Origin of the sequence: Bradyrhizobium sp. 179 (genome assembly GCF_023073535.1) — a bacterium.
Taxonomy (GTDB): domain Bacteria; phylum Pseudomonadota; class Alphaproteobacteria; order Rhizobiales; family Xanthobacteraceae; genus Bradyrhizobium.
Map to the genome: position 1 here is coordinate 1 of NZ_JADPJR010000009.1, position 206,725 is coordinate 206,725.

Below are 206,725 nucleotides of genomic sequence, written 5' to 3' on the forward strand. Positions count from 1 at the left end.
CCACATGGGGCGGGGGATTGAAGGCTGGGGCAAGGTGACGAGGTCCGGACTCCTAGGCACTCCGGACCTCGAAACTTTTCAGATTGAACGCGATGCGCGCCGTCCGGCTGTTCAGCCGGGCGGCGCGTTCGCGTTTCAGCGTCGTCGTTCGGCCCGGCGCCTAAAGCGCGATGAATCGTCATCGCGCTTCAGGCGGCTGTTTAAGCATGATCTTTTCGGAAAACCGCTTCGCACTTTTCCGGATCATGCTTTAGCGCGTCTGCGGCTCGATCGTCACCGTGCAGTCGCCCTGCCCTTGCGTTGCGACCACGATGTCACCCGCGGGAGCGCCGAGGGCAATCGGCGCGGACGAGCCGCCGCCGGGCATCTGGACCGTCACGCTCAGCGAATCCGTGCGCGCGGTCGAGCCGACGGTTGACGGCTCTGCTTCGGCCACGTTCCCCGAGGCATCGCGCCGCATGATCCGGCAGTTCACATTGCGGGCGCCGGCGGCCGCCATGCTCTGGCCGGCGCTGCCGCCCATCTGCGCACGAGCGCGCGACGGATCCCGCGGAACCTGGCTGACAATGCGATGCGTGCGCGGCTCGACGATGACGACGTCGTCATCCGTCGCGAAATACTCATAGTCGCGATATTGCGGCTCGATCGACACGATCTCAGGCGGCAGCCGATGCAGACGGACGCGCGAAGGGATCGTCTCACCCACCCGGATCGCGATGCTCAGGTTGCGCTCTGGTGGCGCCAGGCGCGCGCGGCTTACCGTTTCAGAGATCCGCACCTGCCGTTCAGACGTCATGCTGGTCTGCTGATTGACCTGCGTGTTGGTCTGCGTGGTCTGATTGGCTTGATTGGTCTGCGTGCCCGTCGCCGGCGCAGTCTGTGCATTGTTGGTTGGCGCCGTCCGGTTCGTGTCGGTCGCGGTAGCCGGGCGGTTGTTCTGTTGCGCCGGCGGCTGTTGTTCGGCGGCGTTGCGCGGCGGCTGGGTCTGGTTGCGCTCGTTCTGGTTGGCCGCAGCTCCACTGCGCTCGTTCTGCTGGCCCGCAGGGCCGGTCTTGGATTTTTCGGACTCGGCAGTTGATTTCTGCGGCGCGGACTTGTCCTGCTTCGTCTCTGCGCTGCTCTTGCTGCTGTCGCGCCCAGGTTTGGCGGTCTCGGCCTCGCGGTTGCGATCGCGCGAAGGTTCGCGAGATTCTTGTGCCCGATCCTTCGCCTTCGGTTGATCACGTTCGGCGGCTGTAGCTGGCTGGCGCTTGTCTTCGTTGGCCTCGCGCTTGGCCGCGCCGCCTTTCTCTTCGCGACCGGCCCCCTGGAGTCTCTCCTGAGCGCCCTGCGTGCGCTCCTGAACCCGCTCTTGAGCGCCTTGGGCTGCGCCCCCGCGCTGCGGCGCAGCGCCTTTGGCCGGTTCCTCGGTCCGTTTCGGCTCGTCTTTCCGCTCACCGGGCGCCTGGGCGTAGGCGAAGCCGGAGGCGAGCATCAGTCCGACGGCCGCGGTCGATAACATCAAGTGCTTGCGCATAGTCCCTCTCCTCGACAATTCACAGCAACAGACGCGAACGTTCTGCGGGTACGAAGGTTCCTGCCAAGGAACGGGAGCAGATCACGCGGCTTACATTGCGTCCTTCAACGTGAGGCGGGCCGTGAATGTCACGGTGGTCTTGCCGACCAGCGCCATGCCTTCGACCTCGGCGCCGCCGGCCGAGTAGTCGCCCGAGAAACCGCAGGTGACCTCCCTGCCGCCGAATGCGAGGGTCTTGCCGATGGCTTCGGTATGCTGATTGACGATCATGTCGCCGCGCCACTTGCCGTTCCGGAACGTGTAGCTGCCGGTGTAATAGAAATAGCTGTCGCCGCCCATGATGCGCCCGTCGCAGAGCACGACCACGCCCCTGGCCTGACCGCGTTTGCCGTCGCGCATTTCGATATCGAAGATGTAGAGGCCGTTGACGACCTTGGCTTCCTCACCCGCCCCCTCTCCGACTGGCATCCGATCGTCCCCTCAATGTCCATGCGCCGCGCCGATCAGTTCGGCACGTTCCGTTCAAGATCCTCAAGCCATGCCGCCGCGCTCGCATCCGACGGGGCTCGCCAGTCGCCGCGCGGCGACAATGACCCACCCGCCGAGACCTTCGGTCCATTCGGCATCGCCGAGCGCTTGAACTGGCTGAAAGCGAAGAAGCGACGCAGGAATACCTCGAGCCAGCGCCGGATCTCGGGAAGATCGTAGGCCCTGCGCCGGTCGCTCGGGAAGGCCGGCGGCCATTCGCCCGTGGCGACGTCCTTCCAGGCGTGCTGCGCCATGAAGGCGATCTTGGAGGGACGCATGCCGAAGCGCAGCGTGTAGAACAGGTTGAAATCCTGCAGCTCGTAGGGCCCGACCGACGCTTCCGTGCTCTGCGGCTTCTCGCCCGGCTGCACCGGCACCAGCTCTGGAGAGATTTCGGCAGCGAGGATCGCGCCAAGCGTGCGGTTGACGTTGTCGCTGAACTGGTTCGATGAGATCACCCAGCGGATGAGATGCTGGATCAGCGTCTTCGGCACGCCGGCATTGACGTTGTAATGCGCCATCTGGTCGCCGACGCCATAGGTGCACCAGCCGAGCGCGAGTTCAGAGAGATCGCCCGTGCCGATAACGATGCCGCCGTGATGGTTGGCGAGGCGGAACAGATAGTCCGTGCGCAGGCCAGCCTGCACATTCTCGAAGGTGACGTCGTAGACCTTCTGGCCCTTGCCAAAGGGGTGGCCGATATCCTTCAGCATTTGCGTGGCCGTGGCGCGGATGTCGAGCTCTTGCCAGCTCGTCTGCAACGCCTTCATCAGCGCCAGCGCGTGGGTCTTGCTCTCGCTGCCGGTCGCAAAGCCCGGCATCGTGTAAGCCAGGATGTTTTCGCGCGGCAGGCCGAGGAGATCGACTGCCTTGGCGGCGACGATCAGGGCGTGCGTGGAATCGAGCCCGCCGGAGACGCCGATCACGACGCGCTTGGTGCCGGTGGCGCGCATCCGCTGAACGAGGCCGGCGACCTGGATGTTGTAGGCCTCGTAGCAATCCTGCTCGAGCAGGCTCTCGTCGCTCGGCACGAACGGAAACCGCTCGACCTTGCGCAGGAAGCCGATGTCGGCGGCCGGCGGCTTCAGCGCGAATGTCACCTTGCGGAAAAACGCCTCTCGCTGCCGGCGATTGTCGTCGAACGTGCCCATCAGCGCGCGCTCCTGCCTGAGCAGGTCGAGATCGACGTCGGCCAGCGTAATCTGGCCGTCCTGGCGGAACCGCTCGCCCTCGGCCAGCAGCACGCCATTCTCGTAGATCGAGGTCTGGCCGTCCCAGGCCAGATCGGTGGTCGATTCCCCTGCTCCGGCGGCGGAATAGACGTAGGCTGCGAGGCAGCGCGCCGATGTCGATTGGCACAGCAGCGCGCGCGAGCGTGCCCGGCCGATCGTGATCGGGCTGCCCGAGAGGTTGATCAGCACGCTGGCGCCCGCGAGGGCGAGCTCGGATGCCGGCGTCACCGGAATCCACATGTCCTCGCAGATCTCGACGCCGATGGTGAGGCCCGGAACGTCCTCGGCCGAGAACAGAAGGTCGACGCCGAACGGCGCATGCAGCCCGCCAAAGGAGATCGTCTCTCCGGCGATGCCCGCGCCGGAGGCGAAATGCCGTCCTTCGTAGAATTCGCGATAGGTCGGCAGATAGCTCTTGGGCACAACGCCGAGCACGTTGCCGCGATGGATGACGACCGCACAATTATAAATGCGATGGCCAAAGCGCAGCGGTGCGCCGACGATCAGGACTGTCATCAGTGCCGCGGAGGCCTCGGCGATCGCAGCGAGCCCGCGCTCGACCGCATCGAGCAGCGGATCCTGCTTGACCAGGTCTTCGATCGCGTAGCCGGACAGGCACAGCTCGGGAAACACGGCAACTGCCACCGATTGTTCGTGGCAGGCATTGGCCGCCACCAGGACGGCCTTCGCATTGGCCGAGGGGTCGGCCACGCGGGAGGTGGTGACGCAGGCCCCTACGCGCGCAAATCCATGGGCATAGATCGAGTGGAAAGACATCAAGCGCTGTACCTTCAATCCTTGCAATCTCTTCAATCACTTGCGCCACTAGCCGCAGCCGCCAGCACCGCATCATATGTAGCCCATCGACCGGCGCCCGTGCAGACCATCCGCCGTCATGCATAACCGATTTGCATGTCGGCCAGCCGGCGCCCGCGACGTCAGGCGCTGCGCGCCAAGACCCCGGACAGGTCGTCGCGGAGCCATTCGGCTATCCGAGGCCAGGCATGGGCGTGGGTCCGCGCCCCCATGAAAAGGCCGAGATGACCGCTCGGCTCGGAAGCTGCCGCAATGAAAGCCGGCGGCGTGCCGACGAGATCAGCGGTGGCGAGCGCCTGCACAGCCGGCACGACGTCGTCGTCCAGCCCGGCCAGCAGGAAGATCGGCGCCTTGACGTCCTTCAGGTCAACCGGGCGGCCGAGCGCGACGAATTTGCCGCCGGCAATCCGGTTCTCCCGGAAAATCCAGTTGACGATCTGAAGGTAATAAGTGCCGGGCAAATCGAGCGTCTCGCTATTCCAGCGGTCGAAGCGCGCGAGCAGGGTCGCGCCCTCCTCGTCCGAGAGTCCCCTCTGCAACGCCACTGCGATATCGTCGCCGTCAGGCGCCTTGGACCAGAAGCGCAGCATCTCCTCGCCCCTGACATTGCCGCCGCCGCGAGCGACGAGCTGGTCGTAGACCAGCTCGGGCGCGTTGCGGGCGAGCCGCGACAGCGCCGAGTCGATCGACAGATCGACCGGAGCGCCGACCAGGACCAGCCGCCGCACCTTGGTCGGAAAGCGCGCCGCATAGAGCAGCGACAGCCAGCCGCCCTGGCACAACCCGACGAGATCGACCGGCGCGCCGATCTCGTCGATGGCGACGTTGAGATCGGTCAGATAGCTGTCGATCGAGAGATAGCGCATCTCCGGCGTGGCTGACCGCCAGTCGGTGAGATAGACGCGGTCGATGCCGCCATTTTGCAGCGACTGCACCACGCTGTGGCCAGGCGCGAAGTCGGCGATCAGGGCCCGATGCAGCGCATAGGGCGCGCAGACCAGCGCCGGCTGCCCGGACCGCGTCTGCGTGAAATCGCGCAGGCGCATGGTCGCAAGCTCCAGCGCGACCGTGCTGGGCGTCGTCCACAGCAGGCTGCTCTCGCCCTGCTCCGCAGCTCCACGTTCCAGCCACCAGAAACAGGCGTCCATGGCCAGTCGCGCCGCCGCAAACGGCCACAGCAGCGGGTCATCCGGCGCATGGCCTGATCCGCCTGGCTGTCTGCCGGCCTTCTCCACCATGGCTATCTCATCCTCACAGGAACGCCTCGAGGCTCACGACCGAAATGCCGCGATCCTTAAAACTCCTGTGGGTGGCAGCCACGGAGCCGTCGAGATCGATGCCGCGACAGGCGTCCTCGACGACGGCGACCTCGAAACCTGCCGTGCGAGCGTCCTCCGCCGAGAAGCGAACACAGAAATCCAGCGCCAGACCGGCGACGAAGACGGTCTTCAGCTCGCGTTCGCGCAAGTAACCGAGCAGTCCGGTCGGCGTCTTATGGTCGTTCTCGAATAGCGCCGAATAAGAATCGATGCCGCGGCGAAAGCCCTTGCGCACCACCAGGCTCGCCCTGACAACGTCGAGCTCCCGGTGGAATTCAGCGCCCGTCGTACCCTGCACGCAATGAGAGGGCCAGAGAACCTGGGTGCCGTAGTCGAGCTCGATGGTCTGGAACGGCTGCTTGCCGGCATGGTTGGCCGCGAATGACACGTGATCACGCGGATGCCAGTCCTGGGTCAACACCACATTGGCGAATTTTTGGGCGATTCGGTTGATGGCGGGGACGACCTTTTCGCCGCCGGGAACGGCGAGCGCCCCGCCGGTGCAGAAGTCGTTCTGTACGTCAATCGCCAGCAGCACGTCGCGGTCGGAAATCTTCATCGCTGGTCTCGTTGCATCTGCGCCGGCGCGAAGGCGCCAGGCGCGCTCCCCTAGTGTCCGCCTTCCCGCGCTGCTGCGCAACCGTTGGTCCGTGAGGAAGCACCCGCGAATTGGTCGGCGGAAGGGCGCACAGGGTGCAACGGTTTGACGTCAACCGTGTTGACTAGCTGCACCCAAGGACGGATTCTGACAGCCGTTCGCAATTTGCGATCAGAGAGCGGAGGAAGCGGTTCCCGCAGCCCGTGCGGCTGCGGCAGCCATATGGCCATGACGATCGGCAAGACAGGACAGATTCTTCTCGCCGATATCGGCGGCACCAATGCGCGCTTCGCGCTGAGCCAGGCTGAATCGAGTAACGGCGATCCGACCGGACCGATCGACTACGTCAAGGTCGCCGACTTCCCGACCGTTCGGGAGGCCATCGTCGATGTTCTCGCTCGCAGGTCCTCCGGCGGGCAGCCCGGAAGAGCCGTGCTGGCGGTGGCGGGCCCCGTCACCAACAATCGCTGCGTCATGACCAACAGTCCGTGGGTCATCGACGGCAACGAGCTGCAAGCTGCGCTCGGCTTCGACAGCGTCCACGTGCTCAACGACTTCGAGGTGGTGGCCTGGTCCCTTCCCGCCTTGCAGCCTGCCGACCTCATTCCGCTTGGCGGCCAGAATGGCCTGCCCGGAGAGCCCTTGCTGGTGGTTGGGCCCGGAACCGGCTTTGGGGTGTCCTGTTTGGTCGAGCGCCATGGCGCACGGCTGGCGGTCGTGACCGAGGCCGGTCACGCCACCCTGCCGGCGGAGAACGAGCGCGAGGAACGCGTGATCGCCTGTCTGCGCAAGCGCCTCGGCCATGTCTCCATCGAGCGCGGCGCGCTCTCGGGTTCCGGCCTGCAAAGCCTCTACGAGGCCCTGGCGGAGGTCGATGGCGCCCAAGTACCGCATCGGGATCCTGCCGCCATCACAAAGGCCGCGCTGGAGGGCACTTGCCTCGTCAGCCGCGCGACGCTCGACATGTTCTGCGCCATCCTCGGCTCGGTCGCGGGCAATCTCGCCGTGACCTTCGGCGCCCGCGGCGGCGTCTATATCGCCGGCGGGATCGTGCCGCGTTTTCCCGAGTTCCTCGCGGCGTCCGCATTCCGAGCACGCTTCGAGGCCAAGGGACGCTTCCAGGATTACTTGCGCAACATCCCGACCAGGCTGGTGATCAAGCCCGATGCGAGCTTCGTCGGCCTCAAGATGTTCGCCCAGCACAATCCAATTGACCAAATTGAGCGGACGAAGCGCCCGCTCGCGGGTCCAGCAATTCACAGCTGATTGCAGCGTACACCGGATTTCACGCAGGATCGTGCTTGCCTGCGCGTTTGGCATGCGAAACAATCCTGTCCTGTGTGTGGCGTAGTTGCGGGGGCGTGGCATGCGTAAACAGGATTTCGGTTTCGACTATCACCGCTATCACCGCCTGCTGCGCGAGGCGGATAACGAAGACAAGCGGCTGGCCTTGATCGAGCTCCTGATCGAGGAAAAGGCAAGGGACCGGCTGGCCGCCCAGCGCGCTTCGGATCGCGCCGCCATGACGGCGCATACCATTGCCACGGTGCTGAGAAAGGGTCGCAACTGAGGCTTGCGAGCTCGTCCCGGCGCGGGAGAACACGGGCGATTGCGACTTCGTTAACGATGCCTCGCAATCTGACGTCAAACTTTTTGCTCTAAGACTTCCCCCACCTGAGGCAAATCAGGGCCAATAACCAATAAAGGGGGGAAGTGAACATGAGCATGATCTCGCTCGCCGTAATGCCGGCCGCCGCCGAACCGCGGTTCGCCGTTTCTTCGTTCAAGACCATCTTGCTGTTCTGCTGCACCGGCCTGGCCGTCTCGTTCGGCCTGATCGCGCGTGGCATCGATCTCAGCGCCGGCCTGATCTGACAGCGCGCCGAGCTCTTTCGCCAAATGGCCGTCCCCGACGGGCGGCCATTTTCGTTGGTGATCTCAGTGCGGCGTCTCGCCGTCACCAGTGCGGCGTCTAGGCCGGCATTCAATGCGGCGCCTTCTCTGTGGCTTCCGGAAACATCGAATCGATCATCGCCTTGAGCTGATCCATCGCGATCGGCTTTCGCAGGATCGGCCTGCGCCGCAGCAAGGACGGCAGCAGCTCCGGTCCATAACCCGTCGCGAACAGAAACGGTTTTCCGCGTCGCTCGATCAGGTCGGCGACGGGATCGACGTAGACGCCCATCAGATTGATGTCGAGGATGGCCAGATCGTACTGCGCGGTCATGGCAAAGGCGCTGGCATCGCGGACATTGTCCGCTTCCGCAACGACGCGGTGGCCGAGCTCCTCCACCATGTCGGCGATCATCATCCGGATCAACGCCTCGTCTTCGACCAGGAAAACGGAGAGTCCGTCCGCCATATCAACCCCGCAGTCAGCCTTACGAAGCTAACCATAACCGAATTGCGGAGAGGATACACGAATTCGTGGCCGGCGCCCTTAATTCAGACGCGCCCGATCCGATTCAACTTGATCAATCCAATCCTCGCTCGTGGCTCAGGCGCACCATCTCCTGAATGAAGACCTGCTTCTGCTTGTCATCGAGGCTTGAATAGAGCGGCTCGGCCGCGTCGGCGACGTTGCGCTGGTCGGCCGCCCGGTCGATCAGGAACTGCGCCTCGTTGCGCATCTGCTCGATGATATCGTCGGGCGGATCGCGCTTGGCGCGCGCGACCCGAAGGTTGAGCCGCTCTGCACCATTATGCCCGAGGTAGTGCATGGCGCTCGAGAAGCCGTACCAGTGCTTCTCCTGATCGGGCGTGAGGTTCAGTTCGGTCTTGATCCGCTCGATATAGGCATCGCTGTTGGCAACGATCTGTTCCGCGCTCTGCTGCGGAGCGCCGGTCTGGGTGAGAACCGTCACATCCTTATTTTCTTTATTGTCCTTGCCATTTTGCGGGGCGTTCTTCGCTTCCTTGCTCGCTTTGGTGCCCTTCCCCGCCTTGGCGCTCTTGGCGTCCTTGTCCTTGCCGCCCGGCTGCTTGGCATCCTTGCTTGCATCCTTGCTGGCCTCCTTGGGCGGCGGCGCCTGATTGCCATTGTTGCCGACGCCGAGCACGCCGGTGAAGACGCCCACCACGCCGCCGATGGCGCCGCCGAGCACGCCGCCGACCGGACCTGCCGCCTTGTTTCCGGCCGCCGCGCCCTCCTGAACGCCTTTGACCAGACCTTGGGCGTTCGCCACCGCGGCGACGCCCAGCAGCAGCGCGAGCACGGACCCCAGCGCCAACCATCGTCGCAGGTGAAGCCGCGCTGGCAGCACCGGTTTGATCATTCTCGTCTCCATCGTCGATCTGGCTGGCCTGTCGGGCGAAAGGCCCATGGCAATTGCAACTCTATCGTTTCCGCCGCGCCGAGGTCCAGACGCCACCAATCGCCGTCCACGCCCGAAAAGTCTTTCGCGCGAAGCGGTTATGCAGGCTTATTCGAAACTGCGGCGTAATTGCGCACGGATCGTTCGAGGGCTCGTTAGCGCCAAGTGTGCGTCGCAAAATGAACGTCCGCGGTTTGCCTGCAACACACGGTCGTGAATGCGCTCGCGGCGCTGCCGGGGCACACCATTAGTTCTAGACGAGGAGCCGTTCGGCTTTCTCGACAGATGCGATCAATCATGATCTGATCGCGCTACCAATTTGCTGCGATCTCGCGTGAATACCGCGAGCCGACGGCACCAATAAGAAAATCCAACAACGAGAACTCAAGAAAGAAGTCTCTCAGAGGAAACTCCAACAACAACACCCAAGCGAGGAAACGAGATGTCACGCAAGACACTGACGCGACGTCAATTTGTGGCTGCCACTGCAATGTCCTCCGCGGCGCTGATCACGGCGCCTTATGTCAGGGGCGCTTATGCCGCCGGCAAGCTCTCAATCGGCTTCTGGGACCATTGGGTGCCCGGCGCCAACAAAGCCTCGACCGATCTCGTCAACGAATGGGCCGCGAAGGAGAAGGTGGAAGTCTCCATCGACTACATCACCAGCAACAACAAGAAGATCGAGCTGACCGCCGCGGCCGAAGCCCAGGCCAAGTCGGGTCATGACATTCTTCAGATGCCGAGCTGGTGGCCGCAGGCCTATGCCGAGAACCTCGAGCCGCTCAACGACGTCATGGAGCCGCTCCTCAAGCAGAATGGCGAGGTGAACGGCACCGTCAAATATCTCGGGAATTCGGGCGGCAAATGGCTCGCAGTGCCCGCGACCCCCGGCAGCCAGATCAAGGGGCCCTGCTCCCGCATCGATTTGATGAAGCAGCACGCCGGCATCGACGTACAGGAGATGTACCCGGCCGGCAGCCCGCCCAAAGCGGACAATTGGACCGTGGAGACCTTCCTGAAGGCAGCCGAGGCTTGCCAGAAGGCCGGCTTTGCATTCGGCATCGGCCTCGGCGAGACCACCGACAGCGTGGATACCGCCGGCGCGATCTTTCAGTCCTTCGGCGCCGAGCTCGTCAACGCCAAGGGCGATATCACGGTGAAGACCGATCAGGTTCGCCAGGCCATGGAATTCTACAAGAAGCTGATCGCGTTTCTGCCGCCGGATGCACCCTCCTGGGACGATGCCTCGAACAACAAATGGCTGATCTCCGGCCGTGGCGCGATGATCCTGAATCCGCCGAGCGCCTGGGCTGTTGCCAAGCGCGATGCGCCGCAGGTCGCCGAGCAGTGCTGGACGCACGGCTTCCCGTCCGGTCCGAAGGGCCGGTTTGCGCCGTACCTGCCGTACTTCTGGGGCGTCTGGAGCTTCGGCAAGAACAAGGAGGCGGCCAAGAGCCTGCTCGTTCACTTGTCCGCGCCGTCATCGATCGAGAAGTTCGTCGCGGTGAGCGGCGGCTATGACCTGCCGGCCTATGCGAACATGACCAAGTTCAAGACCTGGGCGGAAGAAGGGCCGCCGAAGGGAACGCTCTTTCACTATCCTGACCCGTACAAGCATCAGACGCTGTCGATCGCGGCATCGCCAGCGCCGCCCAAGATCGCACAGCAGATCTACTTCCAGGCGACGCTGACCAAGATGGCACTGCGTTATGCGCGAGGCGAAACGTTGGAGCAGGCGCTCGCCTGGGCCGAGGGCGAGTGCGAAGGCTTCATGCGGAGCTAGGCCGGGGCCTGCTGACAGGGCGGCTCGCGTCACCTGCGTGAGCCGCCCTGGCTCCGTGCTTCAATCTGCTTGACGGTGGAGCCGCCTCGCCGGCTTCACGGTTGGACAGCATAAGAGCATACAGAAAGACTGACCCAAGGATTCTGATATGGCCGATGTCGTCGTTGAGCGAGGTCGCATCGCCCGTGCGGCGGGCGCCCGCAGGGGAACGAGCCTGCGCAATGCGCTCGGGCGCAAATCGACGGTCGCGTTTTTCCTGACGCTGCCGCTGATCCTCCTGATCGCGCTGCTCGTGCTCTACCCCGCCTTCTATTCCGTTCATCTGGCCACGCTGAACAAGTCGATGACGAAGTTCGTCGGCTTCGGCAACTTGACCTTCCTGTTCAAGCGCGAGACGTTCTGGATGGTGGTGCAGCAGTCCTGCATCTTCGCGATCACGGCCGTGATCTTCAAAGCGCTGATCGGCTTCATCGTCGCGCATTTCGTCCACAACATTCCGGCCAAGGGCCAGCGCAAATGGCGCGGCATGCTGCTGGTGCCCTGGGTGATCCCACCGGCAATGAGTACGCTGGCCTGGCTGTGGCTGTTCGACCCTTCCTACAGCGCCTTCAACTACACGCTGTCCTTCTTCGGCGTCGGCCCGATCCCCTGGCTCGGCGACACCTTCTGGGCACGCTTCTCCGTCATCCTCGTCAACATCTGGTACGGCGCGCCTTTCTTCATGATCATGTATCTGGCCGCGCTGAAATCCGTCCCCGATCAACTCTACGAGGCCGCCGCGATCGATGGCGCCAATTGGTGGCAGCGGATCTGGTACGTCACCTTGCCGATGATGCGCAATATCATCGCCATCACCACGCTGTTCTCGCTGATCGTCACCTTCGCCAATTTCGACATCGTGCGCATCCTGACCTCAGGCGGTCCGCTGGATACGACGCATCTGTTCGCCACCTGGGCGTTCCAGGTCGGCATCCAGAGCAGCGACATCCCGCTCGGCGCCTGTGTCTCGCTGTTCATGGTGCCGATCCTGGCGGTCGCTGCGATCTTCATCCTGCGCGATGTCAACAAACGCGGAAACGAAGCCTGATGAGCACGCTCGCAATCGACAAGGCCGGCCCCTCCCGCAAGGTCAAGTATGGCAGCATGAGCCGCGACCGCGCCTGGGCGCTGCGCTGGTCCTACTTCTTCCTGGTGCTGTTCGCGATCTTCTTCCTGACGCCGCCGATCTATATGCTGATCACCTCGCTCAAGAGCAGCGCGGAGATATCGGCGGCAACCAATCCCTGGTGGGTATTCCACCCGACGCTGTCGAACTATGTCGAGCTGCTGAGCTCGAACCAGTTTCTGCGCTTCTTCTGGAACTCGTCGATCGTGTCGATCGTGGTCGTGATCATCACGATGCTGATCAGCATCCCCGCGGCCTTTGCGCTGGCGCGGATGAAGTTCTGGGGCTCAGCGACGCTGGCCACCGGCGTCTTTCTTACCTACCTGATCCCGGACAGTCTTCTCTTCATCCCGCTGTTCAAGATGCTCGGGGTCGTCCAAGACTACACCGGCATCACGCTGCTCAACCGATGGTACGTGCTGCTGTTCATCTATCCGACGTTGACGGTGCCGTTCTGCACCTGGATCATGATCGGCTATTTCGCCTCGATCCCGAAGGAGCTCGATGAAGCCGCCCTCATCGATGGCGCCTCGTGGCTCCAGACCTTGACCCGGATCTTCATTCCCGTTGCATTGCCCGGGCTGATCGCGGCGACCATCTTCGCCTTCACGGTGTCCTGGGCCCAGTTCCTCTATCCGCTGGTGTTCACGACCTCGATCGATCAGCTCGTGCTGCCGGTCGGCATCACCACCACACTGATCAAGGGCGACGTCTTCAACTGGGGACAGATCATGACCGGGGCGCTGCTTGGCGCCGCGCCGCCGCTGATCATCTACGCCTTCCTGATGGACTATTACATTGCCGGCCTGACCGCCGGCGCGACGAAGGGTTGAAATCGAGGGGTTGAAGTGCAATGGCCGACGTTTCCCTGCGTAAGGTGATCAAGCGTTACGACGATGTCGAAGCCGTGCGCGGCATCGATCTCGATATCTCCGATCATGAATTCATCGTGCTGGTGGGCCCCTCCGGCTGCGGCAAGTCGACGACGCTGCGCATGATCGCAGGGCTCGAGGACATCACCGACGGTGACATCATGATCGGCGGCGACGTGGTCAACGACGTGCCGCCGAAGGACCGCGACATCGCCATGGTGTTCCAGAATTACGCGCTCTATCCGCACATGACGGTCGCGGAGAACATGTCGTTCGGCCTGCGCCTGAAGCACTATCCCAAGGCCGAGATCAAGGCGCGAGTGACCGAGGCCGCCCGGCTCCTCGACATCACCGACCTGATCGATCGCAAGCCGAAGCAGCTATCCGGCGGCCAGCGCCAGCGCGTTGCGATGGGCCGGGCCATCGTACGCAATCCGAAGGTGTTCCTGTTCGACGAGCCGCTGTCCAATCTCGACGCCAAGCTGCGCGTGCAGATGCGGATCGAGATCAAGAAGGTGCACCAGAAGGTGCGCACCACCACGGTCTACGTCACCCACGACCAGGTCGAGGCGATGACGCTGGCCGACCGCGTCGTTGTGATGAACAAGGGATGTATCGAGCAGATCGGCACGCCGAACGAGCTCTACCACAAACCGGCGACACGCTTCGTCGCGGGCTTCATCGGCTCGCCCGCGATGAACTTCATTCCGTGCCGGCTCGAGGACGTCGGCGGCACGCTCCAGATCCGTCTCACCGACCGCATCGCTTTCCCGCTGCCGCCAGCCCGCGCCGCACGCTACAAGACTCTGCCGCGCACCGAGAAGCTGCTGCTGGGCCTTCGCCCCGAGCACCTCACCGAGTCGCATGCGCATCTCGCGCCCGGCGTCGAAACCTTCGAGACCGTGCTCGACGTAACCGAACCGATGGGGATGGAGACGCTGGTCTATTTCGGGCTCGACGGCACGCCGGTCTGCGGCCGCGTCGATCCCAATGCCGGCGCCAAGGACGGGGCACCCATGCGTTTGGCGATGGACCTCAACAACATGCACCTGCTAAACGAGGCGTCCGGCGTCGTGTTGTGATGCCGGTCCAAGAAACTCGCGCAGGCAGGAGACGATGGCGACCAACAAGAAGAAGATTTTCGTTACGCAAACTTTGTCGCAAGGGGCACGCGCCCTCCTCACCCAGCGGGACGATATCGAGCTCGTCGAGTTTCCGAACCTGATCTCCGCCAAGGACTTCGAGGCTCTGCTCAAGAGCCATGCACCGGTCCATGGCGTCGCGCTCGGCGCCACCGCCTTTGGCGAGACCGAGCTCGAAGCCGCAAAAGACATGAAGGTGGTGACCCGCATCGGCGTCGGCTACGACGCCGTCGACGTGCCCGCCCTCTCCCGCCGCAAGGTGCCGCTGATGGTCGCTGGCAGTGCCAACTCGCCCTCGGTCGCGGAAGCCGCGCTGTTTATGATGCTGACGCTGGCCAAGCGCGCGCAGGAATTGCACGCTTGCGTCAAGGACGGCAAATGGGCCGACCGGCTCGGCATGCTGCCGTTCGATCTCTACGGCAAGACCGTGCTGATCATCGGCTTCGGCCGTATCGGCAGTCGCACCGCCAAGCGCTGCCTGGCGATGGAGATGAAGGTACAGGTCTATGATCCCTACAAGCCGGCTGCCGATATCAAGGCTGCCGGCTGCGAGCCCGTCGCCGATTTCGATGCCGCGCTGCCTCATGCCGATTTCGTCACCATCCATTGTCCGAAGACGCCGGAGACGGTCGGCCTGTTCGATGCGGCACGGATCGGTCGGATGAAGCCGAAATCCTATCTCATCAACACCGCGCGCGGCGGTATCGTGAACGAGGCCGCGCTCTATGACGCGCTGGTCTCCGGCAAGCTCGCCGGTGCCGGTATCGATGTGTTCGAGGTGGAGCCGCCGCCGCTCAGCAACGCACTGTTTGCGCTGCCCAACGTCATCATGGCCCCGCATGTTGCCGGCGTTACCGTCGAGGCCGTGAGCCGCATGAGCGAGCAGACCGCGCGCAACATCCTGAGTGCGCTGGACGGCGATCCGATCCGGCAGAACGTCATCAATCAGGACGTGCTGGGCTGAGCCGAACTCCGGGCGGGCGGCGCAGGCGCTCGCTTGGGACGACCAAAAACCGTCCCATTTTGGTGCAGATCGAGCCCCAACTCAGCCTTAATCAAACGCGCGTAATGAGCCAGGGCGCACCGGCAGTGGGACAGACCAGCCGGCCGCGTCGAGCTGGAGGATGGACCCTTGGCAGAGATCGACCCGACCGACCACGCGCTGGCGACCATCGCCAGCATTTTAGAGCACCCCGAGCCCGTTCTCGCCGTACGTGAGACCGAGACCGAAATGGTGGTCGCTGGTGAACGTGAGCACATCGCCGCCGACGAGCAGCCAATTGTCAACGAGCATCCGGTGGTCGAGGAGCAGCCGCTGGTGCCGGAGCACACTGATGCGGACGGCTACAGCAAGGTCGGCCCGGGCCCGATGGTGGCGATCCGCCTCAAATGGACGGTCCATCGCGGCGACGACGGCCAATTCTACGTCCACGAGACCATCGGCGAGCAGTCGGCGCCCGTGGTTAGCGGCCCGATGACGAGCGAAGCCGCCGTGCATTTCGTCGACGCGCAGGAGCACGAAGCGCATCGGCGCTTCGAAGAGCTGCGCAGCGAAATTGCCGGCCGCAGCTCGCTCGCCGAATTCGAGCGCAAGGGCGAAGCGTAGGTTTACGTGCGTTCGGACGTCGCTATACACCTCTCCCCGCCGGGGAGAGGTGGAGGCCGAGCATCTACTTCCTTCCCAAATAATCCTTCTTCACCAGCTCGACGCCGGCGTGCCGCAACAGGTCGTAGGCCGTCGTCACGTGAAAGAAGAACTGCGGGACGCTGAAGGTCAGCAGCAGCGTTCGTCCGGTGAAGGGCAGCTCGGTGCCGTTCTTCAGCTTGAAGAAAACATTGCGTTCGGCCGACGCGTCTATCTCGGCACGCGGCAGGCTTTCGATGAACTCGATCGACGTCGCGATGCGTGCCTGAAGTCCGGCCATGTCGTGCTCCAGCACCGGCAGCGTGATCGGTTCGCGCTCCGCCAGCAAGGCCGGGGCGACCACGGCATGGCGGCAGGCCTCGCCGACCTGCTGCGCCAGATCGTACATGTTCGGCGCCAGGCGCATACCGAGCAGAACCGCCGGATTGAACTTGCGGGTCTCGGCATAGGCCACGCCCTTGTCGAGCAATCCGGACAGGTTGCGCAAGTACGGCACGAAGAGGCCAACCGAGGCCTCGTACATCGAGATCGTCACCTCTGAATTCCCTTCAATTCCGCCTCGCCAGCGACGGGCATCTGGTCTAAATCCACTCCGCACAATGACAGTTCGGGCACGGGTGGAAAAGAGATGATCGTTCGAATCTGGGCAGCTTTGGCCGTGGCGTTGCTGGTGAATGTCTCGGCGCATGCGCAGCAGGCGCCCTCGCGCCTCGACGAGATAGTCAAGCGCGGCACCTTGCGCGTCGGCATGACCGGCGACTACAAGCCCTTCACCTATCTGGACAAGACCACGCAGCAATTCAGCGGCTTCGACGTCGACATGGCGCAGGCCCTTGGCAACGCGCTCGGCGTCAAGGTCGAATTCGTGCCGACGGCCTGGCCGAAGCTGATGAAGGATTTCGAGGCCGACCAGTTCGATATCGCCATGGGCGGCGTCTCCGTCACGCTCGACCGGCAGAAGAAAGGCTTCTTCTCCACGCCGATCATGCGCGAGGGCAAGACGCCGATCGCGCGCTGCGCCGACACGGCCAAGTACCAGAGCATCGCCGACATCGACAAGAAGGGCACCCGAATCATCGTCAATCCCGGCGGCACCAACGAACGCTTCGCGCGCGCCAACATCAAGGATGCCGAGATCACTGTCTTCGCCGACAACACCGTGATCTTCGACGAGATCGCCAAGGGCAACGCCGATCTGATGATGACCGACGCCTCCGAGACGCGATACCAGCAGAAGCAGCATGCCGGCGTGCTCTGCGCGGTGCACCCTGAAAAGCCGTTCGATTTTTCGGAGAAGGCCTATTGGCTGCAGCGCGACATGGCGCTGAAGGCCTTCGTCGACCAATGGCTGCATATTTCCATGGAAGACGGCAGCTACAGGAAAATCTACAACGCTTGGTTCGACTAGCGACTATCGCGACGCCTAGTCGTATCCGTCTTCCGTCACTCCAAATGCGTGCGGAAAAAGGTCGCGGCCGCGCTGTTGAAGGCGTCGTGGAACGCCTTCCGATCGAAGCCAGGAGGATCGGTGCACAGGATCGGAGCGGCCTCGGTCAACTTGGGTGGACATGGCGCGATAAAGGAGAAATGCGCCGAGTTCGGCACGATCCGGTAGTCGGGGCGTTTCGGAAGCAGCTGTTCCAGCGCATCAATGGTATCAGGCACGACGCCATCGCCTCCGAGCGCCGAACGCCACAAGAGAATTGGGATATTCACGTCGGCTAGCCGCTCGCGATTAAAGAGGCCTTCGAAAAGTGGCGGATCCGCCAAGATAGCCGCTTTGATGCGGGGATCATGCACGGCCGGCTCGGTTGGCGCGCGGCCATCGCGAACGTCCTGGCATTTCGGCGTCGCCCCCCGCTCCTTCTCGCAGAGCGGAGCAAGCGCGCCGAAATCGGGGTTGCCGCCAATCACGACGAGACCGGTATAGGCGCCCCGCGAGAATCCGAACAGGCCAATCCGCTTGGAGTCCAGGACCGCAGCCTCCGTCCAGGTACGAAGCATGAAATCTGTGAGCCGCTTCATGTCGCGGGGACGCTCAACCAGCACGGAAAACTCATCGGTCCGGCTACTGTCCCTTGCGGTGTCACCCGGATGGTTGATCGCGGCGACTACGAAGCCGGCATCCGCCAGTATCGCAGCAGTATCGTTGTGGCTCAAAAACGAGCCGCGCCGCCCGTGCGAGAAAACGATCAGCGGCAGTCGATTGCCCGCTACCGGACAGTCCTTCACGCCTGCCAGGGTGATACCACCGCCCAAGGCGATTTCGGATAGCTGGGCGGCGCATGGAGTCCACACCATGCCCTTGAGCGCGGGCCCGGCGGCATCCGCGGGCACTTCGAGAAACCGGAGCCCGGCTGCTTGTGCCGGCGTCGCAGCAAGGCAATAGACGGCAGTCAGAATGATTGCGCCAAATCGTAGCTGTGACATGAGCGTGTGCTTTCGGATCATTCAACCACAACGGTTGTACATGTCCATGCTGTGACCGGTCCAGAGGCGCGGCGCATCCCCGTCCAACTCTGGACCGACTTCGATCTTATTGAACCAGGATCGAGGGGAAGGCGACTCATACCGAGAACAGTGATCTAGATCACTTTTCGCGGTCGAGCCGGCGTGTAAGCGTCGGTCCGGGGACCATCTGTTCAGGAGATGCGAAATGAGGAAGCTGTTGGCTACGGCCGCATTCCTGTTGGCGAGCACGGCTGCTCAGGCACAATACACCTTCGAATATGGCGGGCGCACCATCCGCATCGATCCCGACCGCGGCACGGTGCAGATCCCCGGCGTGTACGACAACACCGGCCAGGGCAAGGCCAAGAAGGTCAAGAAGAACGAGCAGGCGCCGCAGCAGGCCACGGTGGATCCGCAAGCGCCGGCTGCTGCTCCGGCACCGGCCCCCGCTCCCGCCGCCGCGCCGCCCGCAGCCGTGCAGGCGCCTGCACCCGCCGCCGCAGCAACGCCGCCCGCAGCGCCGCAACCACCCGCTCCGCCACCGGCCACCGCCAACAACACGCCTGCCGACACGGCCGTGGCGCCGCCGCCTGCGCCGCCTCCGGCCCCTGCTCCCGTCGAGCAGCAGGCGGCGCCCGCTGTGACGCCACCGCCCGCCCCGACCGTGGCTGCCGCACCACCGGCGCCGCCTCCGCCACCCGCGCCGGCGCCTGCCCCCGCTCCCGTTCAGGCGGCTGCAGCCACGCCTCCTCCGGCAGCCGCGCCCACGCGCGATCTGAATTCGCCGCTCGGCGTTTGGCTCACGGAGGAGAAGGAAGGCAAGGTCCGCATCGAGCAATGCGGCACCAATCTCTGCGGCTATTCGGTCGATTCGAAATCGAACCAGAACGGCGAGCAGGTCCTGATCAACATGAAGCCCGGCAAAGATCAGAAATGGTCAGGCCGCATCCTCGACCCCAATTCCGGCTCGACCTACTACTCGACGATCGCGATGAAGGGCACCGACCGCTTGCGCGTGCAGGGCTGCGCCTTCGGCGGCATGTTCTGCGGCGGCCAGACCTGGACGCGGGTGAACTGAGATCGGGCTGATTGACCAATGCAAGGGGGCCCGAGGCGGGTCCCTTTGTTTTTACGCGCCCTTCGGTTGCGAGGTGCGCAAACTCACACAACCTCCTGCGCATGTGACAGCCCTCACATCGCCGGTTCCGGGTCCATGTCACGATCCCCGAACGGTCAACCACAGGGGCGTGTCATGAACGGCTTTCGCAAGGCTCTCTTCGCCACCATTGTCGCTATCGCCTTCCCGCTGGCGCAGGCCGATGCTGCGGGCTCCACCTTCGACGGTGCATGGAATGTCCGCATCGCCTCCTCGATCCAGGCCTGCGGCGACGGCGCGACCGTCTCGATCGGAATCAACAATGGGCAGATTGCATCGAGCAGCGCCGCGGTGACGGCGTCGGGCCGCGTCGCCGATGCCGGCAACATCAACGTCATGCTGAGCACCGGCATCAAGCGCGCCGTCGGTTTTGGCCGGCTCAACGGCACCTCCGGCTCCGGCACCTGGCGTGGTGCCATGTGCACGGGGACGTGGACGGCGGAAAGAATGTGATGGTGCCGCGGGGACAAGAAGCGAAGACGCCCGTAAACGCGCTGACGGCGTTTCTGCGCAGAGTCGGGACCCAGCGCTCGCGTAGTCCCAAATTTCTGCGTCCCGGGATCGGCGATGCACCGCCCTGGGGCGATGCACCTTGTCCCGCACGCGAGCGTCTTAGCCGACCGCTGCCCCATATTCGGCGTCGGTGACCGGCTCCAGCCAGGTCGAATAGACGCCGTCGAGCGCTTCCTGCATGGCGATGTGGCACATGCCGTTGGTCGGCGATGCTCCGTGCCAGTGCAATTCGCCCGGCGGAATCCAGACGGTGTCGCCCGGGCGGATCTCGCGGATCGGGCCGCCCTTGGACTGCACGCGCCCAACGCCGGAGATGACGTAGAGCGTCTGGCCGAGCGGATGATGGTGCCAGTTGGTGCGCGCGCCCGGCTCGAACGCGACGCGCGAGCAGTTCAACCGTGCCGGCGCGGGCGCCATGATGACCGGATCCTGCCACACGGTGCCGGTGAAGTTTTCCTTGGGCGCACGGCGGGTCGGCCGCGTGCCTGCAACAGTGATCTCCATGGGGATTACCTCGCTCCTCCCGGTTACTTCTTGCTAGCGGCGTAGCGCGCCTTGGTCTCGGCGTTCATGGGATAGAGGCCAGGCAGCACGGCGCCGTTGTTCACCTCGTTGACGATCCAGGCTTCCATCCGCTCCTGCTCGACGCCCTCGTTGAGCACGTGATCGAGCATCGCCTGCGGGATCAGCACGCAACCGTCCTGGTCGGCGACCACGATGTCGTTGGGAAACACCGCGACACCGCCGCAGCCGATCGGCTCGCCCCAGCCGACAAAGGTGAGGCCCGCAACCGACGGCGGCGCGGCATAGCCGTCGCACCAGACCGGAAGATTGGTGCCAAGCACGCCCTCGACGTCACGCACCACGCCGTCGGTGACGAGCGCGGTCACGCCGCGCTTGACCATGCGGGCGCAGAGGATGTCGCCGAAGATGCCGGCATCGGTAATGCCCATGGCATCGACCACGGCGATGCAGCCTTCGGGCATTGCCTCGATCGCGGTGCGGGTCGAGATCGGCGATGACCAGGATTCCGGCGTCGCCAGATCCTCGCGTGCGGGCACGAAGCGCAGGGTGAAGGCCGGGCCCACCAGGCGCGGCAGGCCCGGGCGCAACGGACGCGCGCCGCGCATCCACACATTGCGCAGGCCCTTCTTCAGCAGGACCGTGGTGATGGTGGCGGTGGTGATGCCGGCGAGGGTCTTGCGGGCTTCGGGGGACAGCGACATGGAAACAGACGAGCTCCGGATGGGCGGGAAAGAACGCGCGCATCTTGCGAGCCGCAGCCCTTGCGTCAAGGGCCAAGAGGCTAGCAATAACGCAGGGCCGCCGGGCTATTATGCGATGCGATAACAAGGCTTTATCGCTTCCCCTTGCATTAATTTATTGGACTTGCGGGCGCATTTACGCGAAGCAGGACGAAGCGGAACTCGAACGCTGGGGACCGCATTCTTCAGAAGTCCGATTTCGACAGCTCATGGCCTCGACGCTTCCCCCGCCCCGCCTTCTGCCCAGTGGCGACAGCGCCGTCACGGTCGAGTTCAGCCGCACCATCGACGATGATGCCAACCAGCGCGTGCTGGCGCTCGACAAGGCGCTTGCAGCAAACCCGATCGACGGAATCACTGAGGCCGTACCGACCTATCGCTCGCTGCTGGTGCACTACGATCCCGGCAAGATCGGTTTCGACGCGCTCGGCGAGAAGCTGCTCGCGCTCGCGAGCCAGAAGCTGCCGCCGGCAACCAAGGCTCGCCGCTGGCGCATTCCCGTCGCCTATGGCGGCGAGCACGGCATCGACCTCGAGGATGTCGCCAAGGCCCTCAACACCACCCCCGACGACATCGTCGCCCGTCACGTCGCCGGCGACTACAAGGTCGCCATGATCGGCTTTACGCCGGGCTGGTCCTATCTCAGCGGGCTCGATAAATTTCTCCACATGTCGCGGCGACAGAATCCGCGCGTGCTGACGCCCGCCGGCACGATCTCGATCGGCGGCGTCCAGGCCGGAATCCAATGCCTGGCCGCCCCGAGCGGCTGGCACCTTCTGGGCCGCACGCCGGTGCGGACCTATCAGCTCCACCGCAATCCGACCTTCCTCACCGAACCCGGTGATCGCGTGACGTTTTACGCCATCGACCACAAGTCGTTCGAGGAACTGGACCGCGCTGCTGAAGCCGGCGAAATCGTCGCCGACCAGGTGGTCGCATGAGCCGGCTCGTCGTCACCAGCATCGGGCCCGCAAGCTCCGTTCAGGATGGCGGCCGCCACGGCGCGCAGCGCTATGGACTGACGGTGAGCGGGGCGATGGACCGGCTGTCGCTTGCTGCGGCGAACACGCTTGTCGGCAACGGGCCGTTTGCGGCCGCCGTCGAGATCGGCCCGTTCGGCGCCTCTTTCACCGCACGTGATGGCGCCGTGCGCGTCGCGATGTCGGGCGCGCCGCGCAATGCGGACGTCGCCGGAAATCCGATCGCCATGGACACATCGGTGACCTTGAAGGATGGCGAGACTCTGACGCTGGGCTTTGCCCGCGGCAGCGCCTTCACCTATCTCGCGATCGAGGGCGCCATCAAGGGCGAGCCGGTGTTCGGCAGCCTCGCCGTGAATGCGCGCGCGGGCCTCGGCAGCCCCTACCCGCGCCCGCTCCAGGCCGGCGACGAATTCAACGTTGATGCCGCGAGCGGCGCGAGCGAGCTGCGGATCGAGTTGCCGAAGCCCGTGAGCGGCCCGATCCGTGTTCTGATGGGCCCGCAGGACGATGAATTCGACGACGTCAACAAGACGCTGTTTCTGGACAGCGAGTGGAAGATCTCGGCGACCTCCGACCGGATGGGCTACCGTCTCGAGGGCCCCGCCATCAAGCATCTGCACGGCCACAACATCGTCTCCGATGGCACGGTCAATGGCAGCATCCAAGTGCCCGGCAACGGCGCACCAATCGTGCTGATGATGGATCGCGGCACCTCCGGCGGTTATCCGAAGATCGCAACCGTCATCACGGCCGATATCGGCCGGCTCGCGCAGACTTCGGCGGGAACCGCGTTCCGTTTCAAGGCGGTCAGCATGGCCGAGGCGCAGGACGAGGCGCGCAAGTTCGCGCAACTGATCCGCAGCCTGCCCGATCGCCTGCGCTCTGCCGACACCATCTCGCTCAACATCGAGGCGCTCAGCGATGCTAATGTTGCGGGCTATGCCGTGAGCGCCGTCGATGCCGGGACGTGGCAGGTCGCCGCGGAACCGTGAACGGCAACAAGACCAGAGGCGGAGTGCACCCCATGAAGACAGTCGATCTCAATTGCGACCTCGGCGAAGGTTTTGGCGCGTGGGAGATGGGCAATGACGCGGCGATGATCGAGCTGGCAAGCTCGGTCAACGTCGCCTGCGGCTTCCACGCCGGCGACCCTGACATCATGCGCCGGACGGTGGAGCTCGCGAAAGCGCGCGGGGTCTCGGTCGGCGCGCATCCCGGCTATCGCGATCTGCACGGCTTTGGCCGGCATCCGATCGCGGGGCTGAAAGCATCCGAAATCGAGAACCTCGTCGCCTACCAGATCGGCGCGTTGCAGGCGATCGCGACCGCAGCCGGGTACAAGGTGACCCATGTGAAGGCGCATGGCGCGCTTTCCAACGTCGCCTGCGAGGACGACATGACGGCGAAGGCGATCGCCGCCGGCATCAAGGCGGTCGATCCCAGCCTGATCTTCGTCGTGCTCGCGAACTCGAAGCTGGTGAAGGCCGGCGAAGCGGCCAATCTGCCGATGGTGCACGAGGTGTTCGCCGACCGCGCCTATGAGGACGACGGCAATCTCGTTTCGCGCAAGAAACCCGGCGCGGTGCTGCACGATGCCACGGCGATCGCCGATCGCGTCGTGCGCATGGTGCAGGATGGCGCGGTGGTCTCGGTTACCGGCAAGGTGATCAAGATGCGCACGGATACGGTCTGCATCCACGGCGATACGCCTGGCGCAGTCGAGATCGCGCGCGGTGTGCGTCAGGCGCTGAACAATGCGGGGATCGAGGTCGCGCCGTTCAAGCGCGGGGCGTGATCAGAACGGATGCACCGACAACGTGCCGAACACGATCGCCGCGATGACGGCAAACGCGCTATAGAGCGCGACATGATGCATGCTCGTCCTGGTCCGACGCGAGAGCGAACGCGCGTAGAAGTGCAGCCTGGCTTCCGCCGATAGTTCGCGCATGGTCGATCTCCAACGCCCCATTTGTGGGATTATGGAGGATCAACCCGGGGTGCCGGCAAGACGCCGGCAGAAAAAGCGATGAGCTTCTTCATAGGAGGCCCATTGCGGATACATATTCTCCGCAAGCGCAGGTTCCAAGAATCTCATTCGTTAAATTCCGAGGCAGCCGGAACCGGCTCGGATGGCAAAGATGACGGCCAGGCCAAACCCTGGGAAGGCCGTCCGATCAATCGGACGACTCATCCCGATGTTCTGGCGTTTTAATAAACGTCAGCCTGGAAGCGGCCGGTCTTCTTGAGCTCGGCGACGAAACTGACGGCTTCGTCGGTCGAACGTGCGCCGAACTGGGCGACGATGTCGACCAGCGCGCGCTCGACGTCCTTGGCCATGCGCTTGGCATCGCCGCAGATATAGAAATGCGCACCTTCGGCAAGCCACGTCCAGACCTCACGGCCGACCTCGCGCATGCGGTCCTGCACATAAAACTTCTTCTCACCGTCGCGCGACCAGGCCAGCGACAGGCGCGTGAGCAGACCCGAGGTCTTCATTGCGTTGAGTTCCTCCTGGTAGAAGAAGTCGCAATCGCTGCGCTGGTGTCCGAAGAACAGCCAGTTCTTGCCGGGCGCGCCGGTAGCCTTGCGGTCGAGCAGGAAGGCGCGGAACGGCGCGATGCCGGTGCCGGGGCCGACCATGATGATCGGCGTCTTCGGGTCCTGTGGCAGGCCGAAGGCGTGTGCCTTCTGCACATAGACATTGAGCTTCTCGCCCTCGTTGATACGCTCGCCGAGGAAGGTCGAGGCGACGCCGAGGCGCTTGCGCTTGCCGACAACGTAGCGCACCGAATCGACCGTCAGCGACAGCTTTCCGGGCGTCGAGTTGTGCGAGGACGAGATCGAATAGAGCCGCGGCTGAAGCGGCTCCAGCGCCTCGACGAAGGCCTCCGGATGCGGCCGCGTGCCCGAAAACTTCTGGAGCGCGGCCATGACGTCGAGCGTCGCCGCATCGCCATCGGGATCCTCCCCCTGCGCCAGCGCCCGCGCCTTCTCGCGCGCCGCGCCGCCGGTGATGAAGGAGATCAGTTCGAACAGCGTGTCCGGCGCCGGCGACAGCGAGGCATCCTCGATCAGCACCTCGCGCAACGTCTTGCCGTTGACTTTGGTGGTGTGGGAGGCGCCGAGCAGCGCGATGATCTGGTCGACGAGGCCGACATCGTTGCGTGCGAACACACCAAAGGAGTCGCCGACGACGTAGTCGAGCCTGCTCTCGGAGAGATCGAACTCGATGTGGTAGGTCTCCTTTTCCGACTTTCCCTTGTTGAGAAGACGGCGCGACAGGAAAGTCGCGGGCACGGGGTTGTCGCGCGAGCGGCCCGGCTCTGCGATGGTCACGGTCACGGCTGGCGCGGCCGTGTCCGGCTTGTCCGCCGCTTTGGCCGCCGGTGCCTTGTCGAGCTCCTCGTACAGCGACTTCAGCATTCGCGCGGTTTCCTTGCCGCCGGGAACGCAGAGGTTGAGCCGTGCTTCGCTGCGGCTCGCGATGGCTTCCGAATAATCGTGGCAATTGTAGCCGCACTGGCCGCAATCCTGCTGCGCCATCGCCGCCATCATCTTGCGGCGCAGGGGACGGCCCTCGGCGAGCTTCATCCGCTCGGCAATCGGCATGGTCTGGTCGTGCCACGGCGCTTCGCCGTCGTCGCCGTCACCGGCGGCGCCTTGCATGACGGCGGCGCCCTGCTCTGCCGACAGCGGCGCGGCGGCGTCAGGCGACAACAGGCCGGCAAAGAAGCCGTTCAGCCAGGAACGCTGCGCATCGGAGAACGGTGCGCTGGCGGGAATGATGTCGAGTTTCGGCGGAGGCGTGATCTGGTTCATGCGGACACCTGTGCATCGGCGAGCTTGCGCAGTGTTTCGCCGTCATGGCGGCGCGCAAAGGACAGGAAGGTTTCATCGGGAGACGAACGATGGGCGATATAGGCCTTGAGCAGTCCTTCGACCGTCTTCGGCGCATCTTCGGCCTTGAGGTCGTGATAGACCTCCTGCCCGACCTCCGCGTCAGGGCCGAACCCGCCGCCGGTGAAGAGGTGATAGCCCTCGACCGTGTCCTCCTCGTTGACAGGCACGCGCGCCCCGATCAGACCGATGTCGCTGATGTAGTGCTGGGCGCAGGAATGGTGGCAGCCGGTGACATGGATGTTGACCGGCTTGTCCATCGGAACGCGCGGCTCGCACCAGTCACCGATCTCCTCGGCATGGCGCTTGGTGTTCGCCGCGGCGAAGCGGCAGCCCGCATTGCCGGTGCAGGCGATCAGGCCGGCGCGGATATGCGAGGCCTCGACCGCGAGCCCGATCTGCTTGATCGCCGCGATGGCAAGCTCGACATTCTCGTTGCGCACGCCCGAGATCAGCAGGTTCTGCCAGACCGTGAGGCGGATCTCGCCGTCGCCGAGATCCCGTGCGATCTTGGCAAGGCCGCGCATCTGATCGCAGGTGAGCTTGCCGAGCGTCAGCGATACGCCGATCCAGTTGAGACCGTCCTGCTTCTGCTTGTGCACGCCGACATGCGCCATGCGGTCCGCGGCCGGCCGAGGCGCAAAGGCCTCTTCGGGCACGCGCGTGAACGGCGTCTTCAATCGCTCCTCGACCAGCTTGAGGAAGCCGTCATGGCCCATGCTGTCGAGCACGTATTTCAGACGCGCCTTGTTGCGGTTGGTGCGGTCACCGTGGTCGATGAACACGCGCACGATCGCGTCGGCGACCGCGGTCGCCTGCTCCGGCTTGACGATGATGCCGGAATATTTGGCGAAATCCTTGTGGCCGGTGATGCCGCCGAGACCGAGACGGAACCAGACTCCGGGCTCGACGCCGAAACCGTCTTTCACCTCGTACGCGGTGAATGCGATGTCGTTGGTCTCCTCGAGTACCGCGATCCTGCCGGCACCATCGAAGGCAACGTTGAACTTGCGCGGCAAGCCGTAGAGCGAGCGGTCATTGAGGATGTGATAGTGCCACTCGCGCGCATAGGGCCGCGTGTCGATCAGCTCCTGCGGATCGATTCCCGCCGTCGGCGTTCCCGTCACGTTGCGGATGTTGTCGGCGCCGGAGCCGCGCGAGCACAGGCCGAGGTCCTGGATGCCCTCGATCAGCTTCACCGCGTTCTTCGGCGGAATCTCGCGGAGCTGGAGATTCGCGCGCGTGGTGACGTGGCTGTAAGGGCCGCAGAGTTCGTCGGCGAGATCGGCAAGGCCGGACAGCTGCCAGTGCTTCATGATGCCGTTAGGAATCCGCAAACGGCTCATGTAGGAATCCTGCGTCGGCGCGACATAGAAGATGCCGTAATAGCGCCAGCGGAAATTGTCCGCCGGGCTCGGCGGCGCGTTGTCGAGCGCCTGCTGACGTAGGCGCGGATAGGCATCGAAAGGATGTTCCTCGCGCTTGAACTTCTCCTGGTCGGCAAGCTTCTTGCCCGACGCGATCACCTTGTCCTGCGCCTTGATGTGCACGGCATCGGGACCGGTGGGCTCGGCGCTCGCCTTGGCGGCGCCGCCGCCGAGACCGCGACCGACGCGGCTGATCTGCAGACCGGTCGTGAAGCCTTCGAGATAGCGTTTCTGCTCGTCGGTAAAGTCGACTGCGAGCGTATCGATTTTCATGGTCGGTAACGAAGCTCCTGCGGCCACCGAGGTGGTATCGACGGAAATTGGCACGACCCGCGAGGTATCTCGGCTGGCTCCAAGAGCCGGCCTCGTTACCCAACGGTCCGATCAGCTTCGTTGCTGCGGGTTTCGGCTCAGCAGGCACCTGTGACAAGCTGGCCGCAGTGCAACATTCAAGTTGCGTGCCAGCTTCGACGAAATAAGAAAAATGGAGAATTCAATCACTTAGCAGCAGCTCCGGAACATTCCGGTCGCGGATCACCTCATGAAATTCGAGCAGTCAGCTCAAAATATAGTCGATGAGCTGGACTGCCTGAAAATTATGCAGAGACGATCAGGCCTTCCAACGCCCCACGTTGAAGGCCTCTAGATGTTGCAGGATGTTGTCAGCATCGAATGCCGGCCCGGCAAAGGCCCCAAATGCCGCCGGGGCTTCGTCGGGCTGGCGGCGGCCGAGGGCGGCATCGTAAAGGTCGGGCCTGAACACCGCCATCGCCGTCTTGGCGCCGTCCGGGCTCAACGCCGCCTGCCCCCAACGTACCATCTGCGCATAGAGCCAGGCGGCCTGGACCGGATCGGGACGCCCAGCCTCCTCGCGCCCGACCAGCAGGTAGCGGCCGCTCTCGCGGAACGTCCCGTCCGGCGAAATCTTCAGACGTCCTGTGAGGGTGCGCTGGATGACTTCGGCATCGACGCCGATCCGCTCCGGTTGCGCCAGAATCCGCGCCGCTTCGATCCGGTTTTCCGGATGCTCGATGAACTCGGCCGCGTTCACCGCCGCCCGCACGAGGCTGGCGACCAGGTCGGGATGCTTGTCGGCCCAGACCTGGCGGACGGCGAGGACCTTCTCCGCCGCCCGCACCAGAATGTCGGAAACGAAATGCAGGATATGGCCGATGCCGAGATCGACCGCGATCGAGTTCCAGGGCGCACCGACGCAGAATGCGTCGACGTGCCCGCTCTTGAGACTGTCGACCATGTAGGGCGGCGGCAGCACGACGAGGCGCACGTCCTCATCAGGATCGACGCCGGCCGCCGCCATCCAGAACCGCAATTGGTAATTGTGGGTCGAGAACGGGAATGTCATGCCGAAGGTGAGCGGATCGGCGCCGGCCTTGCGGCGTTTGGCGACCACTCGCGCCAGCGCCTTGGCGGTGACAAGCGGATCGAAGCGGTCGCCGTCGATCTCCTCCATCAGCGCGGCGTGGAGCGCCGGCGACACCGTGATCGCGTTGCCGTTGATGCCGAGATTGAAGGGCGCGGCGATCGGCACCTTGACGTGGCCGAGCCCGAGCGAGGACGCGATCGCGACCGGCGCGAGCAGATGCGCAGCGTCGAACAGGCCGATATTGAGCTTGTCGCGGACGTTGGACCAGGACACCTCGCGCACCAGCTCGACCTCGAGCCCTTCGGCAGCGGCAAAGCCCTTGTCGACGGCGACGATCAGGGCGGCGGCATCAACCAGCGGAATGAACCCGATGCGAAGGGGCGCGGTCATTTCAGCATCTCCGACGCGGTGATGATCGACTGCGCGATCTCGCCGATTTTCTTCTTCTCGCGCATCGCGGTGGAGCGCAGCAGCACATAGGCTTCGTCTTCGGTGAGGCCCTTCACCTTCATCAGGATGCCCTTGGCGCGTTCGATGATCTTGCGGTCCTCGAGCTGCGATTTGGTGCGTTCCAGCTCCTCCTGGAGCTTGGCGAAGGCGTTGAAACGCGACACGCAGAGGTCGAGGATCGGCTTGATGCGCTCCTTCTTCAGCCCGTCGACGATGTAGGCGGACACCCCCGCCTCGACCGAGGCCTGGATCGAGGCGGAATCGCTCTGGTCGACGAACATCGCGATCGGCCGCTTCACGGCGCGGCTCACCTGGAACATCGCCTCCAGCACGTCGCGGCTGGGGTTCTCCAGATCGATCAGGATGATGTCGGGGTCGACCGCATAAATACGGGCAAGCAGGCTCTGCATCTCGCGGATATGGACGACCTGCGTAAAGCCGGCCTCCCGCAATCCTTCCTCCAGGATCGCAGCCCGGATCGGGCTTTCGTCGACGATCACGATTTTGGGCGACTGTTCGGCGCTCATAGCTCACTCACGGCAGGTGATTCATCCATAGCACGCCGGAACGCCCTGCAAAGGGTTGTAATTGTGGGCAATTGGGACTAGCTCAGGCCGTCAATCAGGCAGTTCAGATATGGATCAGACGGCTGCGCCCAAGGTCAGCTTCGTGTCACTCGGGTGCGCCCGAGCAGCGCCTGTTCTCGAACTTCAGCGAGACCGGCAGACTTCCCGAACGACCATCGACAGCCCGGAAGAACGGTAATACGCAGCCTTCGCGAGATAGCTGCCTGGCAGCAACGCGAGAGCTTGATGGTTGCCGCTCAGATCACAGCCTCGATCTGCTGCATCAATCAGCCACATCTTGCCGGACGCACCTGTCTCCCATTCAAGTTGCTCAGCGGCTGAGCCTTCCAAAAGGTCACGCAATTGTGGGGTGCGCAATGCAGGTTCGATGAGTCGTTCATCATCAACGCCAATCCATTGAACGAGAAAACCGCCGTCGGCATGATCGTTGGAGTACCATGCGATGTCGCCGGCATCACCAGACAACACAACGGCTTTGCCATGGTGGCAGGCAATTGACCCCAACCACGTCGTTACTCTGCACGCGCGGGCATAGTCGCTCTGGTCAGCTGTATGATCGTGCCATCCCTCAAGACCCCCGCCAATGCGAGAGCTGTTCATCGGCAATCAGCAGGTGAGGACCGCCGCTCGTCGCTATCCAGCTGCGTGTTTGGATCATGCGCATCTCATAGCACAAGGAACTTTCTAATCGCCGGGAGACGTCCGGCGGTTGAATTTTGCTATAGCATCAATTACTTGAAGCGCTTGATCCCAACAAACCCGATCCGAGCTTCATGGAAAGAGCGCCGCGCATTTCTTTTACCAGCCTAGGGTGTCCCAAGGCATTGGTGGATTCCGAGCGCATCATCACGCGCCTGCGCGCCGAGGGCTACGAGCTCGCCCGCAAGCATGACGGGGCGGACATCGTCATCGTCAACACCTGCGGCTTCCTTGACAGCGCCAAGCAGGAATCGCTCTCGGCGATCGGCGAGGCCATGGCCGAGAACGGCAAGGTGATCGTAACAGGCTGCATGGGCGCGGAACCCGAGCAGATCGAGCAGGCCTATCCGGGCGTGCTCTCCATCACCGGCCCGCAGCAATATGAGAGCGTGCTCGACGCCGTGCATCGCGCGCTGCCGCCGGCCCATAATCCGCATCTCGACCTGGTGCCGCCGCAGGGCATCAAGCTGACCCCGCGCCACTACGCCTATTTGAAGATTTCGGAAGGCTGCAACAATCGCTGCACCTTCTGCATCATCCCGAAGCTGCGCGGCGACCTCGTCTCGCGCCCTGCCAATGACGTGCTGCGCGAGGCCGAGCGCCTGGTCGGCGCCGGCGTCAAGGAGCTGCTGGTGATCTCGCAGGACACGTCCGCTTACGGCATCGATCTCAAATACGCCGAGAGCCCGTGGAAGGATCGCCAGGTCCGTGCCAAATTCCTCGATCTCGCGCGCGAGCTCGGCGAGCTCGGAGCCTGGGTCCGGCTGCAATATGTCTACCCCTACCCGCATGTCGATGAGGTCATCGCGCTGATGAACGAGGGCAAGGTGCTGCCCTATCTCGACATCCCGTTCCAGCATGCGAGCCCCGAGGTGCTGAAGACGATGAAGCGCCCGGCCGCGCAGGACAAGACCCTGGCGCGCATCAAGCGCTGGCGTGAGGAATGTCCCGATCTCGCCTTGCGCTCCACCTTCATCGTCGGCTTCCCCGGCGAGACTGATTCCAATTTCGCCTATCTGCTCGACTGGCTGGATGAAGCGGAGATCGACCGCGTCGGCTGCTTCAAATACGAGCCGGTCGCGGGCGCCACGTCGAATGCGATCGAGAACCCGGTCCCGGAAGAGATTAAGCAGGAGCGCTACAATGCGCTGATGGCCCGCCAACAGAAGATCTCGGCACGGCGGCTGAAGCGCAAGGTCGGCACACGCCAGCAGATCATCATCGACGAGGTCGGCCCGACGGTGGCAAAGGGCCGCTCCAAGGCGGATGCGCCCGAGATCGACGGTGCCGTCTATCTCTCCAGCCGCCGCCCCTTGCGCGTCGGCGAGATCGTCACCGCCAAGATCGAGCGCGCCGACGCATACGATCTGCACGGCAGCGTCGCGGGATTCTGACGGCTCGTCAAAACTTGACCTGCATCCGGCGAAGACACCGAGGAAGCCGCGCTTCGTACCTGACTGACACACGCCAGGCGCGTGCTTTCTAAAACGTCCGCTTGACAAGCCCTCCCGTTCGGCTGTAGGGACGCGCCCCATGATCAACTCTCGGACCCACCGCCGCGCAGCTTTCCGTCGTCGCACCCGCGACGATGATGGGTTGCGCCATGTCCGACGACGCCGCTGATCGCCTGAATTCAGCAGAGTTTTCGAGAAGGCCGCACCCGCAAAGTGCGGCCTTCTTGTTTTTCGCGCGTCTTTTCCATCCGCCTCCAGAGGAGTTCGACATGACCACCGCCACCCATCCGTATGACGCGCTGATGGACATCACGGCACGACCCAAGGCCGTGTTCGTCCGCGGCGCCGGCTCCTACCTCTGGGACGACAGCCGCAAGCGCTATCTCGATTTCGTGCAGGGCTGGGCCGTGAACTGCCTTGGCCATGCGCCGCCCGCGATCGCCGATGCGCTCGCCGCGCAGGCCAAGCGGCTGCTGACGCCCAGCCCGGCCTTCTACAACGAGCCGAGCCTCAAGCTCGCCCAGGCTCTGGTCGAAGGCAGCGCTTTCGACCAGGTGTTCTTCGCCAATTCAGGCGCGGAAGCCAACGAGGGCGCCATCAAGCTGGCGCGCAAATACGGCAGCCTCCACAAGGGCGGCGCGTTCGAGATCGTCAGCTTCGAAGGCAGCTTCCACGGAAGGACGCTGGCGACGATGTCGGCCTCGGGCAAGAAGGCGTTCGAGCCGCTGTTCGAGCCAAAAGTCGCTGGCTTCAAGAAGGCCAAGCTCAACGACATTGCCTCGGTCGAGAAGCTGATCAACGACAACACCGTCGCTGTGATGCTCGAGCCGATCCAGGGCGAATCCGGCGTGTGGCCGGCGAGCGATCGGTTCCTGCAAGAGCTGCGCGCGCTCACCGAGTCGCACGGCCTTCTGCTGATCTTCGACGAGATTCAGACCGGCATGGGCCGGACCGGAAAACTCTTCCACTACGAGCACACCGGGATTTCACCCGACATCATGACGCTCGGCAAAGGTATCGGCGGCGGCGTGCCGCTCGCCGCCCTGCTTGCGACCGAACGCGCCTCCTGCTTCGCGCATGGCGATCAGGGCGGCACGTTCAATGGCAACCCGATCATGTGCGCGGCGGGGCTTGCGGTGCTGGAAGCGGTCAGCAAGCCGGACTTTTTGAAGTCGGTCACCGAGACCGGTCTGCTGCTCGAAAGCGAGCTGCAGAAAGTCTCCGCCCGGCATGGGCTTGGCGGCGTGCGGGGCCGAGGCTTGCTGCTGGCGCTCGACCTCAAGCTGCCGATCGCGCCTGGGATCGTCGCGCAGGCGTTCGAGGCCGGCGTGCTCCTGAACGCGCCGCAGGTCGACACGCTGCGCTTCATGCCGGCGCTGAACGTCACGCGGGCCGAGATCGCCGAGATGATCGATTGTCTCGACGGGATTCTGACCAAGGCCGGCGCGGCACGGCGGGTGGCGTAAGACGCGTCTCGTGCCCCGGACGCAGCGCAGCGCCCCTTCGGCGGTGCGCTGCAGAGCCGGGGCCCCATCTCTCTGCACGGTGCGCATTTGGGTCCCGGCTCTACGCCGCGCAGCGCTTGCGCGCTGCAGCTTGTCCGAGACACCGGAGCGGGTGACGACGGAAGAACCTACGGCTTTAAGATCGACGCGCCCGTCGTCCTGCGGCTTTCCAGCTCGATATGCGCCTTCGCGGCGTCCTTGAGCGCGTAGGCGTGGTTGATCGGCACGTGCAGCTTGCCATTAATGACGGCGGCGAACAGCGTGTCGGCGCCTTCCAGCAATTCCGAGCGCTTGCCGACATAGTCGTTGAGCTTCGGCCGCGTCGCAAACAGCGAGCCGTGATTGTTGAGCTCGGCGATCGAGAACGGCGGCACGGGACCGGAGGCATTGCCGAACGAGACGAACATGCCGCGGGGCTTCAGGCAGGACAGCGAGCCCGGGAAGGTCGCTTTGCCGACGCCGTCATAGACCACGTCGCAACCCTCGTTGCGGCTGATCTGCTTGACGCGCGCGACGAAGTCTTCCTCGTTGTAGAGGATGACGTGGTCGCAGCCATTGGCCTCCGCAAGCTCGGCCTTCTCGCGCGAACCCACCGTGCCGATGACGTGGGCCCCGAGCGCCCTCGCCCATTGACAGGCAAGCAAGCCGATGCCGCCGGCGGCAGCGTGGATCAGCACGCGATGATGCGGCTCGACCTTGAAGGTCTTATGCAAGAGATACCAGACCGTGAGCCCCTTCAGCATCAGCACGGCGCCCTGCTCGTGGGTGATGTGGTCGGGCAGCTTGACCAGCTTCTCCCAGGGGATGTTGCGCTCGCCGGTATAGGCACCGAGATTGTGATAATAGGCCACGCGGTCACCGGGATGGAAATTGGTGACGCCCGGTCCCACCGCGACGACCTCGCCCGAGGCCTCGTTGCCGGCGATGAAGGGCAATCCCGGCGCCTTGTAGAGGCCGGTACGGTAATAGACGTCGATGAAGTTCAGGCCGACCGCGTGCTGGCGGATGCGCACCTCGCCGGGCCCGGGCGCCGGCACGTCGACGCTCTCATAGACCAGGGCCTCGGGGCCTCCGACCTTGTGCACACGGACGGCTTTGGTCATCACCTGACCTCCTCTTCTCGCGGCTCAGCGAACGGCATCGCGCCCGCCTTGTCAACTCGACCCAGTTAGGAACGGCTAGACGGACGGCGTGCCGGCTTTCCTGCGGTTGCGCTTGGCCAGCACGTTGAAGAATTCGACCGCCGCCGAGAACGCAATCGCGAAATAGATGTAGCCACGCGGAATGTGGAATTGGAATCCGTCCGCGACCAGCGCGACGCCGATCAGCACCAGGAACGCGAGCGCCAGCATCTTGGTGGTCGGATGCTCCGCGACGAATCGCGACACCGGCCCCGACGAAATGTACATGATCACGCAGGCGATCACGACGGCCGCGATCATGATCTCGATGTCCTGCGCCATGCCGATCGCGGTGATGATCGAGTCCAGCGAGAACACGATATCGATGATCACGATCTGGACGATCACCCAGAAGAAGGCGTTGCCGGCGGACCTCTCGTCGCCCTCGCGGTCATCGGCTTCGACCTCGCCGTGAATCTCGTGCGTCGCCTTGGCGATCAGGAACAGGCCGCCGGCGATCAGGATGAGATCGCGCCAAGAGAAGGCGTAACCCTTGACGGCGAACACCGGCGCGGTCAGGCCGATCAGCCAGACCAGGAGGCTGAGCAGGATGATGCGGAACAGCAGCGCCAGCGCCAGCCCGATCTGGCGGGCGCGATGCGCCTGCGTCTCCGGAATGCGCGAGACGATCACCGACAGGAAGATGACGTTGTCGATGCCGAGCACGATCTCGAGCGCCGTCAATGTCAGCAGCGCGGCCCAGGCTTCGGGACTGGTGAGCAGATCGATCATGCGAAGGATCTTACCAGTCGTATCAGGGCATCGCTGAAGCTGATCCAGAGCGCGATGGCACAAAGCACGATTGTCACACCGGTGCCGACGCGGAAATCCATCTGCAGCACGTAGAGGCCGAGCAGCGCCCAGATAGCAATCAACGACATCGTCAGCCAGCGCAGCCGCACGACGCGCACCGGATGCAGCACGTGAAACGGCACGAAGGTCAGCACCACGAGCACGGCGACCAGCAACGTCGACCAGAGCGGCGGCCAGTGCAGCAGGAACAAATAGAACGCCGCCGCATTCCACAGTGCCGGGAAGCCGCGGAAATGATTGTCGTCCGCCTTCATGCGCAGATCGGCGAAATATAATGCGCTGGTGACGATGATGGCGACGCCGAGCAAGGGAGCTGCGACCGGCAGCAACAGCCCGCTGGCGACGATCGCGTAAGCCGGCACGAAGACATAGGTGACGAAGTCGACCACGAGATCGAGCACGTCGCCCGACCAGTTCGGCTGCACCTTCTTGACGTCGAGCCGGCGCGCGATCGGACCGTCGATCGCGTCGATCATCAGAGCAACGCCCAGCCACTGAAACATCGCTGCCCAGTGCTCGCGCACGGCCTCCAGCATCGCCAACAGCGCGATCGCCGCACCGAACGCGGTGAAGATGTGCACCGAGAACGCCGCGGCGCGGATCGCGGGGCTGGGCTTCAGGGAATCCTCTTGGCTGTCCATGGCTTCTGCTACCAGAATGAGACCGATTTGCACATCCGCCATTGCGGCGCGCCCTTGCGCAATTCGTCATAAAATCAGGCAAAATCAGCGGGCTTGAATTTGCCGCGGAGCGTGTCAATTGTCCTTCCATGACAGACGCATCGACACTCCATGACGCCGCCGTGATCGGCGGCGGACCGGCAGGACTTGCAGCGGCGATCGCATTGGCGCAGGCGGGTGCGCGGACCGCGCTCGTGGCGCGCCGCGTGCCCTATGCAGACAACCGCACCACCGCGCTGTTGGGGGCCTCCGTCGATCTTCTGGAGAGCCTCGGCGTCTGGTCGCGCTGCAAGGACAAGGCGGCCGCGCTCGAGGTAATGCGCCTCGTCGACGACACCGGCCGGCTTTTCCGTGCCCCGGAGGTCCGCTTCTCCTGTCACGAAATCGGTCTCGACGCGTTCGGCTACAACATCGACAATCGTTCGCTGATGCTGGCGCTCGAAGAACGCGCGGCCGAACTCCCCCACCTCGTCCGTTTCGACGACGAGGCGGAAAGCGTCTTGATCGAATCCGACGCCGTCGCCATCCGCACGGCCTCGGCGCAATTCCTCTCGGCCCGGCTCGTGGTCGGCGCCGATGGTCGGCATTCGCTGTGCCGCGAGGCTGCCGGCATCGCGGTGACGCGGCGCGAGCTGACGCAAACCGCGCTAACCTTCAACGTCTGCCATGCACGGCCGCATCGCAATGTCTCGACCGAGTTCCACACGCCGCACGGTCCCTGCGTGTTCGTGCCCCTGCCCGGCGATCGCTCCAGCATCGTCTGGGTCGCGGCGCCGGCGGAGGCTGAGCGGCTTCGCGGCCTGAGTGACGAGGAGTTGTCCGCCGCGATCGAGAAGCAGTCGCATTCGATTCTGGGACGCATGACGGTCGAGCCCGGCCGCAACCTGTTCCCACTGGCGATCGAGCGTCCAAGATCCTTCGGCCATGACCGTATCGCGCTCGTCGGAGAGGCGGCCCATGTGGTTCCCCCGATCGGTGCCCAGGGCCTCAATCTCGGCCTGCGCGATGCCGCCGACATCGCCCGGGTCGCGGGCGAGGCTCTCGCAGCAGGCCGGGATCCGGGCGCGAGCGACGTGCTCAAGCGCTACGACCGGGCGCGGCGTCCGGACGTCTTGAGCCGGACCTTTGCAATCGACATGGCCAACCGCTCCCTGCTCAACGATTTCCTGCCGCTGCAGCCGGTCCGCGCCCTTGGCATGCACCTGCTCGGTGCCATCGGCCCGCTCCGTCGCTTTGCGATGCGCGAGGGCCTGACGCCGACGTGGCGAAGGTAAGCCGACTTACGGAAACGCCAGCCGGCCGCTCTGGATCGCCCACATCACGCTGGTCAGCGTGACCACCGATGCGAAGGTGCCGAGCAGCACCGCAACGGAGGCGGATTCGATCCAGGCATCGTTCTGCCGAGCGATCACGAACACATTCAGTGCCGGTGGCAGTGAGGCCATCAGTACGGCGGTCGCGGCCCAGGGCTGCGCAAACGGACCGAACGCCAGCATCAGGCCGAATGCCGTGAGCGGATGGATCAGGAGCTTGACCGCGATCACGCCCGGCACCTCCCAGGGCACGCGGTCGAATGGGCGCAGCGCCACGGTCACGCCGAGCACGAACAGCGCGGTCGGCGCAGCTGCGTTCTGGAGGAAGGTGATGGTGCGGTCGAGTGCAACCGGCAGCTCGATATGCAGCGCTGCAACCGCTGCGCCAAAACAGGCCGACATGATCAGCGGGTTGAGCACGATCTGCTTCAGCACGACGCCCAAGGCGTGGACGAGCGAGGGATGGTCGCGGTCGGACAGCTCGATCAAGAGCGGCACGATCGTGAACAGGAAGATGCTGTCGCAGCAGAAGATCAGCGCAGTCGGCGCCGACGCCTTCGGCCCGAGCACTGCGAGCGCCAGGCCCGGCCCCATATAGCCGATATTGCCGTAGCCGCCGGAGAGGCCCGCAAGCGTCGCCTCGCGCAGCGTCAGCCGGCCGAGACCCTTGCCGACGGCCAGCGCAAGCGTGAACGCCGCAACCGTCGCCAGCGTGGTCGCCACCAGGAACGGCGGATTGTTCAGCTCCGCAAACGGCGTCTTTGACATGATCGCGAACAGCAGCGCCGGCAGCGAGACGTAGAGCAGGAAGAAGTTCATCCAGGCGAGGCCCGATTCCGGCAGGGACTTGGCCTTTCCGCAGGCGAATCCGACGAAGATCAAGCCGAAATAAGGTAGGGCCAGATTGAGGATATTGACCATTGATGAAGTGTTTTCTGAAGACTTGGGGGCTATCCACCCCTGACGCGAAGGTTAATTCCGGTAAGGCCACTAGCATCGGCCACAATCCTGGTCTATCGACGGGGGATGATTAAAGCGCGGACCGCCAAATTCCAGATCGGACAGGTCGTGCGCCACCGGATCTTCTCGTTCCGGGGCGTGATCTTCGACATCGATCCGGAATTCAACAACACCGAGGAGTGGTGGCTCTCGATTCCCGAGGAGGTGCGGCCCCACAAGGACCAGCCGTTCTATCACCTACTCGCGGAGAACGCGGAATCGGAATACGTCGCCTATGTCTCGGAGCAGAATCTGTTGCCCGACGATTCCGGCGAGCCGGTCCGGCATTCACAGGTTGCCGAGATCTTCATCAAGGACAAGGCCGGCGGCTATCGCCCGCGCAATCCGTCGCTGAACTGAAATTCGCCGCCAGCAAGCAGCCCGCAAAAAAGGCGCTCAAACCGAGCGCCTTTTTCATGTTTGGATGTGGTTCCGATTACTTCTGACCAGCCGCAGCTGTGCCGGGAGGCGTGCCCTGCTGCTCAAGCTTCTTGCGCTGCTCCTCGGCCTTCTTCTGAAGCTCTTCCTGAAGCTTCTTCTGGGTTTCCTCGAACACCTTCGGGTCGGTCGGCGGACCGTCATAGGCCTTCTGGAATTCGCCGGCGAGCGGCAGCGGCAGAGTCAGCGGCGCGCCATTGGCATTGATCGCCTGGACAACGAGGTTCTGGCCCTTCTTCATGCTGTTGATGAGTTCGGGCGTGGCCTCGTAATCGGACATGCAGCCGTTCTGGAAGCAGATCACATAGGGCTGCTGCAGCGGCGCGTTGCTGTCCACGATGATGCGGGTGCCGTGCACCAGCTGCATGCCGAGCGGTAGCGTCACGCGCAGAATCTTCTTGGGTTCGCCTTCGGGCTCGATGATCACGGCGGCGATGACCGGCTGGCCCGACTCGATGCGACCGTCCTTGCCGGTGAAGCAGACCTGCTTGGCGTTGGCGTCCTGACCCTTCAGGCAGAACTTGGTCCAGGGGGCATAGATCAGTTGGATCTGCTGATCGGCCGGCTGGGCTGCGCCCTGCTGCTGGCCGCCCTGCGCCGGAGCCTGCTGGGCCTGCGGTGAGGCCGCCGGCGCCGGAGCCTTGGGGGCAGCCTTCGGCGCGGCTTTCGGGGCCGGAGTCGCCTTTGGCGCGGGCGCGCCGGGAGCCGGTGCGGGAGCCTGGGCCTCAGCGGCAAACGGAACGGCCAACGCCGTCGCCGTCAACAGGGCGAGAAGTCGCCCGCGCGGCCGGACGGACGCGGCCAAGTAACGGAAATTCATTGCGGAAAACCCTTTCTGAACGGGAAGTGCCCGAACCGCTCCGAAGCGCCGAACCTGGCCGCCTTGGGCGCGGCTCTCTTCCCGTCAATTGAGGCGGATAAGTGACGGACTCGGCGCTCTTGCGCGATTGACCGCCTTCTTAACGTGGCCGACGAAAAGATCAATGCCGACAGCCATCTTTGGCCACACCCGCAGCTGCGCCCAGGGGAAATTCCCTGTGATAGGATTCAGGCCTGCCGGTCCTCGAATCAACGTGTGCCGATGTTCATGTTCCAGCGCCTCTTCGAGGGCCCCGGACTCCGCCTTTGCCGTCTCGCCGCGGTCCTCGTTTTGACCCTCTCCGTCGGATGGTCGACAGATGGCGTGCGTGCCGAGGAAGCTCATGCCATTGCCATGCACGGCAAGCCGGCGATACCTGCCGATTTCACCCACATGCCCTACGTCAATCCGGATGCGCCCAAAGGCGGACGCATGACGTGGGGCGTTCTCGGCACCTTCGACAGCCTCAATCCTTTCATCGTGAAGGGGTTGGCTGTGCAGCAGGTGCGGAGCTACGTGGTCGAGAGTCTGCTCGCGCGCGGCCAGGACGAGCCGTTCACGCTCTATGGCCTGCTCGCCAGGACCGTCGAAACCAACGACGACAGGACCTTTGTCACGTTCCACCTCGATCCGCGCGCCCGCTTCTCCGACGGCACACCCGTGCTGGCTGAAGACGTGCTGTTCTCCTGGCAGCTCCTGCGCGACCACGGCCGTCCCAATCATCGGCAATATTACGCCAAGGTCGCAAAGGCCGAGGCGCCCGCCCCCCTCACCGTCCGCTTCGACCTCTCTGGCGCCAATGACCGCGAGTTGCCACTGATCCTCGGCCTGATGCCAATCCTGCCAAAGCATGTGGTGGACGTCGCCAGCTTCGAGGAGACGACGCTGACAGGCCCGATCGGCTCGGGCCCCTATCGCGTCACGGCGGTGAGGCCCGGCGCCAGCGTGACGCTGACCCGCAATCCCGACTATTGGGGCCGTGATTTGCCGATCAATCGCGGGTTGTACAATTTCGACGAGATCAGGCTCGACTATTTTCGCGAGGCCAACGGCCAGTTCGAGGCCTTCAAGCGCGGCCTCTATGATTTTCGTGTCGAGCACGAGCCGCTGCGCTGGCACGACGGCTATGATTTTCCCGCTGCACGAAGCGGTGAAGTGATCCGCGATACCGTCAAGCCGGGGGTGCCGCAGCCTTCCGAATTCCTGGTGTTCAACACCCGCCGACCCATCTTCGCCGACATCCGCGTGCGCAAGGCGCTGACGCTGCTGTTCGATTTCGAGTTGGTCAACCGCAATTATTTCTTCGGCCTCTATTCGCGCGTCGCCGGCTATTTCGCCGGCTCGGAACTATCGGCCTACGGCCGCCCTGCGGATGCGCGTGAGCGTGAGCTGCTGAAACCGTTCGCCGCCGGGATCCCGCCCGACATCATGGACGGCAGCTACCGCCTGCCGGTCACCGACGGCTCGGGTCGCGACCGCGCGACACTGCGCGCCGCGCTGAAACTGTTGTCGGAGGCCGGCTACGATCTCGACGGAACCGTGCTGCGCAACCGCGCAACCAAGGCGCCCTTCACCTTCGAAATCATGGTCACAACCCGCGACCAGGAGCGCATCGCGCTCGCCTTCCAGCGCGACCTCAAGCGCGCCGGCATCGAGTCGACCGTGCGCTCGGTCGATCCCGTGCAGTTCGATCAGCGTCGACTCGCTTACGAGTTCGACATGATCCAGAACCGCTGGGACCAGTCGCTGTCGCCCGGCAACGAGCAGTATTTTTATTGGGGCAGCGCTGCCGCCGACAATTCGGGGACCCGCAACTACATGGGCGCCAGGGATCCCGCGATCGATGCCATGATCGCCGCTCTGCTGGAGGCCCGTGAACATACGGATTTCGTCTCGGCGGTGCGCGCGCTCGACCGCGCCTTGGTCGCGGGCTTCTACACAATCCCCCTGTTTAACGTATCCGAGCAATGGATCGCGCGCTGGAATCGGATAGAACGGCCCAAGGCCACTTCCCTGTCCGGCTATCTGCCGGAGACCTGGTGGTCGAAGGGGCAGCCGCAAGCTCATCAAGCAAAGTGACGCCGTGAACCAGCCAGCAATATCGCCGACGCTCGACACGCTGTTTCAGCGCACGCTGGCCCGGCAGCCGCACGCGCCGGCTCTGCTCGATCCCCTCAACAAGACGCGCGTGACCGGGCACCAGCCGCGGCGGATGTCCTACGCCGAGGCCGATGCGGCGATCGAGGCGCTGTCGGCGCATTTCGTCGAATCCGGCCTGCCGGCCAATTCCGTCATCGCGATCCAGCTGCCCAACACGGTCGAGTTCGTGCTGACGGTGCTCGCCGCCCATCGCGCCGGCCTCGTCGTCGCCGTGCTGCCGCTGCTGTGGCGGCATGCGGAACTGACCGCCGCGCTCAACCGCACCGCGGCGCGCACCATCGTGACCATGAGCACGGTTGATGGCGTCAGCTATGCCGACCTGGCGATGCATGCAGCGGCAGAAGCATTCTCGATCCGTCACGTCTGCGGCTTCGGCACCGATCTGCCCGAGGGCATGGCTTCGCTCGACGACGTGCTGGCCCGCCCGCCCGGCACCACGCGCACCGTGATCCAGGACGGCCGCAAGGCGGCGATGATCTCTTTCGACGTCACCGCGGAAGGTTTTCGCCCGGTGCCGCGGCCGCATTTCAGCCTGATCGCCGGTGGCCTCGCGATGTCGCTCGAGGCCGACGTCAAGCAGGGCGCGACCGTGATGGCGGCGTTCGCGCCGATGTCGTTCGCGGGGCTAGCCTCGTCGCTGGCGGTCTGGCTGCTCTCGGGCGGCACGCTGGCGCTGCATCATCCCTTCGAGAGCGAGGTGCTGGAGCAGCAGATCAACCAGCACGAATGCGAGGTGCTGATCGCGCCTGCCCAGCTCGCGCTGCGCCTCGGCGATTCCGATCTCGCCGCGCGGATGCCGACCTTGCGCAACGTCATCGGCCTCTGGCGCGCGCCCGAGCAGGTCGCCGCAAGCGATGCCTGGATCGCGCCGCATGCGCGGCTTACGGATGTCTATCTGTTCGGCGAGGCTGGCCTGTTCGGCGCCCGCCGCGGCGAGGACGGCATGCCTGTCGCGGTGATGCCGGGGCCGCACGGCGCCCCGCGCGAGCAGTCCGGCTCCTCCATCGCGGGCGAGATCCTGCTGACCCCGAAGGGCACGCTCGGCCTGCGCGGGCCGATGGTGCCGATCGCAGCCTACGCGCCGCCGCAGCCGGTCGGCGACACGCTGGTCGCGCAGCCGCCGCGCGACTATGTCGATACCGGCTATGCCGCGCGGCTGGACCGTCCGAGCGGCGCGATCTGCATCACCGCGCCGCCCTCCGGCATCATGGCTGTCGGCGGCTACCGCTTCCTCTCCAACGATCTGCAGGAATGGGCGCGCCGCCTCGGTCAGGGTGCCCTGCTGACCGCGCTGCCCGACCGCCTCTCCGGCCACCGTCTGGCAGGCCGGGCCCAGGACAACGCCCGCGCCCGCGAGGCGCTCAGCGAGCTCGGGCTCAACCCCCTGATGGTCGAGGCTTTTCGCGACCGCTCGGGGCAGGTCTAGCCCAGGTTGACCCGTTCCGTTGACGCTGCATTAAGGCGGCCAAACTAGATTGCGCGGCATCTGTTGCGTGATCAGAGTTTGCAATGTCCCAGGCGGGCCCGATCCTGTTTGTGTCCAATGCCGAACGGCCGCCCTTCATTGCGGCACTGGACGAGGCCCGGCTCTTTCCCGTGGTCGACACCGACTGGGCCAGCGCCGCACGCGCGGTCGAGCAGGTGCAGCCGGCCGCCGTTCTCGCGGCGATGCATCCCGGACACGAGCCGCACATGGCTCCGCTCGCGAAGAAGATTGCGAGCCAATCTCCCTACCTTCCCTTCGTGGCCATGGATGCCGCGGGCACGCTGCCGCATAACGCCCTGCCCTTCGCCTCACGCGGCGGCAATCCCGACCGCCTGATCGCGCGGCTCCGCGCTGCGCTGCGTGTGCGCACCCTTCACGCCACCGTGCTGCGCCGGCTGCCGGAAGCGACGGTCCCGTTGCCGGCGGCCGATCCCGCGCGCGATGCCACCGTGCTTCTGATCGGCCGCGGCGCGGCCTATCCTGCGCTGTCGGTTGCGCTCGGCGAACGCATCGGCGTCATCGGCGCGCTCTCGATCGAAGCCGCTGCCAAGCATCTCAACACCCGCGACCTCGATGGCGTCGTGCTCGCCGAAGGCTTTACGGCGCGAGTCACCGATGCCTTCTTGACGGTGCTCGCCGAGGACACCCGCTTCCGTAACCTGCCCGTGGTCGTCACCGCACACCAGCTCGCGCAAAATTACGATCTGCCTAATCTCGAGCTGATCTCCGGCGAGCCGGTGAAGGTCGCCGCCAATGCACTGCCACTGATCCGCCAGCATGCGATGGAAGCACAGCTGAGCCGCACGCTGCGCTCGATCGACGCCGGCGGCTGGATCGATCCACGCAGCGGCCTACTCACCGTGGAAGCCTTCGCCCGAGATTTTGCCAAGGCGGTCGAACAGACCTTGGCCCGCGGCGGCGGCCTCTCTGTCGCCCGCTTCGCCTTCGATCCCAATAATCCCCGTGCCCAGCTCGATGCCGCACGGATCCTGAGCCGCCTGATGCGGCAGATGGATTTTGGCGCGGCGCAGAAGGACGGTTCGGTGATCGTGGTGTTCGCGGAGACCGACTTCCGCACCGCCCATATGATCGCGCGTCGTCTGTCAGCGGTGATGCGGCACACCGCGAACGGCAAGCACGAGATGCGCAGCGATCCCGTGGTCAGCGTGGATTCGCTGTCGGCATCGGATACGGCGCGCTCGCTCCTTGGGCGGCTGTCCGCCGATGCGTCGCGGGCGGCGTCGTAGTTTTTAGCGAGCCGCTTCAACAAGCCCCGTCATTGCGAGCCAACGGGTCAGCGCGAAGCGCGGCCCGATGACAGGCTCCGCGAAGCAATCCAGGCTCTCTCCGCGAAACGATTCTGGATTTGCTTCGTCGCAAGGGCTCCTCGCAATGACGCGGAGAGGCCGGAGGTTCACGCCGCCTTCTTGCTCTCCGCGAGCTGCGCCAGCTGGCGCATGATCTCCGTGGTGCCGGCGAGACGCTCTTCGGGCGTCTCCCAGTCCTGGAGGAACACCACCTTCATGTCGGGCCGGACCTTTGCGGCCTGGCCGTGGCTGCGGATGAACGTCACCAGGCGATCGGGATAGGCGAAGGAATTGTCGCGGAAGGCGATGACGGCGCCCTTCGGGCCGGCATCGATCTTCTCGACATTGGCCCGGCGGCAGAACGCCTTGATCGCGGCGACCTTGAACAGATAGCGGACTTCGTCGGGCAAGACGCCGAAGCGGTCGCGCATCTCGGCGCCAAAATTCTCGATTTCCTCCTCGGTATCGAGATCGGCGAGGCGCCGATACAGCGACAGCCGGACCGAGAGGTCGCTGACATAGTCCTCCGGAATGAGCACGGGCATGCCGATCGTGATCGATGGCGACCAGCGGTCGGCGGCCGGTTCGGAGACGCCGGCCTTGAGGTTGACGATCGCCTCCTCCAGCATCGATTGATACAGCTCGAAGCCGACCTCCTTGATGTGGCCGGACTGCTCCTCGCCGAGCAAGTTTCCGGCGCCGCGGATGTCGAGATCGTGCGAGGCAAGCTGGAAGCCGGCGCCGAGGGTCTCCAGCGATTGCAGCACGGTGAGCCGGCGCTCGGCCTGCGCGGTGATCTTCTGCTGCGCCGGCAGCGTGAACAGCGCGTACGCCCGCAGCTTGGAGCGGCCGACGCGGCCGCGGAGCTGGTAGAGCTGGGCCAGGCCAAACATGTCGGCGCGGTGCACGATCAGCGTGTTGGCGTTGGGGATATCAAGGCCGGATTCCACGATCGTGGTCGACAGCAGGATGTCGAACTTGCCGTCGTAGAATGCCGTCATGATGTCCTCGATCACGGCGGGCGGCATCTGGCCGTGCGCGACCGCGACCTTCATCTCCGGCACGTTCTTGTCGAGGAAATCCTTGACCTCGGCGAGGTCGTCGATGCGCGGCACCACGTAGAACGCCTGGCCGCCGCGATAACGCTCGCGCAGCAGCGCCTCGCGGATCATCAAGGGATCGTGCGGGGCGACGAAGGTGCGGACCGCGAGCCGGTCGACCGGGGGCGAGGCGATGATCGAGAGCTCGCGTACGCCGGTGAGCGCCAATTGCAGGGTGCGCGGGATCGGCGTCGCCGATAACGTCAGCACGTGTACCTCGGCGCGAAGCGCCTTCAGCCGCTCCTTGTGGCTGACACCGAAATGCTGCTCCTCGTCGACGATGAGCAGGCCGAGGTCGCGAAACTTGATCGCCTTGCCGAGCAGCGCATGGGTGCCGACGACGATGTCGATGGAGCCGTCGGCGAGGCCCTTCTTGACCTGGTTAAGCTGTTTGGTCGGGACGAGGCGTGAGGCCTGCGCCACGTTGACCGGAAAACCCTTGAACCGCTCGGAGAAAGTCTTGTGGTGCTGACGGGCGAGCAGCGTGGTCGGCACCACGACCGCGACCTGCTTGCCGTCGAGTGCCACGGCGAAGGCCGCGCGCAGCGCCACCTCGGTCTTGCCGAAGCCGACATCGCCGCAGATCAGGCGGTCCATCGGGCGGCCCTTTTCGAGGTCCTTCAGGGTGGACTCGATCGCGCCCAGCTGGTCCTCGGTCTCGTCATAGGGAAAGCGGGCGCAGAACTCGTCGTAGAGGCCCTGCTGCACCGGCAGCCTCGGCGCCTCGTGCAGCATGCGTTCGGCCGCGATCTTGATCAGCTCGCCAGCGATCTCGCGGATGCGGTTCTTCAGCTTGGCCTTGCGAGTCTGCCAGCCCGAACCGCCGAGGCGATCGAGCTCGACACTGGTCTGGTCGGAGCCGTAGCGCGACAACAGCTCGATGTTCTCGACGGGGAGGAACAGCTTGGTCTCGGCGGCATAATGCAGCTCGAGGCAGTCGTGCGGCGCGCCCGCGACGTCGAGGGTCTGCAGGCCGATGAAGCGGCCGATGCCGTGATCGACGTGGACGACGATGTCGCCGGCGGCGAGGCTCGTCACTTCCGAGATGAAATTATCGAGCTTGCGGCTCGCCTTGCGCGGCCGCACCAGACGGTCGCCGAGGATGTCCTGCTCGCTGATCAGTGCGATCTCGTCGGTCTCGAAGCCGCTTTCGAGGCCGAGCACGGCGAGCATGGTCTCGTTTCGCGGCGTCGCCTGCACCGTCCGCCAGCTGTTGACGCTGGTTGTGTGGGCCAGCTTGTGGTCGCGCAGCATCGAGGTCATGCGGTCGCGCGAGCCTTCGGTCCACAGCGCGATCACGACCTTCTTGCGCTGGGCCTGCAAGGCCATCACATGCGCGACGACGGACTCGAACACATTCACGGTGGTGTCATTGCGTTCCGGCGCGAAGTCGCGGCCCTTGCGCGCGCCGGCATCGACGACACTCGTGCCGTCGGTCGGCACTGAGAACGGCGTCAGCCGCGCCAACGGGACGTCGCCAAGGCGTTTGCCCCACTCCTCTTCGGTCAGATAGAGCCGGTCGGGCGGCAGCGGCTTGTAGATGGCGCCGCCACCGGGATGCTCCAGCGCCTCGCGTCTGGCCTCGTAATAGTCGAGGATCTGCTTGAAGCGCTCGCGGACGGCATCCTCGGCCTGCGGCTCGATCGCGACGGCCGCGCCTTGCAGATAGTCGAACAGCGTGTCCATCCGATCCTGGAACAGCGGCAGCCAGTGCTCCATGCCGGGATGACGGCGGCCTTCACTGACCGCCTCGTACAGCGCGTCGTCGCGCTCGGGCGCGCCGAACTCGGCGACATAGCCCATGCGAAAACGGCGGATGGTATCGGTGACGAGCTGAAACTCCGAGATCGGCACGAGGTCGAGCGCGCGCATGTCGAGCAGCGTGCGCTGGGTCTCGGCGTCGAACGAGCGGATCGACTCCAGGCTGTCGCCGAAGAAGTCGAAGCGCACGGGCTGATCGAGGCCGGCCGGAAACAGGTCCAGGATGCCGCCGCGCACAGCGTATTCACCGGGCTCGCGCACGGTCGAGGAGCGGTTGTAGCCGTTGTGCTCGAGCCAGGCGACGATGGTGTCCATCGGCACCACGTTACCTGGCGCAACCGACAGCGCCTGCGCCGCGACGAGGTCGCGCGCGGGCACGCGCTGCACCACGGCGTTCACCGTGGTCAGCACGATCAGCGGCTTGTCGCTGCCGGTGAGCGAAGCCAGCCGCGCCAGCGTCGTCAGGCGTTGCGCCAAAATGCCGCCATGCGGCGAGACGCGGTCATAGGGCTGGCAGTCCCAGGCCGGGAAGGTCAGCACCGGCAGATCGGGCGCGAAGAATTGCAGTGCGCGTTCAAGCTGCTGCATGCGCGGACCGTCGCGGCAGACCACCGCAAGGCTGACCGCCGGCTTCTTCGGTTGCGCCGCGATGGCACGGGCGAGATCGGAGACGACGAGGCCTTCGGCGCCCTCGGCGACATTGGCAAGCGTCAGCGCGCGGCCGGGCGTCAGCAGCTCGGCCGGTGATTTCATGCCCTGCTTCATGCGTCGCGGTCCGCGATCGGGAATGCCTTGATGCGGGCAAACAGCGCGCCGGGGACATCGGCGGGAAGCACCTTGTCGCCGGTGACCGCGGCATAGAGATCGGGATCGTTGACCTCGAGCAAGCGCTCAAGCTCGATCAATTCAGGCTCGGACAAATTGCCGATCTCGGCATCCGCAAAGCGGCCGAGGATCAGGTCCATCTCGCGCGTGCCGCGGTGCCAACAGCGGAACAGAAGCCGCTTGCGGCGGTCATCCAGCCCGCTGCTCGATCGTGTCGTTCCCGTCATGTCTCAAATCCAGTCAAACGCAGAAAGCCCGGACGTGCCGGGCGGGGTGGGTATAGCCACTCGGACCGGCCGTGTCAGCCCTTTGTTGTTGCAATTGTTTGTGGTCGTGATTGCCGGGCTTGACCAGGCAATCCATCCTCTTGAATAGATGGATGCGCGGGTTGAGCCCGCGCGTGACGATTGTTGCGAGAATGCGCCCCAGCCTGCTCAATCCGCTGTTTGCTCCCGTGACCAGCCTGCCCGGCGTCGGTCCGAAGCAAGACAAGCTGCTGCAGTACCTGCTCAGCCGCAACGAGACGCCGCGGCTGGTCGATCTGCTGCTGCACCTGCCGAGCCACGTCATCGACCGCCGGGCCCGGCCAAAAATCCGCGACGCCGTCCAGGGAACCATGGTGACGCTGGAGGTCACCGTCGACCGCCATCGCCCGCCCCCGCCGCGCAACACGCGCGCGCCCTATCTCGTCTACGCCAGCGACGACACCGGCGACATCGTCCTGACCTTCTTCCGCGCCAAGCCCGGCTATGTCGAAAAGCTGCTGCCGGTAGGCGAGAAGCGCTACGTCTCCGGCACGCTGCAGATGTATGACGGTATCCCGCAGATCGTGCATCCCGATCGCGTGCTCGACGAAGAGGCGATTGCAAAGCTCTCTGGCATCGATCCGGTGTATCCGCTGACCGAGGGCCTCGCGCTCGGCTCGCTGCGCCGCGCGATCGCGCAGGCCCTTCAAAAGCTGCCAGCCCTGCCGGAGTGGATCAGTCCGGAGGTGATGCGTCGCTGCAATTTTCCGCCGGTCACCGAGGCGCTCACGCGCGTGCACCAGCCGGTCGAGCTTACGGACGTTCTGCCGGACCAGCCGTTCTGGTCGCGTCTCGCCTTCGACGAACTGCTCGCCGGCCAGCTCGCACTCGGCCTAATCCGCGCGCAATTGCGCCGCCCCGCCGGCGTGCGCAATGCCGGCGACGGGCACCTGCGCAACAACGTCATCGACGCCTTGCCCTACGCGCTCACGCCCTCGCAGCGCAGCGCCGCCGCGGCCATCGCCGAGGACCTGAAACAGCCCGTGCGCATGCTGCGCCTGCTCCAGGGCGACGTCGGGTCTGGCAAGACCGTGGTGGCGCTGTTAGCTGCCGCCGCGGTCGCCGAGGTCGGCAAACAGGCCGCGCTGATGGCCCCGACCGAAATCCTGGCGCGCCAGCACATCAAGACCATCGCCCCGCTCGCCGAGCGCGCCGGCATGCGGGTTGCGATCCTCACCGGCCGCGAAAAGGGCAAGGAGCGTCGGGAGCTGTTGGCGCAGCTTGAAGCCGGCGAGATCGACCTCCTCGTCGGCACGCATGCGCTGATTCAGGACGATGTCATCTTCAAGGACCTCGCGCTCGCTATTGTCGACGAGCAGCACCGCTTTGGGGTGCGCGAACGCCTCGCGCTGACCTCGAAGGGCGAATCCGTCGATGTGCTGGTGCTGAGTGCAACGCCGATCCCGCGCACGCTGGTGCTGACCTATTTCGGCGACATGGACATCTCCGAGCTGCGCGAAAAGCCGGCCGGCCGCCAGCCGATCGACACCCGCGCAGTGCCGATGAGCCGAATCGAGGAGGTCATGGACGGCATCGGCCGCGCGCTCCAATCCGGCAAGCTGGTGTACTGGATCTGCCCGCTGGTCGAGGAATCCGAGGCCGAGGGCACCGAGCACCTGACCAATGCGACGAAGCGTTTCGAAAGCCTGCAAAAACGCTTCGGTGAGCGCGTCGGCCTCGTCCACGGCCAGATGAAGGGCACCGAGAAGGACCGCGTGATGGGCCAGTTCGCCGCCCACGAGATCGGGCTTCTGGTCGCGACCACTGTGGTCGAAGTCGGCGTCGACGTGCCGGCCGCGACCATCATGGTGATCGAGAACGCCGAACGATTTGGTCTTGCCCAATTGCATCAGCTGCGCGGCCGGATCGGACGCGGCTCGGAAGCCTCGACCTGCCTGCTGCTCTATTCGGAGCCGCTCGGCGAGATGTCGAAGGCGCGGCTGAAAGTGATCCGCGAAACCACCGACGGATTCCGCATTGCCGAGGAAGATTTAAAGCTGCGCGGCGAAGGCGACGTGCTGGGCGTGCGCCAGAGCGGCCTGCCCGGCTATCGCATTGCGCGTTCGGAAGTCCATGGCCAGCTCATCACCCAGGCGCGCGACGAGGCGCTGCGCATCCTGAAGGACGATCCGAAGCTGAAGGGCGAGCGCGGCGAAGCGTTGCGGTGCCTGCTGTATCTGTATGAGCGGGACGAGGCGATTCCGCTGATCGGGGCGGGCTGAGTACCCGTCATTGCGAGCGCAGCGAAGCAATCCAGAATCTCACCGCGGAGGGACTCTGGAATTGCTTCGCTGCGCTCGCAATGACGGCGTGGATACAGACCTGCGCATCTCGACCAATCGTCTCGCGAGGACGAAGCATGCGGCAGCCTCGGTCTGTCGACCAAGGGTGCTATCTTTCGTTGCGGGCGATTTCGTGAAACCCTTCGGCCATGCGTCGGATCATCGTCGTTGGCTCCCAGGGAAGCGGAAAGACGAGCCTCGCCCTGAAGCTCGGGCGAAAGCTCGATCTGCCGGTGGTCCATCTCGACGTGCTCTACTGGCGGCCGGGCTGGAAGCCATCCGACAAGGCAAGCTTTCGCTCGCGCGTCGCTGAGGCAATCGCGGGCGATGCGTGGGTCGTCGACGGCAGCTTCTCGGGGCTGGCTTTCGATCTCACGCTCGCGCGCGCCGATACGCTGGTCGTTATCAACCGTCCGCGCTGGCTTTGCCAATGGCGCATTCTCTGGCGCTCGGCTTTCGACCGCGCTACCGCACGGCCCGATTTGCCCGAAGGATGTCCGGAACAGTTCGACTGGAAACTGATGACTGAGGCGTGGCGCTACAACACGGAGCGCGTGCCCGCCATCGAGGCCGAGCGCATCCAATATGGCGCTGATGTCCCGGTCGTGCGCCTGAGACGCGACCGGGACATCCAGGGTTTTCTGGAATCCATTTCAGCGCACGGCGAGTGAATGATTGTGGTGACGTGAGATCAGGCGATCAGGATTTCTTCTGCGCGATGCGCGCAGCGAACGACTTCAACAGCTCCGCATCCGCCGCCTCGCCCTTCGCGTCCTCCGCGAGATGCTCGAACCACCGCGCAAAGCCCTCGTAGATCTGGCTGGCCGGATGATCGGGGCCGAGGAATCCGGAAATCTCCCGCATTTCCGCGACCCAGCGATAGGCTTTCGGGATCATGTCGGGCAGCGCGACCTCGAGCCGCGCCAGGATCGCGGGCTGGCTGAGCGCGAGTTCGTCGCGCAGCGCCTCGGCCGCGCCCGCTTTCGTTGCCGCGATTACCATGGCCGCGCCGATGCCGGCGAGACCCTTGACGATTCCGGCGTAGGACATCTTGAGCGCAGAGGCTGCGCCGACTGGGCCTTCAACGATCCGCACGTCGAGACCAAGGTCGTTCAGAACGGTGACGTCCTTGGCGTGCTCGCCGGACATGTAGAACGCCGGGCTCTTGCCCCCCGGCTGCGGCGGAAAGCCGATGATCCCGGCATCGACGAATGGCGCCCCCGCAGAGCCGATGATCTCCGCGATCCTTTGCACGGTGTCGACATTGACGGCGTTGCAGTCGACCACAACCGGTTTCTTCTCGCGCCGGACGATCAGCGCGGCCAGCCGTTCAGCCAGCGCCACTGCTTCGCCCGGAGGCACAATCGAGAGGACGATGTCGGCTTCAGCAAGCGCGTCGTCCTCGGCGCCGACCATGCCAGCGTCCGCCGCGCGCTTCAGGGTGGCTTCACTTCGCCCTTTCAGGGACGTCAGCACGCGTGCGCCATTGTCGCTGAGGCGGCGAGCCACGGCACTGCCCATGGCACCCGGCGCGAGGATCGCAATGGTTTTGGACATTATGCACTCCAGGCCGAATTCCGAACGATACGCTCAGTCGACCGGACACTAGCAGAGGACGCGAACGCCTGCGTGAACCTGGCCATCCCGCGCGGGAATGGCCCTACTCCACTTTCGCAGGCTGGAGCGCAGACGCATTCGCGATGCGTGCGGCGTTGGCGACGCCCGCGAGCGCGGCGGCCTTCTTCGGATCTGGCGCCGAGCCCGGCTGAACCACGCCGGCCGACATGATCAGCGTGGCCGCGTCCTCAGCGGTGAGATCGACCTCGATGATTTTGCTTTTGGGGACATAGAAGAAGAAGCCGGTGGTCGGATTCGGCGAGCACGGCAGGAATACCGAGACGTGTTCCTCCTGTCCGGGCAGGCTGCGCGCAATGTCTTCGTTCGGCGATTGCGAGATCAGCACGATCGACCACATGCCGGGCGAAGGAAACTCGACCAGGCCCACTTTCCGGAAGCTCGAGCCCTTGCCCGAGAACAATGTCTCGAACACCTGCTTGAGGCCGCGGTAGATGGCGCGCACGGCCGGGATCCGGCCGAGAAAGGTCTCGCCGACATCGACCAGCGTCCGGCCGATCAGGTTGGCCGCGAGGAAACCGACCAGCGTCAGCGTGAAAAACGCGACAACCAGTCCCCAGCCCGGAATGACGTAAGGCAGATATGTTTCAGGCCGATAGGCCAGCGGCACGAACGGCCGCACCACGCCGTCGACCCAGGTCACGAACCACCAGACCAGATAGAGCGTGATCGCGATAGGCCCCGTCACGACGAGGCCGGTTAGAAAATAATTGCGGAAACGGCCGATCAGGCCGGTATGCGGTTCCGGGACGGGATCAAGTGGCGCAGGCGCGTCGTCGCGGGGGGTCATTCGGGTTCCAGGTAGGTCGCAGCACACAAGCTAGGGTCTTCTAGCAGGTTTGGGAAGACTGCGACCAATCGATATCCCTTGTGCCTATTCCACGGTCACCGATTTTGCGAGGTTGCGCGGCTGGTCCACGTCGGTGCCCATCACCACGGCCGTGTGATAGGCGAGCAGCTGCACCGGAACGGCATAGACCATCGGCGTGAACGCCGCCGCCATGTCAGGCATGACGATGGTGACGAGCGAATCGACGGTCGCCTCCGCCGCGCCCTTGGCGTCGGTCATCAGAATGATTTTGCCGCCGCGGGCGGCGACCTCCTGCATGTTCGAGACGGTCTTTTCGAACACCTGGTCATACGGCGCGATGACGACGACGGGCATGGCTTCGTCGATCAGCGCGATGGGTCCGTGCTTCAGCTCGCCGGCAGCGTAGCCTTCGGCGTGGATGTAGGATATTTCCTTCAGCTTCAGCGCGCCTTCGAGCGCCAGGGGAAAACTGGTACCGCGGCCGAGATAGAGCACGTCGCGCGACTTTGCGATCTCGCGGGCCAGACGCTCGATCTCCACCTCGGTGGTGAGCGCATCCGACATCAAGCGCGGGATCTCGACGAGGCCATGGACGAGCTTGGTCTCGTCCTCGTCGGACAATTCGCCGCGAGCCTTGCCGGCCGCAATGGCAAGGTTTGCCAGTACCATCAACTGGCAGGTGAAGGCTTTGGTCGAGGCGACGCCAATCTCGGGACCGGCAAGCGTTTGCAGCACGGTCTCGCTCTCGCGCGCGATCGTCGAGGTCGCCACGTTGACGACGGCGACCGTGTGCACGCCCGCGGCCTTGGCATAGCGCAGCGCCGCCAGCGTGTCGGCAGTCTCGCCGGATTGCGAGATGAAGATGGCGAGATCACCCTTGCGCAGGGGCGCTTCGCGGTAGCGGAATTCGGAGGCGACATCGACCTCGACCGGCACGCGCGCAAAACGCTCAAACCAGTACTTTGCAACGTAGCCGGCATAGCTCGCGGTGCCGCAGGCCGTGATGTTGATGCGCTGGATCGATTTGAAGTCGAACGGCAGCTTGACCGGCAGCGCGACGTGCTCGGTTGCCATGTCGACATAGCGCGCGAGGGTGTGGCCAACCACTTCGGGCTGCTCGTGGATCTCCTTCGCCATGAAGTGGCGGTAATTGGCCTTGTCGACCAGCGAGGTCGAGGCCGCGTGCCTGATCTTGTCGCGCTGGACGGGGTGACCGTCCTTGTCGAAGATATCAGCGCTCTTGCGCGTGAGCACGACCCAGTCACCGTCTTCGAGATAGCTGATCGTGTCGGTGAAGGGGCCGAGCGCGATGGCGTCGGAGCCGAGATACATCTCGCCGTCACCATAGCCGATCGCAAGCGGCGGGCCGTTGCGGGCGCCCATCATGAGGTCGTCGTCGCCAGCGAAGATGAAGCCGAGGGCGAAGGCGCCGCGTAAGCGCGCCAGCGTCAGCTTGACCGCCTCGACCGGCTTGTTGCCGCGCGCGAGCAGATCGTCGACGAGGTGCACCACGATCTCGGTGTCGGTCTCGGTGTGGAATACCGTTCCCTTCGTCTCGAGCTCCTCGCGCAGCTCGCGGAAATTCTCGATGATGCCGTTGTGAACCACGGCGACGCGTTCGGTCGCGTGCGGATGCGCGTTGTTGACGGTCGGCTTGCCATGGGTGGCCCAGCGGGTGTGACCGATGCCGGTGGTACCCTTGAGCGGCTCCGCCTCGAGCCGCTTCTCCAGGTTCTTCAGCTTGCCCTCGGCGCGGCGGCGCTCCAGGTGCTTGCCTTCGAGTGTGGCGACGCCCGCGGAATCATAGCCGCGATATTCGAGACGTTTGAGCGAATCCACCAATTGCTCTGCAACCGGTTCGCGCCCGAGAATGCCGACAATCCCGCACATGCGGATCACTATCCCCCAAATCGCCGAAAAATCGCCTAAACGACGCGGTTCGTTTTAGCGAAACTCCTACGGAACCAGGTACTCAATAATTATTGCTGATTGAGACAGCACCGATCACACCGAGCCCCGCCTGCGTCGATTTGGCCGGCCTTTAACCTCGCACGTTAACTCACTGTCAACATGTTTGGCCAACGATTCCCGCCCAGGAGAGACGGCCATGAGAAGCTCATCCGACCGCAAAGGCCGGTCGTCGATGTATCTGCGCGCCAGCGAGACCTCGGGCACGCACCTTGCGCATTGGCCGCCGCCCCTGCGCGGCAAGGAGAACAAGCCGCTTTTCATCAAGCATCCCGAAGGCGAGCCGGCCAAGCGCGCCAAGCCGCGCGGCTGGCGCCTGACCCGCGCCATCTTCTCCGAATTCGCCGACGACGAATAGCCTCGCTCACGTCTCCGGCTTCTTTTCGGGAGTCTTGCCGCCGGTCTTCATCTCGCGATAACGCGCCGCGCCGCCTTCCCGGATGGTCTGCTGGTTGCGCTCCAGCGCCATCGCATCGTCGGGTACATCGCGGGTGATCACCGAGCCGGAGCCGATATAGGCGCCGTTGCCGATTTTCACGGGCGCGACCAGCGAAGAGTTGGTGCCGACGAAGGCGCCCTGCCCGATCACCGTCTTGTGCTTCCCAAAGCCGTCATAGTTGCAGGTGATGGTGCCGGCGCCGATATTGGACTTGGCGCCGACGACCGCATCACCAATGTAGGCAAGATGATTGGCTTTCGCTCCCGCCTCGAGGGTCGCGGCCTTGGTCTCCACGAAGTTGCCGATTTTGGCGCCTTCGCCGAGCGAGCTGCCCGGCCTCATGCGCGCGAACGGACCGACAGACGCGTTCTTGCCAATCGAACTCTGCACGATGTGCGAGAAGGAATGGATCACCGCGCCGTCGGCAATCGAGATGCCCGGGCCGATCACCACGAACGGCTCGATGGTGACGTCCTTGCCGAATACGGTGTCGGCGGACAGGTACACCGTCTCCGGCGCGATCAGCGTGACGCCGGCCTCCATCGCCGCTTTGCGCAAGCGCGCCTGCATCACGCCTTCCGCTTCGGCGAGCTGCGCCTTGGTGTTGATGCCGCGCACCTCGTCTTCACTGGTCTCGATCACCACGGACTCCCATCCCTTGTCGCGGACGATGCCGATTGCGTCCGTCAGATAATATTCGCTCTTGGAGTTGGCATTGCCGATCTGCCCGAGGATTTCGAGCGCGCGGCGACCGTCGATCGCCATCACGCCGGCGTTGCAGAGATCGATCTTGCGCTCCGCTTCGCTGGCGTCGGCCTGTTCGCGGATCGCGACCAGGCGGTCGCCCTCGACGATGAAGCGGCCATAGCCGGTGGGATCGGCGGCGCGAAAACCGAGCGCGGCGATGGCGGCACCCCTGGCGAGCGGTTCGCGCAGCCGCGCGAAGGTTTCGGCCGAGATCAGCGGCGTGTCGCCGAACGCGATCAAGAGATCGTCCACCCCCCGCGCGATCGCCTCGCGCGCCGCCAGCACGGCATGCGCGGTGCCGAGCCGCTCGGCTTGCACGAAGGTGAGTGCGTCGGGGCGGCTGCGCCTCGCCTCCTCCGCGACGGCCTGGTGATCGGGACCGATCACGACGGCGAGCGATGTGCCGGTTCCCTTTGGTGCGGCGGCGAGCACATGGGCGAGCAGCGTCTGATGGGCGACGGGATGCAGCACCTTCGGCAGGCTCGATTGCATGCGCGTGCCTTCGCCGGCGGCGAGCACGATCGTAAGACTGGAACGGGCGGTCATCGGAATCCTGTCAGATACGGCCGGATCAATGGTGCGGCGGACGGCAGGCCGCCCAGATGCTCTCGCCTTGCTACCCCCGCAAACGCCCGGAATTCAAGTGCGGCACGCTTTTCCTGTTAATGTTCCCTGATTGATTCGGGGAAGCCAGACGGGGCTGGGCACTTAACGTTCATGGCAAAGAATTCCGACCCACTGGCGGATGCCTTCGACACCAAGGAGACCGGCGGGCTGTTCTCCGGACTTTTGGCCGAGGAAAGCGCGTTCGACCGCCGCATGATGTGGCGGCTGGGCTCGTGGGGCGTCGCGGCCGTCGGGGCCGTCGTCATCGCGGTGGTGGCCAACCAGGCCCATATTGGTTGGCGCCGTGACCAAATTGCCTCCGCTGACCTCGCGCGCCAGGCCGACCGGCTCCAAATGCTGACCAAGGACAGCCAGAACGAGGCGCGCCGCCTCGCAGCCGCCATCGAGACGCTGAACAGCGACCGCGACCGGCTCTATTCACGCGTCACGGTGCTCGAGCAGGGTCTCGATTCCGTCACCGGTGCCATCGCCAAGCAGAACGCCACGCCGTCGCAAGCCGTCAGGCCGCAGGATGTCGCGCCAGCGACCGCAGCTCCCAGCGTCGCGCCGGTCGTCTCGACGCCAGCTCCGGCCAGCGAGAAGCCGCGCACCGAAGCCGCCAAGGATACTCAGAAGGATACGCCGAAGGAGACTGCGAAGGAGCCGTCGAGCCCGCCGCCGCAGACCGCGGCCGCCGCTTCGCTCGTTCAGCAGTCACCGGCCATGACTTCGGCGCTGCCGACGATTCCGCTGGTGCCGTCCAAGTCGATCATGGCGCCGCCGGATGCCGCCGCTACGAAACTGGTTCAACCCGAGGCAGCCGAGAAGAAGGCCGAACCGGCTCCTACTGCAACCGAGGTCGTCGCGACAGCAACGAAGCCGCCGGAAGCAGCCGAGATCGAAGCGCCCGCGATCGCAGTCCAGCAGACGCGCTTTGCCATCGACCTCGGCGGCGCCAACTCGATCGATGGCCTGCGCGCACTCTGGCGCGGCGTGACCAAATCCCATCCGGAAGTTGGAGCGTTGCGGCCGATCATCATGATCAAGGAGGGCGCCGCGGGCCTCGGCATGCAGCTCCGTTTGGGTGCCGGGCCCCTGATCAACGCCGCCGCCGCCGCAAAACTGTGCGCCGGCCTGACCGAGAACGACCGCCACTGCGAGACCACCGTGTTCGACGGCCAGCGCCTGTCGATGCGCGGCGGTCAAGAGAGGGCTCAAGAAAAGGGACCGGAGAAGACTCAAGACAGGGTTCAAGACAAGAACGCCGAGAAGAGCCAGGAGGCGGTGCCGCAGGCCGAGAGCGCTTCGGCGCCCGGGCCAATTGCAAAGCCGGACAAGCGCCGGCGCAACTATTCCTCGAAACGCTCGAAGCGCGAGGAGCCGCCGCCTGCACCCCCACCTGCGGCGCAGCCCGCGCCGCAGGCGAAGCCGGAGGCGGCGTCAACGTCTACAGGATCGACGCTGTCCTCGTTCTTCAGGCGATAGGCGCCCAAACATTCGCGGGTGCCTTGTCGAAGACGGCGCGCGGACTCGCCGCAAGGTCAGCGATGAGATGCGCGTTGCGAGCGCATGCGGCCATCGGACGCTTGGACCTGAGCCGCTCTTTCGCAGCAAGTTCGCGCTCGTCCAACGCCGCCTCAAGAGTCGCCCATCCGAAACCTCGCGTGCTTTGATGAACGAACTGGATGACGTGCTGAGGCTTCTCGTCGCGGCGGGAACAAGTTTGCTGATCGGCATTGACCGCGATATGAACGACACGCCGGTGGAAATGCGGACTGTGGCGCTGGTGGCCCTCGGCTCCGCGTTAAGCGGTTGCTCGCATTGGCTGAGAAATACGAGCGCCGTCTCTCAGAACAGAGCCGAAAGGATCTCCGCGCAGGCAATCACTATTCGATGCGCGCCTTTTCCTTCAGATCCCGAATACGCATCTCCGCTTCATCCTTGGACTGTACGATCTCGGACCAATCGTCGACCCGCGCTTCCTTGCTCAGCCTCTTGAGCTCTTTCAGCTGCTCCTGGGTTGGCTTGTCCATGCTCACTCCTCGAAGACATCATGCGTTAGGCGTCACAACATCAGAACCAGCCCGCCGCTCTTGTGTTCCTTCTGGATGCGGTCAGCAGAAACTTCGCCTGCCCTGTTGCCTGCCCGCGCCATCCCGACCATATTGCCGCCATGACAAAAAAGCCCTTCCGCCTCACGCCCTACCAGGTGCAGTTCCTGATCGTCGTCGGCTTCGCCTCCGTCGGCTATGCGCTTTATCTGCGCTACCTCGCGATCGAATTGTCGCAAGTCGCGCTCGCCTGCGATGCCGGCCTTCAGACGCTGCTCTGCAAGGCGCGCTCGGTCTCGACCGTGCTGTTCAAGAATTCGGTGTTCGGGATCGTCGCGCTGGTGGTTGCGACGCTGAACCTGATGCGGCCGTCGATCGTGCTGCTCACAGTCGGCGTCATCGCCGCCGGCCTCGGCATCGTGCTCTACAATGTCGTGCTGTCGGGCCTTGCGATCGGCCTGTTCATTCTTGGATTTGCTCGGCCCGCGCCCGCCACAGCGTGAGCGCGAACAAGAGGTAGATCGCGCAGGTCCACAGCGACTGCCAATTGTCGCGGCCCTCGTTGAACAGCACATAGACGGCCGACAGCGCCAGCAGGCCTGCGAACACCGCCTCCGCGATCGGACGCTGGCCGATCTGCGGCCGGTTCAGCATCAGCAGCGCAAACGGCACCACGGCCATCGTCAGCGCGGCGTAGGGAAAATCCTTGTAGCGCGGGTCGAACACGAAGCCGAGCGCGGTCTGCGCCGCGATCACCGCGGCCACGGCCAGCGTCAGGCCGAGCACGGCGGTGAGCTTGGACCATTTCCGGCCCTCGCGCGGGCCGAGCAGGTCGAGGAAGGTGGGAAGGCTGCGGCCGATCACCATCGCCTGCGCGCAGAAGATCGGCGACAGGATGCCGGCGAGGAGCAGCGCGCCCCAGAGCAGCCAGCCGCCGATGCCGTAGCTCTCGTAATACATCTTATCGGCGCCGATCCCGAGCAGGCTCCCCGCCGTCGTCGCCGAGATGGCCACGCCGAGCCAGGCCGAGAAGCGCGGCGTCCACGGCCGCCGGCGCAGCGTGAGACCGGCAACCGCGAACACCAGCACGCTGAGGCCCATGCCCGCGCCCATGTACCATTTCCAGTACGGGAAATTGCTGATCGGCTCGCCCGGCGGATACTTCAGGCTGCGGCGCACCGAATCATACAAGCCCCAATAGCCGCCGACGGTGCCTTCCAGCTTACGCTTCCACGGCTGGTCGTAGGACTCGATCAGGTTGACACGGAACTTCTGTGCCTTCGCAAGGCTCAGGATCTCGGAAACCACCCGCGCCTGGTTGGTGCGCGACGGCAGCGCGCCGTCACGCATACGCCCCTCGCTCGGCCAGCCGGTTTCGCCGATCAGGATCTCCTTGCCCGGAAACGCCACCGCCATGCGTTCGCGGATCGACTCGACATGGGCGCTGGCGAATTTCGCCTTGACCGGGAAATCCTCCCAATAGGGCAGGATGTGGATCGTGACGAAGTCGACGGCGTCATAGACCTCGCGATTCTTCAGCCAGTACTCCCAGACGTCCGCATAGGTGACGGGCACGCTGACCTGCGCCTTGACCGAGCGGATGATGGAGACGAGGTCCGCCGTCGTCATCTCGCCGCGAAGCAGCACCTCGTTGCCGACGATGAGCGCGGTGATGATGGAAGGAAATTCCTTGGTGAGGCGAACCGCGAGCGCGGCCTGCTCGAAATTCTTGGTGCGGTTGCTGGAGAGCCAGATGCCCTGGAGCACTTTCAGGCCGCCGACCTTGGCGGCGATCGCCGGCACCTGGTCGAGCCCGTTCTCCATCGAATAGGTGCGGACGCAGTCGGTGATCTCCTTGAGCTGGCGCAGGTCCTGCTCGATCTGGTCCGCCTCGATATGGGTCCACGTCTCCAGCGGCGACTGCTCGCCGCGGAACGGCGCGTAGGAGACGCATTGGACCTTCTCGGCGGGATCGATCGGCGCGCGCGCGAGCGTGATTGGCGTCGCCAACCACCACCACACGGCAGCAATCGCACCCAGTGAAACGAGCAGAAGCGCCAGTGGCGTACGAAGAGAAATCGGTTCCGTCCTCCGCGAAGGGTCCGTCGATTACCTGCTTGCACGCCGTCTGCCAAGGGGGTGCGCCCAGGTGTGGATCCGCTGCTCCCAAAGGAATCTGGCTGCGGCCGTTCGACCGGGGCCTAGGATTGTGACTTTGCTGGACAAAATTCCAAATACAGGTCATGGACTCGGAAAGACTTTTCCGCCGCATTGGAGACCCATTTGGACGCCATCACCGACGCGTCTGCGGGATCCTGACGCGGACGACCAGCAGATACATTGGGGAATTCATGCGGCAGCGGGTGTTCGAGTTACGAAATGCGGTCCTGCGGCAGTTCGCCGCCACCTTGGCAGTCTCCTCCCTTCTCGTTCTCGCCGGCCTCGGTGGCGCCTCCGCCCAGAGCGGCACGCCCGCCCCCGACCAGAAGGCCGCGGCCCAGCCCGCGGACGCGGCCAAGGACGCCGCCCAGAACCAGCGCCGCACCGACGAATTCGCGGAAGCGGCCCAGGTCATCAACGGCCCCGCCGGCAATCCCGAATGCGTCTGGCTCGGCCGGCGCGTGGTGCGGCTGATGTGGCGGGATGATCTCGATACCGCATTCCGCCATCTCGACCTCTACGACCGTTTCGGCTGCCCCGGCGGCCACATCCAGGCTGCGTTCCGCTGCCTGACCCGCTTCGGCGGGCAGATCGACCCCAAGGTCGCCGAGACCCTGGACAGCCGCGTGCACGCTTGCTGGATCAACCCGGCGTCCCAGCCGCAGCAGGCGGCGGCGAGCGCCGCGCAAACCCCAGCGCCGACGCCGGGCAATGCGCAGGCCGCCCAGCCAGCCGCAAGTCCCTCGCCTGCGGCAAGCCCGACGCCCGCGCCCCAGAAATAGCCAAGGGTCGTTTCAGCTGTCGTTCAGGAACGATCGGCCATAGACACGGTTGGCACTGCCGCGCGTCGTTCGAAAAGGCCATGCCCTCATAAGGAAATGAGGCCATGACAGTTGTGAAACCGCGCAGCAGAGGTATGTTCCCTTTGCCGCGGACTCGGTCGGATCTCGGGGTCGGATCCGCTTCCCTGCCACCTCAGCCCCTTTTGGTTTAGCCGCGATGCGCGTTGTCGCCGCCGTTCTGTTGCTTGTGTCTGCGCTCCATGCGGGCATCTGGGGAGTCATGCGCGACAAGGAGCCGGCGCCTGACTTCAAGGGCCTGCTGCCCAGCGTCTCCTACGCGCCTTTCGAGGGCTCGGCTCACCCCGACATCGACAACATCCCGACCGTGGAGAAGCTCCGCGCCGACCTGAAGACGCTGTCGACCATGACGCGCGCGATCCGGCTCTATTCGTCCACAGGCGGCGTGGAGCTGGTGCCACCGATCGCCGCCGAATTCGGCCTCAAGGTCACCGTCGGTGCCTGGATCGACAAGGACAAGGATCGCAACGAGCGCGAGATCAAGGCTGCGATCGAGCTCGCCCGCAAGAACAGCAACGTCGTCGGCGTCGTGGTCGGAAACGAGGTGATCTACCGCGGCGAGCAAAAGGTCGAAGACCTCATCAACATGATCAAGAAGGTCAAGGGCTCGGTCCGCGTGCCGGTCACCACCGGCGAGATCTGGAACATCTGGCGCGACAATCCCGACCTCGGCTCCAACGTCGATTTCATCGCCGCCCACGTGCTGCCCTATTGGGAAAACTTCCGCTCGGATCAAGCAGTCGACCAGGCGGCCGACCGCTACAACCTGTTGCGCAACCTGTTCCCCGGCAAGCGCATCGTGATCGCCGAGTTCGGCTGGCCGAGCCAGGGCTACAATTTGCGCAACGCCGATCCGGGCCCGTTCCAGCAAGCGCTGATCCTGCGCAACTTCGTCACCCGCGCCGAAGCCATCGGCATGGAATACAACATCGTCGAAGCCATCGATCAGCCCTGGAAATTCTTCGAAGGCGGCGTCGGTCCGTACTGGGGCATTCTCAACGCCAGCCGCGAGCCGAAATTCGCCTGGACCGGCCCGGTGGAGAATCCCGATTATTGGAAGCTGATGGGCATCGCACTGCTGGTCGGCATCCTGCTGTCACTGCCGATCCTGCGGCTTGAAAAGCCGACCGCGAAACAGGCCTTCCTGCTGTCGGCAGCCGCCAACGGCGTCGGCGCCTGGGCCGCCACCGTGTTCGCGTTCTGGAACAGCCATTATTTCATTTTCGGCTCGGCCTTCGCGCTGACGCTGGGCATGATCCTGCTCGTTCCGCTCGTCCTCATCGCGATGGCGCGAATCGACGAGATCGCGGCCGTCGCCTTCGGCCGGCGGCCCCAGCGGCTGCTCACCAAGAGCAAGCCGATCGAGAACGTGCCCGAGAATTACTACCCGAAGGTCTCGATCCATATCCCCGCTTATTTCGAGCCGGTCGAGATGCTCAAGCAGACCCTGGATGCGCTGTCGCGGCTGAATTATCCGAACTACGAATGCGTGGTCATCATCAACAACACGCCGGATCCCGCCTTCTGGCAGCCGATCCAGGATCATTGCCGCGCGCTCGGTGAACGCTTCAAGTTCATCAACGCCGAGAAGGTGCAGGGCTTCAAGGCCGGCGCGCTGCGCATCGCGATGGACCGCACCGCGGCGGATGCCGAGATCATCGGCATCCTCGATGCCGATTATGTCGTCGATCCCGACTGGCTGAAGGACCTCGTGCCGGCTTTCGCCGATCCGCGCGTCGGCCTCGTGCAGGCGCCGCAGGAGCATCGCGATGGCAACCTGTCGATCATGCACTACATCATGAACGGCGAATATGCCGGCTTCTTCGACATCGGCATGGTCCAGCGCAACGAGGCCAACGCCATCATCGTGCACGGCACGATGTGCCTGATCCGCCGCGCCGCGATGGACATGGCCGGGGGCTGGTCGTCAGATACGATCTGCGAGGATTCCGATCTCGGCCTGGCGATCCAGGAGCTCGGCTGGACCACCCACTACACCAACCATCGCTACGGCCAGGGCCTGCTTCCTGACACCTACGAGGCCTTCAAGAAGCAGCGTCACCGCTGGGCCTATGGCGGCCTCCAGATCGTCAAGAAGCACTGGCGCTTCTTCCTGCCCGGCAGGAGCCGGCTTACGCCCGACCAGAAGCGCGAATATGGCCTCGGCTGGCTGAACTGGCTTGGCGCCGAAAGCCTCGGCGTGGTCGTGGCGCTGCTCAACCTCGTCTGGGTGCCGATCGTCGCCTTTGCCGACATCGCTATCCCCGACAAGATCCTGACGCTGCCGATCATCGGCGCCTTCATCGTCTCGCTGGCGCACTTCTTGTCGATGTACCGCGCCCGTGTCGCGATCAGGCCCGGCCAGATGCTGGGCGCCATGATCGCGGCGATGAGCGTGCAATGGACGGTGTCGCGCGCGGTCGCGCAGGGCCTCATCACCGAGCACATCGCGTTCGCCCGCACCTCGAAAGGTGGCCTGTCGCGGATGTCGATCGAGTTCCAGGCGTTCTGGGAGGCCGTGATCGGTACTCTGCTGGTGATCGGCGCCGGCGTCCTGATCGCCTCCAACAGTTTTAGGCAGATCACCGAGATCTACATCTTCGCCGGCGTCCTCGTGCTCCAAAGCCTGCCGTTCCTGGCCGCGGTCGCGATTGCCATCCTCGAGCTCAGCCGCATCAACTCGTTCCAGTTCTGGCGCGACAGCGCCATCCGCACCGCCGAGCTGATCGGCCTGCGGCCCGTGGCATTGCCGCCAGTGGGCGCGCCGCAGGCCGTGCCGAGCGAGGTGCGGAGAGAGACGAACTGACGGCGCCGTCGCCCGCGGCGCATCCTTCGAGACGCCCGCCTGCGGCGGGCCCTCAGGATGAGGCCAGCTCTTGCAGCAAGATTGTAGACCCCCGCGCGATATCAGACCCTGGCGAGAAACTAGACCCTCAGAGTGAGGAGCCCGCCAAAAGCGGGCGTCTCGAACCATGCAGGCCGAACTCCACAGGCGATCTCCCGCAGTTCAGCGTGGACGGCGGCCCGCCAATTGCGTCGAAAATCCCGCTCAAGCTGCGGATTGCCCGAGCAAATCCCCGCTCCTGCCAAGACTTTCGGCACCCATCCCCACTATTGACCTCCGCAGCCACTCCCCCTACACAGCGCGGGCCGAAAGCATGATCCGGAAACAGCCGGTTTTCCCCGCAACGCGAACTTCGGCGGTGCGGCAAGACATGCTTTTCTAAATGTCCGAACGTGATGGCGATCTCGTCAATGCCATCAGCGGCCATGGGAGCGCGTAGCTCAGCCGGTAGAGCACGTGACTTTTAATCACGGGGTCCTGGGTTCGAGCCCCAGCGCGCTCACCAAGTAAGATCAATGACTTAGCCCGACATATCAGCCAACCGAAAAAGCTTTTTGTGGGCACCGTGTTGGCAAATCGATTGCTCCGCTCGCGGCCGAAGATCTCGGCGCGATAATTGTTTGCCATGATCAGCTTGGTCGCCTGACCTGCCAACTCTTGGCAGATGCACTCCATGCGCGCGAGCTCGTCGATGGGTTGATGCCCCATGTGCGCGATCAGACTCCGGTGACCGGCCGGCGGTCAAAGGTTCAGCGGTGCATTGTAGGCGGATAGCCGCAGTGTGGATCGTTCAGTGATCATTCAGCCGGCTCAGAAGCATATATACTGCTGACTGAGAGGAAATCTGATGATTACCGCGATTGCAATTGTGGCTCTCCAATTGAGCCAAGTAGCGCCCGATAGATAGAGGAGCGCCGCCGCAGGTTCATCAAGTGCAATATGGGGTCCCGGTGCATCCCCCGCCGTGCGGCCACGGCTGGGACGTGAGCGCCCGTGACGGCATGTGCTACCCGAACGGGTACCTTCCTCCTCAGGAACAGGCTGCGAGGCACTACTATAATCGCGGGGGTGGCTACGGCTATCGCAGATATCCGGTGCCCTGCGGCCACGGCGCCGACGTCGATATCCGAGATGGGCAATGCTACCCAAACGGAACGGTACCCCCGCAGTTTCAGCAGGGCCGACAGGGCTACTACGGCGAGGACGACTACTACGATCGCCGCCCCCGACGCCGCTACTATCGCTATTATTAGGAAGCCCGCCGAGCGTGAACCGGCGGGCCCCTGTCAGCGACCGGCCCGCTCGCCGAGGCCAAGGGGACTTCGCAGGAACGCCCGCCGTACTGCCGATCAAACCACGCCTTCACCGCCGGCCAATAGCGACGCTTGCCCCACACGGTGACCCTTGGGGGAAGCCCTTCGATAAGTCGTTGTCGAGCATGAAGATCGCTGCGCGCGCTGCCTTCCGCGGCACGCCGAGCCGGCGGATCATTTCTTCATCGGTCACAAAAAGCGTGGGCTCGACGATTTCGTGCTGCACCAGTTTCTGCTCAACATCGTCTTCGTGAGCCTCGTCCACCTCTGACCTCCAAATTGAAAGCGCGGGACCGAAGTCCCGCGCCCTGATTGTTTCACCCTTTTAGCCGTCGGTGGTGCGTCATCAGCCGCTGCCGGTCGCGCCTCCCGTGGGTTCGGCCGCCGGCGCTTCATTTGCTCTTCCTGTATTTGGCGATCATCCTCAGCGACAGCCGCACGGTCTGGATCAGCTCGAGTGCGAGCGCTCGACCCACCACCTCCTGCGGCTGCGTGCTGAAGTTCTTCCATGTAGAGCAGCAAGTCGACCAGCGCCTTTGCCAATGCCTCCCGTCAACGGATCAAAGATGCTGATGCACCGCTGATCCAGATATTCGGGCATAGGAACGTTTCGACCGCTAACGAGTCCTAGAGGCGCAATCCAGCCCGTATTCCTTGTGGATCGAACGGTGGAAAAAGCACTCGCCTATGCTATCTCGGCGGCCCTCGTTGGCTTCGGTCTCTTGATCTTTTTCGCCGGCCTATCCTCCAGCTCGCCCGCCTTATGGACAATCGTCGCGTTGGTCCCGATCACGATCGGGATCGTGAGCGCCTTTGGCCCGGTATGACTAGCTGTGGAAACCAGGCTTTAGGTCAGCGCGTCTGTATTTTCCGAATCGGTGTCTCGTGTTCGCTCTCTGTAGTTTCAAACTGTGGTGAACGCGCGTGAGCCATTTCGTTTCTATGCTTCTGCTTGCGACAGCCCTGATCCTGACCCTGTGCTTCGGGGTGGCGGCCTGGCGCCTCTCAGCGGACAAAGAGGCCGACATCACCGCCACGATCCCGCATCAGGAATACGGCTGGAGGTCGAGGTCCAGCAACTGATGGCCGTTGCGCTAGCCACCGCTCGCCTTCCAATCGCAAAGAAGGGCAACATCCAATTTCAGAAGAAGTCAGAGGGTGAGCCACCCAAGACCTACAGCACCCTGCGTTCGCCGGTTAGGCTGCTGAATAAGATGCTTCAGCTTTCCGGAGCCGGCGTCGTAGCCGGCGTACTCAGCGGAGCTCCACCAACCGAAACAGGCCCGACAGGCTTCGCTTCCCGAACCATCCGTTTGCGCATCGCCAGCCGATTGCGGGCGTGCCCTCGTGGAATGGAGGAGGTTATGTCCGACATCATTGCACTTTGCAGCGAGTCGACCTTCGCGATCAGCGTGGAAAGCTGCGAAGATATCTTTCTCACATCGACCCGTTCGTCCGTGATGCTCTGTCGCAGAGAAAGCAGCACCATCGAATCCTGCTGCAGCAAAGCTGCATTTTGCTGCACGGAATCATTGTTCTCCTTCAGCAAGGCAGCCTGTTGCTGTTGGGCGGACTGAATGTCCTTCAGAGCAGCGACAACCGAATCGGTTTTTGGCGCCGAAGCTTCCTGGCGCGGAAGCAGTTCAGCCAAGCTGCCGACATTCAGCGACGAAAACTCAAACGGCAACGTATAGATGGCCGCCGAGCCGTTGATGGCCAAGGCACACACCGACAGTGCCAGGACCGACTTGCGGCTGGACCGCTTGACCGGCGCTGGAGCTTCTGGCCCTGCGGGTGCGGTGACTGCCGCTGCAAGTGCTGCAGGGTCGAGCTCTTCGACGAAGCCTTGCGTTTCGAAAATCATGGTCACGTGCATTGACCCCAATGAGCGAGCAAAAGGAAGCCGCTCCCGGAACGTCCTCGCGACGCCTCCTTTACGCAGCACCCATACACAAGTGCCTAAGATTGTGGGCGTTTCGGATTAATTCCACGTTAGCGGCTTGGGCGGCTGACATGCTCAGCCAGTCCGGCTGAATACGGGGTGTATCGAGGAATGACCCAAATGCCTCGCGGCGGATTTTCCGAAGATGGCAGAATGCCATTGTTTTGCCCGACGCGTCAAACGACCTTTGCGTCGAATACAGAAAACGTTGTGCCGGCAGCACTTAGCTACTGTGCATGGGGTTGTTTTCGCAGATTTGGCAGCGCCTCAACCTTCATCCAGCAACTCTGCTCGGATACCCGCTGAAGATGACGTCAAGCTGCGGTCGAAGAACGATGCCGACAGACCGCGTGCCTGCCTGCCCTGCTTCCGGTGCACGTGCTGACGAAGGCGCAAGCGCCCCTTACCCCTCGTCCAGCACCTCGAACAACTCCTCAAGCCGCTCGAATGGCGCATCGCGCATCGGGCTGTGATAGACGACGCGATCGCCGTCGCGCTGCAGCGACTTTCCCCGCGACTTCCGCAAGCGCCCGGGCAGGAATGTCGCGGCGACAGCCCCGGGGCCGACGTCGAGGCGGATGATGCCTCTGCGCTTGCATTCGATCCTGAGCCGAGCTGCGCCGAAGAAGTCGCGCGCGACGTTCGGCAAGGGGCCGAACCGGCGCGAGGTTTCCTCCTCGAGGTCGTCGAGGTCGTCTTCGTCATTGCATCGTGCTGCACGTGCATAGAGCTCGAGGCGCACCGGCTCGGACTGCACGTAGCTGTCAGGAAGCATGTCCCCGACCGGCAAATTGAGGTCGGGCACCCACACCGGGGCCCGCCCCTCATCGACTTTCTCCGAGGCCATTTTCAGCAGGTGACTGTAGAGCACGGGCCCGAACACCTGCACGTGGCCGGATTGCTGCTCCGAGAACAGGTCCCCCGCGCCTCGCAGATCGAGGTCGCGCTCGCTGATGGCAAAGCCGGCGCCGGGCCGACTGAACTCCTCGAGCACTGCCAGGCGCTTCTCGGATTGCCCGGACTCCGTCTCCGTCAGCAAATGGGCGAAGGCGCGGATGCCGCTGCGGCCGACCCGCCCGCGCAGCTGGTGCAGCTGCGCAAGGCCGAACTTCTCCGGCCAGCACACCACGATGGTGTTCGCACGGGGAATGTCGAGGCCGCTCTCGACGATATTGGTCGCGAGCAGGACGTCAGCCCTGCCCTCGACGAAGCTCATCATGCGGTCGTCGATCTCGTCGGCCGCCAGCCTGCCGTGCAGACACACGATGCGGAGATCCGGCGCCACCGCTTGCACCCGCGCCAGCATCGGATCGAGATCCTGAATGCGCGGACAGATCAGAAAGCTCTGGCCGTGGCGCCGCTGCTCGCGCAGCAATGCGTTGGCAATGGCAGCATCCGACAGCGGTGCGATTCTGGTTGCGACCGGCAGCCGGTGAACCGGTGGCGAAGCGATCACGCTGAGATCGCGGAAACCGGCAAGACCGGCGGCCAGCGTCCGCGGGATCGGCGTCGCGCTCATCATGAGCACATGTACATTCTTGGCAAGGCCGGAGAGCTTTGCCTTTTCGGCGGCACCGAAATGCTGCTCCTCGTCGATGATGACGAGGCCGAGATCATCGAACTTCACGTCCTTGCCAATGAGCGCCTGCGTGCCGATCACGACCTTGATCCGGCCGCTGCGCAGTCCCTCCTTGGTCTCGCGCAGCTCCGCGCCTGACGTCGCGCGCGACAGGTTGCCCACCTCGATGCCGAACGGCGCAAAGCGCTTCCGGAACGTCGCGACATGCTGCCGGGCCAGCACGGTCGTCGGCACCGCGATCGCCACCTGCTTGCCCGACAGCACCACGGCGGCCGCCGCGCGCAGCGCCACCTCGGTCTTGCCAAAGCCGACGTCGCCGCAGATCACACGGTCCATCGGGTGACCGGACGCGAGATCGTCCAGCACGTCGGCGATCGCCTTGGCCTGGTCGCTCGTGGTGAAATACGGGAAACGGGCCACGAATTTCTCGTAGGCCGATCCCGGCGGAACCAGCTTTTCGGCACGCCGCCGGCGGCGCTGGCTGATGTGCTTGGCCAGCACCTTGCCCGCGATCTGGATTTCGCGCTCGGCCTCAGTGCGGCGCGCCCACCACGTGCTGCCGTCCGCCTTGTCGAGCGCCAGCTTGCCGAGTTCGGTTGCGTAAGGCCAGATCAAAGCGAGATCGGGCGGCGGCACGAGCACCGCATTGTCGCCCGCGAACTTGAGGCGGATCATCTCGCGCATTGCGCCACCGCCCGTGTTCACCGTCTGCAAGCCATCGAGCACGGCAAGGCCGCGCTGGAGATGGACGACCACCGTGCCCTGCTCCGGCACGTCCGGATGATCGAAGGCCGCGCTCCAGGCGCGCGCCATCGGCTGCGGATGATGCGCCCGGCTGCCGAGCACGTCGGAGGCCGTGACCACGGCAAGAGGCTTTTTCCCCGGCAGGACGAAGCCGGCATCCAGATCAGCCAGCAGCGCCGTCTCGCCGTTGCGCCCACTCGTCGCCTCGTCCCAGTCCTCACAGCGCTGCGCCTTGACGCCGCTCATCCGCTCCATCACGCGCAGATCGTCCTCCTGCGCGGCGACGAGGATCAGGCGCGAACCGGCTCGCCGCGTCTCCTCGACGAAGGCCCGAAGTGCTTTCCTTGCGGATGTCAGTTTCGAAAACTCCGGCGTAGTTTGGAAAGGCGCCGTCCGCGGCAGCACTTTCATGCCCTTGGCGAGCCGTTTCCAGTCACCTCGGCCCAGATATTCGCGCTCCCGCTCCGCACGGGGCGCGGCTTCCTCGATCGTGCTCAGCCACGCGCTGGCGTGCAATGGGACCCCTGCATCGGCGATCCATTTGGCACGTCCGCAATAGTCGAGCAGGCTCGCGCGCTTGCCGCGCTTGCCGGCAAAGCCAAGCCGCTCCGACATGGGATCGACCAGAAGCTCGCTGGTCTCGAAGATGATGTCGTGCTCTTTCGGATCGAACGCCACGATCCGCCTGATCGCGCGATCCGAATGCTCGATCCGGAATGGTCCCAGCGCGCCGGCGGGAAATATCTCGAAGGTCTGGCCGTGAAACAGCGCCCCGCCCGGATAGTCGGGCTCGTCCTCGAGATCGTATCCCAGGGCTTGGAGGCGCGCCTCAAGGTCCTGCTCGGAAAACGCGCCGCCCACCTTCAAGCTCACGCTCAAGCGCGACAGGTTGGCGGGCGGCGGCAGGCGCTCCATCACGGCTTCCGCCGTTGAAACCAGAAAGAGCGGCTTCTTGGATCTTGCGAGGCGCCTCAGGACCGAGGCTCTGCGCCCCGCGAGTTCGTGGGACGGCTCCAACTGATCGAACGGCAAGGTGTTCAATCGCGGAAACACCAGGACCTCGCAGGAAGGGTCGAGCGCGTGGATGACGCTGCCCAGCCGCTCCGCCCGGTTCTCACTCTCGGCAAGAAAAACCAGACCGCTGCGTCCGGACTGCTTCCATTGTGCCAGCAGATGCAGAGCCATCATACCGAGGGGCGAGGAAGACGAGATCGTTGCGCGCTGCGCCCGCTTGCTCTTCTTCGGCGACTTTTTGGTCGCCCGCGCGTTTCTGGAAAGCCTCACTTGAATCCGTCTCTGGTCGTCAACCGCCGGCAACTGCACGCGAGCCGCTCGCATCTCGATTCGGCTGCTTGCCGCTATGCATATGGGATTTGCCCTGCGAACGCACGCTGATGGGCAACGTCGGGGGCGTCATCGTGATCCCGGCAATTTGGCCGCTGATCGGCCCCGGCAGATCGGAACTGGCTCCGTTCCGACGCGTGAATGCGGCCCTGCTCTCGATGCGAAAGTCAATGCGATGTAGAACGCCTACGGATCCAGCAGGCACGAAAAAACCCCAGCGCTTGGAGCCACGCTGGGGCGTTTCGTTCAAAATGAATCGGTTAAGCAATGACGTCCTCATAGCAGCGATTCCGCCGGGCGTTTGTGAACTGGTTCACACCCCTTGCGGCATCCAAATCAAACGACCTCGGGGAAACCGAGGTCGCCAACCTTTGTGGGGAAGGTTTTCTCTCAGGCCCGGGGGCTTTTGGGGTTGGGGATGGGCCGAGAGCCTGGATTCTACGCTCAGCAGGCGGAGTCGTTCCAAAGCGGCGGGCAAGATATCGATCGGCGCGGACCGGTGCATTCAACGCCCAATTGCTCCGGATCGTAGTACCGCATCTTCCGATTTGAGCGCGCGCACAACGCGAGCTAGGACGCCCGCTTTTACGGAGGCGCATTTTGAAACCATTCATTTTCATTGCGGCCATCGCACTGCTTGCGACGGCTCCTGCACGCTCACAGGCGCTGGTCGACCCAAGCAAGGTTGCCCCCGAGTATCGGGAGGCGGCCGAGAAGCGCCGGGCCGAGCAGCTGCGGCAGCGCGAATGCGCAATGAACGCGGATCTCGAGAAGGTGCTGCCGAGGGATCGCACCGCCTATCTCAACCGTTGTCTGGACACCATGGCGGCCAAGCAATAGCGCTGATCGAGCCACTTGATCGGTCGGGCCGCTGCGGCGGCGCGATGACGGCTGCGCGCATTCTGCGAGCACCGGCCCCCTTACCCGCATCGGCTGTGACAAAGCGCGTCGGCCAACTCGCGAAGGCCCTTCAAGCTTTCTTCAGATATTTGAGATCACCTGAACATTCACTTTCAATAGATGATCGCGCATGAGTTTCGTCCAGATTCAGTGCACACGCTGCAAGGATGTGTTTCGCGATCGCGCCGGCCGGTTGCAGGACGGCTATTCCAGGCAATGTCCGAGCTGCGAGGTGGTGCTGTTCTTCGCGGAGGACTCCCAACACCCCTTCATCAAGCGCGCGATGCGCAATGCGCGCAAGGCCCGCAAGGAGCAGCGCGAGGCCGAGGTGATCAGGCTCGCTGCGCCGGAGTCGCGAGCAGCCCGCTCGAGGTCATCCGCCGCGCGGACACGACCTGCGGGGCGAGAGGATTAGCTTACCGCCGCGACTTTCTCGGAAACAGGCGGTCGCGGATGTAACGTGAGGTCGGCGTCAGGCGGATGCCGCGGGGCTTCTGCCAGGCCGCGCGGTCGATCTCCTTCTTGTCGCCGATCGCCAGCCTGCCCTTGGCGTCCTTGGCGATGAAGATCGCATCGCTCATCTTGCGGCCGGAGCGCTTGTTCCTGGCCTTCACTTCCTTCCAGAGACTGATCCGGCCGAGCTTCAGCTTGGGCAGCTCCTCCTTGATCTCCCGCCGCAAGCAGTCCTTCTCGGATTCGCGCGCGCGCTTGCGCCCGCCCGGGAACATCCAGAGGCCGTCCGACCGGCGCCTGACCAACAATACCTTGCCGCGCCTGGCGGCAACCAGCTTGGAAGACTTCGCCATCACTGCCGTAGATCGAGACCCAGAATCGTCCAGATCGTAACTTGTCTAGTCGGATAGACAAGTTCGGGACGCATCTTGATCAGAGGCCGCGGAGCCGTTGGCTCCTAGTGAGTCGCGGCGGGGCGATCGCGCCGGCGGGCGCCAGGTCAGCCCTTGCCCGCCTCCGTCCGGTCCTCGGTCCGGATCCAGGCCATCATCATCTCCCACGCCACCGACAGGATGATCGGACCGATGAACAGGCCGACGATGCCATGGGCGAGCGTGCCGCCGATCACGCCGACGAAAATCACGATAGTCGGCGTGGTCAGGCCGCGCCCCATGACGAGCGGCTTCAGCATGGTGTCGATGAAGCCGACCAGGACGAGAAACACGGTGAGCAGCAGCGCCGTGGTGACGTCCTTGGCGGTCCAGATCCAGATGATCACCGGCAGCAGCACGAGGAAGGCGCCGATCTGCACGATCGAGAGCAGCAGCACAATGAAGGCGAGAAGGCCGGCGCTGGGCACTGCCGCGAGCTTGAAGCCGAAGCCGGCGAGCAGCGCCTGCACCACTGCGACGCCGATCACGCCTTGCGCCACGGCGCGGATGGTCGCGCCCGCAAGCTCCAGGAAATGCTCGCTCTGCTCGGGCACGATTCGAAACAGGAAGCTGCGGCCGGCTGCAACTAGCCGCGGGCCGTGCGGAAACAGGAAGCCGGCAACGAACACCGACAGCAGGAATTGGGCCGTGCCGAGGCCCGCATCGCCCGCGAGCGACAACAGCGGTCCCGCCAGCGGCTGGAGATAAGGCGCCACCTCGCGCAGCACTGCGCGGATGTTGGTGTAGGCCTGGTCCCAGAGGTCATAGAGCCACGGACCGACCAGCGGCCACGATTTGAGCTGCTCCGGCGCCGATTGGAGCGCCAGATCGCCGGTGCCGAGCTGGTGCGCCAGCTCCCGCACACCGTCCACGGCGCTGAGGCCGAGCCAGGTCGCAGGGCCGATCACGATGCCGAGCGTGATCAGCGTCAGGATCGCTGCCGCGGTTTTCGGCCTGCCGCCGAGGATCTTCGCGACCAAGCTGAAGGCCGGATAGAACGCGACCGCGAGCACGCCGCTCCAGGCCAGGATCGGCACGAACGGGCGGATGATCAGGAAGGTCCAGATGATCAGCAGGGCGAGCAGGCCGAGCCGGATCACGAGCTGGATGATATCCTCACCCGTCAGGAGCTGACGGAGACTTTTCACGGCTAATGCTTTCCTTGCGACATGAACGCAACTTGCGGCGCCCTAGCCGTTATTGCCAGCAACAAGCCGGGCGTCAAGGCGACCGGTTCCCGCAACATCCGCTGACTAGGAACGCATCGGACCTACCGGCATTTTGAGGACGATGACGGCCGGTCCCAGAGAGCCTGATGCACATGCGGGGATTCACCGCGGCGTCCACTATTCGCTGAAGCGGAATGCCGCGCCGGGCTACTGGCGCTATGCCTATGCGATCGGCGACAGGGTCCGCTCCGGGCGCGTGCAAGGCAAGCTGCCGCTGCTCGCCATCAGGCGCGTGCAGATGCGCATTGATCGGGACTTGCGGGCAAGCGTGGCTAACATCCATTAACCGGATTTCCCTGGGCCAGTTTACGCCGCTGCAAAAGCCCGTGGGCTACCATGGGTTGAGGTCCCCAAAGACATTCTGTGCAATGGCCAATAGCATCTGGACGATCGAAGAATTCACCTGCCGGGGTTGCAGCATGACCTACGCCGCGACAAGGGAGCGACATGACGAAGCGCATGCCGGCAGCTTCAAATGCAGCATCTGTAGCAGCGTGGTGCATAGCTGGTCGGGCAAGCATCATTTCTTCGGCTGGGAAGCGGTGAAATCAAAGCCCCCGGTGTTCGGACGGCGCTGGTCCGGAGCTGGATGATCGGCTGAGCCGCCGCATTCCCTGACCGATCGAACGATCGTGTCTGGACGCAGCGGCAGCGAAATTCGTAGCCGAGGATCGACTGAATTGCGCCAAGGGTGTTTGGACTCCGTTCACCGATCGCCGCTAGATCAGGACAGATCCTCCGCGCCGAACATCCGCCATGGCCGACCTCAACGCCGTCCTCACCAGGCTCAACGACCGTCTGCTCCGCCTCGAGGGCGAGCTGTTCGTGCTGCGTTCGCTGGCACGCGCGACGCTGACGGCGGGCGATGATCATGCGGCGCGCATGCGCAAGCTGGTCGAGGCCGCAAAAGTCGCACTCGACGACGAGGCCAAGCGCCCGCTCGACAAGCCGACGCGCAAATATGTCGATGCGGCAACCGCACTGGTGGAAGAGCTCCTGGTCGAGCCGACTCCGGCGCGGCCGCTGTTCACGGTGATCGACGGCGGCCGGCGCGACTGAACGGATCAGGTCGGTTGGCTCGTGCCGGCCGTGTTGGAATCGCCCGCCTTAAGCCGGCTGAGGCCCGCTTCGATCATTGCGATCTCCTCGTCGATCTGACCGATGGGCAGGCTAAAATCATAGCCCGACCTGCTCTTCAGATCGACCGCGAGCCGCTGCCTGTGCATCATCAGCTCGTCAAGGCCGCGTCGGTTCTTCAGTCGGACATAGATGTCGACGATCTGCTCAATCGCGCTCGGCATGAGATCGGTCCCGGCGAAAAGGCCGGCGCGGCGCACCTGCGCCGGCGGGACATTCTCGGTCGCGGTACGCAATACAAATCCGCGACGGATTCGTCGATACGCCAAGCTGGTTGATAACGTATTACCATCAGATGATTTCGCGACGCGCGGTATGAAAAAGCCGCTGGCGATCACGCCAGCGGCCAAGCCGGGTTGAAAACGGATGCGGGTTGAAATGTCGCCAGCCCCGGTTTGTGCATGCTCTTACGGCAGACCGAAGATCTCTTCTGTCTACAGCGAAACACAAGAGCCGGCTTGCCCACATTTCCCATCCGACCGTGGCACCACGGCAACGCTGGTGGCTGCACAATCGCTGAGTTCATCGCGCCCTCACCCGGTGCATTGTTGATAACCCGCGCAAACGCGGCCTGGGTGGTGACAGGATGTCCGGACGTGTTATCGGGGGATAACGCAGCTGCGAGACGGATCGGATACCCATGCGCATTACCCTCGTCGGCTCCCGCCATTTCGGCGTGACCACCCTGAACATGCTCCGGGAGCACGGCGTCTCGATCGCGCGGGTCGTGGTGGCCGATGCCGAGGATCGCCTCGCCGCGACCGCCAAGGCGGCCGGCATCGAGGTGGTGGTCCAGGCCAATCCTAAGCTGGTGGTGGCCTCCGAGATTGCCTCCGATACCGATCTGATCATCACGGCGCACAGCCACGCCCGCATCGGCAGGGACGCGCTTGCCGCCGCCAAGCTGGGCGGGATCGGCTATCACCCTTCGCTATTGCCGCGCCACCGCGGCAAGGCCGCCGTGGAATGGACCATCAAGGAAGGCGATCCGATCGCCGGCGGCACGATCTACCACCTCGCCGACCGCATGGACGCGGGCGCCATCGCCGCCCAGGACTGGTGCTTCGTCAAGAAGGGCGAGACGGCGCGGGAGCTCTGGGAACGCGCGCTTGCGCCCCTCGGCCTCAAGCTGCTGGCCGATGTGATCGATTATGCCAAGGTCCACAAGGCGCTGCCGGCCAAAGTTCAGGACGAGCAGTTCGCGACCTCGGCGCCGAGTCTCTCCTGACATTTACCCTTAACGCGGGTCCGCTTTGATTTTGCAGCGGAAATCGGAGCACCAAGACTCAAATAAACCATTGTTTCCACAGGAACAATTTTCGGTTTGGCATTGCACCAAACTTCCGTCACATTTGGTCCGAATAAGCGTCAGCATATCAGACAAATTCAAGGACGGAATTCATGCGTTTTGGTCGCATTGCGGTGTTCTGTGCCGCTTCAGTTTTCGCCGGCACCCTCGCCGCTCCCGCCTTTGCCCAGAGCCCTTATGACGGCAACTGGCAGGTCACGATCGTGACCAAGAGCGGCTCCTGCGAACCGACCGCGAGCTCCATGCTAACGGTTGCCGACGGCAAGATCACCGCGCCCGGCGCTAACGTTTCCGGCACCATCGGTCGTGAGGGACTTGTGAAAGTTTCGATCAATGGTGCATATGCCAACGGTCAACTCAACGGCAACGCCGGATCGGGGAAGTGGAATGGAGCATCTGCAGGCATACCATGCAGCGGGCGGTGGGAAGCATCGCGACAGTAAACCAATTGAGGCTCGCGCCAGAGTCCGGCGGCTGCTGATCGCGGCCGCCATTTTGTTTGCGGCGAGCATCGCCCACACTGAAAGCCAAGCCCAGGCCGGCCCGTTTGCCCCGATGGCAGGCACCTGGAGCGGCGGCGGTACCGTCATCCTCGATGATGGCTCGACCGAGCGGATCCGCTGCCGGGCCAAGTACACCCCGATCGGCCCGACCATGGAAATGTCGCTGACCTGCGCCAGCGACGCTTATAAGTTCAATCTCGGGGCCAGCGTCAAGTCAGAGGGCAGCGCCATCACCGGCAGCTGGTCCGAGGCCAGCCGCAATATCAGCGGCTCGCTCCAGGGCCGCGGCGGCGGCGGAAACTTCGAAGTGGTCGCCTCTGCCGCCGGCTTCAACGCCAATATCGCGCTGAAGACGAACGGCAACAAGCAGACCGTCACGATGCGCGCCGACAGCCAGTTCCGCGGCGCCAACATCTCGATGTCGCGCTGAGATAGCACGTTAAGACAGTCGACCCGGCGACCTCGCCGGGTCGATTTTTTTTATGCCTGCGGCACGAACGCCGTGACCTCGATCTCGACCTTGGCCCGCTCGTCCACGAGACCGCCGATGTAAAGCAGCGTCGAGGGTGGGAAGTTGCGTCCAAGCGTTTCCTTCCAGGCCGCGCCAATGCCGGCTCCGGCGGCCTCATACTCGCTGCGGCTGGTCAGGTACCACGTCAGGCGGACGATGTGCTCGGGGCCCGCGCCGGCTTCGCCCAGGAGCTTGATGATCCGCTTCAGCGCTGTCGCAACCTGCGCCGCCATGTCGGGCGCGTAGTTGCCGCTCTCATCGCCGCCGGTCTGCCCGGCCAGCACCACCCAACGCCCCGGCCCGTCGACCAGGACGCCATGGGAAAAGCCGCGCGGTTTTTTCCACTCGGCCGGCTGCAAGATACGCATGAGCAAAGACCTCCCGATTTTCTCGTTGTTCGCTGACGCCTTAGCACGCCGACCTGCATCGCTGCATCCGCAGATTTGGCCGTTGCAAACGGCGGCGATGTCGCTGATACCGGCCGTCCTTTCAACATTCCATTCTCCAGCATCTGCCCCAATGAGCACGACACCGTCAAAAACGATGGCCGCACTGTGGATGGCCGGCTGGCTGTCGCTAATGTTGGTGATGGCGGTTGCCGGGCGCGAAGCCACGCGCGAGCTGAACGTTTTTCAAATCATGGAAGTGAGGTCGCTGCTCGGCTTCGTGCTGCTCGCGCCGATCATCTACCGCGCGGGCGGCTTCAAGGTGCTCAAGACGTCACGCCTGCCGCAACATATCGGTCGCAACCTGGTGCACTATGTCGCTCAGCTTGGCTGGTTCTTTGCACTGACGCTGATCCCGATCGGCCAGGTGGTCGCGATCGAGTTCACCATGCCGATCTGGACGGCGATCCTGGCGGCGAGCTTCCTGTCCGAACGCATGACGCCGTGGAGGATTGCGGCCATCGTGCTCGGCCTTGCCGGTGTGATCGTCATCGTCCGTCCCGCCGCTGGCGAGATCAACCCGGGGCAGCTGATCGCGCTCGGCGCTGCCGTCGGATTTGGCGTGTCAATGGCGCTGGTTAAATCCCTGACGCGCACCGACAGCGCGCTGTCGATCCTGTTCTGGATGCTGGTGGTGCAGTCGGTCGCAGGCTTCGCTCCGACGCTGTTTGTCTGGACTTGGCCATCGGCCCATGTCTGGGCCTGGGTCGGCGTGATCGCCGTCTGCGGCACGTTTTCACACTATTGCCTCGCCAGCGCGATGCGCTATGCGGACGCGACGATCGTGGTCCCCATGGACTTCCTTCGGGTTCCACTGACCGCGACGGCTGGCTGGCTGCTATATTCCGAGCGGCTCGATGCCTGGACGGTCCTCGGCGCCGCGCTGATCCTGTGCGGCAATCTCCTGAATTTGAAGCCGGCTCCGCCCGTTCCCGCCCGCGCGCAGTGAACCTCGCGCTGCCTTGCGCGACAAAACGAAGTGGCCGTGTGATTTGGATCACGTTTGGGAAGCATTCCCATCGTGCACATTCGGCCACACAGCAGCGGTTTGGACGCGACTTACTGCCGTTTTGGTGGCGCGGAGTCGGGCACTTCGTGTAGGTTCGTTGCCAATTTGTTGCTGCCTGCAATTCGATTCTGTTGGGGATCTCAGATGCGCTATTTCACCCTCCTCGCTTCGCTGATGTGCATGGCCCTGTCGATCAGTGCCGCGAAGGCCGACCGCCGCGTCGCCTTCGTCGTCGGCAACGGCAACTACAAGAACGTCGCGCAATTACCGAACCCGCCGATCGACGCCAAGGCGATGGCGGCGACGCTGCGCAATGTCGGCTTCGAGGTGATCGAAGGATCCAATCTCAGCCGCGACCAGATGACGGAGAAGCTGCTCGACTTCGGCCGCAAGGCGCAAGGCTCCGACATCGCGCTGTTCTATTATGCCGGCCACGGCATCGCCGTCAGCGGCACCAACTATCTCCTGCCCGTCGACGCCGACATCAAGTCGGAGATGGACGTCAAGCTGGGGGCGGCAATCAACATCGACCTCACGCTCGAGCAGACCATGGGCGATGCCAAGGTCAAGCTCGTCTTCCTCGATGCCTGCCGCGACAATCCGTTCGCCGCCAAGATCAAGTCGAACTCGGCGACCCGCAGCGTCAACGTCCAGAGCGGTCTCGCCGAGATGAAGTCCGGCGAAGGCACGCTGATCGCGTTCGCCACCGGTCCTGGCCAGACCGCCCTCGACGGTCAAGAGGGCAACAACAGCCCGTTCACCCGCGCGCTGATCGACAACATCACCAAGCCCGGCGTCGAGATCCAGCAGGCGATGACGTCGGTGCGCGCCCAGGTCAATGAAGAGACCCGCAAAGGCCAGCTGCCCTGGGGCCACACCAACCTGACCGGCTCCGTCTATCTCAACCAGGCCCCGACGACCCAGGTCGCCAACGCGGCTCCGACCGCGGCTGGCAGCGTGCCAATGGCGACCGGCGGCGGCTCGGACGGCGTCGAGCTCGAATATTGGCGCTCGGTAAAGGAATCCAACAAGCCGGAAGAGCTCAACGCTTATCTTGCCGCCTATCCGAACGGTCAGTTCAAGGCGCTGGCGCTGGCACGCCTTGCTGCGATCAAGAGCGGCCCCTCGACCGCGACCCGCACGCTCACTGCTGGCGTCGATCCCGCGACCTTTACCGACGAGGCCACTCAGCTCACCGAGGACCAGATCGGCCTCGACAAGAACCAGCGCCGCGACGTGCAGCGTCGCCTCACCGGCCTCGGCTTCGACACCAAGCAGACCGGCGTGTTCAGCGATGAGACCCGCGCCGTGCTCAAGCGCTGGCAGGCCGCGCGCGGTTATCCTTCCTCCGGCTACCTCAATAAGCACCAGCACAAGGCCCTGCTCTCGGAGATCGTGGCTGCACCGCCGACCGCCGGCGATAACAGCCAGAAGGCGGCTCGGCGCGCCAGCGCCCCGGCACCCAGCAGTGCGCCGGCACCCGCTCCCCAGCGCAGCAACCCAGGCGACGCTGCCGGCGCGGCTTTCGTGGGTGGCGTCGTCGGCGGCATGATGGGCGGCATGTTCCGCCGCTGAGGCGCGAAGCCAATCAAAGCAAAAGCCCGGCTCAGGCCGGGCTTTTTCGTTGCGAGTTCCTCATCCCGAGGAGCGCGCCATGGAGCGCGTCTCGAAGGATCAAGGCCCGGATGCAGCAGCGGGGCCTTCATCCGTCGAGACGCTTGCCGCGCAAGCTCCTCAGGATGAGGGTCCGCTGCTGGGCTGCGGTGCCTACTTCCCCGCGGCCTTCCGCAGCGCGTCGTTGATGCGGTCCTGCCAGCCCGGCCCGCCCTCCTGGAAGAATTCCAGCACGTCCTGGTCGATACGCAGCGTGACCTGCTCCTTGATGCCGGGAACGGCGATTTGCTTGGGCGGCGCCACGGCGGCCTTGGCCGTCACCTTCTTGAACGCCGCCTCAGCTTCGGTCCTGGCATCGCCAAGCGTACGCGGCCGCCTTGGTTGATCCGGCATATTCTAGATTCCCTCAAACAGAGCCGTCGAAAGATACCGCTCGGAGAAGGACGGCACCACCGCCAGGATGGTTTTTCCCGCAGCTTCAGGGCGCTTGCCGATCTGGAGCGCCGCCGCGATCGCGGCGCCCGAGGAGATGCCGCCTGGAATGCCCTCATGCCGCGCCAGCGCGCGGGAGGTCTCGATTGCCATCGTCGAGTTGATCTTGACGATTTCGTCGATTACGGAGCGATCGACGATGTCGGGGACGAAGCCGGCGCCGATGCCTTGGATCTTGTGCGGGGTGTGCTGGCCGCCTGAGAGCACCGGGCTCTCCTCCGGCTCGACCGCCACCACCCGCAAGGATGGTTTGCGCGGCTTCAGCACCTGGCCGACGCCCGTGATGGTGCCTCCGGTGCCGACCCCGGCGACGAAGATATCGATCCGGCCGGCCGTGTCATGCCAGATCTCCTCCGCCGTGGTGCGGCGGTGCACCTCGGGATTGGCGAGGTTCTTGAACTGCTGCGGCATCGCCGAGTTCGGCGTCGTCTTCAACAGTTCTTCCGCGGCGGCAATGGCGCCCTTCATGCCCTGGGCTGCCGGAGTCAGCACCAGTTCGGCGCCGAGAAAGGCCAGCATCTTGCGCCGCTCGATCGACATCGACTCCGGCATCACCAGCTTGAGCCGGTAGCCGCGCGAGGCCGCGACGAAGGCAAGCGCGATTCCGGTATTGCCGGAGGTCGGCTCGATCAACACGGTGTCGGGCGTGATGATGCCCGCCTTCTCCATGGCGATGATCATGGCCGCACCGATGCGGTCCTTCACGCTCGCGGCCGGACTGAAATATTCAAGTTTTGCCAAAATGGTCGCATTCACGCCGTGCATGCCGGGCAGTCGCTGCAACCGCACGATCGGCGTGTCGCCAAAAGCCTCGACGATCGAGTCATAGATCCGGCCGCGACCGGGCTGGTGCGATGCACCCGTGTTGGACGATGCGTCCATGATGAACTCCCTGTGGCGACGATCTGCGTTTCTGTCGCGGCTCTTGCCCAGTTACGGACAGCTTGCGGCGACACGCAAGCGACAATGCAGCACATGTTAAATACGCTGCATCGCAAAATCACGTGAGCTGCCAATATCAGAAAACCAACGCATTTGTGTTGCGACCTCGTCAAGCGCATCTGCTTATGTTAGACTTAAGTCTCAAAGCAGGGAGAGGTCACCACGATGTCAGCAATTGCTGAAGTGTTGTCGACCGTCGCGCTCAACCGCGATCCGCGTTGCAGCGAGTTGCCCACCTGTCCGGTCTGCGCCGACTCCATGGTCGCCGCCGAAGCATCCGCCTACGTCTCGGACCACGTGATCAGCTATCTCTGGACCTGCGATAATTGCGGCTACGGCTTCGTCACCAAGCACGCCGTCAAGCAGCGGTTCGTTTGCAACTGATCGTGGAGTTGCTCTAGCGCGGGGCGATGTCGCCCCTCGCCCAGTCCTCACGCGTAAGTTGATAGAACTCCTCGAACTTGCCGTGTGCGACCGCGTCCCTGATGCCCTGCATCAGGGTTTGATAGTAAGCGACATTGATCTCGGACAGCAGCATCGCCCCCAGCGTCTCGCCTGCCTTGACGAGATGATGCAGATAGGCGCGGGCGCAGCTGCGCGTTGACGGCCATGTGCTCTCCTCATCGAGCGGACGCGGATCTTCGGCGTGGCGCGCGTTGCGCAAATTGACCTGGCCGAAGCGCGTGAAGGCGACGCCGTGACGGCCATTGCGCGTCGGCATCACGCAATCGAACATGTCGACACCGCGCTTGACCGCCTCGAGGATGTCGTCGGGCGTGCCGACGCCCATGAGGTAACGCGGGCGCTCTTGCGGCAGCAGCGGGGCGGTCTCGTCAATCATCGCCAGCATCACCGCCTGCGGCTCGCCGACGGCAAGGCCGCCGATCGCATAGCCGTGGAAGCCGATCTCGACCAGGCCTTGCGCGCTCGCATGGCGAAGCTGCGGCACGTCGCCGCCCTGCACGATGCCGAACAGCATGTAACCGGCGGGCGCGCTCTCGAAGACCCGCTTGCTGCGCTCGGCCCAACGGAGCGACAGGCGCATCGCGCGCTCGATGTCATCACGCTCGGCCGGTAGCCGCACACATTCGTCCATCTGCATGGCGATGTCGGAGCCCAGCAAGCGCTGCACCTCGATCGAGCGCTCCGGCGACAGCTCGACCTTGGCACCGTCGATATGCGAGCGGAAGGTGACGGCGTGCTCGCTGACCTTGCGCAGATCCGCCAGCGACATCACCTGGAAGCCGCCGGAATCCGTCAGCATCGGCCCGTTCCAGCCGGTGAAGGTCTGCAAGCCGCCAAGCGCCGCGATCCGCTCGGCGCCGGGGCGCAGCATCAGATGATAAGTGTTGCCGAGCACGATGTCGGCGCCGGCGTCGCGCACCTCGCGCCAGTGCATGCCCTTCATGGCACCCGCGGTGCCGACCGGCATGAAGGCCGGCGTCCGCACCACGCCGTGCGGCGTGGTCAGGCGCCCGCTGCGCGCGGCGCCATCGGTAGCGAGCAATTCAAAGTGATTGGGAAGATCATTGTCGGGATTCATGGCGGTGCTTATTGCGTGTCGGAGGACATCGATCAACCCGCCCGAACCATGCCACGGCCGGCCGATGGCTCAACTGAGACACCATTGGAGCCATATCGAGGGTCCGCTGCTCTTGTTAAACAAAACGATACAGTATAGTTTTACTGTGGAGGCTGGACGAGAATGCCGCGGCAGATTTGCCGGCGGCCGCATGAGTGTGATCGCCCGCCACCGACGATGCCCTACCCCTCAAGTTTGACAAACATGTCCGCCCCATCGCAGGGCTGGATAAGGCCGAGAGGCGCCCGCCTGGGCGGAGTCCTGGTCTTGACGTGCAGCCTGGTGCTCGGTGCGTGCACGTCCCTACCCCGCACGCCCTACACGGCCGCTGAAGCCAGCACATCGCGCGTGCTCGACATCGATGGGCTCCGGCGCTACGCCGACGAGCCCGTTACGAAATTCAGTTTCGAGAAAGACAACAGCACCGCGACCAAGACCTACCTGGCGCTATCCGGAGGCGGTGCCGACGGCGCCTATGGCGTCGGCGTGCTGAACGGCTGGACCGCGTCCAGAACCCGTCCCCCGTTCTCAGTCGTCTCGGGTGTGAGCACCGGCGGCCTGATCGCGCCGTTTGCATTCCTTGGCTCGCAATATGACGACACGCTGAAGGAGGTCTACACCAGCGGCATCGCCGAGAGCCTCCTGAACGATCCCAGCATCATGCGGGTGCTATTCGGATCCGGCCTGTTCGGCAACACGCGGCTGCGCGAGCTCGTCGCCCGCTATGTCGGACCCGAGATCATGACGCAAGTCGCGCGCGAGAATGCCAAGGGCCGAAAGCTATTGGTGGTGACGACGGATCTCGACACCCAGCGGACCGCGATCTGGGACATGGGCAAGATCGCCGCGGTCGGGACAGCCGAGGCGCTAAAACTGTTTCGCGACGTGATGGCGGCCTCCGCCAGCATTCCGCTGGTTTTTCCGCCGATCATGATCGATGCCGAAGGCCAGGGCCGGCGTTTCCAGGAGATGCATGTCGACGGCGGGGTGACGGCGCCGGTGCTGACGTTGCCGGAAGCCCTGCTGTTCCAAGGCAGCCGCCTGCCGGGCAACGCGAAGATGGACATCTACATCCTCGTCAACAAGAAGATCGAGCGCAATTTCGAGCTCGTCTCCAACAGCACCATCGACGTCGCCTCGCGCAGCCTGTCGTCGATCACCCAGTCGCAGACGCGCTCGATCATCTTCTCCACCTATGATTTCGCCAAGCGCAACCGGCTCGGCTTCCATCTCTCCTACATCGCGCGCGACTATCCGGCGGCGCCCTCGGAAGGGTTCGATACCGCCTATATGCGGGCGCTGTATCAGTACGGATATGACAAGGCGGCTTCCGGCCAGGCCTGGACTTCGACGCTTCCGTGATCCCTCATGACGGAACGAGGCCACAGGGAAACCGTTGATGATACGGCCAAATCGGCCAGATTCGCGATGACGCCCCCGCTGCTGCGCGATATAGAGCGAATGACTGATATTGCGACCGCGCAGGAATCATTGGGCATGGGATTGACTGCGACCAAGACCAGACCGGCTGCGCCACGGCGCGAGGTGCCGAAATCGCGCGGCGGCCGGCCGACGAAGACCGCCGCGATCGAGCGCGATCAGCGGCTGATCGAGGTCGCCACCCGCCTGTTCCTCGATCGCGGCTTCGACGCGACCTCGCTCGACGCGGTCGCGGAGGCGGCCCGGGTCAGCAAGCCCACAGTCTATTCCCGCTACGGCGACAAACGAGGGCTGTTTGCGGCCGTGCTGAGGCGCGAGATCGCACGATGGCTTGCACCGCTGTCGGCAGCCGCGGAGACGCGACTCTCTAGCGCCGCGAATATCTCGGTCGAGCAGCGGCTGGTCGAGATCGGGCGCGAGATGCTCACATTCACCTGCGGTCCCGACGCCGTCGCCTTCAGCCGCATGATGACGTCACAGGCCATCAACTTCCCTGACGTCGCCAAGCTCGGCAAGGAGGAAGGCTGGCTCAAGGCCGTCGCCACCACGGCGCGCTTCTTCGATCACCTGGTGGCGCAAGGCGCACTCGATGTCGAAGACACCACCATTGCAGCCGAGGTGTTTCTCGACGTGGTCGTCGGGCACACCCACCGCATGGCGACGTTCGGAACGGCGCTGGAGCTAAAACCTGCGGAGAAGCGCATGCGTGCGGCGATCAAGCTGTTCCTGGCCGGCGCGCTGGGACCCGCCGACCGCGTCCAGAGCGCCGCAAAGAGCACGCAGCGGCGCCCGTCCCGCTGACAATTCCGTGAGCTCGCGATCAAATCCCCGGAAACCCGCGGCGCGGCCGTTGACCAAATGAAACGATACGGTATGGTTTTGTTATAAGGCGAGACGGACCCCTTTTTCACCAGCCCTAAGGAGGTCCGTACCGCTTCGATCGTCGCGCCGGGTACAGCCCGATGCGGCGCTCCGCGGCCGACCAGTGCCCAAAGGTCGGCCGCGAATTCTTTACGATCATCCGGCATACTCGCTGGCCGAGGGTTTCGAGCATGACGACAGCCAAACGATGGACCTCGCAACTGCTTGCGATCGCCTTGCCTGCGCTGCTCCTCGCCGCACCGGCACAGGCGATCGTGACCGCAGGCACGCCGACCGCGCTTCACAGCGACACAGATGGTGCTGCCGAAGCGGACCGCCAGGCGGTCAGCCGCGAGATCGAGCGCTTCCGCAGCTCGTCAATCTCGATCAGCCAGGCCATGGCGATTGCAGAAGGCCGACACGCCGGCGCCACCACGGCAGATGTGAGTTTCGATGGAGCCTCCGGCGCCCCGGTCTACCGGGTGAAAACCCTGCACAATGACCGGATCTGGCGCCACACCATCAACGCGTCGACTGGAGAGCTGGTCGGCGGGGAAGCCGCTCTCCCCCTCGCCGAGCTCGACCATGAGGACCGCGACAACCTCGCAGCGCTCGGCGCGATCAGGCATCGCCTCGCCGACGCCGTGCGCGTCGCCGAACGCGCGGCCTCGGGCAAGGCAATCAGCGGCGGGCTGGTGCGCGAACGCGGCCGTCTCAATTTTGCGATTGTCGTGATCAGCGGCGACGACCTCAAGGAGGTCATCCTGGAGCCGCCGGGCGCGCGGGCCAAATAGCGGCGGGCCCGGCCCCGGCATCGACCGGGGCGGAAAGCCATTGACGGCTGCAAGACTCTCCCGCATAAGTCGCCGCCATGTTCGCGACCACCAAACGCACGACCAAAACCACCACGGCCCCAGGGGCCCGGGGAGGCGTGCGCGCGTAGGTCGTCGACTTAAACGCATCAGCTCTACCAAAGCCCCAACCTCGATGGTCCGGGGCTTTTTTGTTGCCTAAATTCTCAAACGCAATGGAGGACAAAGTGAGTAACGATCCCGTCGTCGCGATTGTCGGCGTCACCGGTGCGGTGGGCGCCGAATTCATCGCCACCATGGACAAGCGCGGCTTTCGCGTCGGCAAGCTCAAGGCGCTGGCGAGCGCCCGCTCGGCCGGCAAGACAGTGTCGTTCCGCGGACAACAGGTCGTTATCGAGGAATTGACCGAGCGCGCGTTTGACGGCGTCGACATCGCCCTGTTTTCCGCCGGCGGCAGCATCTCCAAGAAGTTCGCGCCGATCGCGGTCAAGGCCGGCGCGGTCGTGGTCGACAATTCCTCCGCCTTCCGCATGGATCCGAACGTGCCGCTGGTGATCCCCGAGATCAACGCAAGCCGCATTCGTGACCACAAGGGCATCATTGCCAACCCGAACTGCGCCGCGATCGCAGCGCTGGTGCCGCTCTGGCCGATCCACCAGAAGAACCGCATCAAGCGCGTGATCATATCGACCTATCAGGCGGCTTCCGGCGCCGGCGCCGCGGCGATGGAGGAGCTCGTCGAATCCACCCGCGCCAATCTCAACGGACAGGTCTATACGCCAAAGGTGATGCCGCACCCCTACGCCTTCAACCTCTTCAACCACAACACCGCGGTCGATCCGGAGACCGGTTACAATGATGAAGAGACCAAGGTCATCAAGGAGACCCGCAAGATCTTCGAGGATGAGACCATTGCCGTCGGCGTCACCTGCGTGCGCGTGCCGGTGCTGCGCGCCCATTGCGAAGCCATCACATTCGAATGCGAGAAGCCGATCACCGAGGACCAGGTCCGCGCCATCATGGCGCAGGCGCCCGGCGTCAAGGTGGTCGACGACCGCGCCAAGAACTACTTCCCGATGCCGATCGACGCCTCGGGCCAGGACGACGTCCTGGTCGGCCGCATCCGCAAGGACCTCAGCGACCCCGCAGGACATTCGATCTCGATGTTCGTCGCGGCCGATCAGCTGCTCAAGGGCGCGGCGCTGAATGCGGTGCAGATCGCGGAGCTCTTGCCGCAGCGCGCGATGGCGTAGCGGTCTCGTAGGGCGGGCAAAGCGAAGCGTGCCCACCAATCGGCCTCGACTATGCAGATCGATGGTGGGCACGGCGCTCTGCGCCTTTGCCCACCCAACGGCGGTGTTGTAGCCGGGATGAGCGCAGCGAAATGCGGGAAGCCGCAAGGCAGGAATTCCGGATTTCGCTTCGCTCATCCGCCTTACGGCTCTGCCCGGAACAGCAAACACGCATCGCCATACGAATAGAACCGGTAGCCGCTCCTGATGGCGTGCGCATAGGCTCGCTTCATCGTCTCCAGACCCGAGAACGCTGACACCAGCATGAACAGCGTCGACTTCGGCAGGTGGAAATTGGTCAACAAAATATCGACGGCGCGAAAGCGATAGCCGGGGGTGATGAAGATCGAGGTCTCCGCCGCGAACGGCTGAATGGTGCCGTCCTCGCTTGCCGCGCTCTCGAGCAGGCGCAACGACGTGGTGCCGACGGCGATGATGCGGCCGCCGTTCTTGCGCGCGGTGTTGAGCCGCTCCGCCGTCTCGGCCGAGATCGTCCCCCACTCGGCATGCATCTTGTGGCTCTCGGTATCGTCCACCTTGACCGGCAGGAACGTCCCTGCCCCGACATGTAGCGTCACGCGGTCGATGCCGACGCCGTGCTCGCGCAGCGCCTGCTCCAGCGCGGGGGTGAAATGCAGCCCGGCGGTCGGCGCAGCGACGGCGCCTTCGTTCGCTGCGAACATCGTCTGGTAGTCGGCAAGATCCTGATCATCAGGCGTACGCCTGGAGGCGATATAGGGCGGCAGCGGCGGGCTGCCGAGATCGGCGATGGCCTGGTCGAGCGTGGGCCCGTGAAACGAGAACGACAGCGTCACTTCGCCTTCATTGCCCTTGGCCTCGACCTCGGCGTCGAGATGGCCGAGCAGGCAGACCTTGCCTTCATTGCCGAAGCGGATGCGGTCGCCGGCTGTGAGCTTCTTCGCCGGCTTGACCAGCGCCTGCCAGCGCGAGCCGTCGAGGCGCTTGATCAGTGTCGCCTCGATCTTCGGCTCGGTCTCGCGGCCGATGCGGCGGCCCTTGAGCTGCGCCGCGATCACCTTGGTGTCGTTGACGACGAGTTGATCGCCCGGCTTCAGCCATTGTGGCAGGTCGGAAATAGTCTGGTCGCGCAACGCGCCATTCTCGACGACCAGCATCTTCGCGGAGTCGCGCGGGCTCGCCGGACGCAATGCGATACGCTCGGGCGGCAGGTCGAAATCGAAGAGATCGGTGCGCATATCGAGTTCAGCGCCGCACAGTCAGACCCTCATGGTGAGGAGGCGCGTGGCGCCGTCTCGAACCATGAAGGCCAAACTGCAGCAGCGGCCTTCATCCTTCGAGACGCGCGTTCTGCGCTCCTCAGGATGAGGATCGAGCACTTATTCCTGGTCCGCGGCCATCCGCGCCTTGACGATCTTGTCGGGGTTCTGCACCGGCTCGCCGCGCTTGATTTTGTCGACGTTCTCCATGCCCTCGGTGACTTTGCCCCACACCGTGTACTGGTTATCGAGGAAGCGGGCGTCGTCGAAGCAGATGAAGAATTGGCTGTCGCCGGAGTCGGGATTGGCGGCGCGGGCCATCGAGGCGGTGCCGCGCACATGCGGCTCCTTGTTGAACTCGGCCTTCAGCTTCTTGCCGGAGCCGCCGGTGCCGGTGCCCTGCGGGCAGCCGGTCTGCGCCATGAAGCCGTCGATCACGCGATGGAACACGATGCCGTCGTAAAAGCCCTCGCGGACCAGCTCCTTGATGCGCGCGACATGGCCGGGCGCCAGATCAGGTCGCATCTCGATGGTGACGGGGCCCTGCGTGGTCTCGAGGATCAGGGTGTTTTCGGTGACGCTCATGCTCGTCTCTCTTGCGTTGGGGGTGAAGTCTTCCGGCTGCGGAACTGGATTGCGAATGGACGCCCCGCAGCGGCGCCGGCCATTGCCTCGGTAAATGGCATCGGCGTGCAGCGTTGCAACGCCTCCATCACCGCGATCCGGTATTGCAGCCGGTCATCGTCGGAGGCCTCCGCGGATTCATAGGTAATCCTCGGATGGCCCAGAATGTTTCCGGCCCGGTTAAAGCTCACGACGACGGTGATGTCGAGTGGGCGCGCCCTGGCCGGCGGTGGCGGCTTCCAGCAGGTGCGCAGATGCCGGAAAATGTCCTGGATGGTGTTGACCTGCGCATCCGCGGCGGCCGCACCGGGGATGCCGAGCTGCAGCATCGCGGCAACCAGCAGGAGCTTGCCACCGCGGCGCGCCATCGGCCTCTCCTATTTGATGTCGGATGCGACCTGCACCTTCACCATCTTGTCGGGATCGGTGACGGTGCCGCTCGGCGAGCCGGGCGGTGCCTTCTTCAGCTTGTCCACGACCTCCATGCCCTGCACGACCTCGCCGATCACCGTGTACTGGTTATCAAGGCTGCCGCCGTCGGCGAACATGATGAAGAACTGCGAGTTGGCGCTGTCGACGCTGTCGCCGCGCCGCGCCATCCCGACGATGCCGCGCGCAAAATGCACCTTGGAGAATTCCTGCTTCAGGTTCGGATATTTCGAGCCGCCGGTGCCGTTGCCGTTCTGGCCGTCGCCGGTCTGCGCCATGAAGCCGTCCATTACGCGATGAAACGGCACGTTGTTGTAGAAGCCTTCACGTGCGAGCTGCTTGATGCGCTCGGCATGCTGGGGCGCGATGTCGGTCCTGAGCTTGATGACGATGCGGCCCTTGGTGCTGTCGATGACGATGGCGTTGGCCTTGTCGAGGTTCGCCGGCAATTGCTGCGCCACCGCCGGCGCCGCGAACACGAGCGCGGCAAGAACTGCGAGAATTCGGATCATGACAACTCCGGATCAGATGAGGAAGAAGCGCGCCGTTATCAGGCGAATTTTGCCTTGAGCTGTGCCGCAACGAGCGGCGGGACGAAGGCCGAAACGTCTCCGCCCATGCCGGCGATCTGGCGCACCAAAGTGGCGGTGATCGGGCGAACCATGGGGGAGGCCGGCAGGAACACCGTATGCACCTCCGGCGCCATGGCCTCGTTCATGCCGGCAAGCTGCATCTCGTAATCGAGGTCGCTGCCGTCGCGCAGGCCCCGGATCATGATGGTCGCGCCGTGCTTGCGCGCCGAAGTAACCGACAGATCGTCAAAGGTGACGGCTTCGAGCACGCAGCCGGCCTGGGCCGCCACCGGCCCGCAGACGTCGTGCAGCATCTTCAGCCGCTCCTCGGTGGAGAACAGCGGCTTCTTGCCGGGGTGGACTCCAATTGCGACAACCAGCCTGTCGCACAGCGAGACGCTGTGCCGGACCACGTCCAGATGGCCGTTGGTGATGGGGTCGAAGGAACCGGGATAGAAGGCGATGCGCGGCATGGCTCCTCCTACCCCGCCCGGCCCGGGCCGGCAAGTCGCGCGGGTTCCCTGCCGGTTTTTCCGCAAACCATGTCGGAATCCCTCGAATTGTTTCGTCCTGGGGGCGGCCACGAAACAAAGGGCGCATCCACGAAACCATTTCCCGCTCCGGCGAAGACGTCTGGAAACTGGCCATGGTTACTAATCCAGCCAACGAATGACGGGCCGCACACAAGGCGCAGCGGCCGCATCACAGGGGACTGTCAATGATCAAGGCTCTTTCGGCGATCGCCATCTCTGCATGTGCTGCTGCCGCCCTCACCCTGCTGCCCGGCTTCGCCCCGACCGTCGAAGCCAGCGTGCCGCAGCCGCTGGCCAAGAGCGACCGGCTCGACATCCGCAGCATCGGCAAGGACTGCTCGCAGCAGGCCTGGCCCAACTTCGAAGCCTCGTGTCTGCGCCGCGCCGGCACCAAGGCCAATGTCCGCGAGGCACGCCTCGTGACTGCCGATCGGACCCGTTAGTCGGACCTGTCAGTTTCACGTCAGCCACAGCGCGATGAGATCAGGATGAATCGTCATCGCGCTTTAGGTTGTTGTTTGAGCATGATCTTTTCGAAAAACCGCTGGGCACTTTTCGGGGTCATGCGCTAGCCGGCTAGACCCAATACAAACCCCATGGATATTTGCGACGTCTCGTCGCAGACTGCGTGATGCTCGCGCTCGCCGGAATGATCCGTCGGGCGCGATTCCCATCGGGGGTCGCCATTGTCTAGTACGCCCGCAGTCGCTTCCGGCCATCATCCCGATCCGCTGCCGCTTGCCATGACCATGGGCGCCCTTGGGGTGGTCTATGGCGATATCGGCACCAGTCCCCTCTACGCCCTGAAGGAAGCCGCCAAGGCGGCTGCCCATGGCGGCACGTTAAGCCACGATGCTGTCCTGGGGGTTGCCTCGCTGATTCTCTGGGCGCTGCTGCTCATCATCTCGCTCAAATATGCGTTGTTGATCCTGCGCGCGGACAATCGCGGCGAAGGCGGCATCGTCGCGCTGCTGGCGCTGCTGCACGCCCGCAATGCCCAGCCTGGCACCTGGCGGGCGCATCTGCTGGTCGTCGGCCTCGTCGGCGCCGCCCTGCTCTATGGCGACGGCGCGATCACCCCCGCGATCTCCGTGCTCAGCGCCATCGAAGGCCTCAAGGTCGACGCCCCCTCGCTTGCGCCCGTCGTCGTGCCCGTCACCATCGCGATCCTGATCGGCCTGTTCATGATGCAAAAGCAGGGCACCGGCTTCATCGGCCGCATCTTCGGCCCGGTGATGCTGGCCTGGTTCGTCGTGCTTGCCGCGCTTGGCATCCACGGCATTGTCAAGGCGCCCGCGGTGCTGGCGGCGCTAAGCCCGCTCTATGCCGTCGACTTCCTGATCCACCAGGATTTCCGTATCTCCTTCGGAATCCTCGGCGCCGCTTTCCTCGCGGTGACCGGGGGCGAAGCCATGTATGCCGACATGGGGCATTTCGGCCGCTTGCCGATCCGGCTCGCCTGGTTCGCGGTCTGCCTGCCCGCGCTGGTGCTGAACTATTTCGGTCAGGCCGCGCTCCTGATCACCGATCCTGCCATGATCGAGAATCCGTTCTTCCAGCTCTGCCCCGACGCCCTGCACTATCCGCTCGTCGCCTTCTCCGCGGTTGCGACCGTGATCGCCTCACAGGCGATCATCTCCGGCGTGTTCTCGCTGACCCAGCAGTCGATCCAGCTCGGCTTCCTGCCGCGCATGCTGATCCGCCACACCACCAGCGCTGCGATCGGCCAGATCTACGTGCCGCTGGTGAACTGGCTGCTGGCCGCCGCAACGTTGGGAGCGGTCCTGAGCTTCGGCACGTCGGACGCGCTCGCCGGCGCCTACGGCATCGCGGTGTCGCTGCTGATGGCAATCACTACGCTGCTCGCGGCCCTGGTGGCGATCCAATGGGGATATTCGCCCTGGCTCGTGGTGGCCGTGAACGGCACCTTCTTCGTGATCGACGTGATCTTCTTCTCCGCCAATTCGATCAAGCTGTTCGAGGGCGGCTGGTTTCCGCTGCTGCTCGCCGGCCTCGTCGCCTTCCTGATGCTGACCTGGCGCGCCGGCGTGAAGCTGGTCGAGGCGGCGCGGGCGAAGCTGCGCCAGCCGGAGGAAGACCTGATCGAGACCGCGGTCAACAAATGCCGCGCCAGGCTGCCGGGGACTGCCGTGTTCCTCGCCTCCGCGCCGCGCGGCGTGCCGCTGGCGCTGACCCAGTTCGTCAAGCACAACCGCGTGCTGCACGAACGCGTGCTGCTCGTCACCGTGCTGATCGAGGAATCCCCGCACATTCCCGACGCAGAACGGGCCGAGGTGATCGAGATCATTCCCGGCATCACCCGCGTGATCCTGCATTACGGCTTCATGCAGAACCCGACGATCTATGAGGGATTGGGGTTCGTCGGGCGCCTCGGCAAGCTGCCCGGCATCGATCTCTCCGACGTCACCTACTATGTCGGCCGCGAGACCATCATCCCGCGCGAGGACGTGCCGGGCATGTGGGTCTGGCGCGAAAGCGTGTTCGCTTTCCTCCAGCGCAATGCCGAACGCTCGGCCGCGTTCTTCGGCGTGCCGACCAAGCAGGTGGTGGAGTTCGGCACGGAGCTGGAGATCTGAAGCATCGAGTGCGTGGCCGATTGCGGCGCAGACCGCATCGACGGTTCGGGCTGCAGCTTTGCGAAGCAGCGCAAATGCGCAGCTCGGATGGAGCGCAAGCGTAATCCGGGATTGCGAACGTTCGGCAACATGCGGTCCGGATTGTGCCTTTGGTCGGCGCTTGGCACCGACCTCCTGCTCCATCTGCGCTAAACGTTACTCCCCATTCGTGCCGTTGCTCTCCGCCTCTTCCGTGATGTGCTCGACCGAGACGACGTGCTCGTCCTCGGCGGTGTCGAACACGATCACGCCCTGGGTCGAGCGGCCGGCGATGCGGATGCCCTCGACCGGGCAGCGGATCAGCTGACCCTTGTCGGTGACCAGCATGATCTGATCGGCATCCTCCACGGGGAAGGACGCAACCAAGTTGCCGTTGCGGTTGTTGACGCTCATGGCGACGATGCCTTTGCCGCCGCGTCCCGTGGTGCGGTACTCGTACGATGAGGTGCGCTTGCCGTAGCCATTGACCGAGACGGTGAGCACGACCTGCTCCTGCGCCGACATCTCGGCGTAACGCTCCTGGGCAAGCTGGAAGCTGCCGGAGGTCTCCTCGGCCTCTCCGTCCGCGGCGGTCTCCTCAGTCGCGGCTTCGCCGGCGACCGCACGGCGCATCTTCAGGTACGCCGAGCGCTCGTCCGATGTGGTCTCGACATGGCGCAGGATCGCGAGCGAAATCACCTTGTCGCCTTCGCCAAGCGCAATACCGCGCACGCCCATCGAGGTGCGCCCGGTGAACACGCGCACGTCGGTAACGGGGAAGCGGATGCACTGGCCGCCGGCGGCGGTCAGCAGCACGTCGTCGTGCTCGGTGCAGATCTGCACGTCGACGATCGCCTCGTTGTCATCGAGCTTCATCGCGATGATGCCGGAGCGGCGGACATCGACAAAGTCGGACAGCTTGTTGCGCCGGACGTTGCCGCCTGTGGTGGCGAACATCACGTCGAGATTGCCCCAGGTCGATTCGTCCTCGGGCAGCGGCATGATGGTGGTGATGCGCTCGCCCTGCTCCAGCGGCAGGATGTTGATCAGCGCCTTGCCGCGCGCGTTCGGCGCGGCCATCGGCAGGCGCCAGACCTTTTCCTTGTAGACCTGGCCGCGTGAGGAGAAGAACAGCACTGGCGTGTGCGTGGAGGCGACGAACAGGCGGCTGACGAAATCCTCGTCACGGGTCTGCATGCCGGCACGGCCCTTGCCGCCGCGGCGCTGCGCCCGGTAGGCCGACAGCGGCACGCGCTTGACGTAGCCGGCGTGGGAGACGGTGACGACCATGTCCTCGCGCTGGATCAGGTCCTCGTCCTCGACCTCGCCTTCCTGCTCCATGATCACCGTGCGGCGCGGCGTGGCGAACTCGGCCTTCACCTCGGCGAGCTCGGTCCTGATGATGTCGAGGATGCGGGCGCGCGAGCGCAGGATCTCCAGATAGTCGCCGATCTCGCCGGCAAGTTTTGACAGCTCGTCGCCGATCTCGTCGCGGCCAAGCGCAGTGAGCCGCGCCAGACGCAATTCCAGAATGGCCTTGGCCTGATCCAGCGACAGGCGGATGGTGCCGTCCTCGTTGATGCGGTGGCGCGGATCGTCGATCAGCGTAATGATGTCCTCGACGTCGCGCGCCGGCCAGTCTCGCGTCATCAGGGTGTCGCGCGCAGCCGCCGGTGTGGGCGAGGTGCGGATCACCTTGATGATCTCGTCGATGTTGGCGACCGCGATGGCGAGGCCGACCTGCTCATGCGCGCGCTCGCGCGCCTTGCGCAACTTGTACTTGGTCCGGCGCGTGACGACCTGCTCCCGGAAGCCGACGAAGATCGTCAGCATGTCCTTCAGGTTCATCGTTTGCGGACGGCCGGAATCGAGCGCGACGGCGTTGACGCCGAAGCTGGTCTGGAGCGGCGTGAACTTGTAGAGCTGATTCAGCACCACGTCGGGCATGGCATCGCGCTTGAGCTCGACGACGACGCGGTAGCCATCGCGGTCGGACTCGTCGCGCAGGTCGGAGATGCCCTCGATCTTCTTTTCCTTGTAGAGCTCGGCGATGCGCTCGACCATCGTCGCCTTATTCACCTGATACGGGATCTCGGTGATGACGATCGCCTCGCGCTCCTTCCGGATCGTCTCGAAGGTGACCTTGCCACGCATCACGATGGAGCCGCGGCCGAGATGGTAGGCGCTGCGGATGCCCTGGCGGCCGAGAATGATGCCACCGGTCGGGAAGTCCGGGCCCGGGATGATGTTGTTGAGCTCGTCAATGGTCAGCGAAGGATTGTCGATCAACGCCAGGCAGGCGTCGATGACCTCGCCGAGATTGTGCGGCGGAATGTTGGTGGCCATGCCGACGGCGATGCCGCCGGCGCCGTTGACCAGCAGGTTCGGGAACCGTGCCGGCAGAACCACCGGTTCTTTGCTCGAGCCGTCGTAATTGTCCTGAAAGTCGACGGTCTCGTTGTCGATGTCGTCGAGCAGCTTCAGCGCGATCTTGGTTAGGCGCGACTCGGTGTAGCGCATCGCCGCCGGCGGATCGCCGTCGACCGAGCCGAAATTGCCCTGCCCGTCCACCAGCAATTCGCGCATCGAAAAAGGCTGCGCCATGCGCACCAGCGCGTCGTAGATCGCCTGGTCACCATGCGGATGGTATTGGCCCATGACGTCGCCGACGATACCGGCCGACTTCTTGTGCTTCTTGTCCGGCGTATAGCCTTCCTCGTTCATCGAGAACAGGATGCGGCGATGCACCGGCTTCAGGCCGTCGCGCGCGTCGGGCAGCGCGCGCGACACGATCACGCTCATGGCGTAATCGAGGTAGGACTTCTTCATCTCGTCGAGGATGGAGACGGGGCGAATGTCCGAGGGTTGCGCCGGCTGGTTGCCGGGCTTGTTTTCGTCGTCAGCCAAGGGGAAATCCGGTCAGGTTTATCTGGGAATCATATAGCGCATCGGGGCCGCGATAACTACCCTCGCGAAGGTCAGGGCAAGCGATTTTTCCGCCTATTTTTCCAACAACTTAAGCCCTTCCGAGCCCCGCTCCCGACAGGTGCGGAAGCGGCCTTCGGCAATGGCCTCCATCGCCTCAAGATCGCGCTGCGAGTGCCCTGTCAGAATATCTGTCATGGCGCAATCCGAGCTCACGTCAAACATGAAGCGGGCCCGGAAAATCCGAGCCCACCCCGCCGATGAACATGAATTGCTGACACGGCACACCAGGCGAGCCCAATCAGGCAATGCGCCTCGGCCGCGTGATCCGGGTTCTCAGAACGGGATATCGTCGTCCATGTCGCTGTTGCGGCCACCGCCAGCGGCAACGGGACGGCGCGGAGCGCTGCTTACGGGACCGGACGAGCCGAAGTCGCCGCTGGGTTCGTCGCCGAAGCTGCCGCCGCCTCCGCCGCCACCGCGACCGTCGAGCATCGTCAGGGTCGAGTTAAAGCCCTGGAGCACGACCTCGGTCGAGTACTTCTCGACGCCGCTCTGGTCGGTCCATTTGCGGGTCTGGAGCGCGCCCTCGATGTAGACCTTCGCGCCCTTCTTCAGGTACTGCTCGGCGACCTTGCACAGCCCTTCATTGAAGATCACGACGCGATGCCATTCGGTCTTTTCCTTGCGCTCGCCGGTGTTCTTGTCGCGCCAGGTCTCAGAGGTGGCGATGCTCAAATTGGCGATCGGTCGCCCGTCCTGGGTGCGGCGGATTTCGGGATCCTTGCCGAGATTTCCAACCAGAATGACCTTGTTGACGCTTCCCGCCATCGCCGCTCTCCACTCCAATGCCACTGAATTTCAAAGGCCGAGTCCGCCCTCTGCGTTCCTCCGCCGCCCGTTGAGGCGACCCTATACGCTTGCGGGCGCCGCTCAGCCCATCACCCCTCGGGTTATCCCCACATATAGCACCGCCACTGGCTTTGTTCCAGATTTGTTCTTTGTGACGATCGGGGCGGATATCGGGCCCTTCAAGCCGCGATGTTGGTGATGAAGGCAGCGGCTCGATGGAACTTTTTTGGGTTCCCGCGAACGGCAGAAACCGCTTAACATTCATCAAGTTGCGCTTGGCTCATTCGGTCAGCGAGTGTGGCATTTCGGAGACGGACTTTGCCGGTTTCGTAAGCTAGGGTTGCCTCGGAATTAGTTCATATGGGCGTCGCGCCTTAATTAGCCGCTTCGGGGAGTTTGAGAAGCGGTCGAAACTGGGGAGACTGCAATGAATAAGATTCTGTTTAGTGCAATCGGTGCAATGGCGCTGGGCCTCTCGGCTCCCGCAAGCGCGGCAGATCTCGCTGCGCGCCCATACACCAAGGCTCCGGCTCCCGCCGTTGCCGCGATCTACGATTGGAGCGGCTTCTACATCGGTATCAACGGCGGCGGTGGTTCGAGCCACAAGTGCTGGGATTTTGTGACGCCTGTTACCGGCACTCTGGTTGGCGAAGGCTGCCACAACGCAACGGGCGGCACGGTCGGTGGCCAGATTGGCTATCGTTGGCAGTCGACCAATTGGGTGTTCGGCTTCGAGGGCCAGGGCAACTGGGCTGACTTTTCCGGCGACAACGTGAGCACCCTATTCCCTGGCACCGCTTTGGTCACCGGTGATCGTAACCGCTCTCGCATCGACAGTTTTGGCCTGATCACTGGGCAGGTCGGCTATGCCTGGAACAATGTGCTGTTCTATGTGAAGGGCGGCGCCGCTGTGGTCGGGGACAAGTACGACGTCTATGCCGCCGCAGGCACCCCGGGCGCTGGCACGCTGCTGGCATCGGCACGTGAAACCCGCTGGGGTGGCACGGTGGGTGCCGGTCTGGAATTCGGATTCGCACCAAATTGGTCGGTCGGCGTCGAATACGACCACATTTTCCTCGGCCACCGCACGATCGGCTTTACCACGCCGGCGGGCGTTGTGTTCGGGAGCGACCGAATTGGCCAGGATGTCGACATCGGTCTCGTCCGGCTGAATTACCGCTTCGGCGGCCCGCTGGTCGCGAGGTACTGATCGCTCTGATTTCGTTCAAGGATTAAAGGCCGGCCTCGTGCCGGCCTTTTTCGTTTTATCCGAAGCAGACGGACGGATAAGTCAGTGATCAAGACGTTTTGTGGCTGTTGTGGCTTTTCGGAGACACAACTTGCGGCTTTAGCGGTGTAAGCACGGCATTAGTTGGGCCGTTGAGTCCGCTGCCTTCGGCATGGAAGGCGACAACAGAAACTGGGACTGGGATTAGTTGAAAATGAAAAAGGTTTTGTTGGCTTCGGCCTGTTTGTTCGCTCTCGCTGCTCCGGCTTCGGCCGCTGACCTCGCAGCACGCCCCTATACCAAGGCCCCGATCGCTCCGGCCGCCGTCTACAACTGGACCGGCTTCTACCTCGGCGTCGTCGGCGGCGGCGCTTGGGAAAACGCGTCCGATCCGCGGATGCAGGGTGGCTTCGTCGGCGGCACCGCCGGCTACAACTGGCAGACCGGCAACGTCGTGTTCGGTATCGAGGCGGATGGCGCCTGGGCTGACGTGAGCGCTTCGGCGACCGCACTTGGCATCACTGTCGCCTCCAAGACCGATGCGCTCGGCACCGTGCGCGGCCGAATCGGCTGGGCCGTTAACAACGTCCTGTTCTACGGCACCGGCGGCTACGCCTGGATCGACAACAAGATCACCGTCAGCGCCCTCGGCGTGAGCGTCTCCGACAGCAAGTGGCATTCCGGCTGGACCGTCGGTGCGGGCGTCGAAGCTTTCTTCGCTCCGCAGTGGTCGGTCAAGGGCGAGTACCTCTATCGTAGCCTCGGCAGCGAGAACTACTTCTCTAACCTTGGCGCTCCGCTGGCCTCCGGCACGATCAACTTCCACACCGTGCAGGTCGGCGTGAACTATCACTTCGGGGGCCCAGTGGTCGCCAAGTACTGAGCTGAATACTGATCGCTACCGACGTCACATCGTCACGAAAGGCCGGCCTCGCGCCGGCCTTTTTGTTTTACGGCTCGATCCGCGCAGTTCCGCTCGCTCCTGCTGCTGCCAGATGCCGCCAGCGCACCAACAATCCGTTGACGATTCGCACGTGGCACTGGAAATCCGCTCGCGTTCTTCCTACGTTCGCTGACATACCCATCGGCGCCGATCCCGGTTCCGGGCGAAGCGCGCCTTTTACATTGGCGCGAGCGCGCGTCTTTGGGATTCCTTGAGGACCAGCGGGATGGACGAAGTGATCAAGGCCAAGCGCCAACAACAGAACGCGGGCTCAAGCCTGCGCGCGATTACGATCCGTGGCGCGCGCGAGCACAACCTCAAGAACATCGACGTCGAGATTCCCCGCGACAAGCTGGTGGTGTTCACGGGGCTGTCGGGCTCAGGCAAATCTTCACTCGCCTTCGACACCATCTACGCCGAAGGCCAGCGCCGCTACGTCGAATCGCTGTCGGCCTATGCGCGCCAATTCCTCGAGATGATGCAGAAGCCCGACGTCGATCAGATCGACGGGCTGTCGCCGGCGATCTCGATCGAGCAGAAGACGACCTCGAAGAATCCGCGCTCCACGGTCGGCACCGTCACTGAGATCTACGACTACATGCGCCTGCTCTGGGCGCGGGTCGGCGTGCCCTATTCGCCGGCCACCGGCTTGCCGATCGAGAGCCAGACCGTGTCGCAGATGGTCGACCGCGTGCTGGCGTTGCCGGAAGGCACGCGCCTCTATCTGCTCGCCCCGGTCGTGCGCGGCCGCAAGGGCGAGTACCGCAAAGAGCTGGCCGAATGGCTCAAGAAGGGTTTTCAGCGCGTCAAGATCGACGGCACCTTCTACGAGCTGGCGGAGGCGCCGACGCTCGACAAGAAATTCCCGCACGACATCGACGTCGTGGTCGACCGGATCGTAGTGCGCGCCGACATCGGCCAGCGCCTCGCCGAGAGCTTTGAGACCGCGCTGAAGCTCGCCGAAGGCCTTGCCGTCGTCGAATTCGCCGACACGCCGGCGGCCGCGCCCGCGGAAGAGAAAAAAAAGACCGCGAAGATCCACGACAAGAGCGGGCCCGAGCGCATCCTGTTCTCGGAAAAGTTCGCCTGCCCGGTCTCCGGCTTCACCATCCCCGAGATCGAGCCGAGACTCTTTTCCTTCAACAATCCCTACGGCGCCTGCCCCGCCTGCGGCGGGCTCGGCGTCGAGCAGCATGTCGACGAGGATCTCGTCATCCCCGAAAAGGATCTGACGCTGCGCAAGGGTGCGATCGCGCCCTGGGCCAAGTCATCATCGCCCTATTACGTGCAGACGCTGAACGCGCTCGGCAAGCACTACAAGTTCACGCTCGACACCAAGTGGAAGGACCTGCCCAAGAAGACGCAAAACGCGCTTCTCTACGGCTCCGGCGAGGATGAGATCAAGTTCTCCTATGAAGACGGCGTGCGCTCCTACGACACCAAAAAACCGTTCGAGGGCGTCATCACCAACATCAACCGCCGCTATCGCGAGACCGAGAGCGAGTGGGCGCGCGAGGAGCTGGCGAAATATTTCCATGACGTCCCCTGCGAGGCGTGCCACGGGTTTCGGCTCAAGCCCGAGGCGCTCTGCGTCAAGATCGGCGGCAAGCATATCGGCGAGATCTCGGAGCTGTCCGTAAAGGGCGCCGGCGAATGGTTCGAGACCGTGCCCGATGCGCTCAACGCGCAGCAGAACGAGATCGCCGGGCGCATCCTGAAAGAAATTCGCGAGCGCCTCACCTTCCTGCTCGACGTCGGCCTCAACTATCTCACGTTGTCCCGATCCTCCGGCACGCTGTCCGGCGGCGAGAGCCAGCGCATCCGCCTGGCCTCGCAGATCGGCTCGGGCCTGACCGGCGTGCTCTACGTGCTCGACGAGCCCTCGATCGGCCTGCACCAGCGCGACAACGCCCGTCTGCTCGATACGCTCAAGCGCCTGCGCGACCTCGGCAACACCGTTGTCGTGGTCGAGCATGACGAGGACGCGATCCGGCTTGCCGATTACGTGCTCGACATCGGCCCCGGCGCCGGCATGCACGGCGGCCACATCGTCGCCGAGGGCACGCCCGCGGAGATCATGCGCAATCCGAAATCCCTGACTGGCAAGTACCTGACCGGCGAGCTCGAAGTCGAGGTGCCGGAGCGGCGCCCACCGAACCATCGCCGCACCATCAAGGTGGTCAATGCGCGCGGCAATAACCTCAAGAACGTCACTGCCGAGATTCCGCTCGGCCTGTTCACCTGCGTGACCGGCGTCTCCGGCGGCGGCAAGTCGACGCTGCTGATCGATACGCTCTATCGTGCCATCGCCCGCAAGCTCAACAATGCCAGCGAAGGCGCAGCGCCGCACGACCGCATCGAGGGCCTCGAGCACATCGATAAGATCATCGACATCGACCAGTCGCCGATCGGCCGCACCCCGCGCTCCAATCCCGCGACCTACACCGGGGCCTTCACGCCGATCCGCGAATGGTTCGCCGGCCTGCCCGAGGCCAAAGCGCGCGGCTACGAGCCCGGCCGCTTCTCCTTCAACGTCAAGGGCGGCCGCTGCGAGGCCTGTCAGGGCGACGGCGTCATCAAGATCGAGATGCACTTTTTGCCCGACGTCTACGTCACCTGCGACGTCTGCAAGGGCAAGCGTTACAATCGCGAGACGCTGGAGGTGCTGTTCAAGGGCAAAAGCATCGCCGACGTGCTCGACATGACCGTGGAGGAGGCCGCCGAGTTCTTCAAGGCGGTGCCGCGCGTTCGCGAGACCTTTAACACGCTGCACCGCGTCGGCCTCGACTACATCCACGTCGGCCAGCAGGCCACCACGCTCTCCGGCGGCGAAGCCCAGCGGGTCAAGCTGGCAAAAGAGCTGTCGAAGCGCGCCACCGGGCGCACGCTCTACATCCTGGACGAGCCCACCACCGGCCTGCACTTCCACGACGTCAAGAAGCTGCTGGAAGTGCTGCACGAGCTGGTCGCGCAGGGCAACACCGTCGTCGTCATCGAGCACAATCTCGAGGTCATCAAGACCGCCGACTGGGTCATCGATCTCGGCCCCGAAGGCGGCGATGGCGGCGGCGAGATCGTGGCCTGGGGCCCGCCGGAAGACATCGCCAAGGCACCGCGGAGCTATACCGGCAAGTTCCTGGAGCCGGTGCTGAAGAAGGCAAGCAAGCCGAAGCGCGGGAGGACGAGCGAGGCGGCGGAGTGACGCCGCCTCGCAGCCGTGATCGAATTTCCCGGAAATGACTCGGACCAGTCGGACGCGCATTCGTTAGCACGCATCTCAAGTGGCGCCTCGGCCAACAATCTGTGGTTCAGTTGAAGGTTGATGCTATACTTTTTGATTTCGCCTGCAGGAGGTTAGATTGAGCGATGCAGCCGATTCATCCAGCTTTAGCTTCGAATTCATAATTTCTAGAGAAGAAGATAGATTCTTCAGAAGACTTGCGAAAGCCAACCTGAAGGCCCTCATCGATTGGCGTAGCCAAATGACCTTGGCGTTGACCGTTTATGCCTTCATGATCGTGGCAAGCTATATCGCCTTACGTCAGGAGTGGCTGACGCCGCCCGCCGTGTTTGCCGCGATACTGTGCTTAGTAGTGGGACAGCTCTACATGTATTTTGTCTCGAGCTGGATTTCTCGCCAAATATTCGAGAAACTCTTTGAGTTGGATCGTCTCAGTCAGAAGACGAGGCACGTTATTTTTGACGACTTCTCGATCGTCCACAGAGGTCCGAACACCGAGAGCCGGATGTCTTGGGACGAGATTGCGACGATTCAAGATAGCCCAGTCATGGTCGCATTCTGGTACAGTGCGAGACAGGGGTTTTTCATTCCGGCACGAGTCATTGGTGACTCCTCCGCGCGCGCGGCCTTCGTAGAATGGGCGGGGGAGCGCTTGCGCCGCCCTGCCATTGCGGCGGACGCCACCAGGCCCACAAAATTGTTCCCAACACCCGAGCGAAGCTAGCGTCCTACAGCGAGACCTTGCCAACCCAAAGATCAAAGTCCTCGCTTTGTGACGGCCGCGCTGTGTGAAATGGACGTAAATCTCTTCCGCAACGTCACGTTCGAACTAAAGGCTCCGCGAACCAAAGCGCTCAGCGAGATCAATGCCCTACCCCCTCGCCATCTTCGATCTCGACGGCACGCTCGCCGACAGCTTCCCCTGGTTCCTGCGCACCATCAACGACGTCGCCGATCGCTTCGGCTTTCGCCGCGTGAAGGATGAGGACATCGAAAAGCTGCGGCATGCGTCGAGCCGCGAGATCCTCAGCCACCTCGAGGTGCCCTTGTGGAAGCTGCCGGCGATCGCGCGGCATGCGCGGCGGCTGAAGGCGGAGGCAGCTAGCGAGATTTCGCTGTTTGCCGGTGTCGAGGCGATGCTACAGACGCTTGCCGACAACCGCGTGCAGCTCGCGCTGGTTACGTCCGACAGCGAAGCCAATGCGCGCGAGAAGCTCGGGGATGCTGCCGCGCTGTTTTCGCATTTCGACTGCTCGGCGTCGCTGTTCGGCAAGCCGGCGAAATTCCGCCGGGTCATCGGGCGCGCGGGCGAGCCTAGCAAGGTCATTTCGATCGGCGACGAGGTCCGCGACATCGAGGCGGCACGCAACGTCGGCATTGCCTGCGGTGCAGTGTGCTGGGGCTATGCGGCCCCGGCGGCGCTGCGGGCGCTGGGGCCGGATTTCCTTTTCCACCAAATGAAAGATATTCTCAACATTTGCCTAGGGCAGGATTGGCCGGAGAAACCTACATGTCAGCTGCCTCTAACCTAAATGAAGGTATTTCCGCTGTCTTCGACCTTGCTGATCGGGGCCGCGCAACGGACATTGCGAGCGAAAAGGACGAGATGATCGCAAAGGCGATCCGAGATGAGTTCTCATCCCACGCGACGCGAAAACCGCGCGTACGCGCCGATCAACAATCATAGGCCTCGTAGCCCGATGAAGCTGCTTGTTCGCCACAGCTCAAACGAGCGAACGCGGAATCGCGGTCCGGGAAGGTGTCTCGCATGTCGCTTCGCTCATGCGGGCTACCGCCCTACTCCGTCCTGCGCAAAAACGCCCCGAACGCGCGCGGGCCGTCGCCGGTCTTGACCTCGCCGAGTACCTTCAGATCAGTCGCGTCGATGATGTTGAGCGTGTTGCTCTCCCAGCAGGCGACGATGACGCGCTTGCCGTCGGCGGTGGCGGCAATGCCTTCGGGATAATCGCCGACATTGATGCGCTTGATTGGCTTCAGCGTCGCCAGATCGAACACGCTGACGGTGCCGCCATACTGGTCGGTGACGAAGCCGCGCCCTTGCGTCAGCGCCACCGCGTAGGGCCGCATCCCGACCGGCACGCGGCCGATCTCGCGGCCTTCGGCGATGTCAATCACGGAGACGTCGTCGGATCCGACATTGGCGGTGTAGGCGCGCTTGCCCGCGGCGTCGATGGTGATGCCGAAAGGACGCGTGCTGACCTTGATCATTGCTTTGCGCTGCCGCGTCGTCGTGTCCACCACAGAGACGCTGTCGTCGTCGCGGTCTGCCGAGAGCAGCAGCTTGCCGTCCGGCGTCACCGCAAGGCCCGATGGCGAGGCACCGAGCGCGATGCTGGCCGTGACGCTGCGCGAAGCCGTATCGATCACCCGCACCGCGGCGGCATACCAGTCGGCGACATAGACGGTCTTGCCATCGGGCGCGACGGCAATGCCGAGCGGCCCGCCGCCCACCTCGATCCGCCCCGCAACCTGGCGCGCGGCCGCGTCCACCACCGTCACCGCCTTGCCATCGGGGCTCGTCACATAGGCAAAACGTCCGTCCGCGCTGACGGCGACGCCCGCCGGCTTGCCTCCGATCGGAATGGTTGCAACGCTGCGCGCAGTGGCGAGGTCCACGACCATCAGATCGTCGCTGAGCTGGTTGGTGACGAACGCCTCGTCGGCGGACGCACGTGGGAGACCGGCACCGCAAAGGCTGGCGGCCAAGGCCGCCAGGACCAGCGCTCGCACCATCAGCTACCGCTCTCGATCTTCTTCTTGAGCGACTCGAGCCCGGCCCTGTACAGCCCGCTCACCGCCTTCACCGCGGCTTCGTCGCTCAGCTCCGGTGGCGGATCGTTGTTGGGATAGCCACGATAGAACGCGCCGGCCCATTCCAGCTTCGCCTTGCCATCCGGCGCAGGCGACACCGTCAAGGTCGAGGAATAATTGGTCACCGGCAGCACCTTCACGTCGACCTTGGTGATCCGGTACGAATAGCTCAGCATGTCGGGCTCGTATTTGTAGAGCTCCTCCTCGACCGTCGGGCCGCCGGTTAGGGTCAGCGTCCGCGTCGCGCCGATCTCGTTGCCCTTCTGGCCCTCAGTCTTGGTGACGGGCGGGAGCCAGCTCATGTCTTGAAAATTGCCGATCGCCGCCCAGACCTTGGCCGGCGGCGCGCTGATCTCGATGGATTCCCGCACCTTCTGCCGTGTCGGCCCATGGGCCCAGACCGGCTCAAGAGCCGCCGTCAGAGCCATCCCCGCCACCACCAGCGCCGCCACCCCGGCGATCGCCGTTCCCATCGTCATCCTCATGTCGTTTCCTCATTCATCAATCTGCGCGACTTGGAGCGCGCTGAGGTCATCGTAGCGCATTTTTGGACCGCGGGGAGACGTGTTCGTGGCGCGCTTGTGGCGGGCGTGGTGTCGAATATCCACACCATCCCTTGCGTTGCCTGACGGGCAACCACACGAGGCCAAGGTCAATGCGTTCATTCAAAATAATTCGCTTTACTAGAATTCGGAATTATCGCATGTTTCGGTCACCCCAACCCGGGCCGAGGGGCGGATCGCGATCGTCACGAACGCGGGATGGGACGTGGTGGACGCGGGCAGCGCCGCGCGCAGATGGTTTGCAGGGCGGGTCACTCCGTGAGCCAATGCCGCGCGCATACGACGGGTGCAGCCTGCGTACGGCAAAATCGTGTGGTCCTGGCGCCCGGGGTCTGTGCGCCAAGTGTTGCGGTGATGCCTGCAGCCCGACCGGGTCCGCGGCATCAGCCATCCGCAAGGCGACGGGGGCAATAGTGCATCGCTCCCCGAGGAGAGCACGACATAAGCCGTCAAACCACTGCGCAGGGAAGGCCGGGATGTCCAGGCTGCCCTGTATGCCGCTGTGCATGTGTTTCCAGCGCATTTGCGCACAGCGGACCGCGGGCGCCAGCCGGCGCCAGGTCTTCCCTGCGCCCTCGGCATCTTCGAGGGCGACGACCACCATAAAGCTCGGGCAGATGTGCCGCGAGAAGATGAACCTGTGCTTGCAACCAAAAGGCCAAGGTGGATGCAGGCTGCTTCCATACCGCGTACTGCGTCATTGCGAGCGAAGCGAAGCAATCCAAACTGTCACCCTGGAAAGACTCTGGATTGCTTCGCTTTCCTCGCAATGACGACCGGGAGAGTGGGTGTGACGATTGCCCTCAATCATTCCGCCAGCGTGGCCTCCACGAAGCCGCGCGGGTCGGCGCAAAATTCATGCATCACCCGATAATGATCGGTCTGCTCAACCGTAACGGGCTTGAGGCCGTATTTACCCAGCCGCAGCAACTGCGCATTCGGATAGGCCATCAGCAAGGGCGCGTGGGTCGCCATGATCACCTGACAATTGCCGGAGAGATCCATGCGATGCAGGAGCTTGAGGAAATCCATCTGCCGCGCCGGCGACAGCGCCGATTCCGGCTCGTCGAAGATGTAGATGCCCTGCTTCTGGCAGCGCTCCTCGAAGAAGACCAAAAAGCCCTCGCCATGGGAAAAGGAGAGATAGTCCGGCGCCTCCTGAACGCTTGCACCAAACACGCCCTCCATGGCTTGCGCGGCGCTCACGGCCGAGCGGTCCATGCAGCGCGCAATCGAAAAGAACGTCTCGGCACGGAAGAACCAGCCGTCGGTCACCTTCGGGACCCACGCGCCCCGCAACGCAGACGACAGCTCTTCGCCAGTGATTTCGATGCCGCCGCCGTCTATCTCCTGAAAGCCCTTGCGGCCGCCCGTGCTGGCAAAGCCGGCCAACCCCGCGATGCCCTCAAGAATGGTCGATTTTCCGGCGCCGTTCTCGCCGACGATGATCGTGACCGCGGACTCGAAGCTGTGATCGAACTCATCCCTGAAGATGGGGAGGCAGAACGGATAAGCCTCCCAGTCCTCGACCCGCGAGCGATCGAGCCAGACACGCCTGAGATAGGCGCACGCAGTGTGGTCTGTCGACGTCGTGTCCGGCTCATGCTCCCCCTCCGTCCCCGCCGAAATCTTCAAGGAACATATCAGGAACACAAACTGCATGGAAGTGGCATCTGCGGGTCGCAAGCTTCGGTCGTGCCTTAGCCCAATTAGCCCATCGGCTCCAGCACCAGCTCCATGGTCATCAGCACGGGATTGTCGCCGCGGACCAAGCGGCCCTCGGCGAGGCCGCCGGTGTAGTCGATCAGGGCGACATCGAGGGCGGCTTCGAGCGCGCCGGACGAACCGGCCTCGATGGCGCCGCAGGTTATCGCCAGCTCAGTGGCAAACGGCTCGGTAACGCCGCCATGGGTGAAGCGCGCGCCGATGGTCGAGCCGACGCCACCGTGAATTTTCGCACGCACAATGCCGTGCGCGCGACAGAATGCTTCGAGGCCGCCGGCCAAATCCTGGTTAGGCCGCAGCCGCAGCGCGAAGGCGCGGCTCTTGGCCTGCGCACCGGTGCTCTCAGCCGCCACCGGCCCGAACAGCTTGAAATTCGTTTCTGGATCGGACTCGGCCGTGAACATCGCACCATCGAGACCGAAGGCTTCGACGGCGAACGGTTCGGCGACAACAGTCTCGTCGGGCAACATGTGGCCGCCGCTGGCGCGGCCATCGGCCTCCGTCCACAGCCCGTGGCAATGAAAGAACGGCGCGCCCTCCCGCACACCCAGCGTCATCCTGCCGAGCTTCGTGCGCGTCACGCCCTTGGGCCGAAACGCATCGCTGTAGAACGCTGCATTGTCGCCCGTCTTCGACAGTGCCGGCATTACATAGCCGAACGGCCCAAGCGCGCCAGCACCAAAATTGAGCACGCCGCCGGCAAAACCCTCCGCGGCAAAACCGCGGCGCGCGGCTTCCAGCAGCGGCAGACCGGCTTGAAGCGTGAAGGCGAAGGCGCGTCCCCTCGCCTCCACCCATTGGATGCGTTCTGCGTGAGGTGCGCCCGGCTGCTTGATGCTGCGCATGACGCCCGCTCAGCTGGCGTTCGTTTTGTCGAGATCGAGCAGGCCTCGCGCCTCGAGCTCGTCGCGTACCATGCGTTTTGGAATCTTGCCGTAGCCGGATTTCGGCAGCGCTTCCCAGAAGAAGAACCGCTTCGGCATCTTGTAACGCGGCACCATCGGCGAGAGAAATGCCGCCATCTCCGCTTCGCTCACCGGCTTCTCGCCTTCGCGCGCGACGCAGACGGCAACGCCGACCTCTCCCCAGGTCGGATCGGGCACGCCGAGCACGGCGACCTCGCCGACGGCCGGATGCGTCAAAATCTTCTCCTCGATCTCGCGTGGATAGATGTTGGAGCCGCCGGAGATGTACATGTCGGAAGCCCGTCCCGTGATGTAGACAAAACCCTCCTCGTCCATGTGACCGAGATCGCCGGTGCGGAACCAGCCGTTGCGGAACGCTTTCGCATTGGCTTCGGGATTATCGTAGTAGCCGGCGAACACCGCGGGACCGATCACGCAGATCTCGCCGCTCTGGTTGGCTCCGAGCTCGCGGCCCTCATCGTCCTGGATCGAGACCTGCATGCCGGTGCGCTCGAAGCCACAGGTGCCGATCTTCGCATGCGGGCCGTCCTCGGAATCGTGCAACGCGGCCGGCAGCACGGTAATGTTGCCGGTGACCTCGCCAAGGCCAAAATACTGCACGATCACCTTGCCGAGCTTCTTCAGCGCTGCCTTCTGATCCTCGCGATACATCGGCGCGCCGGCATAGATCACGTGACGAAGCGAGGAATGGTCGTATTTGTCGGCCGCGGGGTGCTCGACCATCATCTTCAAAATGGTCGGCACCGTGAACAGATTGCTGACGCGCTGCGCCTCGATGAGGCGAAACGCCTCGTTGATGTCGAATTTCTCGGTCGGCAGCAGCACGGTACGCGCGCCGCGTGCGGTCTGCATCAACTGATGCACGCCTGCACCGTGCGACAATGGCGCCACCACCAGCGAGGCATCCTCTTCCGTCACACCGGGTGTCAGATCGGCCAGATGGTTGGTGACGACAAAGCCCATCTGGCCGTGGGTCAGCACCGCCGCCTTGGAGCGCCCGGTGGTGCCGGAGGTGAAGAAGAACCAGCAGGGATCGTCATGCTCGACTGCGACATTGTCCACGGCAGCGCCCGTATGCGAGGCGATGGCGTCCGCCACCGAGCGCTCGCCGAACGCGGCCTTGCCGTCGATGCTCCAGGTGAATTCCAGTGCGCCGCTCTTCACTGCCGCCGCGTGTTCGGGAAAATCGACATGGCACAAGAACGCCTTCGCCCCGGAGGCCTGAGCGAGATAGCTGACCTCATCCGGCATCAGGCGGAAATTGGTCGGGACCCAGACTGCACCGAGCCGGAACGCGGCGAACATCGAAAAGAACATCTCGTCGCCATTTTTGGAATGGACGAGGATGCGGTCGCGCTTCGCAATACCGCGCGCGGCGAGCGCTGCCGCCAGCGCCGAGACCTGCGCATCGATCTGGCGCCAGGTCCAGCACTTGTCACCCCAGACAAAGCCAGGTCGCGATCCATGCCGCCGCGCATTCTGGGTCAGCATGTAAGCGAGATTCATGACACGGCGGGACATGCGCAGGGGCTGCATCGGGCTTCCTCTTCGAGTGCGGACAGCAGGTTATCTGCCCGCTCATCGCAGCCCATTTATCGCGATCGAACGCGCCCCCGCAAGGCCGCCTGCCGCGCGCCTGCCCTACGGCTTCCTGAACGCAAACTAAGGTCACGGCGCCGCCGTCCTGGTTGTCGCAGTCCTCATTGGCGCAGCGCAGCGCCTTCTGCACGCCCGGCGGATAATCGGCCGGATCAAGCGGCTTTGCATCGTCGGTGCGCGCGGCGGCGGCGAACACAGCCAGCAGGAGGATCAGATAACGCATGCGCGTTGTCGCCGGCGCAGCCGCAGCCGCAGCCGTTCAGGGAATTTTAAACATGATCAGCGCAACCTCGCTCAGGTCTCGCGTAAAGAGTATCGCATTATGGTCAAAGCGCCCGCCTTCCTCCTGCTCACGCTGGCGCTTGCCGGATGTGCCGCGGCCCCGCAAGCGCATCTGGCCTCAGATCCCGCCTTCAAGCCCGCGCGCTATGCCTGGGATGGCGCCGGCGAGGATCCCAACCGGCCGCACGCAGCGTCCGGACCGACGCGCACCGCAGTCCGATCCCAGCACGACCGATCGCATGCCGGACTTCAGCCCTATTCGAAGGAATGGTGGCAGGCGCAGGAGGGCAGCGACGCCGAGCAGGACGCCAGGGTCAACCGCTCCCTGGTCATCTGCCGAGGTTGCCTCCGCTCGCAGCCGCAGCCCGAAGAGTCCAGGCTCGCCAAAGCCACGGATTGAATCAAACCGCTCTCATCGTTCGAGAGGCGCTCGGATTATTCAGATATCGTCACGAGCTGAGGGCAGAGGCCCGCCGTCCGTAACCGGCGGGCCTGACGATATCTAAGAGCTATTGTCCGTGCTTGAGCATGTCCCGGTCATTCAGATCCCAGTCCTGCCACAGCTGGAGTATGCCGAGCAGCACCACCACCGCACCCAGGCTCGTGTGATAGATGCGGAGAAAGCCTTCTCCGGAATAGCCGATGACGTAAGGCGAGGCGATGAGCCACAGTCCGACCAGGATCGTCATCACCTCTTGCCAGCGCTGCAAGGCGACATATTCGAGCTGGCTGAGGCCAAACACGACCAGACCGATTGCGACCGTATTCAGGATCATCGTCTGGTGTCTGGCGATCGCTTGATCCTGGATCGGAAACCACGGCGAAGCCACGATCACCGCGCCGAGCAGCATCCCGCACCAGTCTTCCCATGTTCGATGAGTATTGAAGAAACCAAAGTCCGACATCGTACCCTCCTACAACGAGGCATACGTCTGCGGCTGGCAATCACGACACTCCGAATGTCTCGCGACCCTGCCGGCCGCATTCGGGCGTATGTCCTCCAAAGGACGTGGGAACCGCCGCGGACCTTGCAAGAGCAATATCGAGGATTATTTGCGGCCGCTTATCATGCTCGCAGAGCGAGACGTCGATGCTGCAATGCGGCCGCAGGGACGCGCATTGCAGATATCTCCCCTGCCGCAATCTCCCTTGGTCTCACCTGGCAAGGGCGGGGTCAGCCTCCTAAATCGGGACGCAATCTGCACTATGGAAGGGTCCCACATGGCGGCTTCGGTACGCGACAACAAGGACAAGAACCGCTTCGAGCTCGATGTCGGCGGCGACATCGCCTTCGCCAATTACCGGCTGACGCCGTCGGCCGTGATCATCACCCATACCGAAACGCCGCGCGCCCTCCGTGGCCGAGGTATTGGGTCCGAGCTGGTCAAGGGCGCGCTGGACTTGATCCGCCGCGACGGGAGGAAGGTGATCGCCGGCTGCGGCTTCGTGGTCGACTATCTCGACAGGCATCCGGAAGATGCGGATCTCCTCGCCTGAACCCAAAAGGGCCCCGCGAGATCGCGGGCCCTTGCGGTACGACCGAGCGATCGGTCAGTGCTTGATCTCCGGCGGCAGCTTGCCGCCATTGGCGGCGAGCTTGGACATCACCTGCTTGTGCAGCCAGACGTTCATGCTCGCGGAGTCGTTCATGTCGCCGGTGTAGCCCAGCTCCTTGGCGAGATCCTTGCGCGCAGCGAGGCTGGAATCGATGTCGAGCGCCTTCATGAGGTCGACGATGGAGGTGCGCCATTCCAGCTTCTCGCCCTTGTGCGCAGCCACCGCCTTGTCGACGACCGCGGCGACGTCGACAGCCGCCATGGGCGTGGCAGCCGGCGCGGATGTTCCCGGCGCGGCCCCTGCGGGCGCGCTGCCGGCGGGCGCGGCAGCAGCCGGATGGCTGCCGAAGATCGCGCTCATGATTTTCCCGAAAATGCTCATGTCTGCTCCCCGAAAAGGATCCGTTGGAAGGGCGTTGAGTGGCACTTATAGACGATGTTCCTGCGTTGCGCCCGCGACGTTGTGCGAACCAACACGCAGCATCAGCTTATCTGCGGCGAAATGACGGCCGAATGACATCGGCGAGGTTTGCACTGCGTCATCGAATTTCACTCAAGCGTGAGGGACAGGACTCGCAATTGGGAGTACGCTTACCGTTCAGCTCGCGATGCCATCCGGAATTCGCGTCTGGTCGGAATCGCGATCGTTCAAGCAAGCGGCCGCGTGCACCGTTGCCGGCGCGAGATCGGCCGTATGGCAAGGGAGCTAGCGACCATGGCCACACTCTACCAGGGCAATGTCCCCGGCACCGCCCGGACCGCGGAAGCGGCTGGACCGGTGATCCGAACCATCCAATTGTCCGACCTGCACGACGCGCTGAAGCGCGGCTGGGAGGATTTCAAGGCCATTCCGAGCCACGCCATCATCCTCTGCGTGATCTATCCGGTGCTCGGCCTCGTGCTCGCCCGTGTGGTGATGGGCTACTCGGTGCTGCCGCTGCTGTTTCCCCTGGCTGCGGGTTTCGCATTGATCGGCCCCTTCGCGGCGCTCGGTCTCTACGAGCTCTCCAGCCGGCGCGAACGCCATGAGGAGGCCACCGCCTGGGATGCCATGGAGGTGCTGCGCTCGCCGTCGTTCGGTGCGATGCTCGGCCTCGGCACGTTGCTGCTCGCTCTGTTCGTGACCTGGGTCGCGACCGCGCAGGCGATCTACGTTGCGGCATTCGGCTATGAGGGCGTGACCGGTATCTCGGATTTCCTGACGCGCGTTCTGACGACGCGGCAGGGCTGGTGGCTGATCGTGGTCGGCTGCGGCACGGGCTTCCTATTCGCGCTCGCCGCGCTCTGCATCAGTGCCGTCTCGTTCCCCTTGATGCTCGACCGCCATGCCGGAGCATTCGAGGCAATGAGCACCTCGCTGCTCGTCGTTGCGAAGAACCCGGTGCCGATGGCAGCCTGGGGCTTAATCGTGGCAGTGTTGCTGGCGCTCGGAACGATCCCGGCGTTCCTCGGCCTCGCCGTGGTGATCCCGGTGCTCGGCCATGCCACCTGGCATCTCTACCGCAAGGTGATCGTGTCCGATCCAGGCGCTCGTCCCGTGCCGCCTCCGCCGCATCGTCCGCGCAAGCCCGCCGCCGATTTCCCCGCCAACCTCTTCCCCTGGCGGAATAGGACGGACGCCTGACGACATCGTGACGTGCGATCCTGCCCGGCCCGGGCAGGATCGCGCGCCGTCACACGCCTTGCTTTGGCCGCGGTTGCAACCGAGATTATGCGCGCCGGTCTGATCACTCACGGAATCCATTTCATCTGATGACCACGACGATTTCTCGTCTGGCTCTCGCAGCCCTCGCCCTCTCCGCGTCCATCCTGTCAGCCCAGCCAGTGCTCGCCGCTGTTGCCTGCGGCTCCGGCAATTTCGACGCCTGGCTTGCGGACTTCAAAACCGATGCTGCGGCCAAGGGCATCTCGCAACAGGCCATTGCATCGGGACTTGCGGGCGTGACGCTCGATCAGGGCGTCCTCAATCGCGACCGTTCGCAAAAGGTCTTCAGCCAGACCTTTGAGGAGTTTTCCGGCCGCATGGTGCCGCCCCGCATGCAGCGCGGCTCCAACATGATGAAGCAATACGGCTCGGTGCTCTCGCGCATCGAGCAGGCTTACGGCGTCCCGGGCGAGGTGCTGGTCGCGATCTGGGGCCTTGAGACCGATTTCGGCGTCAACACCGGCAAGTTCGCCACGATCCGCTCGCTGGCGACGCTGGCGTATGATTGCCGGCGCTCCGAGCAGTTTCGCGCCGAGCTGATGGATGCTCTGCGCATCGTCGAGCGCGGCGATCTCGCTCCTGCCGAGATGAAGGGCGCCTGGGCCGGCGAGCTCGGCCAGACCCAGTTCATGCCGTCGTCCTGGGTGAAGTACGCCGTTGATTTCGACGGGAACGGCAAGCGCGACCTCTTGCACAACGTGCCCGACGTGCTCGCCTCCACCGCCAATTATCTCGCCGGCTATGGCTGGCAGCGCGGCAAGGATTGGCAGCCGGGCAGTCCGAACTTCGCGGTGCTCCAGCAGTGGAACAAGAGCGAGGTCTATTCCAAGACGGTGGCTTATTTCGCCACCCAGCTCGCGCGCGCTCCGTAAGCCCCGCGATGGAACGCGGAAGGCCGATCGGTCGGCGACTGGCCTTCTCTGGATGCCCTCCTCGCGGCGTGCATCACCTTTTCGCATGCACCCGCCCGTCCAGTCCTCTCCGCAACGGAACGAATCGCAGCGCAGTCGGAAAACGTGAATGTTTATTCACTCCTATATTCCTAAAGGGATGCGAATAGCGCATGCCGAGCTTGAGTCTAGACGCTGCAGACCTGCTAGCGGATCGGTGGGCGGAAACATATTTCCGCAATGCATTAAACTGCGCATTCCGTAGTACTCCGTGAAATAACGGGCATTACCTCACCGGAATCTGCCTCACGACAGGATTGAGCGCGAAAGCCCGCAGGTTAATTGTCAGTTATTATTGCTATGCATTCATCGCCTAGCTGCATCGCAACATCGGAACTTTCGCACTGCACTACCCTCACCTATATTCATTTCAACGACGCAGCCCCGGGCAAGGGCTGAATCGAACTACAGGAGACTACCAATGCTGCTCTCGCTCATCCGCATGATCCAGGCATTCCGGGACTATCAGCGCAATGTTGCCGAGCTGTCCCAGCTCAGCGATCGCGAACTGGCCGACATCGGCCTCGATCGCTCGGATATCCCGCGCGTTGCCGCCGGCCAGTATCAGGGCTGATATCGTTCAGCCGTTCACCGGACGAACCGATAGCGCCCGCCTCGTGCGGGCGTTATCGCTTCTGATGGCAGAAAACTCGATCTCGGCGATTCCACTGGCCGCCGAAAAGCGCTACCTGTCCGCCCCATGACAGGATCCCGATCGAACATCGTGCACGTGATCGGCGCCGGCCTTGCCGGTTCCGAAGCCGCCTGGCAAGTGGCCAAATCCGGCGTGCCCGTGGTGCTGCACGAAATGCGGCCGACCCGCATGACCGAGGCGCACCGCACCGACGGGCTCGCCGAGCTTGTCTGCTCCAATTCGTTCCGCTCGGATGATGCCGCCAACAACGCGGTCGGCCTGCTGCATGCGGAGATGCGCCGGCTCGACTCGCTGATCATGCGCGCGGCCGATGCCAACCAGGTGCCCGCGGGCGGCGCCCTGGCCGTGGACCGCGACGGCTTCTCTGCGGCGGTCACCGCGGCCCTGAACGACCACCCCAAAATCGAGATCGCCCGCGGCGAGGTCGCAGGCCTGCCGCCGTCCGACTGGAGCAACGTCATCGTTGCGACCGGCCCCCTCACCTCTGCGCCGCTGGCCCATGCCATCCGCGAACTGACCGACGAAAATGCGCTCGCCTTCTTCGACGCCATCGCGCCGATCGTGCACCGCGAGTCCATCGACATGTCGGTGGCCTGGTTCCAGTCGCGCTACGACAAGGTCGGTCCTGGCGGCAACGGCGCCGATTACATCAACTGCCCGATGACCAAAGAGCAGTATGACGGCTTCGTCGCAGCGCTGATCGCCGGCGAGAAGACCGAGTTCAAGGAGTGGGAGACCAACACGCCCTATTTCGACGGCTGCCTGCCGATCGAGGTCATGGCGGAGCGCGGTCCCGAGACGCTGCGCCACGGCCCGATGAAGCCGGTTGGCCTGACCAATCCGAACGATCCGAGCACGAAGCCTTACGCAATCGTGCAACTGCGCCAGGACAACAAGCTCGGCACGCTCTACAACATCGTCGGCTTCCAGACGAAGCTGAAATATGGCGAGCAGCAGCGCATCTTCCGCACCATACCGGGACTGGAGAAGGCTGAATTCGCCCGCCTCGGCGGCCTGCATCGCAACACCTTCCTCAATTCGCCAAAGCTGCTCGACGGCCAGTTGCGCCTGCGCGCGCAGCCGCGGCTGCGCTTTGCCGGCCAGATGACGGGCTGCGAGGGCTATGTGGAATCCGCCAGCGTCGGCCTCATCGCCGGTCTCTATGCGGCCGCCGACGCGCGCGGCGAGACGCTGGCGAGCCCGCCCAGCACGACGGCGCTGGGATCGCTGCTTGGCCACATCACCGGCGGTCATATCGAAACCATCGAGGCCGGCACGCGCTCGTTCCAGCCGATGAACATCAATTTCGGCCTGTTCCCGCCGCTCGCGACCGCGCCGACAAAAAAGCCAGACGGCACGCGGCTGCGCGGCAACGAGAAGACGGTGGCCAAGAAGCAGGCGCTGAGCGCACGCGCGCTCGCCGATCTCGATCGCTGGATCGCCGACCACTTGCGCATTGCCGCCGCCGCGTGAGTTTTCGATGAGCCTCCCCCAAGACGACGCCGCGGAGCTGTCGGCGCGCTGGACCGAGGGCGTGCTGCTCAAGCGCGACGTGTTCTCGACCGTCGAGCGCGGCCGCTTCCGCAGCGAGAACGGCGAGGTCGACGCGGTGCTGCGCCGTCTCGACGAGGTGCCGTGGTGGTCGTTCCTCTTGGCACGCCACCTGTTCGCGCGCGAGAAGCATGCGCTCGCGCGCGCCAAAGGCCTCAACGTCGGTCCGGAGCTGCTATGGGCCGGACGCCGCGCGCTGGTGCGCGGCTTCGTTGATGGCGTCGCGCTGCATCTGGCCAAGCCGCATGGCGACCTCGCCTATTTCCGCTCGGCCAAGGCCGCGCTGCGGCGGCTTCGCCGCGCCGGCATCTGCCACAACGATCTCGCCAAGGAGCAGAACTGGCTGGTCGGTCGCGACGGCCGCGCCTATGTCACCGACTTCCAGCTCGCCGCCTGCTTTGCGCGGCGCGGCCGGTTCTACCGCATCCTGGCCTATGAAGATCTCCGGCACCTGCTCAAACACAAGCGCTCCTACGCGCCCGAGGCGTTGACGCCGCGCGAGCGAAAGATCCTTGCGAAGAAGTCATTCGCCGCGAGCCTGTGGCTCGCCACCGGCAAGAAGGTCTATCGCGCCATCACACGTGGCCTATTCAATTTCACCGATCGCGAGGGTGGTGGCCGCCGCCTCGTCAACGACGCGCCGGTACTGTTGGAGCTGATCCGCAAGAATCCGGCCGTGCGCGACACCGCCATCGTCGCCTTCGCCGACCGCCGCTCCGGCGTCGGGCTCTATGCCTTCGTCGAAGCCGACCAGGCCGCGCTCGAAGGCGAGCTCCGCAACGAGATTGCGGCCGCCAAGGGCCCCAAGCCGCCGGAACACATCCAGGTCGTGCACGCCCTGCCCCGCGACAGCAGCGGCAAGCCGCGCACCGAGGTCCTGCAACTGGTCGCCATGAACCAGCTCGACCTGATCGAGCCGATGATGAAGAACGACCAGGACCGTGCCTTCCTCAAGGACATCCTGGAGCAGCGTAAGAACCTGCGCGACCGCTTCAATTTCGAGGCGGACCTGCCGACGAGCTAAGGTCCCGCGCGCCTTGAAGCGTCCACAATGGCGATAGAGAAGCGGTCGGGCAAAGGCAGACTTGGTGGGGTCATGGGTGCTTGGGGAACGATGATGCATCGTGTGGTTGGCGGGGTGATCGCGGGACTTATGTTGCTGACAAGCGCGCCCGCAATGGCGGAATCCCCGGCCGAGCTGATCTCGAGCTTCCGCCTTAAGCACGGAGAGGTCCCCGTCGTGCGCGACGCCACGCTCGATCGCATCGCCATGGATCAGGCCCGCGCGATGGCGGCCAAGGACGACCTCAGCCATGACGCACTCGGCCCGTTCAACCGCCGCGTCGCTCCGGCCGGTGCGGGCCGCGCCGCCGAGAACATCGCCTATGGCTACGACAATTTCGAGAAAACCCTGGGACAGTGGATCGACTCCTCCGGGCACCGCAAGAACCTGCTGCTGCACAACGCCTCGCGCGTCGGCATCGCGAGCGCCAAGAACGCCAGCGGCAAGCGCACCTATTGGGCGATGGTGATCGCCGGCGATTACGAGCCGAAGGGCAAGAGAAAGAAAGACAAGGAGCCGCTGGTTGCCGTGAAGCGCGAGGCCGCGCCCGCAGGCAAGCCCAAATCCAGCGGCTGCCACATCAAGCTACTCAGCCTCTGCATCTGAGGCCGGGGGCAATTTCAGCCGCGGCGCGTTGCCTCGATGGCGGCGACGTCGATTTTCGTCATCCCCATCATCGCGTCGAAGCTGCGCTTGGCCTCAGGGCCGCCGGCCGCCAGCGCTTCGATCAATACACGCGGCGTGATCTGCCAGGAAACGCCCCATCTGTCCTTGCACCAGCCGCACGCACTCTCCTGCCCGCCATTGCCGATAATGGCGTTCCAGTAGCGATCTGTCTCCTCCTGATCGTCAGTGGCGATCTGGAACGAGAAGGCTTCGTTGTGCTTGAACACGGGACCGCCATTGAGGCCGAGACAAGCAACGCCAGCCACGGTGAATTCGACGGTCAAAACATCGCCCGCCTTGCCGGACGGGTAATCGCTGGGCGCGCGGTGAACGGCACTCACGGCGCTGTCTGGAAAGGTCTTAGCATAAAAGCTTGCAGCAGCCTCGGCGTCTTTGTCGTACCAGAGGCAGATCGTGTTCTTCGCCATCGCGCTTCCTTTCAGTTTCCCAAACGCCATCACGCTCTGTCAGCATAGGCATCTGGATCGGCGTGCTCCAGCCGCACCTTCCTTTGCCCGTCTTGCGCGCGTGCGTCATTGTGTCTTAGCTTCAGGACCCCAAATTGGCAGGCTCTCACTTGATCGATATCGACCAGATACGTTCCGACACGCCGGCCGCCTCCCGGCTCGCGTATCTCCACAACGCCGGCGCGGCACTTATGCCGGCGGCCGTCGTCGCGGCGATGAAGCAGCACATCGATCTGGAGAGCGATATCGGCGGCTATGCCGCCGCCGATCAGGAAGCGCGCCGCCTTGAAGCGGTCTACGGCTCGGTGGCGCGGCTGATCAATGCCGCACCGGATGAGATCGCCCTCGTGGAGAACGCAACCGTTGCCTGGCAGATGGCGTTCTATGCTCTTCAGTTTCGCAAGGGCGATCGCATCCTGACCGCAGAGGCGGAATATGCCGCCAATTATGTTGCGTTCCTTCAAGTCGCCAAACGTACAGGCGCGGTCATCGAAGTCGTGCCCAGCGATGCCAGCGGCGAGCTTGATGTTCACGCGCTCGAACGCATGCTCGACGAGCGCGTGAAGCTGATCGCCATCACCTGGGTTCCAACAAATGGCGGGCTGGTCAATCCCGCGGCGGCCGTCGGCAGGATCGCGCGGGCATACGGCATTCCCTATCTGCTCGACGCCTGCCAGGCGATCGGTCAGATGGAGGTCGATGTCGAAGCCATCGGCTGTGACATGCTGTCGGCCACGGGGCGCAAATTCCTGCGCGGCCCGCGCGGCACCGGCTTTCTCTATGTCCGCCGAGCGATGCTGCAAGGGCTCGAGCCGCCGATGATCGACCATTTCGCCGCGCCCTGGGTCTCGCGCGATGAATATCGACTCCGCGATGATGCGCGCCGTTTCGAAACCTGGGAAAACAACTACGCGGCGCGGCTCGGCCTGGGAGCTGCCGCCGATTATGCTCTCGCGATCGGCCTTGGTCCGATCGAACAGCGCTGCCGCTTGCTTGCAGACCGCCTTCGCAGTGGCCTCGCCTGCATTCGCGGCATCAAAATACGCGACCTCGGCCGCGCGCCGGGCGCCATCGTCAGCTTCACGATGGATGGGCATGAAGCGGATGCCATCGTCAGCAGCGCTGCTGCGGCCGGGATTACGATCGGCGCCTCGGATCCGTCGAGCACCCGCATCGACGCAGAAATCCGCGCGCTGCCGCCGGTCGTGCGCGCTTCTCCGCACTACTACAACACGGAAGCCGAGATCGACGGACTGATCGGGCACCTCGCGGGTTTAGCACCGCGATAGCCGGGCGCGCCGCTCACGTGCAGCGCGCGCTCAACCCGGACGCGCTGAGCCTTGCCATCACCTCGTCGAGATGGGCGCTGTCGCGGGTCTCGATGACCAGTTGTAGCAGCGTCGCCTTGGCCGGCAGGTCTGAGAACGTCCGCTGATGCGAGACCTCGATGATGTTGGCACCGGCTTCAGCGAGCAGCGCGGCCACCGCGGCCAATTGCCCGGGCCGGTCAGGAATATCGAGCGAAAGCTGGGTCAGTCGCCCCTCGCGCGCGAGTTCACGGGTCAGAACCGAGGCGATTAGCCTCGTATCGATGTTGCCGCCACTCAGCACCAGGCCCACTTTCTGGCCGGCGAAGCGGGATGGATCGGACATCAGCGCGGCAAGGCCGGCGGCACCGGCACCCTCGACCACCGTCTTCTCGATTGAGATCAGGGTCGCCACAGCGCGCTCGAGCTCCGCTTCGTTCACGAGGGCAATGTCGTCGACGAGGCGCCGGACGATCTCGGTGGTGATCTTGCCGGGCGATTTGACCGCGATGCCTTCGGCGAGCGTGTCGCCGCGCGCCGGCAGATTCCCATCATGGATGGCGTTGTACATCGAAGGATAGAGCCAGGCCTCGACGCCCAGGATTCGTAGCGACGGTTTGATGGACTTGGCGGCAATGGCGATGCCGCTGATTAGCCCGCCGCCGCCGATCGGGACGACCATCGTATCGAGTTCCGGCACTGCCTTCATCATCTCCAGCCCGACGGTGCCCTGCCCGGCGATCACCAGCGGATCGTCGTAGGGATGGACGAAGATCATGCCGCGCGCCTCACCGTGGTTCCGCGCGAACGCGGCCGCCTCCTCCAGGGTCGCGCCGGTGACCACCACCTCCGCGCCGTTGTGCTTCGTGTTTTCGATCTTCACCATGGGCGTGCCGATCGGCATGACGATGGTGGCGGGAATGTTGAGCCTTCTCGCGTGATAGGCGACGCCCTGTGCGTGGTTACCTGCCGACATCGCGATGACGCCGCGCGCACGCTCCTCCGGCGTCAGCGCGGCGAGCCGGTTGAGGGCGCCGCGCTCCTTAAACGAGGAGGTGAATTGAAGGTTCTCGAATTTGAGCCAGATGTCGCAGCCGCAGATGTTGCTCAGGGTTCGGCTGTAGCTACAGGGCGTTTCAACGACGGCACCCCGGATGGTCTCGGCGGCCGCATGGATGTCGCTTGGTGCAACCGGAAAGTCGCCGAGATCGGAGGTCAAGCTTTGGGACAAGTCAGCCATAGGACAGCATAGAGCATTTGGCCGCCTCAGGCGATAAGCCGGCTCCTATTTGGTAAATTCCCTGGAGCGCGAAGCCCGCCACAGCGTCCACAGCGTCCGCAGCCGCGAGGCCGGCGGCGGCGCGAACGGATTGCGCCCAGGTAGGGACAGGCGCTTGAGATCGGCCCGGACCTGGCTCAGCAGCAGAAACGCAGGCCGTACGGACGGCGGTACCTGCGGCAGCAGCGACGAGGCCGTGGTCAGATGCTGCCGCGCCTCGCCTGCGAGTTGATCCAGCACGGCGCGCAGACCCGGCGTCGCCTTGCCGGCGAACACATCCTCCATGTTGCAGTTGTGGCTCGCCAGAATCTGCTGTGGCAGGAACAATCGCCGGTGCGCCGCATCACGCGGCAGTTTGGCAATGACATCGACGATACCCTGGGCCAGCCCGGCATGACGGGCGAGGTGCTCGACTGACTCCGAGGGCGGCGCCATGATCCGGGCTGCGAGAGCAAACAGTGCCGATGAGGTCGCCGCCAGATAGCCCTCCAGTGCCGCCATGGTCGGCATCGGATCGTTGTAGAGATCGAACTGGTGCTCGTCGGCGAGCAGCGACAGCGGCTCGACCGGCAGGTCGTAATCGCGGATCGCGCGGAGCAACTCCGCCGCCACCGGGTTGCCCTCGGCGCTGCCATGGACATGGCCTGACAGCATGTCGGTCCACCATTGCAGGCGAATCTCGCCGGGCAAGGGTTGGCTCACCTGGTCGCGAACGCGCACGATCTCGGCATTGAACGCATAGAGCGCCAGCAGCGCGCGGCGCTCTGCGGCGGGAACGAACAGCGTCGCAACATAACGCGGAAAGTCATGGCTACGCACGAGATCGGCGCAGAAGGCAACCGAGTCGGGCGACGCCGCGGTGCTGCTCATGGCACCGCGATCAGCGCGGCCGCGACGCGGCGCCGCTCGCCGATCATGATGTTGTAGGTGCGCACAGCGGGACCGGTCTGCATCGTGTCCAGCACCACCCTCACCGCCTTCAAGGCCTGCCGCAGTTCCGGCGGCGGCAGCCAAACCCCCGTTCCGGTGCCGACCAGAAGCGTGTCGATGCTGTTGGCCGCCGCGAACACGCGATCCAGCGAATAGCGGTCAATCCTGGTGGGATCCGTCACGTCCCAGGCCCATATCGCGTCCGGCAGGCACAGCAGCGATCCCCGATGTGACATGCCGGCGAAAGCGAAGCCGCCCTTGCCATAGGCCTCAATTGGCGCCGAGCGCGGGAAGTGGGGTGCGTTGGGGTCGCCGGCCATGAGCTCCGCCCGAATTGGCTTACTACCCCCGCAAACGCGTGCGAGCGTGCGCGGTTCGGATCATGCCTTGTTTTTCTTCGCCGGCGTAGCCGTATCGGGCGCATCCTCGCGATGCTCGCCGACGCCGAGATAGATCAGAATCGGGGCCGCGATGAAGATCGAGGTGTAGGTGCCGACCAGCACCACGCCGAACATCATCACCGCGGTGAAGCTGTGGATGGCATGACCGCCGAACAGCAATAGCGCGAGCAGTGCCAGCGTCACCGTGACGTGGGTGATGATGGAGCGCGACAGCGTGGAGTTGATGGACTCGTTGAGCAGCTGCGGCATCGGCATCTTCTTGTAGCGCCGCAGCATTTCGCGGATGCGGTCGTAGATGACGACGGTGTCGTTGAGCGAATAGCCGAGAATGGTCAGCAGCGCGGCGATACTGGTCAGATCGAAATCGACCTGGCTGATCGACATGAAGCCGATGGTGAGCACGATGTCGTGCACGTTGGCGATCATCGCGCCCAGCGCAAACTGCCATTCGAATCGGAACCAGAGATAGATCAGGATCGCGATGATCGCGAGCATCAGGCCGAGCATGCCGTAGGCCAGGAGCTCACCAGACACGCGCGGGCCGACGACCTCGACCCGGCGGTATTCGACGGAATCGCCGAGCGCAGTGCGGACCTTCTGCACGGCCTCTTGCTGAGCAGCGTCGCCGCCGGGCTGCTCCGCAACGCGGATCAGAACATCCGCGGGACCACCGAATTGCTGCAGCTGGACTTCGCCGAGACGCAGGCCGTCGAGCGTCGTGCGCATCGCCGCGATGTCGGCGGTACCGGACTTGGCCTGCACCTCGAGCAAGGTACCACCGCGGAAGTCGATGCCGAAATTCAGGCCGTGGGTGAAGAACAGCGTGATCGCGACGATCGACAGCGCCGCCGAGATCGGGAAGCTGATGCGGCGGAAGCGCGTGAAGTCGAAATGCGTATCGTCCGGGACGATGCGCAGCGACGGCAAGAGGCCGAGGGCCGCGACCACGGTGAGAATGGCAATGAGGACGCCGAGCCCGATGAGAACGGTGTGAGTCACGATCAGGCTCCTAGATCGGCACGCTCTGCGGCCGCTTCCACCGCACCCACCAGGCGACGATCAGCCGGGTCAGGGTGAAGGCGGTGAACACCGTGGTGATGATGCCGATGCCGAGCGTCACGGCAAAGCCGCGCACCGGGCCGGTGCCGATGTAGAACAGCACGGCGGCAGCAATGAAGGTAGTGATGTTGGAATCGAGGATGGTCGCCAGCGCCCGCTTGAAGCCGGCGTCGATCGCCGAGATTGCGTTGCGGCCGGCGCGCAGCTCCTCGCGAATGCGCTCGTAGATCAGCACGTTGGAGTCGACGGCGATGCCGACGGTAAGCACGATGCCGGCGATGCCGGGCAGCGTCAGCGTGGCGTTGAGCAGCGACAGCAGGCCGAAGATCATCGCGACGTTGATCGCCACCGCGACATTCGCGAACACGCCGAACAGCCGGTAGGTCACAAGCATGAACACGATGACGAGGATCGACCCGACGTAGGCCGCAAGCTCACCCTTCTCGATCGAGTCCTGGCCGAGACCCGGACCGACAGTGCGTTCCTCGACCACCGTGAGCGGCGCCGGCAGCGCGCCGGCGCGCAAGAGGATCGCGAGATCGTTGGCCGATTGCACGGTGAAATTGCCGGAGATCTGGCCCTGGCCGCCGGTGATCGGCTCGCGGATGACGGGCGCCGAGATCACCTTATTGTCGAGCACGATCGCGAACGGCAGTCCCACATTCTCTTGGGTCGCCTGAGAGAATTTGCGCGCGCCCGACGTATTGAACTTGAAGCTGACGACCGGCTCACCCGTGCGCTGGTCGAAGCTTGCCTGGGCGTCGGTCAGGTCGCCGCCGGCGACCAGCACCTGCTTCTTGACCACGTAAGGTGTCGGCGGCGGGGACGCGCTCATCAACAGTTCGGATTCCGGCGGCAGCCTGCCCTGCTGCGCCTGATCCGGCGGCACGGAGGTGTCAACCATGCGGAATTCCATCTTCGCGGTCTTGCCCAGCAATTCCTTCAGGCGGGTTGGGTCCTGGAGGCCGGGGACCTGCACCAGGATGCGGTCGTTGCCCTGGCGCTGGATCACGGGTTCGACGGTGCCGAGCTCGTTGACGCGGCGTTCGACGATCTGGATCGACTGCTCGATGGTCTTGCGCATGCGATCGAGCATCGCGGCCTGCGGGATGCTCAGGCGGATCACGCCGCCACCGGCATCGGTAACCTCAAGGTCGCGCTGACCGCTCGATCCCATGAGGCCGCCCAGCGGCTGGGACAACTCCCGCAGCTTGGCGAGTGCGGCCTGCGCATCGGATTCCTTGGTGATACGAACCTCGACGGCGTCGTTGCGCACGGTAACGCCGCCGGTGAAGCCGATCTTGGCATCGCGCAGCGTCCGGCGAACGTCGTCGCGGACCTGATCGAGCCTCTCTTTCTTCACATAAGCGGAGTCGACCTCGAGCAGCAGATAGGAGCCGCCCTGGAGGTCGAGGCCGAGCACGAGCCGGCGCTGGGCCCAGGCGGGCCAGGTCTTGACCTGCGCCTCAGGAAAAAAGTTGGGGACCGCGCAGAGGCACACGATCAGCGCCGTCAGGATAATCCCGAGCGCCCTCCACCGCGTGAAATACAACATCGACTAGACCTGTCAGATCAGGAGACTTGCAGGAGACCTATAAAGATAAAGACTCGCGGGAAGCACTCACTTCGCCGTGCTGTCGTCCTTGACGCTTTCCTTGGCGGATTCTTTGGCCGGCTCGCCCTTGGCGCGCACGCCTGAGATCATCTGGCGCATCTGCCGCACGCGCACGCCGTCGGAGATTTCGAACTCGATCTGGTCGTCGTCGACGACCTTGGTGACCTTGCCGACGAGGCCGCCCGAGGTCACCACCGTGTCGCCGCGGCGGATATTCTTCACGAGATCTGCGTGGTCGCGGACCTTCTTCTGCTGCGGACGCAGAATCAGGAAGTACATGATCACGAAGATCAGGGCGAACGGCAGCAGCGACATCAACATGCTGTTGGTGTCGCCGGCGCCCGCAGCCTGGGCATACGCAGGGGTAATCAGCATTCGGACGATCCTCGTGAGAACGGGGGGAAAGCCGGTCATGCCCTCAAGGCGACCGGTTTGGTCAAATTCGCGCGGACTATAGCGGCCATTGCCCCAATTGCAACGCTGCCAGACCGCCCTTTTGGCCACCTTGCGGCGGGTCCTCAGGCCCGATAAGGCTGCGTTCTCAGGAACTTCGGACATGCCCAAAAAACCAAGCAAAAGCCCGGCCGGCAAAGGCCCCCGTACCCCTGCCAGGCCGCCTTCCGGCGTCGCGGCAAAACGTCCCAAGGCGGCCTCGAACGCGGCCTCCAAGGCAACTCTCAAGGCAATTCTTAAGTCTGCCCCAGACCTCTCGCAGGAGCGCATCGTCCGCGCGCTGGAGAGCATTGCGGCTCACCTCGCGGCCCAGGGCAGCCCAACCCTCGAACCCGAGTCGTTCGAGCGGGCGGATGCCTATGTCTGGCACCCCGACGGCCGCCTTGCAGCAGTGCCGCGGGTCAGCCGCGTCGAGCTGTTCCTGCTGAAGGGCGTCGACCGGATGCGCGACATCCTAATGGAGAACACCGAGCGCTTCGCCAATGGCCTGCCCGCCAACAACGCCCTGCTCTGGGGCGCCCGCGGCATGGGCAAGTCATCGCTGGTGAAGGCGGCGCATGCCAGCATCAACGCGGAGCGCAAACCGGCCGACAAGCTGAAGCTGATCGAGATCCATCGCGAGGACATCGAAAGCCTGCCCGCACTGATGGAGTGCTTGCGCGCCTCCTCGTTTCGCTTCATCGTGTTCTGCGACGATCTCTCCTTCGATGGCAATGATGCGTCCTACAAGTCGCTCAAGGCCGTGCTCGAAGGCGGCATCGAAGGCCGGCCCGAGAACGTCATCCTCTACGCGACCTCCAACCGCCGCCATCTGCTGGCGCGCGAGATGATCGAGAACGAGCGTTCGACCGCGATCAATCCCGGCGAAGCGGTCGAGGAGAAGGTCTCGCTGTCGGATCGCTTCGGCCTCTGGCTGGGTTTCCACCGTTGCAGCCAGGACGAATATCTCGCCATGGTGCGCGGCTATTGCAGCCATTTCGGCATCAAGGTCGACGACGAGGCGCTGGAGCGCGAGGCGCTCGAATGGTCGACCACGCGCGGCTCGCGCTCAGGCCGCGTTGCCTGGCAGTTCGTGCAGGAGCTGGCGGGCCGGCTCGGCGTGAAGCTGACCGTGAACTGAGCAAGTCGCCACATTCTCAATTGTCATCGCCCGCGAAATGTTTAGACCGGAGACATAGCTGACGCCTGTTCGGACACATCACTGACAGTTTGGTCTTTGGTCAAGTCGATTGATGCGACCTGCCAGCTGGCAAAGAAGATTCCGTAACGACCGTCTCGGTCGAGTGGCCTGACGGCCAGTTGCTCGCCGCAGAAGGCTTGAGGAACTTTCCACATTCGCCCTTTGAAGGCGATGTAGCTCCGCGTCGAGGAGACGGTGCGAACGATCTCCCCTGCGTCGTATTGGACCTTTGGCACACGTTCCGGCATGGCGCGAGAACTCGGCCGGTAGCGATCGGCGGGGATACCCATGCCGAGGCTGTCATGTGGCCGCTCCAGATTGTAGATCGTGCGCCAATTGTCGAGGGCGCGCTGAACTTCAGCCAAGGTGCGGAACGTGCGCAGGGCGAACACTTGCGCTTTCAAGCTGCGATGGAAGCGTTCGTTCTTGCCTCTGCCCTGCGGATGACGCGGCCTGGCATGGACCACCCTGACGCCGAGCTTGAGCAGCCACACCTTCAGCGCGGTCCAGCGAGCACCGGAGGTGTCGCCCCAGGGGGAGCCGTTATCGAGGTAGAAGGCCTCCGGCAGCCCATAGCATCGGAAGGTGTCAGTCAGATGCTTCTGCACGTCAGGACGCTGCTCGTTGGCGCATGCCTTAAGGCACAAGGCATAGCGCGAATGGTCATCGACCATGGTGAGCGGATGGCAACGCCTCCCGTCGGTAAGCGGCGTGTGGCCCTTGAAATCCATCTGCCAGAGCTGATTGGGTGCGTCCTTTTCGAACCGGTGGCCTGAAGGGCTCGGCGCGGCCTTTTGGCTCGGCTTGATCCGCTCGTTCCGGCACAGGATCTGATGCACCGTGGAGGGCACCGGCACGGTCGGGCCTTCGCGCTTCAGGCAATGGGCAATCTTGCGCGCTCCCCAGGCCGGATGCTTGTCACGCATGGCAAGAACCCGCGCCTCGATCTCAGGCACGCTCCGCTTGGGCATCCTCTGAGGCCGGCGGGACTGATCCGCCAGTTCATGGTCTCCAGCCTGCCAACGCTTCAGCCATTTGTAACCCACATCAGGACTGATCCCGAACCGCCGACACAACTCCCGCCGGTTCGCTCCTTCCTGCAAAGCAAGCCGCACAAACTCGCGTCGCTGATCCATTACCGACACCTCGTTCCAGGGCATGGACGGCCTCCCGAATCGACCACTCCAGCCATTTTGATGTGTCAGCTATGTCTCCGAACACCTGTCAGTGATCTGTCCGGTCTAAACAGAAAGCGGGCGATCCAGTATTCCAGAGACCTTTGTGATCGACCGAGAGGCCGCAGCATACTGGGTGTCGGGCGACAACCCCCTTATTGCGGCGGCTATTTAGGCCTCACGCCCCGTTCAGGAATTGAAGAGGATCAACCGGGCTCGATCCCTTGCGGATCTCGAAGTGGAGCTGCGGCGACGCCACCTCCCCGGATTGACCCGACTTGGCAATGATCTGACCGCGCTTGATGGTATCGCCGCGCTTCACCAGCAGCTCACTCGCATGGGCATATGCCGTGACGTAGCCGTTGGAGTGCCGAACGAGGACGAGATTGCCGTAACCTTTCAGCTCATTGCCGGAATAGGCGACGACGCCGTCTTCAGCCGCCTTCACCGGCGTCCCCTCGGGCACCGCAAGGTTGATGCCGTCATTGGACTTGCCATTGGTTTTGGCACCATAGCTCGTGACCACTTTGCCGCGCACCGGCCAGCGGAAGGTCGGCAGCGAGCCGGTGGCCTCCGCAGCCTTCGCCGGCGTCTCGGCGGCCTTCTCTTCGACATTGGCCGTGGCTTGGGCGAGGCGCGCACTCTGCACGGGCGCGGCGGCAGCGGTCATCTTGGTGGCGGGCGCCGGAGCGGCCGCGACGGGCTGGAGCGCTCCTGCAACCGGGGCGGCCGCGACTGGAGTCGCAGCAGCCGGCGCCGCGACGGCGGCGGCCTTGGCACCGGGCACGGTCAGCTTGGTGCCGAGCTTGAGCTTGGCCGAGGGCTCGAGACCATTGGCGCGCGCCAGCTCGGCCGCGGAGATGTGGTTCTTGCGGGCGATGCTGGCGAGCGTGTCGCCGCGATTGACGAAGTGCGTGCTCGGCGGCGCAGCGACAACGGCAACCGGCTTCGTCGCAGGCGCCGCCGCGACGGGAGCCATCGCGGGCGCAGCGGCCGTGCCCGCATGCGGAATGATCAGCTGCTGGCCGGGCGAGAGCGTACGCGGTCCCTTGTAGCCGTTGGCGGCGAGGATCGCCTGCGGGGTGACATGATAGCGCTTGGCGAGCACGTCGAGCGTGTCGCTGGTGCCGACGATGATCTTGGTGCCGCCAGCCGGTTGGGCCGCTGCAACGGAGCGCGGCGGCACGGTCGCCGTCGTCTCGAGATGCGGCTGCGCCGGCGCCGCAAAGGAGCCGACGCCGCGCCCGCCGCCGGACACTCCGCCGCCAGAGGCGACGGGATAGGATTGCGGGGCGGACACCGCCGGCGGCGGCAGGGGTTGGGACTGGTAGGAGCCAGGCTGCGTCTGCGGCCGCGCATATTGCGGCAGCTCACGTTGCGGCGGTGGCGCCTGCTGCACCGAGCCAGTGGATTCCGAGGCGAAAGGATTGGAGAAATTCGATTGGGACAGCCGCGACGACATGTCGGCGCTGCACCCCGCAAAACTGATGGAGATCAGCGCCAGCACCGCGACCTGCGGCACGCGGCGCGAGTAAAGCAACTCGGCGACAGCGGACATGGTTACTCACTCGTACGCAACAGAACTGGTGTTTTAAGTAAACACGCGCCGAGTAAATAACGGCTTAACCCTCCCAATAAGATGTTGGTGGCGCAGCCAATCCGGAGTTCTACAGCTCCCGCGCCACGCCAGGCAGCGCCGGTACGAAGCGGACCTCAACGAGTTCCTTGCGCTCGATCCCCGCCTCGGTCCGGCTGAGGCGAGTCAGCGTCTGCACCCCCTGATGCGGTCCGACCGGTGCGATCAGGATGCCTCCGACATCCAGCCGCTCGATCAGGTTCTCTGGAATTTGCTCCATCGCGGCGGTGACGATGATGCGGTCGAACGGGCCGATATTGGCCGGCAAATTGAGGCCGTCGCCCAGCATCACCTCGACATTGTGGCAGCCGAGCTCTTCGAGCCTGGTGCGTGCGGTGTCCGCGAGCTTGCGGTAGCGCTCGACCGTGAGTACCTGCCCTGCGAGCCGCGACAGCACGGCGGCCTGATAACCGGAGCCGGTGCCGATCTCGAGCACGCGGTGCCGCTTCTGGAGCTGGAGCTGTTCGGTCATGTAGGCGACGACGAAGGGCTGGCTGATGGTCTGCCCGCAGGCGATCGGCAGCGCACTGTCGCGATAGGCGCCGTCGCGGTCGGCGTCGTCGACGAACAGCTCGCGGAGCACCTCCTCCATAGTCCGCAGCACGGCTTGATTGCTGATGCCCCGGCGCCTCAGCGTGAGCTGAAACATCATCTTTTCCGGCGGAGGTTGATGGCTGGTCATCGTTGCCAGTGCTGTCTTGTCAGGCCCGTTCGGGCCAACCCGGGCGCGAGAATCTTGTTCCTTGGCCGGGAACTCATGCTACCATTCGGCTGGATATTTGATCGCGGATTGGCGTGCAACAACCAGTCGTGATCGCCATCTTCAGGCGCCCGTTCGTCAAAACGCGCATTGCGTCGATTCATGTTATCTGCGAACGTTTTTGGCAATGGGCAAGGACTCAATCATGACCGCGACGGGGCTTTCCGGCCGCTCTGTATTCCTCGTCGAGGACGAGGTGATGATCAGGATGATGGTTGCGGACATGCTCGAAGAGCTCGGCTACAAGGTCGCAGCCGAAGCCGGCGATATCACCGAGGCCATGCGGCTCGCCCAGGCGACCGAGTTCGACATCGCCATTCTCGACGTCAACGTCAACGGCAAGGTCATTTCTCCGGTTGCCGACGTGATCAAGGCGAAAGGCTGCCCGTTCATCTTCGCCACCGGCTACGGCTCCTCCGGCCTGCCCGAACAGTACCGCGATCGGCCGGCGCTCCAGAAGCCGTTCCAGCTCGACGCGCTCGGCAAGACCATCGAAGCCGCGCTTCGCGGCGGCTAGGCGCTACTTCAGCGTCGCGCTCAATTCTTCTGAAAACGCTTCGTTGGTGCGATCGAGCCTGAGCGGCGTGACCGAGACGTAGCGCTCGCGAAGTGCTGCGAGATCGGTGCCGTCTGCGGGCGTGTCCATCATCGCCGTGCGCTCGAAGCCGATCCAGAAATAGGGATTGCCGCGGCCGTCCCTGCGCTCGTCGATCCTGAGGAAGCCGAGATTGCGCTTGCCCTGACGCGTGACGCGGATGCCGAGCACATCCTCCGGCGCACACGACGGGAAGTTGACGTTGATCACCGTGTCCTTCGGAATGCCGGCGGCGATCACCTTGCGCAGGATGTCGGGCCCGAACTTGAGGGCGGTGTCCCACGGCGGCCGCTCGCGGGTTTCGACGCTGAATTCCTGCGACAGCGCGAATGAAGGCAGCCCCAGGATGGTGCCCTCCAGCGCGCCGGCGATGGTGCCGGAATAGACCACGTCCTCGGCGACGTTACGCCCCTTGTTGACGCCCGAGAGCACGACGTCCGGCAATTTTGGCCCGAGGATGTGGCGCGCGCCCATGATGACGCAGTCGGTCGGCGTGCCGCGCACGGCGAAGTGCCGCGGCCCGACCTCGCGCAGGCGCAGCGGATCGTTCAGCGACAGGGAATGCGATACGCCGGACTGGTCGAGCTCCGGTGCCACGACCCAGACGTCGTCCGACAAGGCGCGCGCGATCTCCTCCACGACCTTGAGCCCGGGGGCGTGGATGCCGTCGTCATTGGTGCAGAGAATACGCATGCGAAAGGTCGATTCCAGAAAGCGGGTCTGAGCCGTCTTATCCGGCTATGCCCAATCAGGCAAACCGGCCGGTTGGGCCCGGCGGCCAGGTTCCGGCTTCATTCTGCTACCGGCGGATGCGCCATTGCGGCAGAAAACGCGCCAGCCGGCCCTCGGTACGCAGCTGCATCGCCGGCACAACGGGGCTCACGGCGGGAGTCTCGATGACGCCGAGCGCCACCAGCTGCGCGACGAACGGCTCGGACGCCGGCGCCTGCGGGAAGCGTTCGCGCGCCACGGCCAGCGCCTTGTCGAAATCCGCAGTATTGACTCCAGGCTTGGCCCGCCGGCTACCCACGAGATCGTCGTCCCAGAGCCGCGCGATCTCGATGTCGAGCGCGCCGCGCAAGCGCTGATCGACGGCCTGGATGCCGGCACCCGTCACCGCCCATTGTCGGCCGACCCAGAAGATGTCGCGGTGCAAGGCCATGAAGGGTAGGTTCGCGTTGCGGGGCCGGCAGGATAGCCGGCCGGGCGATCTTCGCAACCCTAGTCGCGCGCGATCACCTTCAGCCCGCCCATATAGGGCTGGAGCACACTGGGAATCGCGATCGAGCCGTCCTCCTGCTGATAGGTCTCCATCACCGCGATCAGCGCGCGGCCGACCGCGGTGCCGGAGCCGTTCAGCGTGTGCACGAAGCGCGGCTTGCCGTCCGGCCCGCGCGAGCGCGCATCCATGCGCCGCGCCTGAAAGTCGCCGCAGACCGAGCAGCTCGAGATCTCGCGGAACATGCCGCCGTCGCCCTGCCCGGGCATCCAGACCTCGATGTCATAGGTTTTCTGCGACGAAAATCCCATATCTCCTGCGCAGAGCGTCATCACGCGATAATGCAGGTCGAGCTTCTGCAACACCTGCTCGGCGCAGGACAGCATCCGCTCCAGCTCGTCCTTGCTGGTCTCGGGCGTCGTGATCGAGACCAGCTCGACCTTGGTGAACTGATGCTGGCGGATCATGCCGCGGGTGTCGCGCCCGGCGGCGCCCGCCTCGGCGCGGAAGCACGGCGTGAGCGCGGTGAGGCGCATCGGTAATTGCTTTTCGTCGAGAATGGATTCGCGCGCGAGGTTGGTGAGCGACACTTCTGCGGTCGGGATCAGACCGAGGCGCTCGGTCTTCAGCCGCTCATGGTCGGGCGCAGCCAGCAGTTCGCCCTTGATCGCCCAGAACTGATCGTCCTCGAATTTCGGCAGCTGCCCGGTGCCGAACATCACCTCGTTGCGCACCAGAAGCGGCGGATTGATTTCGGTGTAGCCGTGCTCGGTGGTGTGCAGGTCGAGCATGAACTGGCCGATGGCGCGTTCGAGTCGCGCCAGCCCCTTCTTCAGCACGACGAAACGCGCCCCGGAGAGTTTTGCCGCCGCCTCGAAATCCATGTAGCCGAGCGCGGTGCCGAGATCGTCATGCAGCTTCGGGGCAAATGCGTAGTTGCGCTTGTTGCCGAATACGTGGTGCTGCACGTTGCCGCGCTCGTCGACACCGTCGGGCACGTCATCGAACGGAATGTTCGGAATCGCCGACAGCTCTTTCGTCAGCTCCTCGTCGGCAGCCTTGGCCGCGGCTTCGAGCTGCGGCATCGTCGTCTTGAGCTCGGCCACTTCAGCCATCAGCTTGGCAGCGCGCGCCTCGTCCTTGGCTTTCTTGGCATCGCCAATTTCTTTCGAGGCCGCGTTGCGTCGTGCCTGCGCCTGCTCCGACGCCAGGATCGCCGCGCGCCGCTTCTCGTCAATCGCGAGCAGCGAGGCCGACATCGGCTTCAGGCCGCGCCGTGCGAGGCCGGCGTCGAAGGCTTGCGGATTGTCGCGGATCGATTTGATGTCGTGCATGGCTGTCTTCCCGTCATGGCCGGTTTATCCCGGCCATCCACGTATCTGCAGCCTTAGATCAAGTCGTGGATGCCCGGGTCAAGCCCGGGCATGACGAATCATGGGCTAAGCGACGCTATGATAAAGCGAAAGTGCCCCTACTCCGCCGGCTTGGCCGGCGTCGACACGTCGGTGCCCGTGGCGGCCTGCGAGGCCGCCGCTTTCTTCTCCACCATCGCCACCGCGATGATCGAGCCCTCGTAGAGCGCCAGCAAGGGGATCGCCAGCGAGCACTGACTTAGCACGTCAGGCGGCGTCAGCACGGCCGCGATGACGAAGGCGATGACGATGAAATAGCGGCGCTTCTCGCGCAGCATCTTCGAGGTGACGATCCCGATCCGCCCGAGCAGCGTCAGGATCACCGGAAGCTGGAAGGCGATGCCGAAGGCGAAGATCAGCGACATCATCAGCGAGAGATATTCGCCGACTTTGGGCAAGAGCTGGATCTGCGCGGTCTCGTCGCTGCCGGCCTGCTGCATGCCGAGCGAGAAGCGGACCAGCATCGGCAGGACGACGAAATAGACCAGCGCTGCACCCAGCACGAAGAAAAACGGGGTTGCGACCAGATACGGCAGGAAGGCCTGCTTCTCGTGCTTGTAGAGACCGGGCGCCACGAACTTGTAGATCTGCGTCGCGACGATCGGGAACGAAATGAAGCCGGCGCCGAACAGCGCGAGCTTGAGCTGAGTGATGAAATATTCCAGCAGCGCCGTGTAGATGAATTTGGAATTCTCGGGGCCCGCGACCCACACGAACGGCCAGACCAGCACGTTGTAGATCTGCTTGGCGAAGAAGAAGCAGAAGATGAAGGCAACGCCGAATCCGAGCAGCGCCTTGATCAGCCGCGACCGCAGCTCGATCAGATGGTCCATCAAAGGGGCTTTGCTGGCCTCGATATCGGCGTCGGTCATGACGCTTTGACGTCCTTGATCGCCTCGGATGGCAAGGTGTCTTGCGCGACCTGGGCCTGCTTGACCTCACGGGTGATCGCAAGCGGCTCGTTCGCTGCTGCATGCGCCTCGGCTTCCATGAAGGTCGCGGGCGTCGGCGCTTCCGGTGTCGTTGGCGTTACCGGCGCTTCACTCGACGTCGCCGGCGCTTCACTTGAAGTCGCCGCCGGTTCGACGGCGCCACTGGCTGGCGTCTCGGCCGGCTTGTCGAGCGCATCGACGCGTAGCGCGTCGCTGACATCCTTCTGAAGCGAAGTCAGAGGATTGAAGCCGGTCGCGGCTTCCTTGACCTCGTCGAAACTCTTCTTGAGGTCGGCCATCTCGGCCTCGCGCATCGCTTCCTGGAACTGGCCCTGGAATTCGGCGGCCATCTTGCGGGCCTTGCCCATCCACTGCCCAACCATGCGCAGCACGCCCGGCAGCTCCTTCGGGCCGATGGCGATCAGGGCCACGACCCCGATGAGGACCAGTTCACTCCAGCCGATGTCGAACATGAGGTCTTCCGTTCACGCCAGCCGCAACCGGCCCAATCCATTGCGCGCAGGATCGGGGCCGCTACCCGCGTTCTCGCGTGCTCTCCGGCTCAGACGGCCTTGCTGCCGACGTCGGACCGTGCCGCGGTCGGTGCGGCATTGTTGTGCTCGATGGACTTGGCCGGCTCGGGCTTGTCGGCGGGCTTGTCGTCGTCCTGCATGCCCTTCTTGAACGCCTTGATGCCCTGCGCCACGTCGCCCATCAGATCCGAAATCTTACCGCGGCCGAACAGCAGCAGGACCACTGCGATCACCAAGATCCAGTGCCAAATGCTGAGTGAACCCATCCTGCAACCCTCCAACGCGCATGTGCCGGGGACCCGGCCGATCTTTACCGAAACCTAGGCTTGGCGGGTGTCAAAAACAAGGACCAAGGCAGCGCCAATTCGCTGTCGGCGCTACGTAAATTTGCTAGTGTTAACCCGTCGCAGGGCCCGTACACGGACGGGCATCACTCCTGGCCGCCAGCTTGGCTGCCACCCTCATCGCCGCTTTCCGGCGTCTCCGGCTCGACCGCGGGCGCCAGCGCCAGATCGAGGTGCTCGCCCGGTTCCAACGGATCCTCGTCCTCACGCAGCGTCGGGTCGTCCGACGGCGTCGGCACGCTGAATCCGGTCGGCAGGCGCGAATCCAGCAGGCCAGTGCCCTTGAGCTCTTCGAGGCCCGGCAGGTCGCCGAGCTGTTCCAAAGTAAACTGCGACAGGAACTCCTCGGTGGTGCCGAAGGTCAGCGGGCGACCGGGCGTCTTGCGCCGGCCGCGCGGCTTGATCCAGCCGGTCTCCAGCAGCACATCCAACGTGCCCTTCGAGGTGACGACGCCGCGGATCTCCTCGATCTCGGCGCGCGTCACCGGCTGGTGATAGGCGATGATCGCCAGCACCTCGATCGCCGCACGCGACAGACGCCGGGTCTCGGTGCTCTCCCGCGTCATCAGCCAGGCGAGATCGCCGGCGGTGCGGAAGGTCCATTTGTTGGCGACGCGTACGAGGTTCACGCCACGCGACGCATAGTCGGCCTGCAGCTGCTCAAGCGCGGCCTTGACGTCCACACCGTCTGGCATCCGCTTGGCCAGCGTCGCGGTATCCAGCGGTTCACTCGAGGCAAACAGGAGCGCTTCCAGCAGCCGCAATTCCTCCGGCCGTGCCTGGGATTCGTTCTCCATCGGCTCGGCCTCTTCTACCCGCGCTTCAGCCAGGCTTGCCATGGCAGATCCTCCTTCTTGCACTTAACCGACCGGCGCATCGGGCGCAGGAGCTGCGTCCGGAACCGGTTTAGGACGCCCCTTCCGGAAATAGATGGGCGCAAACGCCTCTTTCTGGTTCAGCTCGAGCTGACCTTCGCGCACCAGTTCGAGCGCGGCGGCGAAGCTCGAAGCGAACACCGTCGCGCGCTGCGTCGGATCGGCGACATGCCGGATCAGGAAGTCGTCGAGAACGCCCCAATCATCCTGTTCGCTGATGCTGCCGACCAGCCGTTCCAGCGTGGCGCGCGCTTCGGCGAGCGACCACACCGTACGCTTGGCCAGATGCACGCTCGCCAGCACGCGCGATTGGCGCTGCGCGGCATAGGCGGTGAGCAGGTCGTACAGCGTCGCCGTGTATTTCGGATGCTTGATCTCGGCGATGTGCTCGGGCTCGCCGCGCGGAAAGATGTCGCGCTGCAATTGCGGCCTGTTCATCAGCCGATTGGCGGCTTCGCGAATGGCTTCCAGCCGGCGCAGGCGGTTGGCGAGCGCAGTCGCCATCTGCTCCGCGCTCGGGCCTTCCGCACTCGGCGGCTCCGGCAGCAGCAGGCGCGACTTTAGGAAGGCGAGCCAGGCCGCCATCACGAGATAGTCAGCAGCGAGCTCCAGCCGGATTTTCCGCGCAGCCTCGATGAAGTGGAGGTACTGGTCGGCCAGCGCCAGAATCGAAATCTTGGCGAGGTCGACCTTCTGCTGCCGCGCCAGTGCGAGCAACAGGTCGAGCGGGCCCTCATAACCTTCGACGTCCACGACCAACGCCGGCTCACCCTCGGCAAGCTCTGCGGGCCGCCCGGTTTCGAAGGATAGGATTTCTGCGGTCATGCGGATGCCGTGTTTGCCCGTGCGATCAATGCGTCCAGTTCTGCGCGTGCGGCCGCCCGGTCCAGCGGCTGCGGCGGCTTGCGTGCGGCGAGCGCGGCTTTCGCCCGCTCCAGTGCTCTGCCGGACAGTTCGGGTGTCTGGCGGGCGACGTCGCGCATCTCCTCGATGTTGCCGTTGCAATGCAGGGCCACGTCGCAGCCAGCCGCGAAGATGGCGCGGGTCCGCTCGGCGATATTCCCCGACAGCGCGTTCATCGACACGTCATCACTCATTAACAAACCCTGGAACCCGATTGTGCCGCGAATCACGTCAGCAATCATTGTCGCAGATGTCGTCGCCGGTTGGGCGGCGTCGATCGCGCTAAACACAACATGTGCAGTCATGGCCATCGGCAGGTCCGACAGCGGCTTGAACGCGGCGAAATCGGAACGTTCCAGCTCGTCCCGCGGCGTGTCGACCGTCGGCAGCTTGAAATGGGTGTCGGCAGTGGCGCGGCCATGACCGGGAATGTGCTTGAGAACCGGCAGCACGCCGCCCTGCTCCAGCCCCTCGGTGACCGCGCGCGCAATCGCGGCAACCTTGCCCGGCTCCGTGCCATAAGCCCGGTTGCCGATAACGGCATCCGCACCCGGCACCGGCACGTCAGCGAGCGGCAGGCAATCCACGGTAATGTCGAGATCGGCGAGATCGGCCGCGATCAGGCGGGCGCTCAGGCGCGCCGCAGTGAGCCCGAGCGCCGAATCAGTGTCGTACAGATTCGCGAATACGGCTCCCGGCGGATAGAGCGGCCAGTGCGGCGGCCCTAGCCGCTGCACCCGTCCGCCCTCCTGATCGATCAGGACGGGCGCGTCGGCAGCACCCGCCACCGCCCGCAATTCCGCAACCAATGCAGCAACTTGAGCCGGTGTCGCGATATTGCGCTTGAAGAGGATGAAGCCCCATGGACGTTCGGCACGGATAAACTCCCGCTCGGCGGCGGTCAGTTCCGTTCCGGTTACGCCGGTAATGAAGGCCCGCGTGCTCATAACGGCCGATTAACCTTGCCCCGCGAGGGGGTCAAGGAAACGGCCGTTAATTCCTCTGGACGAAGCAGGCGGACAGGCCTGCGGACTTGAGGCTGTTGCATGCCTGCGTCGCCTCCTCGGCCGAGCCATAGGGACCGGCGAAGGCGCGGTAGACGATGCCTTTGCCCTTGTCGGTGAGATCGACGCGCTTGATCACCGGCGAACGGGACCCGAGCACACTGCCGTACTTGCTCTGAAGCACCCGATAGGACGCGGCGGCGCTGTCCTCGCTCTGCTGCGAGGAGACCTGCACGATGTAGCCGCCACCGCTGCTGGCGGGCGCAATTTGCGTCGGGTTGGTCGCAGCCATCCGCTGCGGAGGCTCGGCGGTCGGTCCCGCTTGCGGCGCGAGCGACAAAGGCTGGTTGGCGCTGGCATTGGCCGACGTCGGCGGATTGCGCGCCGCGATTGGCGCAGGCGGCGCGGCAACAGGTTTTGGCGCACTTGCCGGCTTGGCTGCTGCAGCCGATTGCGGCGTAGCGCTATCGGTCTGATCACCCTTCACAACCACCGTCCTGATCGAGCGCGGCGAATTGTTCGGCAGCGTGCCGTTGCTCGGGGCCGCCCCCGCGCTCGGCGGCGGCACCATCGACGGCGACACGCTCGCCACCGACGGAGGATTCGCATTCTGGTTCAGCGGCGGGAACACCACGCGGGGACCAGCCGCTCGGGCGTTGACGTCGACAGGCGCTTCCTCCCGCGGCACGATCTTCTCGGTGCCGTCACCGCTCACCATGCGATCCGGCACCTTGGCGGAGGAGTCCGTCGGCGCCGGCACGATCTTGGTCGGTGTGTTGTCGGCCTTGATGATCGGCGGCTCGCCGCTGCGGGGCGAGCCCGCATAGGTCTTGTAGGCGAAGGCAGCACCAGTGCCGACCACGGCAAGCGCTAGGATCGCCGCGACTGTCATCATGCCGCCGCGCTGCTTCTTCGGCTCGTCAAGTTCGGCCTCAGGATAGTCGCTCTGGTAGGCGTAAGGATCGTCGGGGTAGGCCGGATCGCGCTGGTAGTCCTGCTCGCCTGTCTCGAGCCGGCCATAGAGCGCATCATCATAGCGCGACGGATCGGGCTGCGCGTACGGCTCCTGATAGGCCTGATCCTGATAGGCCCGATCCTGATAAGCCTGAGCGTGCTGCTGGTGGGCCTGATCCTGATAGGCTTGAGCTTGATAAGCGTGATCCTGAGGGGCGTGCGATTGATGAAAGTTCGGCTCAGGCGCAGCTGCAGTCGGCTGGGCCGAATAGCGATGCAGCGGATGAACCGGGTTTACGGAGACGGAATAGTCAGGCTCCGGCGCGGGTGTCGGCTGCGGCTGTACATTGGCGCGCCGCATCCATGAGGGCGGCCCGGGCGGCGGCGAGGCCTGCTCGGCATAATCCTGGCGATCATCGTCCTGGCGATAATCGTCTTCTCGATAACTCTGGGCGGGCGCTGCCGTCGGGCGTGCGGTCGGCGGCGACTGCGCTGCGAACGGATCGGTCTGTCCGATCAGACGGGCGAGCTCGGCCAAGGGATCATTTTCCGCCTTCCCATGCTGCTCGCTACCGCGACCATAGTGATCGGAGGGAAACGGTCTGTCCTGATATCGTTCGGCCATCGTGATGATGCGTCCCTTCGGGAAAGCCGCGCACCCCTCGACCAAGGCACGGCTTTCGACCCACAAGGCTTTTAACCAAGTCTAAGCGATCCGGCTTCTGCCGGTTACCCCCGAATTCCTCTTAAGTAGTTCGCCCCAAACTACCGCATCTCATCCGGGGCATGGACGCCGAGGATGGCGAGGCCCGATGCCAGGACTGAGACGACGCCCTGGACCATGGCCAGCCGCGCCTTCGTAAGATCTGCATCATTATTGATAATGAAGCGTAAATAGGGCAAATCGCGCCCCTTCGTCCAAAGTGCATGAAATTCGCTGGCTAAATCATAGAGATAAAAGGCAATTCGGTGCGGTTCGTGGGCCGCGGCGGCAGCTTCCAGCATCCGCGGAAAAATTGCGAGGCGCTTGAGAAGATCGAGTTCGACCGGGTCCGACAATCGTTCCACGGCCGACTCACTGAGCCAAGCGATCCGCGCGCCGGTATCCTCCGGCAGTTCCGGGAATACCTCAGCCCGCGCATTGCGGAAGATCGAATGGCCGCGGGCGTGACCGTACTGGACGTAGAACACCGGGTTGTCGCGCGACTGTTCCATGACCTTGGCGAGATCGAAGTCGAGCACGGCATCGTTCTTGCGGTAGAGCATCATGAAACGGACGGCATCCTGGCCGACCTCATCTACCACCTCACGCAAGGTGACGAAGTCTCCGCTCCGCTTCGACATTTTCACCGGCTCGCCGCTGCGCAGCAACTTCACGAGTTGCACGATCTTGACATCGAGCGCGCCCTTGCCGGAGGTCGTCGCCTTTACCGCCGCCTGCATCCGTTTGATGTAGCCGCCATGGTCGGCGCCCCAGACGTCGATCATCTCTGCAAAACCACGGTCGAACTTGTTCTTGTGGTAGGCGATGTCGGAGGCGAAGTAGGTGTAGGAATTGTCCGACTTGATCAGCGGCCGATCGACGTCGTCGCCGTAGGCAGTCGCCTTGAACAGCAACTGCTCGCGGTCTTCCCAATCCTCGACCGGCGCGCCCTTCGGCGGCGGCAGCCGTCCCTCGTAGATGTCGCCCTTGGCGCGCAGGAAATCGATGGTTTTGGCAACCTGGTTGTTGCCGTTCTCGATCAGCGAGCGCTCCGAGAAGAACACGTCGTGGCGGATGTTGAGCGCGGCGAGATCGTCCTTGATCTCCTCCATCATCATCGCGATCGCCTTGGCGCGCACCGTCGGCAGCCACTCGGCCTCGCTCATTCCGCGGAGCTTATCGCCATGCTCCTTCGCCAGCGCCGCGCCGACCGGCTTCAGATAGTCACCGGGATAGAGTCCTTCCGGAATCGCGCCGATGTCCTCACCGAGCGCCTCGCGATATCGCAGGAACGCGGAGCGTGCGAGCACGTCGACCTGGGCGCCGGCGTCGTTGATGTAATATTCGCGCGTGACGTCGTGGCCTGCGAACTGAAGCAGGCTCGCCAGGGCGTCACCGAACACGGCGCCGCGGCAATGGCCGACATGCATCGGTCCGGTCGGATTGGCCGAGACATATTCGACGTTGACCTTGGAGCCGCCGCGGACGCGGCCGTAATCGGCGCCCTCGCGCAGCACCGTGCGCAGCGCCTCGGCCCAGGCGGCAGGCTTCAGCGTCAGGTTGATGAAACCAGGGCCAGCGACGTCGGCCTTGGCGATCAGCGCATCGGCGCGCAGCCGCTCGGCGATCTGCTCGGCGAGATCGCGCGGCTTTGCCTTTGCCTCTTTCGCCAGCACCATCGCGGCGTTGGTCGCCATGTCGCCGTGGGAGGCATCGCGGGGCGGCTCAACCACCACGCGCGAGAAATCGATGCCCTCAGGCCAGTTGGCGTCCACGGCCAGCGTACGGCAGGCGGCGTGCACGCGCGCGAGCACGTCGGCGAACAGGTGCAGGGATGAGGACGCGTCGGGCATGGCCGCCGCCTAACGCAAATCCGGGGTCGAGTCAAAGAGCCGCTGGTGCTCGGTCAGGGCGAAACGGTCGGTCATTCCGGCAATGAAATTGCCGATCCGGCGGGCGCGGTCGCCCTCATTGTCTGCCTCCGCCCCCAACAGCCATTCCGGCGGCAGCTCGGCCGGCACCTTCAGGTACCTTGCAAACAGGTCGAACAGGATCTGCTCCGCCTCCGCCATCACCCGCATCACCCGCTTGTGGCGGTACATGTGCTGGTAGAGGAAGGCCTTGATGGCGGCCTCCTCCTCGGCGACCTCGGCGGGGAACGCGATCAGCGCCCGGCTCTGCTGGCGCACGTCCTGCGCCGATTGCGGCTTGACCGCCACAAGGTTCTTCTGCGCCTCGGCGAACACCGCACCGATCAGGTGCGAGATCAGTTCGCGCACCAGCTCGGCGCCGCGCCTGACATCTTCGAGATCGGGATAATGCGCCGAGGTCTCGGCGATGATCTCCGCCGTCAGCGGCATCAGCTTGAGATCGTCGAGCTGGAACAGGCCGGCTCGCAGACCGTCATCGATGTCGTGAGCGTCATAGGCAATGTCGTCGGCGATCGCGGCGACCTGCGCCTCGAGCGAGGCGAAGCTCCATAATTCGAGATCATGCGTCTTGATATAGTCGGCGATGCCGACGGGAACGCCGTGCTCGCGATAGCGTCCAATTGGCGCGCCGCTGCGATCGGTCAACGGGCCGTTGTGCTTGACGATGCCCTCCAGTGCTTCCCAGGTCAGGTTCAGCCCATCGAACTCGGGATAGCGGTGCTCCAGCGCAGCGACGACGCGGAGCGTCTGGGCGTTGTGATCGAAGCCGCCAAACTCCTTCAGGCAGGCGTCCAGCGCCCGCTCGCCGGCATGGCCGAACGGCGGATGGCCAAGATCATGGGCAAGCGCCAGGGTTTCGGTGAGATCCTCGTCCAGCCCGAGCTGCCGGGCCAGCGCACGGGCGATCTGGGCCACCTCGAGCGAATGGGTCAGCCGGGTGCGGTAGTGGTCGCCCTCGTGGAACACGAACACCTGGGTCTTGTACTTCAGGCGTCGGAACGCGGTGGAATGGATCACGCGGTCGCAATCGCGTCGGAACGGGCTGCGGGTCCGGCTCGGGGGCTCCGCGACCAGCCGGCCGCGGCTGCGCTCGGGGTCGCAAGCAAAGGGCGCGCGGGGGGCAGCCATTCCGACGGACACGGCGAATTTAGTCCCTATCCATTTGATTCTGCGTATGGTGGCACTTAACTATGTCGGGCGTGGGATACCAAATGAATTGGGCAATGAACTTGGTATGACCGTGGGACTATTGGAGACGAACGATGACGACTGCCGTGACCATCAGCGACCGGGCCGCACGCCGGATTGGGGAAATCCTCAAGGGCGAAGGGTCAGGCGCGATGCTGCGCATCTCCGTCGAGGGCGGCGGCTGCTCGGGTTTCCAGTACAAGTTCGACATCGACCGTGCCCGCACCGATGACGATCTCGTGATCGAGCAGGACAATGCCGTGGTGCTGGTCGATTCGGCCTCGCAGCCGTTCCTGGCGGGATCGCAGGTCGATTTCGTCGACGATCTGATCGGCGCCTCGTTCCGAGTCAACAATCCGAACGCGACTGCCTCGTGCGGCTGCGGCACCAGCTTCTCGATCTGAGCGCCTACGCGCCGGTGATCTGCCTTTCCTCGTCCGTCCACTCCACCTCGATCGGCATCAGCTCCGGCTGAAGCGGCGCATCCTCCGACATGACGTGGCCGTCCAGCGCACGTAGCAGGGCCGCGACCAGCGCAGGCTTGCGCAGCGGCTTGGGCAGAAAGTCCGACATGCCGGCCTCGCGGCAGATCCTGACGTCCTCGGGGAAGGCGTTGGCGGTGAGCGCGATGATTGGCAGGGCTTCGAAGCGCCCACCTTGCGCACGGATCGCGCGGGTTGCGGCAAGTCCGTCCATGTCGGGCATGCGCACGTCCATCAGCACGACATCGTAGTCGCCTTCAGAGGCTGCCGCGACGGCGTCGACGCCGTCAGTGACGACGCGCAGCTCAACATCGAATCCGCCGAGCATCTTGCTCACGACCATGCGGTTGACGGCGTCGTCCTCGGCGACCAGCACCTTCAGCGGCCGGTCGAGCCCGGCGATGCGAGCCTTGAGCTCGTCGGCGTCGTCGCGGCCGGCATCGTGGTCGGACGCCTCCGCCTGGCTCCAGGGCAACACCAGGGTGAAGCGGAAAGTCGAGCCCTCGCCCGGCATCGAGGTGACGCCGATCGTGCCGCCCATCTGTTCGATGATGCGCCGGGAAATCGCAAGGCCAAGGCCGGTGCCGCCGAAACGGCGGCTGATCGAGGCGTCCGCCTGGGCGAAGTCGCTGAAGAGCTGCCCGAGCTTATCGGGGGCGATGCCGATGCCGCTATCGGTCACCGCCCATTCGACGGTCGCCAGCAGATCGCGCCGCGCCTGGCAGGTGACCGAAACCCTCACCTCGCCTTCGTCGGTGAACTTCACCGCATTGGATACGAGGTTGAGCAGCACCTGGCGGATGCGCGCGGCGTCGCCGCGCAGCGTCGTCGGCAGGTTCGGATCGAGTTCGACCTTGACTGAAAGCCCCTTGCTCTTGGCGGCCGCGCGCGCCACGGACGCGGCGGTCTCGACCAGCGCCCGCGGCGCAAAGTCGATCGCTTCCAACGCGAAGCGGCCGGCCTCGAGCTTGGACAGATCGAGGATGTCATTGAGGATGCGCTGGAGATTGTCGCCGGACTCGCGGATCGTGGTGACGGCCTCGTGCTGCTCCGGATCGAGCTTTGTCTCCAGCAGCATGCTGGCAAGCCCGAGCACGCCGTTCATGGGCGTGCGGATCTCGTGGCTCATCACCGCCAGGAAGTCGGACTTGGCGCGGCTCTCGGCTTCGGCCTTCTCCGCGCGCCAGCGTTCGGTCACGTCGCGGCCGAAGCCGCGATAGCCGAGGAACTGGCCATCGCGGTCGTGGGCCGGCTTCGCCGTCAGCGACCACAGCCGCGCCTCGCCGCCGACGACGACCTTGATATTCATCTCATGCAGCGGCTCGGCCTGCTCCATCAGGCCGATGATGTTGTAGGCCGCGCTCTTGTCCTCGGGGCAGAGCATGTCGAGCACGTCGGCGAAGTGCGATCCCTTCAGGAGCGGAAGCGGCAGCTGCGCCACGTCAACGAAGCGCTGGGGCACGTCGACGAGATGCCCTTCGGCATCGGTCTGCCACAGCCAGTCGCTGGCGTTCTCCTGAAAGTCCTTCAGCAGCAGCGAAATGATCTCGGTCTGCCGCTCAAGCTCGAGCTGGGCCTTGAGATTGCCGAGGAAGAGGTTGCCGTGGGAGACGATGTTGCGCGCCATGAAGAATGCGAACAGCAGCAGGAACACCGCCGTCACAAGATACGGCCCGTCACCGCACAGCAGCATCGCACCGGCGCAGGCGATCGTCATAGTGGCGAGATAGATGAGGCCGGCACGGGGGAAGGTCGATAGCGTGAACGCGCCGCCCGACATCATGCCGACCATCAGGCAGGCCAGGATGAGCTGGCTGGTTGGCTCGATGCGGCTGAACAGCGCCAGCGGCAGCATGCCCCAGATCGCGGCGAGGAAGAACGCCTGCCGCAGCATCTGCCGCGCGGCACGCGGCGAGGCCTCCCGCGGATTTCGATGCGACCGCCGCCACGAACGGACCGCGAGCGAGGCGGTGGCGGCGAGCGTCATACCCCAGATCGCGAGGAAGTCGTTCCAGCCCCTGCCCCAGAACAGGATCAGCACGATGGCGACGCTGAGCATGGTGACGGCCATCGTCACCGGGATCAGCCGCGTCACCGCCTCGATCTGCTTGGCGCGGATGCGCCGCAGCTCGCGCTCGCTGAGATCGGCGGTCAGACCATCCTCGATCTCGAAGCCGCCGAGCCAATACAGCAACGCGCCGATCACGCCGTCGCGCGGCTCAGTTCGCGTCATGGATTTGTCCGGCCATCCCATCCGAGGCACCTTTTCGGCATCAATGACCCGTCGCGCGCTTAAGCCGGGTTAATTTTGTGGGAGATTCTGCGGCCGCCTTGACGGGCGCGTTTGCATTTTGTTCTAACGGTGGCCCCCGCCTGGAGCCCCTCCCAATGCCCATCAGAGTAGCCACCTGGAACGTGAACTCGGTCCGGCAGCGGATCGACCTGCTGCTGACCTGGCTGAAGGAGTGCCAGCCGGACATCGTCTGCCTCCAGGAGATCAAGTGCGTCGATGAGGCCTTCCCCCGGCTGGAGATCGAGGCGCTCGGCTACAACGTGGTCACGCACGGGCAGAAGACCTTCAATGGCGTCGCCCTGCTCTCCAAGCTCCGGTTCGACGAGACCAAATCGGGACTCGCCGGCGATGACGAGGATGCGCATGCCCGCTTTCTCGAAGGCGTGGTAACGCTCAAGCAGGGGGTCTTGCGCATCGCCTGCCTCTATCTGCCCAACGGCAATCCGGTCGGCACCGACAAATATCCCTATAAGCTCAAATGGATGTCGCGGCTTCTTGAATATTCGAAGGAACGCCTCAAGGAGGAGGTCCCGCTGATCCTCGCGGGCGATTTCAACGTCATCCCGCATGCCCGCGACGTCCACAACCCCGCCGCCTGGACCGAGGATGCCCTGTTCAAGACCGAGACGCGGGAGAGCTTTCAGTCCCTGCTCGGGCTCGGTCTGACCGATGCCTTGCGGGCGGTCACGGATGAGCCTGGGCTTTACACCTTCTGGGACTACCAGGCCGGGGCCTGGCAGAAGAACCAGGGCCTGCGCATCGACCATCTCCTGCTGTCGCCGCAGGCCAGCGACCGGCTCGCCAATGTCGGCATCGACAGCTATGTGCGCGGTTGGGAGAAGCCGTCGGACCACGTGCCAGTGTGGGCGGATCTCGATCTCGAGGCGGCTTAAGGCCGCCTCTGCAGATCATTCCCGGCGGCCCTGCACCCATTGCTCCAGCATTTGCAGGCACATGGCACGGTCGTCGTCGGAGGCCTTGGCGAAGGCGCGGTTGTAGCTTTCCTTGATCCAGGTCTCCTCGGCCCCGGCGCTGTCACGCGCCAGCGTCAGCCACATCAGGCCGCGCGCGGCCTGCCGCGGCAGGCGGTCGCCGTTGAACAGCATCTGGCCAAGCAGGGCCTGGGCCTGATGCTGGCCCTTTTGTGCGGCGAGGCCGAGCCAGCGCGCGCCGTAGCGGAAATCCTCGCGCGAGGCGTCCGGCGTCTTCAGGTACAAGCGGGCCAGATCATACTGCGCGTCCGCGTTGCCGAAATAAGACGCGGCATAAGAGAACATCTCCCGCGCCCGCTCCGGATCCGACTTGATCTTCGAGTTCGGGATGCCGCTGAGATAGTAGCGGCCGAGCGCGACGAAGGCGTTGGCCACGATCTGCGCCTGAGGCGCCGACGGGCTGTCCTCGGCATGCGCATTGGCGATGCGGCTGAAATATTCGAAGGCGCGCAGATCGTCCTGGGCGACGCCGTCGCCATTGGCGTACATGCGGCCGAGCTTCCACTGCGCGATGGGGTGGCCACCCTCGGCGGCATATTGCAGGGCGCTGAGCGAGGTTTCCTGGGTTACGACCGCCGGCGGAATTCTGGTGCGAACCGTATTCGCAGCGCCCGGCAAGGTGGTCACGACCGGGATGGTCGCGTCCTTGTTCACCGGCGCACCGTCGAAGGCGAGCGCCGGCGCGGCCAGCGCTATAGCCCCCAACACAAACGCAACTATGGCACGCCTAGATGTCCGCATAGCACTGTTTCTCGTGCGCGCCGCCCGGATGGGTCACCGCCCCCCCGAGCGCTGGTCCAACCTGCTGAGCGTACTTCCAGAGCGCACCCGACGTGTGGTTAGTCGCGCGAGGTGCCCATTTGGTCTTGCGCTGGGCGAGCTCCTGGTCGCTCAATTTTACGTTAAGGGTACCGGCGACGGCGTCGATCTCGATGATGTCGCCGTCCTCGAGCAGCCCGATCGGGCCGCCAATCGCGGCCTCGGGCCCGACATGACCAATGCAGAAGCCACGGGTCGCGCCGGAGAAGCGGCCGTCGGTGATGAGCGCGATCTTGCCGCCCATGCCCTGGCCGGTCAGCGCTGCGGTGGTCTGGAGCATTTCCCGCATGCCGGGACCGCCCTTCGGCCCCTCGTAGCGGATCACGATGACTTCGCCTTCGCGATAGGTGCGCTTCTGGACCGCCTCGAAAGCATCCTCCTCACGGTCGAAGCACCTGGCCGGACCGGTGAACCTGAGGTTGGACATTCCCGCGACTTTCACGATCGCACCTTCTGGCGCCAAATTGCCCTTCAGACCGACCACACCGCCCGTGACGGTGATGGGTTTGTCTGCCGGGTGCACCACGTCCTGGTGCGGATTCCATTTCACGCTCTTGAGGTTTTCGGCGATCGTTCGACCGGTGACGGTGAGGCAATCACCGTGAAGAAATCCGTTGTCGAGCAGCGTCTTCATCAGAAGCGGGATGCCACCAACTTCAAACATGTCTTTGGCGACATAACGGCCGCCCGGCTTCAAATCCGCGACATATGGTGTCTTTTTGAAGATTTCGGCGACGTCGAACAAGTCGAACTTGATGCCCGCCTCGTGCGCGATCGCCGGTAGGTGCAGCGCAGCATTGGTAGAGCCGCCGGACGCGGCGACCACGGCGGCCGCATTCTCCAGCGCCTTGCGGGTGACGATGTCGCGCGGCCGGATGTTGGAGGCGATCAGGTCCATCACCTTCTCGCCCGCGGTCATGCAGAAAGCGTCGCGGATTTCATAAGGTGCCGGCGCACCGGCCGAGTATGGCAGCGCAAGGCCGATCGCCTCGGAGACGGTCGCCATGGTGTTCGCGGTGAACTGCGCGCCGCAGGCACCCGCCGAGGGACAGGCCACGCGCTCGATCTCGTCAAGGTCCTCGTCCGACATGGCGCCGACCGAATGCTTGCCGACCGCTTCGAACATGTCCTGCACCGTGACCTGCTGGCCGCGGAAATTGCCGGGCAGGATCGAGCCGCCGTAAATGAAAATCGACGGCACGTTGAGGCGGACCATGGCCATCATCATGCCCGGCAGCGACTTGTCGCAGCCGGCGAGGCCGACGAGCGCATCATAGGCGTGACCGCGAACCGTCAACTCGACCGAGTCGGCGATGCATTCGCGCGACGGCAGCGAGGAGCGCATGCCGTCATGGCCCATGGCGATGCCGTCGGTGACGGTGATGGTGCAGAATTCGCGCGGAGTGCCGCCGGCGGATGCGACCCCTTTCTTCACCGCCTGTGCCTGACGCATCAAAGCGATGTTGCAGGGCGCAGCCTCGTTCCAGCACGAGGCGACGCCGACGAAAGGCTGGTGGATCTGCTCGGTAGTCAGACCCATCGCGTAGAAGTAGGAGCGATGAGGCGCGCGCGCAGGGCCTTCCGTCACATGACGGCTCGGCAGCTTCTGCTTGTCGATCTTCGCGCGCATTGCAAACCAGTTTCCCCGGTCAACCTTTTCAGACCCGAAAAATCAGAGCCAAGATTTGAATCGACCTTGGGATTTCCCGTCGCCGTCGAAGACTGCCCGCTACCCTTAAAACATTAGAGTGATTTTATTCATGTTCGGGTGTGGCTAAAAAGCGGCGACGACGCGAACGGCCGGTGATCAAAGTTAAATCCGGGGGAGTGTTGCGTGGATAGCACAATCGTGGCTCGGAAGACTCGGATAAGCCTACAGTGATACCTCGCGGCCATGCCCGATCTACAGCTTAAGCGGCGAAGAAGCCGCGCCCAGATTGGGCTCGTCACATGGCGCGCGGCTGCACTGAGTCGAGGACCCGCTTTGCCTGATCACGTCGGCGCACACCGCCGTCGCCGCATCGCAATGATGGATCAAGAGGCGATATCGTAACTCTCCGATGTGCTTTTCAACGCGCAGACACGCCTTCGCGTCCTCGCGGCGCGTTTCGCCCGAGCTTTGCTTGATCTCTCCACCCTCAAAGCCGAGAGGGCGCAGGGAAGGCCGGATGCTGACCTGGCACCCACGGTCCGCTGTGCGAAAGGCACACGCAGGAAAAACTGCACAGCGGCATACAGGTGAAGCCCAACACACGGCCTTCCCTGCGCAGTGGTTTGACGGCTTATGCCGTGCTCTCCTGGGAGCCGAATTCGTTCTGGCCTCCCTCACTCGCGCGAAAGTCGCGGACACCGCGCCGGTTGGCGCCAATGCCGCATCCGCAAGAGCTTGACCGTAGCAACGACGGCCAGGACCACACGGTTTTGCCGTACGCGCGGCTCGCCTGCGCCACAGGGTTCGACGGCGTTGTGCACCTTGCCATCGACATGCTGGCGAGACCTTTCAGCGCCGTCCGTCTGCGCGAAGCTTAAGGGCTCACGGAGAGCAATCCGCCCTGCCCCTGACTTATCGCGCCCGACGCTGCCGCGTCCACCGCAAGCCCAGCTCCGCGATCATCACGACACATGATCGCCCCTCTCGGATGAGCCGGGATGGGCGATACATATGTCATTTCCGAATTTCGGTAAAGCGGAATATTTTTGAACGCGCCGCTTGACACCAGGCAGGCCGAAATTGCCAGGTGTTTTGCCCGTCGGGATGTGCTCAGGCATTCCGCAGCGGGCGGATTAACGGATCGACCAGACGGACGATCTCGCAGGCGGCGACGAGGCCGGCGAGCCACACGGCACTGGTGAGCCCAATGCGCGTCACGATGGCAGCGGTGAAGGCGCCCTCTCCGCCGAGGACCGGCGTCGCGGCGAGCAGCGCGAGCTCATAGGCCGCATAGGCGGCAACAAGCGTGACGGCTAGCGCCAGCGGCGTGCGGCCCTGCGGCAGCGTACGCAGCACGGCGGACGAAACGGCGGTCGCCAGCAGCGCAGCCGCGCCGGTCGCAAAACCCCAGGCGATGGCACTGCCGTCGATGGGGTAATGCAGCGCGCCGAAGCCGACGGCCTGGTTCACGAGCCAGACGCCGGTGACGACGAGCAGTGCCGGCCGCAGCGGCAGCATCGCGGCCGCGACAACCGCGAAGGCCGCAAACGGCGTGGCGCAGGCGAGCGCGAAGCTTGCGAGCGCGCCTGACACCGTCAACAGCGCAAAACAGAACATCCGCGCAAGGCGCGGCGCGACGGGGTGAAGCCGGAAACGGTCGTTATGAGATGGCAGGATGAGAGCCATGGTGATCTCCAGACGGTCGTCTTACCACGTCTGGCGATGATTTACGATTTACGCAAGCCAGCACGATCAGGCTGGCGTTCTCTCGGAGCCGGTCCGGACCACGGCCCGTTCGCCGGCGTCGACGAGCTGGCCGATTCCGGTTCGGCCCATAAGCGCGCACCGGACGATGTTTTCAGCGACCGACCTCCGGAAGCCATAGTCCTCGCCATCGGGCCGACCGCGGCAGATCCGGTCCAACGCCAATTTCATGTTGATCCGTGTGCGGGTGTCGAAGTGCTCGCTGATCATTCGCCCGGCCTCGATGGGTTGATAATGGCCCAGAAACGCCCCGGCGGTGGGCCCGGTTCCAAATCGGAGATCAAGCTGCGAGTGCGTGGCGACTTACGTCCGCCCGCGCGGGCGCTGGGCTTGCGCCCACGCAACGGCGACGTCGCGTGACGGAACATCGATGCGCTTGATCGGCGTCAGTTCGCCGGAGGCGGAGACGATCGCGGTCTCCTCGCGGCGGCAGCGCGGGCACACGAAGCGGACTTCGTGGGGGGACGTCGACCAGCTTGAACGTTTGACGTTGGCAGCCATCGGCCAGGCGTCGCAATGCGAGCACGACACCAGGAACCGGCCGGGATCGAGCATACCCATTCCATCGAACTCCGCGTCCTGCCCGCTTCCTCAATGATTAATCCATGTGAATCGTTCCGGTGCCTAGGCACCGCCGGCCTTGGCGCGTCAGCGACTTTGGATCAGTGCGCCCCCTTAAGGGTGCAGGAGGTCGTGCAGGTCACCGTCGTGCCGCGATCGCATGCTTTGCAGGCGCTGACGCACTGGTTCATGTCGCGCGGATTGTAGCTGCTGTAGTTTCGCATCGGGCAGGTCGAGGCCGAGCCGGTGATATCCTGCTCCTGATTGCAGGCTGCCATCATGAGCGCGACTATGATCACTGCAACGAGGCGCATGGGATTGCCCGTCGAACATGGCAAGTGACACTCGCGGGGCACGCTGCATTGCAACGGATCCCGGCCTTCCCACCACGAACCGTCGCCGATCAGCGACGTCCGCATGCTGCGAGAATGCGCGCCAAATCTTAAGAACGGATTGCAGCCGGCCTCAGGCCGCGGCCCTGGTCGCGATCGCCTGCCGCGTATCCACCGCCAGCTGGCGGTACTGTTCTCCGAGATTCAGATAGAACTCGCGCTTGGCGCTGTCGGTCGCGAGCTTGGCGATCAGCTCGCATTCGGCGGTGAGCGTCTCGAACCGTTCGAGCCTGTCCTCAAGATGTGTCATCGGCGTGTCCCCATCAGACGCCTCAAGGACATCAAGCCTAAGCCCGGGAAATAGGTCACGGCGAACATCGTTATGAACTAGAATCGTTTTTTCCAGTCCGTGGCGAAGGACGGCAGGCACGCCTATTTCTGCTCCAGCCGCCAGGCGCCATCCCAACCGCCGTCGGGCGGGTTGACCTCGAACTGCGCGATGCGGCCGAGCAGCGTGTGCGAGGGACCGTCGCCCGGGACCGCTTCGAGCGCGGCGTTGAAGGCGGCGCGGGCGTCGTCGAAGCGCCGGGCGCGATAGGCGGAGAGACCTTCGGCATAGTGCGTGCGCAGGCTCGCTTGCGCATCGGTGAGTGCGCTGGCCCTGCCCATCACCTCGAAAACGGCTTGCGGTGCGCTCTGGCCCGCCACCGCGAGACGATCGATCTCGCGCAGCTCGAGGCGCGCGCCGATCGCCTCTGCCGTTGCTTGCGAGATCAGGATGCGGGTCCCATACGTCTTGTTGGCGGCCTCCAGCCGCGAGGCGAGGTTCACGGCGTCGCCCATCACGGTAAAGCTCATCATCAGCTCGGAGCCGATGCTGCCGGTCAGGACCTCGCCCGTGGCGATGCCGATGCGCAGATCGCAGGGCGCCGGCATGGCGCGGATGCCGAGCAGATCCGGCAGCTGCTTCTGGAGCGCGGGCACCTGATCGGCCATCTCGATGGCGGCAAGGCCGGCGAGCATCGCCTGCTCGTCCTCCTCGATGAAGGGCGGCCCCCAATAGGACATGATGGCGTCGCCGATATATTTGTCGATGATGCCGCGATTGCTGCGGATGTGGCCCGACATCACCGTGAAATAGTGGTTCATCACCTTGACGAGACCGCGCGGCGTCATGCCTTCGCTCATCGAGGTGAAGCCGCTCATGTCGCAGAACATGATGGTCATGACCCGACGCTGGCCCTCGATGGCGACCTCCGGCCGGTCAATCAGGCCCTGCACCACCTTGGGGTCGATATAGCGCCCGAAGGTCTCGCGGATGCGTTCGTTGTGGCGCAACTGCTCGATCATGCGGTTGAAGGCCGCGGCAAGCTCGCCGATCTCGTCCTGCGTGGAGACGGCGATCGGCTTGTCGAACCGACCCGCCTCGACCTCCCGGGTGCCAGCGAGCAGCAGTCGCACCGGGCGCGTGATGCCGCTACTCACGAGCAGCGCAAAGGCAAATCCGACGATCGCTGCGAGTAACGTCACGACGCCCGACACGATGATCGCCTGGTGCTGGCGGCTGATCACCTGCGACGTGCTGAAGAAAACCTGCGCCAGCATGTCGGTGCGGATCGCATCGATCTTCTGGTTGAACTGGTCGCGCAGCGCATCGATGTGCTCCAGCGTGCCGCGGGCCTCCGCCATCTGCCTGGCATCGACCTGCTTGACCAGCTTTCCGTGGTCCTCGTCAAGATCGCGGCGCAGCTCAGTGACGGCGGTCTCGATGCGGAGCTCGATCCGCGCCAGCGCGGCATAGTCGGACGGGGTCCTGGGATCGTCGATGATGGCGTTGATGAGCTTGCGTGCGCTCTCGGCTTCCTCCTCGATCTTGCGGTCGGTTTGATCGAACTCGCGCAGGCGCGCCGCATAGGCCTCCTCGTCCGAGGGAGACTGCATCTTGGTCATGACCATGCGCCGCAGTGCCAACGCCCGTTCCAGCGAACGGACGTTGGCGCGCGCCAGATGCCCATAGGCCGGGATGTAACGGTTGGTCAGCTCGTCCAAGAGGACGCCGACCTGGCTCGACATCACCATCGACAGGATCGAGGTGATCAACATGAGAACGATCAATCCGAGGGCGACCCCGACGATCTTGCGGCGGATCGACTGGTTGAAAATCGGCATAGGTGCAGGGCAAAGGCTGAAAGGATGAACGATGGAACTCAATATACCGGAATTGGTCGTAGGGACACGCACAATCTGGCGGGCCTGACGTCCTGAACCTGCACAACCCTTGCACGGCCCACTAACAAAGGTTTAGCGGCGCTGTCCCACCACCATTTCGGAAGTTCCCGAGTTCCCATCCGTATTTCGCCGCATTGTTGCGGGAGCGTGAGAAATGCGAAACGATGTCATGACATCGTTTTGGTGTTGTTTTTTGATTCTCAAACCGCATGTCGTCGCGGACCTTGGTTTGTAGTGGTTTCGCAGGGGGGCCATCGAATGAACCAGTGCCTACGCTCGCTCGCGTGTGTCGTTGCCGTAGCCGCGATCGCTCTTCTTCCTACCGCGTTGGCGGCGAAGAGCAGTCATAAATCATCTGCGCCGAAGAAGACGAATGAGGCGAAGGCCGGCAAGCAGCGCCATGCCTCGGCCGCCAAAGCGCGGCACGGTAAGCACGCCGAAGCCAAGCGCAAGTCGAAGAAGACGGTCGAGGTACCCTCGGACAAGCCGGCGCCGCCGCCGCTGACCGGCGATCTCGCCGCGCTGAGGGATGCGATCGACCTCGCGCGCAAGGGCAAGACCGACGATGCGGGCGCCGCACGCGACCGCATCACTGACCCCGCCGGACAGAAGCTTGTGGACTGGTTCATGCTGCGCCATTCCGAGAGCACGGCGAATTTCAAGCGCTACGCCGCCTTCCTCGCCGCTAATCCGGACTGGCCCAGCAGCGCTCTGCTGCGCCGGCGCGCCGAGGCGCGGCTGTGGCAGGAGAAGAGCGAGGCGGCCATCGTGCACAAATTCACCATGGACCGGCCAACCAGCGCCAAGGGCAGGTTCGCGCTGGCCCGCGTGCTGCTCACTGAAGGCGAGACCGACAGGGCCGCGCGTCTCGTGCGCGAGGCCTGGCGCACGGATGAATTGTCCGAGCGGAGCGAAGAAGACTCCTACGCGGCGTTCCACGACCTTCTATCCGCCGACGATCACCGCGCGCGCATGGACAAGCGTCTCGGCACCAAGGACTACGCAGGCTCAAGACGCGCAGCCAAACGTCTCGGCGAGGATGCGCTCGCGATCGTAAAGGCCTGCGCCGCCGTCACCGGCAAGGCGAGCAAGGCCAAGGACTATCTCGAGGACGTCTCGACCGAGGCGCGGCGCGATCTCGGCTATGTACTGTGCCGCGCCCAGTGGCATCTTCAGAACGACCGCATCGACGACGCAGCCGAGGTGATCCTCGCCGCCCTGCCCGACACGATGGCGGCGCAGGACACCGATGCCTGGTGGCGCGAGCGCCGCCTGCTGGCACGCAAGCTGCTCGACCAGGGCAAGTTCAAGACCGCCTACGACGTGGTGCGCACGGCCGCGGTGCCGGAAAAGGAGGTCTACCGCGTCGACTACCATTTCATGTGCGGCTGGATCGCGCTGCGCTATCTCGACGATCCCAAGACGGCGATGGTGCACTTCGCCGCGATCGACGAAGGCTCGGCCAATCCCATTGCGCTGTCGCGCGCCCATTACTGGCGCGGCCGCGCCGCCGAAGCGATGGGCGCCACCGTCGACGCCCGCATGAGCTACAAGGCGGCGGCGCGCTATCAGACCGCCTATTACGGCCAGCTCGCCCGCGCAAAGCTTGGCCTCGACCGGATCGAGCTACGTGCGCCCTCCCCGGTGCTGCCCGCTGCCGACACGCAATTGGCGGACGAACGCGTGCGCGCCGCCAACATGCTCTACGATATCGGCGAGCGCGACGTGGTGTTCTATTATGCCGAGGATTTTGCCAAGGAGAGCACCGACGTCGCGGCGCTCGAAGCCCTCGCTGAGCTCGCGGGCCGGCGCAACGATGCGCGCGTGATGCTGGAGATCGGCAAATCGGCGCTGGCACGCGGGCTTGCGCTCGACCACTATGCCTTCCCCACCATCGGCATTCCCGAGCACAAGCAGGTCGCGCCCGCGATCGAGACCAGCGTGATCTATTCGGTGGCGCGCACCGAAAGCTCGTTCGACCAGCGCGACAAGTCGCCGGCCAATGCAGTCGGGCTGATGCAGGTGACGCCGGAAGCGGGCCGAGACACCGCCAAACGCTTCGGCCTGACCTATGACTGGAACAGGATGGTCACCGATCCCGTCTACAACACGCAGATGGGCGCGGCCGAGCTCAGCGCGCTGTTCTCGGAATATCGCGGCAACCAGATCATGACCTTCGCCGGCTACAATGCCGGCCGCGGTCGCGTGCGCGAATGGGTGCAGGCGCGTGGCGATCCCAGAGACCCCAAGGTCGATCCGGTCGACTGGGTCGAGCGCATTCCGCTGTCGGAGACGCGCAACTACGTCCAGCGCGTGATCGAGAACGTGCTGGTCTACCGCGCACGGTTCGAAGACAGCGGCATGATCGCCGGCAAGAGCGACCAGCGCGTCGTCACGCACGAGGCTGGCGCAACGGCACCCGTGGCGGCCGCAGCACCTGCTCCCTAGTCAACGCCGCCCGGGGCTGAACGCGGCGCCTGCAAGGTTCCGGTGCTGCGGCTTCCACGCGCGTGCAGTCGCGCAGCTAGGTGTCACCTCCTTCCATCGTGATCAGATCGCGACCGTCCAAATATGCGCCGGTCAAGGCTCTTGCGAAGGTCCAGGCGTGTATCGTGCAGCTCCAGCACGAGACGGCACTCAGGACCGCCAACGTCTCGATCATGTTTCCAGCGAACTCGACGTTCTCGGCGGCCGGTTCTGTCCACCCGGGCATCGGCCATCGCATGAACAACGTGACGAGTTCGCCGCGGCGGTAGCAATCGTAGTCACAGTAACGGCGCTGCGTCCGCACATGCCGGACATAGCCGGAGCGGATTGACCGCGAGCATGTGCTGCACGTGACGGTGGGCAATGGGGGATCGTGATTGACCACCACGAATTTCATGAAGCCGCCCTCACGCGATCTTTGGCGAGCGCCTCGCAGAACAGAGCGTAGCACTGATAGTCGCAGTAAGGCAGACCTGTCCGAATCTCGCGGAGATAGCTGCTGCTGATCGGCTCGCAGCACTGCATGCACCAGGTCTTCCGGAACGGAGTCCGGCCGTTCACCAATACGAACGCGAATCTCACGTGGCACCTCCCAAAGCGAAGCAGTAAACGCTGTCCAACGGAGAAAGTGCGGGCGGTGGAGCGCAAAGATGGTTTCGGCCGTCCGGATTATCCCTGTTTCGCTCCACTTTTTGCGGGGGGATCAGAATGAATCTCCCGTCCTCCCTGCGCCGTGCATAGAGCCGGCCGTCGATGTACTTGATATCAGTCGGATAGCAATCGGCGCTGCTGCAGCAACTGAGGCTCGGATTATCCGGCATGTGCCAGGTCGAATAGAATTTTTCGTGCAGCGCCTGGTCCTGGACCGGATGCTGGCGATGAACGGCACCGTCTCTTGTCTCCTGCGCCTGGACCGTCGCAGCGGAGCCGAGGAGAACGATCGAGCACAGAAGCTTGCATGAGCGGTTCAACGCACGAGCTCCTGGATTAGAAGTCAGCTCTCCAGTTCAGCGCTCACGCGACCTGAGCCCGGAACAGCCACCGGCGGTCGCGTTCGCGGCGTGTGCGGAAACGATCAACGCACTTCTTGGAGCAGAGCGCTGTGCGCCAGGAATAGTAGCGGATCAGGCCAAACTTGCCGCCACACACCGCACAGCCCTTGATTGAAGAGCAACGTTCGGACTCGGATAAGCGAGGCTCAGGAAGTTGCGACGTATTGCACATTTGATCTCTCCCTTGTTGCTTGGTTCCCTTCGACCTCACGCGGGTCGTGAATTGCCGCAACGCGGCTGGGTGTCGAGAAATGCGGCGGCCTCGTCCTTGGTCGTGAGGCCTCGGCCGTACGCTTGAGACCCGATCTCGCCCGACCGATGCGATTGGCTGGTCGACACTCCCGATGGTCATGAGGCTAGTCCGCCAGGCATCAGGCGCTCAATTGTACGGAGGTAAATGGTCGCCATGACTAGGAATGGACGAGCTATACCTAGGTTTGTCCCGTACTCGCCCGGGGGCTCTCGCGCGGGCTCGCGTTCAACGAGACCACGCACGATGCGCGGGTTGCACGGCGAGCGCGAAAAATCGGCGCTGAGGTGACCAGGATGGCGAGCAGCCAATTCCAAGCCCAACGTCGTAACCGGCATCCGACTTTGGCCGGAATTGCTCCTCCGGCGCCAACGTGCTCTACTTATGTTCACGCAGAGAGCGCCGGGAGCGTCTGCGATGAAGCCGGGCCGGGCAGGAACGTTCGGGAAGTCAGCCGCGCAATTGCTCGTCGGCTGCGTCAGGCAAGTTGTCACCCCCAAACCGCGCAGCGAGCCCAGCGACGCCGGTCTGCTGGAGGCGGTCAAGCAATGGCAGCAAGTCTTCGAGCACAACCCGGTCATGTATTTCATGGTCGATCCGAGCGGAACCGTGATCAACGTGAACACGTTCGGCGCGGCGCAACTGGGCTATACCGCCGCGGAGTTGATCGGCCGATCGGTGCTGGATGTGTTCTTCGAGGAAGATCGCGACTTCGTACGCGCGTGTGTCGCGCTATGCCTCGAGACCGTTGATCAGTCACACACTTGGGAAATCCGGAAGGTTCGCAAGGACGGCTCGGTGCTATGGGTGCGCGAGAATGCCAAGACCATGCTGCGGGCCAATGGCGGGCCGATCGTGCTGGTCGCCTGCGAGAACATCACCGAGCGCAAGGAAGCGGAGAATGCGCTGCGACAGAGCGAAGCTTACCTCGCCCAGGCACAGGAATTGAGCCACACCGGCAGTTTCGGCTGGAGGGCTGCAACCGGCGAGATCACATGGTCCAAGGAGACCTATCGCATCTTCCAATGCGACGAGGGGACTAAGCCAGAGATACCCTTCATGCTCCAGCGGATCCATCCGGAGGACCGGCTCGCAGTGCAGCGGACCACGGGCCGGGCGGCGCGCGAGGGGAAAGATTACGATCACGAATACCGGCTGGTGATGCCCGACGGTTCCGTCAAGTACGTCCGAGCGGTCGCCCGGGCGACGCGAGATGCGAGCGGTCACGTCGAGTTCGTGGGGTCGGTGACTGACATCACGGCGACCAAGGAGGCAGAACGCAGACTTCGTGACAGCGAGCAGCGCTTTCGCGACTATGCCGAAACCGCCTCCGACTGGTTCTGGGAGACGGGGCCAGACCATCGCGTCACTCACATATCGGAACACTCTGATACCGTCACCGCCCCCGCGGGCCTGATCGGGCTCACGCGTTGGGACATTGCTCCCGACGCCGATCTCGAGCCGGAAAAATGGCGACAACATCGGGCGGCGCTCGATGCTCACGTCCCGTTCCGCGATCTGGTTTACCGCAGCAAGGACCGCAACGGACAGCCGATCTATGTCCGCACGAGCGGCAAGCCGTTCTTCGACGCCAACGGCACCTTTCTGGGTTATCGGGGCGTCTGCACCGACGTGACCGCGGCCATCCGGGCCGATCACGCCGAAGAGGCGCTGCGCAAGGCGCAAGCCGAGCTCGCTCATGTGACGCGCGTCACGATGCTGGGCGAGCTGACCGCTTCAATTGCCCACGAAATCAACCAGCCCCTCGCCGCCGTGATCGCAAACGCCGACGCCTGCCTGGCCTGGCTGCAGCGCAGTCCGCCCGATCTCAAGGCGGCGCGCCGCTCCGTGGAATGGATCATCGAGGACGGCAAGCGTGCCAGCGACGTCATCCGTCACGTTCGGGCGCTCGCCAAGCGATCCGATATCGAGATGGCTCCGCTCGAAGTCAGCGTGGTCGTGCGCGAGGCTGTCGCGCTCGTTCAGCGCGAGATGGCGAGCCATGCCGTGTCGGTTCGAATGGAACTGTCGTCGGCACTGCCCAGGATCTTTGGCGATCGAATTCAATTGCAGCAGGTCCTCATCAACCTGATCAAGAACGGCATCGAGGCCATGGAAGGCATCGATGACCGCCCGCGCGAGCTGGCGATCCGTTCAGCGGTTGACGACGATGGCGCGGTGCTGGTGAGCGTCTCCGACTGCGGCGTCGGCATCTGCGAACAGGCAATGGACCGCCTGTTCATGCCGTTCTTTACCACCAAGTCCAGCGGCATGGGCATGGGCCTGTCGATCTGTCGCTCCATTATCGAGGCCCACGGCGGACGACTTTCCGCCATACCGAACGAGGAGCGCGGCGCGACTTTTCAGATCACCCTGCCACTCCATCGAGAGGAAGCATCGTGAACGAGCGCGCGGGGCCTTCGCCCAAGGAGGACGGCGATCAGCCAATCGTCTTCATCGTCGACGACGACGCGTCCATGCGTCGTGCGCTTACCAATCTGTTCGAGTCGGTCGGCCTCAGGGTGGAAGCATTCGGCTCGGCGCCGCAACTCCTCCAGACCAAGCCGCCGGAAGTCCCCAGTTGCCTGGTGCTCGACATCCGCCTGCCCGGAACGAGCGGCCTTGAGCTGCAAACCGATCTTGCCAAGGCAAATATCCATACGCCCATCATCTTCATTACCGGTCATGGCGATATTCCCATGACCGTTCGGGCCATGAAGAGCGGCGCGATCGACTTCCTGACCAAGCCGGTTCGCGACCAGGAAATTCTGGACGCGGTCCAGGCCGCGATCGAGCGAGACCGCAAGCGCCGCGATCTTTACAAGACCGTCTCGGACGTCAGATCACGCTTCGAGTCACTGACCTCGCGGGAGCGGGACGTCTTGTCACTGGTGACGTCGGGCCTGATGAACAAGCAAGTGGCCGCCCAGCTCGGTTTGGCGGAAATCACCGTCAAGATCTATCGCGGCCAGATCATGCGGAAAATGGGGGCGAAGTCGCTGGCCGACCTGGTGAGGATGAGCGAGGCGCTCGGGATTCGACCCAGCAAGCCCGACGTACAAACCTAAGTATGAGTTTCCAATGATGACCGACGGGTCCACCTTGCGGGTTTATGCGAGGCCGTACGACGGCAAGCGTAATTCCCGGGCGAGGAGCGGACGCATTGTCAGTGGCTTCGGTCATTTCTGTGCTTGACGATGATCCCTACGTGCGGGCCGCGATTAACAATCTCTTGGAATCCCGCGGATACATCGTCCACACATTCGCCTCCGCCGAGGAGTTTTTGAGGTCGACCGATTCGACCGACACCTCGTGCGTGATCGCGGACGTGCAGATGCCGTCGGTCACTGGAATCGATCTACTGACGCAGATGCGCGCGCAGGGGTCGGCAACGCCGTTCATCTTCATCACCGCTTTCCCGGATGAGAGCGTGCGTGTGCGTGCGCTTAAAGCCGGGGCAAGTTGTTTCCTCGGTAAACCGTTTGCCGCCTCGGATCTGATGAAATGCCTGGAGGTGGCGCTGCAGCAGGTGACGAAACCATGAAGCGATTGTCCGGCGATCAGCGAATGCGAGACACTGACACCAGCGCAGCCCACCTCAATCCACCTTGATATTCGCCGCCTTGATGATTGGCCACCATTTTGCGATCTCCGCCTTCTGGCGGTTGCCGAGCGCTTCTGGCGTGAGCTGATCCTTGGGCGTCATCTCCAGGCCCTGGCTTTCGAGCTGCTTCTTCACTCCAGGATCGTTCAGCGCTTCCACGGCCGCCGCGTTGAGCTTGGTCACGACCTCCTTCGGCGTGCCCTTCGGCACCCACATGCCTGACCACAGCGTCATGTTGAAACCCTTCAGGCCCGCCTCCTCCGCGGTCGGAATCTCCGGCGCCGACGGCAGGCGCTTGTCGTCGGTGATGGCGTAGGCGCGGATGGTGCCGGCGCGGACCTGATTGATGGAATTGGAGGTCTGGTCGACGATGAGGTCGATCTGGCCGGCGATGAGATCGTTGAGGGCGGGCGCTGTGCCGCGATACGGCACGTATTGCAGCTTGATGCCGGAGACGCTCTCGAAATAGACGCCGGCGATGTGGCTGCCGGAGCCCGCGCCGGCCGTGCCTGCCGTGGGCGGCGATGGCCGCGACTTCAGCCATTCAATGAGCTCCTTCAGCGAGGTCGCCGGCACTGCGTTCTTGCTGACCACAATCATCGGATTGCTCGGCAACAGCACCACCGGCTCGAGGTCGGCGACGAGGTCGTATTTGAGCTTGTAGACGGCACCGTTGGCGACGTGGGTGCCGAGATGACCGAACGAGATGGTGTAGCCGTCCGGCGGTGATTGCACGGCGCGGCCGACGCCGATCGAGCCGCCTGCGCCGGTGACGTTCTCAATCACCACGGGCTGGCCAAGCGATACGCGCATGCGCTCCGCAAGCACCCGCGCCATTGCATCCGACGGCCCGCCGGCCGCGAACGGCACGATGATGGTGATGGGACGCGTGGGATAGTCCTCAGCGCGCGCGGCGCCTGCAACAGCGAGAATGGCAATCAGCGCAGCCCAAGCGGCCTTCATGGTCCTCTCCCCAGCGTCATTGTCATTTTGACCCTCTGCCCGCGTACGGGAAGAGGGATCATTCGTGGCGTATTGCCGCGCTAGAACTGCGTGTAGTCGATCGGCTTGTGGCGATCGAGCGTCCGGGTGACCGGCGGCAATGGATATTTCAGCCCGGTCGCACAGTTGAACAGCATGACGCGGTCGGTCTTGCTGACACGGCCATCGGCAAGGCTCTGCTTGTAGGCAGCGTAGGTGGCGGCGCCCTCGGGGCACAACAGCAGCCCCTCCTCGCGCGCAACCTCGCTCAGCGCCGACGAGATCTTGTCGTCGTCGACCGCGATGGCAAAACCCTTGCTCTGCCGCACCGCGCGCAGGATCAGGAAATCGCCGATCGCCTGCGGCACGCGAATGCCGGAGGCGATGGTGTGGGCATCCTCCCACCGCGTAGCATGCTCGGTGCCGGCGTCATAGGCCCGCACCATCGGCGCGCAGCCAGAGGCCTGCACCGCCACCATGCGCGGACGCTTGGACCCGATGAAACCGATCTTCTCGAGCTCGTCGAACGCCTTCCACATGCCGATCAGGCCGGTGCCGCCGCCGGTCGGATAGAAGATCACGTCGGGCACGTCCCAGCCGAGCTGCTCGGCAAGCTCGAGGCCCATCGTCTTCTTGCCCTCGATGCGGTACGGCTCCTTCAGCGTCGACGTATCGAACCAGCCGACTTTTGCTTTCCCCTCGCCGACGATCTTGCCGCAATCGTCGATATAGCCGTTGACGCGATAGACGGTCGCGCCCTGGAGCTCGATTTCGCTGACATTCACCTCGGGCGTATCGGCCGGGCAGAAGATCGTTGTCTTGATGCCGCAGGAGGTCGCATAGGCCGCCAGCGCGGCGCCGGCGTTGCCATTGGTCGGCATCGCCATGTGCTTGATGCCGAGCGCCTTGCCCATCGACACCGCCATCACGAGGCCGCGCGCCTTGAACGAGCCGGTCGGCAGCCGTCCCTCATCCTTCACGATGATCTCGCCACCGCCGAGTTTGGCGCCGAGCTTCGGCAGCCGGATCAGCGGCGTCGTGACTTCGCCGAGCGAGACGATGTCCTTGCATTTGCGGACCGGCAGCAGCTCCCGGTAGCGCCACATGTCGGCGGGACGCTGGGCCAAAGCGTCCTTGGTCAGCGCCTTCTTCGCCCCAGCGAGGTCGTAGCGGACCAGCAGCGGCTTGCCGGCCTTGGAGAGATTGTGGACCTGGTCGGCCGCGTAATGATCGCCTTCCATCGCGCATTCGAGATGCGTGACGAAGGTCGGGCGCTCGATGGTGAGGTTGTCGTTGTCGTGCATGGGGTGGTTTCCTTCTTATTTTGAAAACAGCTCTTTGGTCGCCTGGCGAGCGGTCAAATATTCAGCACCCGTCCATAAGCATCCAGCACGGCTTCCTTCATCATCTCCGACAGCGTCGGATGCGGGAACACCGTGTGCATGAGCTCTTCTTCCGTGGTCTCCAGGTTCATGGCGACGACATAGCCCTGGATCAGCTCGGTGACTTCAGCGCCGACCATATGAGCGCCGAGAAGCTGTCCGGTCTTCTTGTCGAAGATCACCTTGACGAGGCCCTGGTCCTCGCCGAGCGCGATCGCCTTGCCGTTGCCGACGAAGGGGAAGCGGCCGACGCGGATCTCGCGGCCGCTTTCCTTGGCCTTGGCTTCGGTCAGGCCGACAGAGGCGACCTGCGGCTGGCAATAGGTACAGCCCGGGATCATGTTCTTGTCCACGGGATGCGGATTGAGGCCCTTGATTGCCTCGACGCAGATCACGCCCTCATGCTCGGCCTTGTGCGCGAGCATCGGGGGACCTGCGACGTCGCCGATGGCGTAGATGCCAGGAACGTTGGTCCTGCCGTGGCCGTCCACCACGATGATGCCGCGGTCGGTCTTCACCCCAAGCTTTTCGAGGCCGAGATTCCCGATGTTGCCAACCACGCCGACAGCGGAGATCACCCGCTCGAACTCGGTCGTCACAGGCTTGCCCTTGCCGTCGTCGATGGTGGCGACGACGCTGTCGGCCTTCTTCTCGAGCTTCGTCACCTTGGTCGAGGACATGATCTTGATGCCCTGCTTCTCCAGGCGCTTGCGCGCCAGGCCCGCGATCTCGGCGTCCTCGACGGGCAGGATCTGGGGTAGCACCTCGACCACCGTGACGTCGGAGCCCATGGTGTGGAAGAACGAGGCGAACTCGATGCCGATCGCGCCGGAGCCGACCACCAGCAGCGACTTCGGCATCCGTTCCGGCACCATCGCCTCGAAATAGGTCCAGACCAGCTTCTTGTCCGGCTCCAGCCCGGGCAGCACGCGCGGCCGCGCGCCGGTGGCAACGATGATGTGCTTGGCCTGATAGCTCCCCTCGCCCAACGTGCCCTTCGGCGCCTCGACGTCCGATTTACTCACAGTGACCTTGCCGGCCGCGTCGATCGACGCCGCGCCCCAGATCACGCTGACCTTGTTCTTCTTCATCAGGAAGCCGACGCCGTCGTTGAGTCGTTTCGAGACGCCGCGCGAGCGCTGCACCACAGCCTTCGGGTCGAAAGACACTTTCTCCGCCGCCAGGCCGTAATCCTTGGCGTGCTGCATGTAGTGGTAGATCTCGGCCGAACGCAGCAGCGCCTTGGTCGGAATACAGCCCCAGTTCAGGCAGATGCCGCCCAGATACGCTTTCTCGACGATCGCCGTCTTGAAGCCGAGCTGTGCGGCGCGGATCGCGGTGACATAGCCGCCGGGACCGGAGCCGATGATGATGACGTCGAAGGATGTATCGGCCATGCTGTACGCTCGTTCCATCGTTCAACCGGCTTGAATGTTACGGCTCGTCATTGCGAGGAGCTCTTGCGACGAAGCAATCCAGTCTGCCGGTCACGTCCTGGATTGCTTCGCTTCGCTCGCAATGACGACGCAAATTCGCCGCGTCAGACCATCATCATGACGGGATTTTCGATCAGCTGCTTGAACGCGCCGATCAGCTCGGCGCCGAGCGCGCCGTCAATGGCGCGGTGATCGCAGGACAGGGTCACGCTCATCATGTTTGCGATCTCGATCTTGCCACCGCGCACGACGGGACGCTCTTCGCTGGTGCCGACCGCGAGGATGGTCGCGTGCGGCGGATTGATCACCGCGGTGAAGTGACTGATGCCGTACATGCCGAGGTTGGAGACGGCCGTGGTGCCGCCCTGGTATTCCTCGGGCTTCAGCTTGCGCGAGCGGGCGCGCGCGGCAAAGTCCTTCATCTCGTTGGAGATGGTCGAGAGCGTCTTGGCCTCGGCCTTGCGGATGATAGGCGTGATCAGGCCGCCTGGCATCGCGACGGCAACGCCGACGTCGGAATGGTGGTGCTTGACCATGCCGCTTTCGGTCCAGCTGACATTGCAGTTCGGGATCTTCTGGAGTGCGACCGCCATCGCCTTGATGACGAAGTCGTTGACCGAGATCTTGTAGAGCGGCTTCTTCTCCTTGTCCTTGGGAGCAGCCGCATTGATCTCCTCGCGCGCGGCCAGCAGCTTGCCGATGTCGCAATCGATGGTGAGATAGAAGTGCGGGACGTTCTGGATCGATGCGGTCAGGCGCTGCGCGATGGTGCGGCGCATGCCATCATGCGGGACGATGTCGTAGGAGCCCGGCTCGAACAGCGACAGGATCTGCTTGTCAGACATGGTCGGCGCGATCGAGGGCGCCCCAGACGGTGCTGCGGCGGGAGCCTTGAGGCCCTTGCCGGACTTGGCCTGCTCGACGTCACGCGCGACCACGCGGCCGTGCGGGCCAGTGCCCGTGACCATCGCCACATCGATGCCGGCTTCCTTCGCGATACGGCGCGCGAGCGGCGATGAGAACACGCGGCCGCCATGGCCGTTGCCCTGCGCGGCGGGAGCTGCAGCCGGCGGAGCCGGTGCGGCGGCAGCCGGCGCCGCCTTGGGTGCGGCCGGTGCAGGTGCCGGTGCCGGCGCGGCAGCAGGTGGCTCAGCGGTCTTGGGCGGTGCGGCCGAGGCGGTCGGCTTCGCGGCGCCCGCGGCTTTCACATCCTCACCCTCGCCGGCCAGCACCGCGATCACGTCGTTGACCGGAACGTCCTGCGTGCCCTCGGGCACCAGGATCTTGGCGATCGTGCCTTCGTCGATCGCCTCGACCTCCATGGTCGCCTTGTCGGTCTCGATCTCGGCGATGACGTCGCCGGATTTGACCCTGTCGCCTTCCTTCTTCAGCCACTTGGCGAGGTTGCCCTTCTCCATCGTCGGCGAAAGAGCGGGCATCAGGATGTTGATGGGCATGCTGACCTCACGAAGAGCTTCTCAAAACGTCGTCTCCGGAAGCGAAGACGAACAGACCAGGTTTAGTTGCCGATGTCGCCCTGCCACAGACGCTCATTGGCGGGATTGGAACGCCAATTCTTCATCATGGTGATGGAGCGGTCGTCGGCAAGGTCGATCCAGGGGATGCCGAACTTGTCGAGGATGTCCTTGGATCCCTCGAAGGTGACGGATTCCCCGATCACCACCAGCTTGACCTTGAACAGCGCCAGCGCGCCGGCGCACATCGAGCATGGCGACAGGGTGGTGTACATGACGGTGTCATGGAACGTGATCGCGCCGGCTTCGCGCAGGCAGCTCATCTCGCCGTGCAGGATCACGTTGTTCTCCTGCACGCGGTTGTTATGACCGCGGGCGATGATCTTGTTGTCGCGCGTCAGCACCGCGCCGATCGGCAGGCCGCCCTGTGCGATCGAGGTTTCCGCTTCGCGGATCGCCTCCAGCATGAAATCGTAGTGATAGGATTCGATCGCCACGTCAGTGCCCCTTGCCGCGTGGCGTCGTGCTGCCGGTGTCGGTCGGACGCTCGATCTCGGCCTGGAACATCTCCAGAATCCGGTTCAAGGCATCCTCCTCGGTGTATTCGCTCTCGCGCGCATAGGCGCGCGCGGCATGGCGCGCCAGATCGACGAGCAGCAGGCCCCACATGTCGGGCTCCTCGAAGGCGCGCTGGAACGCCATCGACAGCCCACCGTCCAGCACGAACACACGCAGGATTTCGACCGCGTCCTCGCGCGTCATGACATCGGGCGGCAGTGGCTGCTCCTTGGGGCCCGCCATGGTCTACCTGTAGCAGACGGCTTTGGCGGCCTCGACGACTTCCGCTGCCGAGGGCAGCGCGAGCTTCTCCAGGTTCGCGGCATAGGGCATCGGCACGTCCTTGCCGGAAACGCGCGTAACCGGCGCGTCCAGATAGTCGAAGGCGTTCTCCATGATGCGCGCGGCGATCTCGGCGCCGACCCCGCTCTGAGCCCAGCCCTCCTCCACCGTCACCGCACGACCGGTCTTCTTGACCGAGTTGATGATGGTCTCGGTGTCCATCGGGCGCAGCGTGCGTAGGTCGATCACCTCGGCCTCGATGCCATCCTTGGCGAGCTCGTCGGCGGCCTTGAGCGCATAGGTCATGCCGTTCGACCAGGAGATGATGGTGACGTGGCCGCCGGGGCGCACGATGCGCGCCTTGCCGATCGGAATCACGAAATCGTCGAGCTTGGGCACTTGGCCGGTGTGACCGTAGAGCACCTCGTTCTCGAGGAAGATCACCGGGTTGGGATCGCGGATCGCGGCCTTGAGCAGCCCCTTGGCATCGGCGGCCGAATACGGCGCGACCACCTTGAGGCCGGGAATGTGCGAATACCAGGCCGAGTAATCCTGGCTGTGCTGGGCGGCGACGCGCGCAGCGGCACCATTGGGCCCGCGGAATACGATCGAGCAGCCCATCTGGCCGCCGGACATGTACAGCGTCTTGGCCGCGGAGTTGATGATCTGATCGATCGCCTGCATGGCGAAGTTGAAGGTCATGAACTCGACGATCGGCTTGAGGCCCGTCATCGCGGCACCGACGCCGACACCGGCAAAGCCGTGCTCGGTGATCGGCGTGTCGATCACGCGCTTGGCGCCGAACTCCTGAAGCAATCCTTGCGTGACTTTGTAAGCACCCTGATATTCGGCCACCTCTTCGCCCATCACGAAGACATCGCCGTCGCGGCGCATCTCTTCGGCCATGGCATCGCGCAAGGCTTCGCGGATGGTCTGCGTCACCATCTCAGTGCCGGCGGGTACTTCCGGATCGGGCTCGGCCACGGGCTGCGGCGCGGACGGTGCCGCCTTGGGCTGGGGGGCCTCGGACTTGGCGGCGGCGGGCGGCGCGGACTCCGCAGCCTTCTCCTGCTTGGCCGGCGCTGGGGCCTTCGCGAGATCGGCGGCGCTCTCGCCATCGGCGAGGATGGTCGCGATCGGCGTATTGACGGCAACGTCGGCGGTGCCCTCGGGAATGAGGATCCTGCCGAGCGTGCCCTCATCGGTCGCCTCGACCTCCATCGTCGCTTTGTCGGTCTCGATCTCGGCGATGACGTCGCCGGACTTGATCGTCTCGCCCTCTTTCTTCAGCCATTTGGCGAGGTTGCCCTTCTCCATGGTGGGCGACAACGCGGGCATCAGCACTTGAATTGGCATATCGACTCCAAAAGAAAGCTTGCGCGCGTTCAGCGGTAAACGTCGGTCCAGAGCTCGGCGGCATCCGGCTCGGGATCATGTTGGGCGAAATCGGCGGACGCGTTGACGACGTCGCGCACCTCGGCGTCGATCGCCTTCAGATCCTGCTCGCTGACCTTGGCCGCCAGGAGGCGGTTACGTACCTGCTCGATCGGGTCCTGGTCGTGGCGGATCTTCTCGACCTCCTCGCGCGTGCGATATTTTGCAGGGTCGGACATCGAGTGGCCGCGATAGCGGTAGGTCTGCATCTCCAGGATGTAGGGGCCTTTGCCGGCACGGCACCAGGCCGCCGCCTCCTCGCCCGCAGCCTTCACGGCGCGGACGTCCATGCCGTCGACCTGCTTGCCGGGAATGTTGAAGGAGGCGCCGCGCTTGGAGAAGTCCTGCTGCGCCGAGGCGCGCGAGACCGAGGTGCCCATAGCGTAGCGGTTGTTCTCGATGACGTAGATCACCGGCAGCTTCCAGAGCTCCGCCATGTTGAAGCTCTCATAGACCTGACCCTGGTTGGCCGCGCCGTCACCGAAATAGGTGACGCTGACATTGTCATTGCCGCGATAGTGATTGGCGAAGGCGAGACCAGTGCCGAGCGAGACCTGCGCGCCGACGATGCCGTGGCCGCCGTAAAAGTGCTTCTCCTTGCTGAACATGTGCATGGAGCCGCCCTTGCCCTTGGAATAGCCGCCGCGGCGGCCCGTGAGCTCGGCCATCACGCCGTTGGCGTCCATGCCGGTGGCGAGCATGTGGCCGTGATCGCGATAGCCGGTGATAACCTGATCGCCCTCTTTCAGGGCCATCTGCATGCCGACCACCACGGCCTCCTGGCCGATATAGAGGTGGCAGAAGCCGCCGATCGCGCCCATGCCGTAGAGCTGGCCAGCTTTTTCCTCGAAGCGCCGGATCAGGAGCATGTCGCGGAGCGCCTTAAGCTCCTGCTCCCTGGTGAATTCCGGGGGCGAACCGCCGTCGGCCTTGTCCTGTGGAGTGCTTGCGGCGGCTTTCTTGGGTGCGGCCATGGGAATTCCGGGTCAGAGAAAACTTTCGCCCTCTCTAACCCAAGTCAAACACCATTGGAAAGCACCGCGGCGATATGGCACGACTTTCATTATGCCGCACTGCAACGTGATCGTAATATTGGAAAATCTTTGGCGCCGATCGGGCAACAAATCGATGCAAGGCTGCCGCACGCGCAGATTCGTGACCGCGTCAAGAAATGGGCAGAACGGGCGATGCCGAAATGACGCCGCCTCTCCGTTTGCCCAATCAGAAGAATCCGACCCTCTTCGGGAGCTTCTTGGTCTGCTGGTCGTGATCGAGCATCATCTTTTGGGACTCACGCCCGACGCCCGACCGTTTCGACCAAGACACAACGGCCGATCATGTCACGAGCCGCTCGGCAGCGAGAACGCTATCTCGCCGGGACCATCCGAACGAGATCATGCGGATTGACATAGTCGAGTTGGTAGCGCGCCCGCTCGTCCAGCATGTCAGGATCAATCCTCGACGTGCGCAGCAAAGAGACGCGCTGCTCGCTCCGGGCGCGCTCGCGCTTGAGCTGCGCCAGTTCGCTGGTCAGGGCGATGATCTCCTGATCGAGCTCCTGGCGGGCATTGAGGCCGTATTTGCCGGTGTAGGCGTTGACGCCGAAATAGCCGACGATGGCCGCCGCCATCGCATACAGGGCAAGGCCGGTCAGGATCGATTTCAGGCGCGCGCGGGAGACCATCTTGGGAAGATGGGACAGGTTGGTTAAGGGAGTGCTAATCGGCCCTAGCTGACGAGGATCTGACCTTCATGGTGAGGAGGCCGCATAGTGGCCGTCTCGAACCATGAAGGCCCCGCTGTCCCCGCGGCCATCCTTCGAGACGGCGCTGACGCGCCTCCTCAAGGATGAGGACCTGGCGTCTGGCCGCCAGCGATTTGGATTAGCCGTGATGCTTCGCCACGTGCGCCGCGAACGCGTCGAGATAGGCCTGGAGCACCGGCTTCAGCGACTCCTTTGTCAGATTGCCCTCGGCATCGAAGGCGTCGCCGACGGCGTTCAGATAGGCCTCCGGCTGCTGCATGATTGGGCCGCTGATACCAGGCAGGATGGTCTGCAAATGCTTGGCCGCGCTGACCCCGCCGAGCGGCCCCGGTGAATTCGAGATGATGCCGACCGGCTTGCCGTTGAACGAACTCTTGCCATAGGGCCGCGAGGCGACGTCGATGGCGTTCTTCAGCGCGCCGGGAATGGAGCGGTTGTATTCGGGCGTGACGAAGATGACGCCGTCGGATTTCTGAAGCTTCTCGCGGAAGGCCAGCCAGTCGGCGGGCGGCGCGCCCTCGAAGTCCTGGTTGAAGAAGGAAATGCCCGCCGGCGTGACGACCTCGAGCTTAAGCGAGCTAGGTGCGAGCTTGGCGAGGGCATTGGCGATCTTGAGCGAAAAGCTGTCCTTGCGCAGGCTGCCGGCGATCGTGACGATGTTGTAGGCCATGATGTGTCCTTGGGATTTTAAGCGAGAGTGCCGGGAAGGCACTTAAGCCATCCGGACCGATGGATGCAAGTGCATGAACTAGCTCGATTTGGAAACGCTGTGTTTCGTGAAATGCCCTCGGCTCTTCTGGGGAAATCGCGTCCTTTGACCTTTTGGCCAAAACAGTCAGGCCGCCAAGCCGCGGCCCGATCGTTCGCGCGAACGTCTGGACGAGACTAACCCAGATCAGATCGTTGGATTCCACGCCGATGGGACCAGGCGATATTTTGCGCCGTCCTTCTCGACATGGCCGATCGAGGGGAAGGAGAAGTGGAAGCCGACCACGCTCGCCTTCTCGGCCGCCGCCATGTCGTAGAATTTGTGGCGGGTCGCCTGCGCCAGCGCGGCATCGGTGTCGAACATCACGTGCCAGTCCGGATTGCGCAGGAAGAATTCCGGAATGTTGGTGACATCGGACTGGATCAGCACCTTCGCATCGCCCGATGCGACCGCGAACGAGGTGTGGCCGGGCGTGTGACCCGGCGTCGCAATGGAGGTGATGCCGGGTGCGACCTCCTTGCCCCACTCGTACTTGGTGACCTTGGACTCGAGGCCGGCAAAGGTCTTCTTCACGTTGGCGAAATAATTCTTCATCATCGCATTGGACTCGGCCTTTGCGGCGTTGTCCCCGCTGGTCCAGAACTCCCAGTCCTTACCCGGCACCATGATCTCCGCATTCGGGAAGGCGAGCGCGCCGTCGGCGAGGCGGATGCCGTTGGTGTGGTCGGGATGAAGATGCGAGAGCAGCACGACGTCGATGTTCTTGGGATCGACGCCAGCGGCCTGGAGATTTTGCAGCGTGCGACCGACGGCGCCCTTGCTCGGCTCGAAATTCGCGATGCCGTTGCCGGTATCGATCAGCACCAGCTTGGAGCCGGTATTGATGAGCTGCGGGTTGAAGGGCACCGTGACCATGCCCTTCGGCATGTAGGCCGCCTCGCCTGCGGCCAGCGCCTCGTCCTTCGGCACGTTGACGACGAACTTGTCCGGCATCGGGAAGGTGCGCGCACCGTCATTGATCGAGGTGCACTCGAAGCTGCCGACCTTGTAGCGATAGAAGCCCGGCGCCTGCGTCCCGGCCGGCGGCACTGAGGCATCGGCGGCGGTCGGTCCAAGCCCGGTAACGGCAGCCGCATTGAGGGCGGCGGCGCCTGCAAGCAGGTGACGGCGATTGAGGTCGGTCATGCAGATCCCCTTCTGAGCGCCTTGCGGTTTTTCCGCTTTCAACGGCGGCGGGAATAATCCCCCGGTTCGCTCAGAAGGCAAGTCCTTCTTTCGGTGATGTGCCGTCGTACATCACGATTATTTATTCGGGTTGATGAGGAATTTTTCGCCGGTGGCGCGTTTGGCGTACACGGCAATGTTGGCAGGATCGAGCGCCTCGGCAAGCGAGACCACCTTGGTGTAATGGCTGGCGAAGGTGGTCTTCAATTCGTCGAGGACGCGCTGGCGCAGCTTGGCGCCGTCCGCCTGCCCGATCTTCATCAGGAACGGAAACAGCAGCCAGCCGCCGACGCCCCAGGCCATGCCGAAGCCGCGCGGCAGCTCGATCGGCCGCGTGTCGAGCGCGCCATAGACGTACACCTGCTTGTGCACGTTGGAGCCGTAACGGCTGTACTCCTTCGCGGTCTTGTTGATTGCCGCTTCCATGCAGTTGAGGATGTCGCCGGCCAGCCTGCCCCCGCCGATGGCGTCGAAGGCGATGGTGGCGCCGGTCTCGACCAGCGCATTGGTGAGATCGCCGAGGAAGCTCGGCGCGGTGGAATCGACCACGTATTTGGCGCCGATCTTGTGCAGGATGTCGGCCTGCTCCTTGCTGCGCACGATGTTGACCAGCGGGATGCCGTCCTTGATGCAGATCTTGTTGAGCATCTGGCCGAGATTGGAGGCAGCCGCGGTGTGCACCAGCGCCTTGTGACCTTCGCGCCGCATCGTCTCGGTCATGCCGAGCGCGGTGAGCGGATTGACGAAGCAAGAGGCGCCTTCGGCCGGCGTCGTGCCCTCAGGCAGCGGCAGGCACTCCCTCACCTTCAGCGTTCGATATTGCGAATACATCGCACCGCCGATCATGGCGACAGTCTTGCCCATCAGCGCCTTGGCGGCATCCGACGAGCCGGTCCTGACGACGACGCCGGCGCCTTCGTTGCCGACCGGCATCGACTGGTCGAGCCGGCCCGCCATGGCTCCCATCGCGCCCTCCGGCACCTTCGCGGTAATGACGGGAGCGTCTTTGCTGCCCGAAGCTTTCGCCGTGCTCATGTCGGCCGCGCCGATCAGGAGCCCGAGGTCGGACGGATTGATCGGCGCCGCCTCCACGCGGACGACGACCTCGTCCGCGGCAGGCTCGGGGGTCGGCACCACGATCAGCGAGATTTCCAGCTCACCGCTCGCCTTGATCAGCGAACGCAATTGCAGTCCGGTGTTGCCGTCGCTCATGTCGATCCTCCCCTGTTCGTCGTTTCGCAGGTCGAAGCGCCGGCTTAAGCCAGCGCCTTCAGTGCCGCCCTGCCGCCGTAGAGCGCCTGCTTGCCGAGCTGCTGCTCGATGCGCAGCAGCTGGTTGTACTTGGCGGTGCGGTCGGACCGCGCAAGGGAGCCGGTCTTGATCTGACCGCAATTGGTGGCGACCGCGAGATCGGCGATGGTGGAATCCTCGGTCTCGCCCGAGCGGTGCGACATCACCGAGGTGTAGCCGGCCTTGTGCGCCATCTCGACCGCGGCGAGCGTCTCGGTCAGCGTGCCGATCTGGTTGACCTTGATCAGGATCGAATTGGCCCTGCCCGCCTTGATGCCTTCGGCGAGGCGCTTGACGTTGGTGACGAAGAGATCGTCGCCGACCAGCTGGCACTTCTTGCCGATGAGGTCGGTGAGCTCCTTCCAGCCGTCCATGTCGTCCTCCGACATGCCGTCCTCGATGGTCACGATCGGATAGCGCGAGACGAGGTCGGCAAGGTACTTCGCCTGCTCGGAGATCGAGCGGGTCTTGCCCTCGCCTTCATAGGCGTATTTGCCGTCCTTGAAGAACTCGGTCGAGGCGCAATCGAGGCCGAGCACGATGTCGGAGCCGGCCTTGAAGCCGGCCTTGCCGATCGCGTTCATGATGAAGTCGAGCGCGGCATCGGCCGACGGCAGGTTCGGCGCGAAGCCACCCTCGTCGCCGACATTGGTGTTGTGGCCGGCCTTCTTCAGCTCCGACTTCAGCGTATGGAAGACTTCGGCGCCGTAGCGCAGGCCCTCGGCAAAGCTCGATGCGCCGACCGGCAGGATCATGAATTCCTGGAAGTCGATCGGGTTGTCGGCGTGCACGCCACCATTGATGATGTTCATCATCGGCACCGGCAACAGGCGCGCCGAGGTGCCGCCGACATAACGATAGAGCGGCATGTCCAGCGAGTTCGCGGCCGCCTTGGCGCAGGCCAGCGACACCCCGAGAATGGCGTTTGCGCCGAGGCGACTCTTGTTCGGCGTGCCGTCGAGGTCGATCATGATCTGATCGATCTGGGCCTGCTGCTCGACATCGAGGCCGCTGAGGGCCTCGAAGATCTCGCCGTTGACGGCGCCGACCGCCTTGGAGACGCCCTTGCCAAGATAGCGGGCCTTGTCGCCGTCGCGCAGTTCCACCGCTTCATGGGCGCCGGTGGAAGCCCCCGACGGCACCGCGGCGCGGCCCAGTGCGCCGTCTTCGAGCACGACATCGACTTCGACAGTGGGATTGCCCCGGCTATCGAGAATTTCGCGGCCGATGATGTCGATGATGGCGGTCATGATGTGCACTTCCGTTCGTTAGGGCTGATCGGTGTCGCGGGTCTTACACGGAGCGCAAGCAAATGTGAACGCTTGGACAGCCGGCTTCGACTGACGCGTGAAGCCCCTCAGATTATGCTCCACGGCATCTGATCTGCGCGTCCAACCTCAACCTGAAACAGTCGGGGTAACGCCATGAATCGCCGCGAGTTTCTTGTCTCGAGCGCCGCCCTGCTTGCCATCCGCCCAGGTTTCGCGCAGGAAGGCCCGTTCCGGACAAAGTATTTCCCGATCAGTGCCGGCATCGGCCTGCATGATCTGACGCCCGCCCCTGACGGCACAGTGTGGTTCACCGCGCAGGGCAAGGGCATGCTCGGCAGGCTCGACCCCAAGGATGGCACCTTCAAGACGGTCAGCCTCGGCCAGGGTGCTGCCCCGCACGGGGTGACCATCGGTCCCGACGGCGCGCCATGGATCACTGAGGGCGGCCAGAACGCAATTGCGCGGGTCGACCCCGGCGATCTCAAGGTCACGCTGTTCCGCCTGCCCGAAAAGTTCGCCGCCGCCAATCTCAACACCGGCGTGTTCGACAAGGACGGCACGTACTGGTTCACCGGCCAGTCCGGCTATTACGGCCGGCTCGTGCCGAAGTCTGGCGAGATGAATGTGTTCAAGGCCCCCAAGGGCGTTGGCCCGTACGGCATCACGGTCACTCCCGACGGGGGCATCTGGTACGCCTCGCTCGCTGGGAGCTACATCGCGAAGATTGACCGCGCGAGCGGCAATGCGAGCGTGGTCGAGCCGCCGACGCCGAACCAAGGCTCGCGGCGGGTGTGGTCCGATTCGAACAGCCGGATCTGGGTCAGCGAGTGGAACAGCGGCCATGTCTCGGTGCACGATCCCGCGGACGGCTCTTGGAAGACCTGGAAGCTGCCGGGCGAGCGCCCCCGGCCCTACGCAGTCTATGTCGACGATAAGGACAAGGTCTGGCTGAGCGATTTCTCCGCCAACGCCATCGTCCGTTTCGATCCCACAACCGAGCGGTTCAACGTCTTCGCCAGCAATAAGGCCAATGCCAATGTGCGACAGCTCGACGGCAGGCCGGGCGAGCTGTGGGGTTGTGAGTCCGGCAACGACCGGATCGTCATGATCCACACCATCGCGGCCGGTTGACGACAGCGACATTTGCGTCCATCCCGGCATCCGAAACAGGATGTGACGACGATGGCGAACAAATCCCTGCAGCTTGGCCGCGCGGTCGAGTGGCCGCACACACCGGAAGAAGCCCAGCTCGATCGCGTGCCCAATCCGCAGAGCGGCACCGACTATCTGGTGCGCTTCACCGTGCCGGAATTCACCTCGCTGTGCCCGGTTACGGGCCAGCCGGATTTCGCGCATCTGATGATCGACTACGCGCCGGGCCCATGGCTGCTGGAGTCGAAGTCGCTCAAGCTCTACATTGCGAGCTTCCGCAATCACGGCGCTTTCCACGAGGACTGCACGGTGATGATCGGCAAGCGCATCGCGAGCGAGATCAAGCCGAAATGGCTGCGCATCGGCGGTTATTGGTATCCGCGCGGTGGCATCCCGATCGATGTTTTCTGGCAGACCGGCCGTGTGCCCAAGGGCCTGTGGGTGCCCGAGCAAGGCGTCGCGCCTTATCGCGGGCGGGGATAGCGTCCTGTTGTCCAGCTTGGCGCGGCCTGAACGTCTTGTTCAGGCCCGCGCATCCGCCGGTGCACGCGGCTTGAGCAGCCGGGCGCAGACGAAGCCCAGCACCACCATGATCCCGGCGCTCGCGACCAGCGTCGGCGTTTTGCCAGCATGCTGGAGCCCGAAGCCATAGGCGAGCGGCCCCACGGTCTGCCCCATGAAGAAAAAGAACGAATGCAGCGACAGTGCGGTGGCGCGCGCTTCGACCGAGAGCTCGCTGGCGAAGACCTGGAGACAACCATGGGCGATGTAGAAGCCCCACCCCATCACGACGAGATTGAGTGCCTGCACTTCCCAGCGTGGGCCGAATGCGACGGCCATGAGCTGTGAGGCAACCAGCGTCATGCCCGCGATCATCATGCCCTTCATCCCTAGCCGCGGCAGCAGGCGCGACACCGTCAGCGTGTAGAACAAGCCGCCGACCGCAAAGCCCGCGATGACGATGCCGGCGATCGAGAGCGAGGTCTGCCCGAGCTCGAACAGGAACGAGGCGATGTAGGGAAACAGGCCGAGCACGCAGCAGCCTTCGATGAACACGGCCGAGTAGCAGACATACGCGTTCGGATTGGTGAAAATGGTGCGATAGCCGGCCTTCAGTGCCGACAGGCTGGTCTTCGGCGGATGCTTGACCTTGGCGCCGTGAAAGCCGGCCCCGACCGCGATCGAGGCGGCGATCACCAGCACGCCGAGCACCGCCAGCACGCCGCGCCAACCGAGGAAATCGCCAATCAGCCCGGAGGCCGAGGCGCCAAGCAGATTGCCGGTCATCGCGCCTGCAAGCGTGCGGCTGATCGCGACTTGGCGTCTCTCCGGCCCAACGAGATCGCTGGTCAGGCTCAGCGCCACCGGAAACACGCCGCCCGAGCCGATACCGGCGAGGATGCGGGTCGCAAACAGAACCGAGAACGAGGTCGAGAGCGCGCCCAGGATGTTGGCAAGGCCGAGCAGCGCGAGGCAGCCGATCATCAGCCGCGTCTTGCCGAATAGATCGGCGGCGGCGCCGATGATGGGCTGGATGATCGAGAAGGTGAAGGCGAACACCGCGGCAAAGCCCGCGGCGGTCGCGATGCTGACGCCAAAATCTTCGGCGACGTGCGGCAGCACCGGATCGAGCGCGCGTGCCGACAGCGCTGCGGCGAAGCTTGCGCCCGATATGACGTAGAGTGCTGTTGGCAAGCCGTGATCCTGCGGCCGCGCCTCGCCTCGCTGCATTAGCCCGGGTTCTTTGCGAGTGCGTCGAACGCGATCAGCTTGGCAATCAGCCCTTCGAACTCGCGCAGCGGCACCATGTTGGGACCATCGGAGGGCGCGCTGTCGGGGTCGGGATGGGTTTCGATGAAGACGCCGGCAACGCCAACGGCAACAGCCGCACGTGCCAGCACCGGCACGAATTCGCGATCGCCGCCCGAGGAAGTCCCCTTCCCGCCCGGCTGCTGCACCGAATGGGTGGCGTCGAAGATCACAGGCGCGCCGGTTGTGCGCGCCAGGATCGGCAATGCGCGCATGTCGGAAACCAGCGTGTTGTAGCCGAACGAGGCGCCGCGTTCGGTAACGAGCACATTGGGATTGTTCGCACCCGTGATCTTGGTCACGACATTCGCCATGTCCCAAGGCGCCAGGAACTGGCCCTTCTTGACGTTCACGACCTTCCCGGTCGCGGCCGCTGCAAGAAGCAGGTCGGTCTGCCGGCACAGGAAGGCGGGTATCTGGAGGATGTCCACGGCCTCCGCCACCTCGGCGCATTGCGCGGCTTCGTGCACGTCGGTCAGCACCGGCAAGCCGAGCGAGGAGCGGATTTCCGCGAAGATCGGCAGCGATTGCGCGAGGCCCAGCCCGCGCGCAGCGGACGCGCTGGTGCGGTTGGCCTTGTCGAACGAGGTCTTGTAGACGAGGCCGATGTTCAGCCGCGCGGCGATCTCCTTCAGCGCGGAGGCGACCTCCAGCGCATGCTGGCGGCTCTCGAGCTGGCACGGCCCGGCAATAACCGAGATCGGCAGGTCATTGCCGAATTTGACCTTGCCAATGGTGACGGCGGGAGCCGCTGAATTCGAAGAGCTCAAGGCAAATCCCTCATTTCGGCGCGACCATAGCGGCGATGAGGGTCGGATCAACCCTCTTCGGCCGGGACCGTTCGAATATCAGGGTTGCACCAAGGTTCCCCGCTGCGCCAAGCTCGTTACTTCACCGCCGAGAAAGCGGTCGGCGTCAGTATCTGGCTGACGATGTTGGCGACGATCTGGCCGTCGGCTTCCGACTTGGCCCGCGCCTCGAGCCAATCCGGATCGGTCATGAACGCGCCCCACTTCTTCTCGCGCTCGGCGAGGGTCTCCCAGGCCAGAAAATAGGTCAGCTCCTGGTTGGACTCACCGATCAGCGTCGTGAAGAAGCCGGCCTGCTTGATGCCGTGCTTCTCCCAGAGCTTCAGCGTGACCGTCTCGAACCGCTTCAAGAGCGCCGGCAAACGGCCAGGCACGCAGCGATACTGGCGCATTTCGAAGATCATTCATGTTCCTCCCTGATCAAGCGCAGCGGTTATAGCGATTGGCCGTGGTGCTGTCTTGAACCTCACCCGACCGCCCCGGCGGCGTTCCGCGCATGGCTGGTGCTCCCTTCACTGTCACTGCGTCGCAGCCGGTTCCCGCAATGCTGCCGCAATGATACGGCGGCTAGAATGGCTTGTTGAGGCTCAGGTGCGAGATCATGCGAATTTTGCTCGTCGAGGATGAGGCGGAGATGGCGGGCGCGCTGGCATCGGCCTTGAAGCGCTACGACATGGTGGTGGACCACGTGCCGACGCTCTGCGAAGCGGAGGAAGCGCTTTCCGCCGAAGTCCACGCCGCAGTCCTGCTCGACCGCCAGCTACCGGACGGTGACGGCCTTGCCCTGATCCCTAAGCTAAGGGCGCGCGCCGACGGCGTGCCATCATCGTCCTGACGGCCCGCGGCGAGCTCGCCGACCGTGTCGCCGGGCTCGACAGCGGCGCGGACGACTATCTGGCAAAGCCTTTCGCGGTCGAGGAATTGCTCGCGCGTCTGCGCGCGGTGTTGCGGCGGCCCGCCGGCCTCACGCCGGATGTCATCCGCGCCGGCCGCCTCGCCTTCGATGTCGGCCATCGCGAGGCGAGCATCGACGGCCACACGTTCGAGCTGTCGCGCCGCGAGTTGCTGGTGCTCGAAGCGCTGATCCGCCGCATGGGCCGGACCGTCCGCGCTCGGCGCTGGAAGAGGCCGTCTACAATTTCGACGACGAAATCCAGTCGAACGCGCTGGATACCCACATATCGCGGCTGCGCCGCAAGCTTGCCGAGGCGGATGCGGGTGTCGACATCCACGGCATTCGCGGCGTCGGCTATCTCCTGAAGAAGCTGCCGTGAGCAGGCACGCCGATCCCTATTGCCTGCGCTCGCGGCTGAGCTGGCGCCTGCTGTCGCTCCACGCCGCGCTGCTCGTCGCGCTGGTGGCCGTCATCATCACGGCGCTATGCGCCTCCGGCTTCGTGCTCGCCGCGCGCGACGAGGACCGTGTCATCGACGCCGTGCAGCATGCGCTGACCCGCGACGCACAGGGCGGCCTGATGCTGCGCGCGACGCCGGAGCTGAAACAGCTGCGCGCGGAGACGCCCGACCTGTGTTCCTGGTCCGTGACAGAGAGGGCCATTCGCTCAGCGAAGGCGCCGTGCCGGCCGAATTCGCCACGATCGGCGGGGCGCTCGACCACATCAGCCAGGCGCGGCTCGGCTGGCAGCTTTTCGAGGACGATCCACGCAAAGCCCCGGCGCGGCTGAAGCGCGTCGATGCCGACGCCGGCAATGTGCAGGTCATTACGGCGACGCAGGGCACGCTAACCGGCGCCAAGGCGGTGCTCATGACCTCGCTGATGTTTCTCGGCATCGCCCTGCCCGGCCTGCTCCTGATGGGAACGGCGACGTTGATCGCTACTCCGATGATCGTGCGGCGCGCCTTCAGAGGGCTCGACACGACGGCCGATCAGGCGCGTCGCATCGACATTCATCAGCGCGGCGCGCGACTGTCGGTGGACCAGATTCCGCTCGAGGTCGTGCCGCTCGTGACCGCCGTTAATGACGCACTGGCGCGGCTCGACGAAGGCTATGCCCGGCACAAGCGCTTCGTCGCCGATGCCGCGCACGAGCTGCGCACGCCGATCGCGATCCTGAACACGCGCCTGGAGTCGCTTCCGCCGGGACCAGACAAGACCCGCCTGATCGAGGATGCCGCGCGGCTCGCCACGCTCGCCGAGCAATTGCTCGATATCCAGCGGCTCGACCGCTGCGGGCACCCTTTCGCACGGATCAACCTCGTCGCAATCGCCCAGGGCGTCGCCGCCGAGCTGGCCCCGCTTGCCATCGCCGCGGGCTATGAGCTGGCGCTCGACGCACCGGAAACACCGATCGAGACACTCGGCGACACGATCGCGCTCGAACGCGCCCTGACCAACCTGGTGCAGAATGCCATCCAGCACGGCCCGCGCCGCGGCACGATCGGCGTCCGCGTCAGCAAGCCCGCATGCATCGAAGTCAACGACGAGGGCGCGGGCATTCCGCCCGAGCAACGCGAGACGATCTTCGAGCCATTTTATCGGCTCACGCCGCTGGACCGCGGCGCCGGCCTCGGCCTCAACATGGTTCGCGAGATCGTGCTGCTGCATGGCGGCGACGTCTCGGTGCTGGACGGAGCGAACGGCGGCGCATGCTTCCGGATCACATTGCCGCCGATCCGCAAGTGATCTTGGTCCGCATCACCTACGCAATGCTGCCGCAATGCACTCCCCTGAGATTGTGAGCCGCCTCTGATTTGCGAGGCGCGAAGCAAAATGCCGGAGTGCGCATGCCCAACGATTTTCTCTCGTTCTTCCTCGCCTGGATGTCGGCACCGCGTCAGGTCGGTGCGATCGCGCCGTCGAGCGCGGCGCTGGCGGATCTCATCACGCGCGAGATCGACGCTTCGACCGGCCCCATCCTCGAGCTCGGTCCCGGTACCGGCGCGTTCACCTACAAGCTGTTGAAGCGCGGCGTGCGCCAGGAAGACCTCACGCTGGTCGAATACGGCTCCGATTTCATGAAGCTGCTGCAGGTGCGCTTTCCCGGGGGCGCGCATATTGTGGATCGATGCGGCGCGGCTCACCACGCATCGCCTTTATGAGGGCGCGCCGGTCGGCGCCGTGGTGAGCGGATTGCCGCTGCTCAACATGTCAATGCGCAAAGTCGTCTCGATTGTCAGCGGCGCATTCAGCTACATCCGCCCCGGCGGCGCCTTCTATCAGTTCACTTACGGCATGAGCTGCCTGGTGCCGCGCCCGGTGCTCGACCGGCTGGGCCTGCGCGCCAAGCTGGTGGATCGGGCGGTGCTGAACGTACCACCCGCGGCCGTCTACAGGCTGACGCGGCGGCCGCAGATGAAAGTTGTCACGGGATTGCTTTCGCCCGAGCTTGCGACGCCGATGTTGCCGGGACGGATTGATCTGGCTGGCAATCGAGGATCGATGCCGCTCTCCGTAAGATCGTCAAGAAAGCGAGCTGAGGGGTCTAGACCAGCCGCGATTGCACCATCGCCGCCTGAATGAACGAGGCGAACAGCGGGTGCGGCTCGAAGGGGCGCGACTTCAGCTCGGGGTGGAACTGGACGCCGATGAACCAGGGGTGATCCTCGTACTCGACGATCTCCGGCAGCACGCCGTCGGGCGACAGGCCGGAGAATTTTAGGCCATGCTGCTCGAGGCGGTCCTTGTAGGCGGTGTTCACCTCGTAGCGGTGGCGGTGACGCTCGGAGATTTCGGTGGCGCCGCCATAGACCTCTGAGACGCGGCTGCCGCGATTGAGCGTTGCCGGATAGGCCCCTAGCCGCATCGTGCCGCCGAGGTCGCCGGCCTGCGAGCGCTTCTCGAGCTCGTTGCCGCGCAGCCACTCCGTCATCAGGCCGACCAGCGGCTCCTTGGTCGGACCGAATTCGGTGGAGTTGGCATCCTCGATACCGACGAGATTTCGCGCGGCCTCGATCACCGCCATCTGCATGCCGAAGCAGATGCCGAAATACGGCACGTCGCGCTCGCGTGCGAATTGCGCCGCCTTGATCTTTCCTTCCGCGCCGCGCTGGCCGAAGCCGCCGGGCACCAAAATGCCGTTGACGTGCTCGAGAAACGGCGCGGGATCTTCCTTCTCGAAGATCTCACTCTCGATCCAGTCGAGATTGACCTTCACCTTGTTAGCGATGCCGCCATGCGACAGCGCCTCGATCAGCGACTTGTACGCATCCTTCATGCCGGTGTACTTGCCGACGATGGCGATGGTGACGTTGCCCTCGGGATTGCGCACGCGTTCGTTGATTTCTTGCCAGCTGCGCAGCTCGGGCGGAATCCGCGAGGCGATGCCAAAGGCGGCGAGCACTTCGTCATCGAGGCCCGCATTGTGATAGGCCTCGGGCACGGCGTAGATGTTATCGACATCGCGCGCCTCGATCACGGCGCTTTCGCGCACGTTGCAGAACAGTCCGAGCTTGCGCCGCTCCTCCTTCGGGATCTCGCGGTCGGTGCGGCAGAGCAGGATGTCCGGCTGGATGCCGATCGAGCGCAACTCCTTCACGGAGTGCTGCGTCGGCTTGGTCTTGAGCTCGCCGGCGCTTGGGATGTAGGGCAGCAACGTGAGATGGATGTAGACGGCATGATCGCGCGGCAGCTCGTTCTTGAGCTGGCGGATCGCCTCGAAGAACGGCAGGCCCTCGATGTCGCCGACAGTGCCACCGATCTCGACCAGCACGAAGTCGTAATCGTCGTTGCCGTCGAGGACGAATTCCTTGATGGCGTTGGTGACGTGCGGAACCACCTGGATGGTCGCGCCGAGATAATCGCCGCGGCGCTCCTTGGAAATGATGTCCTGGTAGATGCGCCCTGTGGTGATGTTGTCGGCCTTGGTCGCAGGCCTGCCGGTGAAGCGCTCATAATGACCGAGATCGAGATCGGTCTCTGCGCCGTCATCGGTGACGAACACTTCGCCGTGCTGATACGGCGACATCGTTCCGGGATCGAGGTTGAGATAGGGGTCGAGCTTGCGGAGGCGGACCTTGTAGCCCCGGGCCTGCAACAGCGCACCGAGTGCCGCTGAAGCCAGACCCTTGCCGAGCGAAGAAACCACGCCGCCGGTGATGAATATGTACCGCGCCATGGGACTTAACCTCTAATCCCCTAAATTCGATTCGCCAAAGCGATTCGCATTCCGCCCCAAAGATTCTGCGGGCCTGTGGGTGATCCAGAACTGAGAGTGGTGACAGTGCCTTGATGGGGATTTTTGATGCAGGACGGTAGCAGCCGCCCTGCATGGCCCCCCTGCTTTATTTTTATTGCGAGCGCGGCACCTGCGGGCCGGCAGGCGCCTGGTTCTGCTGCTGCTCGTCGGCCTTCTTCAGCGAATCCAGGATACCGCCCGAGGTCGGCGGCGCGATCGGGGATCCGCCGGCCGGCTGAGTCTGCCCAGGCTGGCCGATGATCGACGACGGCTTGCGGTCATAACCGGCGTACCAGGACAGGAACAGGCTGGTCAGGAAAAAGCCCGCAGCCAGGATCGCGGTCGTGCGCGACAAGAGGTTTGCGGTGCCGCGGCTCGACATGAAACCCGCGCCTCCGCCCATGCCGAGGCCGCCGCCTTCCGACTTCTGGAGCAGGACGGCGCCGATCATGACGGCGACGATCATGAGGTGGATGACGATGACAACGGTCTGCATAGTATCCTTCCGTCATAAGCGGGCGGCGCCTGACGGCGGCCGATCGCGCTTCGCGGGTTTTCCTGAAGTTGCGCGGTGTTACACGATCGGAGGGGGTATTGCCACCCCCGATCGGATCCGGACCCACGGTTTGGATGAGCTAGGGACAGCCCTTCGCGATCGCAAGGAAATCAGCTGCTTTCAGGCTGGCCCCGCCGACCAGCGCGCCGTTGACGTTCTTCACGGCCATCAGCTCGGCCGCGTTCGCGGGCTTGACCGAGCCGCCGTAAAGGATCCGCATCCTGGCACCATCGGCTTTGAACCGGGACGTCAGGAGTTCCCGGATAAAGCCATGAATCTGCTCGACATCCTGGGATGTGGGGGTGAGGCCGGTGCCGATCGCCCAGACCGGCTCATAGGCGACGATCAGATTGGCCGCGCTGGAGCCGTCCGGCAGCGAGCCGTCGAGCTGGCCGCGCAGGATGTCCAGGGTCTGGCCGGCATCACGCTGGCCCTGCGTCTCGCCGATGCAGACGATCGCGGTCGCCCCGGCGCGCCAGGCTGCCTCGGCCTTCTGCCGGACCAGGGCATCGCCCTCGCCGTGGTCGGCGCGGCGCTCGGAATGGCCTACGATGATGGCAGTAGCGCCCGCATCCACCAGCATTTCGGCGGCGACATCGCCGGTATGGGCCCCGGAGACCTTGGGATGGCAGTCCTGGGCTCCCACCGTCACTTTCTTGCCGCGCGCCCTGTCGGCGAAGGCCGCGATCAGGGTTGCCGGTGGGCAGACCAGCAGGTCGGCCCTTCCAGCCACGTCTGCCGCGCCGTTGAGCATGGCGTCGAATTCCGCAACCTGGGCCTTCAGGCCGTTCATCTTCCAGTTGCCGGCGATCAGCGGTCGGATGGCGTCGGTCATGTCAATGTCCAGCAAATGAGGTTTGTGGATGCGCTAGCAGAGCTGTCGCGCCAGTTCCAGACCTCGGGGCTTTTAACCGCAGCTTCGAGCAGCCGCTTGAGGCGAGGTTGCGGGGGGAAAGCCGCCACTTTATGATGATCTATCAATTTGGTGACGCGCTTTTGCGGAATCTGCATTAAGACGCGCTCCCGTTCCCCTCCTGCCAAACAAGTTGGACCAAATGCTTCGAGGAATGCGCAAGGCCTCATCAAACTGGCTCGGCAAGACCATTATGGCCGTGGTGATGGGCGTGTTGATTGTCAGTTTCGGCATTTGGGGCATCGCCGACATCTTCCGCGGCTTCGGGCAGTCCACGGTGGCCAAGATCGGCAGCACCGAGATTTCGCTCAACGAGTTCCGCCAGATCTACACGGACCGCCTGCAACAGATCAGCCGCCAGTTCGGCCGTCCGCTGACCCCCGATCAGGCGCGCGCCTTCGGGCTCGACCGCCAGGTGCTGCAGCAGACCATTGCGGAGGCCGCTCTCGACGAGGAGGGGCGTCGGCTCGGGCTCGGCCAGTCCGACGAGCAGATCCGCCAGGTCATCATGAACGACCCGAGCTTCAAGGGCGTCGGCGGCAACTTCGATGCGAACCGCTTCCAGGCCGTGATCCGCAATTTCGGCTACACCGAGCAGCGCTACGTCGCCGAGCAGCGCAAGGTGTCGCTGCGCCGGCAGATCACCGGCACGATCGGCGCCGGCCTCGAGCCGCCGAAAACCATGCTCGACGTACTGACGCGCTTCCAGAACGAGCAGCGCGCCATCGAGTTCGTCAGGCTTGACGCCGCGCAGGCAGGCGCCATCGATGCGCCCTCGCCCGAGACGCTCGCCGCCTATTTCGAGGATCACAAGGTCCAGTTCCGCGCGCCCGAATATCGCAAGATCGCCTTCGTCGTGGTCTCGCCGGAGGAGATCGGCAAGTGGACCGATGTCTCGGACGAGGACGCCAGGAAAGTGTTCGACCAGCGCAAGGACCGGCTCGGCACGCCGGAGAAGCGCCAGATCCAGCAGATCGTGTTTGCGAACATGGCCGACGCGCAGACCGCACGCGAGCGCCTCGTCGGCGGGACGTCGTTCGAGGACCTCGGCAAGGAGCGCGGGCTGAGCGCCTCCGACGTCGACCTCGGGCTTGTGACCAAGTCTTCGCTCGATTCCGCCGTTGGTGAAGCCGCCTTCGCGCTTCCTGCCGGCGAGATCAGCCAGCCGATCCAGGGCGGGCTTGGCGTCGCGATCGTCAAGGTCGACAAGATCGAGCCGGGCAAGGAGGCGGACTACGCGAGCGTTGCCGGCGATATCAAGCGCGAGATCGCGACCGAGCGCGCGCGCGTCAAGGTCGCCGATCTCCGCGACAAGATGGAGGACGAGCGTGGGGGCGGCTCCAGCGTGGTCGACGCGGCGCAGAAGCTCGGGCTCACGGCCGTGACCATCGACGCCGTTGACCGTTCCGGCCGCGCCCCGAACGGCCAGCCGGTCGCCAACATTCCGCAGGGTCTCGACGTGGTGTCGCAGGCCTTTAACACCGACGTCGGCGTCGACAACGACCCGATCTCGTTCAAAGGCGGCTATGTCTGGTACGACGTCCTCGCCATCACGCCCTCGCGCGACCGCAATCTCGACGAGGTCCGCGACCAGGTCGAGGCGCGCTGGCGCCAGGACCAGGTCGCGGCCAAGCTGAAGGCCAAGGCGACCGAGATGGTGCAGAAGCTCGAATCCGGCGGCAAGCTCGCCGATGAGGCCGCTGCGATCGGCGCCAAAGTCGAGACCGCAACCGGCTTCAAGCGCGACGATTCGCCTGCCGGCGTGCCCGCAACTGTCGTGTCGGCGGCCTTCCGTACCGCCAAGGACGGCGTCGGGCAGACGCCCGTGAGCGGCGGCAGCGAAGTGATCGTCTTCCGCGTCACCGACATCGTCGAACCCACGGTCGACGCAGCCTCCGAGGCGGTGAAGAAGCTGAAGGACAGTCTCGACCGTGCGCAGACCGAGGAGCAGGTCGCTTCCTACGTCAACAAGCTTGAAACCGACATCGGGACCACCATTAATCAGGCCGCCTTCGCGCAGGTGACCGGCGCGAACCAGTGAGTTGAAAGCACGCGATGGACGACCTGAAATCGATCATTGGAAAAGTGGCGACCGGCGCCAGCCTGTCGCGTGACGAAGCCGCCTCCGCCTTCGATGCCATGATGTCCGGCGAGGCCACGCCCTCGCAGATGGGCGGCCTGTTGATGGCGCTCAGGGTGCGCGGCGAGACCGTGGACGAGATCACCGGCGCTGTGACGGCGATGCGCTCCAAGATGCTGACCGTGACGGCGCCGCCTGATGCGGTCGACATCGTCGGCACCGGCGGCGACGGCTCCGGCTCCGTCAATGTCTCGACATGCGCCTCCTTCATCGTCTCCGGCGCTGGCGTGCCGGTGGCCAAGCATGGCAACCGCGCGCTGTCGTCGCGCTCGGGCGCCGCTGACGTGCTGGCCTCGCTCGGCGTGAAGATCGACCTCAGACCCGAGCAGGTCGGACACTGCGTGCGCGAATGCGGCATCGGTTTCATGTTCGCCCCCGCGCACCATCCCGCGATGAAGAACGTCGGCCCGACCCGGGTCGAGCTCGCGACGCGCACGATCTTCAATCTGCTCGGTCCGCTCTCCAATCCGGCCGGCGTGAAGCGGCAGATGGTCGGCGTGTTTTCGCGGCAATGGGTGCAGCCGCTGGCGCAGGTGCTCAAGAACCTCGGCTCGGAGTCCGCCTGGGTAGTGCACGGCTCCGACGGCCTCGACGAGATCACCCTCACCGGCCCGACTTTCGTCTCCGCGCTCCACAATGGCGAGATCCGGAATTTCGAGGTGACGCCCGAGGAGGCCGGCCTATCGCGCTGCGAGACGGGCGCACTCAAAGGCGGCGACGCCGATGCCAACGCCATCGCGCTGAAAAGCGTGCTCGACGGCAGACCGAGCCCGTACCGCGACGTCGCGCTGATCAACGCCGCCGCCGCGCTCGTCGTGGCCGGACGCGCCAAGGACCTCAAGGAAGGGGTGGCGATCGGCGCAAAATCGCTCGACAGCGGCGCCGCGAGCGCGCGGCTGAAACATCTGATCGCGGTCTCGAACGGCTGAGCCTGACATGTCGGATATCCTGACCAAGATTGAGGCCTACAAGCGCGAGGAGATTGCCGCGGCCAAGCGCGCGCAGCCGCTCTCGATTGTCGAGGCAAAGGCCAAGGCGCAAGCCGCCCCGCGCGGCTTCGTGCGCGCGATCAAGGCGAAGCACGCCAATGGCGACTACGCGCTGATCGCCGAGATCAAGAAGGCCTCGCCGTCGAAGGGACTGATCCGCGCCGATTTCGATCCGCCCCAGCTTGCCAAAGCCTATGAGGCCGGCGGCGCCGCCTGCCTCTCGGTGCTGACCGACACGCCTTCGTTCCAGGGCCATCTCGACTTCATGTTGGCGGCGCGCGCGGCAACCTCGCTGCCGGTGCTGCGCAAGGACTTCATGTTCGACACCTACCAGGTGGCGGAGGCTCGCGCGCATGGCGCCGATTGCATCCTGATCATCATGGCCGCGCTCGACGATGCGGCTGCCAGAGACCTCGAAGATGCCGCCTTCGCCTACGGCATGGATGTGCTGATCGAGATCCACGACCGCACCGAGCTCGACCGCGCGCTGAAACTTCGTTCGCCGATGATCGGCGTTAACAACCGTAATTTGCGCAGCTTCGAAACCACCCTTGCGACCAGCGAGGCTCTGGCGCCGCTGATCCCCGGGGACCGGCTGATGGTCGGCGAGAGCGGCCTCTTCACAGCCGCGGATCTTGCGCGGCTCGAGCGCGTCGGCATGTCGACCTTCCTCGTCGGCGAGAGCCTGATGCGGCAGGCCGACGTCACCGCCGCCACGCGCACGCTGCTGGCGCGCGAGACGGCGCCGCGCGCGACGGGTACGCGCTGACATGGCGCGCAAGCCATCCAAGACAATCCCAGCCAGGTCGAAGGCCGGCGCTGCCCTCACCCATATCGGCGAGTCCGGCGAAGCGCGGATGGTGGACGTCTCGGACAAGCCCGCGACCGAGCGGCTTGCGGTGGCGGAAGGCCGCGTCATCATGACCGAGGCGACGCTCGAGCTGATCGTGTCCGGCAACGCCAAGAAGGGCGACGTGCTCGGGACTGCGCGCATTGCCGGAATCATGGCCGCCAAGCGCACCTCCGAGCTGATCCCGCTCTGCCATCCACTCGCGCTATCGAAGGTCACGGTCGACATCGGGCCCGACGCGAAACTGCCGGGTTGCCTCGTCCGCGCCAGCGTGAAGGTTACCGGTCCCACCGGCGTCGAGATGGAGGCGCTCACCGCCGTCTCGGTCGCCTGCCTCACGATCTACGACATGATCAAGGCGGTGGAGCGCGGCGTACGCATCGAGGGCATCCATCTCGTCGAGAAGCTCGGCGGCAAGTCCGGCCATTACCGCGCCTGACCCGCGGACTTCAGCGATCCACCCTCTGCGCCGCGCACATCGGTTGCCTTTGCACCCGGCCGTTCACATCGCGTTAACCGCGCTTCCTAACTTCGCCTCCATACCGTTCCCGTAAACCAACGGGTGTTTTCGAGGTCAGGAATTGATCCTGGCGTGTGCACGGCAATGATCCAGCATGATGACGAGATTCGGCAGTCGCCTCTTTGACCAGGCCTTCGTGCGCAGCGGACCGATCCGCTGGCTGGTGGTGGGCGGCACGCTGCTGATCGCGGCGATCGCCGTCGGCGCGACGCTGATGGCGCAGAATTTCCGCGAACGTGCGCTGCGCAACTCCGGCCGCGAGCTGGAAAACACCGTGCTGATGCTCGCCCATCATTTCGACCAGCAATTGCAGGATTTTGCGGTCATCCAACGGGATTTCGTCGACCACGTCCGCGCGACGGGCATCCGTGACGCGGAGGATTATCGCAGGCGCCTGTCGGGGCAGGACGTCCACCGGATGCTGCGCTCGAAGATCGAGGCGTTGCCCTACATGGGCGGGGTCAACGTCATCGACGCCGAAGGCAATCTCGTCAACTCGTCGACGGCATGGCCCGCCCCGAAAGTGAACGTTGCCGATCGCGCCTATTTCCGCACCTTCAAATACGATCCGCATTCGCCTGACGTGCTGATCGAGCCGCTGCACAGTCGCATCTCGGGTGCCTGGACCATCCTGATCGTGCGCAAGATCCTGGGGCCGAACGGCGAGTTCCTGGGCGTCGTCGGGCGCGGTATCGAGCCCGCTAATTTCGAGAAATTCTTCGCTTCCGTCGTGCTCGGCGAAGGCGCGACGATCTCGATGCTGCATCGAGACGGCACGCTGCTCGCCCGCTATCCGCTTTCCAGCGAATTGATGGGACGGAATTTCAAAACCGGCCCGTTCTCGCAACAGAGGGTTTTCGGGCTCGATCACTTCGCCGGCCGCTTCGTGAGCCCCGTCGACGGAGAAGACCGGCTGATCTCCTCCCGTGCCCTGCCCCACTTCCCGATCCTGATCATGGCCACCATGACGCGCGCGGCGGCCCTGACGGACTGGCGCGAGCAGATTAGGATCCTGATCTCGGTCGCCGCGTCTTCTGCGCTCGCCATCGCGGGCGTGCTGATCGCGATCGTGCGCAAGCTATTGGAGCAGCACCGCCTCTCGCGGGAACGGCTGATGCTGGAAATGCAGCGTCTCGACCGCGCCGTCAACAACATGACTCAGGGCCTTCTGCTGTTCGATTCCGAGCGGCGGCTCGTGATCTGTAACCAACGCTACATCGACATGTACGGGCTGTCGGCTGCGACCGTGAAGCCCGGTTGCAGCTTCCACGACATCATCGCCCATCGCAAAGCGACGGGCTCGTTCACCGGCGATGTCGACGACTACGTTGCGCGCGTACTGAGCGGCGTCCATGTGCGCAACGCCATGGTCGTCGACACCTCCGACGGCCGTTCGATCCAGATCGTCAACGAGCCGCTTGCGGACGGCGGTTGGGTGGCGACGCATGAGGATATCACCGAGCGCCGCCGGATTGAGGCGCGCATCACCCACCTCGCCCATTACGACGCGCTGACCGATCTGCCCAACCGCACCATGTTCCACGAGCATCTGCGGCAAGAGCTGGCCGCCATCACTGAAGGCGAACAGATCGCGGTGCACTATATCGATATTGACGAGTTCAAGGGCGTTAACGACGCGCTTGGCCATCTCGTCGGCGACGAGCTGCTCAAGTCGATCGCGCAGAGCCTGCGCCGCTGTGCCGGCCCGGCGGATTTCGTGGCCCGGCTCGGGGGCGACGAATTCGCCATCGTGCAGAGCGCGGTGACCTCGCCGGACCAGGTCAACGATCTCGTCGCACGGGTCTTCCAGGCCATCCGCACCCCTTTCGACTGCATGGGCCATCATCTCACCGCGGACGCCAGCATCGGCATTGCGCTGGCGCCGGAACACGGCGAGGTGCTCGATCAGATCCTGAAGAACGCGGACATGGCGATGTATGCCGCCAAAGCCGCCGGACGCCGCACCTATCGCTTCTTCGAGCCGGATATGGACGCTAAGGTTCGCGAGCGGCGGCAGCTCGAGATCGACCTGCGTCACGCCATCGCCCATGGCGGCCTCGAGGTCTATTACCAGCCCTGCCTCGGCCTGAAGGATGACCGCATCACCGGCTGCGAGGCGCTCGTGCGCTGGCGCCATCCCGAGCGCGGCATGGTCTCGCCAGCCGAGTTCATCCCGATTGCCGAAGACACCGGCCTGATCAACGAGATCGGCGAGTGGGTGCTGGCGACCGCCTGCCGGGACGCAGCCAACTGGCCCGACGACATCCGCCTCGCCGTCAACGTCTCGCCAGTGCAATTCAAGAGCGGCACGCTGGCGCTCAAGATCATGGCGGCCCTGGCCGCCTCGAACCTCCCGGCTAGCCGGCTCGAGCTCGAGATCACCGAGGCCGTGCTGATCCGCGACGACGAAGCAGCGCTGGCGATCCTGCACCAGCTTCGCGCCATCGGCGTGCGCATCGCGCTGGACGATTTCGGCACCGGCTACTCGTCGCTGAGCTATCTGCACCGCTTCCCCTTCGACAAGATCAAGATCGACCGCTGCTTCGTCGAAGACATCGCCGGCCCCGACGGCTCCGCCAGCATCGTCCAGGCCGTCGTCAACTTAGCGGGCGCCCGCCGCATGACCACCACGGCCGAGGGCGTCGAAACCGAAGAGCAGCAGCGTCTGCTCCGGGCGCTCGGTTGTTCGGAGATGCAGGGCTATCTTTTCAGCGCCGCAAAACCGGCCGACAAGATGCTGGAGCTGTTCGCGCTGCATCGCAGCCGTCTCGCCCGACGCGAAGGCAGCGAGAGCCGACGCCGCGAGGCCGGTTAGGCTTCGAAGACTGCGCCGCAAACGAAATCGCCCAGAAGCGGTCATCCGCTCCCGGGCGATCCATGTCTGAAGGCCGTCAGGTCTAGTTCGGCACCGCAGCCTTCGTCGCGCGCTTGGCGGCGACGGCATTCGCGGTGACGCCGTGAAGGAAGTCATAGGCCGCATGCAGCGCCTTGTCGTCCTTCTCCTCCGGCGGGACGTAGGATTGGGAACCGGTCTGCTCAGTGCCATCGGCGGCCGACAGGTGCCCGCGCATCTGGGACTCCGCCATGGTATCCATCCGGCCCTTCAGCTCGGGCGGCACGTCCTGGAGGATCTCGACGTCGGGCGCGACCCCCTGGGCCTGGATCGAGCGGCCCGACGGCGTGTAGTAGCGCGCCGTGGTCAGCGCCAGCGCACCGTTGCCGGCGCCGAGCGGAATGATCGTCTGCACCGAGCCCTTGCCAAACGAGCGCGTGCCGATGATCGTCGCGCGCTTGTGATCGTGCAGGGCGCCGGCCACGATCTCGGAAGCCGACGCCGAGCCGCCATTGACCAGAACCACCAGCGGCTTGCCCTTGGTGAGATCGCCGCCATGCGCGGTGAAGCGCTGGGTTTCTTCCGGATTGCGCCCGCGGGTCGAGACGACCTCGCCACGCTGGAGGAATGCGCTCGACACCGAGACGGCCTGGTCGAGCAGGCCGCCGGGATTGTTGCGCAGGTCCACAACATAGCCTGCGAGCTTCTCCGGAGGGACCTCCTTGGAGACCGACGCGATCGCCTTCTTCAGGCCGTCGGTGGTCTGCTCGTTGAACGAGGTGATGCGGATATAGCCGATGTCGCCATTCTCGACGTGGAAGCGCACCGGGCGCACATGGATGATCTCGCGGGTGATCGCGACGTCGAGCGGCGCGTCGGCACCCTTGCGCACGATGGTGAGCTTGGTCTTGGTGGCGACCGGCCCCTTCATCTTGTTGACGGCCTGCTCGAGCGTCATGCCCTGCACGGCCTCGCCGTCGATCTTGCTGATGAGGTCGCCGGACATGATGCCGGCCTTCGAGGCCGGCGTGTCGTCGATCGGCGAGACGACCTTGACGAGGCCATCCTCCATCGTGACCTCGATGCCGAGCCCGCCAAACTCGCCGGAGGTGGTCTCCTGCATCTCGGTCCAGGCCTTGGCATTCATGTAGCGCGAGTGCGGATCGAGCGAGGTCACCATGCCCGTGATCGCGCCTTCGATCAGCTTGGCATTGTCGGGCTTCTCAACATAGTTCGCCTTGACCCGCTCGAACACTGCGCCGAACAGATTGAGCTGGGAATAGGCATCGTCCGCGCTCGCCGCCGCCCGTGCCGCCCACACGCTGCCGTGGGGACTGGCTACCAGAAGGGTCAGACACACTCCCGTGAGCGCGCCCAGGGGGAACAGCAGGGTTTTCCGCATGGATAGGCTGGCCTTTTGCTTAGCGGTTCTGTTGAGGGCTTATCTCTCGGGCTTGGAAGCCGCCATGCAAATGGCGATCCAGGTCACCTCTCACAACACCATTCTGGTTTCTTCAAGGCCGCCTGGAAGGCCGGCGGCGGTACGCCGGCGAAATCCCTTCGCTTCGGCTTAAACTTTTGGCAACGTTCCGAAACCGCTTCGCGCAACGCGGCATCGGTCGGCCGCCCACGCCTCGCAGCTATGCGATTTTAGGATGGTTTTGGAGGGCCGGACACGCTAGGCGATGGCGACAAGACTTCAAATTCTCGGGAGGACAACAATGAATGACGCGCCCCGCATCCGGCCGGACAGGAACGTCGAACTCGGCGCCAGCAACGAGCCGTTCCAGAACCTGCACGAGTTCATCCGGAAGGCGCGCGCCAACCTCAACCAGAATGCCTGGGACTACATCGTCGGCGCTGCCGAGACCGAGACCACGATGCGCCGCAACCGCATGGCGCTGGACGAGATCGCCTTCCGCCCGCGCGTGCTGCGCGACGTTCGCAAGGTCGACGGCTCCGTCGAGCAGTTCGGCCGCAGGATGCGGCTGCCGGTGGTGCTCGCCCCCGTCGGTGCGCTGGAGATCTTCGATCCCGATGGCGCGGCAAGCGTCGCGCGCGCCGCCGGCACCTTCGGTGCGGCGCACATGTTGAGCTCGGTGTCCGAGCCGGGGCTCGAGAAGACCGGCGAGGCCGCGCCCGACGCGCTGCGGCTCTATCAGCTCTATGTCCGCGGCGACGATGCCTTCGTCGCCGATGTCGTCAGCCGGAGCGAGAAGAACGGCTATGCCGCGTTCTGCCTGACTGTCGACACCGCCCATTACAGCCGTCGCGAACGTGACATCGCCAAGCGCTACGTTCGCGAAAGCCGCCTGCGCGCGACCGGCGGCGATTTCCAGAAGGGTCTGGAATGGCGGACGGTGAAGATGATCAAGGACAAGTTCAGGATCCCACTGATCCTGAAGGGCATCGCCACCGCCGAGGACGCTCAGATCGCGATCGATCACGGTGTCGAGTGGATCTACGTCTCCAACCATGGCGGCCGTCAGCTCGATCACGGCCGCGGCGCCATGCATGTGCTGCCTGAAATCGTCGAGGCGGTGAAGGGCCGCGCCAAGATCATGGTCGATGGCGGCTTCTGCCGCGGCACCGACATCGTCAAGGCGATCGCGGCCGGCGCCGACATCGTCGGCATCGGCCGGCTGCAATGCTGGGCGCTGGCCGCGGCCGGCGAAGCAGGCGTGATGCGAATGCTGGAACTGCTGGAGGACGAAGTGCTGCGCTGCCTCGGCCTCCTGGGTGCCACCTCGTTCGCCGAAGTCGACAAATCCTGCCTGCATCAGGCGACCGCAACGAATGCGCCGAGCGTGTTCAGCGCGTTCCCGCTGTTCGACCACGAGCCCTACCGATACTGAAAAGTGAAAGAACGCGATGACCTCACTCTCCCCCGGTAGCGCCGATGCGCTCCTGTTCGATCTCGGCCGCGTGGTGCTCGATATCGATTTCTCCAAGGCGATCGCCTGCTGGGCGGGGCATGCGGGCTGCCAGCCCGAGGCCATCGTCGCACGCTATGTGCGTGACGAGGCCTACCGGCTGCACGAGGTCGGCAAGATCAGCGACGAGGATTATTTCCAATCGCTGCGTTCATCGCTCGGGATCGGCATTTCCGACGCGCAATTTCTGGAGGGATGGAACGCGATCTTCGCCGGCGAGATGCCTGAGATCGCCGAGCTCTTGCCGCGCGCGGCGAAGCAGGTGCCGCTATATGCCTTCTCCAACACCAACCGGCCACATGTCGACTATTTCTCGAAGGAATATGCCGGGGTGCTCGGGCATTTCCGCGAGCTCTATCTGTCGTCCAGCATCGGCCTGCGCAAACCGGATGCAGAGGCGTTCGATCATGTCGTGGCGGCGATCGGCCTGCCAGCCAGCCGAATCGTCTTCTTCGACGACCTTGCCGAGAACATCGAGGGGGCGCGAGCGCGTGGACTGACGGCGGTGCATGTCACCTCGCCCGGTGATGTCGGCAAGGCCTTGCTAGCGTTGGGAATTTGACCACCGATGCCGACCGGATCGGGTCGGGTTCCGGGCACCCAAATCCGCTCGGGTAGGGACCAATTCACTTTGTACATTTTTGTACAGAGTTCCGGGAACGGAATACCTCCCTCCGGACTCTATGAGTCCGTTGGGACGTCTACATCGGACTTATTCTCGTGCTGGGCAAAGCCTACCTCACAAAGCAAGCCTCCTTGCTGCTCGAATTCGCCAAGACCACCTCGGATTCGCGCCTCTCCGCCAAGCTGATCAGCAAGGCCGCCGACCTAAAGTCGCAGGCCGATCCGCTGCCGGACAAGGATCAAAGCCCCAAAGCTCCGGACGTGACAGCCGGCGTCAGTTCGGGCGAACAGACGCAGAGTTGATCCGATGCTGGCCGTGGCGCTCATCCTTGTCGTCCTCGCCATGGCTATCCTCGTACCGGTCTGTCTCGCCTTCCGGATCATGCCGTGACCGGTCTGCGCACGATTCTTCATGACGGAGATCACGCAGGATAAATCATCCTGTCGGCGCCTTTGCCTCACGCCTGCACTCGGCTAGAACTTTCGCCGCCCATTGCCGATATGCTCAGCAGGAGTTTCCGCCCTTGGCCTTGATGCCGGTTTCTGACGCGCTTGCCGCGGTGCTGGCAGGTGCGGAGCCGCTGCCTGAAGCGATGGTTTCCCTCAACGAGGCCTATCATCGCGTGCTCGCACGCGATGTCGCGGCGCTGCGCACACAGCCGCCGGAAGCAATGTCGGCGATGGACGGCTACGCGGTGCGCGCGAGCGATGCAACAAAGCTCGATAGTGCGCTCACCTTGATTGGCGAGGTGGCGGCGGGTCGTCCATTCGCGGGAACGCTGGGCCCCGGCGAAGCCGTGCGGATCTTCACCGGCGGCGTCATTCCCAACGGTGCCGACGCAGTCGTGATCCAGGAGGACACGGTTGCGGACGGCAAGCGCATCACGATCAAGGAAGCCGCCATTGCCGGCCGCCACATCCGCCCCGCGGGCGTCGACTTCTCCGAAGGCGACCTGCTCCTGCGCAAGGGAACCCGTCTCACCGAGCGCGATCTCGCACTCGCCGCCGCCATGAATCATCCGCAGCTTGCCGTCTGCCGCCGTCCGAAGGTCGCGATCCTCGCCACCGGCGACGAACTGGTAATGCCGGGAACCACGCCCGGTCGCGGCCAGATCGTCTATTCCAACGGCTACGCCCTGCACGCGCTCGCCCGCAGCGAGGGGGCCGATACCATCGACCTTGGCATTGTCGCCGATACGCTGGAGGCCACCACTGCCGGCATCCGCCGCGCCCGCGAGAGCGGCGCCGAGATCCTGGTCACGAGCGGCGGCGCGTCGGTCGGCGACCACGATCTGGTCCAGCAGGCGCTGAGGGACGAAGGCGTCGCGATGGCGTTCTGGAAGATCGCGATGCGCCCGGGCAAGCCGATGATGCATGGGCGGCTCGGCGGGATGCGCGTGATCGGCCTGCCGGGTAATCCCGTGTCATCCTACGTGTGCGCCTTCCTGTTCCTGGTGCCGCTGATTCGCGCCTTGTCGGGACGATCCGTGATTCATCACCGACAAGAGCGCGCCGTGCTCGGCCGCGATGTGGACGCAAACGATATGCGCGCGGACTATCTGCGCGCACATCTGGAGACGCGCGACGACGGCACGCTGGTGGCCCTTCCCGTCGATCACCAGGATTCCTCGCTGCTTGCGAATCTCGCTGCAGCACAGGCACTTCTCGTCCGCGCACCGTTCGCTCCGAAGGCAGAGGCCGGCTCGCCTTGCGAGGTGCTGCGCCTGCCCGTCTGAACGCATCCACTACACGCGTTCCGCGAACTTTGCCGCGTTCACGGTAAATTAAGCAGTTGCGGAACACATATGGAACATATAGTGTCCGTTCATGATTTGTTTCGAGCATGTAGCGGTCTACCGCTCCAATTCAGCGTCTCGGAATCGAACGACATCAACCGGGGGACTTTGGTCGAGATGTTAACGCGCAAACAATACGAGCTTCTGCGGTTCATCAGCGAACGTCTGAAGGAAAGCGGCGTGCCGCCCTCCTTCGACGAGATGAAGGATGCGCTCGACCTGCGCTCGAAATCGGGCATCCATCGCCTGATCACTGCGCTCGAGGAGCGCGGCTTCATCCGCCGCCTGCCCAACCGCGCCCGCGCCATCGAGGTGATCAAGCTGCCCGAGCTCCAGGCCGCCGCCGGCAGCCGCCGCGGCTTCACGCCGAGCGTCATCGAGGGCAATCTCGGCAAGGTGCGCGCGAGCTCCAGTTCTTCCGCGGACGAGGGCGAGCGTCCCGTTGCGGTGCCCGTGATGGGTCGCATCGCGGCCGGCACGCCGATCGAAGCGTTGCAGACCCGCAGTCACACCATCAGCGTGCCGCCCGACATGCTCGGCTCAGGCGAGCACTACGCACTCGAAGTGCGCGGCGATTCGATGGTCGAAGCTGGCATTCTCGATGGCGACATGGCGCTGATCCAGCGTAACGAGAGCGCCGATACCGGCGACATCGTGGTGGCCCTGATCGACGACGAGGAAGCGACGCTCAAGCGCTTCCGCCGCCGGGGGGCGTCGATCGCGCTCGAGCCCGCCAATGCCGCCTATGAGGTGCGCATCCTGCCGCCGAACCGGGTGAAGATTCAGGGCAAGCTGATCGGGCTGTACCGCAAGTACTGAGACGAGCTAGCGGTCATTCGATACCAATGATTCCGATTGGAGCGGACGACGGTCCGCTCCAGCTGGATAGTCTTTTGGTCTTGCGCAGATTATCCGGCCCCTCTCTCCGGCGCTCCATCCTCGGCATGCGGCCCCAAGCACTCATCGCTTGTGAAGAGATCTTAGGAGATTACGATGTGCAGGATCGCCTTAAGCGCCTTCGCAGCGTGCTGATCGCTTGATCGGCCGCGCAAGCATTCGCAACTCAATTGCAGCACCACGCACGCAAGTCGGCGCACGCAGGGAGCGAGCATTTCCGCAACGCCCGAACTGCCATCGACCGACAGCCACGGCGAAGCTGGCCACATTCCCCTGGTCGGCGCCCGTAGGCCACGGGCGCTCGCATCCGCCGAATGCACTGAAGCGAGCTTTGTTCCTATGGCTTCGGGAAAGATAATGTGATCGCGTCCGGCAACGCCAGCCGCAGATTTGCCTACAACGGAGCAGAGCGTTACGTGCTTCCACTCTGATAGAGGCTTGCGCCTCCGAAGGAGGCGCGGGTTGCTATCTTCGAATGAGGAGCACCCGATGTGTGACTACAGCCTGCATGCCGTTGCATCTCGCCCCGCCGAAGTCGGCGAGACGATCGTGTCGACAACGTTCCGCGGCACCTCAACGCGCGGCTTTGCTTCCGCGGCCGATCCGACCGTGGCCGTCTGCCTGCTGCCGGGAACGGAGCTCGCCTTCGCCGACAACGTCCGTTACGATAATCGCTGGATCTGGACGCGCACCATCAACTCCCGCGTCGGCAAGTTCGGCAAGATCGATCCGCACATACCCGACCGCCATCATGACGCGATCGAATTCCCCGACGGCAAATACGTGCTGGTGACGCAGCTCGTCGAAGGCCAGCGCGCAACCGTGCTGCAATTGCCGGTGACGCAGCCGGTCAGCGAGCGCGAGCACAAGCCGCAGATCGTCGCCGATAGCCGGTCGACGATCACGCGCTTGCCGATTGGCTGAGCCGTCCCCGCCCGCGGGGTCGGGCCAGGATTGAAATTGCCATCGCCGGCCGAGGCCGGCGAGATGGTAAGATTTAATGCTGCGGAACGTCCGGTCGGACCCGGACCTACTCTTCGCGTTTGTTTTTAATCGTCCGGCGCCTAATCGTCGACCTGCAGGTCGGTCTCCGCCGGCGTTGCATCCCGGTTGCGGGCCGCGGCCGTCCTCGGCACAAGGCTGCCGTCGAAATCACCCTCGCCGGCGCCGGCCGGCAGCCAGGGACGGCTTGTGCCTCTTGCTCTCACCGCCTGAATCGCAAAGCCGTCACCACGCTGCGTCAATGCCAGCGCGCCTTGGCTGGCGAGACGTTGCCGGTCGACCACCATCGCCGCGCAATCGGGCGGCGCGGGGCGCGTCGTGACCACCAGCGCGGCACGACTGCAATCCTCAGCCAGCGCATCGATGCGCAGGGAAAGCGCGACCAGCCGACCGTCGGCAAGCGGCGTCACACAGCCGGACTCATCGCACGACACGCCGTCAGCCAGCGAGCTACTCCCGGCATCGCGCGGATCGGCGTCGGCAGCTAACCACTGTTTGAGCAGAAAGCCATCCTTGCTCGCCCGGATCACATGCAACTGCCCGTCCCTGCCCCGCACCGCGACGCTGGCGCCGTCCCCGGCAATCAGGATATCGGGCTGCCGCACCGACAGCCCCCACGCGATGGAAGCCAGCAGCACCAAGGCACCGGACCAGCGCAAGGGCGTGCGCAACAGACCCATCACGATGATCCCGAGGCTTGCCGCGATCAACGGCGAACGCAGGGATCCGGCCGACTGCACCGGGCAGCGCCGCAACCCAGCGCGACACCGCGACCATCCAGTCGATGCCGATCCCCATCAGCCACCAGAACACACCGTCAAGCCCAAAGGGAGCCGCGAGCAGGCCGAACAGGCCCGCCGGCATCACCAGTGCCGAGACCACCGGCATCGCGCCGAGATTGGCGAGCACGCCGAACGGCGTGACGCGATGGAAGTGGAAGGCGGCATAGGGCGTGGTCGCAAGTCCTGCGATCAGCGAGGCCAGGAATAGCATCGCGATCTCGCGGCCGCCCCAAAGCGCGATGCGCGCCGTCGCGGAATGATCGGGCGAGGCAAACAGGTTCGGCATGCCGATCTGCACCAGCGCCACGAGCCCGAGCGTTGCGGCGAACGACATTTGAAATGTGGGACGCGAATTCCTATTTCTCTCGGTAAGTCAAATGCTTAACTAACCTTCTTGATCTTACTCCGGGACTTTTTCCGGGACTCAGCGAGCCGCTCGACGGCAACAGCCACATCCTCGTCCAGCACATGCGCGTAGCGGAGCGTGCTCTTGATATCCCGATGATTGAGCGCCTTTTGCACTAGCTTGAGGTTACCGCTGTCGCGAAGAAGCTTGGTCCCGAAGTCGTGACGGAAATCGTGGAATCGGAAGTCAGCCACGCCAGAATTAGCGCGGAGCCGCTGCCATGCCGTCTTAGCGCCAGTGTAGGTCAGAGGGTAGCGTTGCCCCCTCACCCTACCCAGCCGCTTGTTGCCGTAGACTGCAAGGTAGGTAAACACGGATTCCGGGTGCTGCCCCTGCAATGGGAATAGGATCTCGCGAACGGCTGGCGTGATCGGGAACACCACTCGCCGACCGCCCTTGCCGGTGCGGACAATTTGCCGAGTGCCGAAATCCACCTCAGACCAGCGCAGGGTCACGCACTCCTTAAACCGCATACCGCTGGCGCGCACGAAGTCGAAGAACGCTTCGTAGTCGGCGCGCATTGCAGAATCAAGCGCGTCAGCTTCCTCGGTCTTTAGCTCGCGTACGCGCTCCACCGGCTCGGGGAGCAAAAGTTCACCCCATTTCGGTTCATTGTCGAACACCGCGCCCTCATCCTTAGCAAACGTGAAGAGACGCTGCAGCACCTTAGTGGTCGAGCGGTTGACGGTAGCGTTTGAGACCAACGGCAGGGCCCGCTCTTCTTCCTTGGTCCGCTTGCCGCGTCGCGAGACGCGCTGCCCTCGCCGCCATGCCACGAGTTCCTTGGCCGCCCTGTGGTCGATCTCTGTGAGCGGCTTCTCCTTGCCAAAGTATTCGATCAGCCGCGCCAGATTGGTCTCGGTGGCCTTCGGCTCCGAGTCGTATTGCGCACTATCGTTCCAGAGGCGCAGGGCGACGTCATTTATCGCCAGCGACGCTTTGGCGCGCGCCGTAGCTTTCACTAGCGCCTTGGCCCTCTCTAGCTCTGCAGCCTCGAACCTTTCAGCATCGCGTCGCGTCGTGCACTTCGTGCTTCCATGAAACCGATTACCGCCGTGCCAGAAGTCATACGAGTAGTACGGCGAGCGCTTGTCCTTATAGACTGACACGGTGTTTCCCTCTCCCGCCGACGCTCAATGAACTCGTTCAGATCTGCCTCAGTAAAGCGCCGACGTGGCCGCTTCTTACCGAGCCCGACGTTGATGTATCCGATTGCCCCCTCGCTAACGAGAGAGCTGAGGTGGTCCTGGGTGATGTTAAGCCGAGATGCCGCCTGCTCTGGTGTGAGCAAGCGGTTGTTATCGTTTGAGGGAATGGGCAAGAGCGTGCCGTCTGAATAGTTGCTCTGCGAACCTCGCCGGCTAAGTCCGACGCACACATGGTAGGTGGTGAACCGCTGGCATTTTCGCTGCTGGGTTTCAGCAATCCAGTGGCCGGCGATTCACCACCGCGATTGATTATACCATACCGCTCAGGCCATCTCGGGCGCGGCACCAAGCGGGATGACCTCCTCATCCGAGGCCCGCGCTGCCCACATCATCCGCGCGTACTCCATCCGGAGCTTGCCGTCAGGGTCGTGCCGCGCGGCCCATTCGCCGAGGTTGCCAATCGAAGACGTCCCGACATGCCAATAAAGACCACCCTTCCACACAATGGGATCGCTGCCTTGAGCACGTAGGCCCGTATAGTACGTGTATGCGCAAAAAGACGTGGATGGATCGATACCAGCGCTAGCCTTAAGATTTAGATTAGTCATTTATAACCCCACTTCGTCCGGCTCATTTGACCGGCCCCGAAACTGTGTTAACACAGATTCCATGAAGCGTCAAACCGTGATAACACAGAAGAAGCGAGGACCGCCTGCAACCGGGAAAGGCACGCTCGTCGGCGTTCGCCTGCAGCCTGACGATCTCACAGCCGTTGATGACTGGAGAGCTAAGCAGGAGGCCACTCCAACGAGGCCGGAGGCTATACGGCGGCTGGTGGAAATCGGGCTGCGCAGCAAGACCAAGGGTTGATGTTGTGAAGGGATGGCTCGTCGGAGCTATAATTGGCGTTCTTGCTGGCTTCTTCGTCGGTGGAGTCGGAATAGCCGTTCGCGGCAGCGCTACAGGCCTGCCGTCTTGGGCCATGGTGGTGATTTTTGCCCTTTTGGGCGCAATGACGGGCAACTACGTCGGCAAGATTATCCCGCGCCGCAAGCGATGAAACTGGCAATCCGAACGATATCAACGCTCGCCCCTACGTGGGAGCCGGAATAGCTATCACTGGCTTGATTCCCTACCTTCTGGGACGTGCCTGTCGATACGTGTCGGGCGACGTGGAAAATTGACCCCCTGACGACACGAGGAATTGACCCCCTCGCGACACGGTCAGAACGGGGGTTTTATGCAGCGACTCAGTTCAGGTCCTCTGCGGTTCAAAGATCCGCGGAGGGAGGCCATGCTGGAGCCGGACGAGGCCAGCGCTATCGCCAGGAGCTTGCGGCCGAGGCGCGTGCGACGGTGCGGTTCGAGACACCGCCCGGCAAACAGCTGCAGATCGATTTTGGCGAGCGGCTGGTCGAGATCGGCGGTAGCAAGGTTCGCGCCTACCTGTTCGTCGCCACGTTGGGCTACTCGCGCCGGCACCATGTCAGGGCATTCCGCAACGAACGGCAAGAGAGCTGGTTCGATGGCTTGGAAAGCTCCTTCGTGAAGTTTGGCGGCGTGCCCGACGAGGTGCTGTTCGACAATGCGCGTGCGCTGGTCGTGGAACACGATGCCGCGACGCGCACCGTCGTGTTTAATGACAAGCTGACCGCGTTTGCCAAGCACTGGGGCTTCCGGCCACGGGCCTGCGCGCCATATCGAGCCCGCACCAAGGGCAAGACCGAGAATGGCGTCGGCTACGTCAAGCGGAATGCGGTCGCC

The 206,725-nt window shown here is 64.2% G+C and carries 194 protein-coding genes, 1 tRNA gene and 5 pseudogenes; 90 read left to right on the forward strand and 110 right to left on the reverse strand.

Annotated features, from left to right (window positions below):
• Nucleotides 1–250 precede the first annotated feature (250 nt).
• From IVB12_RS01810 to pncA, 5 genes are all read right to left on the reverse strand, one after another.
• Nucleotides 251–1,474 carry a DUF1236 domain-containing protein gene (locus tag IVB12_RS01810; RefSeq protein ID WP_247295059.1) on the reverse strand — a complete coding sequence of 408 codons (1,224 nt, stop codon included), beginning with the start codon at nt 1,472–1,474 and terminating at the stop codon, nt 251–253.
• Between the two features lie 132 nt (nt 1,475–1,606).
• Nucleotides 1,607–1,984: a GrlR family regulatory protein gene (locus IVB12_RS01815; RefSeq protein WP_247275624.1), complete on the reverse strand. Its 378-nt coding sequence runs from the start codon at nt 1,982–1,984 to the stop codon at nt 1,607–1,609.
• A gap of 35 nt (nt 1,985–2,019) precedes the next feature.
• Nucleotides 2,020–4,053, reverse strand: coding sequence for an NAD(+) synthase (locus IVB12_RS01820; RefSeq protein ID WP_247295062.1), 2,034 nt, complete (start codon nt 4,051–4,053; stop codon nt 2,020–2,022).
• Between the two features lie 161 nt (nt 4,054–4,214).
• Nucleotides 4,215–5,330 (reverse strand): alpha/beta fold hydrolase, encoded by a 1,116-nt coding sequence (locus tag IVB12_RS01825; RefSeq protein ID WP_247295064.1) that lies wholly within the window; start codon nt 5,328–5,330, stop codon nt 4,215–4,217.
• Nucleotides 5,331–5,343: 13 nt separating this feature from the next.
• Entirely contained in the window at nt 5,344–5,970 is a 627-nt protein-coding gene (gene pncA / locus IVB12_RS01830; protein WP_247295066.1) for a bifunctional nicotinamidase/pyrazinamidase, read from the reverse strand.
• A gap of 267 nt (nt 5,971–6,237) precedes the next feature.
• Between pncA and glk the strand changes: the two genes are divergently transcribed.
• The 3 genes from glk to IVB12_RS01845 all read left to right on the forward strand — a co-directional run bounded on the left by glk (nt 6,238) and on the right by IVB12_RS01845 (nt 7,884).
• Complete coding sequence (gene glk / locus IVB12_RS01835) at nt 6,238–7,275, forward strand: glucokinase (protein ID WP_247295408.1); 1,038 nt, start codon at nt 6,238–6,240, stop codon at nt 7,273–7,275.
• A gap of 100 nt (nt 7,276–7,375) precedes the next feature.
• On the forward strand, nt 7,376–7,579 hold the full coding sequence (locus IVB12_RS01840) for a hypothetical protein (protein WP_247295068.1): 204 nt from the start codon (nt 7,376–7,378) through the stop codon (nt 7,577–7,579).
• Between the two features lie 149 nt (nt 7,580–7,728).
• Nucleotides 7,729–7,884, forward strand: coding sequence for a hypothetical protein (locus tag IVB12_RS01845; RefSeq protein WP_247295070.1), 156 nt, complete (start codon nt 7,729–7,731; stop codon nt 7,882–7,884).
• Between the two features lie 109 nt (nt 7,885–7,993).
• On the opposite strand, the gene IVB12_RS01850 is transcribed toward IVB12_RS01845, so the two are convergent.
• Together IVB12_RS01850 and IVB12_RS01855 are read right to left on the reverse strand one after the other, a co-directional pair.
• Nucleotides 7,994–8,371 (reverse strand): response regulator, encoded by a 378-nt coding sequence (locus IVB12_RS01850; RefSeq protein ID WP_247275629.1) that lies wholly within the window; start codon nt 8,369–8,371, stop codon nt 7,994–7,996.
• A gap of 112 nt (nt 8,372–8,483) precedes the next feature.
• On the reverse strand, nt 8,484–9,284 hold the full coding sequence (locus tag IVB12_RS01855) for a Spy/CpxP family protein refolding chaperone (RefSeq protein ID WP_247295072.1): 801 nt from the start codon (nt 9,282–9,284) through the stop codon (nt 8,484–8,486).
• Between the two features lie 481 nt (nt 9,285–9,765).
• Between IVB12_RS01855 and IVB12_RS01860 the strand changes: the two genes are divergently transcribed.
• From IVB12_RS01860 to IVB12_RS01885, 6 genes are all read left to right on the forward strand, one after another.
• Nucleotides 9,766–11,106 (forward strand): extracellular solute-binding protein, encoded by a 1,341-nt coding sequence (locus IVB12_RS01860; RefSeq protein WP_247295074.1) that lies wholly within the window; start codon nt 9,766–9,768, stop codon nt 11,104–11,106.
• 148 nt (nt 11,107–11,254) lie between these two features.
• Nucleotides 11,255–12,193: a sugar ABC transporter permease gene (locus tag IVB12_RS01865; RefSeq protein WP_247295076.1), complete on the forward strand. Its 939-nt coding sequence runs from the start codon at nt 11,255–11,257 to the stop codon at nt 12,191–12,193.
• Entirely contained in the window at nt 12,193–13,104 is a 912-nt protein-coding gene (locus IVB12_RS01870; RefSeq protein ID WP_247295077.1) for a carbohydrate ABC transporter permease, read from the forward strand. Before IVB12_RS01865 ends, IVB12_RS01870 begins: the two co-directional genes overlap by 1 nt.
• A 20-nt stretch (nt 13,105–13,124) precedes the next feature.
• Nucleotides 13,125–14,225, forward strand: coding sequence for a sn-glycerol-3-phosphate ABC transporter ATP-binding protein UgpC (gene ugpC / locus IVB12_RS01875; RefSeq protein WP_247275634.1), 1,101 nt, complete (start codon nt 13,125–13,127; stop codon nt 14,223–14,225).
• Between the two features lie 34 nt (nt 14,226–14,259).
• Nucleotides 14,260–15,249 carry a hydroxyacid dehydrogenase gene (locus tag IVB12_RS01880; RefSeq protein ID WP_247295080.1) on the forward strand — a complete coding sequence of 330 codons (990 nt, stop codon included), beginning with the start codon at nt 14,260–14,262 and terminating at the stop codon, nt 15,247–15,249.
• Nucleotides 15,250–15,417: 168 nt separating this feature from the next.
• Complete coding sequence (locus IVB12_RS01885; protein ID WP_247295082.1) at nt 15,418–15,891, forward strand: hypothetical protein; 474 nt, start codon at nt 15,418–15,420, stop codon at nt 15,889–15,891.
• Between the two features lie 64 nt (nt 15,892–15,955).
• Here IVB12_RS01885 and IVB12_RS01890 read toward each other — a convergent pair whose 3' ends face one another.
• Entirely contained in the window at nt 15,956–16,453 is a 498-nt protein-coding gene (locus IVB12_RS01890) for a DUF1993 domain-containing protein (RefSeq protein ID WP_247295410.1), read from the reverse strand.
• 105 nt (nt 16,454–16,558) lie between these two features.
• On the opposite strand from IVB12_RS01890, the gene IVB12_RS01895 reads away from it, so the two are divergent.
• Nucleotides 16,559–17,338, forward strand: coding sequence for a transporter substrate-binding domain-containing protein (locus IVB12_RS01895; protein WP_247295084.1), 780 nt, complete (start codon nt 16,559–16,561; stop codon nt 17,336–17,338).
• Between the two features lie 35 nt (nt 17,339–17,373).
• On the opposite strand, the gene IVB12_RS01900 is transcribed toward IVB12_RS01895, so the two are convergent.
• Nucleotides 17,374–18,381 (reverse strand): dienelactone hydrolase, encoded by a 1,008-nt coding sequence (locus IVB12_RS01900; protein WP_247295086.1) that lies wholly within the window; start codon nt 18,379–18,381, stop codon nt 17,374–17,376.
• Nucleotides 18,382–18,586: 205 nt separating this feature from the next.
• Here IVB12_RS01900 and IVB12_RS01905 point away from each other — a divergent pair, with 205 nt between their 5' ends.
• The gene (locus IVB12_RS01905) at nt 18,587–19,459 is read left to right on the forward strand and encodes a DUF2147 domain-containing protein (RefSeq protein ID WP_247295088.1); all 873 of its coding nucleotides are present in this window, start codon (nt 18,587–18,589) and stop codon (nt 19,457–19,459) included.
• A gap of 174 nt (nt 19,460–19,633) precedes the next feature.
• A complete protein-coding gene (locus tag IVB12_RS01910) occupies nt 19,634–19,990 on the forward strand; it encodes a hypothetical protein (protein ID WP_247295090.1) in 357 nt (118 codons plus the stop codon).
• Between the two features lie 159 nt (nt 19,991–20,149).
• On the opposite strand, the gene IVB12_RS01915 is transcribed toward IVB12_RS01910, so the two are convergent.
• Nucleotides 20,150–20,554 (reverse strand): cupin domain-containing protein, encoded by a 405-nt coding sequence (locus tag IVB12_RS01915; protein WP_027573427.1) that lies wholly within the window; start codon nt 20,552–20,554, stop codon nt 20,150–20,152.
• Nucleotides 20,555–20,577: 23 nt separating this feature from the next.
• Nucleotides 20,578–21,276, reverse strand: a complete 699-nt coding sequence (locus IVB12_RS01920; RefSeq protein ID WP_036012452.1) for a ribonuclease activity regulator RraA — start codon at nt 21,274–21,276, stop codon at nt 20,578–20,580.
• Nucleotides 21,277–21,524: 248 nt separating this feature from the next.
• On the opposite strand from IVB12_RS01920, the gene pxpB reads away from it, so the two are divergent.
• The 3 genes from pxpB to IVB12_RS01935 are packed head-to-tail and all read left to right on the forward strand — an operon-like array spanning nt 21,525 to nt 24,093.
• Complete coding sequence (gene pxpB, locus IVB12_RS01925; RefSeq protein ID WP_247295093.1) at nt 21,525–22,256, forward strand: 5-oxoprolinase subunit PxpB; 732 nt, start codon at nt 21,525–21,527, stop codon at nt 22,254–22,256.
• Nucleotides 22,253–23,290 carry a biotin-dependent carboxyltransferase family protein gene (locus tag IVB12_RS01930; RefSeq protein WP_247295095.1) on the forward strand — a complete coding sequence of 346 codons (1,038 nt, stop codon included), beginning with the start codon at nt 22,253–22,255 and terminating at the stop codon, nt 23,288–23,290. Before pxpB ends, IVB12_RS01930 begins: the two co-directional genes overlap by 4 nt.
• A gap of 32 nt (nt 23,291–23,322) precedes the next feature.
• The gene (locus IVB12_RS01935; protein WP_247295097.1) at nt 23,323–24,093 is read left to right on the forward strand and encodes a 5-oxoprolinase subunit PxpA; all 771 of its coding nucleotides are present in this window, start codon (nt 23,323–23,325) and stop codon (nt 24,091–24,093) included.
• Here IVB12_RS01935 and IVB12_RS01940 read toward each other — a convergent pair whose 3' ends face one another.
• The 6 genes from IVB12_RS01940 to IVB12_RS01965 form a co-directional block, all read right to left on the reverse strand.
• Nucleotides 24,094–24,246, reverse strand: a complete 153-nt coding sequence (locus IVB12_RS01940) for a hypothetical protein (RefSeq protein WP_247295099.1) — start codon at nt 24,244–24,246, stop codon at nt 24,094–24,096. It lies immediately after the preceding gene.
• Nucleotides 24,247–24,506: 260 nt separating this feature from the next.
• A complete protein-coding gene (locus tag IVB12_RS01945; protein ID WP_247295100.1) occupies nt 24,507–26,117 on the reverse strand; it encodes a sulfite reductase subunit alpha in 1,611 nt (536 codons plus the stop codon).
• A complete protein-coding gene (locus IVB12_RS01950) occupies nt 26,114–27,895 on the reverse strand; it encodes a NirA family protein (protein WP_247295102.1) in 1,782 nt (593 codons plus the stop codon). The genes IVB12_RS01945 and IVB12_RS01950 overlap by 4 nt, the downstream gene beginning before the upstream one ends.
• A gap of 337 nt (nt 27,896–28,232) precedes the next feature.
• Nucleotides 28,233–29,396: a CmpA/NrtA family ABC transporter substrate-binding protein gene (locus IVB12_RS01955; RefSeq protein ID WP_247295104.1), complete on the reverse strand. Its 1,164-nt coding sequence runs from the start codon at nt 29,394–29,396 to the stop codon at nt 28,233–28,235.
• A complete protein-coding gene (locus IVB12_RS01960; protein WP_008564898.1) occupies nt 29,393–29,983 on the reverse strand; it encodes an ANTAR domain-containing protein in 591 nt (196 codons plus the stop codon). The genes IVB12_RS01955 and IVB12_RS01960 overlap by 4 nt, the downstream gene beginning before the upstream one ends.
• A gap of 183 nt (nt 29,984–30,166) precedes the next feature.
• Nucleotides 30,167–30,643, reverse strand: coding sequence for an Imm21 family immunity protein (locus IVB12_RS01965; protein ID WP_256467085.1), 477 nt, complete (start codon nt 30,641–30,643; stop codon nt 30,167–30,169).
• A 173-nt stretch (nt 30,644–30,816) separates the two neighbouring features.
• On the opposite strand from IVB12_RS01965, the gene rimO reads away from it, so the two are divergent.
• A complete protein-coding gene (gene rimO / locus IVB12_RS01970) occupies nt 30,817–32,136 on the forward strand; it encodes a 30S ribosomal protein S12 methylthiotransferase RimO (protein ID WP_247295108.1) in 1,320 nt (439 codons plus the stop codon).
• Between the two features lie 329 nt (nt 32,137–32,465).
• Nucleotides 32,466–33,662: an acetylornithine transaminase gene (locus tag IVB12_RS01975; RefSeq protein WP_247295110.1), complete on the forward strand. Its 1,197-nt coding sequence runs from the start codon at nt 32,466–32,468 to the stop codon at nt 33,660–33,662.
• 167 nt (nt 33,663–33,829) lie between these two features.
• Here the strand turns inward: IVB12_RS01975 and IVB12_RS01980 are convergent, their stop codons facing one another.
• The 3 genes from IVB12_RS01980 to pcsA form a co-directional block, all read right to left on the reverse strand.
• Nucleotides 33,830–34,804, reverse strand: a complete 975-nt coding sequence (locus IVB12_RS01980; RefSeq protein WP_247275650.1) for a quinone oxidoreductase — start codon at nt 34,802–34,804, stop codon at nt 33,830–33,832.
• Between the two features lie 75 nt (nt 34,805–34,879).
• Nucleotides 34,880–35,614, reverse strand: a complete 735-nt coding sequence (locus tag IVB12_RS01985; RefSeq protein ID WP_247295112.1) for a TerC family protein — start codon at nt 35,612–35,614, stop codon at nt 34,880–34,882.
• Nucleotides 35,611–36,378 carry a phosphatidylcholine synthase gene (gene pcsA / locus IVB12_RS01990; protein WP_247295115.1) on the reverse strand — a complete coding sequence of 256 codons (768 nt, stop codon included), beginning with the start codon at nt 36,376–36,378 and terminating at the stop codon, nt 35,611–35,613. Before pcsA ends, IVB12_RS01985 begins: the two co-directional genes overlap by 4 nt.
• An 86-nt stretch (nt 36,379–36,464) precedes the next feature.
• Between pcsA and IVB12_RS01995 the strand changes: the two genes are divergently transcribed.
• Nucleotides 36,465–37,649 carry a UbiH/UbiF family hydroxylase gene (locus IVB12_RS01995; RefSeq protein ID WP_247295116.1) on the forward strand — a complete coding sequence of 395 codons (1,185 nt, stop codon included), beginning with the start codon at nt 36,465–36,467 and terminating at the stop codon, nt 37,647–37,649.
• Between the two features lie 6 nt (nt 37,650–37,655).
• Here the strand turns inward: IVB12_RS01995 and IVB12_RS02000 are convergent, their stop codons facing one another.
• Nucleotides 37,656–38,609 (reverse strand): AEC family transporter, encoded by a 954-nt coding sequence (locus IVB12_RS02000; RefSeq protein ID WP_247295118.1) that lies wholly within the window; start codon nt 38,607–38,609, stop codon nt 37,656–37,658.
• Nucleotides 38,610–38,714: 105 nt separating this feature from the next.
• Here IVB12_RS02000 and hspQ point away from each other — a divergent pair, with 105 nt between their 5' ends.
• The gene (gene hspQ / locus IVB12_RS02005; RefSeq protein ID WP_008564941.1) at nt 38,715–39,047 is read left to right on the forward strand and encodes a heat shock protein HspQ; all 333 of its coding nucleotides are present in this window, start codon (nt 38,715–38,717) and stop codon (nt 39,045–39,047) included.
• 76 nt (nt 39,048–39,123) lie between these two features.
• Here hspQ and IVB12_RS02010 read toward each other — a convergent pair whose 3' ends face one another.
• Nucleotides 39,124–39,945 (reverse strand): invasion associated locus B family protein, encoded by an 822-nt coding sequence (locus IVB12_RS02010; protein ID WP_247295120.1) that lies wholly within the window; start codon nt 39,943–39,945, stop codon nt 39,124–39,126.
• An 84-nt stretch (nt 39,946–40,029) separates the two neighbouring features.
• The gene (locus IVB12_RS02015; protein WP_247295422.1) at nt 40,030–40,329 is read right to left on the reverse strand and encodes a hypothetical protein; all 300 of its coding nucleotides are present in this window, start codon (nt 40,327–40,329) and stop codon (nt 40,030–40,032) included.
• On the opposite strand from IVB12_RS02015, the gene IVB12_RS02020 reads away from it, so the two are divergent.
• From IVB12_RS02020 to IVB12_RS02030, 3 genes are all read left to right on the forward strand, one after another.
• Nucleotides 40,213–42,063: an extracellular solute-binding protein gene (locus tag IVB12_RS02020; protein WP_247295122.1), complete on the forward strand. Its 1,851-nt coding sequence runs from the start codon at nt 40,213–40,215 to the stop codon at nt 42,061–42,063. The two genes, IVB12_RS02015 and IVB12_RS02020, sit on opposite strands and share 117 nt — an antisense overlap.
• 4 nt (nt 42,064–42,067) lie before the next feature.
• Nucleotides 42,068–43,570 (forward strand): class I adenylate-forming enzyme family protein, encoded by a 1,503-nt coding sequence (locus tag IVB12_RS02025; RefSeq protein ID WP_247295125.1) that lies wholly within the window; start codon nt 42,068–42,070, stop codon nt 43,568–43,570.
• Nucleotides 43,571–43,653: 83 nt separating this feature from the next.
• Nucleotides 43,654–44,877: a GGDEF domain-containing protein gene (locus IVB12_RS02030; RefSeq protein ID WP_247295126.1), complete on the forward strand. Its 1,224-nt coding sequence runs from the start codon at nt 43,654–43,656 to the stop codon at nt 44,875–44,877.
• 167 nt (nt 44,878–45,044) lie between these two features.
• Here IVB12_RS02030 and mfd read toward each other — a convergent pair whose 3' ends face one another.
• Nucleotides 45,045–48,563, reverse strand: coding sequence for a transcription-repair coupling factor (gene mfd / locus IVB12_RS02035; protein WP_247295129.1), 3,519 nt, complete (start codon nt 48,561–48,563; stop codon nt 45,045–45,047).
• Nucleotides 48,560–48,850: a succinate dehydrogenase assembly factor 2 gene (locus tag IVB12_RS02040; protein WP_247295132.1), complete on the reverse strand. Its 291-nt coding sequence runs from the start codon at nt 48,848–48,850 to the stop codon at nt 48,560–48,562. The genes mfd and IVB12_RS02040 overlap by 4 nt, the downstream gene beginning before the upstream one ends.
• A gap of 191 nt (nt 48,851–49,041) precedes the next feature.
• Between IVB12_RS02040 and recG the strand changes: the two genes are divergently transcribed.
• Nucleotides 49,042–51,150, forward strand: a complete 2,109-nt coding sequence (gene recG, locus IVB12_RS02045; protein WP_247295134.1) for an ATP-dependent DNA helicase RecG — start codon at nt 49,042–49,044, stop codon at nt 51,148–51,150.
• 209 nt (nt 51,151–51,359) lie between these two features.
• Nucleotides 51,360–51,881: an AAA family ATPase gene (locus tag IVB12_RS02050; RefSeq protein WP_247295136.1), complete on the forward strand. Its 522-nt coding sequence runs from the start codon at nt 51,360–51,362 to the stop codon at nt 51,879–51,881.
• Between the two features lie 28 nt (nt 51,882–51,909).
• On the opposite strand, the gene IVB12_RS02055 is transcribed toward IVB12_RS02050, so the two are convergent.
• The 3 genes from IVB12_RS02055 to glmS all read right to left on the reverse strand — a co-directional run bounded on the left by IVB12_RS02055 (nt 51,910) and on the right by glmS (nt 55,546).
• A complete protein-coding gene (locus IVB12_RS02055; RefSeq protein ID WP_247295138.1) occupies nt 51,910–52,767 on the reverse strand; it encodes an NAD(P)-dependent oxidoreductase in 858 nt (285 codons plus the stop codon).
• Nucleotides 52,768–52,870: 103 nt separating this feature from the next.
• The gene (locus IVB12_RS02060; RefSeq protein WP_247295140.1) at nt 52,871–53,635 is read right to left on the reverse strand and encodes a DUF502 domain-containing protein; all 765 of its coding nucleotides are present in this window, start codon (nt 53,633–53,635) and stop codon (nt 52,871–52,873) included.
• Between the two features lie 84 nt (nt 53,636–53,719).
• The gene (glmS, locus tag IVB12_RS02065; protein WP_247295142.1) at nt 53,720–55,546 is read right to left on the reverse strand and encodes a glutamine--fructose-6-phosphate transaminase (isomerizing); all 1,827 of its coding nucleotides are present in this window, start codon (nt 55,544–55,546) and stop codon (nt 53,720–53,722) included.
• A gap of 217 nt (nt 55,547–55,763) precedes the next feature.
• Between glmS and IVB12_RS02070 the strand changes: the two genes are divergently transcribed.
• On the forward strand, nt 55,764–55,982 hold the full coding sequence (locus IVB12_RS02070) for a hypothetical protein (RefSeq protein ID WP_247275664.1): 219 nt from the start codon (nt 55,764–55,766) through the stop codon (nt 55,980–55,982).
• A gap of 6 nt (nt 55,983–55,988) precedes the next feature.
• On the opposite strand, the gene glmU is transcribed toward IVB12_RS02070, so the two are convergent.
• Nucleotides 55,989–57,356, reverse strand: coding sequence for a bifunctional UDP-N-acetylglucosamine diphosphorylase/glucosamine-1-phosphate N-acetyltransferase GlmU (gene glmU, locus IVB12_RS02075; protein ID WP_247295144.1), 1,368 nt, complete (start codon nt 57,354–57,356; stop codon nt 55,989–55,991).
• A gap of 171 nt (nt 57,357–57,527) precedes the next feature.
• Between glmU and IVB12_RS02080 the strand changes: the two genes are divergently transcribed.
• Nucleotides 57,528–58,901, forward strand: a complete 1,374-nt coding sequence (locus IVB12_RS02080) for a hypothetical protein (RefSeq protein WP_247295146.1) — start codon at nt 57,528–57,530, stop codon at nt 58,899–58,901.
• Between the two features lie 401 nt (nt 58,902–59,302).
• Here IVB12_RS02080 and IVB12_RS02085 read toward each other — a convergent pair whose 3' ends face one another.
• Nucleotides 59,303–59,449: a hypothetical protein gene (locus tag IVB12_RS02085; protein WP_247295148.1), complete on the reverse strand. Its 147-nt coding sequence runs from the start codon at nt 59,447–59,449 to the stop codon at nt 59,303–59,305.
• 140 nt (nt 59,450–59,589) lie between these two features.
• Here IVB12_RS02085 and IVB12_RS02090 point away from each other — a divergent pair, with 140 nt between their 5' ends.
• Entirely contained in the window at nt 59,590–59,970 is a 381-nt protein-coding gene (locus tag IVB12_RS02090; RefSeq protein ID WP_247275669.1) for a hypothetical protein, read from the forward strand.
• On the opposite strand, the gene IVB12_RS02095 is transcribed toward IVB12_RS02090, so the two are convergent.
• A complete protein-coding gene (locus IVB12_RS02095) occupies nt 59,930–61,489 on the reverse strand; it encodes a beta-(1-6) glucans synthase (protein ID WP_247295151.1) in 1,560 nt (519 codons plus the stop codon). The genes IVB12_RS02090 and IVB12_RS02095 overlap by 41 nt on opposite strands.
• Before the next feature lie 329 nt (nt 61,490–61,818).
• Between IVB12_RS02095 and IVB12_RS02100 the strand changes: the two genes are divergently transcribed.
• The 4 genes from IVB12_RS02100 to IVB12_RS02115 all read left to right on the forward strand — a co-directional run bounded on the left by IVB12_RS02100 (nt 61,819) and on the right by IVB12_RS02115 (nt 66,585).
• A complete protein-coding gene (locus IVB12_RS02100) occupies nt 61,819–62,409 on the forward strand; it encodes a beta-1-3, beta-1-6-glucan biosynthesis protein (RefSeq protein WP_247295153.1) in 591 nt (196 codons plus the stop codon).
• A 217-nt stretch (nt 62,410–62,626) separates the two neighbouring features.
• Nucleotides 62,627–65,293, forward strand: coding sequence for a glycosyltransferase (locus IVB12_RS02105; protein ID WP_247295155.1), 2,667 nt, complete (start codon nt 62,627–62,629; stop codon nt 65,291–65,293).
• 468 nt (nt 65,294–65,761) lie between these two features.
• A tRNA-Lys gene (locus tag IVB12_RS02110) sits at nt 65,762–65,837 on the forward strand.
• A 427-nt stretch (nt 65,838–66,264) separates the two neighbouring features.
• Complete coding sequence (locus IVB12_RS02115; protein ID WP_247295156.1) at nt 66,265–66,585, forward strand: hypothetical protein; 321 nt, start codon at nt 66,265–66,267, stop codon at nt 66,583–66,585.
• A gap of 109 nt (nt 66,586–66,694) precedes the next feature.
• On the opposite strand, the gene IVB12_RS02120 is transcribed toward IVB12_RS02115, so the two are convergent.
• The 3 genes from IVB12_RS02120 to IVB12_RS02130 form a co-directional block, all read right to left on the reverse strand.
• The gene (locus IVB12_RS02120) at nt 66,695–66,910 is read right to left on the reverse strand and encodes a hypothetical protein (protein WP_247295157.1); all 216 of its coding nucleotides are present in this window, start codon (nt 66,908–66,910) and stop codon (nt 66,695–66,697) included.
• Nucleotides 66,911–67,864: 954 nt separating this feature from the next.
• Nucleotides 67,865–68,521 carry a hypothetical protein gene (locus IVB12_RS02125; RefSeq protein ID WP_247295158.1) on the reverse strand — a complete coding sequence of 219 codons (657 nt, stop codon included), beginning with the start codon at nt 68,519–68,521 and terminating at the stop codon, nt 67,865–67,867.
• Nucleotides 68,522–68,990: 469 nt separating this feature from the next.
• Complete coding sequence (locus tag IVB12_RS02130) at nt 68,991–72,098, reverse strand: DEAD/DEAH box helicase (RefSeq protein ID WP_346657686.1); 3,108 nt, start codon at nt 72,096–72,098, stop codon at nt 68,991–68,993.
• A gap of 756 nt (nt 72,099–72,854) precedes the next feature.
• Here IVB12_RS02130 and IVB12_RS02135 point away from each other — a divergent pair.
• Together IVB12_RS02135 and IVB12_RS02140 are read left to right on the forward strand one after the other, a co-directional pair.
• Nucleotides 72,855–73,094 (forward strand): hypothetical protein, encoded by a 240-nt coding sequence (locus IVB12_RS02135; RefSeq protein WP_247295160.1) that lies wholly within the window; start codon nt 72,855–72,857, stop codon nt 73,092–73,094.
• A gap of 190 nt (nt 73,095–73,284) precedes the next feature.
• Nucleotides 73,285–73,569, forward strand: a complete 285-nt coding sequence (locus IVB12_RS02140) for a Zn-ribbon domain-containing protein (RefSeq protein ID WP_247295161.1) — start codon at nt 73,285–73,287, stop codon at nt 73,567–73,569.
• Nucleotide 73,570: 1 nt separating this feature from the next.
• On the opposite strand, the gene IVB12_RS02145 is transcribed toward IVB12_RS02140, so the two are convergent.
• Nucleotides 73,571–73,960: an NUDIX hydrolase gene (locus IVB12_RS02145; RefSeq protein WP_247279874.1), complete on the reverse strand. Its 390-nt coding sequence runs from the start codon at nt 73,958–73,960 to the stop codon at nt 73,571–73,573.
• A gap of 146 nt (nt 73,961–74,106) precedes the next feature.
• A complete protein-coding gene (locus IVB12_RS02150) occupies nt 74,107–75,186 on the reverse strand; it encodes an AI-2E family transporter (protein WP_247295162.1) in 1,080 nt (359 codons plus the stop codon).
• 142 nt (nt 75,187–75,328) lie between these two features.
• Here IVB12_RS02150 and IVB12_RS02155 point away from each other — a divergent pair, with 142 nt between their 5' ends.
• From IVB12_RS02155 to IVB12_RS02165, 3 genes are all read left to right on the forward strand, one after another.
• Nucleotides 75,329–75,553: a hypothetical protein gene (locus IVB12_RS02155; protein ID WP_247295163.1), complete on the forward strand. Its 225-nt coding sequence runs from the start codon at nt 75,329–75,331 to the stop codon at nt 75,551–75,553.
• An 82-nt stretch (nt 75,554–75,635) separates the two neighbouring features.
• A complete protein-coding gene (locus IVB12_RS02160; protein WP_247295166.1) occupies nt 75,636–75,860 on the forward strand; it encodes a hypothetical protein in 225 nt (74 codons plus the stop codon).
• Nucleotides 75,861–76,023: 163 nt separating this feature from the next.
• Nucleotides 76,024–76,326: a hypothetical protein gene (locus IVB12_RS02165; protein ID WP_027575377.1), complete on the forward strand. Its 303-nt coding sequence runs from the start codon at nt 76,024–76,026 to the stop codon at nt 76,324–76,326.
• 5 nt (nt 76,327–76,331) lie between these two features.
• Here the strand turns inward: IVB12_RS02165 and IVB12_RS02170 are convergent, their stop codons facing one another.
• Nucleotides 76,332–76,568, reverse strand: a complete 237-nt coding sequence (locus tag IVB12_RS02170) for a hypothetical protein (RefSeq protein ID WP_247295414.1) — start codon at nt 76,566–76,568, stop codon at nt 76,332–76,334.
• 476 nt (nt 76,569–77,044) lie between these two features.
• On the opposite strand from IVB12_RS02170, the gene IVB12_RS02175 reads away from it, so the two are divergent.
• From IVB12_RS02175 to IVB12_RS02185, 3 genes are all read left to right on the forward strand, one after another.
• Nucleotides 77,045–77,632, forward strand: a complete 588-nt coding sequence (locus tag IVB12_RS02175; protein ID WP_247295169.1) for a formyltransferase family protein — start codon at nt 77,045–77,047, stop codon at nt 77,630–77,632.
• Between the two features lie 173 nt (nt 77,633–77,805).
• Nucleotides 77,806–78,156, forward strand: a complete 351-nt coding sequence (locus tag IVB12_RS02180; RefSeq protein WP_212432599.1) for a hypothetical protein — start codon at nt 77,806–77,808, stop codon at nt 78,154–78,156.
• Nucleotides 78,101–78,646 carry a hypothetical protein gene (locus IVB12_RS02185; RefSeq protein WP_247295172.1) on the forward strand — a complete coding sequence of 182 codons (546 nt, stop codon included), beginning with the start codon at nt 78,101–78,103 and terminating at the stop codon, nt 78,644–78,646. Before IVB12_RS02180 ends, IVB12_RS02185 begins: the two co-directional genes overlap by 56 nt.
• Nucleotides 78,647–78,696: 50 nt before the next feature.
• Here the strand turns inward: IVB12_RS02185 and IVB12_RS02190 are convergent, their stop codons facing one another.
• A complete protein-coding gene (locus IVB12_RS02190; RefSeq protein ID WP_247295174.1) occupies nt 78,697–79,095 on the reverse strand; it encodes a RidA family protein in 399 nt (132 codons plus the stop codon).
• A gap of 151 nt (nt 79,096–79,246) precedes the next feature.
• On the opposite strand from IVB12_RS02190, the gene IVB12_RS02195 reads away from it, so the two are divergent.
• A complete protein-coding gene (locus IVB12_RS02195) occupies nt 79,247–80,122 on the forward strand; it encodes a DMT family transporter (RefSeq protein ID WP_247295176.1) in 876 nt (291 codons plus the stop codon).
• A 204-nt stretch (nt 80,123–80,326) separates the two neighbouring features.
• On the forward strand, nt 80,327–81,757 hold the full coding sequence (locus tag IVB12_RS02200; protein ID WP_247295178.1) for a caspase family protein: 1,431 nt from the start codon (nt 80,327–80,329) through the stop codon (nt 81,755–81,757).
• 192 nt (nt 81,758–81,949) lie between these two features.
• Here IVB12_RS02200 and IVB12_RS02205 read toward each other — a convergent pair whose 3' ends face one another.
• The gene (locus IVB12_RS02205) at nt 81,950–82,189 is read right to left on the reverse strand and encodes a BrnA antitoxin family protein (RefSeq protein WP_247295180.1); all 240 of its coding nucleotides are present in this window, start codon (nt 82,187–82,189) and stop codon (nt 81,950–81,952) included.
• 3 nt (nt 82,190–82,192) lie between these two features.
• Nucleotides 82,193–83,170, reverse strand: a complete 978-nt coding sequence (gene cysK, locus IVB12_RS02210; RefSeq protein WP_247295183.1) for a cysteine synthase A — start codon at nt 83,168–83,170, stop codon at nt 82,193–82,195.
• Between the two features lie 225 nt (nt 83,171–83,395).
• Between cysK and IVB12_RS02215 the strand changes: the two genes are divergently transcribed.
• A complete protein-coding gene (locus IVB12_RS02215; protein ID WP_247295185.1) occupies nt 83,396–83,614 on the forward strand; it encodes a hypothetical protein in 219 nt (72 codons plus the stop codon).
• A 13-nt stretch (nt 83,615–83,627) separates the two neighbouring features.
• Here the strand turns inward: IVB12_RS02215 and tgt are convergent, their stop codons facing one another.
• A complete protein-coding gene (tgt, locus tag IVB12_RS02220; RefSeq protein ID WP_247295188.1) occupies nt 83,628–84,773 on the reverse strand; it encodes a tRNA guanosine(34) transglycosylase Tgt in 1,146 nt (381 codons plus the stop codon).
• Between the two features lie 243 nt (nt 84,774–85,016).
• Between tgt and IVB12_RS02225 the strand changes: the two genes are divergently transcribed.
• From IVB12_RS02225 to IVB12_RS02240, 4 genes are all read left to right on the forward strand, one after another.
• Nucleotides 85,017–86,174 (forward strand): patatin-like phospholipase family protein, encoded by a 1,158-nt coding sequence (locus IVB12_RS02225; RefSeq protein WP_247295192.1) that lies wholly within the window; start codon nt 85,017–85,019, stop codon nt 86,172–86,174.
• 135 nt (nt 86,175–86,309) lie between these two features.
• Nucleotides 86,310–87,053, forward strand: a complete 744-nt coding sequence (locus IVB12_RS02230; protein ID WP_247295416.1) for a TetR/AcrR family transcriptional regulator — start codon at nt 86,310–86,312, stop codon at nt 87,051–87,053.
• Nucleotides 87,054–87,304: 251 nt separating this feature from the next.
• Complete coding sequence (locus tag IVB12_RS02235; protein ID WP_247295194.1) at nt 87,305–87,907, forward strand: PepSY domain-containing protein; 603 nt, start codon at nt 87,305–87,307, stop codon at nt 87,905–87,907.
• 233 nt (nt 87,908–88,140) lie between these two features.
• The gene (locus tag IVB12_RS02240) at nt 88,141–89,178 is read left to right on the forward strand and encodes an aspartate-semialdehyde dehydrogenase (protein ID WP_247295196.1); all 1,038 of its coding nucleotides are present in this window, start codon (nt 88,141–88,143) and stop codon (nt 89,176–89,178) included.
• A gap of 182 nt (nt 89,179–89,360) precedes the next feature.
• On the opposite strand, the gene queA is transcribed toward IVB12_RS02240, so the two are convergent.
• From queA to coaD, 5 genes are all read right to left on the reverse strand, one after another.
• A complete protein-coding gene (gene queA / locus IVB12_RS02245; protein ID WP_247295198.1) occupies nt 89,361–90,434 on the reverse strand; it encodes a tRNA preQ1(34) S-adenosylmethionine ribosyltransferase-isomerase QueA in 1,074 nt (357 codons plus the stop codon).
• Between the two features lie 141 nt (nt 90,435–90,575).
• A complete protein-coding gene (locus IVB12_RS02250; protein ID WP_247295200.1) occupies nt 90,576–91,040 on the reverse strand; it encodes a peptidylprolyl isomerase in 465 nt (154 codons plus the stop codon).
• Nucleotides 91,037–91,447, reverse strand: a complete 411-nt coding sequence (locus IVB12_RS02255; RefSeq protein ID WP_247295201.1) for a hypothetical protein — start codon at nt 91,445–91,447, stop codon at nt 91,037–91,039. The genes IVB12_RS02250 and IVB12_RS02255 overlap by 4 nt, the downstream gene beginning before the upstream one ends.
• Nucleotides 91,448–91,456: 9 nt before the next feature.
• Complete coding sequence (locus IVB12_RS02260; protein ID WP_247295203.1) at nt 91,457–92,020, reverse strand: peptidylprolyl isomerase; 564 nt, start codon at nt 92,018–92,020, stop codon at nt 91,457–91,459.
• A gap of 38 nt (nt 92,021–92,058) precedes the next feature.
• Nucleotides 92,059–92,553, reverse strand: coding sequence for a pantetheine-phosphate adenylyltransferase (coaD, locus tag IVB12_RS02265; protein WP_247295205.1), 495 nt, complete (start codon nt 92,551–92,553; stop codon nt 92,059–92,061).
• A gap of 245 nt (nt 92,554–92,798) precedes the next feature.
• Between coaD and IVB12_RS02270 the strand changes: the two genes are divergently transcribed.
• Both IVB12_RS02270 and IVB12_RS02275 read left to right on the forward strand, forming a co-directional pair.
• On the forward strand, nt 92,799–93,056 hold the full coding sequence (locus tag IVB12_RS02270) for a hypothetical protein (protein WP_247295208.1): 258 nt from the start codon (nt 92,799–92,801) through the stop codon (nt 93,054–93,056).
• A 300-nt stretch (nt 93,057–93,356) separates the two neighbouring features.
• Entirely contained in the window at nt 93,357–95,210 is a 1,854-nt protein-coding gene (locus IVB12_RS02275; RefSeq protein WP_247295419.1) for a KUP/HAK/KT family potassium transporter, read from the forward strand.
• Between the two features lie 195 nt (nt 95,211–95,405).
• On the opposite strand, the gene gyrA is transcribed toward IVB12_RS02275, so the two are convergent.
• From gyrA to IVB12_RS02285, 3 genes are all read right to left on the reverse strand, one after another.
• The gene (gene gyrA, locus IVB12_RS02280; RefSeq protein WP_247295211.1) at nt 95,406–98,135 is read right to left on the reverse strand and encodes a DNA gyrase subunit A; all 2,730 of its coding nucleotides are present in this window, start codon (nt 98,133–98,135) and stop codon (nt 95,406–95,408) included.
• 93 nt (nt 98,136–98,228) lie between these two features.
• Nucleotides 98,229–98,351, reverse strand: coding sequence for a hypothetical protein (locus tag IVB12_RS38070; RefSeq protein WP_256466510.1), 123 nt, complete (start codon nt 98,349–98,351; stop codon nt 98,229–98,231).
• 138 nt (nt 98,352–98,489) lie between these two features.
• Nucleotides 98,490–98,984: a single-stranded DNA-binding protein gene (locus tag IVB12_RS02285; RefSeq protein ID WP_247295213.1), complete on the reverse strand. Its 495-nt coding sequence runs from the start codon at nt 98,982–98,984 to the stop codon at nt 98,490–98,492.
• A 448-nt stretch (nt 98,985–99,432) separates the two neighbouring features.
• Here IVB12_RS02285 and IVB12_RS02290 point away from each other — a divergent pair, with 448 nt between their 5' ends.
• The 5 genes from IVB12_RS02290 (at nt 99,433) to IVB12_RS02310 (ending at nt 105,949) form a co-directional block, all read left to right on the forward strand.
• Nucleotides 99,433–100,215, forward strand: coding sequence for an outer membrane beta-barrel protein (locus IVB12_RS02290; protein ID WP_247279900.1), 783 nt, complete (start codon nt 99,433–99,435; stop codon nt 100,213–100,215).
• A 232-nt stretch (nt 100,216–100,447) separates the two neighbouring features.
• The gene (locus tag IVB12_RS02295; RefSeq protein WP_247279901.1) at nt 100,448–101,116 is read left to right on the forward strand and encodes an outer membrane protein; all 669 of its coding nucleotides are present in this window, start codon (nt 100,448–100,450) and stop codon (nt 101,114–101,116) included.
• Nucleotides 101,117–101,402: 286 nt separating this feature from the next.
• Nucleotides 101,403–104,378, forward strand: coding sequence for an excinuclease ABC subunit UvrA (gene uvrA / locus IVB12_RS02300; protein WP_247295216.1), 2,976 nt, complete (start codon nt 101,403–101,405; stop codon nt 104,376–104,378).
• A gap of 157 nt (nt 104,379–104,535) precedes the next feature.
• Entirely contained in the window at nt 104,536–105,141 is a 606-nt protein-coding gene (locus IVB12_RS02305; protein WP_247295218.1) for a hypothetical protein, read from the forward strand.
• A gap of 142 nt (nt 105,142–105,283) precedes the next feature.
• The gene (locus IVB12_RS02310) at nt 105,284–105,949 is read left to right on the forward strand and encodes an HAD family hydrolase (protein WP_247295220.1); all 666 of its coding nucleotides are present in this window, start codon (nt 105,284–105,286) and stop codon (nt 105,947–105,949) included.
• A gap of 265 nt (nt 105,950–106,214) precedes the next feature.
• On the opposite strand, the gene IVB12_RS02315 is transcribed toward IVB12_RS02310, so the two are convergent.
• The 6 genes from IVB12_RS02315 to IVB12_RS02340 all read right to left on the reverse strand — a co-directional run bounded on the left by IVB12_RS02315 (nt 106,215) and on the right by IVB12_RS02340 (nt 112,285).
• Complete coding sequence (locus tag IVB12_RS02315; protein WP_247295421.1) at nt 106,215–107,168, reverse strand: cytochrome D1 domain-containing protein; 954 nt, start codon at nt 107,166–107,168, stop codon at nt 106,215–106,217.
• Nucleotides 107,169–107,170: 2 nt separating this feature from the next.
• Entirely contained in the window at nt 107,171–107,734 is a 564-nt protein-coding gene (locus IVB12_RS02320) for an SRPBCC family protein (protein WP_247279904.1), read from the reverse strand.
• Between the two features lie 885 nt (nt 107,735–108,619).
• Nucleotides 108,620–109,447, reverse strand: coding sequence for an AAA family ATPase (locus tag IVB12_RS02325; RefSeq protein WP_247295222.1), 828 nt, complete (start codon nt 109,445–109,447; stop codon nt 108,620–108,622).
• 74 nt (nt 109,448–109,521) lie between these two features.
• Nucleotides 109,522–110,382: a DUF296 domain-containing protein gene (locus IVB12_RS02330; RefSeq protein WP_247295224.1), complete on the reverse strand. Its 861-nt coding sequence runs from the start codon at nt 110,380–110,382 to the stop codon at nt 109,522–109,524.
• A gap of 9 nt (nt 110,383–110,391) precedes the next feature.
• Nucleotides 110,392–111,999 (reverse strand): acyl-CoA synthetase, encoded by a 1,608-nt coding sequence (locus IVB12_RS02335; RefSeq protein WP_247295226.1) that lies wholly within the window; start codon nt 111,997–111,999, stop codon nt 110,392–110,394.
• Nucleotides 111,899–112,285 carry a hypothetical protein gene (locus tag IVB12_RS02340; protein WP_247295230.1) on the reverse strand — a complete coding sequence of 129 codons (387 nt, stop codon included), beginning with the start codon at nt 112,283–112,285 and terminating at the stop codon, nt 111,899–111,901. Before IVB12_RS02340 ends, IVB12_RS02335 begins: the two co-directional genes overlap by 101 nt.
• Before the next feature lie 99 nt (nt 112,286–112,384).
• Between IVB12_RS02340 and IVB12_RS02345 the strand changes: the two genes are divergently transcribed.
• The gene (locus tag IVB12_RS02345) at nt 112,385–112,744 is read left to right on the forward strand and encodes a hypothetical protein (protein WP_247295233.1); all 360 of its coding nucleotides are present in this window, start codon (nt 112,385–112,387) and stop codon (nt 112,742–112,744) included.
• Between the two features lie 109 nt (nt 112,745–112,853).
• Here the strand turns inward: IVB12_RS02345 and IVB12_RS02350 are convergent, their stop codons facing one another.
• The gene (locus IVB12_RS02350; RefSeq protein WP_247295235.1) at nt 112,854–113,249 is read right to left on the reverse strand and encodes an SPW repeat protein; all 396 of its coding nucleotides are present in this window, start codon (nt 113,247–113,249) and stop codon (nt 112,854–112,856) included.
• A 316-nt stretch (nt 113,250–113,565) separates the two neighbouring features.
• Here IVB12_RS02350 and IVB12_RS02355 point away from each other — a divergent pair, with 316 nt between their 5' ends.
• Nucleotides 113,566–113,841, forward strand: coding sequence for a GNAT family N-acetyltransferase (locus tag IVB12_RS02355; RefSeq protein ID WP_247276035.1), 276 nt, complete (start codon nt 113,566–113,568; stop codon nt 113,839–113,841).
• Nucleotides 113,842–113,895: 54 nt separating this feature from the next.
• Here the strand turns inward: IVB12_RS02355 and IVB12_RS02360 are convergent, their stop codons facing one another.
• Nucleotides 113,896–114,282: a DUF3597 domain-containing protein gene (locus IVB12_RS02360; protein ID WP_247295238.1), complete on the reverse strand. Its 387-nt coding sequence runs from the start codon at nt 114,280–114,282 to the stop codon at nt 113,896–113,898.
• Nucleotides 114,283–114,615: 333 nt separating this feature from the next.
• On the opposite strand from IVB12_RS02360, the gene IVB12_RS02365 reads away from it, so the two are divergent.
• From IVB12_RS02365 to IVB12_RS02390, 6 genes are all read left to right on the forward strand, one after another.
• Complete coding sequence (locus tag IVB12_RS02365) at nt 114,616–115,524, forward strand: DUF2189 domain-containing protein (RefSeq protein ID WP_247295242.1); 909 nt, start codon at nt 114,616–114,618, stop codon at nt 115,522–115,524.
• Between the two features lie 128 nt (nt 115,525–115,652).
• Nucleotides 115,653–116,477 carry a lytic murein transglycosylase gene (locus IVB12_RS02370; protein WP_247295243.1) on the forward strand — a complete coding sequence of 275 codons (825 nt, stop codon included), beginning with the start codon at nt 115,653–115,655 and terminating at the stop codon, nt 116,475–116,477.
• Between the two features lie 499 nt (nt 116,478–116,976).
• On the forward strand, nt 116,977–117,129 hold the full coding sequence (locus tag IVB12_RS02375; RefSeq protein ID WP_007590701.1) for a DUF1127 domain-containing protein: 153 nt from the start codon (nt 116,977–116,979) through the stop codon (nt 117,127–117,129).
• A 126-nt stretch (nt 117,130–117,255) separates the two neighbouring features.
• Complete coding sequence (trmFO, locus tag IVB12_RS02380; RefSeq protein WP_247295245.1) at nt 117,256–118,683, forward strand: methylenetetrahydrofolate--tRNA-(uracil(54)-C(5))-methyltransferase (FADH(2)-oxidizing) TrmFO; 1,428 nt, start codon at nt 117,256–117,258, stop codon at nt 118,681–118,683.
• A 7-nt stretch (nt 118,684–118,690) separates the two neighbouring features.
• A complete protein-coding gene (locus IVB12_RS02385) occupies nt 118,691–119,785 on the forward strand; it encodes a serine/threonine protein kinase (RefSeq protein WP_247295247.1) in 1,095 nt (364 codons plus the stop codon).
• A gap of 93 nt (nt 119,786–119,878) precedes the next feature.
• Nucleotides 119,879–120,430, forward strand: a complete 552-nt coding sequence (locus IVB12_RS02390) for a CAP domain-containing protein (protein WP_247295249.1) — start codon at nt 119,879–119,881, stop codon at nt 120,428–120,430.
• A 14-nt stretch (nt 120,431–120,444) separates the two neighbouring features.
• Here IVB12_RS02390 and IVB12_RS02395 read toward each other — a convergent pair whose 3' ends face one another.
• A complete protein-coding gene (locus IVB12_RS02395; protein ID WP_247295251.1) occupies nt 120,445–120,918 on the reverse strand; it encodes a VOC family protein in 474 nt (157 codons plus the stop codon).
• Between the two features lie 149 nt (nt 120,919–121,067).
• Between IVB12_RS02395 and IVB12_RS02400 the strand changes: the two genes are divergently transcribed.
• On the forward strand, nt 121,068–122,246 hold the full coding sequence (locus IVB12_RS02400) for an aminotransferase class V-fold PLP-dependent enzyme (RefSeq protein ID WP_247295253.1): 1,179 nt from the start codon (nt 121,068–121,070) through the stop codon (nt 122,244–122,246).
• A gap of 13 nt (nt 122,247–122,259) precedes the next feature.
• On the opposite strand, the gene IVB12_RS02405 is transcribed toward IVB12_RS02400, so the two are convergent.
• The 6 genes from IVB12_RS02405 to yajC all read right to left on the reverse strand — a co-directional run bounded on the left by IVB12_RS02405 (nt 122,260) and on the right by yajC (nt 127,923).
• A complete protein-coding gene (locus IVB12_RS02405) occupies nt 122,260–123,504 on the reverse strand; it encodes a threonine ammonia-lyase (protein ID WP_247295255.1) in 1,245 nt (414 codons plus the stop codon).
• Nucleotides 123,505–123,549: 45 nt separating this feature from the next.
• Nucleotides 123,550–124,413 (reverse strand): phytoene/squalene synthase family protein, encoded by an 864-nt coding sequence (locus tag IVB12_RS02410; RefSeq protein WP_247295257.1) that lies wholly within the window; start codon nt 124,411–124,413, stop codon nt 123,550–123,552.
• Nucleotides 124,410–124,793 carry an MTH938/NDUFAF3 family protein gene (locus tag IVB12_RS02415; RefSeq protein WP_148777937.1) on the reverse strand — a complete coding sequence of 128 codons (384 nt, stop codon included), beginning with the start codon at nt 124,791–124,793 and terminating at the stop codon, nt 124,410–124,412. Before IVB12_RS02415 ends, IVB12_RS02410 begins: the two co-directional genes overlap by 4 nt.
• A 60-nt stretch (nt 124,794–124,853) precedes the next feature.
• Nucleotides 124,854–125,873: a protein translocase subunit SecF gene (gene secF, locus IVB12_RS02420; RefSeq protein WP_247276025.1), complete on the reverse strand. Its 1,020-nt coding sequence runs from the start codon at nt 125,871–125,873 to the stop codon at nt 124,854–124,856.
• Between the two features lie 10 nt (nt 125,874–125,883).
• Complete coding sequence (gene secD, locus IVB12_RS02425; protein WP_247295260.1) at nt 125,884–127,488, reverse strand: protein translocase subunit SecD; 1,605 nt, start codon at nt 127,486–127,488, stop codon at nt 125,884–125,886.
• Between the two features lie 66 nt (nt 127,489–127,554).
• Nucleotides 127,555–127,923 (reverse strand): preprotein translocase subunit YajC, encoded by a 369-nt coding sequence (gene yajC / locus IVB12_RS02430; RefSeq protein ID WP_247295263.1) that lies wholly within the window; start codon nt 127,921–127,923, stop codon nt 127,555–127,557.
• Nucleotides 127,924–128,104: 181 nt separating this feature from the next.
• Between yajC and IVB12_RS02435 the strand changes: the two genes are divergently transcribed.
• Nucleotides 128,105–129,121 carry an ATP-binding protein gene (locus tag IVB12_RS02435; protein ID WP_247295265.1) on the forward strand — a complete coding sequence of 339 codons (1,017 nt, stop codon included), beginning with the start codon at nt 128,105–128,107 and terminating at the stop codon, nt 129,119–129,121.
• A gap of 41 nt (nt 129,122–129,162) precedes the next feature.
• Here the strand turns inward: IVB12_RS02435 and IVB12_RS02440 are convergent, their stop codons facing one another.
• From IVB12_RS02440 to IVB12_RS02450, 3 genes are all read right to left on the reverse strand, one after another.
• Nucleotides 129,163–130,341 carry an IS481 family transposase gene (locus tag IVB12_RS02440; RefSeq protein ID WP_247295267.1) on the reverse strand — a complete coding sequence of 393 codons (1,179 nt, stop codon included), beginning with the start codon at nt 130,339–130,341 and terminating at the stop codon, nt 129,163–129,165.
• A gap of 193 nt (nt 130,342–130,534) precedes the next feature.
• Nucleotides 130,535–131,914: a peptidoglycan DD-metalloendopeptidase family protein gene (locus IVB12_RS02445; protein WP_247295269.1), complete on the reverse strand. Its 1,380-nt coding sequence runs from the start codon at nt 131,912–131,914 to the stop codon at nt 130,535–130,537.
• Nucleotides 131,915–132,023: 109 nt separating this feature from the next.
• Nucleotides 132,024–132,674, reverse strand: coding sequence for a protein-L-isoaspartate(D-aspartate) O-methyltransferase (locus IVB12_RS02450; RefSeq protein ID WP_247295271.1), 651 nt, complete (start codon nt 132,672–132,674; stop codon nt 132,024–132,026).
• 223 nt (nt 132,675–132,897) lie between these two features.
• Here IVB12_RS02450 and IVB12_RS02455 point away from each other — a divergent pair, with 223 nt between their 5' ends.
• A complete protein-coding gene (locus IVB12_RS02455; RefSeq protein ID WP_008547195.1) occupies nt 132,898–133,269 on the forward strand; it encodes a response regulator in 372 nt (123 codons plus the stop codon).
• A gap of 3 nt (nt 133,270–133,272) precedes the next feature.
• Here IVB12_RS02455 and surE read toward each other — a convergent pair whose 3' ends face one another.
• From surE to IVB12_RS02515, 12 genes are all read right to left on the reverse strand, one after another.
• On the reverse strand, nt 133,273–134,040 hold the full coding sequence (surE, locus tag IVB12_RS02460; RefSeq protein WP_247295273.1) for a 5'/3'-nucleotidase SurE: 768 nt from the start codon (nt 134,038–134,040) through the stop codon (nt 133,273–133,275).
• Between the two features lie 106 nt (nt 134,041–134,146).
• Nucleotides 134,147–134,509 (reverse strand): hypothetical protein, encoded by a 363-nt coding sequence (locus tag IVB12_RS02465; RefSeq protein ID WP_247295275.1) that lies wholly within the window; start codon nt 134,507–134,509, stop codon nt 134,147–134,149.
• A gap of 59 nt (nt 134,510–134,568) precedes the next feature.
• On the reverse strand, nt 134,569–135,900 hold the full coding sequence (serS, locus tag IVB12_RS02470) for a serine--tRNA ligase (RefSeq protein WP_247295277.1): 1,332 nt from the start codon (nt 135,898–135,900) through the stop codon (nt 134,569–134,571).
• A 137-nt stretch (nt 135,901–136,037) separates the two neighbouring features.
• The gene (gene tatC / locus IVB12_RS02475) at nt 136,038–136,850 is read right to left on the reverse strand and encodes a twin-arginine translocase subunit TatC (RefSeq protein WP_247295280.1); all 813 of its coding nucleotides are present in this window, start codon (nt 136,848–136,850) and stop codon (nt 136,038–136,040) included.
• Nucleotides 136,847–137,383 (reverse strand): Sec-independent protein translocase protein TatB, encoded by a 537-nt coding sequence (tatB, locus tag IVB12_RS02480; RefSeq protein ID WP_247295284.1) that lies wholly within the window; start codon nt 137,381–137,383, stop codon nt 136,847–136,849. The genes tatC and tatB overlap by 4 nt, the downstream gene beginning before the upstream one ends.
• 89 nt (nt 137,384–137,472) lie before the next feature.
• Nucleotides 137,473–137,709 (reverse strand): twin-arginine translocase TatA/TatE family subunit, encoded by a 237-nt coding sequence (locus IVB12_RS02485; RefSeq protein WP_247276014.1) that lies wholly within the window; start codon nt 137,707–137,709, stop codon nt 137,473–137,475.
• Nucleotides 137,710–137,873: 164 nt separating this feature from the next.
• The gene (gene scpB / locus IVB12_RS02490) at nt 137,874–138,626 is read right to left on the reverse strand and encodes an SMC-Scp complex subunit ScpB (protein WP_247295287.1); all 753 of its coding nucleotides are present in this window, start codon (nt 138,624–138,626) and stop codon (nt 137,874–137,876) included.
• A 21-nt stretch (nt 138,627–138,647) separates the two neighbouring features.
• Entirely contained in the window at nt 138,648–139,487 is an 840-nt protein-coding gene (locus IVB12_RS02495) for a ScpA family protein (protein WP_247276012.1), read from the reverse strand.
• Entirely contained in the window at nt 139,484–140,512 is a 1,029-nt protein-coding gene (nagZ, locus tag IVB12_RS02500) for a beta-N-acetylhexosaminidase (RefSeq protein WP_247295290.1), read from the reverse strand. Before nagZ ends, IVB12_RS02495 begins: the two co-directional genes overlap by 4 nt.
• A gap of 46 nt (nt 140,513–140,558) precedes the next feature.
• Nucleotides 140,559–142,148, reverse strand: coding sequence for an SPOR domain-containing protein (locus IVB12_RS02505; RefSeq protein WP_247295292.1), 1,590 nt, complete (start codon nt 142,146–142,148; stop codon nt 140,559–140,561).
• A gap of 140 nt (nt 142,149–142,288) precedes the next feature.
• On the reverse strand, nt 142,289–144,079 hold the full coding sequence (gene argS, locus IVB12_RS02510; protein ID WP_247295294.1) for an arginine--tRNA ligase: 1,791 nt from the start codon (nt 144,077–144,079) through the stop codon (nt 142,289–142,291).
• A 9-nt stretch (nt 144,080–144,088) separates the two neighbouring features.
• On the reverse strand, nt 144,089–145,285 hold the full coding sequence (locus IVB12_RS02515) for a deoxyguanosinetriphosphate triphosphohydrolase (RefSeq protein ID WP_247295296.1): 1,197 nt from the start codon (nt 145,283–145,285) through the stop codon (nt 144,089–144,091).
• Between the two features lie 134 nt (nt 145,286–145,419).
• Here IVB12_RS02515 and erpA point away from each other — a divergent pair, with 134 nt between their 5' ends.
• Nucleotides 145,420–145,749, forward strand: a complete 330-nt coding sequence (erpA, locus tag IVB12_RS02520; RefSeq protein ID WP_025036472.1) for an iron-sulfur cluster insertion protein ErpA — start codon at nt 145,420–145,422, stop codon at nt 145,747–145,749.
• A 4-nt stretch (nt 145,750–145,753) separates the two neighbouring features.
• Here erpA and IVB12_RS02525 read toward each other — a convergent pair whose 3' ends face one another.
• Nucleotides 145,754–148,081 (reverse strand): ATP-binding protein, encoded by a 2,328-nt coding sequence (locus IVB12_RS02525; RefSeq protein WP_247295298.1) that lies wholly within the window; start codon nt 148,079–148,081, stop codon nt 145,754–145,756.
• Nucleotides 148,082–148,215: 134 nt separating this feature from the next.
• Here IVB12_RS02525 and xth point away from each other — a divergent pair, with 134 nt between their 5' ends.
• Entirely contained in the window at nt 148,216–149,013 is a 798-nt protein-coding gene (xth, locus tag IVB12_RS02530; protein ID WP_247295299.1) for an exodeoxyribonuclease III, read from the forward strand.
• A gap of 15 nt (nt 149,014–149,028) precedes the next feature.
• Here the strand turns inward: xth and IVB12_RS02535 are convergent, their stop codons facing one another.
• The 8 genes from IVB12_RS02535 to IVB12_RS02570 all read right to left on the reverse strand — a co-directional run bounded on the left by IVB12_RS02535 (nt 149,029) and on the right by IVB12_RS02570 (nt 156,408).
• Nucleotides 149,029–149,853 (reverse strand): tetratricopeptide repeat protein, encoded by an 825-nt coding sequence (locus IVB12_RS02535; RefSeq protein WP_247295301.1) that lies wholly within the window; start codon nt 149,851–149,853, stop codon nt 149,029–149,031.
• Complete coding sequence (gene ilvD / locus IVB12_RS02540; protein WP_247295303.1) at nt 149,840–151,561, reverse strand: dihydroxy-acid dehydratase; 1,722 nt, start codon at nt 151,559–151,561, stop codon at nt 149,840–149,842. The genes IVB12_RS02535 and ilvD overlap by 14 nt, the downstream gene beginning before the upstream one ends.
• Before the next feature lie 1,131 nt (nt 151,562–152,692).
• Nucleotides 152,693–153,268, reverse strand: a complete 576-nt coding sequence (locus IVB12_RS02545) for a hypothetical protein (RefSeq protein WP_247295305.1) — start codon at nt 153,266–153,268, stop codon at nt 152,693–152,695.
• Nucleotides 153,269–153,334: 66 nt separating this feature from the next.
• Nucleotides 153,335–153,556, reverse strand: a complete 222-nt coding sequence (locus tag IVB12_RS02550) for a hypothetical protein (RefSeq protein WP_247295308.1) — start codon at nt 153,554–153,556, stop codon at nt 153,335–153,337.
• A 93-nt stretch (nt 153,557–153,649) separates the two neighbouring features.
• Nucleotides 153,650–153,907, reverse strand: coding sequence for a hypothetical protein (locus IVB12_RS02555; RefSeq protein ID WP_247295311.1), 258 nt, complete (start codon nt 153,905–153,907; stop codon nt 153,650–153,652).
• 101 nt (nt 153,908–154,008) lie between these two features.
• On the reverse strand, nt 154,009–154,221 hold the full coding sequence (locus IVB12_RS02560) for a hypothetical protein (protein ID WP_247295314.1): 213 nt from the start codon (nt 154,219–154,221) through the stop codon (nt 154,009–154,011).
• Between the two features lie 151 nt (nt 154,222–154,372).
• Nucleotides 154,373–154,549 (reverse strand): hypothetical protein, encoded by a 177-nt coding sequence (locus tag IVB12_RS02565; RefSeq protein ID WP_247295318.1) that lies wholly within the window; start codon nt 154,547–154,549, stop codon nt 154,373–154,375.
• A 122-nt stretch (nt 154,550–154,671) separates the two neighbouring features.
• Nucleotides 154,672–156,408: an adenylate/guanylate cyclase domain-containing protein gene (locus IVB12_RS02570; protein WP_247295321.1), complete on the reverse strand. Its 1,737-nt coding sequence runs from the start codon at nt 156,406–156,408 to the stop codon at nt 154,672–154,674.
• Between the two features lie 318 nt (nt 156,409–156,726).
• Between IVB12_RS02570 and IVB12_RS02575 the strand changes: the two genes are divergently transcribed.
• The 6 genes from IVB12_RS02575 (at nt 156,727) to IVB12_RS02600 (ending at nt 163,801) form a co-directional block, all read left to right on the forward strand.
• Nucleotides 156,727–158,916, forward strand: a complete 2,190-nt coding sequence (locus IVB12_RS02575) for a lytic transglycosylase domain-containing protein (RefSeq protein ID WP_247295323.1) — start codon at nt 156,727–156,729, stop codon at nt 158,914–158,916.
• 98 nt (nt 158,917–159,014) lie between these two features.
• Complete coding sequence (locus IVB12_RS02580; protein WP_247295326.1) at nt 159,015–159,224, forward strand: hypothetical protein; 210 nt, start codon at nt 159,015–159,017, stop codon at nt 159,222–159,224.
• 381 nt (nt 159,225–159,605) lie between these two features.
• Nucleotides 159,606–159,917, forward strand: a complete 312-nt coding sequence (locus tag IVB12_RS02585) for a hypothetical protein (protein ID WP_247295329.1) — start codon at nt 159,606–159,608, stop codon at nt 159,915–159,917.
• Between the two features lie 757 nt (nt 159,918–160,674).
• Nucleotides 160,675–162,660 (forward strand): PAS domain S-box protein, encoded by a 1,986-nt coding sequence (locus IVB12_RS02590; protein WP_247295332.1) that lies wholly within the window; start codon nt 160,675–160,677, stop codon nt 162,658–162,660.
• The gene (locus IVB12_RS02595; RefSeq protein WP_247295333.1) at nt 162,657–163,325 is read left to right on the forward strand and encodes a response regulator transcription factor; all 669 of its coding nucleotides are present in this window, start codon (nt 162,657–162,659) and stop codon (nt 163,323–163,325) included. Before IVB12_RS02590 ends, IVB12_RS02595 begins: the two co-directional genes overlap by 4 nt.
• A 95-nt stretch (nt 163,326–163,420) precedes the next feature.
• Nucleotides 163,421–163,801: a response regulator gene (locus IVB12_RS02600; protein WP_247295335.1), complete on the forward strand. Its 381-nt coding sequence runs from the start codon at nt 163,421–163,423 to the stop codon at nt 163,799–163,801.
• A gap of 54 nt (nt 163,802–163,855) precedes the next feature.
• On the opposite strand, the gene IVB12_RS02605 is transcribed toward IVB12_RS02600, so the two are convergent.
• The 8 genes from IVB12_RS02605 to pdhA all read right to left on the reverse strand — a co-directional run bounded on the left by IVB12_RS02605 (nt 163,856) and on the right by pdhA (nt 172,383).
• Nucleotides 163,856–164,824: a tripartite tricarboxylate transporter substrate binding protein BugD gene (locus tag IVB12_RS02605; protein WP_247295337.1), complete on the reverse strand. Its 969-nt coding sequence runs from the start codon at nt 164,822–164,824 to the stop codon at nt 163,856–163,858.
• A gap of 80 nt (nt 164,825–164,904) precedes the next feature.
• Nucleotides 164,905–166,146 (reverse strand): threonine synthase, encoded by a 1,242-nt coding sequence (locus tag IVB12_RS02610; RefSeq protein WP_247295339.1) that lies wholly within the window; start codon nt 166,144–166,146, stop codon nt 164,905–164,907.
• Between the two features lie 53 nt (nt 166,147–166,199).
• Nucleotides 166,200–167,621, reverse strand: a complete 1,422-nt coding sequence (gene lpdA / locus IVB12_RS02615; protein WP_247295342.1) for a dihydrolipoyl dehydrogenase — start codon at nt 167,619–167,621, stop codon at nt 166,200–166,202.
• Between the two features lie 143 nt (nt 167,622–167,764).
• Nucleotides 167,765–169,117 (reverse strand): pyruvate dehydrogenase complex dihydrolipoamide acetyltransferase, encoded by a 1,353-nt coding sequence (locus IVB12_RS02620; protein ID WP_247295344.1) that lies wholly within the window; start codon nt 169,115–169,117, stop codon nt 167,765–167,767.
• 62 nt (nt 169,118–169,179) lie between these two features.
• Nucleotides 169,180–169,632 (reverse strand): nucleoside deaminase, encoded by a 453-nt coding sequence (locus IVB12_RS02625; protein WP_247295346.1) that lies wholly within the window; start codon nt 169,630–169,632, stop codon nt 169,180–169,182.
• A 1-nt stretch (nt 169,633) separates the two neighbouring features.
• Nucleotides 169,634–169,936 (reverse strand): DUF5076 domain-containing protein, encoded by a 303-nt coding sequence (locus IVB12_RS02630; protein ID WP_247275986.1) that lies wholly within the window; start codon nt 169,934–169,936, stop codon nt 169,634–169,636.
• A gap of 3 nt (nt 169,937–169,939) precedes the next feature.
• The gene (locus IVB12_RS02635) at nt 169,940–171,331 is read right to left on the reverse strand and encodes a pyruvate dehydrogenase complex E1 component subunit beta (protein ID WP_247295348.1); all 1,392 of its coding nucleotides are present in this window, start codon (nt 171,329–171,331) and stop codon (nt 169,940–169,942) included.
• 29 nt (nt 171,332–171,360) lie between these two features.
• Entirely contained in the window at nt 171,361–172,383 is a 1,023-nt protein-coding gene (gene pdhA, locus IVB12_RS02640) for a pyruvate dehydrogenase (acetyl-transferring) E1 component subunit alpha (RefSeq protein WP_247295351.1), read from the reverse strand.
• A gap of 54 nt (nt 172,384–172,437) precedes the next feature.
• On the opposite strand from pdhA, the gene IVB12_RS02645 reads away from it, so the two are divergent.
• Entirely contained in the window at nt 172,438–172,608 is a 171-nt protein-coding gene (locus IVB12_RS02645; RefSeq protein ID WP_247295353.1) for a hypothetical protein, read from the forward strand.
• Nucleotides 172,609–172,775: 167 nt separating this feature from the next.
• Here IVB12_RS02645 and IVB12_RS02650 read toward each other — a convergent pair whose 3' ends face one another.
• The 5 genes from IVB12_RS02650 to eno all read right to left on the reverse strand — a co-directional run bounded on the left by IVB12_RS02650 (nt 172,776) and on the right by eno (nt 177,647).
• Nucleotides 172,776–173,093, reverse strand: a complete 318-nt coding sequence (locus IVB12_RS02650) for a septum formation initiator family protein (protein WP_247295356.1) — start codon at nt 173,091–173,093, stop codon at nt 172,776–172,778.
• Between the two features lie 199 nt (nt 173,094–173,292).
• On the reverse strand, nt 173,293–173,844 hold the full coding sequence (locus IVB12_RS02655) for an NAD(P)H-dependent oxidoreductase (RefSeq protein WP_247295358.1): 552 nt from the start codon (nt 173,842–173,844) through the stop codon (nt 173,293–173,295).
• Nucleotides 173,845–174,069: 225 nt separating this feature from the next.
• Complete coding sequence (locus tag IVB12_RS02660) at nt 174,070–175,068, reverse strand: MBL fold metallo-hydrolase (RefSeq protein WP_247295360.1); 999 nt, start codon at nt 175,066–175,068, stop codon at nt 174,070–174,072.
• A gap of 117 nt (nt 175,069–175,185) precedes the next feature.
• The gene (locus IVB12_RS02665; protein WP_247295362.1) at nt 175,186–176,319 is read right to left on the reverse strand and encodes a zinc-binding dehydrogenase; all 1,134 of its coding nucleotides are present in this window, start codon (nt 176,317–176,319) and stop codon (nt 175,186–175,188) included.
• Between the two features lie 44 nt (nt 176,320–176,363).
• Nucleotides 176,364–177,647 (reverse strand): phosphopyruvate hydratase, encoded by a 1,284-nt coding sequence (eno, locus tag IVB12_RS02670; RefSeq protein WP_247295364.1) that lies wholly within the window; start codon nt 177,645–177,647, stop codon nt 176,364–176,366.
• A 174-nt stretch (nt 177,648–177,821) separates the two neighbouring features.
• Here eno and IVB12_RS02675 point away from each other — a divergent pair, with 174 nt between their 5' ends.
• Both IVB12_RS02675 and queF read left to right on the forward strand, forming a co-directional pair.
• Entirely contained in the window at nt 177,822–178,799 is a 978-nt protein-coding gene (locus IVB12_RS02675; RefSeq protein ID WP_247295366.1) for a lyase, read from the forward strand.
• A gap of 51 nt (nt 178,800–178,850) precedes the next feature.
• Complete coding sequence (queF, locus tag IVB12_RS02680) at nt 178,851–179,303, forward strand: preQ(1) synthase (protein WP_247295368.1); 453 nt, start codon at nt 178,851–178,853, stop codon at nt 179,301–179,303.
• Between the two features lie 39 nt (nt 179,304–179,342).
• Here queF and IVB12_RS02685 read toward each other — a convergent pair whose 3' ends face one another.
• The 3 genes from IVB12_RS02685 to IVB12_RS02695 all read right to left on the reverse strand — a co-directional run bounded on the left by IVB12_RS02685 (nt 179,343) and on the right by IVB12_RS02695 (nt 181,842).
• On the reverse strand, nt 179,343–180,551 hold the full coding sequence (locus IVB12_RS02685; protein ID WP_247295370.1) for an MFS transporter: 1,209 nt from the start codon (nt 180,549–180,551) through the stop codon (nt 179,343–179,345).
• Nucleotides 180,551–181,399, reverse strand: a complete 849-nt coding sequence (gene kdsA, locus IVB12_RS02690) for a 3-deoxy-8-phosphooctulonate synthase (RefSeq protein ID WP_247295372.1) — start codon at nt 181,397–181,399, stop codon at nt 180,551–180,553. The genes IVB12_RS02685 and kdsA overlap by 1 nt, the downstream gene beginning before the upstream one ends.
• 116 nt (nt 181,400–181,515) lie before the next feature.
• Entirely contained in the window at nt 181,516–181,842 is a 327-nt protein-coding gene (locus tag IVB12_RS02695; RefSeq protein WP_247295375.1) for an NIPSNAP family protein, read from the reverse strand.
• Between the two features lie 197 nt (nt 181,843–182,039).
• Here IVB12_RS02695 and IVB12_RS02700 point away from each other — a divergent pair.
• The 3 pseudogenes from IVB12_RS02700 to IVB12_RS02710 form a co-directional block, all read left to right on the forward strand.
• Nucleotides 182,040–182,712 (forward strand): annotated as a pseudogene (locus IVB12_RS02700) (response regulator transcription factor).
• Nucleotides 182,709–184,081 (forward strand): annotated as a pseudogene (locus IVB12_RS02705) (HAMP domain-containing sensor histidine kinase). Before IVB12_RS02700 ends, IVB12_RS02705 begins: the two co-directional pseudogenes overlap by 4 nt.
• 101 nt (nt 184,082–184,182) lie before the next feature.
• Nucleotides 184,183–184,783 (forward strand): annotated as a pseudogene (locus IVB12_RS02710) (rRNA adenine N-6-methyltransferase family protein); the annotation flags it as partial.
• Between the two features lie 97 nt (nt 184,784–184,880).
• Here the strand turns inward: IVB12_RS02710 and IVB12_RS02715 are convergent.
• From IVB12_RS02715 to tpiA, 3 genes are all read right to left on the reverse strand, one after another.
• On the reverse strand, nt 184,881–186,512 hold the full coding sequence (locus tag IVB12_RS02715; protein ID WP_247295377.1) for a CTP synthase: 1,632 nt from the start codon (nt 186,510–186,512) through the stop codon (nt 184,881–184,883).
• A gap of 172 nt (nt 186,513–186,684) precedes the next feature.
• The gene (gene secG / locus IVB12_RS02720) at nt 186,685–187,068 is read right to left on the reverse strand and encodes a preprotein translocase subunit SecG (RefSeq protein ID WP_247295379.1); all 384 of its coding nucleotides are present in this window, start codon (nt 187,066–187,068) and stop codon (nt 186,685–186,687) included.
• A 139-nt stretch (nt 187,069–187,207) separates the two neighbouring features.
• Nucleotides 187,208–187,963 carry a triose-phosphate isomerase gene (tpiA, locus tag IVB12_RS02725; protein WP_247295381.1) on the reverse strand — a complete coding sequence of 252 codons (756 nt, stop codon included), beginning with the start codon at nt 187,961–187,963 and terminating at the stop codon, nt 187,208–187,210.
• Between the two features lie 220 nt (nt 187,964–188,183).
• On the opposite strand from tpiA, the gene IVB12_RS02730 reads away from it, so the two are divergent.
• The 5 genes from IVB12_RS02730 (at nt 188,184) to IVB12_RS02750 (ending at nt 195,355) form a co-directional block, all read left to right on the forward strand.
• Nucleotides 188,184–190,082 (forward strand): SurA N-terminal domain-containing protein, encoded by a 1,899-nt coding sequence (locus IVB12_RS02730; protein ID WP_247295383.1) that lies wholly within the window; start codon nt 188,184–188,186, stop codon nt 190,080–190,082.
• Nucleotides 190,083–190,096: 14 nt separating this feature from the next.
• Nucleotides 190,097–191,110: an anthranilate phosphoribosyltransferase gene (trpD, locus tag IVB12_RS02735; RefSeq protein ID WP_247295385.1), complete on the forward strand. Its 1,014-nt coding sequence runs from the start codon at nt 190,097–190,099 to the stop codon at nt 191,108–191,110.
• 7 nt (nt 191,111–191,117) lie between these two features.
• Nucleotides 191,118–191,939, forward strand: coding sequence for an indole-3-glycerol phosphate synthase TrpC (trpC, locus tag IVB12_RS02740; RefSeq protein ID WP_247295387.1), 822 nt, complete (start codon nt 191,118–191,120; stop codon nt 191,937–191,939).
• 1 nt (nt 191,940) lies between these two features.
• Nucleotides 191,941–192,459 carry a cyclic pyranopterin monophosphate synthase MoaC gene (moaC, locus tag IVB12_RS02745; protein ID WP_247295389.1) on the forward strand — a complete coding sequence of 173 codons (519 nt, stop codon included), beginning with the start codon at nt 191,941–191,943 and terminating at the stop codon, nt 192,457–192,459.
• 175 nt (nt 192,460–192,634) lie between these two features.
• Nucleotides 192,635–195,355, forward strand: a complete 2,721-nt coding sequence (locus IVB12_RS02750) for an EAL domain-containing protein (RefSeq protein ID WP_247295391.1) — start codon at nt 192,635–192,637, stop codon at nt 195,353–195,355.
• A gap of 82 nt (nt 195,356–195,437) precedes the next feature.
• On the opposite strand, the gene IVB12_RS02755 is transcribed toward IVB12_RS02750, so the two are convergent.
• Nucleotides 195,438–196,775, reverse strand: a complete 1,338-nt coding sequence (locus tag IVB12_RS02755; protein ID WP_247295395.1) for a S41 family peptidase — start codon at nt 196,773–196,775, stop codon at nt 195,438–195,440.
• 319 nt (nt 196,776–197,094) lie between these two features.
• Between IVB12_RS02755 and IVB12_RS02760 the strand changes: the two genes are divergently transcribed.
• The 6 genes from IVB12_RS02760 (at nt 197,095) to IVB12_RS02785 (ending at nt 202,547) form a co-directional block, all read left to right on the forward strand.
• Nucleotides 197,095–198,228 (forward strand): alpha-hydroxy acid oxidase, encoded by a 1,134-nt coding sequence (locus tag IVB12_RS02760; protein WP_247295398.1) that lies wholly within the window; start codon nt 197,095–197,097, stop codon nt 198,226–198,228.
• A gap of 16 nt (nt 198,229–198,244) precedes the next feature.
• Nucleotides 198,245–198,868, forward strand: a complete 624-nt coding sequence (locus IVB12_RS02765) for an HAD family phosphatase (RefSeq protein ID WP_247295400.1) — start codon at nt 198,245–198,247, stop codon at nt 198,866–198,868.
• Nucleotides 198,869–199,026: 158 nt separating this feature from the next.
• A complete protein-coding gene (locus tag IVB12_RS02770; protein ID WP_247295402.1) occupies nt 199,027–199,233 on the forward strand; it encodes a hypothetical protein in 207 nt (68 codons plus the stop codon).
• A gap of 221 nt (nt 199,234–199,454) precedes the next feature.
• Nucleotides 199,455–200,666: a gephyrin-like molybdotransferase Glp gene (gene glp, locus IVB12_RS02775; protein WP_247295404.1), complete on the forward strand. Its 1,212-nt coding sequence runs from the start codon at nt 199,455–199,457 to the stop codon at nt 200,664–200,666.
• A 177-nt stretch (nt 200,667–200,843) separates the two neighbouring features.
• Complete coding sequence (gene lexA, locus IVB12_RS02780) at nt 200,844–201,545, forward strand: transcriptional repressor LexA (protein ID WP_247275958.1); 702 nt, start codon at nt 200,844–200,846, stop codon at nt 201,543–201,545.
• A 567-nt stretch (nt 201,546–202,112) separates the two neighbouring features.
• Nucleotides 202,113–202,547: a hypothetical protein gene (locus tag IVB12_RS02785; RefSeq protein WP_247275957.1), complete on the forward strand. Its 435-nt coding sequence runs from the start codon at nt 202,113–202,115 to the stop codon at nt 202,545–202,547.
• Nucleotides 202,548–202,687: 140 nt separating this feature from the next.
• Here the strand turns inward: IVB12_RS02785 and IVB12_RS02790 are convergent.
• Both IVB12_RS02790 and IVB12_RS38300 read right to left on the reverse strand, forming a co-directional pair.
• A pseudogene (locus IVB12_RS02790) lies at nt 202,688–203,753 on the reverse strand (ComEC/Rec2 family competence protein); the annotation flags it as partial.
• Between the two features lie 35 nt (nt 203,754–203,788).
• Complete coding sequence (locus tag IVB12_RS38300; RefSeq protein WP_247295406.1) at nt 203,789–204,922, reverse strand: site-specific integrase; 1,134 nt, start codon at nt 204,920–204,922, stop codon at nt 203,789–203,791.
• Nucleotides 204,923–206,269: 1,347 nt separating this feature from the next.
• Between IVB12_RS38300 and istA the strand changes: the two are divergent.
• Nucleotides 206,270–206,725: pseudogene (istA, locus tag IVB12_RS02800) on the forward strand (IS21 family transposase); the annotation flags it as partial.

Excerpts from the sequence above, each read along its gene's own strand:
- IVB12_RS01810 (WP_247295059.1), bottom strand. The coding sequence starts at position 1,474 with ATGCTCGCCTCCGGCTTCGCCTACGCCCAGGCGCCCGGTGAGCGGAAA.
- IVB12_RS01815 (WP_247275624.1), bottom strand. The coding sequence starts at position 1,984 with ATGCCAGTCGGAGAGGGGGCGGGTGAGGAAGCCAAGGTCGTCAACGGC.
- IVB12_RS01820 (WP_247295062.1), bottom strand. The coding sequence starts at position 4,053 with ATGTCTTTCCACTCGATCTATGCCCATGGATTTGCGCGCGTAGGGGCC.
- IVB12_RS01825 (WP_247295064.1), bottom strand. The coding sequence starts at position 5,330 with ATGGTGGAGAAGGCCGGCAGACAGCCAGGCGGATCAGGCCATGCGCCG.
- pncA (WP_247295066.1), bottom strand. The coding sequence starts at position 5,970 with ATGAAGATTTCCGACCGCGACGTGCTGCTGGCGATTGACGTACAGAAC.
- glk (WP_247295408.1), top strand. The coding sequence starts at position 6,238 with ATGACGATCGGCAAGACAGGACAGATTCTTCTCGCCGATATCGGCGGC.
- IVB12_RS01840 (WP_247295068.1), top strand. The coding sequence starts at position 7,376 with ATGCGTAAACAGGATTTCGGTTTCGACTATCACCGCTATCACCGCCTG.
- IVB12_RS01845 (WP_247295070.1), top strand. The coding sequence starts at position 7,729 with ATGAGCATGATCTCGCTCGCCGTAATGCCGGCCGCCGCCGAACCGCGG.
- IVB12_RS01850 (WP_247275629.1), bottom strand. The coding sequence starts at position 8,371 with ATGGCGGACGGACTCTCCGTTTTCCTGGTCGAAGACGAGGCGTTGATC.
- IVB12_RS01855 (WP_247295072.1), bottom strand. The coding sequence starts at position 9,284 with ATGATCAAACCGGTGCTGCCAGCGCGGCTTCACCTGCGACGATGGTTG.
- IVB12_RS01860 (WP_247295074.1), top strand. The coding sequence starts at position 9,766 with ATGTCACGCAAGACACTGACGCGACGTCAATTTGTGGCTGCCACTGCA.
- IVB12_RS01865 (WP_247295076.1), top strand. The coding sequence starts at position 11,255 with ATGGCCGATGTCGTCGTTGAGCGAGGTCGCATCGCCCGTGCGGCGGGC.
- IVB12_RS01870 (WP_247295077.1), top strand. The coding sequence starts at position 12,193 with ATGAGCACGCTCGCAATCGACAAGGCCGGCCCCTCCCGCAAGGTCAAG.
- ugpC (WP_247275634.1), top strand. The coding sequence starts at position 13,125 with ATGGCCGACGTTTCCCTGCGTAAGGTGATCAAGCGTTACGACGATGTC.
- IVB12_RS01880 (WP_247295080.1), top strand. The coding sequence starts at position 14,260 with ATGGCGACCAACAAGAAGAAGATTTTCGTTACGCAAACTTTGTCGCAA.
- IVB12_RS01890 (WP_247295410.1), bottom strand. The coding sequence starts at position 16,453 with ATGTACGAGGCCTCGGTTGGCCTCTTCGTGCCGTACTTGCGCAACCTG.
- IVB12_RS01895 (WP_247295084.1), top strand. The coding sequence starts at position 16,559 with ATGATCGTTCGAATCTGGGCAGCTTTGGCCGTGGCGTTGCTGGTGAAT.
- IVB12_RS01900 (WP_247295086.1), bottom strand. The coding sequence starts at position 18,381 with ATGATCCGAAAGCACACGCTCATGTCACAGCTACGATTTGGCGCAATC.
- IVB12_RS01905 (WP_247295088.1), top strand. The coding sequence starts at position 18,587 with ATGAGGAAGCTGTTGGCTACGGCCGCATTCCTGTTGGCGAGCACGGCT.
- IVB12_RS01910 (WP_247295090.1), top strand. The coding sequence starts at position 19,634 with ATGAACGGCTTTCGCAAGGCTCTCTTCGCCACCATTGTCGCTATCGCC.
- IVB12_RS01915 (WP_027573427.1), bottom strand. The coding sequence starts at position 20,554 with ATGGAGATCACTGTTGCAGGCACGCGGCCGACCCGCCGTGCGCCCAAG.
- IVB12_RS01920 (WP_036012452.1), bottom strand. The coding sequence starts at position 21,276 with ATGTCGCTGTCCCCCGAAGCCCGCAAGACCCTCGCCGGCATCACCACC.
- pxpB (WP_247295093.1), top strand. The coding sequence starts at position 21,525 with ATGGCCTCGACGCTTCCCCCGCCCCGCCTTCTGCCCAGTGGCGACAGC.
- IVB12_RS01930 (WP_247295095.1), top strand. The coding sequence starts at position 22,253 with ATGAGCCGGCTCGTCGTCACCAGCATCGGGCCCGCAAGCTCCGTTCAG.
- IVB12_RS01935 (WP_247295097.1), top strand. The coding sequence starts at position 23,323 with ATGAAGACAGTCGATCTCAATTGCGACCTCGGCGAAGGTTTTGGCGCG.
- IVB12_RS01940 (WP_247295099.1), bottom strand. The coding sequence starts at position 24,246 with ATGCGCGAACTATCGGCGGAAGCCAGGCTGCACTTCTACGCGCGTTCG.
- IVB12_RS01945 (WP_247295100.1), bottom strand. The coding sequence starts at position 26,117 with ATGAACCAGATCACGCCTCCGCCGAAACTCGACATCATTCCCGCCAGC.
- IVB12_RS01950 (WP_247295102.1), bottom strand. The coding sequence starts at position 27,895 with ATGAAAATCGATACGCTCGCAGTCGACTTTACCGACGAGCAGAAACGC.
- IVB12_RS01955 (WP_247295104.1), bottom strand. The coding sequence starts at position 29,396 with ATGACCGCGCCCCTTCGCATCGGGTTCATTCCGCTGGTTGATGCCGCC.
- IVB12_RS01960 (WP_008564898.1), bottom strand. The coding sequence starts at position 29,983 with ATGAGCGCCGAACAGTCGCCCAAAATCGTGATCGTCGACGAAAGCCCG.
- IVB12_RS01965 (WP_256467085.1), bottom strand. The coding sequence starts at position 30,643 with ATGAACAGCTCTCGCATTGGCGGGGGTCTTGAGGGATGGCACGATCAT.
- rimO (WP_247295108.1), top strand. The coding sequence starts at position 30,817 with ATGGAAAGAGCGCCGCGCATTTCTTTTACCAGCCTAGGGTGTCCCAAG.
- IVB12_RS01975 (WP_247295110.1), top strand. The coding sequence starts at position 32,466 with ATGACCACCGCCACCCATCCGTATGACGCGCTGATGGACATCACGGCA.
- IVB12_RS01980 (WP_247275650.1), bottom strand. The coding sequence starts at position 34,804 with ATGACCAAAGCCGTCCGTGTGCACAAGGTCGGAGGCCCCGAGGCCCTG.
- IVB12_RS01985 (WP_247295112.1), bottom strand. The coding sequence starts at position 35,614 with ATGATCGATCTGCTCACCAGTCCCGAAGCCTGGGCCGCGCTGCTGACA.
- pcsA (WP_247295115.1), bottom strand. The coding sequence starts at position 36,378 with ATGGCGGATGTGCAAATCGGTCTCATTCTGGTAGCAGAAGCCATGGAC.
- IVB12_RS01995 (WP_247295116.1), top strand. The coding sequence starts at position 36,465 with ATGACAGACGCATCGACACTCCATGACGCCGCCGTGATCGGCGGCGGA.
- IVB12_RS02000 (WP_247295118.1), bottom strand. The coding sequence starts at position 38,609 with ATGGTCAATATCCTCAATCTGGCCCTACCTTATTTCGGCTTGATCTTC.
- hspQ (WP_008564941.1), top strand. The coding sequence starts at position 38,715 with ATGATTAAAGCGCGGACCGCCAAATTCCAGATCGGACAGGTCGTGCGC.
- IVB12_RS02010 (WP_247295120.1), bottom strand. The coding sequence starts at position 39,945 with ATGAATTTCCGTTACTTGGCCGCGTCCGTCCGGCCGCGCGGGCGACTT.
- IVB12_RS02020 (WP_247295122.1), top strand. The coding sequence starts at position 40,213 with ATGTTCCAGCGCCTCTTCGAGGGCCCCGGACTCCGCCTTTGCCGTCTC.
- IVB12_RS02015 (WP_247295422.1), bottom strand. The coding sequence starts at position 40,329 with ATGAGCTTCCTCGGCACGCACGCCATCTGTCGACCATCCGACGGAGAG.
- IVB12_RS02030 (WP_247295126.1), top strand. The coding sequence starts at position 43,654 with ATGTCCCAGGCGGGCCCGATCCTGTTTGTGTCCAATGCCGAACGGCCG.
- mfd (WP_247295129.1), bottom strand. The coding sequence starts at position 48,563 with ATGAAGCAGGGCATGAAATCACCGGCCGAGCTGCTGACGCCCGGCCGC.
- IVB12_RS02040 (WP_247295132.1), bottom strand. The coding sequence starts at position 48,850 with ATGACGGGAACGACACGATCGAGCAGCGGGCTGGATGACCGCCGCAAG.
- recG (WP_247295134.1), top strand. The coding sequence starts at position 49,042 with ATGCGCCCCAGCCTGCTCAATCCGCTGTTTGCTCCCGTGACCAGCCTG.
- IVB12_RS02050 (WP_247295136.1), top strand. The coding sequence starts at position 51,360 with ATGCGTCGGATCATCGTCGTTGGCTCCCAGGGAAGCGGAAAGACGAGC.
- IVB12_RS02055 (WP_247295138.1), bottom strand. The coding sequence starts at position 52,767 with ATGTCCAAAACCATTGCGATCCTCGCGCCGGGTGCCATGGGCAGTGCC.
- IVB12_RS02060 (WP_247295140.1), bottom strand. The coding sequence starts at position 53,635 with ATGACCCCCCGCGACGACGCGCCTGCGCCACTTGATCCCGTCCCGGAA.
- glmS (WP_247295142.1), bottom strand. The coding sequence starts at position 55,546 with ATGTGCGGGATTGTCGGCATTCTCGGGCGCGAACCGGTTGCAGAGCAA.
- IVB12_RS02070 (WP_247275664.1), top strand. The coding sequence starts at position 55,764 with ATGAGAAGCTCATCCGACCGCAAAGGCCGGTCGTCGATGTATCTGCGC.
- glmU (WP_247295144.1), bottom strand. The coding sequence starts at position 57,356 with ATGACCGCCCGTTCCAGTCTTACGATCGTGCTCGCCGCCGGCGAAGGC.
- IVB12_RS02080 (WP_247295146.1), top strand. The coding sequence starts at position 57,528 with ATGGCAAAGAATTCCGACCCACTGGCGGATGCCTTCGACACCAAGGAG.
- IVB12_RS02085 (WP_247295148.1), bottom strand. The coding sequence starts at position 59,449 with ATGGACAAGCCAACCCAGGAGCAGCTGAAAGAGCTCAAGAGGCTGAGC.
- IVB12_RS02090 (WP_247275669.1), top strand. The coding sequence starts at position 59,590 with ATGACAAAAAAGCCCTTCCGCCTCACGCCCTACCAGGTGCAGTTCCTG.
- IVB12_RS02100 (WP_247295153.1), top strand. The coding sequence starts at position 61,819 with ATGCGGCAGCGGGTGTTCGAGTTACGAAATGCGGTCCTGCGGCAGTTC.
- IVB12_RS02105 (WP_247295155.1), top strand. The coding sequence starts at position 62,627 with ATGCGCGTTGTCGCCGCCGTTCTGTTGCTTGTGTCTGCGCTCCATGCG.
- IVB12_RS02125 (WP_247295158.1), bottom strand. The coding sequence starts at position 68,521 with ATGCACGTGACCATGATTTTCGAAACGCAAGGCTTCGTCGAAGAGCTC.
- IVB12_RS02130 (WP_346657686.1), bottom strand. The coding sequence starts at position 72,098 with ATGATGGCTCTGCATCTGCTGGCACAATGGAAGCAGTCCGGACGCAGC.
- IVB12_RS02140 (WP_247295161.1), top strand. The coding sequence starts at position 73,285 with ATGAGTTTCGTCCAGATTCAGTGCACACGCTGCAAGGATGTGTTTCGC.
- IVB12_RS02145 (WP_247279874.1), bottom strand. The coding sequence starts at position 73,960 with ATGGCGAAGTCTTCCAAGCTGGTTGCCGCCAGGCGCGGCAAGGTATTG.
- IVB12_RS02155 (WP_247295163.1), top strand. The coding sequence starts at position 75,329 with ATGACGGCCGGTCCCAGAGAGCCTGATGCACATGCGGGGATTCACCGC.
- IVB12_RS02160 (WP_247295166.1), top strand. The coding sequence starts at position 75,636 with ATGGCCAATAGCATCTGGACGATCGAAGAATTCACCTGCCGGGGTTGC.
- IVB12_RS02165 (WP_027575377.1), top strand. The coding sequence starts at position 76,024 with ATGGCCGACCTCAACGCCGTCCTCACCAGGCTCAACGACCGTCTGCTC.
- IVB12_RS02170 (WP_247295414.1), bottom strand. The coding sequence starts at position 76,568 with ATGCCGAGCGCGATTGAGCAGATCGTCGACATCTATGTCCGACTGAAG.
- IVB12_RS02175 (WP_247295169.1), top strand. The coding sequence starts at position 77,045 with ATGCGCATTACCCTCGTCGGCTCCCGCCATTTCGGCGTGACCACCCTG.
- IVB12_RS02180 (WP_212432599.1), top strand. The coding sequence starts at position 77,806 with ATGCGTTTTGGTCGCATTGCGGTGTTCTGTGCCGCTTCAGTTTTCGCC.
- IVB12_RS02185 (WP_247295172.1), top strand. The coding sequence starts at position 78,101 with ATGGAGCATCTGCAGGCATACCATGCAGCGGGCGGTGGGAAGCATCGC.
- IVB12_RS02190 (WP_247295174.1), bottom strand. The coding sequence starts at position 79,095 with ATGCGTATCTTGCAGCCGGCCGAGTGGAAAAAACCGCGCGGCTTTTCC.
- IVB12_RS02195 (WP_247295176.1), top strand. The coding sequence starts at position 79,247 with ATGAGCACGACACCGTCAAAAACGATGGCCGCACTGTGGATGGCCGGC.
- IVB12_RS02200 (WP_247295178.1), top strand. The coding sequence starts at position 80,327 with ATGCGCTATTTCACCCTCCTCGCTTCGCTGATGTGCATGGCCCTGTCG.
- IVB12_RS02205 (WP_247295180.1), bottom strand. The coding sequence starts at position 82,189 with ATGCCGGATCAACCAAGGCGGCCGCGTACGCTTGGCGATGCCAGGACC.
- cysK (WP_247295183.1), bottom strand. The coding sequence starts at position 83,170 with ATGGACGCATCGTCCAACACGGGTGCATCGCACCAGCCCGGTCGCGGC.
- IVB12_RS02215 (WP_247295185.1), top strand. The coding sequence starts at position 83,396 with ATGTCAGCAATTGCTGAAGTGTTGTCGACCGTCGCGCTCAACCGCGAT.
- tgt (WP_247295188.1), bottom strand. The coding sequence starts at position 84,773 with ATGAATCCCGACAATGATCTTCCCAATCACTTTGAATTGCTCGCTACC.
- IVB12_RS02225 (WP_247295192.1), top strand. The coding sequence starts at position 85,017 with ATGTCCGCCCCATCGCAGGGCTGGATAAGGCCGAGAGGCGCCCGCCTG.
- IVB12_RS02230 (WP_247295416.1), top strand. The coding sequence starts at position 86,310 with ATGGGATTGACTGCGACCAAGACCAGACCGGCTGCGCCACGGCGCGAG.
- IVB12_RS02235 (WP_247295194.1), top strand. The coding sequence starts at position 87,305 with ATGACGACAGCCAAACGATGGACCTCGCAACTGCTTGCGATCGCCTTG.
- IVB12_RS02240 (WP_247295196.1), top strand. The coding sequence starts at position 88,141 with ATGGAGGACAAAGTGAGTAACGATCCCGTCGTCGCGATTGTCGGCGTC.
- queA (WP_247295198.1), bottom strand. The coding sequence starts at position 90,434 with ATGCGCACCGATCTCTTCGATTTCGACCTGCCGCCCGAGCGTATCGCA.
- IVB12_RS02250 (WP_247295200.1), bottom strand. The coding sequence starts at position 91,040 with ATGAGCGTCACCGAAAACACCCTGATCCTCGAGACCACGCAGGGCCCC.
- IVB12_RS02255 (WP_247295201.1), bottom strand. The coding sequence starts at position 91,447 with ATGGCGCGCCGCGGTGGCAAGCTCCTGCTGGTTGCCGCGATGCTGCAG.
- IVB12_RS02260 (WP_247295203.1), bottom strand. The coding sequence starts at position 92,020 with ATGATCCGAATTCTCGCAGTTCTTGCCGCGCTCGTGTTCGCGGCGCCG.
- coaD (WP_247295205.1), bottom strand. The coding sequence starts at position 92,553 with ATGCCGCGCATCGCCTTCTATCCCGGTTCCTTCGACCCCATCACCAAC.
- IVB12_RS02270 (WP_247295208.1), top strand. The coding sequence starts at position 92,799 with ATGATCAAGGCTCTTTCGGCGATCGCCATCTCTGCATGTGCTGCTGCC.
- IVB12_RS02275 (WP_247295419.1), top strand. The coding sequence starts at position 93,357 with ATGACCATGGGCGCCCTTGGGGTGGTCTATGGCGATATCGGCACCAGT.
- IVB12_RS38070 (WP_256466510.1), bottom strand. The coding sequence starts at position 98,351 with ATGACAGATATTCTGACAGGGCACTCGCAGCGCGATCTTGAGGCGATG.
- IVB12_RS02285 (WP_247295213.1), bottom strand. The coding sequence starts at position 98,984 with ATGGCGGGAAGCGTCAACAAGGTCATTCTGGTTGGAAATCTCGGCAAG.
- IVB12_RS02290 (WP_247279900.1), top strand. The coding sequence starts at position 99,433 with ATGAATAAGATTCTGTTTAGTGCAATCGGTGCAATGGCGCTGGGCCTC.
- IVB12_RS02295 (WP_247279901.1), top strand. The coding sequence starts at position 100,448 with ATGAAAAAGGTTTTGTTGGCTTCGGCCTGTTTGTTCGCTCTCGCTGCT.
- uvrA (WP_247295216.1), top strand. The coding sequence starts at position 101,403 with ATGGACGAAGTGATCAAGGCCAAGCGCCAACAACAGAACGCGGGCTCA.
- IVB12_RS02310 (WP_247295220.1), top strand. The coding sequence starts at position 105,284 with ATGCCCTACCCCCTCGCCATCTTCGATCTCGACGGCACGCTCGCCGAC.
- IVB12_RS02320 (WP_247279904.1), bottom strand. The coding sequence starts at position 107,734 with ATGAGGATGACGATGGGAACGGCGATCGCCGGGGTGGCGGCGCTGGTG.
- IVB12_RS02330 (WP_247295224.1), bottom strand. The coding sequence starts at position 110,382 with ATGCGCAGCATCAAGCAGCCGGGCGCACCTCACGCAGAACGCATCCAA.
- IVB12_RS02335 (WP_247295226.1), bottom strand. The coding sequence starts at position 111,999 with ATGCAGCCCCTGCGCATGTCCCGCCGTGTCATGAATCTCGCTTACATG.
- IVB12_RS02340 (WP_247295230.1), bottom strand. The coding sequence starts at position 112,285 with ATGCGTTATCTGATCCTCCTGCTGGCTGTGTTCGCCGCCGCCGCGCGC.
- IVB12_RS02345 (WP_247295233.1), top strand. The coding sequence starts at position 112,385 with ATGGTCAAAGCGCCCGCCTTCCTCCTGCTCACGCTGGCGCTTGCCGGA.
- IVB12_RS02350 (WP_247295235.1), bottom strand. The coding sequence starts at position 113,249 with ATGTCGGACTTTGGTTTCTTCAATACTCATCGAACATGGGAAGACTGG.
- IVB12_RS02355 (WP_247276035.1), top strand. The coding sequence starts at position 113,566 with ATGGCGGCTTCGGTACGCGACAACAAGGACAAGAACCGCTTCGAGCTC.
- IVB12_RS02360 (WP_247295238.1), bottom strand. The coding sequence starts at position 114,282 with ATGAGCATTTTCGGGAAAATCATGAGCGCGATCTTCGGCAGCCATCCG.
- IVB12_RS02365 (WP_247295242.1), top strand. The coding sequence starts at position 114,616 with ATGGCCACACTCTACCAGGGCAATGTCCCCGGCACCGCCCGGACCGCG.
- IVB12_RS02370 (WP_247295243.1), top strand. The coding sequence starts at position 115,653 with ATGACCACGACGATTTCTCGTCTGGCTCTCGCAGCCCTCGCCCTCTCC.
- IVB12_RS02375 (WP_007590701.1), top strand. The coding sequence starts at position 116,977 with ATGCTGCTCTCGCTCATCCGCATGATCCAGGCATTCCGGGACTATCAG.
- trmFO (WP_247295245.1), top strand. The coding sequence starts at position 117,256 with ATGACAGGATCCCGATCGAACATCGTGCACGTGATCGGCGCCGGCCTT.
- IVB12_RS02385 (WP_247295247.1), top strand. The coding sequence starts at position 118,691 with ATGAGCCTCCCCCAAGACGACGCCGCGGAGCTGTCGGCGCGCTGGACC.
- IVB12_RS02390 (WP_247295249.1), top strand. The coding sequence starts at position 119,879 with ATGCATCGTGTGGTTGGCGGGGTGATCGCGGGACTTATGTTGCTGACA.
- IVB12_RS02395 (WP_247295251.1), bottom strand. The coding sequence starts at position 120,918 with ATGGCGAAGAACACGATCTGCCTCTGGTACGACAAAGACGCCGAGGCT.
- IVB12_RS02405 (WP_247295255.1), bottom strand. The coding sequence starts at position 123,504 with ATGGCTGACTTGTCCCAAAGCTTGACCTCCGATCTCGGCGACTTTCCG.
- IVB12_RS02410 (WP_247295257.1), bottom strand. The coding sequence starts at position 124,413 with ATGAGCAGCACCGCGGCGTCGCCCGACTCGGTTGCCTTCTGCGCCGAT.
- IVB12_RS02415 (WP_148777937.1), bottom strand. The coding sequence starts at position 124,793 with ATGGCCGGCGACCCCAACGCACCCCACTTCCCGCGCTCGGCGCCAATT.
- secD (WP_247295260.1), bottom strand. The coding sequence starts at position 127,488 with ATGTTGTATTTCACGCGGTGGAGGGCGCTCGGGATTATCCTGACGGCG.
- yajC (WP_247295263.1), bottom strand. The coding sequence starts at position 127,923 with ATGCTGATTACCCCTGCGTATGCCCAGGCTGCGGGCGCCGGCGACACC.
- IVB12_RS02435 (WP_247295265.1), top strand. The coding sequence starts at position 128,105 with ATGCCCAAAAAACCAAGCAAAAGCCCGGCCGGCAAAGGCCCCCGTACC.
- IVB12_RS02440 (WP_247295267.1), bottom strand. The coding sequence starts at position 130,341 with ATGCCCTGGAACGAGGTGTCGGTAATGGATCAGCGACGCGAGTTTGTG.
- IVB12_RS02445 (WP_247295269.1), bottom strand. The coding sequence starts at position 131,914 with ATGTCCGCTGTCGCCGAGTTGCTTTACTCGCGCCGCGTGCCGCAGGTC.
- IVB12_RS02450 (WP_247295271.1), bottom strand. The coding sequence starts at position 132,674 with ATGACCAGCCATCAACCTCCGCCGGAAAAGATGATGTTTCAGCTCACG.
- IVB12_RS02455 (WP_008547195.1), top strand. The coding sequence starts at position 132,898 with ATGACCGCGACGGGGCTTTCCGGCCGCTCTGTATTCCTCGTCGAGGAC.
- surE (WP_247295273.1), bottom strand. The coding sequence starts at position 134,040 with ATGCGTATTCTCTGCACCAATGACGACGGCATCCACGCCCCCGGGCTC.
- IVB12_RS02465 (WP_247295275.1), bottom strand. The coding sequence starts at position 134,509 with ATGGCCTTGCACCGCGACATCTTCTGGGTCGGCCGACAATGGGCGGTG.
- serS (WP_247295277.1), bottom strand. The coding sequence starts at position 135,900 with ATGCACGACATCAAATCGATCCGCGACAATCCGCAAGCCTTCGACGCC.
- tatC (WP_247295280.1), bottom strand. The coding sequence starts at position 136,850 with ATGACCGACGCCGATATCGAGGCCAGCAAAGCCCCTTTGATGGACCAT.
- tatB (WP_247295284.1), bottom strand. The coding sequence starts at position 137,383 with ATGTTCGACATCGGCTGGAGTGAACTGGTCCTCATCGGGGTCGTGGCC.
- IVB12_RS02485 (WP_247276014.1), bottom strand. The coding sequence starts at position 137,709 with ATGGGTTCACTCAGCATTTGGCACTGGATCTTGGTGATCGCAGTGGTC.
- scpB (WP_247295287.1), bottom strand. The coding sequence starts at position 138,626 with ATGGCAAGCCTGGCTGAAGCGCGGGTAGAAGAGGCCGAGCCGATGGAG.
- IVB12_RS02495 (WP_247276012.1), bottom strand. The coding sequence starts at position 139,487 with ATGACCGCAGAAATCCTATCCTTCGAAACCGGGCGGCCCGCAGAGCTT.
- nagZ (WP_247295290.1), bottom strand. The coding sequence starts at position 140,512 with ATGAGCACGCGGGCCTTCATTACCGGCGTAACCGGAACGGAACTGACC.
- IVB12_RS02505 (WP_247295292.1), bottom strand. The coding sequence starts at position 142,148 with ATGGCCGAACGATATCAGGACAGACCGTTTCCCTCCGATCACTATGGT.
- argS (WP_247295294.1), bottom strand. The coding sequence starts at position 144,079 with ATGCCCGACGCGTCCTCATCCCTGCACCTGTTCGCCGACGTGCTCGCG.
- IVB12_RS02515 (WP_247295296.1), bottom strand. The coding sequence starts at position 145,285 with ATGGCTGCCCCCCGCGCGCCCTTTGCTTGCGACCCCGAGCGCAGCCGC.
- erpA (WP_025036472.1), top strand. The coding sequence starts at position 145,420 with ATGACGACTGCCGTGACCATCAGCGACCGGGCCGCACGCCGGATTGGG.
- IVB12_RS02525 (WP_247295298.1), bottom strand. The coding sequence starts at position 148,081 with ATGGGATGGCCGGACAAATCCATGACGCGAACTGAGCCGCGCGACGGC.
- xth (WP_247295299.1), top strand. The coding sequence starts at position 148,216 with ATGCCCATCAGAGTAGCCACCTGGAACGTGAACTCGGTCCGGCAGCGG.
- IVB12_RS02535 (WP_247295301.1), bottom strand. The coding sequence starts at position 149,853 with ATGCGGACATCTAGGCGTGCCATAGTTGCGTTTGTGTTGGGGGCTATA.
- ilvD (WP_247295303.1), bottom strand. The coding sequence starts at position 151,561 with ATGCGCGCGAAGATCGACAAGCAGAAGCTGCCGAGCCGTCATGTGACG.
- IVB12_RS02545 (WP_247295305.1), bottom strand. The coding sequence starts at position 153,268 with ATGGCTCTCATCCTGCCATCTCATAACGACCGTTTCCGGCTTCACCCC.
- IVB12_RS02550 (WP_247295308.1), bottom strand. The coding sequence starts at position 153,556 with ATGATCAGCGAGCACTTCGACACCCGCACACGGATCAACATGAAATTG.
- IVB12_RS02555 (WP_247295311.1), bottom strand. The coding sequence starts at position 153,907 with ATGGGTATGCTCGATCCCGGCCGGTTCCTGGTGTCGTGCTCGCATTGC.
- IVB12_RS02560 (WP_247295314.1), bottom strand. The coding sequence starts at position 154,221 with ATGCGCCTCGTTGCAGTGATCATAGTCGCGCTCATGATGGCAGCCTGC.
- IVB12_RS02565 (WP_247295318.1), bottom strand. The coding sequence starts at position 154,549 with ATGACACATCTTGAGGACAGGCTCGAACGGTTCGAGACGCTCACCGCC.
- IVB12_RS02570 (WP_247295321.1), bottom strand. The coding sequence starts at position 156,408 with ATGCCGATTTTCAACCAGTCGATCCGCCGCAAGATCGTCGGGGTCGCC.
- IVB12_RS02575 (WP_247295323.1), top strand. The coding sequence starts at position 156,727 with ATGAACCAGTGCCTACGCTCGCTCGCGTGTGTCGTTGCCGTAGCCGCG.
- IVB12_RS02585 (WP_247295329.1), top strand. The coding sequence starts at position 159,606 with ATGGTTTCGGCCGTCCGGATTATCCCTGTTTCGCTCCACTTTTTGCGG.
- IVB12_RS02590 (WP_247295332.1), top strand. The coding sequence starts at position 160,675 with ATGAAGCCGGGCCGGGCAGGAACGTTCGGGAAGTCAGCCGCGCAATTG.
- IVB12_RS02605 (WP_247295337.1), bottom strand. The coding sequence starts at position 164,824 with ATGAAGGCCGCTTGGGCTGCGCTGATTGCCATTCTCGCTGTTGCAGGC.
- IVB12_RS02610 (WP_247295339.1), bottom strand. The coding sequence starts at position 166,146 with ATGCACGACAACGACAACCTCACCATCGAGCGCCCGACCTTCGTCACG.
- lpdA (WP_247295342.1), bottom strand. The coding sequence starts at position 167,621 with ATGGCCGATACATCCTTCGACGTCATCATCATCGGCTCCGGTCCCGGC.
- IVB12_RS02620 (WP_247295344.1), bottom strand. The coding sequence starts at position 169,117 with ATGCCCATCAACATCCTGATGCCCGCTCTTTCGCCGACGATGGAGAAG.
- IVB12_RS02630 (WP_247275986.1), bottom strand. The coding sequence starts at position 169,936 with ATGGCGGGCCCCAAGGAGCAGCCACTGCCGCCCGATGTCATGACGCGC.
- IVB12_RS02635 (WP_247295348.1), bottom strand. The coding sequence starts at position 171,331 with ATGCCAATTCAAGTGCTGATGCCCGCGTTGTCGCCCACCATGGAGAAG.
- pdhA (WP_247295351.1), bottom strand. The coding sequence starts at position 172,383 with ATGGCCGCACCCAAGAAAGCCGCCGCAAGCACTCCACAGGACAAGGCC.
- IVB12_RS02650 (WP_247295356.1), bottom strand. The coding sequence starts at position 173,093 with ATGGTCTCCCGCGCGCGCCTGAAATCGATCCTGACCGGCCTTGCCCTG.
- IVB12_RS02655 (WP_247295358.1), bottom strand. The coding sequence starts at position 173,844 with ATGGCCTACAACATCGTCACGATCGCCGGCAGCCTGCGCAAGGACAGC.
- IVB12_RS02660 (WP_247295360.1), bottom strand. The coding sequence starts at position 175,068 with ATGACCGACCTCAATCGCCGTCACCTGCTTGCAGGCGCCGCCGCCCTC.
- IVB12_RS02665 (WP_247295362.1), bottom strand. The coding sequence starts at position 176,319 with ATGAGCGACGGCAACACCGGACTGCAATTGCGTTCGCTGATCAAGGCG.
- eno (WP_247295364.1), bottom strand. The coding sequence starts at position 177,647 with ATGACCGCCATCATCGACATCATCGGCCGCGAAATTCTCGATAGCCGG.
- IVB12_RS02675 (WP_247295366.1), top strand. The coding sequence starts at position 177,822 with ATGAATCGCCGCGAGTTTCTTGTCTCGAGCGCCGCCCTGCTTGCCATC.
- queF (WP_247295368.1), top strand. The coding sequence starts at position 178,851 with ATGGCGAACAAATCCCTGCAGCTTGGCCGCGCGGTCGAGTGGCCGCAC.
- IVB12_RS02685 (WP_247295370.1), bottom strand. The coding sequence starts at position 180,551 with ATGCAGCGAGGCGAGGCGCGGCCGCAGGATCACGGCTTGCCAACAGCA.
- IVB12_RS02695 (WP_247295375.1), bottom strand. The coding sequence starts at position 181,842 with ATGATCTTCGAAATGCGCCAGTATCGCTGCGTGCCTGGCCGTTTGCCG.
- IVB12_RS02715 (WP_247295377.1), bottom strand. The coding sequence starts at position 186,512 with ATGGCGCGGTACATATTCATCACCGGCGGCGTGGTTTCTTCGCTCGGC.
- secG (WP_247295379.1), bottom strand. The coding sequence starts at position 187,068 with ATGCAGACCGTTGTCATCGTCATCCACCTCATGATCGTCGCCGTCATG.
- tpiA (WP_247295381.1), bottom strand. The coding sequence starts at position 187,963 with ATGACCGACGCCATCCGACCGCTGATCGCCGGCAACTGGAAGATGAAC.
- IVB12_RS02730 (WP_247295383.1), top strand. The coding sequence starts at position 188,184 with ATGCTTCGAGGAATGCGCAAGGCCTCATCAAACTGGCTCGGCAAGACC.
- trpD (WP_247295385.1), top strand. The coding sequence starts at position 190,097 with ATGGACGACCTGAAATCGATCATTGGAAAAGTGGCGACCGGCGCCAGC.
- trpC (WP_247295387.1), top strand. The coding sequence starts at position 191,118 with ATGTCGGATATCCTGACCAAGATTGAGGCCTACAAGCGCGAGGAGATT.
- moaC (WP_247295389.1), top strand. The coding sequence starts at position 191,941 with ATGGCGCGCAAGCCATCCAAGACAATCCCAGCCAGGTCGAAGGCCGGC.
- IVB12_RS02750 (WP_247295391.1), top strand. The coding sequence starts at position 192,635 with ATGATGACGAGATTCGGCAGTCGCCTCTTTGACCAGGCCTTCGTGCGC.
- IVB12_RS02755 (WP_247295395.1), bottom strand. The coding sequence starts at position 196,775 with ATGCGGAAAACCCTGCTGTTCCCCCTGGGCGCGCTCACGGGAGTGTGT.
- IVB12_RS02760 (WP_247295398.1), top strand. The coding sequence starts at position 197,095 with ATGAATGACGCGCCCCGCATCCGGCCGGACAGGAACGTCGAACTCGGC.
- IVB12_RS02765 (WP_247295400.1), top strand. The coding sequence starts at position 198,245 with ATGACCTCACTCTCCCCCGGTAGCGCCGATGCGCTCCTGTTCGATCTC.
- lexA (WP_247275958.1), top strand. The coding sequence starts at position 200,844 with ATGTTAACGCGCAAACAATACGAGCTTCTGCGGTTCATCAGCGAACGT.
- IVB12_RS02785 (WP_247275957.1), top strand. The coding sequence starts at position 202,113 with ATGTGTGACTACAGCCTGCATGCCGTTGCATCTCGCCCCGCCGAAGTC.